Below are 226,779 nucleotides of genomic sequence, written 5' to 3'. Positions count from 1 at the left end.
CATGGAACGGCGGGTTGCACAGGGTGACGTCGAAGCGTTCGTCGGTCTGCAGCAGGCCACTGAGGATATGCCTGGGCTGAGCTTGCTGGCGCAGGCTGATGGCCTTGTCGAGCTTGTTGGCCTGGACGATGGCCTTGGCCGAGGCCAGGGCCACACCGTCGATGTCGGAGCCGGTGAAGCGCCAGCGGTAGTCGCTGTGGCCAAGCAAGGGGTAGATGCAGTTGGCGCCGACGCCGATATCCAGGGCGCGTACCTGGGCGCCGCGGGGGATCTCGCCGGCATTGTCCTCGGCCAGCAGGTCGGCCAGCACGTGGATGTAGTCGGCCCGGCCGGGGATCGGCGGGCACAGGTAGTCGGCCGGAATATCCCAGTGCTGGATGCCGTACTGGGCCTTGAGCAGGGCGCGGTTGAACACCCGCACGGCCTCGGGGTTGGCAAAGTCGATGCTGGGCTTGCCGTAGGGGTTGGTGATGGTGAAGCGGGCCAGGTCCGGGTGCGCCTTGATCAGGGCGGGGAAGTCGTAGCGGCCCTGGTGGCGGTTGCGTGGGTGCAGGGTGGGTTTTTCGGTCATTGTCGGATCCGGTGTTGCCTTGCTGGTCCAGGGGCCGCTTTGCGGCCCTTTCGCGGCACAAGGCCGCTCCTACAGGAAAGCGCAGGCCTGTGAGCCATGCAATTCCCTGTAGGAGCGGCCTTGTGCCGCGAACGAGGGCGAAGCCCTCGCCGGTCAGTCAGCGATGTAGATGATTACAGCGCAGCAATCCGCGCATGCTGCTCGGTGAAGTTGGCCAGGGCCTGCTCCGACTCGGCCAGCTTGGCGCGTTCCTTCTCGATCACCGCAGGCGGTGCCTTGTCGACGAAGGCGGCGTTGGACAGCTTGCCACCGACGCGCTGGACTTCACCCTGCAAACGCTGGATCTCTTTGCTTAGGCGCGCAAGTTCGGCGTCCTTGTCGATCAGGCCGGCCATCGGCACCAGCACCTGCAGATCACCCACCAGCGCGGTGGCCGACAGCGGCGCTTCGTCCTGCTCGCCCAGCACGGTGAACGACTCGACCTTGGCCAGTTTCTTCAGCAGGGCTTCGTTTTCCTGCAGGCGACGCTGGTCGTCGGCGTTGGCGTTCTTCAGGAACAGCGGCAGCGGCTTGCCCGGGCCGATGTTCATCTCGGCGCGGATGTTGCGCAGGCCCACCATCAGCTCCTTGAGCCACTCGATGTCGCCTTCGGCGGCGGCGTCGATGCGGCTTTCGTTCGCTTCAGGCCACGGCTGCAGCATGATGGTCTTGCCTTCGATGCCGGCCAGCGGCGCGATGCGCTGCCAGATCTCTTCGGTGATGAACGGCATGAACGGGTGCGCCAGGCGCAGGGCGACTTCCAGCACGCGCACCAGGGTGCGACGGGTGCCGCGGGCGCGCTCGACCGGGGCGTTCTCGTCCCACAGCACCGGCTTGGACAGCTCCAGGTACCAGTCGCAGTACTGGTTCCAGATGAACTCGTACAGGGCCTGGCTGGCCAAGTCGAAGCGGAACTGCTCGAGCTGACGGGTCACTTCGGCTTCAGTGCGCTGCAGCTGCGAGATGATCCAGCGGTCGGCCAGCGACAGCTCGTAGGCCTCGCCGTTCTGGCCGCAATCCTCGCCCTTGTCCAGCACGTAGCGGGCGGCGTTCCAGATCTTGTTGCAGAAGTTGCGGTAGCCTTCGACGCGGCCCATGTCGAACTTGATGTCACGACCGGTGGAGGCCAGCGAGCAGAAGGTGAAGCGCAGGGCGTCGGTGCCGTAGCTGGCGATGCCTTCGGGGAACTCGGCCTTGGTCTGCTTGGCGATCTTCTCGGCAAGCTTGGGCTGCATCATGCCGCTGGTGCGTTTTTCCAGCAGGGCGTCGAGGGTGATGCCGTCGACGATGTCCAGCGGGTCGAGGACGTTGCCCTTGGACTTGGACATCTTCTGGCCCTGGCCGTCGCGGACCAGACCGTGCACGTAGACGGTCTTGAACGGTACCTGCGGGGTGCCGTCCTCGTTCTTGATCAGGTGCATCGTCAGCATGATCATCCGGGCGACCCAGAAGAAGATGATGTCGAAGCCGGTGACCAGCACGTCGGTGGAGTGGAATTTCTTCAGGAACTCGGTCTGCTCCGGCCAGCCGAGGGTGGAGAAGGTCCACAGGCCCGAGCTGAACCAGGTGTCGAGCACGTCGTCGTCCTGGCGCAGTTTCACATCGGCGCCCAGGTTGTGCTTGGCGCGCACTTCGGCCTCGTCGCGGCCGACATAGACCTGGCCGGCCTCGTCGTACCAGGCCGGGATGCGGTGGCCCCACCACAGCTGGCGGCTGATGCACCAGTCCTGGATGTCGCGCATCCAGGAGAAGTACATGTTCTCGTACTGCTTGGGCACGAACTGGATGCGGCCGTCTTCCACGGCGGCGATGGCAGGTTCCGCCAGTGGCTTGGTAGAGACGTACCACTGGTCGGTCAGCCACGGCTCGATGACGGTGCCGGAACGGTCGCCTTTCGGGACTTTCAGGGCGTGATCGTCGATGCTGACCAGCAGGCCTTGGGCGTCGAGGTCGGCAACCATCTGCTTGCGCGCGACGAAGCGGTCGAGGCCGGCGTACTGGGTCGGCAGCGAGGTGTCGAGGCTATCGTTGACGCTGCCGTCGAGGTTGAACGCCTGCACGGCGGCCAGCACGGTGGCGTTCTTGTCGAAGATGTTCAGCAGCGGCAGGTTGTGGCGCTTGCCGACTTCGTAGTCGTTGAAGTCGTGGGCCGGGGTGATCTTCACGCAGCCGGTGCCGAACTCGGGGTCGCAGTAGTCGTCGGCGACGATCGGGATACGACGGCCGACCAGCGGCAGTTCGACGAACTTGCCGATCAGTGCCTGGTAGCGCTCGTCGGCCGGGTTGACGGCGACGGCGACGTCACCGAGCAGGGTTTCCGGACGGGTGGTGGCGACCACCAGGTGGTCCTTGCCTTCGGCGGTCTTGGCGCCGTCGGCCAGCGGATAGCGCAGGTTCCACAGGTGGCCCTTCTCGTCGTGGTTCTCCACTTCGAGGTCGGAAATCGCCGTGTGCAGCTTGGTGTCCCAGTTGACCAGGCGCTTGCCGCGGTAGATCAGGCCGTCTTCGTGCAGGCGCACGAAAGCCTCTTTGACCGCTTCCGACAGGCCGTCGTCCATGGTGAAGCGCTCGCGGCTCCAGTCCACCGACGAGCCCAGGCGGCGGATCTGGCGGCTGATGTTGCCGCCCGATTGATCCTTCCACTCCCAGACCTTCTCCAGGAACTTGTCGCGGCCCAGGTCATGGCGATTCTGGCCCTTGGCCTCGAGCTGGCGCTCCACCAGCATCTGGGTGGCGATACCGGCGTGGTCGGTGCCCGGCTGCCAGAGGGTGTCGCGACCCTGCATGCGGCGGAAGCGGATCAGCGCGTCCATGATCGCGTTGTTGAAGCCGTGGCCCATGTGCAGGCTGCCGGTCACGTTCGGCGGCGGGATCATGATGGTGTAGGACTCGCCTGCACCTTGTGGAGCGAAATAGTTCTCGGACTCCCAGGTGTTGTACCAGGAAGTTTCGATGGCGTGCGGCTGGTAGGTCTTATCCATGCGCGGCGGGACCCTTAGGCATTAATTCGGGAAAGCCGGGAAGTATAACCAACGTGGGGGGTTGAGGCGACAGGCGCTGGGGCTGCTTTGCAGCCCTTTCGCGGCACAAGGCCGCTCCTACAGGAGATCGCGTTCCCCTGTAGGAGCGGCCTTGTGTCGCGAAAGGGCCGCGAAGCGGCCCCAGAGAGTCACTCGGAACGCTTGAGCAACCGCTCCAGCCGCGCATCGAGGCGTCGCTTGATCTCGGTCTCGATATGCGGGGTGAAGTCGTTGATCACATCCTGCATGATCAGTTGCGCGGCGGCGCGCAGTTCGGCGTCCAGGTGCAGCAGGGTGTCCTGGCGGCGGGCCTGGGCATCTTCTTCAGGTGCCGGGGCCGCTACCGGCGCTGCCTCGGCGACGGGCGGCGCGGCGGCAGGTTCGTCAAGCAGCAGGGGAATCTGCTCCACCGTCTCGGTCAGCAGCGGCGGTTGCAGGTCGGCGTCGCCCAGCAGCTCGCGGATCGATTCAAGATCGTCGAGCAGGTGGGCGGAATGGGTCAGGGAGTTCAGCTGCTTGTCCATCGTCGTCAGAGTCGCTGTAAGCGGTGATCTTGCAGAGCATAGCCCTGTTCGCGGTAGAAACGGAATCGCTCGCGTGCGGCCAGGCGGATGGCCGGTTCCTCGACGACGATTTCGGCGACCCGCTCGAACTGGCCGACGAAGGCGGGAACATCGCCGCCCAGGTTGATCAGCAGGTCACGGTGTTCGCCGGCATCAGTGCCGACACCCAGCGCGACAATGGCGTCCGGGTGCTGTTCGGCGTGGTCGTGGGGCACGAAGGCCTCGCCCTTGAACTGCCACAGGCGCAGGTCGAGCTCGTTGCGTTGCGCCTCGTCCTGGCAATGCAGGTAGACCCGGTGGCCGAGGCGCCAGGCCTTTTCACACAGCTTGCAGGCGAAATCCAGCCGCACCGACAGTGAGTCGCTGGGCAGGATGTAGAAATCGACTTTGCTCATGATCGTTCAGTGCCGGCCGGTGGCGCGTGAGCGCCACCGGCCATGCGCCATCAGGCGCCGGCGCGGTCCAGCAGGTACTGGGTGAGCAGCGGTACCGGGCGGCCCGAGGCGCCCTTGTCCTTGCCGCCGCTGATCCAGGCGGTGCCGGCGATGTCCAGGTGGGCCCAGTGGTAGGCCTTGGCGAAGCGCGACAGGAAGCAGCCGGCGGTGATGGTGCCGGCCTTCGGGCCACCGATGTTGGCGATGTCGGCGAACGGGCTGTCCAGTTGCTCCTGGTACTCATCGAACAGCGGCAGCTGCCAGGCGCGGTCGTCGGCGCGCTTGCCGGCGTCCAGCAGTTGGCCGACCAGCGCGTCGTCGTTGCCCATCAGGCCCGAGGTATGGCTGCCCAGGGCGACGATGCAGGCGCCGGTCAGGGTGGCGATGTCGATCACCGCCTGCGGCTTGAAGCGCTCGGCGTAGGTGAGGGTGTCGCACAGCACCAGGCGGCCTTCGGCGTCGGTGTTGAGGATCTCGACGGTCTGCCCGCTCATGGTGGTGACGATGTCGCCCGGACGGGTGGCGCCGCCGCTCGGCATGTTCTCGGCGCAGGCCAGCAGGCACACCAGGTTGATCGGCAGCTGCAGCTCGAGCACGGCACGCAGGGTGCCGAACACGCTGGCCGCGCCGCACATGTCGTACTTCATCTCGTCCATGCCGGCACCGGGCTTGAGGCTGATGCCGCCGGTGTCGAAGGTGATGCCCTTGCCGACCAGCACGAACGGTTTTTCGCTCTTCTTGGCGCCCTGGTAGTTGAGCACGATCAGCCGCGGCGGCTGGTCGCTGCCCTGGCCCACGGCGTAGAACGCGCCCATGCCCAGGTCCTTGATCTTTTTCTCGTCCAGCACCTCGACCTTGAGGCCTTTGTGCGCCTTGCCCAGGTCCTTGGCCTGCTCGGCGAGGAAGCTTGGGTGGCAGACGTTCGGTGGCAGGTTGCCCAGGTCGCGGGTGAAGGCCATGCCGGTGGCGATGGCGCTGGCGTGCTTCACGGCGCGCTCGGCCTCGGCCTGGCCGGCCTTGGCGGTGAGCAGGGTAGCTTTCTTCAGGGCGCGGGGTTCGGCCTTCTGGCTCTTGTAGCGGTCGAACACGTAGTTGCCGTCGAGCAGGGTCTCGGCCAGCAGGCGGTACTTGCCGTAGTGGCCGTCGCGGCCGGTGACGGCGATGTCGTCCAGGGCCAGCACGGCGTCGCCGCCGCCCAGACCCTTGAGCACGCCGGCGACGCTGGCGACCAGCTTGCGCCAGGCGCGATCGCCGAGGGCTTCGTCCTTGCCGCTGCCGACCAGCAGCACGCGCTCGGCCTTCAGGCCCGGCAGGTTGTGCAGCAGCAGGGTCTGGCCTGGCTTGCCGGCCAGGTCGCCACGCTTGAGCAGCGCGCTGATTGCGCCTTCGCTGGCCTGGTCGACGGCCTTGGCCGTGGCGCCAAGCTTGCGCCCTTCACCCACGGGTACGACCAAGGTCGCGGTCTTGACGGATACAGCGGCTACGCTCTTTACAACCAATTCCATGTCTGGGGTCCCCGAATGATCTGTCTGTCAGTGGGCGCTGTCTTTCGCAAGCGCTCGGAACACGCGGCTGGCGGGCGATGCCTGCCAGCGGAAAAGCTGCCAGTTTGAGCCTGCCGCGACCACGATGACAACCCCGATATGCGCCATGCTGCGCGGCCAAGTGACAGGCGCCGTCAATCACAGGATAATGCGCGCACTTTTACATGGAGGTTCGCCTTGGCGAACCGGCATTGGTCTTGGCTGTCCGAATCGTTCGTTTGGCTTTCCGCCCCTGACAACCCAGGAGTGTCTGGTTTGATCGTCTTTCGTTATCTGTCCCGCGAGGTCCTGGTGACCTTGAGCGCCGTCAGCGCCGTGCTGCTGGTGATCATCATGAGCGGGCGCTTCATCAAATACCTGGCCCAGGCGGCCCAGGGCGCGCTCGATCCAAGCGTGCTGTTCATGATCATGGGGTTTCGCCTGCCGGGCTTCCTGCAACTGATCCTGCCGCTGGGGCTGTTCCTCGGCATCCTGCTCGCCTATGGCCGGTTGTATCTCGAAAGCGAGATGACCGTGCTGTCGGCCACCGGCATGAGCCAGCAGCGCTTGCTGACCGTGACCATGGTGCCGGCGGCGCTGGTCGCCCTGCTGGTCGCCTGGCTGAGCCTGAGCCTGGCGCCTCTGGGCGTTGCCCAGGTGCAGAAGATCATCGCCCAGCAGGATGCCCTGACCGAGTTCGACACCCTGGTGCCGGGCCGTTTCCAGACCCTGCGCGACGGCTCCCGGGTGACCTACACCGAGCAGCTGTCCGATGACCGCATTAAGCTCGGCGGGGTGTTCATCTCCGAGAAGCGCTTCAACCAGGACAAGACCAAGGACCGCGCGCCTTCGGTGCTGGTCGCCGAGAAGGGCCACCAGGAAGTGCAGGCCGACGGCAACCGCTACCTGGTGCTGGAGAACGGCTACCGCTACGACGGCAATCCGGGCCAGGCCGACTACCGGGCGATCAAGTACGACACCTATGGCGTGCTGCTGCCCAAGCCGGAAGTCGCCGAGGAAGTCACCGACCGCGAAGCGATCCCGACGTCCGAACTGTTCGGGCATGAAGGCATTCGCGAGCGAGCCGAGCTGCAATGGCGCCTGTCGCTGCCACTGCTGGTGTTCGTCGTGACGCTGCTGGCGGTGCCGCTGTCGCGCGTCAACCCACGCCAGGGCCGCTTCCTCAAGTTGCTGCCGGCGATCCTTTTGTACATGGCCTATCTGACGATGCTGATTTCCGTGCGTAGCGCCCTGGAGAAGGGCAAGCTGCCCATCTCGCTGGGTATGTGGTGGGTCCATGGCCTGTTCCTGCTGATCGGCCTGGCGCTGATGTACTGGGAACCGATGCGCCTCAAGCGCGCCGCCCGTCGTGCGGAGGTGGCCCGTGGTTAAACTGGACCGCTACATCGGCAAGAGCGTGTTGCTGGCGATCGCTGCCGTGCTGGGCATCATCCTCGGCCTGGCCTCGCTGTTCGCCCTGATCGACGAACTGAACGACCTGAGTGCCACCTATACCTTCATGGATGCTGGCAGCTTCGTCCTGCTGACCGCGCCGCGCCGTCTCTACGACATGCTGCCGATGGCGGCCCTGATCGGTTGCCTGATCGGCCTGGGCAGCCTGGCCAGCAGCAGCGAACTGACCATCATGCGCGCCGCCGGCGTGTCCATCGGGCGCATCGTCTGGGCGGTGATGAAGCCGATGCTGGTGCTGATGCTGGTCGGCCTGCTGATCGGCGAGTACGTGGCCCCGGTGACCGAGAACAAGGCCCAGGCCGACCGATCGCTGGCCCAGGGCGGCGGCGAGGCGCAAAGCTCCAAGCGCGGCATGTGGCACCGCCAGGGCGAGGAGTTCGTGCACATCAACTCGGTGCAGCCCAATGGCCTGCTGCTGGGCGTGACCCGCTACCGCTTCGACGCCGAGCGCAAGATCCAGACTTCCAGCTTTGCCCGCCGGGCGCAGTATGTGGAAGGCAAGTGGATGCTCAACGATGTCTCCACCACCTACTTCCGCGGCGACCACACCGAAGTGGTCAAGAGCCCTGAAGAGGTGTGGGACGTCTCGGTGACGCCGGAGCTGCTCAACACCGTGGTGCTGGCGCCGGAGTCGCTGTCGATCACCGGGCTGTGGGACTACATCCACTACCTGGCCGACCAGGGACTGAACAACTCGCGCTACTGGCTGGCGTTCTGGACCAAGGTCCTGCAACCGCTGGTCACCGCGGCGCTGGTATTGATGGCGATCTCGTTCATCTTCGGCCCGCTGCGTTCCGTGACCCTGGGGCAGCGCGTGTTCACCGGCGTGCTGGTGGGCTTCGTGTTCCGCATCGCCGGGGACCTGCTGGGGCCATCGAGCCAGGTGTTCGGCTTCCCGCCGTTGCTGGCGGTGGTGATCCCAGCGGGGATCTGTGCGCTGGCGGGCTTGTGGTTGATGCGCCGGGCGGGTTGATGGCCTGAGCTGCACAAAGAAGCCGACCCTGGGGTCGGCTTTTTTGTGCGTAACGGGATGATCAGGATTAACTCATCCTATTGTAGGAGCGGCCTTGTGCCGCGAAAGGGGCGCGAAGCGGCCCCAGGGTCTGCGCCACAAGTCAGATTGCCGGGGCCGCTTCGCAGCCCTTTCGCGGCACAAGGCCGCTCCTACAGGGTGGTCGTCGCTCGGGCTATTTCTTGCGTTTGGGCACGCGCACCAGCTGCGTCTCGGAATAGATGTCGTGCCAGCTGCGCTGGCGCTTGTCGATCAACGACCAGAAGAACCCCAGCCCCAGGCACAGCCATGAGGCGATCGACACCACGAAACGCAGCAGCGCCTGCCACAGGCTGATGGCGCTGCCGTCGGCGTTCTGCACGCGCATGCCCCACACTTGCATGCCCAGGGTCTGGCCGCCATGGGTCCAGAATTTGGCGAAGAAGCCGAACAGGGCGAACAGCAGGATCGTCGAAAGCAACGGATCGCCATCCAGTGCGCCGGCCTCGGTCAGCTCACGCATGCGCGCCTCGCCGATGATCGCCATCTGGATCATCTTGTAGGCGCCGGCGGTGACGATCAGCAGGGCGGTGCACAGCAGGAAGTCATAGAACATCGCGGCCAGCCGGCGGCCCAGGCCGACGGGGGGGAAGTCACCCTGGGGTGAGAGCAGGGGCTTGGACATGCAGGACGGCTCCGAATGGCGAAGCCGCTATTCTACGGGTAAAAAAAAGCCCCTGCACTTGGCAGGGGCTTTTTGAATTCGGGTAATCGCTTAGGCGACAACCTGAACTTTGTCAGCCTGCAGGCCTTTCTGGCCTTGCACGGCTTCGAAGGTGACTTTCTGGCCTTCTTTCAGGCTCTTGAAGCCGTTGCCTTCGATGGCACGGAAGTGAACAAACAGATCAGCACCGCTCTCAGGGGTGATGAAGCCGTAACCTTTCTCGTCATTGAACCACTTGACGGTACCGTTCTGACGCTCAGCCATTGTCTTATTTCCTATGAAACTTGAATTTTGATGACAGTTTCTTTCACGCTTTTGTAAGTGAAAGACTACTGGGCTGGGTTGCAGGAAAGTAAGAGACGTCGAACGGGTTGTAGCAGATTGCGGCTACTGGCCCAGGTCACGAACTGTTGCGACCCATGCAAACACAGTGCGATGACTCTACGCCAACTGCCGAGCGAAAAACAAGCCCTTGCGGGGGGTGAAAATCAGGGTTTTCCCGATAACCGAACGATTTGTCGGAAACGGCGTGGCGCCTGGGCTGGCGCTATGTTCAGAAGTTATTGGACAGGTTCGAAAACGAATATGTCGAACCCGTCCAAACCACTCATTCAGCCACGGTAGTAACGTTGTGCCACGAAAGGCATTTTGCTGACCTTAAGGGCAACTTGCTTGCCGCGGACCACAGCAAACAGAGCGGTATCCAGTGCGGCATGTTCGCTATCGACATACCCCATTGCCACCGGGGCGCCGAGCGTCGGACCAAATCCACCGCTGCACACCTGGCCGACAATTTTGCCGGTGCCGTCGACAATCTCGGCACCCTCGCGCACCGGGGTGCGTTCCTGCGGCAGCAGGCCTACGCGCTTGCGTGCAACTCCTTGTTGCTGCTGGGCGAATACGGCTGCGGCGCCGGGGAAACCACCGGCACGTGCGCCGTCGGCACAGCGCACCTTGGAGATCGCCCACAGCAGGCTGGCCGCGATCGGCGTGGTGGCCGTATTCATGTCGTGGCCATACAGGCACAGGCCAGCTTCCAGGCGCAGCGAGTCGCGTGCCCCCAGGCCGATTGGCTGTACCTCCGGCTCGGCCAGCAGGCGGCGGGCCAGGGCTTCGGCCTTGTCGGCCGGCACGGAAATCTCGAAACCGTCCTCACCGGTGTAGCCCGAGCGGCTGACATAGCAGTCGGCGCCGAGCAGTTGAACGGGCTGGAACTGCATGAACGTCATCTTCGCCACTTCCGGGGCCAGGCGCTCCAGCACCTTGACCGCCGCCGGGCCTTGCAGGGCGAGCAGGGCGCGTTCCTCGAACAGCGGCTGGATCTCGCAGCGATTGCCGATATGCTTGCGCAGGTGCGCCAGGTCCTGGTCCTTGCAGGCGGCGTTGACCACCAGGAACAGGGTGTCGTCACCGAGGTTGGCGACCATCAGGTCGTCGAGGATGCCGCCCTCGGCGTTGGTGAACATGGCGTAGCGCTGCATGCCCACCGGCAGGTCGATGATGTCCACCGGTACCAGGCTTTCCAGGGCCTGGGCGGCGTCGCTGCCGCGCAGGATGATCTGGCCCATGTGCGAGACGTCGAACAGGCCGGCCTGCTCACGGGTGTGCAGGTGCTCCTTGAGCACGCCCAGCGGGTACTGTACCGGCATGTCGTAGCCGGCGAAGGGCACCATGCGCGCGCCCAGTTCCAGGTGCAGGGCGTGCAGCGGGGTCTTGTGCAGTGTTTCGGACATCGGTGACTCCTCGTTTTTTTGTTCGGGTCAACATTCGATGATGTTGACGGCCAGACCGCCGCGGGCGGTCTCCTTGTATTTGCTTTTCATGTCGGCGCCGGTCTGGCGCATGGTGCGGATGACCTTGTCGAGCGAGACGTAGTGCTGCCCGTCGCCGCGCAGGGCCATGCGCACCGCGTTGATCGCCTTCACCGAGCCCATGGCGTTGCGCTCGATGCAGGGCACCTGGACCAGCCCGCCGATGGGGTCGCAGGTCAGGCCCAGGTTGTGTTCCATGCCGATCTCGGCGGCGTTTTCCACTTGCTGCGGGCTGCCGCCCATCACTTCGCACAGGGCGCCGGCGGCCATCGAGCAGGCCACGCCGACCTCGCCCTGGCAGCCGACCTCGGCACCGGAGATCGAGGCGTTTTCCTTGTAGAGGATGCCGATTGCCGCGGCGGTGAGCAGGAAGCGCACCACGCCGTCCTCGTTGGCGCCAGGGACGAAGCGCATGTAGTAGTGCAACACCGCCGGAACGATGCCGGCGGCGCCGTTGGTCGGCGCGGTGACCACGCGCCCGCCGTAGGCGTTTTCCTCGTTCACCGCCAGGGCATAGAGGTTGACCCAGTCGAGTACCGACAGCGCATCGCGCAGGCTGGCCTCTGGATGACGGCTGAGCTGGCGGTACAGCGCTGGTGCGCGGCGCTTGACCTTCAGGCCACCCGGCAGGATGCCCTCATGCCTGCAACCCGCCTCGACGCAGTCCTGCATCACCTGCCAGATGCGCAGCAGGCCGGCGCGGGTTTCGGCCTCCGGGCGCCAGGCGGCTTCGTTGGCCAGCATCACCTGGCTGAACGACAGCTGCTCGGTGGTGCAATGGGCCAGCAGTTCCTTGCCGGTCTTGAACGGATAGGCCAGCACGGTGCTGTCCTCGACGATGCGGTCGTGGCCTGCCGCGTCTTCATCGACCACAAAGCCGCCGCCCACCGAGTAGTACTCGCGGCTGCGGATCTGCAGGCCGGCGGCGTCGAAGGCGCGAAAGATCATGCCGTTGGGGTGGTATTCCAGCGGCTTGCGGATCATCGCCAGGTGCTGCTTCTCGACGAAGGCGATTTCGTGCTCGCCGAGCAGGCGCAGGCGGCCGCTGTCGCGAATCGCCTGCAGGCGGGCGGGGATGGTTTCGGTGTCGACGGTGTCGGGATGTTCGCCTTCCAGGCCCAGCAACACGGCCTTGTCGCTGCCGTGGCCCTTGCCGGTGGCGCCGAGCGAGCCGTACAGCTCGGCCTTGACGCTGACCGTGCCGGCCAGCAGGCCGTCACGGCGCAGGCCTTCGGCGAAGCGCGCGGCGGCGCGCATCGGGCCGACCGTGTGCGAGCTGGAGGGGCCGATGCCGATCTTGAACAGGTCGAAGACGCTCAGGGACATGGTGATCTCCTAACCGGCTCTTGGGGTTGATGGTGACCTTGTGGGAGCGGGTTTACCCGCGAATGCGTCGGTGAACTCACTATCGCATTCGCGGGTAAACCCGCTCCCACAGGGGCCGAGGCCCGCCTCACAGGTGTGGGCAGGCCTGGAGCTATCAGACGTCCTGATAGCTCTCGATCGACGGGCAGGCGCAGACCAGGTTGCGGTCGCCGAACACGTTGTCGACCCGGCCCACCGGCGGCCAGTACTTGCCTTCCACCAGGCTCGGCAGCGGGTACACCGCCTGCTCGCGGCTGTAGCCGTGGGTCCATTCGCCGGCCAGCTCCGCCGCGGTGTGCGGGGCGTTCTTCAGCGGGTTGTCGTCCTTGTCCAGGCTGCCGTTCTCGACGGCGCGAATCTCCTCGCGGATCTGGATCATCGCGTTGCAGAAGCGGTCCAGTTCCTCTTTGGACTCGCTTTCGGTCGGTTCGATCATCAGCGTGCCGGCCACCGGGAAGGACATGGTCGGGGCGTGGAAGCCGAAGTCGATCAGGCGCTTGGCCACGTCGTCGACGCTGATGCCGCTGGTGTCCTTGAGCGGACGCAGGTCGAGGATGCATTCATGCGCCACCAGACCGTTGCTGCCGGTGTACAGCACAGGATAGTGCTCTTCCAGGCGACGGGCGATGTAGTTGGCGTTGAGGATCGCCATCTGCGAGGCGCGCTTGAGGCCGGCGCCACCCATCATTCGAATGTACATCCAGGTGATCGGCAGGATGCTGGCGCTGCCGAACGGCGCGGCGCACACGGCGCCCGTGGTGTTCTCCAGCGTCGCGTGGCCGGGCAGGAACGGCGCCAGGTGCGACTTGACGCCGATCGGGCCGACGCCCGGGCCGCCACCGCCGTGGGGGATGCAGAAGGTCTTGTGCAGGTTCAGGTGCGAGACGTCGCCGCCGAACTTGCCCGGTGCGCACAGGCCGACCATGGCGTTCATGTTGGCGCCGTCGATGTACACCTGGCCGCCATTGTCGTGGATGATCGCGCAGATCTCGCCGATGGCTTCCTCGAACACGCCGTGGGTCGACGGGTAGGTGATCATGATCGCCGCCAGGCGCTCGCGGTGCTCGATGGCCTTGGCGCGCAGGTCGTCGATGTCGACGTTGCCGCGGGCGTCGCAGGCGGTGACCACCACGCGCATGCCGGCCATGTGCGCGGTGGCGGGGTTGGTGCCGTGGGCCGAGGACGGGATCAGGCAGATGTCGCGGTGGCTGTCGCCACGGCTGCGGTGGTAGGCACGGATCGCCAGGAGGCCTGCGTACTCGCCCTGGGAACCGGCGTTGGGCTGCAGCGACACGGCGTCATAGCCGGTGGCGGCGCAGAGCATGGCCTCCAGCTCGGTGGTCATCTGCAGGTAGCCCTGGCTCTGCTCGGCCGGGGCGAACGGGTGCAGGTTGCCGAACTCGGCCCAGGTCACCGGGATCATCTCGCTGGCGGCGTTGAGCTTCATGGTGCACGAGCCCAGCGGGATCATGCTGCGGTCCAGCGCCAGGTCCTTGTCGGCCAGGCGGCGCAGGTAGCGCATCAGCTCGGTTTCGCTGTGATAGCGGTTGAACACCGGGTGCTCGAGAATGGCCGACTGGCGCAGCAGGCCAGCCGGCAGGCGCACGGCGACAGTGTTGGCCAGGGCGGCGAAGTCCGGGGTGGCCTGGCCGTCGGCGAACAGCTGCCACAAGGCCTCGACATCGGCCTGGCTGCTGGTTTCGTCCAGCGACAGGCCCAGATGGGCGGCGTCGACCTGGCGCAGGTTGATGCCCTGGGCGCGGGCCTTGTCGTGCAAGGCGCTGGTAGCGCTGCCGGTGGCCAGGGTCAGGGTATCGAAGAAGTCGCCGGTGACCACTTTCACGCCCAGTTTGGTCAGGCCGGTGGCCAGGATCGCGGTCAGTGCGTGGGTACGCTCGGCGATGCGCTTGAGGCCGGCCGGGCCGTGGTACACGGCGTACATGCTGGCGATGTTGGCCAGCAGCACCTGGGCGGTGCAGATGTTGCTGGTGGCCTTCTCGCGGCGGATGTGCTGCTCGCGGGTCTGCATGGCCAGGCGCAGGGCGCTCTTGCCGAAGCGGTCGATCGATACGCCGACCAGGCGCCCCGGCATGTCACGCTTGAACGCGTCGCGGGTGGCGAAGTAGGCCGCGTGCGGGCCACCGAAGCCCAGCGGCACACCGAAGCGCTGGGCGCTGCCGATGGCCACGTCGGCGTCGAATTCGCCCGGCGGGGTGAGCAGGGTCAGGGCCAGCAGGTCGGCGGCCACGGCCACCAGGGCGCCTGCGGCGTGGAAGCGCTGCACCACTTCGCGGTAGTCGAACACGTCACCGTTGCTGGCCGGGTACTGCAGCAGAGCGCCGAAGAAGGCGCTGACATCGCCCAGTTCACGCTCGTCGCCCACCACCACCTCTATGCCCAGCGGCTCGGCACGGGTGCGCAGCACGTCGAGGGTCTGCGGGTGGCAGTGCGCGGAAGCGAAGAAGGCATGGCTGGCCTTGTTCTTCGACAGACGCTTGCAGAAGGTCATGGCTTCTGCGGCGGCGGTGGCTTCGTCGAGCAGGGAGGCGTTGGCGATCGGCAGGCCGGTGAGGTCGCTGATCAGGGTCTGGAAGTTCAGCAGCGCTTCCAGGCGGCCTTGGGAGATCTCGGGCTGGTACGGGGTGTAGGCGGTGTACCAGGCCGGGTTTTCCAGCAGGTTGCGCAGGATCGGCGCCGGGGTGTGGGTGTTGTAGTAGCCCTGGCCGATGTAGTTCTTGAACAGCTGGTTCTTGCCGGCGATGGCTTTCAGCGCGGCGAGGGCGTCGGCTTCGCTTTGGCCGTCTTCGTTGCCGAGCACGCTGGTGCCCTTGATGCTGTCGGGGATGACCGCAGCGGTCATCGCCTCCAGCGAGTCGAAGCCCAGGGTGGTGAGCATGGCCTGCTCGTCAGCGGCGCGCGGGCCGATGTGACGGGCGATGAATTCGTTGGCGGTGCCGAGGTTGATGGTCATGGTGCGGTACCTCAGGCGTCGTCGTTGGCTTTGAGCAGGCGGTCGTAGGCGGCCTGGTCGAGCAGGGCGGCCACTTGGCTCATGTCGGCGGGGATGAAGCGGAAGAACCAGCCTTCGCCCAGCGGGTCCTCGTTGACCAGCTCGGGGCTGTCGTTCAGGCCATCGTTGACCGCGACCACTTCACCGGTCAGCGGCATGTACACGCCGCTGGCGGCTTTGACCGACTCCACGGTGGAGGCTTCGGCGCCCTTGTCGTACTGCTGCAGTTCCGGCAGTTGCACATAGACCACGTCGCCGAGGGCGTTCTGGGCGTAGGCGGTGATGCCCACGGTGACGCTGCCGTCGGCTTCGACGCGCAGCCATTCGTGATCTTCGGTGAAACGCAACTCGCTCATGGGAATTCCTCGGGAAGCAGGGGGCGTTGGGCGCGGTAGGCTCCGCGCTCTTAAGGTTGGAATTCCCTTAGCAATAATGCGGCCAGATAATAAAAATCCTTATTAATCAATAAGTTAATTATGTTCTGTAAGTTTTCTGTCACTCATCTGGAACGAAATCGATACAGATGGGCAGGGATTCAAAAGCGTTGCAGGATCAAACCCTTGCAAAGGCGCATGCAAATGGATGTGTATCGATATCGATACGTTGTAATGAAATCGATACGGTTGGTGTAGCCTGAGTCAACCTCGGGTTGGAATTCCGTACTTGCGCAAGCGCTGGGCGATGGCCGTGTGCGAAGTCTGCAAGCGTCCGGCCAACTGCCGGGTCGAGGGGTAGCTGGCATACAGGCGCTGCAACAGTTCGCGCTCGAAATCCCCCACCGCCTGTTCCAGGCTGGCCACCTCGCCATCCTGCCCGCGTGCCACCGAGGTGCCAGCGATGTCCAGGTCATCGATATCCACCAGGTTGCTTTCACAGATGGCCGCGGCGCGGAAGATCACGTTCTGTAGCTGGCGCACGTTGCCCGGCCAGGGATTGGCCAGCAGTGCCGGATGCGTGGCAGGCGCCAGCCGGCAGGCTGGACGCTGGATCTGGGTGCAGGCCTGCTGCATGAAGAACTGCGCCAGCGACAGGATGTCCTGGCCGCGATCGCGCAGCGGCGGGACCTGCAGGTTGAGCACGTTGAGGCGGTAGAACAGGTCTTCGCGGAAAGTGCCTTCGCCGACCATGCGCTCAAGGTCGCGGTGGGTGGCGCTGATGATGCGCACGTCCACTTTCACCTCGCGGTCGCCGCCTACCCGGCGGAAGCTGCCATCGCTCAGAAAACGCAGCAGTTTGGCCTGCAGGTACGGCGACATTTCGCCGATCTCGTCGAGGAACACCGTGCCCTGGTTGGCCAGTTCCATCAGCCCGGGCTTGCCGCCACGTTGCGCGCCGGTGAAAGCGCCGGGGGCATAGCCGAACAGTTCGCTCTCGGCCAGGCTCTCGGGCAGCGCCGCGCAGTTGAGCGCCAGGAACGGTGCGGCATGGCGGCTGCTTATGGCATGGCAGGCGCGGGCCACCAGTTCCTTTCCGGTACCGGTCTCGCCGTGCACCAGCAGCGGTGCGTCGAGGGTGGCCACGCGCAGGGCGCGGGCCTTGAGGGTGCGGATGGCCGGGGAGTCGCCGAGCATGGCGTCGAAACCTTCGGCATGGTCGTGGTGCAGGGCCGACAGGCGCTCACCCATGCGGTTGGGCGGGTACAGGGTCAGCAGGCCGCCGGCGTGGGTGATCGGCGTGGCGTCGAGCAGCAGGCTCTGGCCGTTGAGCTGCATCTCGCGCATGGGCAGGTGGAAGTTGTTGTCCAGCAGGGCCTGGAGCAGGTCGGGATCGCCGAACAGCTCGCCCACCGAGCGCCCGGCTGACTCGCGCCCGCACAGGGCGATTAGCGCCGGGTTGGCCAGCAGCACCTTGCCTGCGCTGTCCACCGCCAGCACCGGGTCGCTCATGGCGGCGAGCAGGGCGTCGAGTTGCAGGTGGCGGCGCTGGCCGGGGAGGATGTCGACCACTTGCACCGACTGTACGCCGCGCACCTCGAACAGGGCGTCGTGCAGCTCTTCGAGCACGGCGGGGCTCAGGGTCGGGGCATCGATGTAGACGTTCGGCGGGACCATCTCCACGGCATCGAGGTTGAGGTTGCGGGCACCGAGCAGGGCCAGGACTTCCTGGGTGATGCCGACGCGGTCTATGAAGCTGACGTGGATGCGCATGATGAGCGAGGCTTTGGCCGGGATGGGCGTCAGTATGCCTTGCGATGTCGTTCTAGCCCACTATTGCCGGGGCTGCTGCGCAGCCCTTTCGCGGCACAAGGCCGCTCCTACAGGTGCGTTCGATCCCTGTAGGAGCGGCCTTGTGCCGCGAAAGGGCCGCGCAGCGGCCCCGAGGATCACTCCAGATGCTCTGGCTTGATCGGGTCACCCGATTTCACATCCAGCTTGGTGCGAATGTCTTCGAACATGTAGTCATACAGTTTGTGCGGCGAACCGAGGTTCTCGAACTTCTTCGGTGGCGGCAGGAACGACTGGGCCTTGCGGCTCAACTGCATCAGAAAGCTCGGCAGCACCTGGTCCTTGGCCAGGAAGAACTTTTCGTCCACCGCCTTGCCTTCGATCTTGCCATGCATGCGGAACTGGATGCCGCGGCCTTCACTCGGGTCCGACACGGCCTCGTAGTCGATGCACAGGTCGTAGCTGTGGTCGTTGGTGTTCAGCGCGGTGCGCTCGATATGCACGTGACCAGGTTGATACTGGGCCATGGCGAGTCCTCCGGAAGGTTGAAAACGGCGGGTGCCAGGCACCCGCCAACTGCATTCAACGGTAGCTGATACCGGGCTTGGCGGTGGAAACCCGCGTGCCGGCGGTGCCCTTGACGATGTCCTCGATGTTCTCCAGCGAGCTGATCACCGCCACCTTGCCGGTGTTGCGCGCAAAGTCGCAGGCGGCCTGGACCTTCGGCCCCATGGAGCCGGCGGCAAAGCCCAGTTTTTCGAGCTCGTCCGGATGAGCCTGGGCGATGGCTTTTTTCGTCGGTTTACCGAAATCAATGTACGCCGCGTCGACGTCGGTGGCGATGATCAGCAGGTCGGCTTCCAGTTGTTCGGCGAGCAGCGCCGAGCACAGGTCCTTGTCGATCACCGCCTCGATGCCCTTGAGCTTGCGGTTCTCGTCATACATGGTGGGGATGCCGCCGCCGCCGGCGCAGATCACGATGCTGCTCTTCTCCAGCAGCCACTTGATCGGGCGGATCTCGAAGATGCGCTTGGGTTTCGGGCTGGCCACCACGCGGCGGTACTTGTCGCCGTCGGGCTTGACCACCCAGCCTTTTTCCTTGGCCAGGCGTTCGGCCTCGTCCTTGGCGTAGACCGGGCCGATGAACTTGGTCGGGTCCTTGAACGCCGGGTCGTTGGCGTCCACTTCCACCTGGGTGAGCAGGGTGGCGAACGGCACCTCGAAGGCCAGCAGGTTGCCCAGCTCCTGTTCGATCATGTAGCCGATCATGCCTTCGGTCTCGGCGCCGAGCACGTCCAGCGGATAGGCTTCATCCGGCTTGTACGACAGCCCCTGCAGCGACAGCAGGCCGACCTGCGGGCCGTTGCCGTGGGCGATGACCAGTTCGTTGCCGGGGTGGATCTTGGCGATCTGCTCGGTGGCGGTGCGGATATTGGCGCGCTGGTTGTCGGCGGTCATCGGTTCGCCGCGGCGCAGCAGGGCGTTGCCGCCCAATGCAACAACGATACGCATGGGGAATGTCCTTTAAACGGGGAGTGACGATCCTGTGGGAGCGGGTTTACCCGCGAATGCGTCAGCAGGGCCAGCGATGTCGTCTGGGCTGGCCCTTTCGCGGGTGAACCCGCTCCCACAGGGATCGAGGATGGCCTTAGAGGTCAGCCAGGGTCGACACCAGGATCGCCTTGATCGTGTGCATGCGGTTTTCCGCCTGCTCGAAGGCGATGCACGCCGGCGACTCGAACACGTCATCGGTGACTTCGATGCCGTTGGCCAGGTCTGGATACTGCTCGGCGATCTGCTTGCCGACCTTGGTCTCGGAGTTGTGGAACGCCGGCAGGCAGTGCATGAACTTGGTCCGTGGGTTGCCGGTGGCCTTCATCAGTTCCTTGTTCACCTGATAGGGCTTGAGCTGTTTGATGCGCTCGCCCCAGGCTTCGATCGGCTCGCCCATCGACACCCAGACGTCGGTGTGGACGAAGTCCACGCCCTTGACCGCGGCTTTCGGGTCTTCGGTCAGGGTGATGCGCGCGCCGCTTTCCTCGGCGTACTTGTGGCAGCGCTCGACCAGGTCGTCATGGGGCCACAGGGCCTTGGGCGCGGCGATGCGCACGTCCATGCCGAGTTTGGCGCCGATCAGCAGCAGCGAGTTGCCCATGTTGTTGCGGGCGTCGCCCAGGTAGGCGTAGCTGATGTCGTGCAGCGGTTTGTCGCTGTGCTCGCGCATGGTCAGCACGTCGGCGATCATCTGGGTCGGGTGGTATTCGTCGGTCAGGCCGTTGAACACCGGCACGCCGGCGAACTTGGCCAGTTCCTCGACGATCTCCTGCTTGAAGCCACGGTACTCGATGGCGTCGTACATGCGCCCGAGCACGCGGGCAGTGTCCTTCATGCTCTCCTTGTGGCCGATCTGCGAAGAGTTGGGGTCGATGTAGGTGACGTTGGCGCCCTGGTCGTAGGCGGCGACTTCGAAGGCGCAGCGGGTGCGGGTCGAGGTCTTCTCGAAGATCAGGGCGATGTTGTTGCCCTTCAGGTGCTGCTGCTCGGTGCCGGTGTACTTGGCGCGCTTGAGGTCGCGGGAAAGGTCCAGCAGGTAGCGCAGCTCGCGGGTGCTGTGGTGTTCGAGGCTGAGCAGGTTGCGGTTGTGGATATTGAACGCCATGACGGTTCTCCTTGGATTCGGTGAGGTGCCCGGCCGCTGCCTCGTGGGCGCGGCCGGTTTCGATGGGCGTTAGTAGTCGATAGGGTCGCGCACGATCGGGCAGGTCATGCAGTGGCCGCCGCCGCGGCCCCGGCCCAGCTCGCCGGCGCTGATGGTGATGACCTCGATCCCGGCCTTGCGCAGCAGGGTGTTGGTGTAGGTGTTGCGGTCGTAGCCGATGACCACGCCGGGCTCCACGGCCACCACGTTGTTGCCGTCATCCCATTGTTCGCGTTCGGCGGCGAAGCTGTTGCCGCCGGTCTCGACCACGCGCAGCTTGACCCCCAGGTGCTCGCCGACCACTTCGATGAACGACTTGTTCTCGCGGCGCACGTCCATGCCATATGGCTTGCTTTCGTCCGGACGGATGATGAACGGCACGATCTCCTTGACCACTTCCGGGAAGACCGTGACCAGGTCGCGGTCGCAGAAGCTGAACACGGTGTCCAGGTGCATCGCGGCGCGGGATTTCGGCAGGCCGGCGACGATGACTTTCTCCACCGCGCCCTTGGCGAACAGGTTCTGTGCCAGTTGGCCGATGGCCTGGCGCGAGGTGCGCTCGCCCATGCCGATGAGCACGACGCCCTTGCCGATCGGCATCACGTCGCCGCCTTCGAGGGTGGCGTTGCCGTGGTCCTTGTCCGGGTCGCCGTACCAGACCTGGAAGTCGGCGTTGGTGAACTCCTTGTGGAACTTGTAGATGGCGGTGGTCAGCAAGGTTTCCTGGCGTCGCGCCGGCCAGTACATCGGGTTGAGCGTCACGCCGCCGTAGATCCAGCAGGTGGTGTCGCGGGTGAACTGGGTGTTGGGCAGCGGCGGCAGGATGAAGCTGGAGTGGCCCAGGTAGTCGTTGTACATCTTGACCACGCTGGCGCCTTCGCTTTCCGGCAGGTCCTGGCCGGCCACGCCGCCGATCAGGAATTCGGCCAGGTGGCGTGGCTCGAGGCCTTCGAGCCAGCTGCGCACTTCATTGGTGAGGCCGACGCCGACGGTATCGGAGGTGATCTTGCGGTCGAGAATCCACTTCAGTGCGTCGGGCTGCTGGACGATGTCGGTCAGCAGGTTGTGCATCTCCAGCACATCGACGCCGCGCTCGCGCATCTTGGTGACGAAGTCGAAGTGGTCGCGCTTGGCCTGGTCGACCCAGATCACGTCGTCGAACAGCAGTTCGTCGCAGTTGCTCGGGGTCAGGCGCTTGTGCGCCAGGCCCGGGCTGCAGACCATCACTTTGCGCAGCTTGCCGGCTTCGGAATGGACGCCGTATTTCTGTTTCTCAGTGGACATGGTGAATCCTCCTGTAAAGCGAAGACGTGGGGTTCAGAGAGTCAGGAAGCCGTCGTACAGGCCGTAGGCCGCCACCAGGGCGCCCGCGACCACGGCGGCGAAGATCAGTTTTTCCACGCTGGTGAAGATCGGTTGGCCGACCTCGCGCTTGGCCTTGGCGAACAGGATCGCGCCAGGGGCGTAGAGCAGGGCCGAGAGCAGCAGGTATTTCACGCCGCCGGCGTACAGCAGCCAGATTGCGTAGAGCAGGGCGATGCCGCCGATGATCAGGTCTTTCTTGCGTTCGGCCAGGGCCTGTTCGTAGGTCTCGTTGCGCCAGGCCAGCAGGAAGGCGTAGGCCGCCGACCACAGGTAAGGCACCAGGATCATCGAGGTGGCGAGGTAGATCAGCGACAGGTAGGTGCTGTTGGAGAACAGGGTGATGACCAGGAAGATCTGCACCATGGCGTTGGTCAGCCACAGGGCGTTGGCCGGCACATGGTTGGCGTTCTCGCGGCGCAGGAACTCCGGCATGGTGTGGTCCTTGGCGGCGGCGAACATGATCTCGGCGCACAGCAGCACCCATGACAGCAGGGCGCCCAGCAGCGAGATGATCAGGCCGACGCTGATCAGCACCGCGCCCCAGTGGCCGACCACGTGTTCCAGCACCGCGGCCATCGATGGGTTCTGCAGCTTGGCCAGCTCCGGTTGGGTCATCACGCCGAGCGACAGCACGTTGACCAGCACCAGGAACAGCAGCACGGTGACGAAGCCGATGACCGTGGCCTTGCCGACGTCGGAGCGTTTTTCCGCACGGGAAGAGAAGATGCTCGCGCCTTCGATGCCGATGAACACCCACACGGTGACCAGCATCATGTTGCGCACCTGGTTCATCACGCTGCCCAGGTCCGGCGTGCCGACGGCCCAGATGTCCGCGGTAAACACATCGAGCTTGAAGGCGAACAGGCAGATCAGCGCGAACAGCGCCAGCGGCACGACCTTGGCCACGGTGGTGACCAGGTTGATGAAGGCGGCTTCCTTGATACCGCGCAGCACCAGGAAGTGCACCGCCCACAGCAGAACGGAAGCACCGATCACCGCCGCGGGAGTGTTGCCTTCACCGAATACCGGGAAGAAATACCCCAAGGTGCTGAACAGCAGCACGAAGTAGCCGACGTTGCCCAGCCAGGCACTGATCCAGTAGCCCCAGGCCGAGGAGAAACCCATGTAGTCGCCGAAGCCGGCCTTGGCGTAGGCGTATACCCCGCCGTCAAGGTTTGGCTTGCGGTTGGCCAGGGTCTGGAAGACGAAGGCGAGGGTGAGCATGCCCACCGCGGTGATGGCCCAGCCGATCAGCACGGCGCCGACGCCGGCGCTGGCGGCCATGTTCTGCGGCAACGAGAAGATCCCGCCACCGATCATCGAGCCGACGACAAGTGCAACAAGTGCACCTAGTTTTAGTTTTCCGGGAGAATCAGACATTTAACGACTCCGTACCAGGAGAAAGTTGACCTCAGAATAAATCTGACGCCTGGATCATTCGCTGACTTAGATCAGTTCATGCCCGCATGAAGATCAGAAAAATCCTTCACGCGCCTCCTGGAGGATGCCGACAGCTCTGACGCAGGCCTTGTGCGCTGGCACCTCCATGTCCTTCTAGAGCAAACGCTCCGTTTCGCCTGCGAACTGAGAAGTTAGTCCGTTTTGCGGTTTTCGCAAATTTTTCACAGCAAATAGCGACGGGTTTAGACGATCCGCAAAGTAGTCGACTAATGTGATTTTTATTAAGGTGTCGCTATAGACAACATGGTTATGAGTGCTATAGGTTTAATGGCTTTATTTGATAAAAAACTTGTAACAATAATGTCGGCCAATACGTTCACGCGCGCCCGCGCACGAGGAGCCCCATGAGCGAACCGGGACAGAAACTGCGTCTAGGGGCGCTGATCGCGCTGGTGGTCGGCTCGATGATCGGTGGCGGGATCTTCTCGTTGCCGCAGAACATGGCCGCCCGTGCCGATGTCGGGGCGGTGCTGATCGGCTGGGGCATCACCGCGGTGGGGATGCTGGCGCTGGCCTTCGTGTTCCAGACCCTGGCTAACCGCAAGCCGGAGCTGGACTCCGGGGTGTATGCCTACGCCAAGGCCGGCTTTGGTGATTACATGGGTTTCTCCTCGGCTTGGGGCTACTGGATCAGCGCCTGGCTGGGCAACGTCGGCTACTTCGTGCTGCTGTTCAGCACCCTCGGCTTTTACTTTCCAGTGTTCGGCGAAGGCAACACGCCGGTGGCCATCGGCTGCGCCTCGCTGCTGCTGTGGGCGGTGCATTTCCTGGTGCTGCGCGGCATCAAGGAAGCCGCCTTCATCAACCAGGTGACCACCGTGGCCAAGGTCGTGCCGCTGCTGATGTTCATCGTCATCGCCGCCTTCGCCTTTCGCGCCGACATCTTCACCCGCGACATCTGGGGGCTGAGCAATCCGCAGTTCGGCAGCGTGCTGGAGCAGGTGCGCAACATGATGCTGGTGACAGTGTTCGTGTTTATCGGTATCGAGGGCGCGAGTGTCTATTCGGGGCGGGCGCTGCACCGCTCGGACGTGGGCAAGGCCACCGTGGTCGGTTTTCTCGGCGTGCTGGCGCTGCTGGTGTTGGTCAACGTGCTGTCGCTGGGGGTGATGACCCAGCCGGAGCTGGCTGGCTTGCAGAACCCCTCGCTGGCCTCGGTGCTGGAGCATATCGTCGGGCCCTGGGGGGCGCTGTTGATCAGCATCGGCCTGGCGGTGTCGCTGCTTGGGGCATTGCTGTCGTGGGCGCTGCTGTGCGCCGAGATCCTCTATGCCACCGCCCGGGACAAGACCATGCCGCGCTTCCTGGCGCGGGAGAACGCCAACCAGGTGCCGGCCAACGCGTTGTGGCTGACCAATGTGATGATCCAGGGCTTCCTGCTGATCACCCTGTTTTCGGCGGGGACCTATACCAGCCTGATCTACCTGGCGTCGTCTATGATCCTGGTGCCGTATTTCTGGTCGGCGGCCTACGCCGTGCTGCTGGCCTGGCGTGGCGAAGGCTACCAGGGGCAGGTGGGGCTGAGGCGCAAGGACCTGCTGGTGGCGGCGATCGCGCTGCTGTACGCGGTCTGGCTGTTGTATGCCGGTGGGCTCAAGTACGTGCTGCTGTCGGCGCTGCTGTATGCACCCGGGGTGATCCTGTTCGCCCGGGCCAAGCGCGAGCAGGGGCAGGTGCTGTTCACCGCCTGGGAGAAACTGATCTTCGCGGCGGTGCTGGCGGGGGCGGGGCTGGCGGCGTATGCCCTGTATTCGGGGTTGTTGAGCCTGTGATCAGGCCGGGCGTCGGCCCTGTAGGAGCGGCCTTGTGCCGCGAAAGGGACGCGCAGCGGCCCCTGGATCTCAGGAATGCCTCAGGATTGCCGGGGCTGCTACGCAGCCCTTTCGCGGCACAAGGCCGCTCCTACCGGGTATCCGGCAGTCACCACTGGGCAGGTGCGGAGCCAAGCTCGCAGGCTCCCCGCGCCCAGCTCATGGTGGCCTCACCCACCTTCAACGGCGCCCTGATCCGCTGTGCTTCGCCCCAAGGTGTGTGTTCGATGTGCGGATCGATGTCCAGCGCCGACTCCGCGGCCAATGCCAGGTCCTCTTCCACGGTGCCTCGTTCGATCAGCAATGCCGCCGTGCGTGCCAGTGACAGCCTGGACCGGCATCCCTCGCCTCGTCCCAACGCCCGTATCACTTCGGCCGCCGTCAGGTATCCGGTGGCGTGATCCAGCGCCTGCACCGGTAGTGGTACGGGCCGATCCGCCTGGCGCCAGCGAGCCCGTTGCAGTACATCCGGCGCCGCAGCGCATATGAATCAACCTTGCAGTTCGACAGCGCCGGGTGGCGTCGGACGTTCCGGGCGTGACCAGATCCACAGGTTGCCCAGGGTCATGCCGGCGATGGCGAGGAACACCGGCCAGTGGTGTTCGAGCACGGTCAGCATCAGGCCGGCGCACAGCAGCATGCTGATGGTCGCGCTGACCTTGGCGCGGCGCTGGATCACCTTGCCGTTGCGCCAATTGTAGAGGATCGGGCCGAACAGCCGGTGGTTCTCCAGCCAGGCGGACAGGCGCGGCGAGCTGCGGGTCGCGGCCCAGGCGGCGAGGAGGATGAATTCGGTGGTGGGCAGCCCGGGAATGACGATGGCCACGAGGCCAATGCCCAGGCTGACATAGGCCAGGATCGCGTAGAGCAGGCGGGACAGTTTCGAGCGGGCGATTCGGGTCATGGTCTCACTGCAACGGTGTGGCCGCCCGCAGGCGGCCGGGTAAAGCGTGTCAGGCCAGCGCGGCGTCGGCGGCGTAGGCATGCTTGAGCAGCTCGGTGAAGCGCTCGAAGGCGGCGACCGCGCCACGCTCGGCGGCGGCGTCTTCCTCGGGCGACAGGTCCAGGCTGTCGAGGATGCGGGTGAACTGCTTCCAGCCTTCGGCACGGCCACCGGCCGGTTCGCCCAGGTGACGGGCACCGAAGGTCTCGGACAGCTCCAGGGCCACGGCGCGCTTGATCAGGAACGCGGCGCCCAGTTTGGAGCCTTCGGAGACGAAGATCCAGCCCAGGGCCTCGCCCAGGCTTGGCTTGCCCAGGGCGCCGGCGAAGGGCGCGGGCACTTCGGTGTCGAGGTCGGCCAGGTCCAGGCGGGCCTGTTCGGCGCGGCAGCGCGCGGCCAGGTCCGGCACGATGGCGATCAGTTGCGGATCGGTGTACAGCGCCTGCAGCTCGGACTGGAACAGGTACTGGGCAACCACGAAGCGGGCGAAGCTTTCACGGCTGTCGAACGGCTTGTGCGATTTGACCAGGGCGTCCAGCTCGGTGTGCGGGGCGTGGGTGACCTGGTTCAGGCGCTGGGAGCGCAGGGCGGCGCGTTCGGTGGAAGGGGCGGTCATGGGGGCATCCTTGGAAAATGGGGCTGTCTAGTGACAAGACGAAAAGGAAGACGCGGGACAGTAAAAAAACCTCACCTGCAAAGTGAAATCATTCGCAAAACGTGTTTGCTGCTATTCGCGGGTAAACCCGCTCCCACAGGTCTTGCGAGCGACGCGGAACCTGTGGGAGCGGGTTTACCCGCGAAGAAAACAGCGACGGTGTTGGGTCCAGGCCTCAGATATCCCACACCAGGTTGATGGCGAAGTTGCGCCCCGGCGCGGTCAGGCGGTCCAGGTTGGCCGGCTGGGTGACGGCAGCTTCGCCCACACCGTTCTGGTCACCGACCATGGCGTACTTGCGCACGTCGTCCCACTGCCAGTACTTCTTGTCGGCCAGGTTGTACACGCCGCCGTTGAGGGTCAGGTCGTCGGTGATCCGGTAGAAGCCGGTCAGGTCCAGCACGCCGTAGCCGGGCGTGCGGAAGTTCGAGCTGGAACCGTCGGGGGCGAAGAACTTGGTATCGTCCACGCGGTTCTTGCGCTTGACCACGGTCCAGCTGAGCTGGGTGCCATAGTCGATCTGCTCGTAGCCCAGGCCGAACACGCCGGTCAGCGGGTTGACGCTGTTCAGCGGTTGGCCGGTGTCGTCGTTGCGCCCGTAGGCATAGGCGATGGAGCCGACGGTGTACAGGCCTTCAGGTGCGCCGAAGCGGTCCAGGTTGACGCGGCCCTTGACTTCGGCGCCCTTGATGGTGGCGTGCTTGATGTTGTTGGCTTGGAAGGAGGTCCCCAGGTTGGTCGACTGCACGGCCTCTTCGTTGATGAAATCGCGGTACTTGTTGTAGAACACCGCGACATCGAAGTTGCCGGCGTCGAAGTTGCCACGCAGGCCGGTTTCGTAGCTCTTGCTCTTCTCCGGCTCCAGCCCCGGGTTAGGCTCGACCACATAGCCGCCGGCGAGGTTTTCGAAGCGGCCCCAGATCGCCTTGGCGCTCGGCGTGCGGAAACCTTCGGCGTACTGCCCGTACCAGGTGTAGTTGTCGTTGAAGGCATAGGTCACGCCCAGCTTGGGCGATACGCGGTGCCATTTCTTGTCGTCGTCGTTCAGACGGCTTTGCCCGGTGGGGCTGGTGCTCTGCACGCCGCGCAGGTATTCGGCGGTCATCTTCGGATCGATGCGGGTGTAGTCGTAGCGAGCGCCCGGCAAGAAGGTCCAGTTGTTCCAGCGGATCTCGTCCTGGGCGAACAGGCTGTAGGTGTTGACGGTCGGATCCGGGAAATCGCTGACCGGTGCCGGGGTGTCGGCCGGGCTGATCTGGCCGATGAATCGGCAGGCGCCGCCCACCACCAGGCAGGTGCCCTTGCCGGTGCGCAGGCCGGTGATCTTTTCGTGCTTGAGCGTGGTGCCGTAAGTGAGCAGGTGGTCGGTTTCACCGATGCGGAACGCCTTGTCCAGCTGGGCATCAAGCACCCATTGGCGGTCCTTGTAGGTGGTGTCGCGTTCGCGCAGCACCGTGCGGCTGAACGGGAAGTAGATTTCCGAGGTTGCCTGGTCGGTCTTGGCGATCTGGTAGTTCAGGCTCCACTTGACGTGGTCGGCGACCAGCGAATCCAGGCCGAATTCATGATTGATGCCGAAACGCTCGCGGGTGACGGTATCGTTGCCGGTGCGGCTGCGGTACATGCCCAGGGGCGAGCCGCCGTTGAACGGTCCGCCCACTGCGCTGAGGATGTTCTGGTCGCGATCATCCTTGTAGTGCTCGTAGGTCAGCCCGAACCGCGCGTCGTCGGCGTAGTTCCAGCCCAGCTTGGCCAGCACGTTGGTGGTGCGAACGTCTTCAGGGTTGGCTTTGGTCCGGTTGATGCCGGCACCACCATGCCCGCCATAGGACTCGGTCTCGTGGCCGTTGCGCTGGCTCAGGTGCAGCAGGCCGTCGAAGTCACCCTGGCGGCCCGCGACGGTGGCCGAGGTCAGCCAGCTTTCGTCGGCGGAGCTGTAGCCGGTCTTCAGGCGTGCGCCGACATCCTTGCCTGGCTTGATGATGTCTTCCGGGTCGAGGGTGTAGTAGCTCACCGCGCCGCCGATGGCGTTGCTGCCGTAGAGTACGGAGGCCGGGCCGCGCAGGATCTCCACGCGCTTGACGATCTCGGGGTCGACATAGTTGCGCTGGGTCTGGGCGTAGGGGCCGTTGAAGAAGCTGTCGGGAATCGACACGCCGTCCACCTGGGTCAGCACCCGGTCGCCATCGATACCGCGGATGTTGTAGCCGTTCAGGCCGCTGCGCTGGCCGGTGCCGGACACCGACACGCCGGGCTCGTAGCGCACCAGTTGCTTGATGTCGTTGACGTTCTGCCGATCCAGCTGCTCGCGGGTCTGCACGCTGACGGTGCTCGGCACCTGGCTGACATCCTGGGCGCTGCGGGTGGCGCTGACGGTCACCTGTTGCAGGGCGATGGCGTTGCCGGCGGACTGGCGCTCAAGCACCACGTTGCCGTTGCCGATCTTGCGGTAGCCCAGGCCGGTGCCGCGCAGCAGGCGTTGCAGCGCCATCTCCGGGGGCAGCGAGCCCTGCACGCCCGGCGAGGCCACGCCGTCGGCCAGCTCGGCGCTGAAGCCGACCTGCCAGCCGGTCACCTTGCTGAAGGCGTTGATGGCCTCGACCAGCGGCTGCTGGGTGATGGCGAAGCGGTAGTCGCCCATGCGCGGGCTGCTCGCCTGGGCTGGTTCCACGGCCAGCGCCGGCAGGCTGCAGGCGCCGCTGGCGAGCAGGGCCAGGGTCAGCAGGGACAATTGCCCGCGACGGCGGGTAGAAGTGGACGGGCGGGTCTGACCTGTGGGCATCGAAAGCGCTCCCTGTCGCGCGTGAGTTATAGGCGGTGCTTGTTCTCGTTTTCGAACGAGAATCAATCGTATTGGCTATAACGAGACGGGCGAGGCAGGGCGATCGCGTAAAAAAACTTACCGGGTCAGTTGAGAATCACCACGGCTGGGTACTCGTGCAGTTGCGCCGAGGTGATATGGGCGAGGGCGCGCAGGGTTTCCAGCGGCTGGTCGAGGCGGTAGTTGCCGGTGACCGCGACCTGCTCCAGGTGAGCGTTGCGGTTGATGATAAAGCCCGGGTAGTAGCGGCGGACTTCGGCGAGCACCTGGCTCAGCGGGCAGTTCTCGAACACCAGGCGGCCTTCGATCCAGGCCAGGTCCTTGCTCATGTCGGGGCGCTGGCGCTGGCCGAAGCCCTTGGGGCCGACGCTGATGCTGTCGCCGGCGCTCAGGCGGATGCGCTGGTCGCTCGCGGCCTGCAGGTCGACATCGCCGCGTTGCACCCGCACCTGGGCCTCGCCATCGAGGTAGCGCACGGCGAAGTCGGTGTCGCGCACGCTGGCGCGCAGCGGGCCGGCCTGGACTTCCAGGGGCGGCTGGCTGGTGTTGGACACCTGGAAGTACGCCTCGCCCTGCAGCAGGCGGGCGACCTTGCGGCCTTCGCGTTCGTCACTGGCGAAGGCCGAGTTGGTGTTGAGCAGCACCTTGGCACCCGGGTCCAACTCCAGGCGCTGTCGCTCGCCGACCACGGTCAGGTGGTCGGCCTGCAGGCGCACCGGCAGGTTGCCGAAGGTGAACAGCCCGACCAGCAGCACGGCGGCGGTGGCCAGCGGTTTCCAGTGGCTGCGCAGGCGCCCGGCGAGCGAGCGCTTGCGGCTGTGCTGCAGCTGGCCGGCGGCCTGGCGCAGCGAGGCGCCGTTCCACAAGGCCTCGGCTTCGACATAGGCCTCGGCGTTCTCCGGCTCCGCTCCCAACCAGTGCTCGAAGGCGCGGGTATCGTCTTCGCTGGCGCACTGCAGGCGGATCAACCAGTCCAGCGCCTCCTCGCGGGCACGGGCGCGGGCATCAGGCTCGGCGGGTGACGGGCGAGGCGTGGGGCGGTCGGTCACGGGGGATCCTTGCTTCGGGCATTTTTTGCGCATGATCAATGCAGACCCCGCCCATGGCAAGGGCTTTGCGCAGGCCAGCGGCGAGCGGTCGCGTCACTGGTGACGATCGGCCACGCCCATGCAGATGGCCATGATCAGTTTCAGTTCCTTCTGCACCGTGCTGGCCGAGACGCTCAGTTGCTCGGCGATTTCCAGGTAGCTGGCGCCGTGCAGGCGGCTGAGGATGAAGATGCGCTGCTGGCGCTCGCTGAGCTGGCCGAGGCTGACGCTCAGGTGCTTGAGCAACTGCTCGGCGTGGGCGGCGTCCTCGCTGCTGGCGGCGGGCGCGGCGACATTGTGCAGGATCTGCTCGGGTACATCGTCGACCAGCGTGCGCGCCTGTACGCGGCGTGCACGCAGGTGGTCCAGGGCCAGGTTGCGGGCGGTCTGGAAGACGAAGGGTTCGAGGTGCTCGATCGGCCGCTCGCCCAGGGCGCGGGTGACCCGCAGGTAGGTTTCCTGCAGCAGGTCCTCGGCGGTGCTGGGGTTGCCCACCATGCGCTGCAAGGTGCGCAGCAGGGAGAGGCGCTGGGTGAGGAACACTGAGTTGAACCGGGACTGACTCACGGGGAAACCTGGTCGCTTTTCGGGTGAATGATAATGCTTATCATCCATGCTCGAGGTCAAGCGCAGAAATGTCACGATCAGGTAAATATTGCGGCTAGCGCGGCCCGTGTAGGAGCGGCCTTGTGCCGCGAAAGGGCCGCGAAGCGGCCCCAGGATTTCAGAGTCGATGCAACAAGAGCTGGGGCCGCTTTGCGGCCCTTTCGCGGCACAAGGCCGCTCCTACAGGAGATCGTGCAAAACTTCACCTGGCGTTGAACAACGCCAGGCAGTTGTCCAGCATGCGGTTGGAGAAGCCCCATTCGTTGTCGTACCAGGCCAGCACCTTGAGCATGCGCCCATTGGCGCGGGTGTGGTTGGCGTCGAAGATCGACGACAGCGGGTTGTGGTTGAAGTCGCACGACACCAGCGGCAGGGCGTTGTAGCCCAGCACGCGGGAGTGGCGGCTGGCCTCGAGGAACAGCTGGTTGACTTCGTCGGCGCTGGCCTCGCGCCTGAGGTTGACCGTGAGGTCGACCAGCGACACGTTGATCACCGGCACCCGCACGGCCATGCCGGTGAGCTTGCCGGCCAGTTCCGGCAACACCAGGCCCACCGCCTCGGCGGCGCCGGTCTTGCTTGGGATCATCGACTGGGTGGCCGAGCGGGCGCGGTACGGATCGCCGTGGTAGACGTCGGTGAGCACCTGGTCGTTGGTGTAGGCGTGGATGGTGGTCATCAGGCCTTGCTCGATGCCGAACTCGCGGTGCAGCACCTGGGCGATCGGCGCCAGGCAGTTGGTGGTGCACGAGGCGTTGGAGATGATCTGGTGCGAGGCGCGCAGCACATCGTGGTTGACCCCGTACACCACGGTGGCGTCGGCGCCCTTGGCCGGCGCGCTGACGATCACCTTGCCGGCACCGGCCGTCAGGTGCGCGGCAGCCTTGGCGCGTTCGGTGAACAGCCCGGTGCATTCGAACACCACGTCGATGGCCAGGGTCTTCCAGGGCAGTTCGGCGGGGTTGCGGATGGCGCTGACGGCGATGCGGTCACCATTGACGGTGAGGCTTTCATGATCGGCCTCGACGCTGGCGTCGAAAATACCGTGGACGCTGTCGTACTTGAGCAGATGGGCGTTCATCGCGCTGTCGCCCAGGTCGTTGATGGCGACGACCTGCAGGTCCTGGCGGTAGCCCTGCGTGTACAGTGCGCGCAGGACGTTGCGTCCGATGCGGCCGAATCCGTTGATGGCGATGCGTAGGGTCATGGCGTTACCTCTGGCAGTCGGGTGAAGCCTGTGGCACAAAGAGCAGCTTCACTGAAACGGTTTTGTTGTTGGAATTACAAGATTATTCACCGAGAGATAGAAAACAAGCCTTTTTGCTGGCAGTATTTTGTTTAAACATACAACGAGTGGTTGGCAGTGCCGTCGCAAACGGACCAGAAGCCTCTATCCAGAGCCTAGGTCGCAATCGTTTGGAGGGACAGTCCCTGGTAAAACCGCCCTTACCGTTAGCCTGGAGTCCAGTACATGCATCCGCGCATCCTTGAGGTCACCGAACGGCTGATCGCCCGCAGCCGCCGTACCCGTGAACGCTACCTTGAGCTGATCCGTGGGGCAGCCAGTGACGGACCCATGCGCGCCAGCCTGCAGTGCGCCAACTTCGCCCATGGCGTGGCCGGATGTGGCGGCGAGGACAAGCAGACCCTGCGCCTGATGAACGCCGCCAACGTGGCCATCGTCTCCGCCTACAACGACATGCTCTCGGCGCACCAGCCGTACCAGCACTTTCCCGAGCAGATCAAGCAGGCCCTGCGCGAAGTCGGCTCGGTCGGCCAGTTCGCCGGCGGCGTGCCGGCCATGTGCGATGGCGTCACCCAGGGCGAGCCGGGCATGGAGTTGGCCATCGCCAGCCGCGAAGTGATCGCCATGTCCACCGCCATCGCCCTGTCGCACAACATGTTCGACGCCGCCCTGATGCTGGGCATCTGCGACAAGATCGTCCCCGGCCTGATGATGGGCGCGTTGCGCTTCGGTCACCTGCCGACCGTCTTCGTGCCAGGCGGGCCGATGGTCTCGGGCATCTCCAACAAGGAGAAGGCCGATGTGCGCCAGCGCTACGCCGAGGGCAAGGCCACCCGCGAGCAACTGCTCGAATCGGAAATGAAGAGCTACCACGGCCCGGGCACCTGCACCTTCTACGGCACCGCCAACACCAACCAGCTGGTGATGGAGGTGATGGGCCTGCACCTGCCGGGCGCTTCGTTCGTCAATCCCTACACGCCGCTGCGCGATGCCCTTACCGCCGAGGCCGCGCGCCAGGTCACGCGGATGACCAAGGCCAGCGGCAATTTCATGCCCATCGGCGAGATCGTCGATGAAAAGGCGCTGGTCAACTCGATCGTCGCCCTGCACGCCACCGGCGGCTCGACCAACCACACCCTGCACATCCCGGCCATCGCCCAGGCCGCCGGCATCCAGCTGACCTGGCAGGACATGGCCGACCTGTCCGAAGTGGTGCCGACGCTGTCCCATGTCTATCCGAACGGCAAGGCCGACATCAACCACTTCCAGGCCTCCGGCGGCATGGCGTTCCTCATTCGCGAGCTGCTCGACGCCGGCCTGCTGCACGAGGACGTCAACACCGTGGCCGGGCATGGCCTGCGCCGCTACACCCAGGAGCCGTTCCTCGAGGATGGCCGACTGGTGTGGCGCGAAGGTCCGAAGGACAGCCTCGACGAAAGCATCCTGCGCCCGGTGGCGCGGCCGTTCTCCGCCGAGGGCGGCTTGCGGGTCATGGAGGGCAACCTGGGGCGCGGCGTGATGAAGGTGTCGGCGGTGGCGCCGGAGCATCGCGTGGTCGAGGCGCCCGCCCGGGTGTTCCACGACCAGCAGGCGCTGGCCGATGCGTTCAAGGCCGGCGAGCTGGAGCGCGACTTCGTCGCCGTGGTGCGCTTCCAGGGGCCGCGCTGCAACGGCATGCCCGAGTTGCACAAGCTGACACCCTTCCTCGGCGTGCTGCAGGACCGCGGCTTCAAGGTGGCGCTGGTCACCGACGGGCGCATGTCCGGGGCCTCGGGCAAGATCCCGGCGGCCATCCACGTGTGCCCGGAGGCTTTCGACGGCGGCCCGCTGGCGCGAGTGCGCGATGGTGATATCGTGCGCGTCGATGGTGCCGAAGGCACGCTGCGGATCATGGTCTCGGCCGAGGAACTGGCCAGCCGTGAGCTGCCCGAGCCGCCCACCGGCAACGACCTGGGCTGCGGGCGCGAGCTGTTCGGCTTCATGCGCGTGGCGTTCAGTTCCGCCGAACAGGGCGCGAGCGCCTTCACCTCGGCCCTGGAGAACCTCAAATGAAGGCCTTGCTGGTCGGCGACATCGGTGGCACCAACGCACGTTTTGCCTTGTGGCGCGACAACGAGCTGCAGGCGGTCCAGGTGCTGGCCACCGCCGACTACACCAGCCCCGAGCAGGCCATCGAGGCCTACCTCGCCGACCAGGGCATCGCCCGTGGCGGCCTGGCGGCGGTGTGCCTGGCGGTGGCCGGTCCCGTGGACGGCGACGAATTCCGCTTCACCAACAACCACTGGCGCCTGAGCCGCAGCGCGTTCTGCCAGACGCTGCAGGTCGAGCGCCTGTTGCTGATCAACGATTTTTCCGCCATGGCGCTTGGCATGACCCGGCTGCGCGACGGTGAGTTCCGCGAGGTCTGCGCAGGCCTCGCCGACCCGTCGCGTCCGGCGCTGGTGATCGGCCCCGGCACCGGCCTGGGCGTGGGCAGCCTGCTGCGCCTGGGCGAGCACTGGCTGGCGCTGCCGGGGGAGGGCGGGCATGTCGACCTGCCGGTGGGCAATGCCCGCGAGGCGGCGATCCATCAGGAGATTCACCGGCAGATCGGCCATGTCAGCGCCGAGACGGTGCTCAGCGGCGGTGGGCTGGTGCGCTTGTACCAGGCGATCTGCGCGCTCGATGGCGCCACGCCGACGCACAAGACCCCGGCGCAGATCACCGACGCGGCCCTGGCCGGCGAGCCCCGGGCGCTGGCGGTGATCGAGCAGTTCTGCCGCTTCCTCGGGCGGGTGGCGGGCAACAACGTGCTCACCCTGGGCGCACGGGGTGGGGTCTACATTGTCGGCGGGGTGATTCCGCGTTTCGCCGAGTTGTTCCTGGGCAGCGGATTCGCTGCGAGTTTCGCCGATAAGGGCTGTATGAGCGGCTACTTCGCCGGGGTGCCGGTATGGCTGGTGACGGCGGAGTTTTCCGGGTTGCTGGGGGCCGGGGTGGCCTTGCAGCAGTCACTGGATCACTGATCCCTGTGGGAGCGGGTTTACCCGCGAATACCGTAGTTGCTTCACCGACGCATTCGCGGGTAAACCCGCTCCCACAGGGCCCCGTACAGCAGGCATGAAGACCTGCGTTTACAAGAGGACTGACCATTGTGACCACTGCCGGCAAATCGATCCTGATGGTCGACGACGACCAGGATATCCGCGAACTGTTGCAGACCTACCTGGCCCGTTGCGGCCTGCAGGTCCATGCCGAACCCGACGGCCAGGGCTTTCGCCGCGCCCTGGACGCCAACCCCTACGACCTGGTGATCCTCGACGTGATGCTGCCCGACGAGGACGGCTTCAGCCTGTGCCGCTGGGTCCGCCAGCACCCGCGCCAGGCGCGGGTGCCGATCATCATGCTGACCGCCAGTTCCGACGAGGCCGACCGGGTCATCGGCCTGGAGCTGGGCGCCGACGATTACCTCGGCAAACCCTTCAGCCCACGTGAACTACAGGCCCGCATCAAGGCCCTGTTGCGCCGCGCCGATTTCGGCCAGGCGGCGCCGGCCAGCGCGGTGCTGGCCTTCGACGACTGGCGGCTGGACACGATCAGCCATCGCCTGTTCCACCGCGATGGCGAGGAGGTGATCCTCTCCGGCGCCGACTTTGCCCTGCTCAAGCTGTTCCTCGACCACCCGCAGCAGATCCTCGACCGCGATACCATCGGCAACGCCACCCGTGGTCGCGAGCCGATGCCGCTGGACCGTATCGTCGACATGGCGGTCAGCCGCCTGCGCCAGCGCCTGCGCGACACGGAAAAACCCCCTCGGCTGATCCGCACCGTGCGCGGCAGCGGCTACCTGCTGGCGGCCAATGTCTGCCCGGCCTAGCGAGCGCCGCTGGCGCCTGCTGCCGCGCTCGCTGCTGGGGCGCATGCTGCTGCTGACCTTGTTGGTGGTGTTGCTGGCCCAGGGGCTGTCGAGCCTGATCTGGGTGGCGCAACTGCGCGCCAGCCAGCTGCAGGGCCTGCGTGCCAGTGCCGGCAGCCTGGCCCATTCGATGAGTGCCAGCGTCAGCTACTTCCGTTCGCTGCCGGTGGCCTACCGGCCGATGGTCCTCGACCAGTTGCGCAGCATGGGCGGGACGCGCTTCTTCGTCTCGCTCAACGTCAAGCCGCTGGAGATGCCGGTGCTGCCGATCACCCCGCGCAAGCAGGCGGTGATCGACGTGTTCCAGCAGGTGTTGCACGAGCGCCTGGGCCAGCAGTTGGAGATCTCCGTCGAATTCGTCAGCCCCGACGACCTGCGGATCTTCAACAGCGGCCTTAAGCTCGATGAGCTGCCTCGCTCCTGGGCGCACTACTCGTTGACCCTGGAGCCGCTCAACCCGCCGGTGCTGGTGACCCAGATCCGCCTGGGCGAGGGTGAGTGGCTGTACATCGCCTCGCTGCTGCCCGAGCCCTACACCAGCCTCGAGGCCGAGCGCCTGCCGCGTCAGCAGATCGGCTTTATCGCCATGACCACCGCCCTGCTGTTGCTGTTCATCGGCTTGCTGGTGCATTGGCAGAGCCGGCCGCTCAAGCGCCTGGCGCGAGCGGCGCGGGAAATGTCGCTGGGCGCCGACGTGGCCCCGGTGGCCGAGGGCGGCGGCAGCGAAGTGGTCGAGGTGGGGCGGGCGTTCAACAGCATGCGCGAGCGGATCAGCCGTTACCTCACCGAACGCTCCCAGTTGTTCAGCGCCATCTCCCATGACCTGCGCACACCGATCACGCGCCTGCGCCTGCGGGTCGAGCTGCTCGAGGACGAGAAGCTGCAAGCGAAGTTCAGCCGCGACCTCGACGAGCTGGAACTGCTGGTCAAGGGGGCGCTGCAATGCGTCAAGGACACCGACATTCACGAGAACATCGAGCCGATCGACCTCAACCAGGTGCTGGAGATGCTCGCCGAACCTTATATCGGCGACGGCCGCATCACCCTCGAAGGACAGGCGCTGGCGCCGTACCCCGGCAAGTCGCTGGCCCTGCGCCGTTGCATCGGTAACCTGATCGACAATGCCATCAAGTACGGCGAGCGGGCGCACCTGCGGATCCTCGACAGTGCCGAGAGCTTCGTCCTGCAGGTGGACGACCAGGGCCCGGGGGTGCCGGAGCAGCGTCTGGAGCAGGTGTTCGAGCCGCACTTCCGTCTGGCCGGGCAGCAGCAGGGGTATGGGCTGGGGCTGGGAATCGCGCGCAACATCGCCCACAGCCATGGCGGCGAGGTGAGTCTGTTCAACCTGCGTGAGGGTGGGTTGCGGGTGACTTTGTACCTACCCCGTACAGCCGAATGACACGATCCCCTGTAGGAGCGGCCTTGTGCCGCGAAAGGGCCGCAAAGCGGCCCCAGGGATCTGAAATTGCTGGGGCTGCTTCGCAACCCTTTCGCGGCACAAGGCCGCTCCTACAGGGGACTGATGTCACTACATGGTGACAATTCGGCAGGCCTTCGTGACATGCCAGCCAGGACGGCTGACTAGAATCGGCTGACAACAACAAGGAGGGTGCACCCATGGCCAACCGCTGGATCGACTCCCCGACACACCATGCCTGGCTCGACGCTGAGGCCCTGCGCCTGCTCGCCTTCGCCAGGGCTTCGCGGCTGCCCCAGGGTTTCGGCAACCTCGACGACGAAGGCCGCCTGCCCCGTTGTGCCCTGGCCGAGACCATGAACACCGCGCGCATGACCCACAGCTTCGCCCTGGCGCATATCCAGGGCGTTCCGGGGTGCCGCGAGCTGGTCGAGCATGGCGTCGAGGCCCTGCTCGGTCCGTTGCGCGACCAGGAGGACGACGGCTGGTACGCGCAGCCCGAAGGCCACGGCGACACCGGCAAGGCCGCCTACCTGCATGCCTTCGTCGCCCTTGCCGCCAGTTCGGCGGTGGTGGCGGGTGTCACACCGGCCCAGGCACTGCTGGAGGCCGTGGTCCGGGTCATCGAGCAGCGCTTCTGGTGCGAGGAGGAGGGCGTCCTGCGCGAGTCGTTCTCCCGTGACTGGCAGCAGGCAGAAGCCTACCGTGGCGCCAACAGCAACATGCACGGCGTCGAGGCGTTTCTCGCCCTGGCCGACGTGACCGGCGACACGCTGTGGCTAAGCCGTGCCCTGCGGATCGTCGAACGCTTGATCCTGGCCCAGGTGGCTGCCGATGGTTTCCGGGTCACCGAGCATTTCGACGAGCACTGGCAGGCATTGCCCGACTACAACCGCGACAACCCCGCCGACGGCTTCCGCCCCTACGGCACCACGCCTGGCCATGCCTTCGAATGGGCACGCCTGGTGCTGCACCTGGAAGCGGCCCTGCAACGGGCGCAACTGCCCGCGCCGGAGTCCTTGCTGGCTGCCGCCAGGGGACTGTTCGACAGCGCCTGCAAGCATGCCTGGCAGGCCGATGGCGTGCCGGGGTTGGTCTACACCCTGGACTGGCGCAACCGCCCGGTGGTGCGCGAGCGCCTGCACTGGGTGCATGCCGAGGCCAGCGCCACCGCCGCGGCCCTGTTGCGGCGTACCGGCGAGGCGCAGTACGAGCAGTGGTACCGCTGCTTCTGGGACTTCATCGTCAGCCATTTCATCGACCGCAGCCACGGCAGCTGGCACCACGAGCTGGACCCGGCGCTGCTACCCAGTGCACGGATCTGGGGCGGCAAGCCCGACCTCTACCATGCCTACCAGGCCCTGTTGCTGCCGCGCCTGCCGCTGGCGCCGAGTTTGGCCACGGCCCTGGCTATGTAACCAGATGATGACATTCGCGCATCCGTTCGTTACCTGAAGGCTGGCGCGAGCTCCCTACACTCCATGCCATGCAAGCGACAGTCTTGCCTCGCATAACAACAAGAAAGGTATCCCCATGCATTCGACGCTTCGTCTCGCCGCCGCGATTTCCTTCGCTTCCCTGTTCTCCCTCAGTGCCCAGGCCGCCGACTCCAAAGGCAGCGTGGAAGTCGTCCATTGGTGGACCTCCGGCGGCGAAAAGGCCGCGGTCGATGTGCTCAAGGCCCAGGTCGAGAAGGACGGTTTCATCTGGAAGGACGGCGCCGTGGCCGGCGGTGGCGGTGCCACGGCCATGACCGTGCTCAAGAGCCGCGCCGTGGCTGGCAACCCGCCTGGCGTGGCGCAGATCAAGGGCCCCGATATCCAGGATTGGGCCGCCACCGGTCTGCTCGATCCCGATGTGCTCAAGGACGTGGCCAAGGAAGAGAAGTGGGACAGCCTGCTCGACAAGAAGGTCGCTGACACCGTGAAGTACGACGGCGACTACGTGGCCGTGCCGGTGAACATCCACCGCATCAACTGGTTGTGGATCAACCCGGAAGTGTTCAAGAAGGCCGGCATCGACAAGGCGCCGACCACCCTCGCGGAGTTCTACGCCGCCGGCGACAAGCTCAAGGCTGCCGGTTTCATTCCGCTGGCCCACGGTGGCCAGCCGTGGCAGGACAGCACTGTGTTCGAGAGCGTGGTGCTCTCGGTAATGGGCGTAGAAGGCTACAAGAAAGCGCTGGTCGAACTGGACGAAAAGGCCCTGACCGGCCCCGAGATGGTCAAGGCGCTCACCGAGCTGAAGAAAGTCGCCACCTACATGGACCCTGACGGCAAGGGCCAGGACTGGAACCTGGAGGCGGCCAAGGTCATCAACGGCAAGGCCGGCATGCAGATCATGGGCGACTGGGCCAAGAGCGAATGGACCCTGGCCAAGAAGACCGCCGGCAAGGACTATCAGTGCGTGGCCTTCCCCGGCACCGACCAGGCCTTCCTCTACAACATCGACTCGCTGGTGGTGTTCAAGCAGAAGGACAAGGGCACCGCGGCGGGCCAGCAGGACATCGCCCGCAAGGTGCTGGGCGAGGAGTTCCAGAAGGTCTTCAGCATCAACAAGGGCTCGATCCCGGTGCGTAACGACATGCTCGCCGACATGGGCAAGCATGGCTTCGACAGCTGCGCCCAGACCGCGGCCAAGGACTTCCTGGCCGACGCCAAGTCCGGCGGCCTGCAACCGAGCATGGCGCACAACATGGCCACCACGCTGGCGGTGCAGGGGGCGTTCTTCGATGTGGTGACCAACTACATCAACGATCCGAAGGCCGATCCTGCGGATGCGGCGAAGAAGCTGGCCGCAGCAGTCAACGCCGCCAAGTAGTCAGGCGCCTGTGTAGGAGCGGCCTTGCGCCGCGAAAGGGCTGCATAGCAGCCCCTGCAATCCTGAAGGGTGCCAAGACCCTGGGGCCGCTTCGCAGCCCTTTCGCGGCACAAGGCCGCTCCTACACGGTTATCTGCCTTTCTCGAAACGAGATCTGAACCATGACCACAGCAACCGCCCGCCTGCGGGCCTCCCCCCTGGATGCGCTGCAGCGCTGGCTACCGAAGCTGGTGCTGGCGCCGAGCATGTTCATCGTCCTGGTGGGCTTCTATGGCTACATCCTGTGGACCTTCGTCCTCTCGTTCACCACCTCGACCTTCCTGCCCACCTATAAGTGGGCGGGCCTGGCGCAGTACGCCCGGCTGTTCGACAACGACCGCTGGTGGGTAGCGAGCAAGAACCTGCTGCTGTTCGGCGGCCTGTTCATCGGCATCACCCTGGCCATCGGCGTGTTCCTCGCCGTGCTGCTCGACCAGCGCATCCGCCGCGAAGGATTCATCCGCACCATCTACCTCTATCCCATGGCCCTGTCGATGATCGTCACCGGCACCGCCTGGAAGTGGCTGCTCAACCCCGGCATGGGCCTGGACAAGCTGCTGCGCGACTGGGGCTGGGAAGGCTTTCGCCTGGACTGGCTGATCGACCCTGACCGCGTGGTCTACTGCCTGGTGATCGCCGCCGTGTGGCAGGCCTCGGGCTTCATCATGGCGATGTTCCTCGCCGGCCTGCGCGGTGTCGACCAGTCGATCATCCGCGCCGCCCAGCTCGATGGCGCCAGCCTGCCGCGCATCTACTGGACCGTGGTGCTGCCCAGCCTGCGCCCGGTGTTCTTCAGCTCGCTGATGATCCTTTCGCACATTGCCATCAAGAGCTTCGACCTGGTGGCGGCGATGACCGCCGGCGGCCCTGGCTACTCCTCGGACCTGCCAGCCATGTTCATGTACTCGTTCACCTTCAGCCGCGGGCAGATGGGCATGGGCTCGGCCAGCGCGATCCTGATGCTCGGCGCCATCCTGGCGATCCTGGTGCCGTACCTGTATTCCGAATTGCGGGGCAAACGCCATGACTAGCCTGACCGACAAACCCGCACTGAACCTCAGCCGTATCGCCATTCATGCCGTGCTGCTGCTGGCCGTGCTGCTGTACCTGGTGCCGCTGGTGGTGATGCTGCTGACCAGCTTCAAGACCCCCGAGGACATCGGCAGCGGCAACCTGCTGAGCTGGCCGACCGAATTCACCGCCATCGGCTGGAGCAAGGCCTGGGCCACGGTCAGCGGCTACTTCGTCAACTCGATCCTGATCACCGTGCCGGCGGTGCTGATCTCCACCGCCATCGGCGCGCTCAACGGCTATGTGCTGTCGATGTGGCGCTTCCGTGGCTCGCAGCTGTTCTTCGGCCTGCTGCTGTTCGGCTGCTTCCTGCCGTTCCAGACCGTGCTGCTGCCGGCCTCGTTCACCCTCGGCAAGCTGGGCCTGGCCAGCACCACCAGCGGGCTGGTGCTGGTGCACGTGGTGTACGGCCTGGCCTTCACCACGCTGTTCTTCCGCAACTATTACGTGAGCATTCCCGAGGCGCTGGTCAAGGCGGCGCGCCTGGACGGCGCCGGGTTCTTCACCATCTTCGGGCGGATCATCCTGCCGATGTCGACGCCGATCATCATGGTCTGCCTGATCTGGCAGTTCACCCAGATCTGGAACGACTTCCTGTTCGGCGTGGTGTTCTCCAGCGGCGACTCGCAACCGATCACCGTGGCCCTCAACAACCTGGTCAACACCAGCACCGGGGCCAAGGAATACAACGTCGACATGGCCGCGGCGATGATCGCCGGGCTGCCGACGCTGCTGGTCTATGTGGTCGCGGGCAAGTATTTCGTGCGCGGGCTGACTGCCGGCGCGGTCAAGGGGTAAGTCATGGCAACACTCGAACTTCGCAATGTGCACAAGACCTACGGCGTGGGCCTGCCGGACACGCTCAAGGACATCCAGCTGGCGATCAAGGACGGCGAGTTCCTGATCCTGGTCGGCCCCTCGGGCTGCGGCAAGTCGACGCTGATGAACTGCATCGCCGGCCTGGAAAGCATCAGCGGCGGGGCGATCCTCATCGACGACGAGGACGTCAGCGGCATGAGCCCCAAGGACCGCGACATCGCCATGGTGTTCCAGTCCTACGCGCTGTACCCGACCATGAACGTGCGCGACAACATCGCCTTCGGCCTGAAGATCCGCAAGATGCCCCAGGCCGCCATCGACGAGGAGGTGGCGCGGGTCGCCAAGTTGCTGCAGATCGAGCACCTGCTCGAGCGCAAGCCCGGGCAGCTGTCCGGCGGCCAGCAACAGCGCGTGGCCATGGGCCGGGCGCTGGCGCGCCGGCCGAAGATCTACCTGTTCGACGAGCCGCTGTCGAACCTCGACGCCAAGCTGCGGGTGGAGATGCGCACCGAGATCAAGCTGATGCACCAGCGCCTGAAGACCACCACGGTGTACGTCACCCATGACCAGATCGAGGCGATGACGCTCGGTGACAAGGTGGCGGTGATGAAGGACGGCATCATCCAGCAGTTCGGCACGCCACAGCAGATCTACAACGACCCGGCCAACCTGTTCGTCGCCAGTTTCATCGGTTCGCCGCCGATGAACTTCATCCCGGTGCGCCTGACCCGGCAGGACGGCCGCGTGCTGGCGCTGCTCGACAGCGGCCAGGCGCGCTGCGAGCTGCCGCTGGGCGTGGCGGCGGACGAGCTGGAAGGCCGCGAGATCATCCTCGGCGTGCGCCCGGAGCAGATCACCCTGGGGGCGGAGCAGGGCAATGGCCTGCCGGGCATCCGCGCCGAAGTGCAGGTCACCGAACCCACCGGCCCGGACCTGCTGGTCTTCGTAACCCTCAACCAGACCAAGGTCTGCTGCCGCCTGGCGCCGGATGTGGCGTGCCGGGTCGGCGACAGCCTCAACCTGCAGTTCGACCCGGCGCGGGTGCTGCTGTTCGACGCCGGCAGCGGCGAACGCCTGGACCTATCTGCCACCGCAGTAAAGGACAACGTGACGCGTTTCAAAGGCCGTTAAGGACGGCGGTCGTACCCTGTAGGAGCGGCCTTGCGCCGCGAAAGGGCTGCACAGCAGCCCCAGCAATGCTGAAGGATGCCAAGACCTGGGGCTGCTTCGCAGCCCTTTCGCGGCACAAGGCCGCTCCTACAGAAAAGACCTGGCCGTTAATTCGTTCTGTTAATAACAAGAAAAGAGGACGCAAAGGGATGGAACATCGCAATCGCATCAGGACGCTGGGCTCACTGGCACTGCTGGCCGTGGTCGGCAGCAGCGGGGCCCAGGCCGCCGAGGCTTTCTCGTCGGAATCGAAATGGATGACCGGCGACTGGGGCGGCACCCGCACCGAGTTGCTGGAGAAGGGCTACGACTTCACCCTCGACTACGTCGGCGAGGTGGCCGGCAACCTTAATGGCGGCTACAACGACGACAAGACCGCGCGCTACAGCGACCAGTTCGCCCTCGGCGCGCACCTGGACCTGGAGAAGATCTTCGGTTGGAAGGACACCGAGTTCAAGCTGGCGATCACCGAGCGTAGTGGCCGCAACCTGTCCAACGACCGCATCAGCGACCCGCGCGCCGGGCAGTTCAGCTCGGTGCAGGAAGTCTGGGGCCGGGGCCAGACCTGGCGGCTGACCCAGATGTGGATCAAGCAGAAGTACTTCGACGGCGCATTGGACGTGAAATTCGGCCGCTTCGGCGAAGGCGAGGACTTCAACAGCTTCCCTTGCGACTTCCAGAACCTGGCGTTCTGCGGCTCGCAGGTGGGCAACTGGGTCGGCGGCATCTGGTACAACTGGCCGGTCAGCCAGTGGGCGCTGCGGGTCAAGTACAACATCACCCCGGAATTCTTCGTCCAGGTCGGCGCCTACGAGCAGAACCCGTCGAACCTTGAGACCGGCAACGGCTTCAAGCTCAGCGGCAGTGGCACCAAGGGCGCGATCCTGCCGGTGGAGGCGGTGTGGTCGCCGAAGGTCAACGGCCTGCCGGGTGAGTACCGCCTGGGCTACTACTACAGCACCGCCAAGGCCGACGATGTGTATGACGACATCAACGGCAACCCGCAGGCGCTGACCGGCGCGGCGTTCAAGTCGCACTCCAGCAAGCACGGCTGGTGGGTGGTGGCGCAGCAGCAGGTCACCGCCCATGCCGGCGACGTCAATCGCGGCCTGAGCCTGTTCGCCAACTTCACCGTGCATGACAAGGCCACCAACGTTGTCGACAACTACCAGCAGGTCGGTCTGGTCTACAAGGGCGCCTTCGACGCTCGGCCCAAGGACGACATCGGCTTCGGCATCGCCCGCATCCACGTCAACGACGACGTGAAGAAGCGCGCCGAGCTGCTCAATGCCCAGAGCGGTATCAATGACTACGACAACCCGGGCTTCAAGCCGCTGCAGCGCACCGAGTACAACGCCGAGCTCTACTACGGCTTCCACGTCACCAACTGGCTGACCGTGCGCCCGAACCTGCAGTACATCAAGAGCCCGGGCGGTGTCGACCAGGTGGATAACGCGCTGGTCGCGGGGTTGAAGATTCAGTCGTCATTCTGAGAAAAATTGTTGTAAATTTACGCCATCCATCTCGACCTCCCGCTAACCACTGGCCAGCAGTGGTTAGCGGGCACGGGCCGAGACAGCGCTATCTCGAACAACAAAAGAGCTTGGAACCATGCCTGAACATCCGCTACATCGCTTCTTCACTTCGCAACGGCCCAGGCCAACCTTCGAGTGGGAGCGTTACCAGCAGCGCGATGTGCTGATCATCGACCACCCGTGCTGCCAGGCGGTGTTCAGCCGCCAGGGCGCGCAACTGCTGCATTTCCAGCCGGCCGGCGAGAAGCCCTGGCTGTGGTGCGCCGAGCAGTGGCCGCAGGTGGGCGCCATCCGCGGTGGCGTGCCGGTGTGTTGGCCGTGGTATGGCCGTCATCCCAGCGAGGACCTGTGGCCGGCCCACGGCTGGGCGCGCCTGCTTGACTGGAAGCTGGTGGACAGTCGTGAGGACGAGCAAGGCGTGACCCTGAAGTGGCGCCTGGACCTGTGCGACTGGCAGGTCGACCTGCACGCCCGGCTCGGCGCGAGCATGGAGCTGAGCCTGAGTACCGAGCACCAGGACAGCGAGCCCTGCCAGTTGAGCCATGCGCTGCTGGCCTACTGGCGAATCAGCGACGTGTCGAAGATAGCGCTGTCCGGACTCGAGGATATCCAAGGCTACGATCGCCTCAATCGCCAGGCCTGCCGCGAGGATGGCGCGCTGACCCTCAAGGGTGGCTGCCAGAAGGTCTACCCCGGTACACCCAAGGTGCAGTTGCAGGATCCGGCCTGGCAGCGCGAGCTGTGCATCGACACCGGCGACAGCGACGACACCGTGGTCTGGCACCCAGGCAATCGCCCGTTGATGGGCGTGACCGGGCGCGAATGCCAGGGCTTTGTCTGTGTCGAGGCGGCCAGCGGCAGTGGCGAGGGCTTGAGCCTGGCGCCGGGCGAGCGGGCGCACCTGCGGCTGCAGGCGCACCGGCTCAGTTGAGGTCGTCGTCCTCGATCGGGTAGCGACTGGCGTTGAGGCTTTCCTTGATCTTGCGCAGGTGCGGCTGGAAGTCCACGCCGCGGCGCAGGGTCATGCCGGTGGCGAGCACGTCGAGCACGGTGAGCTGGATGATCCGCGAGGTCATCGGCATGTAGATGTCGGTGTCTTCCGGCAGCGGAATGTGCAGGCTCAGGCTGCAAGCCTGGGCCAGGGGCGAGCCGGCGGCGGTCAGGCCGAGCACCGAGGCGCCGTTTTCCCGGGCCAGGCGCGCCACCTCGACCAGTTCGCGGGTACGCCCGGTGTAGGAAATGATCACGAACAGATCGCCGGTGTGGGCCACCGAGGCCAGCATGCGCTGCATCAGCACATCGGCGTGGGCCGACACGGCAAGGTTGAAGCGGAAGAACTTGTGCTGGGCGTCGAGGGCCACGGGGGCCGAGGCGCCAAGGCCGAAGAAGTGGATCTGCCGGGCCTGGATCATCATGTCCACGGCGCGGCTGACCTGCTGCGGGTCGAGCGCCTGGCAGGCGCTGTCCAGCGAGGCGATGGCGCTGCCGAAGATCTTCTGGGTGTAGGCGGCCGGATCATCGTCGGCCTCCACCGCGCGGCTGACATAGGCGGCGCCGCTGGCCAGGCTCTGCGCCAGCTGCAGCTTGAGCTCGGGGTAGCCGCTGACGCCGAACGAGCGGCAGAAGCGGTTGACCGTCGGTTCGCTGACCTTGGCCGCCTGGGCCAGGGCGGCGATGCTGAAGCGGGTGGCCTGTTGCGGGTTGAGCAGGATGACTTCGGCGACTTTGCGTTCGGCCTTGTTCAGCTCGTCGAGGCGGCCCTGGATCTGTTCCAGGAGGTTACGCACGCGGTCCATGGTGTGTCCTTGGGTCGGGAAGCAGGCTTTTTGCGCTGGCGTGTATCGTACTGTCGGTAAGATTGTCACACCACTTGTCTGTAATGGCTGTATTCGATGTTGTGGTTTTTACTACATTAACCCTTGAAAAGCAGGGTTGAAACCGGTATTCCTAGTCCAACATTTATAAAAGAACCAACATCATGGCCGCGATCAGTGTCGAACCCTGCACCTTCGCCCTCTTTGGCGCCCTCGGCGACCTGGCGTTGCGCAAGCTGTTTCCCGCGCTCTACCAGCTCGACCGCGCCGACCTCCTGCACCCGGACACCCGCCTGCTGGCCCTGGCCCGCGAGCCGGGCAGCGTGCAGGAACACCTGGACAACATCGAAGCCCATCTGCGTCGGCATGTGCCGGAGGCGGAGATCGATGCCGCTTCCCTGGGGCGCTTCCTCGGGCGCCTGAGCTACCTGCACCTGGACTTCGTCGAGCCCGAGGGCTACCAGGCCCTGGCCGAACAGGCGCCGAGCGGGCAGCCGCTGATCGCCTACTTCGCCACGGCGGCGGCAGTCTACGGCGCGATCTGCGAGAACCTCGACAAGGCCGGCCTGGCCTCGCGCACCCGGGTGGTGCTGGAAAAGCCCATCGGCCATGACCTGGAGTCGTCGCGTCGGGTCAACGACGCCGTGGCGCGGTTCTTCCCCGAGAGCCGGGTCTACCGCATCGACCACTACCTGGGCAAGGAAACGGTGCAGAACCTGATCGCCCTGCGCTTTGCCAACAGCCTGTTCGAAACCCAGTGGAACCAGAATTCCATCTCCCATGTGGAGATCACCGTGGCCGAGAAGGTCGGCATCGAGGGCCGCTGGGGCTACTTCGACAAGGCCGGCCAGCTGCGCGACATGATCCAGAACCACCTGTTGCAGCTGCTCTGCCTGATCGCCATGGACCCGCCCAGCGACCTGTCGGCCGACAGCATCCGCGACGAGAAGGTCAAGGTGCTCAAGGCACTGGCACCGATCACCGGCGAAGGCCTGAGCACCCATGTGGTGCGCGGCCAGTACATCGCCGGCTTCAGCGACGGCAAGCCGGTGCCGGGCTACCTGGAAGAGGACAACGCCAACGCCCAGAGCGACACCGAGACCTTCGTCGCCCTGCGCGCCGATATCCGCAACTGGCGCTGGTCGGGGGTGCCGTTCTACCTGCGCACCGGCAAGCGCATGCCGCAGAAGCTGTCGCAGATCGTCATCCACTTCAAGGAAACCCCGCACTACATCTTCGCCCCGGAACAGCGTTTGCAGATCGGCAACAAGCTGATCATCCGCCTGCAACCGGACGAAGGCATTTCGCTGCGGGTGATGACCAAGGAGCAGGGCCTGGACAAGGGCATGCAGCTGCGCAGCGGCCCGCTGCAGCTGAACTTCTCCGACACCTGGCGCAGCGCGCGGATTCCCGACGCCTACGAGCGTCTGCTGCTGGAAGTGATGCGCGGCAACCAGAACCTGTTCGTGCGCAAGGACGAGATCGAATACGCCTGGAAATGGTGCGATCAGCTGATCGCCGGCTGGAAGACCAGCGGCGACGCGCCCAAGCCCTATGCGGCCGGTTCCTGGGGGCCGATGAGCTCGATTGCATTGATCACTCGCGATGGGAGGGCCTGGTATGGCGATATCTGAACTGCAACTGCCGGCGACGGTGAGGGCGCATCAGCTGGCTGATGCGAAAACCCTGGCGGCGACCCTGGCCCATGATGTGGCCGAGCGCCTGCGCCAGGCCATCGCCAGCAAGGGCCAGGCCTGCGTGGTGCTGTCCGGCGGCCGCAGCCCGGTGCCGTTTCTCGAGAAACTGGCGGCAGAGGTGCTGGACTGGTCGAAAGTCACCGTGAGCCTGGCGGACGAGCGCTGGGTGCCGGTGGCGCACGACGACAGCAACGCCGGCCTGCTGGCTCGTCACCTGTTCAAGGGCCCGGCGGCCAAGGCGCGTTTCATCGGCCTGTACCAGAGCGCCGCGACCCTGGAGGCCGCCGCCGAGCAGGCTGACCAGGTGCTCGCCGACCTGCCGCCGATCGATGTGCTGGTGCTGGGCATGGGCGACGACGGCCACACGGCCTCGCTGTTCCCGGCCAGCCCCAACCTGCGCCAGGGCCTGGCCAAGGTCGGCGAGCGTCGCTGCCTGCCGATGCTGGCGCCGAGCGTGCCGCACCAGCGCCTGAGCATGACCCGCGCGCTGCTGGCCAGCGCCGGCTTCATCGCCCTGTCCGTGCAAGGCGCGGGCAAGCTCGCCACCCTGCGTGCCGCCCTGGCGGCCGAAGATCCAACCGAAATGCCGATTCGCGCCTTTCTTCACGACCCCCTGGACATCTACTGGTGCCCATGAGCCAAGGACCCATTGTCATGACCACCCTCGAACGCCCACAGCCTTTGCTCTCGATGGCCGACAAAGCCGCGCGGATCGACGCGATCTGCGACAAGGCGCGCATCCTGCCGGTGATCACCATCGCCCGTGAGGAAGACATCCTGCCCCTGGCCGACGCCCTGGGCGCCGGCGGCATCCGCACCCTGGAAGTGACCCTGCGCTCGCAGCACGGCCTGAAGGCCATCCAGGTACTGCGCGAGCAGCGTCCGGAACTGTGCGTCGGCGCCGGTACCGTGCTCGACCGTGGCATGTTCGCCGCCGTCGAGGCCGCGGGCGCGCAGTTCGTCGTCACCCCGGGCATCACCCAGGACATTCTCGAGGCGGGCGTGGACAGCGACATTCCGCTGCTGCCGGGCATCAGCACGCCGTCGGAGATCATGATGGGCTATGCCCTCGGCTACCGTCGCTTCAAGCTGTTTCCGGCGGAGATCAGTGGTGGCGTGGCGGCGATCAAGGCCTTTGGCGGCCCGTTCGGCGACATTCGCTTCTGCCCGACCGGCGGGGTGAACCCGGCCAACGTGCGCAACTACATGGCCCTGCCCAATGTGATGTGCGTGGGCGGCACCTGGATGCTCGACAGCAGCTGGATCAAGAACGGCGACTGGGCGCGGATCGAGGCGTGCAGCGCCGAGGCGATGGCGCTGCTGGACTGACAGATTTCGTTGTGTGCTACACGGCTTGTGGGGCGCTTGGTCGGCGCCCCTTTTTTTCGCCTGCAGTTGCGCCTTGCAGGGTGGCCGATCGCCCTGTAGGAGCGGCCTTGTGCCGCGAAAGGGGCGCGCAGCGGCCCTGGTTTCAGTGTTCATGCAAAGATCGCTGGGGCCGCGTTGCGGCCCTTTCGCGGCACAAGGCCGCTCCTACATGGGCGGACGCAGGCCAAAGCAACAGGCATGAAAAAGCCCGCATCATGTGCGGGCTTCGTTCATCGGCGATGGCTTACGCCGCCTTCGCCTGCTGCTGGCTCAGCGAGCGGTTCAGCGCGCTGAACAGCGCCTTGAAGCTGGCGGTGGTGATGTTCTCGTCGATGCCCACGCCGTGCACCGGACGCCCGCCGGCCACGCGCAGTTCGATGTACGCCGCCGCCTTGGCGTTGGTGCCGGCGCCGATGGCGTGCTCGTTGTAGTCCATGATCTCCACGCTGACCGGCAGGCCGGCCACCAGTGCTTCCAGGGCGCCGTTGCCCTTGCCGTGCCAGTGCAGGGTGGTCTCGCCTTCACCGGAGACTTCCACCTGCACGTGGCTGCTGCCGTTCTCTTCCTGCAGGCGGTGGCTGACCAGTGCATACGGCGCGTTGGCCTGGAGGTATTCCTTCTGCAGCAGTTTGTAGATCTGTTCGGCGGTCATTTCCAGGCCGAGACGGTCGGTCTCGCCCTGGACCACCTGGCTGAACTCGATCTGCATGCGGCGCGGCAGGCTGATGCCGTACTCCTGCTCGAGCAGGTAGGTGATGCCGCCCTTGCCCGACTGGCTGTTGACGCGGATCACCGCCTCGTAGCTGCGGCCGATGTCGGCCGGGTCGATCGGCAGGTACGGCACTTCCCACAGTTCGCCGTCCTGCTGCTTGGAGAAGCCCTTGCGGATGGCGTCCTGGTGCGAGCCGGAGAACGCGGTGTGGACCAGGTCGCCGACGTACGGGTGGCGCGGGTGTACCGGCAGCTGGTTGCACTCTTCGACGACCTTGCGCACGCCGTCGATGTCGGAGAAGTCCAGTTGCGGGTCGATGCCCTGGGTGTAGAGGTTCAGCGCCAGGGTCACCAGGTCGACGTTGCCGGTGCGCTCGCCGTTGCCGAACAGGCAGCCTTCGGCGCGGTCTGCGCCGGCCATCAGGCCCAGCTCGGTGGCGGCGATGCCGGTGCCACGGTCATTGTGGGTGTGCAGGCTGATGATCACGCTGTCGCGACGGTTGATGTTGCGGCAGAACCATTCGATCTGGTCGGCGTAGACGTTCGGCGTGGCGACTTCGACGGTGGCCGGCAGGTTGAGGATGATCTTGTGCTCGGGGGTCGGGTTCCACACCTCGATCACCGCGTCGCACACTTCCTTGGCGAACTCCAGTTCGGTGGCGCTGAAGGTTTCAGGCGAGTACTGGAAGGTCCACTGGGTATTTGGTTGCTGCGCGGCGTACTTGACGAACAGCTTGGCGGCGTTGACCGCGATGTCCTTCACGCCCTGCTTGTCCTGGTTGAAGACGATGCGGCGGAACGACGGGCAGGTGGCGTTGTACAGGTGCACGATGGCCTTCTTGGCCCCACGCAGGGACTCGAAGGTACGGGCGATCAGGTCTTCACGGGCCTGGGTCAGCACCTGGATGGTGGTGTCGTCCGGGATGTGGCCGTCTTCGATCAGGGTGCGCACAAAGTCGAAGTCGGTCTGCGAGGCCGACGGGAACGACGCTTCGATTTCCTTCACGCCCACCTGCACCAGGGTCTTCCAGAACCGCAGCTTCTTCTCCGAGTCCATCGGCTCGATCAGCGACTGGTTGCCATCACGCAGGTCGGAACTGCACCAGATCGGCGCCTGGGTGATGGTCTTCGACGGCCAGGTACGGTCGGGCAGGTCGATGGTCGGGAACGCGCGGTACTTCTTCGATGGGTCTTTGAGCATGGTCATGAAAGCAATCCTTTTATGTGCGGCCGTGATCGGGCCTGCCAAACGAAAACGAGAGAAAAAGGCGAGGCGACGCGATTCACCCTGGTAGTCGGGCGCTGACCAGGCAGAGGCTGCGATGTTGTCGGAGCAGGGTGCTGAAGATGTTCATAGGCTCAACCCTAACCAGTGGGTTGGGGGATGGCAAGCACTGCGGGGAAATTGAGAGAAATGCTTAAAAAATGCTATTTCTCGAGATTTTATGGCTGATATTTTTGTTCGGTTTCTTTAATGTTGCGCAGTATTTTTCGATGGCGCAACACAAAGTGATTGATGTTGGCCGTGCCGGCCCCTTCGCGGGTCAACCCGCTCCCACAGGTACAGCGCAATTCCTGTGGGAGCGGGTTTACCCGCGAAGAGGCCGGCCCAGATGGCACAGGTCTCAGGGCTGGAACGCGCCGATGAAGATTGCCGGATCCACCCGCGCATCGTTGAGGCTGACGTTCCAGTGCATGTGCGGCCCGGTCGCCCGGCCGGTGGAGCCCACGCGGCCGACCACCTCGCCACGGCGCAGTACCTGCCCCGGCTTCACGTCGATCTTCGACATGTGGCAGAACATGCTGATGAAGCCCTGGCCATGGTCGACGAACACCGTGCGGCCATTGAAGAAGTAGTCGCCCACCAGGATCACCTTGCCATTGGCCGGGGTCTTGATCGGCGTGCCGGCGGGCACGGCGAAATCCAGGCCGGCATGGGGGTTGCGCTCCTCGCCGTTGAAGAAGCGGCGCACGCCGAACTTGCTCGACAGCGGGCCGTTGACCGGCTTGTCGAGGATCAGGTTGCTCGGCAGGGTCGGGCTGAAACTGCGGTAGGCCTTGATCTGCTCGGCCAGCTCGCGGTCGATGCGCTTGAGGTCCTCGGGCTCGGGGTTGACCTGGCGCTTGTTCTTCAGGGTGATGTGCTGTTCGGGGTATTTCTTGCTGCCCACGCTGAAGCGGATGTCGCGCCCAGCCTGGCTGAGCACGGCGCTGCCGGGCTTCTGGGTGAGCGGGATGCCGACAATGGCCAGCCATTTGTCCTGTTCCTTCACTACCAACACCGGCTTGCCGTCGAAGCGGGCCGTGGGGGCGCTGGTGGAGGGGCCCAGGTCGATCACTGCCACGCCGCCGGGCACCGGCTTGTCGAGGGTGCGGGTGATGTAGCTGGCCTGGGCCGCGGTAAGTGGCAGCAGCAGGGCAAAAGCGAGCAGGGGCGCGAACAGGCGGGGCATGTGTCAGTCCAGTAGCGAGAGGGTGACCGGAGTCTGGTGGTTGTCCTCGACCCGCACCTTGAGCTCGCCTTCGTTGAGACGGGCGGTCAGGCGCTGGCCGTTGTGGGTCTGCGCGGCGCTGCGGATGGCCTGGCCGCGCTCGTCGAGGAGGATGCTGTAACCGCGGGCGAGGGTGGCCAGTGGGCTGACCACCTGCAACGTCTGCAACTGCGCCTGGAAGCGTTGGCGGCGATCCTTGATCACCTCGCGCATGGCCCGTGGCAGGCGTTCGGCCAGGCTGTCCAGGCGTTGCTTGAGCAGTTTCAGGTTGCGTCCCGGGTGTTGCGCGGCCAGGCGCATGTCCAGGCGGCCGAGGCGTTCGTGGCGTTGGCTCATGGTCAGCGCGAAGGCGCGGCGCAGGCGCATGTCCAGATCGTCCAGGCGCTGGGCCTGCTGGCGCAGGCGTTCGCCCGGGTGGCGCAGGCGTCGGGCCAGGCCCTCGACGCGCAGGCGGTCATGGGCCAGGCGGCTCTGCATGCGCAGCAACAGGCGCCGCTGCAGGCTGTCCAGGCGCTGTTGCAGGCCGCTGCTGTCGGGGGCGAGCAGTTCGGCGGCGGCCGAAGGCGTGGGGGCGCGCACATCGGCGACGAAGTCGCTGATCGACACGTCGGTCTCATGGCCCACGGCGCTGACGATCGGCGTCACGCAGGCGGCCACGGCACGGGCCACGGCCTCTTCGTTGAAGCACCAGAGGTCTTCCAGCGAGCCGCCGCCACGGGCCAGGATCAGCGCGTCGAAGCCCTGCCGGTCGGCCATCTGCAGGGCACGGACGATCTGTGCGATGGCCTCGCGGCCTTGCACGGCGGTAGGGATCAGATTGAGTTCGACCTGCGGCGCGCGGCGGCGGAACACGCTGATGATGTCGCGGATCACCGCGCCGGTGGGCGAGGTGACGATGCCGATGCGCTGCGGGTGGGCCGGTAGCGGCTGCTTGCGTTCGGTGCTGAACAGGCCCTCGGCGCCGAGCTTTTCCTTCAGTGCCTCGAAGGCCAGGCGCAGGGCGCCGTCACCGGCCGGTTCGACGGTGTCGAGGATCAGCTGGTAGTCGCCGCGGCCCTCGAACAGCGAAACCTTGCCGCGCACCTTTACCGCCAGGCCGTCACGCAGGGCCTGACGCACGCGGGCGGCGTTCTGCCGGAACAGCGCGCAGCGGATCTGCGCGCCGCTGTCCTTGAGGGTGAAGTACATGTGGCCGGAGGCCGGGCGGGCGAGGTTGGAAATCTCGCCTTCCACCCAGACGCTACGGAACACGTCCTCGAGCAGCACGCGGGCGCGGCCGTTGAGCTGGCTGACGGTGAGGACCTCGCGGTCCAGGCCGAGTCGTTCGAAGGGGTCTCTGATCATGGCGGGCATCATAAAGGACATCGGTCCCGGTTGTCTGTTCCTGGCCCGGTCGTCGCGGCATGGCGCGATCATTGTAGGAGCGGCCTTGTGCCGCGAAAGGGCTGCGATGCAGCCCCAGTTCTTCAGCGTTGCCGTAGAGATTGCCGGGGCTGCTTTGCAGCCCTTTCGCGGCACAAGGCCGCTCCTACAGGGTGTTTGCGCCGAGACCTCACTTTTTCATCGCCGCCACAAACTGCTGCACCAGCTCCCCGGCATCCCGCCGACAAGCCAGCGCCACGGTACTTTGGCACGCCTCGGCCAGCGGCACGAAGGTGACCGAGGGCGGGGCGATCTCGCGCATGCTTGCCGGCAACAAAGCTACCCCGAACCCGGCCTGGATCAACTGCAGTTGCGTGGTCTTGCGCGACACCACCTGCGCCGCCTGGGGATAGAATCCCTCGTTCATGCACAGCGACGCCGACAGGTAGCTCAGCCCGCCGCGCTGACGATGGGGAATGGAGATGAAGCGCTCCTCGCGCAGTTGCCCCAGCCGAACACTGCCCGCCGTGGCCAGTGGGTGGTTCGCCGCCACCGCCAGCAGCAGGGGCTCGTCGAACAACGCATGCAGCTCCACGCCCTCGTGCTGGCGCAGTACTGGCAGGCGCAACAGGCCGATCTCCAGCCGTCCCTCGGCGATGTCCTCCAGCTGCGCTTCCGACGATTGCTGGGCGATTTCCAGGGATACGCCAGGGTTAGCCTCGAGGTAGGTGCCGAGGCGCTGCAGCAACTGCCCGGTCAGCGGCACGGTGCTGGAGTGGTTCAGACGCAAACTGCCGCGCAGGCCTTGGCCAACTTCGCGGGCCAGGCGTTCGGCCTTGTCCAGGTCGGCCAGCAGGCGCCGGGCGCGGTCGAGGAAGGCCAGCCCGGCGGCGGTAAGCCGTGGCTGGCGAGCGGTGCGCTCGAACAGTGCGGACCCCAGGTGCAGCTCCAGCTCCTTGATCTGTCGGCTGAGGGCCGACTGGGCGATGTACAGCCGCTCGGCGGCGGCACTGAAGCTGCCGGCCTCGGCAATTTCGACGAAATAGCGCAGCTGACGGATCGAAGTCATGTCATGCCTTTTCCAGATGGCTCATGGCGTAAAGGCATATTAGTCGGCATGGCTTGTCGCTGGCTAACCTTCAGTGGTCTCCCGAGGAACTGTCGCGATGCTCGCTCAATTGTCGTTTTCCACGCTCGACTGGCTACCCATCCTGCTGGGTGTGGGGGTGGCCTATATCGTCTTCGGCATCGCCGGCTTCGGCACCGCGCTGGTCGCCGGCCCCGTGCTGATCCACTTCATGCCGTTGTCGCGGATCATTCCGTTGCTGGTGTTGCTGGACTTCGTCGCCGCTTTCGGCAACCTGCTGCCGTCGCGGCGTGACGTGGTGCGCGGCGAGTTACTGCGGCTGCTGCCGTTCATGGCCGTGGGCTGCACGCTGGGCGTGGTGTTCCTGCTGCGCCTGAAGTCGGATGTCCTGCTGTTGCTGATGGGGCTGTTCGTCACTGCCTACGCGGTCTATGGCCTGGCGGTGAAGGTGCGGCCGGCGAGCTTGTCGGCCGCCTGGGCGGTGCCCATGGGCACGGTGGGCGGGTTGTTCGGCGCCCTGTTCGGCAGTGGTGGCTTTTTATACGCGATCTACCTCAGCGCACGGCTGGAGGCCAAGGAGCAGGTGCGGGCGACCCAGGTCGCACTGATCAGTTGCAGCACGGTGGTGCGCCTGTCGCTGTTCCTGATCGCCGGGGTATATGCCGACGTCAGCCTGTTGCTGCTGGCCGCCTGCCTGTTGCCGGTGATGTTCGCCGGTACCTGGCTGGGACGGCGGCTGACCCTGAGGCTATCCCGCGAGGCCTTCGTGCGATTGATCACCTGGCTGGTGCTGGCCAGCGGCCTGGCGTTGATCGGTCGCTACCTGAGCGCCTGAGCAGACGGTAGAATTGAGTGATTACCGCAGTTCGCAGGCCCGCCCCAAGCATGAACACCCAGAGCATCATCGTCCCCAAGCTGTCCACCGTGCCGGTTCACGAAGCCCGTGCCCGCGCCATCCTGCGCTGGCTGGTGCGCGAGAAGATCGTCGAGGAGCAACTGAGCACCTGCGGTCGCACCGGCAATCGTATGGGCCATGCCCTGGCCGAAGGGGCGCGCAAGGTGGCCCTGCACCCCGAGAAGCTGCCGTTCGGCGCACAGGTCAATGGTCTTGAGGTGATGCTCAAGCGCTGCATCTATACCCCTACCGACGGATTTCTCGAGGAGGCCGGCTGCCCGGAATGCCGGCGGGAGGTGGGCGAGCCGCTGTTCGAGAGCCTGGAGGAATGGATGCCGGGGGTGAGCGACAACTTCACCTGCCCGCTGTGCGGATTCGAGGACGACATCAATGGCTTCCTCTACCTGCAGCCGTGTGCCTTTTCCAACCTGGGGTTCATCTTCAACAACTGGGGCGAGGCCGGGTTCACCCAGGCCTTCCTCGACAGCTTCGCCGACTGGCTGGACCAGCCGGTGGCGGTGGTGCAGGTAAAACTGCCGCAAGGCTGACCGAAGGCCCTTATTTTGCATTGAGCGGCGCGCCATGGATGGGTATAATGGCGCGCTTCCATTTTTCCCCTTCCGGGAGCCCCCGCGATGCTGCGTATCAGCCAAGAAGCCCTGACCTTCGACGATATCCTCCTTGTACCTGGCTACTCCGAGGTACTGCCCAATGAAGTCAGTCTCAAGACCCGTTTGACTCGTGGCATCGAGCTGAACATTCCCCTGGTCTCCGCCGCCATGGATACCGTGACCGAAGCGCGCCTGGCCATCGCCATGGCCCAGGAAGGCGGCATCGGCATCATCCACAAGAACATGACCATCGAGCAGCAGGCCGGCGAAGTACGCAAGGTCAAGAAGTTCGAGGCCGGCGTGGTCAAGGACCCGATCACCATCGACGCCGACGCTACCGTGCGCGACCTGTTCGACCTGACCCGCCTGAACAACATCTCCGGCGTTCCGGTACTGGCGAACGGCGACCTGGTCGGCATCGTCACCTCCCGTGACGTGCGCTTCGAAACCCGCCTGGACGCCAAGGTCCGCGACGTGATGACCCCCAAAGAGCGTCTGGTCACCGTCCGCGAAGGCGCCGACAAGAACGAAGTCCGCGAGCTGCTGCACAAGCACCGCCTGGAAAAAGTCCTGATCGTCGACGACAAGTTCGCCCTCAAGGGCATGATGACCGTCAAGGACATCGAGAAGGCCAAGGCCTACCCGCTGGCCAGCAAGGACGACCAGGGTCGCCTGCGCGTCGGCGCCGCGGTCGGCACCGGCAAGGACACCGGCGAGCGCGTTGCCGCCTTGGTGGCCGCCGGCGTTGACGTGGTGGTGGTGGACACCGCCCACGGTCACTCCAAGGGCGTGATCGACCGCGTTCGCTGGGTCAAGGAAACCTACCCGCAAGTGCAGGTCATCGGTGGCAACATCGCCACCGGCGCCGCCGCCAAGGCCCTGGCTGAAGCCGGCGCCGACGCGGTCAAGGTCGGTATCGGCCCAGGCTCGATCTGCACCACCCGTATCGTCGCCGGTGTCGGCGTGCCGCAGATCAGCGCCATCGCCAACGTCGCCGCCGCACTGGAAGGCACTGGCGTGCCACTGATCGCCGACGGCGGCATCCGTTTCTCGGGTGACCTGTCCAAGGCCATCGTCGCTGGCGCCTCGTGCGTGATGATGGGCTCGATGTTCGCCGGTACCGAAGAAGCACCGGGTGAAGTCGAACTGTTCCAGGGCCGTTCCTACAAGGCCTACCGCGGCATGGGCTCGCTGGGTGCCATGGCACAGGCGCAAGGCTCCTCCGACCGTTACTTCCAGGACTCCTCGGCCGGTGCCGAGAAGCTGGTACCGGAAGGCATCGAAGGCCGTGTGCCATACAAGGGCGCCCTGGCCGCGATCATCCACCAGCTGATGGGCGGCCTGCGTTCGTCCATGGGCTACACCGGCAGCGCGACCATCGAAGAGATGCGCACCAAGCCGGAGTTCGTGCGCATCACCGGTGCCGGCATGGCCGAGTCCCATGTGCATGACGTGCAGATCACCAAAGAAGCCCCTAACTACCGCGTAGGCTGAGGCTTCCAGCAATAGCAAGCGGGGCTGTCATGACAGCCCCGTGTCGTTTCCGATTTCCACTGACGAGATTGAGTCATGGCCCTCGACATTCACGCTCACCGCATCCTGATCCTCGATTTCGGTTCCCAGTACACCCAGCTGATCGCCCGCCGCGTGCGCGAGATCGGCGTGTACTGCGAACTGCACCCGTTCGACATGGACGATGAAGCGATCCGCGAATTCAACCCGCGCGGCATCATCCTGGCCGGTGGCCCCGAGTCGGTCCACGAAGCCAACAGCCCGCGCGCCCCGCAGGCCGTGTTCGACCTGAAGGTCCCGGTGCTGGGCATCTGCTACGGCATGCAGACCATGGCCGAGCAGATGGGCGGCAAGGTCGAAGGTTCCGACCTGCGCGAGTTCGGCTACGCCCGTGTCGACGTGGTCGGCAAGAGCCGCCTGCTCGACGGCATCGAAGACCATGTCGATGACGACGGCGTGCTGGGCCTGGACGTGTGGATGAGCCACGGCGACAAGGTCACCCAGATGCCGGGCAACTTCAGCGTACTGGCCAGCACCCCGAGCTGCCCGATCGCCGGCATGTACGACGACGCCCTGGGTTACTACGGCGTGCAGTTCCACCCGGAAGTGACCCACACCAAGCAAGGCGGTCGCATCCTGTCGCGCTTCGTCCAGGACATCTGTGGCTGCGAAGCCCTGTGGACCGCCTCGAACATCGTCGAGGACGCCATCGCCCAGGTGCGCGCACAGGTCGGTTCGGCCAACGTCCTGCTGGGTCTGTCCGGCGGCGTCGACTCCTCCGTGGTTGCCGCGCTGCTGCACCGCGCCATCGGCGACCAGCTGACCTGCGTGTTCGTCGACAACGGTCTGCTGCGCCTGCACGAAGGCGACCAGGTGATGGCCATGTTCAAGGAGAACATGGGCGTCAAGGTGATCCGCGCCGATGCCGAGAAGCAGTTCCTCGACAACCTGGAAGGCGAAGCGGACCCTGAGAAAAAGCGCAAGATCATCGGTCGCACCTTCATCGACGTGTTCGATGCCGAAGCCAGCAAGCTGGACAACATCCAGTTCCTCGCCCAGGGCACCATCTACCCCGACGTGATCGAGTCGGCCGGCGCCAAGAGCGGCAAGGCCCACGTGATCAAGTCGCACCACAACGTCGGTGGCCTGCCGGAGGAAATGAACCTCAAGCTGGTCGAGCCGCTGCGCGAGCTGTTCAAGGACGAAGTGCGCAAGATCGGCCTGGAACTGGGCCTGCCGTACGACATGGTCTACCGCCACCCGTTCCCGGGCCCAGGCCTGGGCGTGCGCATCCTCGGTGAAGTGAAGAAGGAATACGCCGACATCCTGCGTCGCGCCGACCACATCTTCATCGAAGAACTGCGCAAGGCCGACTGGTACCACAAGACCAGCCAGGCGTTCGTGGTGTTCCAGCCGGTCAAGTCGGTCGGCGTCGTCGGCGACGGCCGTCGCTACGCCTGGGTTGTGGCCCTGCGTGCCGTCGAGACCGTGGACTTCATGACCGCGCGTTGGGCGCACCTGCCGTACGAGCTGCTGGAAACCGTCAGCGGCCGTATCATCAACGAAATCGACGGTATCTCGCGCGTTACTTATGACGTGTCGAGCAAGCCGCCGGCCACCATCGAGTGGGAATGATAACGTAGCTTGCTACTGAACGGGCGCTGTACCTCTCTGGGAACAGCGCCCGTTTGCGTTTAGGGTGGCCATGTTTTAAAAAGGCGATACCCACTGGACCGAAGGGAACCGTATGCTCACGCGCCTCGAAATAGATGGATTCAAGACCTTCGAGAATCTTCAAATTGATTTGACACCTTTTACTGCGATCGTCGGAAATAACGCAGCCGGTAAAAGTAATCTGTTCGATGCGATTCAGCTGCTCTCTAGTCTCGCGGTGCGTGATGTTGCCGAGGCTGTTAAAGAAATGAGAGGTGAGCCGCTCGAGCTATTTCGCCAGACTCCAAGTGGTAGGGCTAAGCAAATTCGATTGGCTGCTGAGGTGCTTGTCGATCCTGTTGTACGTGACCCGTGGGGTAGCGAGGTAAAGCTAACTCATACCCGTATGCGCTATGAGGTTACTCTTGAGCGGCGTGAGATTCGAAATGGTATCGAACGTATTCAGGTGGCGCATGAGGCTGTTCGCCCGATTATGCGAAAAGACGATCGATGGGCTGACGCGGTAAAACCATCGAAGGGCTTTCGCGCTGCGTATTTGAAGTACCTCCGCAGCAAACCTTGGTTAACAACGGAAGAGCGAGCAAGCGGTCCGACATTCGATATACATCAAGATGGTAAGCAAGGACGCAATCGGCCTGCCAGCGCAGCAGAAGCGACGGTTCTCTATAGTATTACTAATGCGGAGTTTCCACATCTCTTCGCATTGCGAGAGGAAATGCGTCACTGGAGGCTTTTGCAGCTAGATCCGACACTTTTGCGTAAGCCGGTGGCTGTAACTGCGTCAGATACTCTAAATTCTGATGGCGCTAATTTGGCTGCCGTGTTAGCTCAGTTGAAAATGGAAACACAAAGCGCCGCACGGCCAAACGGCGTTTTGAGTGATATAGCGGCAGAACTGAATAATCTTATCCCAGGAATAAAAAAGCTAGATGCCGAGCTGCATGATGCCAGCCGCGAATACCGAATCGAATTGACAATGCGTGATGGGCTGCCTTTCTCTTCTCGTGTGGTGTCGGATGGTACTTTGCGAGTTCTAGCACTACTCACCCTGTTGCACGATCCTCGTCATCGTGGACTTATTTGCTTTGAAGAGCCGGAAAATGGTGTTCACCCTGCCAGGGTGAAACTATTGGTGCAGCGCTTAAGGGATATGGTTAGTCAACCTGACGATTTTGAAGTTGGAGAGGAAGTAGCTCCACTCAGTCAGCTTCTGTTGAACAGTCACTCTCCTGTGGTGCTCTCGGCATTGATTGACAAGAGCTATCACGCAATCGAAGGAGCTGTGCTTTTCGCCGACACATCCACGGTCAGTGATCCATCAATCGGTGAAAGTAGACGGAAAACACGACTTCGCCCTGTTCGTACGCGTCCTCAGGGTGATCTTTTTGACGATGAAAGCAATCGAGATTTTGTATCAGATTTCGAAGTCAGAACAGTGTTGGAAACTGCGAGTGCGGAGGGCTGATTCATGCGGTATTTGGGGTTGGCTCTTTTTGCGGAAGGTTCCACTGACTACTATTTTCTTCGACCGTTACTCCAGCGCCTATGTGAAGATATCTGTGCGCATGATGCCGCGTATCCCATTGAGGTCAGTGAGGTCTTGGGACTAGATGACCCAGAGACTAAAGACCGCTTGCCACGCGTAGAACGTATAGCGCAATCCGCTGCCATGGCGAGAGGTGCCTGGAATATCTTATTTGTTCATACTGATGGTGCCAATGATCCGCAGAGGGCTCGACAGCAGCTCGTTCAGCCAGGACTCGACCTTGTTCACGACACCATGGGTGGTGAAGGGGCGGGAGTGGGAGTGGTACCGATTCGTGAAACTGAGGCTTGGGTCATAGCTGATGGTAACGCGCTCCGATGTGCATTTGGCACAGAACTTACTGATCAGCAACTGGGCTTGCCAGCTGTTCGAAATGTTGAAGGTGTAGCCGATCCGAAAGCCATTTTACGAGGAGCGTTTACATCTACGAATCCACCGAGTAGGCGTTTGCGGCAGGGTGTGTCCCCCTATCTCAATACGTTGGGTGAGCAAGCGTCGCTTGAAGTGTTGCGAAATTTGGCTAGTTTTCAAGCGCTGGAAACTGAGCTGCGGTTGGCGCTGCGGAAATTGGGTTTTTTACGTTAACATCGCAATGAGCTTGCAACGCATTTTTATGAGCAGCTGTATTGAGCGTTGATTAGCAATGTTCCCGATGACGCCAGCAGAGATAGCCCTTGTTGTGCTGAATGGTGCTGTTTAATTGCCACAATACAGGTGAGATAGGGCTGGTATGTCCTCCTGGTAGCGTAAAATGGAATGATTTGGCCGGCGGAGACGGTTGTTCACAGATGCAGCAGGCGCTTTTGGTCACGCTGTCTCCCGTATCGTGAGAGGCGCATGGATGGCACTGCAGATAGGCATTTCCTAGGTCGTAGGCGGCGGTGTCCTCGGGGGCCAGGCATTAGGCGCAGGCAGTCGGCGCCTTAACAACCCTGCGACAAGACTTCACTTAATCTTTCGCAAATGCAGGTGTATCGTATTCGCCCCTCATCGCCAGCCGCTGCTGGCAGACTGATTGCGCAGAACACGAGGTACCCGCACCGATGTCCTTTACCCGTCGACAAATGCTCAAGGGCCTGACCGGCCTCGTAGTGGTAGGCCTGGGCGCCGGAGGCGCGGCACGCTACTGGTTGGGCAAGGTCGAGGACGACAACGCCGGGCACGACTATGAGCTGATCGCAGCGCCCCTGGACGTCGAGCTGGTGCCGGGCTTCAAGACCGAGGCCTGGGCCTTCGGCCCGTCGGTGCCGGGCACCGAGCTGCGGGTGCGTCAGGGCACCTGGCTGCGGGTGCGTTTCATCAACCATCTGCCCGTCGAGACCACCATTCACTGGCATGGCATCCGTCTGCCGCTGGAGATGGACGGTGTGCCCTATGTCTCGCAGTTGCCGGTCAAGCCGGGCGAATACTTCGACTACAAGTTCAAGGTGCCGGACGCCGGCAGCTACTGGTATCACCCGCATGTCAGCAGCTCCGAAGAGCTGGGTCGCGGCCTGGTCGGGCCGTTGATCGTCGAGGAGCGCGAGCCCACGGGCTTCCGGCATGAGCGCACCCTGAGCCTGAAGAACTGGCACGTGGACGAGCAGGGCGCCTGGCTGCCGTTCAGCATCCCCCGCGAGGCGGCCCGCAACGGCACGGCTGGGCGCCTGATCACCATCAACGGCCAGGCTGATTCGGTTACCGAGCTGCCGGCCGGGCAGGTGGTGCGGGTAAGGCTGCTGAACTTGGACAACACCTGGACCTACCGCTTGAACCTCAAGGGCAACTGCGAGGCGATGATCTACGCCCTCGATGGCAACCCGATCACTCCACGGCCGCTGGACGACGAGTACTGGCTCGGGCCGGGCATGCGCATCTGCCTGGCGATCCGCATCCCCGAGGCGGGTGAAGAGATCTCCCTGCGTGATGGCTTCGTGCGCCTGGGCACCTTGCGCTCGGTGGCCAGCAGCGAGGCGCCCGGCGACTGGCCCAAGGCCCTGCCGCCCAACCCGGTGGCCGAGCCGGACCTGGAGAACGCCGAGAAGCTCAACTTCAATTTCGAATGGGTCGGCAAGGTCTCGGTGAACACCGAGAACGGCAAGCCGCCGAGCCTGTGGCAGATCAACGGCCAGGCCTGGGACATCACCGACAAGACCTGTGCCGACCGGCCGATCGCCACGCTGCAGAAGGGCAAGAGCTACATCCTCGAGCTGAAGAACATGACCCAGTACCAGCACCCGATCCACCTGCATGGCATGAGTTTCAAGGTGATCGCCTCCAATCGGCGCAAGATCGTCGAGCCGTGGTTCACCGACACCTACCTTCTGGGCAAGAACGAGCGGGCGCAGGTGGCGCTGGTGGCGGACAACCCGGGTACCTGGATGTTCCACTGCCACGTCATCGACCACATGGAAACCGGCCTGATGGCCGCGATCGCGGTGGTCTGATGCGACCGCAGATCATCGATCGCAGCCGCGACCAGGAATTCATGCGCCTGGCCCTCGATTTGGCGGCCCAGGGCGCGGCCCTGGGCGAGGTGCCGGTGGGGGCGGTGCTGGTGCAGCATGGCCAGGTGATCGGCCAGGGCTTCAACCGGCCGATCATCGACAGCGACCCCAGCGCCCACGCCGAAATGGTGGCGATCCGCGCTGCGGCCAAGTCGGCCAGCAACTACCGGTTGCCGGGTAGTACCCTGTACGTGACCCTGGAGCCATGCAGCATGTGCGCGGGGTTGATCGTCCATTCGCGGGTGGCGCGGGTGGTCTATGGGGCGCTGGAGCCCAAGGCGGGGATCGTGCAGAGCCAGGGGCAGTTCTTCAGCCAGGGGTTCCTCAACCATCGGGTGATGTTCGAGGGTGGGGTGCTGGCAGAGGAGTGCGGAACGATCTTGAGTGAGTTCTTCAAGGCGCGGCGGGCGAAAGCCTAGCTGACACGATCCCTGTAGGAGCGGTCTCGTGCCGCGAAAGGGCCGCAAAGCGGCCCCAGCGATCTTTGCTCAACTCTGAAATCCTGGGGCCGCTGCGCAGCCCTTTCGCGGCACAAGGCCGCTCCTACAAAGGACGGTGGCGTGTCACATCGGCGGCGATTGTTCCGCCGGCTTGTCCTTGTTCACCGCCGGCACATGCAGGTTGCCCTCGGCCACCTGGCCTTCGAGCTGCGGCTGCGTGACCCAGGTGAGGATGTCGTAGTAGCGGCGGATGTTGGCCACGAAGTGCACCGGCTCGCCGCCGCGGGCGTAGCCGTACTTGGTCTTGCTGTACCACTGCTTCTGCGACAGGCGCGGCAGCATCTTCTTCACGTCCAGCCACTTGTTCGGGTTCAGGCCTTCGCGCCTGGCCAGGGTGCGGGCGTCTTCCAGGTGGCCGCTGCCGACGTTGTAGGCGGCCAGGGCGAACCAGGTGCGGTCCGGCTCCTTGATGCTGTCGTCGAGCTGGTCCTTGACCAGCATGAAGTACTTGGCGCCGCCCTGGATGCTCTGCTTGGGGTCCAGGCGGTTGGACACGCCCATGGCCTGGGCGGTGCGCTGGGTCAGCATCATCAGGCCGCGCACGCCGGTCTTGGAGGTGACCTCGGGCTGCCACATCGATTCCTGGTAGCCGATCGCGGCGAGCAGGCGCCAATCGACCTGCTCGACCTTGGAGCTGGTCTTGAAGTGCTTCTCGTACTTGGGCAGGCGCTGCTGCAGGTGCTGGGCGAAGGTGTAGGCGCCGACGTAGCCGAGGACATCGACGTGGCCGTAGTAACGGTCCTTCAGGCGCTGCAGGGTGCCGTTCTTCTGCGACTTGTCGAGAAACTCGTTGATCTCGTTGAGCAGGCTGTTGTCTTCGCCGGCAGCCACCGCCCAGCGCTGGTCGCGGGTGTCGCCCAGGTCGAAGGCCACGCGCACATTGGGGAAGTACACCTGGTTCATGGCCAGCTCGTTGGAATCGACCAGGGTCAGGTCGATCTGGCCCTCGTCGACCATGCGCAGCAGGTCGACCACCTCGACGGCGTCGGACTCCTCGTACTCCAGCCCCGGGTTCTGCTTTTTCAGCTCGGCGAGCTGGTCGGCGTGGCTGCTGCCCTTGAGCACCATGATCTTCTTGCCCACCAGCCCTTTGGCGCTGGTCGGCCGCGAGCGGCCATTGCGATAGATGACCTGCGGGGTCACTTCCAGGTAGGGGTGGGAGAACTTCGCCTGGGCGGCGCGGCGCTCGCTGCTGACCAGGCCGGCGGCGGCCAGTACCGGGCCGGACGGCTTGCCCAACTGGTCGAACAGCTCGTCGAGGTTGTCGGCGGTCTCGATCTCCAGCTTCACGCCCAGGTCGTCGGCGAAACGCTTGACCAGTTCGTATTCGAAACCGGTTTCGCCGTTGCGGTCCTGGAAATAGGTGGCCGGGCTGTTACGGGTAATCACGCGCAATACGCCATCCTCCTTGACGCGTTCGAGGGTGCTGGGTTTTTCAACGCAGGCACCGAGCATCAGGAAGAGTCCGGTTGCGAGGAGCCATTTGGCGCATCGCTGGCGCAAAGCAGTGTGGGCGAACATAGGGTGCAGTATACGCAAAGGACCGGCGGCGCCATATCTCGACAATGGTTGGCAGGTCTGCTAGCGGGTTTTGTGCAGAAGCGGCTCGATTCCTTTGTAGGAGCGGCCTTGTGCCGCGATGGGCTGCGTCAGCGGCCCCCAAGGGTTTTCCCAGCACAGCAGTGAATTTGGGGCTGCTGCGCAGCCCATCGCGGCACAAGGCCGCTCCTACAGGGATCGCGCGAAGCCGGTGGTTTTTTTGACCCCTGGGTCCGGTTCCACCGCCCGGCAGCATTGGCTTTGAGCGGGTGCCGAAAGCCTGCGAATTAGGCTAGAATGCACGGCCTCTAAGCACACCCCTTCCTGAGGCTGTCCCGACGATGTTGATCCTGCGCGGCGCTCCTGCCCTTTCTGCCTTTCGCCACGGTAAATTACTCGAGCAACTGAGCCAGAAAGTCCCCGCTGTTACTGGTTTGTATGCCGAATTCGCCCACTTCGCCGACGTCGACGGCGAGCTGACCGCCGACCAGCAGCAGGTGCTGGGCCGTCTGCTCAAGTACGGCCCGAGCGTGCCGGTGCAGGAGCCAGCCGGCCGCCTGTTCTTGGTCGTGCCGCGTCTGGGCACCATCTCGCCCTGGGCATCCAAGGCCAGCGACATCGCCCACAACTGCGGCCTGCAGTCGATCCAGCGCCTGGAGCGCGGTATCGCCTACTACGTCTCCGGTAACCTCAGCGACGCCGATGCTCAAACCATCGCCGCCGAACTGCATGACCGCATGACCCAGCGCGTGCTGGCCCAGCTGGAGCAGGCTTCCGACCTGTTCAGCCACGCCCAGCCCAAGCCGATGACCTCGGTGGACATCCTCGCCGGTGGCCGCGCCGCCCTGGCGCAGGCCAACATCGACCTGGGCCTGGCCCTGGCCGAAGACGAGATCGACTACCTGGTCAACGCCTTCCAGGGGCTCAAGCGCAACCCCAACGACATCGAACTGATGATGTTCGCCCAGGCCAACTCCGAGCACTGCCGCCACAAGATCTTCAACGCCAGCTGGGACATCGACGGCCAGGCGCAGGAGAAGAGCCTGTTCGGCATGATCAAGAACACCTACCAGATGCACAGCGAAGGCGTGCTGTCTGCGTACAAGGACAACGCCTCGGTGATCGTCGGCAGCGTCGCCGGCCGCTTTTTCCCGAACCCTGAGACCCGCCAGTACGGCGCGGTGCAGGAACCGGTGCATATCCTGATGAAGGTCGAGACGCACAACCACCCGACCGCCATCGCCCCGTTCTCCGGCGCCTCCACCGGCTCCGGCGGCGAAATCCGCGACGAAGGCGCCACCGGCCGTGGCGCCAAGCCCAAGGCTGGCCTGACTGGCTTCACCGTATCCAACCTGCGTATCCCGGGCTTCGAGCAGCCATGGGAGAAACCGTACGGCAAGCCTGAGCGTATCGTCGACGCCCTCGACATCATGATCGAAGGCCCACTGGGCGGCGCCGCGTTCAACAACGAATTCGGCCGCCCGGCGCTGACCGGCTACTTCCGCACCTTCGAGCAGGGCATCAACACCCCGCACGGTGAAGAGGTGCGTGGTTACCACAAGCCGATCATGCTCGCCGGCGGCATGGGCAATATCCGTGAAGACCACGTGCAGAAGGGCGAGATCACCGTCGGCGCCAAGCTGATCGTGCTCGGCGGCCCGGCCATGCTGATCGGCCTGGGTGGCGGCGCCGCCTCGTCGGTGGCCACCGGCGCCAGCTCCGCCGACCTGGACTTCGCCTCGGTGCAGCGCGAGAACCCGGAAATGGAGCGCCGTTGCCAGGAGGTCATCGACCGCTGCTGGCAGCTGGGCGACAAGAACCCGATTGCCTTCATCCACGACGTCGGCGCCGGTGGTATTTCCAACGCCTTCCCGGAACTGGTCAACGACGGTGGCCGCGGTGGCCGCTTCGAACTGCGCAACGTGCCCAACGACGAGCCGGGCATGGCCCCGCACGAGATCTGGTCCAACGAGTCGCAGGAGCGCTACGTGCTGGCGGTCAGCGCCGAAGATTTCGAGCGCTTCCAGGCTATCTGCGAGCGCGAGCGCTGCCCGTTCGCCGTGGTCGGTGAGGCCACCGAAGAACCGCACCTGACCGTTACCGACAGCCACTTCGCCAACACGCCGGTGGACATGCCGCTGGACGTGCTGCTGGGCAAGCCGCCGCGCATGCACCGCTCGGTCACCCGCGAAGCGGAGCTGGGCGATGAGTTCGACCCGAGCACCCTGGAACTCAAGGACTCGGTCGAGCGCGTCCTGCGTCACCCGGCCGTGGCCAGTAAGAGCTTCCTGATCACCATCGGCGACCGTACCATCACCGGCCTCGTGGCCCGCGACCAGATGGTCGGCCCATGGCAGGTACCGGTGGCCGACTGCGCCGTCACCGCCACCAGCTTCGACGTCTACACCGGTGAAGCCATGGCCATGGGCGAACGCACGCCGCTGGCCCTGCTCGACGCCCCGGCGTCCGGGCGCATGGCGATCGGCGAGACCCTGACCAACCTGGCGGCCTCGCGCATCGAGAAGCTGTCCGACATCAAACTGTCGGCCAACTGGATGTCCGCCGCCGGTCACCCGGGCGAAGACGCCCGTCTGTACGACACCGTCAAGGCCGTCGGCATGGAACTGTGCCCTGAGCTGGGCATCACCATTCCGGTCGGTAAAGACTCGATGTCGATGAAGACCCAGTGGAGCGAAGCGGGCGAGCAGAAGAGTGTCACCTCGCCGATGTCGCTGATCATCACCGGCTTTGCCCCGGTCACCGACATCCGCAAGACCCTGACCCCGCAGCTGCGCATGGACAAGGGCGAGACCGACCTGATCCTGATCGACCTGGGCCGTGGCAAGAACCGCATGGGCGCCTCGATCCTGGCGCAGACCCACGGCAAGCTGGCCGCCCAGGCGCCGGACGTCGATGACGCCGAAGACCTCAAGGCGTTCTTCGCCGTGGTCCAGGGCCTGAACGAAGACGGCCACCTGCTGGCCTACCACGACCGTTCCGACGGCGGCCTGCTGACCACCGTGCTGGAAATGGCCTTCGCCGGCCATTGTGGCCTGGAGCTTGAACTGGGCACTCTGACCAGCAAGCGCGAGAAAGTCGCGGCCATCCTCTTCAACGAAGAGCTGGGCGCGGTGATCCAGGTCCGTCAGGACGCCACGCCGGATGTACTGGCGCAGTTCAGCGCCGCTGGCCTGGGCGAGGATTGCGTCGCCGTGATCGGCCAGCCGATCAACAACGGTGAAGTGCTGATCAACTTCGAAGGCGAAGAACTGTTCAACGGCGAGCGTCGCCTGCTGCAGCGCCAGTGGGCCGAGACCAGCTACCAGGTCCAGCGCCTGCGCGACAATGCCGATTGCGCCGACCAGGAATTCAACGCCCTGCTCGAAGAAGACAACCCGGGCCTGTCGGTCAAGCTGGGCTACGACGTCAACGACGACATCGCCGCGCCGTACATCAAGAAGGGCGTGCGCCCGCAAGTGGCGATCCTGCGCGAGCAGGGCGTCAACGGCCAGGTCGAGATGGCTGCGGCCTTCGACCGCGCAGGCTTTGCTGCCATCGACGTGCACATGAGCGACATCCTCGCCGGCCGTGTCGACTTTGAAGCGTTCAAGGGCCTGGTGGCCTGCGGCGGCTTCTCCTACGGCGACGTGCTGGGTGCAGGTGAAGGCTGGGCCAAGTCGGCGCTGTTCAACGCCCGTGCCCGCGATGCCTTCCAGGCCTTCTTCGAGCGTACCGACAGCTTCGCCCTGGGCGTGTGCAACGGTTGCCAGATGATGTCCAACCTGCACGAGCTGATCCCGGGCACCGAGTACTGGCCGCACTTCGTGCGCAACCGCTCGGAGCAGTTCGAAGCTCGCGTGGCCATGGTCGAGGTGCAGAAATCCAACTCGATCTTCCTCCAGGGCATGGCCGGTTCGCGCATGCCGATCGCCATCGCCCACGGCGAAGGCCATGCCGAGTTCGCCAGCGAGGAAGCACTGCTGGAGGCCGACCTGTCCGGTTGCGTGGCCCTGCGCTACGTCGACAACCACGGCAAGGTCACCGAAGCCTACCCGGCCAACCCGAATGGCTCGCCGCGTGGCATTACTGGCCTGACCAGCCGCGACGGCCGCGTGACCATCATGATGCCGCACCCAGAGCGTATGTTCCGCGCGGTGCAGAACTCCTGGCGCCCGGATGAGTGGCAGGAAGACGCGGCGCTGATGCGCATGTTCCGCAATGCGCGGGTGTGGGTGAACTGAGGGTGTACAAGCTCGCCTTCTTCGTCCCCGACAGCCATGTCGAGGTGGTCAAGGCCGCCGTGTTCGCCGCCGGTGGCGGACGCATCGGCGACTACGACCACTGCGCCTGGCAGACCCTCGGCCAGGGCCAGTTCCGCCCGTTGGACGGCAGCCAGCCGTACCTCGGGCAGACCGGCCAGGTCGAGGTGGTTGAGGAGTGGAAGGTGGAGCTGGTGGTGGCTGATGCGCTGATCGGCCAGGTGGTTGCTGCGCTCAAGCAAAGCCACCCGTATGAAACGCCGGCTTATGAGGTCTGGCCGCTGGCTGACTTCTAGAACGGCGTCGAATGTCATCGCGGGGCAAGCCCGCTCCCACGAGGTTTATCAAGTGCCTCGTGGGAGCGGGCTTGCCCCGCGATGCTTTTCAGCCCTGTAAGGCAGTGCCCAGTGCTGGCGCCTTGCTGCCCACCAACAGATGCCACACCCCACCCGCCTGCGGACTAACTCCCTGGCAGCCCAAGGCGGCCAGGCGTTCCTGCTCTACCTTGCCCTCATCCCTGACTCGCACCCGCACCCGGCTCGAGGCCACGCACTGCGCCTCCAGCACATTCTCGCGCCCGCCCAGGGCCTGCAGCCATTCATCCGCAACGACCGTCTCGGTGACCACGGCGGCCTTCTCGGCAACCGGTGCCGCCACCCGCGCATGAGGCAGTTCTGCGCGAATCTCGTCGGCCAGCGCATCGGCCATCGGCCCCACCACCACCTGCAGGCTGCCACCGGTACCGGGACGCACCACCGCGAGGGCGCCGAGGGCTTTCAGGTCCTGGTCACGGGCCAGGTTACGGTCAGCCAGTACCAGGCGCAGGCGCGTGGTGCAGGCATCCACGCCTTGCAGGTTGGCCGCGCCGCCGAGGGCGTCGATGTAGCGTCGGGCCCGTGGCGCATCGCTGCCCTCGGCCTGGCTGGCCGCCTGTTCTTCGCGGCCAGGTGTCTTCAGGTCGAAACGGCGGATGCAGTAGTCGAACACGAAGTAGTAGACCAACCCATAGAGCACGCCCACCGGGAACACCAGCCAGCCGTTGCTCGAGCGTCCCCAGCCCAGGGCCATGTCGATGCCGCCGCCGGAGAAGGTGAAGCCCAGGCGGATCCCCAACAGGTCGCAGATGGCCATGGACAACCCGGTCAGCAGTGCATGGATCATGTACAGCAGCGGCGCCAGGAACATGAAGGCGAATTCGATCGGCTCGGTCACTCCGGTCAGCGCCGAGGTCAGTGCCATCGACAGCAGCACCCCGCCGATCAGCTTGCGCCGCTGTGGCAGGGCGTGGCGGTACATGGCCAGGCAGGCGGCGGGTAGGCCGAAGATCATCACCGGGAACATGCCGGTCATGAACTGCCCGGCGTCAGGGTCGCCGGCGAAGAAGCGCGCCAGATCGCCGGTGACCACCTGGCCGCTGGCCGCCTGGAAGCTGCCGAAGACGAACCACACCAGGTTGTTGAGGATATGGTGCAGGCCGGTGATGATCAGCAGCCGGTTGAGCACGCCGAAGAAAAACGCGCCGATGCTGCCGCTCTCCAGCATCAGCTGGCCGAGTTCGTTGATGCCGTGCTGGATCGGCGGCCAGATCAGGCCGAACAGCAGCCCGAGAAACACCGCCGATACCCCGGTGGCGATCGGCACGAAGCGCCGGCCGCCGAAGAACGCCAGGTAGTCCGGCAGCTGGATGTCCTTGAAGCGGTTGTACAAGCCGCCGCCGAGCAGGCCGCAGATGATGCCGGCGAGCATGCCCATGTCGATCTTCGGATCGATCACCTTCAGCGTCGCCACCAGCACCAGGTAGCCGATGGCGCCGGCCAGGCCCGCGGTGCCGTTGTTGTCGCGGGCGAAGCCGACGGCGATGCCGATGGCAAAGATCAGCGCCAGGTTGGCGAAGATCGCTTGCCCGGCGTCATGCACCAGGGCGATGTCGAGCAGGTCAGTGTCGCCCAGGCGCAGCAACAGGCCGGCGATGGGCAGGATGGCGATGGGCAGCATCAAGGCGCGGCCGAGCCGCTGCAGGCCCTGGATGAAGTGCTGGTACATGGTGCGCTCCGATTATTGTTGTAGGGCCACGGGGGCCGCAGGTTGGGCGTTGGGTTGCGCGGCGAAGTCACGGCAGGCCTGGCGTACCGCACCGGCGCTGGCCAGGCCCAGCAGGCCCTGGCTGAAGCGGCGGCAGGCACTGGCATCGAGCTGGCGGACCAGAGCCTTGATCTCGCCGATCTGCGGCGCGCTGACCGACAGCTCGGCCACGCCCAGGCCGACCAGCACGGGCGTGGCCAGCGGATCGCTGGCCAGCGCGCCGCACACGCCGACCCAGCGCCCGTGTTTCGCCGCACCCTGGCAGGTCAGCCCGATCAGGCGCAGCAGTGCCGGGTGCAGGGCATCGACCCGCGCGGCCAGCCCGGCATGGTCACGGTCCATGGCCAGGGTGTACTGGGACAGGTCGTTGGTACCGATGGAAAAGAAGTCTGCGTGCTCGGCCAGACGCTCGGCGAGCAGCGCCGCGGCCGGCACCTCGATCATCACCCCCAGTTCGGCGCGAGTCGTCACGCCCAGCTCGGCGGCCAGCCGGTCGAGGCGCTGGCGGATGGCGATCAGCTCGTCGACCTCGGTGACCATCGGCAGCATGATTCGGCAGCGCCGCTGCGGGCTGACCTGGAGCAGGGCGCGCAGTTGCTGGTCGAGCAGCTCCGGGCGCACCTGGCCCAGGCGGATGCCGCGCAGGCCCAGTACCGGGTTGGCCTCGGCCGGCAAGGGCAGGTAGTCGAGCTGCTTGTCGCCGCCGACGTCGATGGTGCGGATGATCACCGGGCGCTCGGCCATGGCGTCGAGCACCGCCTGGTAGGCGTTGCGCTGTTCGGCCTCGTCCGGTGCGGTGGGGCGGTCGATGAACAGGAACTCGCTGCGCAGCAGGCCGATGCCGTCGGCGCCCTGGGCGAGGGCCTGGGCGGCCTCGTCGGCGCTGGCGACATTGGCCGCGACCTCGATCAGCTGGCCATCGCGGGTACGCGCGCTTTCCTGCGCGGCAGCCTGCTGGCGCTGACGGATCTCGCGGCGTTGCTGCAGGTGGCAGTGGACCTCGGCCAGGCGTTGCGGGGCGGCCTGGGTTTCCAGGCGGCCCTGGTCGGCGTCCAGCACCAGCGGCGTGCCGGCGGGCAGGTCGAGTAGCGCTTCGCCCAGGGCTACCAGGCATGGCAGGCCGCGGGCACGGGCGAGGATGGCGACGTGCGAGGTGGCGCCACCGGCGGCCATGCACAGCCCGGCGACATCGTGGCGGGCGAGCAGCAACAGGTCGGAGGGGGTCAGTTCGTGGGCGACGATGATGGCTGCCGGCGGCAGGCGCAGTTGCCGGGTTTCGCCGAGCAGGGCGCGCAGTACTCGTTGCTGCAGGTCGTACAGGTCGTTGGCGCGCTCGGCCAGCAACGGATTGCCGAGGCTGCGCAGGACCTGACACTGGGTCTCGATGGCGCGGCTCCAGGCATGGCTGGCGGCGACGCCGCCGGCGATATGCTGGCGGGCGTCGCCGAGCAGGGCCGGGTCGTCGAGCAGGGCCAGGTGGGCCTCGAGGATCGCAGCTGCGTCCTCCTGGCCGCGAGGCAGGTGGCGCCAGTCGCGGTCGATGGCATGGCGGACCTCGGCCAGGGCAGTGTTCAGTGCCTGGTGCTGTTCGGTGGGGTCGTTGTCGCCGCTGTCCGCCGGCAGGCTGATGCCGTCCAGGCGCGCCAATGGCCCGAGGGCGAGGCCGGGGGCGGCGCAGACGCCGTTGAGCACGCCGGGCTCGGCATTGGGTTTGGGCGTGGCGGCGCTGGTGGGCGCATGGGTGGTACGGCGCTCACCGGCCGAGGCGGTCTGCACCGCGGCGATTAACGCCTGCAGCGCGGCCTGGCTGTCCGGCCCGGTGCAGATCAGTTCGACTTCGGCACCTTCGCCAACGCCCAGGCCCATGACCGCCACCAGGCTATTGAGGTCGGCCTCGCGCTCGGCGAAACGCAGCACGGCATGGCACTGGAAACCCTGCGCGGTCTGGCGCAGCAGGGCGGCGGGGCGGGCGTGCAGGCCGCCGTGATGGGCGACCCGGGCATGACCGCGTGCGCACTCATGGCTGACCGGTCGTGCCTGCGCTTCGCTGCCCGTGGCCTCGACCTCCAGCAGCGCCGCGCCCAGGCGCGCAGTGCCTGTCTCCAGCCGCATCAGGCCAAAGCCCGGGCCATTGCTGACCAGCATCACGGTGACCAGGCTGACGCAGTGCTGGGCCACCAGGTCCATGTCGAAGCGCACCAGCGGTTGTCCCAGGGTCACCTGGTCGCCCAGCGCCACCAGCGGCGAGAAGCCGCGCCCCTGCAACTGCACGGTGTCGACACCGATATGCAAAAGGATTTCCGCACCGTTGGCCGCGCGCAGGGTCAGCGCATGGCCGGTGCGCGCCAGTTGCACCACTTCGCCGGCGCAGGGCGCGTGCAGCACGTCGTTCAACGGGTCGATGGCGACGCCGTCGCCCAAAGTGCCGCTGCTGAACACCGGATCCGGTACCTGGTCCAGCGGTACCTGCGGTCCGGCGAGCGGGGCATGGAGGATAATCTTGTTATTGTCGGGCATGCGCTGTTCCTCGCGGCTTCACTGCGTGCAGGTCACTTTGCTCAGGTGACGCGGTTGGTCGGGGTCGAGGCCGCGGGCCTCGGCCAGGGCCGCGGCCATGATGTAGAAGCTCTGGATCGCCAGCAGCGGGTCCAGGGCCGGGTGTTCGGCGCAGCTCAGGGTGAGGTCGCGCCCGGCGATATCGGCCGGCGCCGCCAGCAGCACGCGGGCGCCGCGCTGGCGCATGTCGGCGGCCAGTTGCAGCAGCCCGGCCTGCTCGACGCCACGGGGGGCGAACACCAGCAGCGGGTACTGGGCATCGATCAGGGCCATCGGGCCATGGCGCACTTCGGCGCTGCTGAAGGCCTCGGCCTGGATCACCGAGGTTTCCTTGAGTTTGAGCGCGGCTTCCTGGGCGATGGCAAAGCCCGCGCCACGGCCGATCACCATCAGGCGCTCGCTGTCACGCAGGGTGTCGATGACCGGGCTCCAGTCCTGCGCCGCGGCCTCGCGCAGCTGCGCGGGCAGGGCCAGGCCGGCTTCCAGCAGGGCGCGGTCCTGGCCCCAGTGGGCGACCAGGCGGGCGCCGGCAGCCAGGGTGGCGACGAAGCTCTTGGTCGCCGCCACCGACAGCTCAGGGCCTGCGCACAGCGGCAAGTGGTGCTGGCAGGCCTGCTCCAGGGGCGAGCCTTCGGCGTTGACCAGCGAGACCGTGGTCGCCCCGCACTGGCCCAGGCGCCGCAGGCTGTCGACCAGGTCCGGGCTCTGGCCCGACTGCGAGAAGCCCAGCGCCACCTGGCCACGCACCCGCAGCGGTGCCTGTTGCAGGGTCACCACCGACATCGGCAGCGAAGCCACCGGCAGACCCAGCTGCTGCATGGCGATGTAGGCGAAGTAGCTGGCGGCGTGGTCCGAGCTGCCCCGGGCCACGGTCAGCGCCACTTGCGGATCGAGCCGGCGCAGCTGTTCGGCCAGGGTTTGCAGGCGTGGGTCCAGCGTCTGCGTCTGGCGTTCGACGACCTCGGCGCAGGCGCGGGCTTCTTCGAGCATCCTTGAACTCATGCGGTTTCTCCTTCGATCATCACGGCGGTCAGGTTCAGTTGGCGGTCCAGCAGCACCGCATCGGCCCAGGCGCCCGCTTGCAGGCGGCCACGGTCGGCGATGCCGAGATAATCGGCGGGATGGAGTGACAGGCGCTCGGACGCTTCGGCCAGCGGCAGGCCGATCTTCACCAGATTGCGTAGCGCTTGGTCCATGGTCAGGGTACTGCCGGCCAGGGTGCCGTCGGGCAGGCGCACGCCGCCCAGGCACTTGGTCACGGTGTGGCTGCCCAGGCGGTATTCGCCATCGGGCATGCCGGCGGCGGCGGTGGAGTCGGTCACGCAGTACAGGCAGGGGATCGAGCGCAGGGCCACGCGCATGGCGCCGGGGTGCACGTGCAGCAGGTCGGGAATCAGTTCGGCGTAGCGGGCGTGGGCCAGGGCCGCGCCGACGATGCCCGGCTCGCGGTGGTGCAGCGGGCTCATGGCGTTGTACAGGTGGGTGAAGCTGGTGGCACCGGCCTCCAGCGCCGCCACGCCTTCTTCGTAGCTGCCCAGGGTGTGGCCGATCTGCAGGCGGATGCCGCGCTGGCTCAGGGCCTGGATCAGCGGCAGGTGGCCGGCGACTTCCGGGGCGATGGTGATGACCTTGATCGGCGCCAGGGCCAGGTATTGCTCGACCTCGTCGAGCAGCGCCTGGTGGGCGAAGTTCGGCTGTGCACCGAGCTTGCCGGGGTTGATGTACGGGCCTTCCAGGTGCACGCCGAGGATGCGCGCGCCCTGGCGCGGTTGCCTGAGGTGTTCGCCCAGTTCGGCGAGCACGCGGGTCAGCTCCTCGCGGGGCGCGGTCATGGTGGTGGCCAGCAGCGAGGTGGTGCCGAAGCGCCGATGGGTGCGGGCGATGGTGGCGAAGGCGTCGCCGCCCTGCATGATGTCGCTGCCGCCACCGCCGTGCACGTGCAGGTCGATGAAACCGGGCAGCAGGTACGGCAGGTCGTTGGCCTGCGGGTCGCACGGCGTGCCGTCGATGGCCCGGATGCGGCCGTTTTCCAGGTGCAGTTGTCCGCGCACCCAGCCGTCGGGGGTGAGGATATTGGCGATTTCCATGGGGGCTCCGGTCAGCGTCGCAGTTCGGCGACGAAGTCGTAGTAGTCGTTGCGGCAGTAGGTGTCGGTCAGCTCGATGGCGGTGTTGTCGTCGAGGTAGCCGATACGGGTCATCAGCAGCATGGCGGTGCCGGGGGCGATGCCCACCTGGGCGGCCAGCTCTTCGCTGGCGTTGATTGCGCGGATGTGTTGCAGGGCGCGGACCACCGGACGGCCGAGCCGGTCGAGGTGCTGGTAGAGCGAGTCGCCGATGGCCTGCGGGTCGCCAAGAAGGCGGGCGGGCAGGGTGCTGACCTCCACCGCCATGACGATGTCGTCGGCCTTGCGCAGGCGCTTGAGGTGGACCACCTGGTCGGTGGGCGACAGGCCGAGGCGGATCAGTTCGTCGTTGCTCGGGGTGCCGATGCTGCGCTCGAGCCACTGGGAGCTGGGCACGAAGCCTTTCATGCGCAGCATTTCGCTGAAGCTCGACAGGCGTGACAGGGGTTGTTCGAGGCGTGGGGTGATGAAGGTGCCGGAGCCCTGGATGCGATGGATCAGGCCTTGTTCGAGCAGGACCTCGAGGGCCTTGCGCGCGGTGACCCGGGAGATGTCCAGGGTTTCGCTGAGGGTGCGCTCCGAGGGCAGCGCCTGGTCGGCGGTCCATTGGCCGGCGTGGATGGCCTGCTCAAGGTTGCGCGCCAGCTGCAGGTAGAGCGGGGTGGCGCTGGTGTCGTCGGGGCGCAGGGCCGATAGAGGACGCATGGGCGGTGTCCGGTATTATTGTTGGGTGGAAATTAATACCACTTTAATACCAGGTCAATACCACTGGTCAGGTTATCTGTCGTAATCCCTGGGGGCGCCTTGCGCCCCTTTCGCGGCACAAGGCCGCTCCTACAGGGATGCGCGTACTCCTGTGTAGGAGCGGCCTTGTGCCGCGAAAGGGCTGTGAAACAGCCCCAGCGATCTCAAGAACTGTCAGATATTTCCGAATCTGAAACCAAATGCTTCAGCCAACAAAGCTTGGGAACTATCCTACGCGCTTGCCGGAAGCCGCCGCGTTGTCGGGGAAATACCCCAGGGATAACTTCATCGGGTCGCCAGATTTGGTGACCAGGGTGTGAGAATCCTGGAGTACAAGTTTTTCGGCAGTCCCTTCATGGCAGCCGTGCACGGGCAGACTTCGGTCTGACCGGGTTTCTTGTGCCCCGGATTCTCACCCCGTTCACGGCTGCCACCCTTTGTCTTGTGAGAATTGCCATGGGATGGCGCTTCCTTGGAACGCACAAGAGTTGGACCTATGAAAAAAATCGTCCCCGATCCACCCCGTCTCGCACCCTTCATCAGTATCCGTTCCACGCTCACCCGCGAGGAGGCGATGGCCGCTGCTGTCGAGGTAGCCACCGCCATCTCCGATGTGCTCGATATCTACTTCCAGACCGAACCCGGAGAAGCCCAGGACCGCCTGTTCACCGCCAGCGACTACCTAGGCCAACTGGCCTGCGCCCTGCTCGAACACAAGCCGCAGGTCCGACCATGACTCGCGGACACACCGCCGGTCGCACGGTCTGCCTGGACCTGTTCAAGGTCGAGCCGGGTGTTTCCTTCGAGGACGCCTTCAGCGAGTTGTCGGTGCTGCTCGGCTGCATCCGCCACCTGACCTGCGAGGCGGAAATGGAGGGTGACCTGTTGGCCGGCAGCTCGGCGCGGATCCTCAGTGCCATGGCCAAGGCGTTGATCGATGACATGGAGGTGGGGTTGAACCGTTCCGGTTGAGCCGATGGCCCTATCGCGGGGCAAGCCCGCTCCCACGCAGAGTGTGCAAATGTGCGATTGGCGTGGGAGCGGGCTTGCCCCGCGATAGGGCCGGTACAGTGTTAGACCGCCCGCCGCACCAACCCACACGCCAGCAACCCCACCTCGAACAGCACCCACATCGGCACTGCCAGCATGGTCTGGGAAAACACATCCGGCGGCGTCAGGATCATCCCCACCACGAAACACCCGACGATCACATAGGGCCGGCTGCGCCGCAGCGTGGCCACGTCGGTCAACCCTGCCCAGACCACGATGACGGTCGCCACCGGGATCTCGAAGGCCAGGCCGAACGCCAGGAACAGCGCCATGATGAAGTCCAGGTACAAGCCGATGTCGGTCATCATCGCTACCCCGTCGGGGGTCACGCTGGCGAAGAAGCCGAACATCATCGGGAACACCAGGAAGAACGCGAACGCCATGCCGCCGTAGAACAGCAGGATGCTCGACACCAGCAGCGGCAGGGCGATGCGTCGTTCACGGCGGTACAGCCCCGGGGCGATGAAGCCCCAGGCCTGATGCAGCAACAGCGGCATGGCGACGAACAGCGCGCACATCGCTGTCAGCTTGAACGGTGTGAGGAACGGCGAGGTGACGCTGGTGGCGATCATGCTGGCGCCTTCGGGCAGGTAGCGGCGCAGCGGTTCGGAGATCTGCGTGTACAGCGTCTGGGCGAAGGGGAACAAGCCGCAGAACACCAGCGCGACCACCAGCAGGCAACGCACCAGGCGCTTGCGCAGGTCGCGCAGGTGGTCGGTCAGCGGCATGCGCGCCGCCTGTTCGAGGGCGAGGGACATCAGGCGCTCTCCTTGGCGTGGGCGACCGGAGTCGCATCATTGGCCGGCGTCGCGTCGAGCTGGATACCCTGGCGGATCTCTTGTTCCAGGCGCTGCAACGGCACGGCATCCAGGGCGGGTATGTCGATCTCCCGCTCCACCTGCGCCTTCAGCGCATTCAACGCCCGCCGCGCCTGGCCCAGCCTACGGCCGAGGGTACGCGCCGCCACCGGCAGGCGCTCGGGGCCGAGCACCAGCAGGGCGACGATGCCGACCAGCAGCAGTTCGGTGAAGCCTATCTCGAACATCAGGCCTGGCGATCCGTCTGCGCCTGCTGTACCGGCTGATTGTTCAGCACCTGGGGTTGCTGCTCGACGCCATTGTCGGCAGTACCGCCCATGGACTTGCGAAAGCCCTGGATCGCTTCACCGACATCGCTGCCGAGCCCCTTGAGACGCTTGGTGCCGAACAGCAGGAAGACGATCAACAGCACGATCACCAATTGCCAGATTCCGATGCCACCCATGTAAGACCACTCCTGTCAGGTCAAAGAAAAAGGAAGGCCAATCCTGCCCTGCGCAGATGACGGGCACATGACTGCCATCTGACTGCAACAACGGGCGTGTTGACTGGCGCTTTTCAGCGGCCACAGGAAGACAGGGATGGGGCGCAGGCGACAACAGGGCGCGGCACTGCTGATGGTGTTGGTGGTACTGGCGATGCTCGCGGCGGGGCTGGCCTGGCTGGTGGAGGATGGACGGCGCCAGGTGGATGAGGTGCGCCTGCTGCACCAGCGGGTGCAGGTACGGGCCATGGAGCAGGCTGGGCTGGCCTATGCCTCCCAGGCCCTGCGCGATCCGGCCTGGCGGGCCAGCCCGCTGTTCTGGCAGGCCCTGCGCGGGCAGCCGCTGGCCTACGACTTCGGCGCCGGCAAGGCGCAACTGCGGGTGATCGACCAGCATGGTTGCTTCAACGTGAATGCGTTGTTGGGCGAGGATGGTCCGCGGGCCGAGCGCCAGCTGCGCCACCTGCTCGGCGACGACATGGCCGCCGAGCGGCTGGTCGATGCCCTGGCTGACTGGCTGGATGCCGACAGCGATGCCCGCTTGCAAGGGGCCGAGAGTGCCCAGTATCTGCGCCAGCAGCCACCCCGGCTGGCGGCCAACCAGCCGATGCTCGACACCAGTGAACTCAACCTGCTGCTGGAGCCCGACAGTGGCCGGCAAGGCCGCTACCGAATGCTCTGCGCACTGCCATCGACCGGCGGCTGGCGACTCAATGCCAACGCCCTGGGGCTGGAGCACCTGCCGTTGCTGGAGGCCTTGTACGAGGGGCAGTTTTCCCGTTCGATGCTCAGCCGCATCATCAGCGGCCGGCCGGCGGCGGGCTATGTGGATGCCGCGGCATTGCGCCAGGCGCTGGGGGCGGTGGATGACGAGACCTTCGCCCGACTCAGCGAAGGGTTGTTGCTCAACAGCGGCCATTTCGTGCTGCAGCTGTCGTTCGAGGAAGAGGGACGCACGCTGCGCAGCCAGTTCCAGATCGAGGCGCTGGGCGTGGTGCAGTGGCATGCGCGGGTGCCGGCGCAGCAGGTGCGGGTCAGGGGGCGGGAGCCCGTAGCCTGGTAAAGCTTTGTTACTGATGGTTGGAAATTCGCTATGTATCGTAGGAAATGTCGGATGAGTTGATCCGTTCAGCATGGGCGGTGACGTGGGCGGCTAAGCTACCCGCCGACCACATGTTCTACTGGGTATTCACCTCTCATGCTGAACACCACCCGCCCCAACTGGGGCGAGAAAACCCTCCAGGCCCTGAGTGATGGCGTGGCCATTGACGGGCGTTTCCGGATAGGGCTCTCGAAGTGCTTTGCGTCTGCCGCCGGGTCGATCTTGCTGGCAGTGTTTTCTGTCGGCAGTGCGGGATTCGTATCGATCTGCAGCACTCCGATCCTCGAACAGTGCAAGTACCTGATCGATGACACATCGCTCCCTGTACCTGAAACCTACGCGCACTCCATTATCGCGCTCTGCCTGACCGTGGTTGCGCTTGTGCTGGTGTGGCTGCGCGAATTGGGTTTGACGGATATCGCACGTCGCAAGGAGGCCGACCTGGAACGTCAACGCCGCGAGATGGAAGGGCGTCTGACCAATCTGCCTCCTCGGCAGTTCATCAATGACTATGTGGATGCGCTGAGGACAATCGGCGAGTTGCGTCAGCTGACCAAGCACGAGGCTCGTACGCTCAGCCCGGAAACGATCGTACAGCGCATTCGAACCATCATGTCGATCATCCTGAGCCTCACCAGGCTGTGGGATGGCGTCTCGGCATCCAACCGTTTCGTCACTTACCATGCGAATATCATGCGGGTCCTGTACCGGGACGAAATTTCCCTGACACCGGTACGTGACCTGGCCTTGGGGGATGATGCGCAAGCCTTCGTCAACCAGGACTCATACGCATTGCAGGACTGGTTGCTGCAATACGAGTTCTTTCTGCACAACCAATCCTATGACGTGGTGATAGAGCGCTGCTCGGGCATCCTGTTCATCCAGGACACAGGGCTATCCGTCAACTCATCATGCCCCGGGCGTCCCGATGGGTCGGCCGAGCAGATCTGCCTGCCATTCACTCGAACGGCGTGCTATGACCCCTCGTTCCATCATCCAAATCTCCCGGGGCCGGCGCGAGCGGCGGCGACCGGTCAACCTGGCTATGTACCGAACATCAATGAAACCATGGCCCTGTGGTTCGCCAATCAGAAAATCATCAACAGCGAAATCAATCCCAGATACGAGCAACAGGTAAAGGATTACTACCGCAAGCTTGATCATGCGAAATCGCTGATCAGTCTGCCCCTCTTTCATCAGGGGGCATTGATGGGCGTCTTGAACGTCAGCAAGAATGCCGAGAACATGCTGATGAATGCGGACCGTGCAGACCTGTTCGTGCAGTTGATGAACCCTGTCTGCTACCATTTGGGCAAGATGCTAGCCTCGCCTGAGGCAGGCCACGCTGGCGCGCAAGGCGTGCCCTGCGACAAGGAGCATGAATATGAGAATTGAGTTGCGTACACCACTGGTTCGCAAACCAACCCCCGCCAACACTGCGAAGAAGCGTGAGATGACGGGCGAGGAGTTGTGCAAGGCAATGGCCGAGCGGGCAGAGAAGATCCTCAAAGGGGAACCTGTCGAACCAGTGGGCTGGAACCTCGAGGTCTACTGAGCCTCAGTCGAATCGAAAGAAGCCGCCCATGGGCGGCTTTTTCGTTTGTCACTGTGGGAACACCGGTCGACTCGATCAGGCCGTGCCGATCTCCCCGCCATCGTTACGCTGGATCACCACCGTCGAAGCCCGTGGCCGCACCGAGGTGCCGGTCGGCGTGACGTCGGTGGCCTTGTCGGTGGTCGGCCAGTTGTCCGGGTGCTGGATGTTGACGAACATCGTCTTGTTGTCCGGGGTGAAGGCGATGCCCGTCACCTCGCAACCGTTCGGGCCGACGAAGAAGCGGCGCAGGGCCGCCTGGTTGGTGGCGTTGACCGGGATCTGCTTGCCGTTGGCGTCCACCAGGTCGGTGGGGATCACCGCCAGCAGTTGGTCGTTGGTGTAGCTGGTCAGGGTAGCCTCACCGTTGTCGGTCTCGAACCACAGCACGCCGCGGCTATCGAAGCTCATGCCGTCGGGGCTGGCGAACTGGTTCAGTTCGGTCAGGCCCGAGCGGTTGATGTCCGGGGCGCCGGCGGCGTTGGCGCCGAACACGAAGATGTCCCAGGTGAAGGTCTTGTGGTCGTCGCTGTCGTGCCAGCGGATGATGTGGCCATGGCGGTTCGGGCCGCGCGGGTTGGCCGCGTCGACCTTGGCGGCGGTGCGCGCGCTGTTGTTGGTCAGGGTCAGGTAGACGTCGCCGTTGAGCGGGTTGACGGCGGTCCACTCCGGGCGGTCCATGGGCGTGGCGCCCACGGCGTCGGCGGCGCCACGGGTGTTGAGGATGATGCCTGGCAAATCGGTGAACAGCGCGCCGAGGGTGCTGCCGCCGGTGGTCGGGGTGGCGACGTCGAGCAGCAGCCAGGCGCCGGTGCCGTTGGCGTCGAAGCGGGCCACGTAGAGCTTGCCCTTGTCCAGGTACTTGGCGCCGGTGGCCAGGCGGTCGGCCGGGTTGGCGTCAGCCGGGTCCCATAGCGCGTCGGAGACGAACTTGTACAGGTACTCGTTGTTGGAATCGTCGCCGGTGTACCAGACCAGCGGCTTGCCGGCCACCGGCAGGCCCGGGCAGCAGCCTTCGTGGCGGAAACGGCCCAGAGCGGTGCGTTTCACTGCCAGGGTGTTGCTGGTGTACGGGTCGATCTCGACGATGTAGCCGTAGGTGCTGGCTTCGTTGCGGAAGTCGTCGGTGGCGCTGGCGCCGGTGGGGGTGATGTCGAAGCGGGCGAACTCGCCGGCCACTTCGCTGGCGTCACCGGCCGCGGTTTCCCATTTGTACTGGCCGCTGCTGGTGGCGACGCCGATACGCACCTGGTTGGCCGGGCGCGTGCCCTTGTTGACGAAGATGCCGGGCCAGTTCTCTTCGCAGGTCAGGTAGGTGCCCCACGGGGTGTAGCCGTTGCCGCAGTTGTTGTTGGTGCCACGGCACTGGGTGCCGGTGGGCGAGAACTTGGTCTTGACGTGGTCGGTGCCGCGCAGGGGGCCGGCAATGTCCATCAGCGAGACGGTGGTGAAGCGGCGGTTGAGCGGGTCGTTGTCGACCACCTGCCAGCGCCCGGCGACCTTGCTGATACGCACCACGCCCGCGCCATGGGCGTTGATCTCCTTGCGCACCTCCTCGACCGGGCGCTTGCCGGCGACGGTGGTAGGGCCGGCCGGGTGCAGGGCGGCGGTGTCGATGTACTCGAAGTTGATCGCCAGCAGGCCATCGCTGGAGCTGCCGTTGATGGGGAAGAAGTGCATGCCGTCATGGTGCATGCCCATGGCGTTGGCCTGGTCGGTGGAGGTGTTGCTGCCGTCGGCCTTCCATGGGTTGGCGGTGGCGTTCAGCGGCGTGCCCCAGGGCGCCAGCACATAGGCGCTGTAGCCGGCGGCGACCACGCAGGCATCGGTGCGCGAGCCTGGGATTGAATTGAAGCCCAGCTTGAGTTTCGGTTTCTCCGGCTGGGGCGCCGGATCGTCGTTGTCGGAACCGCCGCCGCCGTCGAAGCAACCGGTCAGGCCGGTGCCGGCGATCATGGCGATGGCGGCGCCGAGGCTGCCGCGCACCACGGCGCGACGGCTCAGGTAGGTGTCCATGACACTGGCCATCGGCAGGTTGCCGCTCAGGTTCCGGTCCAGGTTATCGCCGGTATCTCGACTCATCAGGGTGTCCTTTTATTAGCTGAGTTGAAGGAAACCGCGACTGTAGACGGCAAGTATGTCGATTGATTGGCAGAAATGTTAAAGGGCGTTTAAAACGCGCTGCTATTACTAAAGGCCTAATCAAGTCTGTTTTGGAATTAGCAGCGGATTTCTGCCATCAAACTGTCACGCCAACGCCGCAATATCCGGAGCCCAACGTGAACAGGGATGGCGGAGTCGATGGCAAGCAGTGTGGGCAGGCGCGAGGTGATCGGGTGGATGGGCGTCGGTGCGCTGGCGCCGTTGCTCGGCGCCTGTTCCGCGCTACCGGGGCCGCGTGGCGGCAGCGACCGGGCGCTGGACCTGCTGTATGTGGCCGACACCCTCGATGCCCGCCAGCCGGGCCAGGCCGTGGTGCCGGCCACCCGCCTGGGGCCGGTGAGCCACCTGGGCCGCGCGCCGTGGATGAGTGGGCCCAATGCCAGTGCCGGGCAGCCGGAACTGGCGCCGTTGCTCGACGCCGGCCTCAGCGGGCAAGCCCGTACCGGTGGTTACGCGGTACTCGCGGCGTTGCTCGAGCAATTGCGCGTCGAAGCCGGCAGCGAGCAGTGCCTGACCCTGGAGAACGGCCAGTGCTGGAACGGCAGCGGCCTGGCCTACCTCACCCAGGGCGAGAGCGGCGTGCAGGGCAGCCAGTTGCTCGGCAGCGAGGTGCGGGTCAGCAGCGACGAGCGGGTGCTGTGGCCGCAGCGCAGCGCCGGGCTCTATCGCCAGTCTTCCTCTATTACCCTCGGCGCCGGCCTTGCCGACACCCAGGCCAAGGCGCTGGGCGTCGAAGGCGTCAAGGTGTTCCTGCGCGGCGGCGTGCGCATTGCGGTGGTGGGTGTCACCGACCCTTACGCCCAGGACCAGAAAGCCTCGCTGAAACAGTGGTACCAGTCGCTGCAACCGAGCTTCCAGCAGGCCCGGCGCGAGGCCGACCTGGTGGTGGCGCTGGCGGATGTCGGTACCGGCCCCGGACTGTGGCTGGCCGAGCGGGTGCCGGAAGTGGATGTGCTGCTGTGCGCCCGCGGCCAGGACCTGTGGCCCGCGCCGGTACTGGCGAGCCAGGCCAGTGGCCGGCGGGTGCCGGTGCTGTTCGCCGGCTGCCGGGCCAGCGGCGCGTTTCGCCTGCGGTGCCGCCAGGCCGGTGGCGAGTGGCAGTTCGAGGCGCGGTTCTTCCCGGCCTTCGAGCACAGCCTCGGGCCGCAAGCCCAGGCCCGCGCCAGCCAGCTGCGCGGCGAGCTGCAACGCCAGCGCAGCGGCCATGCCGCCTGGCTCGACCAGCCCCTGGCCCGTGCCCCCGAGGCGCTGTGGCGCCGCGATACCCGTGGCGGCAGCTGGGACCGATTGCTGCACCAGGCCCTGGCCGACGATTCGAGCATGCCGGTGCTGCTGCCCGGCCTGCGTTACGACTACCCGCTGCAAGCGGGCGAGCCGATTACCCGCGAACACCTGATCAGCCTCACCGGCGGTTACCCCGCGCCGGTGGTCGAAGCCCCGGCGCGTCAGGTCGAACAGGTGCTGGAGAACGCCGCCGAGCAACTGTTCGGCGACCCGCTGCTGCTGGACAACAGCCAGGACCTGCCGCGTTGGCAAAGCCAGGGCTGGCAGGTGAGCTACAGCCCCAACGGCAAGCGCATCATCGGCCTGCAACCGGTCGAGGGCCTGTGCCGCACCTTCGGCCTGCACTTCGACGCCCAGGCCGGTGTACCGCTGTGGCAGACCCTGGAAGCCTGGCTGACCCGGCAGACGCCGGGCTGGGCGCTGGCAACACTGCAATTGCCGGCGGTGCGCTACGTCCAGGGCCATCCGGGCTGGCACCCGCACCAGGTGGCGGCGTGACTTCGCGCCTGGCCACCTTCGCCTTGCTGAGCCTGGCCGGCTGGCTGGCGGCGCAATGCGTGCTGCTGCTCAGCCGCCAGCCGCTGCCGGCCAGCGCACCGGTTCAGGCGGATGTCGCGCTGCCGGGCCTGCTGGTGGAGCACTGGCAAGCCCCCGTCGATGACGGAAGTATTCCCATCACCCGCCTGCCCCTGGCTTACCTGGGCGGGCTCAAGGCCCAGCCGCTATCGGCCAGCGTGGTGGTGCTGCGCCACGGCCAGCAGGTGCGCACCCTCGGCCGTGGCCAGCGCCTGGCGCCGGGCATCGTGCTGCAGGACATCGACGTCGATGGCCTGATCTTCGACAACAACGGCCGGCGCGAGCGCCTGCCCTGGCCGCCACGCCCCGCCGTGACCGGCTTCAAGCGCCAAGGGTGAATGATGATTGCAAGGTACTGTCTGGCCGGGCTGCTGATGCTCGGCATGTCCCTGGCCCGGGCCGAAGAGCCGGAAGTGTTCGCCGACGACGGCACGCCGCTGTACGAGGTCAATTTCGTCGACACCGAGCTCGGTGAGTTCATCAACAGTGTGTCACGCATCACCGGCACCACCTTCATCGTCGACCCGCGGGTGCAGGGCAAGGTCACCGTGCGCACGGTCGATCGGCATGACGCCGACGCCATCTACGATATCTTCCTGGCCCAGCTGCGGGCCCAGGGCTTCGCCGCCGTGGACCTGCCCAATGGCAGCGTGAAAATCGTCCCCGACCAGGCCGCGCGCCTGGAGCCGGTGCCGGTGGAAAGCGCCGGCAAGAAATCCGAGGGCAGCGATGGCGTCGCCACCCGTGTGTTCAATGTGCGCAACGCCGCCAGTGAGCAGATGCTCGGCATCCTCAAGCCGCTGATCGACCCACGGGTCGGCGTGATCACGCCGTACCCGGCCGCCAACCTGCTGGTGGTCACCGACTGGCGCAGCAACCTGGAGCGCATCGACAGCCTGCTGCGCCAGCTCGACCAGGTCAGCGACGAGCCGTTGCAGGTCATCCCGCTCAAGCACGCCAGCGCCGCCGACACCGCGGGCCTGGTGACCCGCCTGCTGGCCCGCGAGCAGGGCGGCGATGCCGCCCAGGTGGTCGCCGATCCGCGCAGCAACGCCTTGCTGGTACGCGGCAGCGCCGACAGCCGCGAGCGGGTGCGGGCCTTGCTGGCCCAGCTCGACCGGCCCGGCGACAACCTGCGCAGCAGCAATACCCAGGTCATGTACCTGCGCCATGCCAACGCCGCCGAGGTGGTCAAGGTGTTGCGCGGCCTGAGCCAGGCCGGCGCGGTACCGGCCGCCGAAGGCGAGGGCAAGGACGCGGCGCCGGTGCCGGCGGCCAGCGATTCGGGGATCCGCCTGGAATACGAGGAGGGCACCAACGCCGTGGTCATGGTCGGCCCGGACAGCGAGCTGGCCGCCTTCCGCAGCATCGTCGAGCAGCTGGACATCCGCCGGGCGCAGGTGGTGGTCGAGGCGATCATCGCCGAGGTGTCCGACAGCAGCGCCCAGGAGCTGGGCGTGCAGTGGTTGTTCGCCGACGAGAAGTTCGGCGCCGGCATCGTCAACTTCGGCGGCAACGGGGTGAACATCGCCAGCATCGCCGGGGCTGCCAGCAGCGGCGACAACGAAAAACTCGGCAAGCTGCTGTCGGCCACCACCGGCGCCACCGCCGGCATCGGCCATATCGGCGGCGGCTTCAACTTCGCCATGCTGGTCAACGCGCTCAAGGGCAAGAGCGGCTTCAACCTGCTGTCCACGCCGACCCTGCTGACCCTGGACAACGCCGAGGCGTCGATCCTGGTCGGCCAGGAAGTGCCGTTCGTCACCGGTTCCGTCACCCAGAACAACGCCAACCCCTACCAGACCATCGAGCGCAAGGAGGTGGGGGTGAAGCTGCGCATCAAGCCGCAAGTCAACGTCGACAACAGCGTGCGCCTGGACATCGTCCAGGAAGTGTCGTCGATCGCCGATTCCAGCGCCGCCAGCGACGTGATCACTAACAAGCGCGAGATCAAGACCAAGGTGATGGTCGAGGACAACGGCCTGGTGATCCTCGGCGGGCTGATCAGCGACGAGCTCTCCACCAGCAACCAGCGCGTGCCGCTGCTCGGCGACATTCCCTACCTGGGCCGGCTGTTCCGCTCCGACGCCAGCAAGAACACCAAGCAGAACCTGATGGTGTTCATCCGTCCGCGCATCCTGCGCGACGGCGAGAGCCTGGCCGGATTGAGCCAGCAGAAGTACCAGAGCCTTCAGCAGAACACCCCGCTCAAGCTGCCGGCTCTGGCCGAAGGCCTGCCGCTGCTGCAGGTGTTTCCCTCCAGCCGGGCACGCCTCGAAGGCGGTGACTGGTGATGCTGCCCTATCGCCTGGCGCGCCAGAGCGGCGTGGCCATGGCGCCGACCGAAGGCGGCTGGCAGCTGTGGCTGCGCAGTGACGCCGACAGCGACCAGTTGCAGGAGCTGCTGCGCGTGCATGGCCAGCCGGTGGGCGTCGAGCACCTCGACAGCGCGAACTTCGACGAGCGGCTCGGCCAGCTCTACCAGGCCGGCGAGGCGGCGAACGAGGCCTTGATCGAAGGCATCGGCGAGCAGGTCGACCTGGACAGCCTGATGAGCGAGATGCCGCGCATCGAGGACCTGTTGGAAAGCGATGACGAAGCCCCGGTGATCCGCCTGATCAACGGCCTGTTCGGCCAGGCCCTGCGCCTGCGCGCCTCGGACATCCATATCGAGACCTTCGAGCAGAGCCTGGTGGTGCGCCTGCGCGTCGACGGCCACCTGCGCGAAGTGCTGCGCCCGCCCCGGGCGCTGTCGGCGATGCTGGTGTCGCGGATCAAGGTCATGGCCCGGCTGGACATCGCCGAGAAGCGCCAGCCCCAGGATGGCCGCATCACCCTGCGCGCCGCCGGGCGCGAGGTGGATGTGCGGGTCTCGACCTTGCCCGGGATCCATGGCGAGCGGGTGGTGATGCGCGTGCTCGACAAACAGGCCAGCCTGCTGGCGCTGGACAACCTGGGCATGCCCGCCGCCGTGCTGCGCGGCTTGCGCTCATGCCTGGCGCGGCCCAACGGCATCGTGCTGTCCACCGGCCCGACCGGCTCGGGCAAGACCACCACGCTATACGCCAGCCTCAACAGTCTGAACGACGGCAGCCGCAACATCCTCACCGTCGAGGATCCGGTCGAGTACGCCATCGCCGGCATCGGCCAGACCGCCATCAACCCCCGCGCCGGGCTGACCTTCGCCAGCGGCCTGCGCGCGATCCTGCGCCAGGACCCGGACGTGATCATGCTCGGCGAAATCCGCGACCAGGAAACCGCGCAGATCGCCGTGCAGGCCAGCCTCACCGGTCACCTGGTGCTGTCCACCCTGCACACCAACAGCGCCGTGGGCGCGGTGACCCGCCTGCGCGACATGGGCATCGAACCCTTCCTGATCGCCTCGTGCCTGCGCGGCGTGCTGGCCCAGCGCCTGGTGCGGCGGCTGTGTGCCTGCGCGGTGGCCCAGCCGCTGCAAGGCGCCGAGCGCGAACTGTGGCCGGAGCTGGGCAGCCTGCGCGAGAGCTATCACCCGGTCGGCTGCGAGCACTGCCAGGGCAGTGGCTATGTCGGTCGGCTGGGGCTGTACGAATTCATCGAGCTGGATGCCGGGCTGGTCACCTTGCTCTACGACGGCGAGAGCGAGCTGGCCATGCAGGCCTACCTGGATGGCCGCCGGCAGAGCCTGGTGGCTGAGGCCCGCGACTGCCTGGCCCGTGGCGAGACCAGTTTGGCCGAAGTGCTGCGCGTGGTGCAGGGCTGAGCATGCCGACCTATCGCTACCAGGCCGTGGATCTTGCCGGCAAGGCGCACAAGGCCAGCGTGCAGGCCGACAGCGAGCGGCATGCGCGCCAGTTGCTGCGTGAGCAGGGCCTGTTCGCCCGGCAGTTGCAGCGCCACGACAGCGCACAGCCCCGCCGCCAGCGCCTGACCCGCGCCCAGCTGTGCGAGCTGACCCGGCAGCTGGCGACCCTGGTCGGTGCCGGTATTCCACTGGTCGATGCCCTGGCCACCCTGGAGCGGCAGCTGCGCCAGCCGGCCCTGCATGCGGTGCTGGTGACCCTGCGTGGTTCCCTCGCCGAAGGCCTGGGGCTGGCCCGCAGTCTGGCTCGCCAGGGCGCGCCGTTCACCGGGCTTTACTGCGCGCTGGTCGAGGCCGGCGAGCGCTCCGGGCGCCTGGGCCAGGTGCTGGCGCGCCTGGCCGATCACCTGGAGCAGGTGCAGCGCCAGCGTCACAAGGCCCGCACTGCGCTGATCTACCCGGCGGTGCTGATGGGCGTGTCGCTGGCGGTGGTGGTCGGCCTGATGACCTTCGTGGTGCCCAAGCTCACCGAGCAGTTCGCCCATTCCGGGCAGAGCCTGCCGTTGATTACCTCGCTGCTGATCGGCATCAGCCAGGGGCTGGTCCATGCCGGGCCGTACCTGCTGGCGCTGGCGATCGGCCTGACCGTGGCTGGCGGCTGGCTGCTGCGCAAGCCGCACTGGCGCCTGCGTCGCGACGACCTGCTGCTGCGCCTGCCGCGTGTCGGCGCGCTGCTGCAGGTGCTGGAAAGCGCGCGCTTGGCGCGCAGCCTGGCGATTCTCTGCGGCAGTGGCGTGGCCCTGCTCGAAGCCCTGCAGGTGGCCACCGAGACGGTCGGCAACCTGCGTATCCGTGCCGCCATGGCGCAGGTGCGCCAGCAGGTGCAGGGCGGCACCAGCCTGCACCGGGCGCTGGATGGCGCCGGTCAATTCCCGCCGCTGCTGGTGAACATGGTCGGCAGCGGCGAGGCCAGCGGCACCCTGGCCGACATGCTCGAGCGGGTGGCCGATGACCAGGAACGTGGCTTCGCCCGCCAGGTGGACACCGCTATGGCGTTGTTCGAACCGCTGATGATCCTGGTGATGGGCGCGGTGGTGCTGTTCATCGTGCTGGCGGTGCTGCTGCCGATCATGCAGCTCAACCAGGGATTGCAACTGTGACAAGGAGACCTTTCATGCAACAACGACGCAACCGCCAAGGTGGCTTCACGCTGATGGAAATCATGGTGGTGATCTTCATCATCGGCCTGCTGATCGCCGTGGTCGCGCCCAGCGTGCTGGGCAACCAGGACAAGGCTATGAAGCAGAAGGTCATGGCCGACCTTGCGACCCTGGAGCAGGCGCTGGACATGTACCGCCTGGACAACCTGCGTTTCCCCAGCAACGAGCAGGGCCTGGCGGCGCTGGCGAAGAAACCGACCCAGGAACCGCTGCCACGCAGCTGGCGCAGCGATGGTTACATCCGCCGTCTGCCGGAAGATCCGTGGGGCACGCCATACCAGTACCGCATGCCCGGCGAGCATGGCCGGGTCGATGTCTATTCGCTGGGGGCCGACGGCGTGCCGGGCGGCGAAGGGCTCGATGCCGACCTGGGCAATTGGGCGCTCTGAAATGCCTGCCCGAAATGAGCGCAACTGCGTGGGAGCGGGCTTGCCCCGCGATGGCAATGTTGGCCATGCCACCGCCATCGCGGGGCAAGCCCGCTCCCACGCTGTCCCGATCCAACAGCGCGGCTTCAGCCTGCTCGAACTGCTGGTGGTGCTGGCCATCGCCGCGCTGATGACCAGCCTTGCGGTGGCCTGGCTCGACAGCGGAAGGAGCAGCGTCGACCAGACCCTCGACCGCCTGGCCGCCGCCACCGTGGCCCAGGCCGACCTGGCACGTCATGCCGGGCAACTGCGGGGGATTCGCTGGAACGGCCAGCGACCTGAGTTCGTGCGCCGCCAAGGTGATCAATGGCAGGTGGAAACCGTGGCCTTGGGCGATTGGCCCAAGGGCCTGCGCCCGGACTGGCCGGCCAGCCAGACGCCCGCGCTGCTGTTCACCCCCGATGGCTGGGCTCGCCCGGGCACCGTGCGCTGGCGCTGGGCCGAGGGCGGCCGGCGCTGGGACTGGGACCGCAGTGGCCAGTTGCGCGTGAGCGTGATGCCATGAAACGCGGGCAACGGGGGTTCACCTTGCTCGAAGTGAGCGTGGCCCTGGGCATCGCCGCGGTCCTGGCGGTGATCACCAGTCAGGTCCTGCGCCAGCGCCTGGCTGTGCAGGACACCGTGCAGCAGCATCGCCTGGGCCTGCTGTGCGCCCGCGAGCTGCAGGCACGTTTCGCGGTCGAGCAGTACTGGCCGGTGGCCAACCAGGACAGCGGCGTGCTGGTCGAGGGCGGGCAGGCCTGCCATTGGCAGCTGCAGCTGCGCCGTACCGGCGTGCGCGACCTGCGCCGTGGTGAGTTGCTGCTGCATGCCGACCGCGACCAGCGCCTGCCGCTTGGGCAGTACACCGTGTTCCTGGAGCGACCATGAAGCGGCGCCAGGCGGGCATGACCCTGATCGAGCTGCTGGTGGCCCTGGCTCTCACCGCCTTGCTCGGGGTGATGCTGTCGGCGCTGGTCAACGGTTGGCTGAAGGTGCGCGAGCGGCTCGACGAACAGGTACGCGAAACCGGCGTGCTGGATTTCTGCCTGGCGCTGGAGCGGCGCTTCGACAGCCCGGTGTTGCGCCGTGTGTATGAACAGCGCCTGCCGCTGGCGCCGCGCTGGCTCGACTGGCAACCCGACCGCCAGCAGTTGCTGTGGGTGGCCGCCGCAGCCTGGCCCCAGGCCGAGGGCGGCTCGCGTCTGCAACGCCAGCGCCTGCGTTTCGAGCCCCGCGAACAACGCCTGCTGCTGGAAACCTCGGCCGACCTGTATGCCGCCGCGGCCCCGCAGTGGGTGATGCGCGAACGGCTGGAGCGGGTCAGCGCGATGAACATCCTCTACCACCAGTCCGGCCGCTGGCTGGCCTGGCCTTCCGAACAATCGGCGCACCCCGGGCGGGGTGTGCGCGTGGAGCTAGTGCGTGATGGAGCACCGTTTACCTGCACCTTCGTTCTGCCCTGGGGGCGCTCATGAAGCTTGAATGGCGCCGCCGGGCGTCGGCACAACCCTGGCTGCTGCTGCGCCCAGGCGAGGTCTGGGAGTGGCTGCTGGTAATCCAGGGACGCCCCGTGCGCGAGGGTCTGGGGGAACCACCGCCAGGGCTCGAGGCGCGCATCGCCCTGATCGTCCCCGGCGAGCATTGCAGCCACTTCCAGCTGGCCGCGCCACCCGGGCTCAAGCGCGAAGAGTGGCCGTTGCTGGTCGAGGATCGCTTGCTGCAAGGCGTCGATGAGGTGCTGTGTGCCTGTATCGGGCGTCACGCGGGGCAGGTGCAATTGCTGGTGGTGGCGCGGGCGAGGCTGGACGAATGGCGTGCTCAGTGCGCCACTTGGGCATTGCCGGTGGAGCGTTGCTGGGCTGAGTTCCAGCTGCTGCCCGACAGCGTGGGCGCGGCGGGTTGGCATTGGCGACGAGGGACGACGAGCCTGTACAAAAGCCAGGCGCGTTGGTTGGCCTGGCCGCAGGCGCTCGGCCTGCCGCCGGCGTTGGACGGGCTGGCCGATGACGCCGAATGCATCGAGGGCCCATGGCCAGAGGTGCTGGCGCCGCTCGATGGCCTGCCGGGGGTGTTCGAGGCGCGACGTGCCCGCTCACGCCCGCGTTTGCAGGGCGGGCAATCGCGCCTGGCCGTCGCCTGCCTGGCGCTTGCCTTGGCATGGGGCGGGCTGTGGTGCGCGCAACAGTGGCGACAGGCCCAGGTCTATCGCGCCCAGGTGCTGGCGGTGACCGGTCCCCAGGCGACACCACGCCAGGCGGCGGTGGCGCTCAAGCGCCTGTGGGACGACGCCGGTGAAAGCCAGGTGCGCCTGCGTCTGCTCGACGCGGTGCAGGCGCAGGTCCATGCCTGGTTGAGCGATCACCCTGGCTGGCAGGTGCGGGCGGTGCGGTACGACGGCCAGCGCTGGCACCTGGAGCTGGAAGGCGAGGGCGACGTCGCGCCCTGGCACGACATGGCCACGGCGATCGGCGTGCAGGTCCAGGTGGAAGACGAGGCGCGTCGCGTGGTGTTCGACCTGGGGAGCGCAGCATGAACCGCGAATGGTTGCAGCAGCATCGGTTATCGCTGGCCTGGGGCGCCGTCGCGCTGTTGGTTGTGCTGCTGGCGCTGCGCGAGGGTAACGCCTACTGGCGCGAACAGGCGCAGTGGCGGGCGCTGGCCGAATCGCTGACGGCGCCAGCACAGCAACCCGCATTGACCCTGGAAGAGTTGCACCAGTCGGCCCAGGCGCGACGCATCGAGCTGGCCGAGGTGCAGCCCGAGGACGAAGGTTGGCTGGCGCGTGGCAAGGTGGCCGATGCCCAGGCGCTGCAAGGCTGGTTGCAGGCCCTGCGCGATGATGGCGCGCAGCCTTTGCAGTGGGGGCTGGAGCGAGACACCGAGGGGCTGCGCTTTACCGTGCGGCTGCGGCCATGAACCGGCGGGCTGGGCTGTGGGTGGCCCTGGTGTTCTGCCTGACACTGTTGACCGAGCTGCCGGCACGCTGGCTGGTCGCGGGGGTTGGGCTACCGGCCGAGGGCGTGAGCGGCAGCCTGTGGCAAGGGCAGGCCGTTCGGCTGGGTGCGGCAGGCCCGGTGCAATGGACGTGGCGACCGTGGCAGCGCGACCTGCAGGTGCGGTTGGGTTTTCAAGGCCAGGGTTGGCAAGGGCGCCTGAGCGGCTGGCCGTGGCGTTGGCAGGCCGGGCTGCAGGCAGTGGGCTCGCAGCCCAGCGCTGCCCTGGGATACCGCCTGACTGGGCAGTGGCAAGGGGGCATCAGCCTGCAAGGCTCGGGGCAGCGTTGCCTGGCCGCTGAAGGGCGGATCACGGTGGCCGATCTGGCCTTGAGCGCCCCGTGGTCCCTGGGATTGGGGCAGGGGACGCTGGAAATGGACTGCCGCCAGGGCTGGCGGCTGGCTGCGGGGCTGGTTCGCCAAGGTCAGCACCAGCTTGGCCTGGAGGCCGACCTGGTGGCACGGCGGGCGCAGCTCGACTTCGCAATGTCGGCTGACGCCGGCCTGACACCGGTGCTGCGCGGCCTGCAATGGTTGGGGCCGCAAGACCGCGTAGGGCAGCGCCGGCTGAGCTGGTAGCTCAGAGGTTCAGGGACCACTGCGCGACCCAGAAGCCTTGCTCCAGCGCCTTGCGTGGTCGATCGCTGGCATACAGCCCGCGCTGGTAGTCCAGGCGCAGCTGGCTGTGCGGCAGGCTCAGTTCGACGCCTGCCGAGGCACCGACCAGGCGCTGCGACGGGCTGGTGCGTGCGTAGCGGGCCCAGCCCAGGTCCAGGCCTGCGGTGGGGCGCACCTGTACCGGCAGCGGCAGTGGCTGGCTGAAGGTATTGCGCCAGGCGCCGGCACTGGCGCCGGAGACGTTGTGCTGGCGGAAACCACGCACGGCCGAATGGTCGCTGAGTGACATCTGTTCGACGGCAGGCAGCACATGGGTGCTGTATTGCAGCGCCAGTTCGCTCTGCCAGCGCCACGGCCATTGGGCGGGGCCCTGGCGCAGGTGCAGCAGGTTGGCGCGGTACTTGGTGAAATCCGGTCGTGGCGCCTGCTTGTGGGCGAATGGGCGGTCGGCGCCGAGCCAGTGCATGCCCTGGCTCAGCCCCAGGTAGGCGTTCCACAGCCCGCCTTCGAGCCACAGCAGGTTGAGCCCGGCCTCGACGGTGGCCAGGGTCGGGCTCTGCAGGGCCAGCACGGCGGGGCCGAAACGGTTGACCAGTTGCTTGCGGTCCAGCCGGGCGCTGGCGCTGAGCATGCCCTGGTGATTGCGCCACAGCACGCGCTCGGCGCCGAGGCCGAAGAACTCGCTGCGGCCGTTGCTGGCATAACGGGTGTTCGGGATCGGCGCGCGGTAGCGCATGCGGCTGGCATTGAGGGTGAAGGTCCAGCGGCCGTGGGGCAGGCTGTAGTACAGGCTGGTCCCTTTGCTTTGCCCGGGCGCGCCGAACACCACCGAGCTAAGCGACAGGCGCAGGTCGTCGTTCAGCCCCAGCGGGCTGTCCAGGCCAAGGCCCAGGTTGAGGCGGTGGCGGCCGGTGAGCTCACCGCCGCGGTTGTCGAGGAGGGCATCCAGATGCACGGGCGAGGCGGCCCGTCGTGGTTCGATCATCACACGGGTGCCACCGCGCAACTCACCTGGCAGCAGGGCCATCTCCAGGTCATAGGCGCGCAGCCGGTTGAGCTGGTCCAGACCCTGTTCGAGGTCCGGCAGATACAGCGGCTGGCCAAGCTGGCCGGGGAACGCGCCGTGCAGCGAGAGTGGCAGGTCGGCGCCAGCGAGCTCGATCGACTCGATGAAGCCTTCGACAATGACGATGTCCAGTGGCGCGCCGTGCTCGGGCGGGCTGGCCACATAGGGGCGGCTGGTGGGGTAGCCGGCCTCGACGTAGTGCTGGGTCAGGTGCTTGAGCAATCGGTCGATATCGGCGACGCCCATGCATGAGGAAGACACTGCGCGCACGCTCGATTCCAGCTGCCGCGTATCGAGTGTGCGGTTTCCAGCCAGACGCACGCCGCTGATTGCCCAGCAGTGCTGATCGGGCGCAGTTAAGGTTGAGTCGGTGGCCTCCAGGGCGGTGGAGGGCTGGGGACGTTGCCAGCGATCGAGGCGCTGTTGCTGTTCCAACTGCCGCAGCTTCTGCTGCTCGTTGCGCAGTTGCTGACTGGCCGGATCGGCCTGGGCCAGGGGCATTGCCAGTGCGAGGCAGGCGAGCAGCAGGTGAATGATGTGTCGTGTTTCGACGGTTGAGTGGAGTCTTTGTCTGGTCATTGGCATCTGGTCTGGTCACGGAGCCATTGTGCAGGAATCGGAGTTCGCAGGTAGTCCGCGCACCCTGTAGGAGCGGGTTCACCCGCGAACACCGGCGGAGCCGGTGCCAGGCACCGCGTTGGATTCTTCGCGGGTAAACCCGCTCCCACAGGATCAAGCTAAATCAATGGGTTATGCGTTTTTCCATAGGGGCTGGCTCAGTGCCTGCGACCCTCCTCGATCTTCGAGACGTACTCGACGCTGCGGTCATGCCCGCTGGTGCGGACCAGACCGAGATCGAGTGGCTTGTCACCGTTGTCGGCACCGTCATTGCCCGTGACCTTGTCCTTGATGAACGAGAACAGGGTGCCTGCCAGGTCGACCGGCGAGAACGAGGCATCGACCTTCACCTTTCGCTCATGGTCACGACCGTTCAAGGTCTTGCGCGAAACGCTACTTTCGCCAAGCTCGACCTGGCCTTCGCTGGCGCGCAGCGTGGCGCCGACCAGGCGGGTTTCGCCGCCGACTTCCAGGTCGATGCCGTGCGTTGCGGACAGCGTGGTTTGCTGGTTGACGGTGTCGTTCTTGCGCTGGGCGTACTCGGCCTTGAGGGACGGTGTGAACTTCGCGGTGATCTTGCTCCAGAGCGCACCAGCAATTTCCCCGAGGTTGCCGCTTGCGAGCGTCTCCAATGGGCTGCTCGACTCGTCAGTGCCTTGCGTGGATGCCTTCTGGGTCAGGCTGGCGTCGATGTCGAGGACCAGGCTGTCGACCTGATCCTGGCGGCTGGCGACCAGCAGGTCACCGCCGACCTTGCCTTCGATCCGCTTGGCCTGCACCTGGGCACCTTCGACGCGGGTATCGCCCTGGCTGCGCAGGTCTACCAGGTCGGCGCGCAGGTTGCTGTCGTGCCAGGTGGTGTTGTTGCGCTTGTCCAGCTTCAGGTCGACCTGGCCGTTGATGCCGCCCAGATCCAGGGCCGCCAATTTGAGGCCGCCGCCGACTGTGACGGCGAGATTGTCGTGATGCTCGGTGTTCCTGGCCGCCTCGATCAGCAGGCCACCATTCTGGGCATCCAGGCCAATCCGCTCGGCACTGGCCTGCAGCCCTTGCACCTGCAAGGCGACATCTTCGCGGGCAAGGCTGGTGAGCTGCACCGCGCCCTTGCCGGTGAACTGCGCGCCAATAGCCATGCTGGCCTGTTCGTTGACCCAGCCAAAGGTGCCGTGGCCACCCAGGGCACCACCGGTGGCGCTACCTGTGACATCCAGGCCGCCACCCCAGGTCTTGCCCTCGCTTTTGCGGGTGTCGTGGGCAGCGGTCACTTTCAGCACGCCGTCGCTGTGCAAGCGGATATCGCCTTCACGGCTGTCGATACGGGTGCCTTGCAGGTGCATGTCGCCTGTGCTGGACAGCTCGATCGTGCCCTTGCCGTCGATCTGCGCCACCCTTGCCTTTTCGGTGTGTTGCGTGAGTGTGCTGTGCTTGAGGTTGCCGTCCAGCCCGCCGTTGGGGCCGAGCAGACCGGTACCACCTTTGGCTGCCAGACCGGCCTCGAATTTGGTGCTGCTGCTGGAGGTGTGATCCTGGGCTGCGGCAAGGGTCAGGTCGCCGCTGCTTTCCAGGCTGACCGCACCCTCTTCACTGGCGACGTAGGTGCCTTGGTAGTGGCCTGCGCGTTCAAGCTGCACCTCGATGCCGCTCTTGCCACGCAGGCTGCCGACACGGGCGAGCGATGCTTCCTCTTTTTGTGTCAGGTTGGAGCCTTTGCCTTCGAGCCTGGCGTTGATGTCCGTGGCCAGGGTGGTGTCCACCCGCAGGCTGCCGCCCCCGGTGATGTACTTGACCTCACGGGTCTTGCGGTCGTTGGCGGCCAGTGCCTGGTGCTCTCCGGCCTCGATTCGCAGGCTGCCGGTCCTGGCGTTGTAGTCGGTGCCCTCGTCCTTGATGTGGTCGGCCTTGACCCGGACATCGGCGCCGTTGAAGGTGCTGACCTGCGCGGTACTGTCGATGTCTTTCTGCAGGCGGGTCTGGTGCCCGATGGCCAGTTTGGCGCCGGTCTTGGGCAGGGCCAGTTTGTCGATCACCGTAGAGGGACGTGCACTTTCGGCTTGCTTGCCGGTGAACAGCCGTTCGATAGGGCGGGTGATGCGCTGGTAGTCGGTGCTGATGCCGAGGCTACCGTCCCATTGGTTCAGGCTGGTTTCGGTTTCCCGGATATTGGCGACCGCGCGATTGTCGATACGCTCGGCGTTTACGTGCAACGTACGGCTCGCTTGCACATTCGCCGCCTCGGTGGTCAGTTGCCGGGTATCAAGTCGCAAGTCGCCGCTGGCCTGCAGGGTGCTGCGGCGCACGTTGCTTTCGCGTTCGATCAGGCCGGCTGGGCCACGGTAGGCATCGATACCCAGGCCCAGGCGGTCCATGCCGCCGGTGACGGCCAGCGCGGCGCCGGTGCGGGTGTCGACGGTCTGTCGGGCCACGCTGTCGTGGGCTGCGGCGAGTTCGATTTCGCTGGCCGAAACCTCAAGGTTGCCGGCGTTCGCCTTTACCTCGGAGCCACTCACAGTCAGTTTCTGTCCACTGCGCACGGTTACGGCGGCGCCACTGATGTTGCTGGCGACCTGGCGTGTGGCCGAGGTCTGCTCGTCGCTGTGCAGGGCTTCGTAACCCACGCTCGCGGTGTACTGGCCCGAGCCTGGCTGGCCATCCTGCCCGGCCCTGGCAGTGAAATTGCGCTTGCCGGTGGACCGCTCGGTACGGGCGTTTTCCTCGGCGCTTTCGATGGTCAAGTCACCGTTGGCGTCGAGCGCGATTGTCTTCTCGGCCTCGAGCCTGGCTGCGCGCAGTTGCAGGTCGCCGCCGGCACTGGCAACCAGGGTGTCGGCCTTGAGCGTGCTGGATTTTACTTTCTCGGAGTAGGACTTGCTGTCGATGCCCGTATTGTTCAGGTAGACGCGATGGTTGAGCCGCTCATCGACCTGCTCGCTGTCCACGCCGGCATCAATGGTCATCGTGCCGCCACTGCGCAGCTTTAGCCCGTTATCTGCATTCAACTGCACGGCGGTCAGGTGCAGGTCGCTGCCAGCTTGCAGGTTGATGCTGTCTTCGGCGCGCAGCCGACTGCCCAGTTGCTCGCGGCGGGTCGTTTTGGTATTGCCGTCGAACGCTTCGGTAGTGATGAACGCCCACTCTTTCTTCCAGCTGGTAGGATCGTCCAGCACCTTCTCCCGGGTGACGGTGTCCAGGGTCAGTTTCTTGCCGGCATTGACCTCGATCTGCCTGGCCTTGCCCTGGGTGGCGGTGAGCCGCAGGTCGCCGGCGGCGTTCAGGTCGAGCTTGCCGGTATTGCTGGTGAGGCTGGCCTGGCGCCTGTCGCTGCCCTGCACATGCAGGTCTCCGGCGGAGTGGATGATCAGGTCACGGTCCGCCAGCAGGCTGGCGTCACCGACCTGCACACCGGCGCCTTCGGCAGTGCTGACGATACGAATGCGACCGCCTTGCATGGCGCCGAGTAGCTTGGCATCGATGGAGGCACTGGCGGCGGGCAGGTGCTCGAGCACTTCGCGGTTGCCGGCATCGATCCGGTTACGACCAACGGTCAGGTTCAACTGGCCCTGGGCCAGGAGTGGCCCCTTGCTGTCAATGCGTGGGGCGATCAGGTCGAGGGCGCCCCTGGCGTTGCTCTGGCCGCCTCCCAGTACCTGCAGGGTGGCGCTGGCTTCGCGGCTGTCGAGGTGCTTGAGCTGGCCGTCCTGGATGTCGACATTGCCGACCAGGAAGCCGGCGCGGGTGGTGTTGATGAAGCTGCCACCGTTAAGCGTGATGCCATTGGGGTTGGCGAGCAGGTAGTCGGCCTTCTGGCCGAAGATTTCCTGCGCGCCTTCGATCCGCGAGGCGTTCTGGCTGACCACCTCGTTGAGGATGGTCGAGGCGGCCTGGCCCTGGAACTGCGGGTTGGCGCCCAATTGACCGGCCAGTTGCGATTGCCCGGCCTGCAGGGCGTTGTTCAGTACCAGCCCTTGCTTGCCAACGTTGTAGTCGAGGAACTGGTTGTGCGACAGGCCGCCGGCATTGGGCGCGACGATGTCGATCACCGGCACGCCGTGGCCATTGTCGATGATCGGCGTGCCACCCGGGCCGGGCGTCGGCGTCAGGGCGCCCTGCGCCTCGACCTGGGTGCTGCCCAGCAGGGCGAGAAAGACGGCCCAGCGTAGGGTGTCAGGCCTGGTCTTGGGTGTAGGGATTTGCATGTGAACCTCGCAAGTGATGTATGAAACAGAGAAATCATTTGCGGGAATTTTAAGAATGCCGGTGATGGCATTTGTATGGCTCAAAGCCATCGCCTTGTGGGAAGGAAGGCTATTGTGTGCGTAGGAAAAGTGAGCGGTTATGCGTCGAAAGGGAATATCGGCGGTGAAAGACAAAGGCCTGCCCCGCGTGAGCGGGGCAGGCCTTTGTTGTAATCGAAAGCTGTCGAGGGTGGTTCAGGGCCGGATTTCAATCAGCGTGCCGTCCTTGACCATGCTCCATACCTCACGCATGTCGTCGTTGCGCATGGCGATGCAGCCCTCGGTCCAGTCGAGGGTGTGGAAGTACCACTCTGGGTACTCCTCGTTGATCGGCGTGCCGTGGATCATGATCATGCTGCCGGCGGCCACGCCTTCGTTGCGGGCCTTGGCGGCATCGGTGATGTTCGGGTAGGAGATGTGCATGGCCAGGTTGTAGCGGTCGCTGACCTTGCGCCAGTCCAGCCAGTACAGGCCTTCGGGAGTCTTCTTGTCGCCCTCGCGCTCTTTGGCACCCTTGGGCTGCTTGCCCAGGGAGATGCGGTAGGTCTTGAGCGGCTCGCCACGGCTGATCAATTGCAGGCGGCGTTCGGACTTGATCACCAGCACCTTGTCGATCAGTCGCTCCTGCTGAGCGCTGCCAGCAGCGGGCTGGACCGGCGACGGCACGGCCGACGGCGTCTTGCGGATGATGGTCTCGGTGAAGGCGGCTTGCGACACCGAGGCGACACTGAGGCAGAAGAGGGCAAGCAGCCAGCGCATGAAACCGTATCCCTGAAGACTTAAGTGGTGGACGACGAAACGTTCATCGGCGGCAGGTATTCATGGCCTATCGGGTAGTGCTGCCTGATGCGGTCGCGATAATAGCATTCTAGTGTGCGTGTGACGGTGCGGAAAGCCAGCTCGCCCCAGGGGATCTCGTGCTCCTCGAACAGGCGCACCTCCAGGCTCTCGACCCCCACGGCAAAGTCCAGGTCGGCCAGTTCGGCGCGGAAGAACACGTGCACCTGATTGATGTGCGGCAGGTCGAACAGCTGGTACAGGCTCATCTCGGCGACCCGGGCGCAGGCTTCCTCGACGGTTTCGCGACGGGCGGCGGCATCCAGGGTCTCGCCGTTCTCCATGAACCCGGCGGGCAGGGTCCAGAAGCCCCGGCGCGGCTCGATGGCGCGGCGGCACAGCAGCACCTGGGAGCCCCAGGTGGGCAACACCCCGGCGACGATGTTGGGGTTCTGGTAGTGGATGGTCTGGCAATGGTCGCAGACATACCGCAGGCGGCTGTCGCCTTCGGGTATCCGCTGGGTGACCGGTTGGCCGCACGCGCTGCAGAATTTCATGCTTACATTCATTCCAATGGGGTCGGACTATCTTGGCGCGCCCGGCCCGCCCACCGCAAGCGGCCTGCGGGCGGGGCTTGGGTGCCTCGCGGCTTTGGTGCATCATGCACGGCAGGCCTTGGACACGAGAGTGCGTAATGCTGGACGAGCTTCTTCGCCGAATGAGCAACCATACCCCCGCGTCACTGGAGACGGATCGTCGTTTCCCCGAAGCGGCGGTGCTGCTGCCCATTACCCGCAGCGAAGAGCCGGAGCTGGTACTGACCCTGCGCGCCAAGGGCCTGTCGACCCACGGCGGCGAAGTTGCCTTCCCTGGCGGGCGGCGCGATCCGGAAGACCCCGACCTGGTGTTCACCGCCCTGCGCGAGGCCGAGGAAGAAATCGGCCTGCCGCCGGGGCTGGTCGAGGTGATCGGGCCGCTCAGCCCGGTAATTTCGCTGCACGGCCTGAAGGTGACACCGTTCGTCGGTTTGATCCCCGACTATGTCGAGTACCGCGCCAACGACGCCGAAATTGCCGCGGTGTTCACCGTGCCGCTGGCGTTCTTCCGCCAGGATCCTCGCGAGCACACCCACCGCATCGATTACCAGGGGCGCAGCTGGTACGTGCCCAGCTACCGTTACGGCGACTACAAGATCTGGGGGCTGTCGGCGATCATGATCGTCGAGCTGGTCAACCTGCTGTTCGATGCCGGCATCAGCCTGCACCACCCACCCGAGCGTTTCATCAAGAACTGAGTGGGGCACACCCCGCCGGCTTCAAACCGTGAGGAGCGATACATGAAATTCCGCCTGGGCGACCTGCGGGTCGATACCCATCCTGAGAGCTGGACCGCGCCCAACGCCACGCTGATCGGCAAGGTGCGCCTGCAGGCCCGCGCCAGCGTGTGGTTCGGCGCGGTGCTGCGCGGCGACAACGAGCTGATCGACATCGGCGAGGACAGCAATGTCCAGGACGGCACGGTGATGCATACCGACATGGGTTCGCCGCTGAACATCGGCAAGGGCGTGACCATCGGCCATAACGCCATGCTGCATGGCTGCAACGTGGGCGACTACAGCCTGATCGGCATCAACGCGGTGATCCTCAACGGGGCGCGTATCGGCAGGCACTGCATCATCGGCGCCAACGCGCTGATTCCCGAAGGCAAGGAAATTCCCGATGGTTCGCTGGTGATGGGCTCGCCGGGCAAGGTGGTGCGTGAGCTCACCGAGCAGCAGAAGCGGATGCTCGAGGCCAGCGCCGCGCACTACGTGCACAACGCCCAGCGCTATGCGCGCGAGCTGGTGATCGATGAAGACTGACGAACGGCCTGTGGCCTCGCCCTGCGTCAGCATCTGCGCGCTGGACGAGCAGGATATCTGCACCGGGTGCCAGCGCACGGTGGACGAGATCACCCGCTGGGGGCGGATGGACAACGAGCAGCGCCGGGAGGTGCTGAAGAAGTGCCATGAGCGGGCGCTGGCGGCGGGCTTGGTGATCGGCCTGTAGAATCGCTATCGCGGGGCAAGCCCGCTCCCACGTTCTGATGTACTGATGCGTATGGCGTGGGAGCGGGCTTGTCCCGCGATGGGGCCGGCGCTAATCTGTGCGGCTGGCCCACCGAACACAAAGACCATGTTCTATCTCATCGCCTACATCAGCAGCGTGGTGCTGATCAACTACGCCTTCTCCAGCGCGCCGCACCTGGACGTGATCTGGTCCGCCTGGGGCGGATTGGTGTTCATCCTGCGCGACATGGTGCAGACCCGCTACGGCCACGGCGCGCTGCTGGCCATGCTGGTGGCGCTGGTGCTGTCCTATGCGACGTCGGAGCCGGCCATCGCCCTGGCCAGCGCCACCGCGTTCTTCGTCTCCGAGCTGATCGACTGGCTGGTGTTCAGCGTCACCCGCCGGCCCCTGCGCGACCGCCTGTGGCTGAGTTCGGCGCTGAGCATTCCGGTGGACACCTTCATCTTCTTTGGCATGATCGGCGCGTTGACCCCCGCAGTGATCGGCACAGCGCTGGCCTCGAAATTTGCCGGGGTGACGGCGGTGTGGTTGATCATGGCCTGGCGGGCACGGCGCGCGGCGCTGGCCGGCTGATCATCGTCGCGGCTATCGCGGGGCAAGCCCGCTCCCACGGAATCTTGTAGAATAGCGGTCCATTTTTCAGCGGGCGGCAGCCAGCGTGGCGCGGCCCCGGACGCCTTCGAGGACCTGAAATGACCCGTATCGGAACCCCATTGTCGCCCACCGCGACCCGTGTACTGCTGTGCGGCTGCGGCGAGCTGGGCAAGGAAGTGGTGATCGAGCTGCAGCGCCTGGGTGTCGAGGTGATTGCCGTGGACCGTTACGCCAATGCGCCGGCCATGCAGGTCGCGCACCGCAGCCACGTGATCAACATGCTCGACGGCGTCGCCCTGCGTGCGGTGATCGAGGCCGAGAAGCCGCACTACATCGTGCCCGAGATCGAGGCCATCGCCACCGCCACGCTGGTCGAGCTGGAAAACGAAGGCTTCAACGTGGTGCCCACCGCTCGTGCCACCCAGCTGACCATGAACCGCGAAGGCATCCGCCGCCTGGCGGCCGAAGAGCTCGACCTGCCGACTTCGCCGTACCACTTCGCCGACACCTACGAGGACTACGCCAAGGCCGTGGCCGACCTGGGCTACCCGTGCGTGGTCAAGCCGGTGATGAGTTCCTCGGGCAAGGGCCAGAGCCTGCTGCGCGGCGACGATGACCTGCGCAAGGCCTGGGACTATGCCCAGGAAGGCGGGCGCGCCGGCAAGGGCCGGGTGATCATCGAGGGCTTCATCGACTTCGAGTACGAGATCACCCTGCTGACTGTGCGCCATGTGGGCGGCACCACCTTCCTCGCGCCGGTCGGCCACCGTCAGGAGAAGGGCGACTACCAGGAGTCCTGGCAGCCCCAGGCCATGAGCCCCAAGGCGCTGGCCGAGTCGCAGCGCGTGGCCCAGGCAGTCACCGATGCGCTGGGCGGGCGTGGCCTGTTCGGCGTGGAGCTGTTCGTCAAGGGCGACCAGGTGTGGTTCAGCGAGGTCTCGCCGCGTCCGCACGACACCGGCCTTGTGACCCTGATTTCCCAGGACCTGTCGCAGTTCGCCTTGCATGCCCGGGCCATTCTCGGCCTGCCGATCCCGGTGGTGCGCCAGTTCGGCCCGTCGGCTTCGGCGGTGATCCTGCCGGAAGGCCAGTCACAGCAGACCAGCTTTGCCAACCTCGGCGCCGCCCTGAGCGAGCCGGATACCGCTATTCGCTTGTTCGGCAAGCCGGAGATCAACGGCACCCGGCGCATGGGCGTGTGCCTGGCGCGCGACGAGTCGGTCGAGGCGGCCCGGGCCAAGGCGACCCGTGCTTCGCAGGCGGTCAAGGTCGAGTTCTGATCTGAAACGATCGCGGGGCAAGCCCGCTCCCACGCCAGTATCAGTCTGGCGTGGGAGCGGGCTTGCCCCGCGATTGATTCAAAGTTCGGTATTACGCGTCTCTTTCAGGCACAACACGGCAATCAGACTGATCACCGCCGCCACCGACACATACCCCCCCACCCAGCTCAATCCCCCCATGCTCACCAGCTTCTGGGCAAAGAACGGTGCCGCCGAGGCGCCGACGATGCCGCCCAGGTTGTAGGCCGCCGAGGCGCCGGTGTAGCGCACATGGGTCGGGAACAGCTCGGGCAGCAGCGCGCCCATCGGCGCGAAGGTCACCCCCATCAGGAACAGCTCGATGGCCAGGAACAGCGCCACGCCGGTGGTCGAACCCGAGGTCAGCAGCGGTTCCATGGTGAAGCCCGAGGCGATCGCCAGCAGGCCGCCGACCACCAGCACCGGCTTGCGCCCGTAACGGTCGCTGAGCCAGGCCGACAGGGGCGTGGCCAGGGCCATGAACACCACCGCGAAGCACAGCAGGCCGAGGAAGGTCTCGCGGCTGTAGCCCAGGGTGGTCACGCCATAGCTGAGCGAGAACACCGTGGAGATGTAGAACAGCGCGTAGCACACCACCATGGCCGCGGCGCCCAGCAGGGTCGGCAGCCAGTAGCGGGCGAACAGGTCGACCACCGGCATCTTCACCCGCTCATGACGGGCCACCGCCTTGGCGAACACCGGGCTTTCCTCCAGCTTCAGGCGCACGTACAGGCCGACCAGCACCAGCGCCGCGCTGAGCAGGAACGGAATGCGCCAGCCCCATTCGCGGAACTGCTCGTCGCTGAGCACCAGGGCCAGGGTGAGGAACAAGCCGTTGGCGGCGAGAAAGCCGATCGACGGGCCCAGCTGCGGAAACATGCCGAACCAGGCACGCTTGCCCTGCGGGGCGTTCTCGGTGGCCAGCAGCGCCGCGCCGCCCCATTCGCCGCCCAGCCCCAGGCCCTGGCCGAAGCGCAGCAGGCAGAGAATGATCGGCGCCCAGACGCCGATGCTGTCATAGCCGGGCAGCACGCCGATCAGCGTGGTGGACACGCCCATCAGCAGCAGCGAGGCGACCAGCGTCGACTTGCGCCCGATACGGTCGCCGAAGTGGCCGAACAGCGCCGAGCCCAAGGGGCGGGCAAGGAAGGCGATGCCGAAGGTGAGGAAGGCCGCGAGCATCTGCGCGGTGCCGGAGCCGGACGGGAAGAACACCGGCCCGATCACCAGCGCGGCGGCGGTGGCGTAGACATAGAAATCGTAGAACTCGATGGCGGTGCCGATGAAGCTGGCAGTGGCCACCCGGGCCGGTGAATTGACCGGTGTTGCCGAGGCAGGTTCGGCGTAGGTGCTGCTGGTAGTCATGCGAAGGTCCCTGACAGTCATGCTCCATGGGGCACGGCCCATGTGACGGGCACACGGGAGCCGGAGCGTATTGTTGTTGGTCGCGCGACTGACGATAGCCCAGGGGATAGGCAGTGAGCGGTTGCTGTTCGGGGTGCTGAAGCAGGACCGCGGGGCGTGTCAGTGGTGCGGACTGGCCGTCGGACGCCGGGTGCGGGTAGCGGGCGAGACGGCAGGGCTGGGTAAGCGTGACCCGAGTATAGCTAGCGAGTCAGTGTCCAGACCAGTACCTTGCTTGCGCAATTATCCTCGGTTTCGAGGATTTCCAGCCGATATCTGCCAATTTTAAGGCATACAGCGCTTGCCGGGATGCTTTCCAAGGCCTCGGTGACCAGGCCGTTGAGGGTTTTCGGCCCGCCGTCGCAGGGCAGGTGCCAGCCCAGGGTGCGGTTGATCTCGCGCAGCGAGGCCGTGCCTTCGATGACGAAGCGGCCATCGGGCTGGGGATGGACATGAGGGTTGTCCAGGCTCTGCTCGTCCTCGAACTCGCCGACGATCTCCTCGAGGATGTCCTCCAGGGTGACGATGCCGAGCACCTCGCCGTATTCGTCCACCACCACGCCCATGCGCCGCTGCTGCTTGTGGAAGTTCAGCAGCTGCATCTGCAGCGGTGTGCTTTCGGGGACGAAGTAGGGTTCGTAGCAGGCTGCCTGAAGCTTCTCCGGGGTAAGTTCGGCCCGTGGCAGCAGGTGGCTGATCAGCTTGGTGTTGAGTACCGCTTCGACCTGGTTGATGTCGTTGTGATAGACCGGCAGGCGGGTGTGACGGCTGACGATCAGTTGCTCGATGATGCGCTCGATGGGGTCGTCGAGGTTGATGCCGTCGACTTCGTTGCGTGGTACCAGGATGTCGTTGACGGTGATCTTGTCCAGTGCCTGCAGGCCTTCCAGCAGGCCGTGGCGGGCGCTGTCGACCGGGCCGTCTTCGTCGAAGTCGTCGTCTGCCTGCGGGTGCAGGGCCACTGCAGTGGGCTGCACGCGGAACGGGCGCAGGATCAGCCTGGCGCAGCCATCGAGCAGGCAGCCCAGCGGCTGCAGCAGCGCCAGCGGCCATTTCAGCAGGTTGCCGCCCAGGCTCAGGAAGGCGTGCGGGTCGCGGCGGGCCAGGCGGCGCGGCAGGTAGTCGGCGAGCACCAGCAGGGTGAAGGTGGCACCAAGGCCGGCCAGCCAGAAACCGTGTTCACCGTCGTAGCGCTGGCCGATCAGGCAGGCCAGGCCCAGTACCAGCAGCTTGCCGAGGCTGGCGCCAAGCACCAGGCCCTGGGCGGGGAGGGGGGAATCGCCCTGGCCGTTGGCTTGCTGGCGGGCGCTGTCGACCGCGGTGAACAGCGCCGACCACAGCAGCGCCAGTGCGATGATGCCGAGCAGCGGGGCGTACGGCAGGGTGTCCATGGGCGGCCGTCAGATATGCAGGATGAATTCGCGGACCAGCTTGCTGCCGAAATAGGCCAGCATCAGCAGGCAGAAGCCGGCCAGGGTCCAGCGGATCGCCTTGTGACCGCGCCAGCCGAGGCGTGTGCGGCCCCACAGCAGCACGCTGAACACGACCCAGGCCACGCAGGCCAGCAGGGTCTTGTGCACCAGGTGCTGGGCGAACAGGTTGTCGAGGAACAGCCAGCCGGAGATCAGCGACAGCGACAGCAGCACCCAGCCGGCCCAGAGGAAGCCGAACAGCAGGCTTTCCATGGTCTGCAGCGGCGGGAAGTTGCGGATCAGCCCGGACGGGTGCTTGTGCTTGAGCTGGTGGTCCTGCAGCAACAGCAGCAGGGCCTGGAACACGGCGATGGTGAACAGGCCGTAGGCCAGGATCGACAGCAGGATATGCGCGAGGATGCCGGGCTCTTCGTTGATCAGCGGTACCGTGCCAGGTGGGGCGAACTGGGCCAGCAGCGCGGTCACCGCGCCGAGCGGGAACAGCAGCACCAGCAGGTTCTCCACCGGGATGCTCAGGCAGGCGAGCAGGGTCAGGCCGATCACCGCCACGGCGATCAGGCTGGCGGCACTGAAGAAGTCCAGGCTCAGGCCCAGGGGCGTGATCAGCTGGAAGAACAGGGCGCCGCCCTGGGCGACCACCGCCAGCGTGCCGAGCAGGCCCAGCAGCCGTTTGTCGGCACGGGCGCCTCGGGCCAGTCCGGTGGCCTGGTAGACGGTCGCGGCCAGATAAAGGAAGGCGGCGAGCAGATTGGGGATGAGGCTGGGTGAAGAGAACATAAGTCCTGGCAGGCAAGCCCTAAAGGGACGGAGTTTGGCATAGATCGCGGTGGGCAAGGAAGACCAGCAAGCCTTGCTCCGGTGCCTGGCGAGCGACTTGTACCCCATATGCCGGCCTCTTCGCGGGTAAACCCGCTCCCACAGGGGCGTGCGCGATCTCTGTGGGAGCGGGTTTACCTGCGAAGAGGCCGGCATGGTCACCGAATATCCAGAGGGGCTGCTCCAAGGTGTGCGTCGCCGCCGCTCTCCGCTATAATCGCCGCCTTGCTCTGCCCGGCGCGTGTACATGTTCACCTGGGCATCTGAAAAACCTCGGCTCCACTGGGCCTGAAAGGATCACCATGTTCGAAAACCTGACCGACCGCCTGTCACAGACGCTGCGCCATGTCACCGGCAAGGCCAAGCTGACCGAAGACAACATCAAGGACACGCTGCGCGAAGTGCGCATGGCCCTGCTCGAGGCCGACGTTGCCCTGCCGGTGGTCAAGGATTTCGTCAACAGCATCAAGGAACGCGCGGTCGGCACCGAAGTGTCGCGCAGCCTGACGCCAGGCCAGGCCTTCGTGAAGATCGTCCAGGCCGAGCTGGAAAGCCTGATGGGCGCGGCCAACGAAGAGCTGACCCTCAACGCCGCACCACCCGCCGTGGTGCTGATGGCCGGCCTGCAGGGCGCCGGTAAGACCACCACCGCCGGCAAGCTGGCGCGCCACCTGAAAGAGCGCAAGAAAAAGAGCGTGATGGTGGTGTCGGCCGACGTCTACCGTCCGGCGGCGATCAAGCAGCTCGAAACCCTGGCCAATGACATCGGCGTGACCTTCTTCCCGTCCGATATCAGCCAGAAGCCGGTGGCCATCGCCGAGGCGGCGATCCGCGAGGCCAAGCTCAAGTTCATCGACGTGGTGATCGTCGACACCGCCGGCCGCCTGCATGTCGACGCTGACATGATGGACGAGATCAAGGCGCTGCATGCTGCGGTCAAGCCGATCGAAACCCTGTTCGTGGTCGACGCCATGACCGGCCAGGACGCGGCCAACACTGCCAAGGCCTTTGGCGACGCCCTGCCGCTGACCGGCGTGGTGCTGACCAAGGTCGACGGCGACGCCCGTGGCGGTGCCGCGCTGTCGGTACGCGCCATCACCGGCAAGCCGATCAAGTTCATCGGCATGGGCGAGAAGACCGAGGCCCTGGAGCCGTTCCACCCGGATCGTATCGCCTCGCGCATCCTCGGCATGGGCGACGTGCTCAGCCTGATCGAGCAGGCCGAGCAGAACATCGACAAGGCCAAGGCCGACAAGCTGGCCAAGAAGCTGAAGAAGGGCAAGGGCTTCGACCTCGAGGACTTCCGCGACCAGCTGCAGCAGATGAAGAACATGGGCGGCCTGGGTGGCCTGATGGACAAGCTGCCGAGCATCGGTGGTGTGAACCTGTCGCAGATGGGCAATGCCCAAGGCGCGGCCGAGAAGCAGTTCAAGCAGATGGAGGCGATCATCAACTCCATGACCCCGGCCGAACGTCGCGACCCTGACCTGATCAGCGGTTCGCGCAAGCGCCGCATCGCCCTTGGTTCCGGCACCCAGGTGCAGGACATCGGCCGCTTGATCAAGCAGCACAAGCAGATGCAGAAGATGATGAAGAAATTCTCCGCCAAGGGCGGCATGGCCAAGATGATGCGCGGCCTTGGCGGGATGCTGCCGGGTGGCGGCATGCCAAAACTGTAAAAGAATCCGGTGGGCCTCTTTATATGAGGAAGCCCGCCAGACCCCCGCTCCGGCGGGATCATGGCCGCCGCGAGGTGGCCCAAACCGGCAGGACTGAGCGGCAGGCCCCGGCATTGCCGAAAAAGGCATTTGCAAATGTCCGTGTATTCCCCGAGAATATGCGGCCTTTTGGGCACCCGTGTGCCCATTGGGCATTCAGTTTTGCAGCACCGACTATAGGAACGATGTTCACATGGTAACCATCCGTCTGGCCCGTGGCGGCTCGAAAAAGCGCCCATTCTACCACCTGACCGTGACCAACTCGCGTAACGCCCGTGACGGCCGTTTCGTTGAGCGCGTTGGCTTCTTCAACCCGATCGCATCGGGCGCCGAAGTCAAGCTGTCGGTCAACCAAGAGCGCGTCACCTACTGGCTGAGCCAGGGCGCACAGCCGTCTGAGCGCGTTGCTCAGCTGCTGAAGGAAGCTGCCAAGGCTGCAGCCTGAGCAGTATGAACGCGACGCCAGAAAAGGCTGACGACCTCATCGTCGTTGGCAAGATTTTTTCGGTTCACGGCGTTCGCGGCGAGGTGAAGGTGTATTCCTTTACCGATCCGATTGAAAACCTGTTGGATTATCCGCGCTGGATGCTTCGGCACGAAGGCAAGGTAAAGCAGGTCGAGCTGGTCAGCGGTCGTGGCTCCCAGAAGGGCCTGGTCGTGAAACTCAAAGGCCTCGATGATCGTGATGAAGCCCGTCTTCTGAGCGGTTACGAAATCTGCATTGCGCGGAGCCTTTTGCCCAACCTGGCAGCCGACGAGTACTACTGGTACCAGTTGGTGGGCCTGAAGGTCATCAATCAGGACGAACAGCTGTTCGGCAAGATCGATCACCTGTTGGAGACCGGCGCGAACGATGTAATGGTGGTCAAGCCCTGCGCAGGCAGCCTGGATGATCGCGAGCGTCTGTTGCCCTATACCGGGCAGTGCGTGCTGGCAATCGACCTGGAAGCAGGCGTGATGCGGGTTGAGTGGGACGCGGACTTCTAGACGATGGGTAACCTTCGCGTAGACGTCATCACGTTGTTCCCCGAGATGTTCTCGGCCATCACGGAGTACGGCATTACCAGCCGCGCGGTGAAACAGGGGTTGCTGCAAGTGACCTGCTGGAACCCGCGGGACTACACCACAGATCGCCACCACACCGTGGATGATCGGCCGTTTGGCGGTGGTCCGGGCATGGTGATGAAGATCAAGCCTCTGGAAGACGCCCTGGTTAGCGCCAGGCAGGCGACCGGAGCATCGGCAAAGGTGATCTACCTTTCGCCACAAGGCCGCAAGCTGACACAGCAGGCGGTCAAAGGCCTGGCCGAACAGGAATCGTTGATCCTGATCGCCGGTCGTTATGAAGGCATCGACGAGCGCTTTATCGAGGCTCATGTCGATGAGGAGTGGTCGATTGGCGACTATGTGCTTTCCGGTGGCGAGCTGCCGGCCATGGTACTGATCGATGCGGTTACACGGCTGCTGCCCGGAGCTTTAGGGCATGTGGACTCGGCGGAGGAAGACTCTTTCACCGACGGTCTGCTGGATTGCCCGCACTACACCCGACCTGAGGTGTATGCGGATCAGCGTGTTCCCGACGTGTTGCTAAGTGGCAACCATGCACATATCCGGCGTTGGCGGATGAAGCAGTCCCTTGGTAGGACCTTCGAACGACGCGCCGATCTTCTGGAAAGTCGCTCGCTTTCTGGAGAAGAGAAGAAGCTGCTCGAGGAATACATCCGCGAGCGGGACGATAGTTAAACGTATCGATGGTGGATCAAGTATCCATCTTAGGAGCACAGCATGACCAACAAGATCATCCAGCAGCTCGAAGCCGAGCAGATGAGCAAAGAGATCCCGACCTTCGCACCAGGCGACACCGTTGTCGTCCAGGTTAAAGTGAAGGAAGGCGACCGCTCGCGTCTGCAGGCGTTCGAAGGCGTCGTTATCGCCAAGCGTAACCGCGGTCTGAACAGCGCCTTCACCGTGCGCAAGATCTCCAGCGGCGTTGGCGTAGAGCGTACCTTCCAGACCTACAGCCCGCAGATCGACAGCCTGGCCGTGAAACGTCGTGGTGACGTGCGTAAAGCCAAGCTGTACTACCTGCGCGACCTGTCCGGCAAAGCCGCTCGCATCAAGGAAAAACTGTCCTGAGTACAGTTTGCCTGGCGGCCTAGGTCGCCTTGCGAGAAAAAAGCAGCCTTCGGGCTGCTTTTTTGCATTTTGCGATTTGTGTTGGCTGCTTCGCGGGTAAACCCGCTCCCACAGGTTCATCGCCTTCTGTGGGAGCGGGTTTACCCGCGAAGCAGGCGACCTTGCTTTCAGACTTTGCGAGGTGAATCCCATGACGACGCCCCGAGACCAGGAAATCCAGCGCCGCACCGAACTGTCGGTGACCCGCGTGACCAAGGCGGTGTTCCCCAACACCACCAACCACCACAACACACTATTCGGCGGCACCGCCCTGGCATGGATGGACGAAGTGTCGTTCATCGCCGCCACCCGATTCTGTCGATTGCCCCTGGTGACCGTGTCCACCGATCGTATCGATTTCAAGCACCCGATCCCGGCCGGTTCGATCGTCGAGCTGGTGGGCACGGTGATCAAGGTCGGCAACACCAGCCTGCAGGTGCAGGTGGATGTGTTCGTCGAGAACATGTACCTCGACGGCCGCGAGCGGGCGATTCATGGCGTGTTCAGCTTCGTCGCCATCGACGAGGACAAGCGCCCGGTACCGGTGCTGCCGCTGGCTTGATTGCCCTCACGTGGACCCTGTAGGAGCGGCTTCAGCCGCGATCACCCGCAAGGCGGGTGCCAGGCTCCGCGACGCCTGCATCGCGGCCAAAGCCGCTCCTACAGGTTAATGCGCCACAGGCTGCTCGGTCAGCTCCGGCTCCACTAGCGCCACCAGTGTCCAGCCAGGCTGCGGCTTGAGCGGATTGTCCGGGCTGGCCACATGCACCCAGCCTTGCCCGTCCCGGGCGAACAGCAGCGTGGCCCGCGGACCATGCAGTTGCTGGTAGTCGCTCCAGCCGAAGGCCTCGGTCAGCGTGGTGCTGTACAGCTCGGCACCCTGGTGCAGCAGCTTGGCCAGCTGGCCATAGGTCATCGGGCTCGACCCGAGCAATTGCCCGCGATGCTCCTCGCTGGCCCGGTGCTTGTCGCTGCGCTGTTTTTCCAGGCCGCTGGCCAGCACGAACAGCCGGGCCTGGCCGAAGTCATGACGAAAACGCGCGCAGGCCAGGGCATTGAGCTCGCCTGCCGGTGACAGCCCCAGCAGGTGGCCCAGGCCGACCAGGTCGAGGTGGGCGTCGGCGTGCTGCGAGGCGGGGTTGCCGAAGTAGGTCGGCAGGTTGTCCATGCGCGCGGCGCGGATGTTCTCCCAGCTCGAGTCGGTCAGCAGCACCCGGCAGCCCAGTTGCTGCAGGGCCTTGGCAATGACCCGCGCAGGCGGGTTGGCGCCGACCACGAGAAACCCGCTCGGCGCCGGTTCCGCCACCTTCAGCAGGCGCGCCAGGGGCCTGGCGGTGGCACTTTGCAGCACCACGGTGCCGATGATCACGGCGAAGGTCAGCGGCACCAGCAGCAGCGCGCCGTCGTGCCCGGCCTGGTCCAGGCGAATGGCGAAGATCGCCGACACGGCCGCGGCCACGATGCCCCGTGGCGCGATCCAGGCCAGCAATGCCCGCTCCCGCCAGCTCAGCGGCGAGCCCAGGGTCGACAGCAGGACGTTCAGCGGCCGTGCCAGCAACTGGATCACCAGCAGCAGCGCCAGCACCGCCGGCCCCAGGGCCAACAGCGCGTGCAGGTCGAGCCGCGCGGCCAGGAGGATGAACAGGCCGGAGATCAGCAGCACGCTGAGGTTTTCCTTGAAATGCAGGATCTGCCGCACGTCCACGCCGGGCATGTTGGCCAGCCACATGCCCATGACCGTGACTGCCAGCAGGCCCGATTCATGGACGATCTGGTTGGCGGCGATGAAGATGCCCAGCACCGCCGCCAGCGAGGCCAGGTTGTGCAGGTATTCCGGCAGCCACTGCTCGCGCATGACCTGACCGAGCAGCCAGCCACCGGCAACGCCCAGCGCACTGCCGCAGAAGATCACCCCGGCAAAGGTCGCCAGGCTGTGGCTCAGGCCTTCACCGGCGGCGCTGGCGATGATGAAGCTGTACACCACCACCGCCAGCAGCGCGCCGATCGGGTCGATGACGATACCTTCCCAGCGCAGGATGTTGGCGATCGCCGCCTTTGGCCGCACCACCCGCAGCATGGGCACGATCACCGTGGGGCCGGTGACCAGGGTCAGGGTGCCGAACAGGATCGCCAGGGGCCAGTCGAAACCCAGCAGCCAGTGGGTGGCCAGGGCAATCACCAGCCAGGTGCTCAGCGCGCCGACGGTGACCAGGCGATGCACCACGCTGCCGATCTCGCGCCATTGCGACAGGTGCAGGGTCAGGCTGCCTTCGAACAGGATCAGCGCCACCGCCAGCGACACCAGCGGCATCAGCAGCGGGCCGAACAGCGCCTGCGGCTGCAGCCAGCCCAGCACGGGCCCCGCGAGGATGCCGCACAGCAGCAGGAACAGGATCGCCGGCAGCTTCAGGCGCCAGGCCAGCCATTGGCAGAGCAGGGCGGCAGCGCCGATGCCACCGACACTCAAAAGAATCTGTTGTTCGTTCACGCGGGCTCCCTCTGCATGCCGTGTTATGAAAGACTAAGCGTCATTTCGTCGTTTGCCACCGAGTCTTCATGCCTGCACTGGACCACCCCCTGATCGACCAGTTCCTCGATGCCCTCTGGCTGGAGAAGGGGCTGTCCGACAACACCCGCGCTTCGTATCGCAGCGACCTGGCGCTGTTCAATGGCTGGCTGCAGGAGCATGGCGTGGCACTGCCCGATGCCGGGCGTGAGCTGATCCTCGACCACCTGGCCTGGCGTTTCGACCAGGGCTACAAGCCGCGTTCGACCGCGCGCTTTCTTTCCGGGGTGCGCGGGTTCTTCCGCTACCTGCTGCGCGAGCGGCTGGTCGCAGTCGACCCGACGCTGCAGGTGGACATGCCGCAACTGGGCCGGCCCCTGCCCAAGTCGCTGTCGGAGGCCAATGTCGAGGCCCTGCTGCAGGCACCGGACCTCGGCGAGTCCATCGGCCAGCGCGACCGTGCCATGCTCGAGGTGCTCTATGCCTGCGGCCTGCGCGTGACCGAGCTGGTCAGCCTGACCCTGGACCAGGTCAACCTGCGCCAGGGCGTGCTGCGGGTTATGGGCAAGGGCAGCAAGGAGCGCCTGGTGCCGATGGGCGAGGAGGCGGTGGTGTGGATCGAGCGCTACCTGCGCGATGGTCGCGCCGAGCTGCTGGGCGGGCGCCCTAGCGACGTGCTGTTCCCCAGCCAGCGCGGTGAGCAGATGACGCGGCAGACCTTCTGGCACCGCATCAAGCACCAGGCGCGGGTGGCCGGCATCGACAAGCCGCTGTCGCCGCACACGCTGCGCCACGCCTTTGCCACGCACCTGCTCAACCATGGCGCCGACCTGCGCGTGGTGCAGATGCTGCTGGGCCACAGCGACCTGTCCACTACGCAGATCTATACCCATGTGGCCAAGGCCCGGCTGCAACAGCTGCACGCCGAACACCACCCACGTGGATGAATGCTTTTCATGTTCCGCCGACCGGTGCCTGAGTACCCCTACTGCGCCAGTTTGTTGTGGTAGGCTTGGACGGTTTGTTGCAAGGGCCGAATGTTCGCTACCCGCCAGGGTCAAGCAACGCCCCCACGGCCCCGTCCGCCTTCAGGAGTACCCCATGCGCGTGACCCAGATTTTCGCCGCCGCCGCCCTGGCGTTGGCCAGTACCTTTGCCGTCGCCGCGGCCACCGATGCCAATGCCGGTGCCGAGCAGGCGATCCGCAAATCCTTGCAGAACCTCGCGCTGGAAGTGCCGGTCGAGAGCGTCAGCAGCAGCCCGCTCAATGGCCTGTACGAAGTCAAGCTGCAGGGCGGCCGCGTGCTGTACGCCAGCGCCGACGGTCAGTTCGTCATGCAGGGCTACCTGTTCCAGATCCAGGACGGCAAGCCGGTCAACCTCACCGAGAAGACCGAGCGCCAGGGCATTGCCAAGCTGATCAACGGCATTCCGGTCGGCGAGATGGTGGTCTACCCGGCCAAGGGTGAAACCAAGTCGCACATCACCGTGTTCACCGACACCACCTGCCCGTATTGCCACAAGCTGCACGCCGAAGTGCCGGAACTCAACCGCCGTGGCATCGAAGTGCGCTACGTCGCCTTCCCGCGCCAGGGCCTGGGTTCGCCGGGTGACGAGCAGCTGCAGGCGGTATGGTGCTCCAGCGATCGCCGCGCGGCGCTGGACAAGATGGTCGACGGCAAGGAGATCAAGGCCGCCAAGTGCGCCAACCCGGTCAGCAAGCAGTTCCAGCTGGGCCAATCGATTGGTGTAAATGGCACGCCGGCGATCGTTCTACAGAATGGCCAGGTGATTCCGGGTTACCAGCCGGCGCCGCAAGTGGCCAAGCTGGCCCTGGCCGAAAGCAAGTAATCAATTCAGTACGCCGTCGTCATGGGGTGACGGCATGTTTCACGGTCGGCGCAGGTGCCGGCCGTTCTATGGGGAGTTCACAGTGAAACCGGTCAAAGTAGGCATCTGTGGGTTGGGGACCGTCGGTGGCGGAACCTTCAATGTACTTCAGCGCAACGCCGAGGAGATCGCCCGCCGTGCCGGGCGCGGTATTGAAGTGGCACAGATTGCCATGCGCTCGCAGAACCCGAACTGCCAGATTACCGGTACCCCCATTACCGCTGATGTGTTCGAAGTCGCGAGCAACCCCGAGATCGATATTGTCATCGAGCTGATCGGCGGCTACACCATCGCCCGCGACCTGGTGCTCAAGGCCATCGAAAACGGCAAGCACGTGGTCACCGCCAACAAGGCGCTGATCGCCGTGCACGGCAACGAGATCTTCGCCAAGGCCCGCGAGAAGGGCGTCATCGTCGCCTTCGAAGCCGCCGTGGCCGGTGGCATCCCGGTGATCAAGGCGATCCGCGAGGGCCTGTCGGCCAACCGCATCAACTGGCTGGCCGGGATCATCAACGGCACCGGCAACTTCATCCTCACCGAGATGCGCGACAAGGGCCGCGCCTTCCCCGACGTGCTGGCCGAAGCCCAGGCGCTGGGTTATGCCGAGGCCGACCCGACCTTCGACGTCGAAGGCATCGATGCCGCGCACAAGCTGACCATCCTGGCGTCCATCGCCTTCGGTATCCCACTGCAGTTCGACAAGGCCTACACCGAGGGCATCACCCAGCTGACTACCGCCGACGTGAACTACGCCGAGGCCCTGGGCTACCGTATCAAGCACCTGGGCGTGGCCCGTCGCACCGCCGACGGCATCGAGCTGCGCGTGCACCCGACGCTGATCCCCAACGATCGCCTGATCGCCAACGTCAACGGCGTGATGAACGCGGTGATGGTCAACGGCGACGCCGCCGGTTCCACCCTGTACTACGGCGCTGGTGCCGGCATGGAGCCGACCGCGTCGTCGGTGGTCGCCGACCTGGTCGACGTGGTCCGCGCCATGACTTCCGACCCGGAGAACCGCGTGCCGCACCTGGCGTTCCAGCCGGACGCGCTGTCGGCCCACCCGATCCTGCCGATCGAAGCCTGCGAAAGTGCCTACTACCTGCGCATCCAGGCCAAGGACCACCCGGGCGTGCTGGCCCAGGTCGCCAGCATTCTTTCGGAGCGCGGCATCAACATCGAGTCGATCATGCAGAAGGAAGCCGAGGAGCAGGACGGCCTGGTACCGATGATCCTGCTGACCCACCGTGTGGTCGAGCAACGCATCGACGACGCCATCGTCGCCCTGGAAGCGCTTCAGGACGTGGTCGGCAAGGTCGTGCGCATCCGCGTCGAACAGCTCAATTAATTTCGGCGGCGGGCCGCGACGGCGGCCCGCGCCCAGCATCGAAGGTTTGCACCCATGCGCTATATCAGTACCCGCGGCCAGGCTCCGGCCCTGAACTTCGAAGACGTCCTGCTGGCTGGCCTGGCCAGCGACGGCGGCCTGTACGTGCCCGAGAACCTGCCGCGCTTCACCCAGGAAGAAATCGCCTCCTGGGCGGGCCTGCCGTACCACGAACTGGCTTTCCGGGTGATGCGCCCGTTCGTCGAAGGCAGCATTGCCGACGCCGACTTCAAGAAGATTCTCGAAGAGACCTACGGCAACTTCGCCCACGCCGCCGTCGCGCCGCTGCGCCAGCTCAACGGCAACGAGTGGGTGATGGAGCTGTTCCACGGCCCGACCCTGGCCTTCAAGGACTTCGCCCTGCAACTGCTCGGCCGTCTGCTCGACCACGTGCTGGTCAAGCGCGGCGAGCGCGTGGTGATCGTCGGTGCCACCAGCGGTGACACAGGTTCCGCCGCCATCGAAGGCTGCCGCCGTTGCGACAACGTCGACATCTTCATCCTGCACCCGCACCAGCGTGTGTCGGAAGTGCAGCGCCGGCAGATGACCACCATCCTCGGCGACAACATCCACAACATCGCCATCGAAGGCAACTTCGACGACTGCCAGGAGATGGTCAAGGCCAGCTTCGCCGACCAGTCGTTCCTCAAGGGCACCCGCCTGGTGGCGGTGAACTCGATCAACTGGGCGCGGATCATGGCCCAGATCGTCTACTACTTCCACGCCGCCCTGCAGCTCGGCGGCCCGGCCCGTTCGGTGGCGTTCTCGGTGCCGACCGGCAACTTCGGCGACATCTTCGCCGGTTACCTGGCGCGCAACATGGGCCTGCCGATCAGCCAGCTGGTGGTGGCGACCAACCGCAACGACATCCTGCACCGCTTCATGAGCGGCAACCAGTACGTCAAGGACGCCCTGCACCCAACCCTGTCGCCGTCGATGGACATCATGGTCTCGTCCAACTTCGAGCGCCTGCTGTTCGACCTGCACGGTCGTAATGGCGCCGCGGTCGCCCAGCTGATGGACACCTTCAAGCAAGGCGGTGGCTTCAGCGTCGAGCAGGATCGCTGGACCGAGGCGCGCAAGCTGTTCGATTCGCTGGCCGTGACCGACGAACAGACCTGCGAGACCATCGCCGAGGTGTTCAAGGCCACCGGTGAAGTCCTCGATCCGCACACCGCGATCGGCGTCAAGGCCGCCCGCGAGTGCCGTCGCAGCCTGGATACGCCGATGGTGGTGCTGGGCACCGCGCATCCGGTCAAGTTCCCCGAGGCGGTGGAGAAGGCCGGTGTCGACAAGGCCCTGGAACTGCCGGCGCACCTGAGCGACCTGTTCAGCCGCGAAGAGCGTTGCACGGTGCTGGCCAACGACCTGAAGACGGTGCAGGCCTTCGTCAGCCAGCATGGCAACCGCGGCAAGCCGCTGTAAGCCGAGCACTACGCGAAAAAGCCCGTCCTAGACGGGCTTTTTCATGTCCACGACACAGGGTTTGGATCTTTCAGACTTTTCCCATGTAGTTCGATACATACCCCTACTAAAGTGGTCGCTCCAACCTACACGCCACACTGTTCCGGGGGAAGCTCATGCGTCAGCTCAATGTTCTTATCCACCAGGCTCGGCCCTACCACCAGATGCTGCTGCATCAGGCCTTCAATGCCCAGGGCGTCTACAGCGTCCGGGTCACCGATGACGTGCCGACCGCGACGGCGCGGCAGCGCCCGGTGGATGTACTGGTGCTCGACCAGCGCATGCCCAGGGGCTATGCCCGGCGCCTGTTCAAGTACCTGGTGCAGGCTTCCTGCGCGGGGGGATTGCTGTTCGTCGGGTGTGCTGGCGCGGGGGAAATGGATCTGGCGCTTGAGGCCCGCCAGTACGGTTTGAATGTGCTGGCAGAGTTGCCATGGCCGATGTCGATGGTAGGCCTGGAACAGGTGTTGGAGCGCCTCTGATCAGACGCTGGGTGGGCGCATCGAAACTGTCATGTTGTCCGCGCATGCTCGCGGTAACGGGCCACGGCGAACTTTCCGTCGGGCCCGATGGTCAGTTTCCTCGAACCTTAGCCAGCGAGTGATCCGGATGGAAAGAATCTGCAGACTGCTCAACGACGCTCTTTCCCCATACCAGGCCGAGCTTGGTACGCCCGACAGCCTTGGCAGTCGCCAGTTGACACTCTATGACGAGCACGGGGTGCGGATCCTGCAGCGCGGGGTCTGCACTCGTCAATTGGCGGAGCAGCAGTTGCTGGTTGATCTGGTCGATGGCCTGCACCGTGACTTGCAGATCGCCGAAGGCCGCCTGCAGCCCTGTGTGATCGCCGCCCTGCAACATCAGCGGCAGATACAAGGAACCTTTGCCTGACAGACCCATCAGATTCAGCAAGGGCCGTCTGATGGTGCTTTGCTCCGGTACCGTGCAGATTGTCACTGGAAGTCCCAAGGGCTTTCGCTTGACCCCGGTCGTCCTCCCCAGCGGCCGGGGTTTCTTTTTGCCCCGACTTCAAAACGCCCCTGTGCCATCGACTTCAGGGCGCTTCAGCGCGGCGACGGTTCACCCTGCTCGAAGAAGTGCCTGGCCTGCTCCAGGTAATCCTCCTGCAGCCCAGGGTCCAGCCAGTGGGCGTAGAGCTCGGGCAAGGTATCGCGACGCAATGCCGGCAGCAGTTGGTCGATATGGGCGATCGCCTCGCGCCCCAGCGGAGTATCCGAACAGCCTACATGCAGGAACTGGTAACGGTTCACGCCAAGGATGGGGTGGAAACTGTAGTCGTCCAGCGAGCCATTTTGCTGCTGGATCAGGTAACGCATCTCGGGCCAATAGCCGAGCACCAGTTGCAGGCGCCCCAATTGCTGCATCTGCAGCAGGCTGGCCGTGGCATCGTTGCCATAGTGTCGGCTGAACGCGGTATCAGGCAGTTGCCTGAGGACCTCATCGACCTGCACGCTGTAGCTGCGCTCGGCGACGATGCCCAGCTTCAGGCGGGTCTCGGCCAGCAAGCGCTGCAGGTCGACCTGCTGGCCCTCCAGGTAGGGCGCCAGCAGCGCCTGGTCTTGCTTGCGTACGATCAGGCCACTGCTCAGTACGCCCAGCGATGGTTGGGAGAAATGCACGTATCTGGCGCGGTCGGGGGTCCACAACAGGGTCGGGTCGCAGGTGAAACTGGGCTCCTGGAGCATCTGGATACCCCGGGCCCGGTTGACCCGGACGATGCTGTGGTCGTACTCGGGCATCCGGGCGATCAGCATCGGCAACAGCTGGTCGATCACCCCCTGGCCCTTGGCCGGCCCTTCGAAGATGGTAAACGGCGGCAGGTCGCGCACCAGCCATAGCAGGCGCTCCCTGGCCTCGACCGCCTGCCCCGCGAGTGCGGTCAGCAACAGGCAGAGCACGATGGGCAGATGGCGGATACGCATGGGGCCTGGGTCAGACCGTACCGGCCGCGCGCAGGCGGGCTATGGTGGTTGCGTCGTAGCCCAGGCTGGCCAGCACCGTGGCCGTGTGTTCGCCCAGGGCGGGGCCGACCCACTCGGCGGAGCCCGGCGTGTCGGACAGCTTGGGCACGATGCCCGGCATCTTGAATGGCTTGCCGTCCGGCAGTCGGGCCTGGAGGAACATCTCGCGGGCGAGGAACTGCGGATCGCCCAGCATGTCCTCGGCGGAGTAGATCCGGCTGGCTGGCACCTCGGCATCGTTCAGCGCCTGCATCACCTCGGCCAGTGGCAGGCTGTTGGCCCAGCGGTCGATGACCCCGTACAGCTCGTCGCGGCGCGCATCGCGACCGTCGTTGGTGGCCAGTGCGGCATCGTTGGCCAGGTCGTCACGGCCGATGGCCTGCATGAAACGCTTGAAGATCGCATCGCCATTGGCGCCGATCTGCACGTGACGGCCATCGGCGGTGGTGTGGATGCAGGAGGGGGTGATGCCCGGCATGATGTTGCCGGTGCGTTCGCGGATGAAGCCGAACACGTCGAACTCCGGGACCATGCTCTCCATCATGGCGAAGATCGCTTCGTACAGCGCCACGTCCACCACCTGGCCTGCGCCACCGTTGACCTCGCGATGACGCAGGGCCATCAGCGCACCGATTACACCCCACAGGGCGGCGATGGAATCGCCGATGGAGATCCCGGTACGAACCGGCGGGCGGTCCTCGAAACCGGTGATGTAGCGCAGCCCGCCCATGGACTCGCCGACCGCGCCGAAGCCCGGTTGGTCTTTCATCGGCCCGGTCTGGCCGAAGCCCGACAGGCGCACCATGACCAGACGCGGGTTGAGGGCGTGGAGCACGTCCCAACCCAGCCCCAGTTTCTCCAGCACGCCAGGGCGGAAGTTCTCGATCAGTATGTCGGCGTCGGCCAGCAGGCGCTTGAGCACGTCGAGGCCTTCCGGGTGCTTGAGATTGAGGGTCAGCGACTGCTTGTTGCGGGCCTGGACGAACCACCACAGCGAGGTGCCCTCGTAGAGCTTGCGCCATTTGCGCAGCGGATCGCCGCCATCGGGGGATTCGACCTTGATCACCTCGGCGCCGAACTCGGCGCAGATCCGTGAGGCGAACGGGCCGGCGATCAGGGTGCCGAGCTCGATGACTTTCAGGCCGGCGAGGGGTTTGCTGGGCGTAGGCATGGGGCATCCGTGGCGGCTGGGCGTGAGCGCAGGTTGTATCACAGCTCGGCGGTGGCAGGTATATCGGCGTTGTCTGATCCGGCGCAGATGGCCTGGATCGGTTAGACTGTGCGACTTTTCCCCCGCAAGAAGCCCAGCGCCCATGGCCCAGCCGTCCACCACCTACAAGTTCGAACTGAATCTGACCGACCTCGACCGCGGCGTGTACGAGAGCGTCAAGCAGACGATCGCCCGCCACCCTTCGGAAACCGAAGAGCGGATGGCCGTGCGCCTGCTGGCCTATGCCCTCTGGTACAACGAAAACCTGTCCTTCGGCCGGGGCCTGTCGGATGTCGATGAAGCGGCGGTGTGGGAAAAGAGCCTGGATGACCGCATCCTGCATTGGATCGAGGTTGGCCAGCCCGATGCCGATCGCTTGACCTGGTGCTCGCGTCGTACCGAGCGCACCAGCCTGCTGGCCTATGGCAGCCTGCGGGTCTGGACGACCAAGGTGCTGGGCGCGGTGAAGGGGCTGAAGAACCTGAACGTCGCCGCCGTGCCGCAAGAAGTGCTGGAAACCCTGGCCACCGATATGCCCCGTGCCATCAAGTGGGACGTGATGATCAGCGAAGGTACCGTATTCGTCACCGACGACCGTGGCCAGCACGAAGTGCAACTGGAGTGGCTGCTCGGCGAGCGCGGCTGACCCGATTCACACTGGATTATCGAAGACCCCATGCGTATCGAACCTCGTCCCCTGCCGTCGCCCCTGCCATTGCTGGGCAACCTGCCACCCCTGTTGACCCGCCTGTACGCCGCCCGTGGCGTGCAGTCCGAGGCTGAACTGGACAAGAGCCTGGCGCGCCTGCTGCCGTTCCAGCAGCTCAAGGGCATCGAAGTGGCGGTGGACCTGCTGGTCGAGGCGCTCGACCAGCGCCAGCGCATTCTCATCGTCGGCGACTTCGACGCCGACGGCGCCACCGCCAGTACTGTCGGTGTGCTTGGCCTGCGCCTGCTGGGCGCGGCGCATGTCGACTACCTTGTGCCCAATCGCTTCGAGTATGGCTATGGCCTGACCCCGGAGATTGTCGAGGTCGCCCTGCAGCGCCAGCCGCAGTTGCTGATCACCGTGGACAACGGTATCTCCAGCGTCGACGGCGTCGCAGCGGCCAAGGCTGCCGGACTCAAGGTGCTGGTCACCGACCACCACTTGCCGGGCGAACAGTTGCCCGCCGCCGATGCCATCGTCAACCCGAACCAGCCGGGCTGCGGGTTCCCGAGCAAGTCCCTGGCCGGCGTGGGGGTGATCTTCTACGTGCTGATGGCCCTGCGCGCGCGCCTGCGCAGCCTGGGGCGCTACGAGGCGCAGCCGCAGCCGAACATCGGCGAGCTGCTCGACCTGGTGGCGCTGGGCAGCGTCGCCGACGTGGTGCCGCTGGATGCCAACAACCGCATCCTGGTGCACCAGGGGCTGGAGCGCATCCGCGCCGGCCGCGCTCGCCCCGGGCTCAAGGCCATCCTCGAGGTGGCGCGGCGCGATCATCGACGCATTACCTCCACCGACCTGGGCTTCATCCTCGGCCCTCGACTCAATGCCGCCGGGCGTCTGGACGACATGAGCCTGGGCATCGAGTGCCTGTTGTGCGATGACGCGGCGCTGGCGCTGGACATGGCCCAGCAGCTCGATGGCCTGAACCAGGATCGCAAGTCCATCGAGCAGGGCATGCAGCGTGAGGCGCTGGCCCAGCTCAAGGACCTGCCGGTCGAGTCCATGCCCTATGGCCTGTGCCTGTTCGACGCCGACTGGCACCAGGGGGTGATCGGTATCCTCGCCTCGCGGTTGAAGGAGCGTTACCACCGTCCGACCATTGCTTTCGCCGATGCGGGGGAGGGGATGCTCAAGGGGTCGGCGCGTTCGGTAGCGGGGTTTCATATCCGCGATGCGCTGGATGCCGTGGCGGCGCGGCATCCGGCTTTGATCAGCAAGTTTGGCGGGCACGCGATGGCGGCGGGGTTGTCGCTGCCGGCCGAGCACTTCCCGGCGTTTGCCGAGGCGTTCGATGAAGAGGTGCGGCGGCAACTGCGTGAGGATGACCTGACCGGTCGGCTGTTGTCCGATGGCACCCTGGCGGTCGAGGAGTTTCACCTGGACCTGGCGCGGGCATTACGCAATGCCGGGCCGTGGGGGCAGCACTTTCCCGAGCCGTTGTTCCATGGGGTGTTCCAGCTGGTCGAACAGCGGGTGGTCGGGGAGCGGCATCTGAAGGTGGTGCTCAAGAGCGAGTGTGGGGCGGTGCGGTTGGATGGGATTGCGTTTGGGGTTGATCGGGAGGTTTGGCCGAACCCTACTGTGCGGTGGGTGGAGTTGGCTTACAAGCTGGATGTGAATGAGTTTCGGGGGAATGAGAGTGTGCAGTTGATGATTGCTCACATGGAAGCTCGGTGATTTTGTTTTGATTGGTTAACTGGTTGTTTTGAGGGTTGTATGCGCATTCATTTGTGATGTCGACGCTTATTCACCTTTCCGCCCTTACGGCGGGTAACTTTTTGAAGGATCAAAAAGTCACCAAAAAATCCTCGCGGTATGACTCACCCACATGGGTTACAAATCAGTTCACGCACATAGGTAACAGTCTTTAACTGGCAGGGTCGGTTTTCGAGGATCTGACCATGCCTTGGCGAGAGCTGAAACCTATGGACCTGAAAATGCTTTTCATCGCGGATTACCTACAGGGGGCGCCCAGCTTCAGCGCCCTGTGCCAGGCCTACGAGATCAGCCGAAAGACCGGCTACAAATGGGTCGAGCGATATGAGAAAGAGGGGCCTTCGGGGCTGGAAGAACGCAGCCGCCGCCGGTTGACCCAGGACTGGATCGTGCCTGTTGCAGTTCGCGAAGCCATTATCGAACTGCGCAGTCGAGGCGAAACGGAACCGGGTCCGAAAAAGATCCAGGCTGCGCTGCAGGAGCGTTTCCCTGATCAGGCGCCGCCGTCGAAGACAGCGATCTACAACATCCTCAAGAAGGCCGAGTTGGTCAAACCACGCCGCTTACGTCAGCGGGTAGCGGTCTATCCCAAGCCCCTGGAGAAGGCAGAGTCGCCTAACCAACTGTTCAGTGCGGACTACAAAGGCCAATTTCTGACAGGTGCAGGCGTCTGGTGCTATCCGCTGACGATCATGGATCACGCCAGTCGCTTCCTGCTCGCCTGCCACAGCATGCCCAACACCAATCTTCTGGAAACGCAGGCCGTTTTCACCCAAGTGTTCCGGGAGAATGGCCTGCCTGAGCGGATTCGTACCGATAACGGTGTGCCGTTTGCCAGTAAGGGGCGTGCGGGACTTTCCCAGCTGTCGATCTGGTGGCTGCGTCTAGGCATCATTCCCGAGCGCATTGCGCCTGGTCGGCCTGAACAAAATGGCCGCCACGAACGCATGCATCGGACGCTCAAAAGCACGCTACCATCGCCGCCGGCAGTGGCCTGGGAGGCTCAACAACGGCACTTTGATCGCTTCCGGCAGCACTACAATCACGAGCGCTTGCATGAAGCGTTGAAGCAGAAAACACCGGCGTCTTGCTACCAACCCTCGCCGCGCCCATTCCCTGAAAAACTCCCCGAGATGACCTATCCCAGCCATATTGAGAGCTTGCCAGCGGATAGCTGCGGCATCATCAACCGCCGCGGCTTGAGGATCTACGTAGGTTATGTGCTCAAGCACCAGACCATTGGCCTGGAGCAGGTTGGGGATGGCGTCTGGGATGTTATTTTCGGTCCCATCATCCTTGGCAGGGTCGATGTGCGAGATGCCACTGATGGTTATGTAACACTCAAGGTGTTGTCACCTATGTGAGTGAACTTTTGTGTAACCCATGTGGGTGACCCGTACATCGCTCCATTCATCCGGCCCTACGCTTCGCTCCGGGTCCCCTCACTCCGGCCTTGCTCCCGGGAGGACCGCGCTGCAGGGCCCATCCTGGGCCCCAGCGCTTGACGGGCATCCATGCCCGTCACCTCCCTTCGCAAGACCTCCGTTCGGCCTCCTGAAGTCGCGAAGTTACGAGCGGCGCCTGGACTGGCGCAGCTGTCGCTAGTTGGAAATTAATTGATCTCTCGACTGTATCGCGGGGCAAGCCCGCTCCCACGCAATAGTCGCCGTTATATATAACCCTGTAGGAGCGGGCTTGCCCCGCGAAAGGGCCGGAACAGCCAATTCATAAATAGCTGTCAAACAACTAAATTCGAATTTCTTGCTCTTGCTCTTGCTCTTGCTCTTGCTCTTGCTCTTGCTCTTGCTCTTGCTCTTGCTCTTGCTCTTGCTCTTGCTTCTAAGCGCGCAATAGTCCAGGCGCCACCAATTGCGACTTCAGGAGGCCGAGCGGAGTTCTTGCGGAGGGAGGTGACGGGCATGGATGGCCGTCAAGCGCTGCGCCCCAGGATGGGGCGTTCAGCGCGGTCCTCCCGGGAGCAAGAACGGAGCGAGGGAACCCCGAAGCGAAGCGTAGGGGCCGGATGAATGGAGCGAGGATTTTTTGGTTCCTTTTTGATCCTTCAAAAAGGGACCCGCCGTAAGGGCGGAAAGGTGACTATGCGTCCCCATCGCCAATGAATGCGCATAAAAAAATCAAAACTATCATCCCCAAACCCAAGCCCCCCAGAACACCCCCCACCCCATGGTCTAGTCTGAAACCTACCGGTACCGGCCCACCCCCAAACCACAAAAGCCGGCCCGGAAACCATTGGAGTCCCTGGGAGGTGCCCCATGAGCCTGCTGCTCGAGCCATACACCCTGCGTCAGCTGACCCTGCCCAACCGCATCGCCGTATCCCCCATGTGCCAGTACTCCGCCGTAGACGGCCTGGCCAACGACTGGCACCTGGTCCACCTCGGCAGCCGCGCGGTCGGTGGCGCGGGTCTGGTGATCAGCGAGGCGGTCGCGGTCACCGCCGACGGACGTATCACCGCCGAGGACCTCGGCTTATGGACCGACGACCAGATCAAACCCCTGCAACGCATCACCCGTTTCATCACCGCCCAGGGTGCCGTCCCCGGTATCCAGCTGGCCCATGCCGGGCGCAAGGCCAGCACCCACAGGCCATGGCTCGGCAAGCAGGGCAGCGTCAAGATCGAGGACGGCGGCTGGCAACCGGTCGGGCCATCGAAGATCGCCTTCGACCCACAGCACACCGCGCCACGTGAACTGACCAAGGACGAGATCCAGGACGTGGTCGCCGCGTTCGTCGCCGCCACCGAGCGGGCATTGCAGGCCGGCTTCAAGGTGGTCGAGATCCACGCCGCCCACGGCTACCTGCTCCACCAGTTCCTCTCGCCCCTGAGCAACCAGCGCCGCGATGAATACGGCAGCTGCTTCGAAAACCGCATCCGCCTGACCCTGCAGGTTGCCGAGGCGGTACGCAAGGCCTGGCCGCAGGAGCTGCCGCTGTTTGTGCGGGTATCGGCCACCGATTGGGTCGAGGATGGCTGGAACCCGGACGAGACCGTCGAGCTGGCCCGTCGCCTGCGCGCCCTAGGTGTCGACCTGATCGACGTGTCGTCAGGAGGCACCTCGGTCAATGCCGAGATCCCCACCGGCCCCGGCTACCAGACCCGCTTTGCCGAACGGGTACGCAAGGAGTCGGAAATCGCCACCGGCACCGTCGGCATGATCACCGAACCAGCCCAGGCCGAGCATATCCTGCGCACCGGTCAGGCCGATGTGATCTTCCTTGCCCGCGAGCTGCTGCGCGACCCGTACTGGCCATTGCATGCCGACGACGACCTGGGTGGCAACAAGGCGACCTGGCCGGCGCAGTATCAGCGGGCCACCAGCCGGGCCAACCCCATCCACGAGTCGGACCTGCGCGACTGACTCAGCGACAGGCTGCCTGGCTGAGAATGTCGCTGACCCACTGGTTGATACTCTTCTGCGCCAGCTCGGCCTTGGCCGCCACGCTGGCGTGGAGGGTGGGCTCCAGGCGCAGGCTGAGTTTTCCGGAGTAGGTCTTCTGCGGTTCGCGCCCCAGGCGCTGGCAGGTTTCGAGGTAGTCATCGACGGCTTCCTCGAACGCCTGGCGCAGTTCGCTGATCGATTCGCCATGGAAGCCGATCACATCGCGGATGCCGGCGACATGGCCAACCAGCAGCTGGTCTTCGTCGCTGTATTCGATGCGGGCCGAGTAGCCGCGGTAGTTCATCACATTCATGGGGTAACTCCTGCCTGCTCCAGGAACTGGCGGGCATCGCGCACCTGATAGGGCTTGGCGTGCCGGTCGGGGTGAGGGCGATGGAAGGTCGCGACCTCGCCATTGAGCTCGAACCGCACGCGTGAACCCCTGCCTTCGATCACCCGAGCACCGAGCGAAACCAGCAGGGACTCCAGGCGCGACCAGTCCAGCGTTCGTGGAACGGGCTTCTTGAAGGCGAGTTCGAGTAACGCACGTTGATGATTATTCATGGTATCATTCTGTGATACCAGTACCGCAAAGCTCAATAGATCAACGGTAGGGCGCCGCAGGGGCAATTCGTGGGAAATGTCGCGCGGTTGTGCGGAAAAACCGCTGCGCCATGGTAACGCTCCCTACTGGAAGCAACTGGCGCAGCCAACAAACCAAGCTGGGCAACATCTGGATGCAAATGCGTTAAGCGTGGCTTCAGCTAGCCGGCCTACTCTGGAGCCCTACCTACTTTGGATGCTTGCGAGGTCTGCCAGATGAACACCCGTGGTCTGCTCGATCAGCTGTTGAAAACCGGTCAATCCATGCTGCAGAACCAACAGGGCAAGGGCACCAGTCACAAGGGCTCCGGTAGCCTCGGCAGCCTGCTGTCCGGTGCCGGTGGTGGCGCATTGGCGGCGGGAGCCATGGGCCTGCTGCTGGGGAACAAGAAGGCGCGCAAGTACGGCGGCAAGGCGCTCACTTACGGCGGATTGGCCGCGCTTGGCGTGCTGGCCTACAAGGCCTATGGCAACTGGCAGGCGCGCCAGGGCGCGGGCAATCACGAGCCGCAGACCCTCGACCGCCTGCCGCCGGCCCAGGCCGAGCAGCATAGCCAGGCCGTGCTTCGGGCGTTGGTGGCAGCGGCCAAGTCCGATGGCCATATCGACGAACGCGAGCGGGCGTTGATCGAGGGCGAGTTCACCCGCCTGGACAGCGACCGCGAGTTGCAGCACTGGCTGCATGCCGAACTGAACAAGCCGCTGGACCCGGCCGAGGTCGCCCGCGCCGCGCAGACCCCGGAAATGGCCGCCGAGATGTACCTGGCCAGTGTGATGATGGTCGATCAGGAGAACTTCATGGAGCGCGCTTATCTCGATGAGTTGGCCCGCCAGCTGCGCCTCGACCCGAACCTGCGCCAGGAGCTGGAGAACCAGGTCAGGCTTGCCGCGGGTCAATGAACCGGCATTTGGCCACCTGAACGGGCACGGACGCCTGAATACCGCCACATTCAGCCGCAATTGAACGGGAAGCCTGGGCTATACTTCGGCGATTTTTCCCGCTCGTATCGAATTCCTGAGGGCTGAATGTGAAGAACTGGACCTTGCGCCAACGGATCCTGGCAAGTTTCGCCGTGATCATCGCCATCATGCTGCTGATGATCGTGGCCGCCTACTCGCGGCTGGTGGCGATCGAGTCCAGCGAGGAAGCCGTGGGGTCCGACAGCATCCCCGGCGTCTACTACAGCTCGATGATCCGCAGTGCCTGGGTCGACAGCTACGTCACCAGCCAGCAACTGGTGGGGCTGTCCAACCACCGCGAGATCACCACGGCCGATCTTGAGTTGTTCAAGGGCTTTGATGATCGCCTCAAGAAACATATGGCCAGCTACCAGGCGACCATCCGCGACGCGGCCGACCAGGCAGCTTTCGATGACTTCACCCGTCTGGAGGAGGAGTACGTCAAGCTCGTCGACCAGGTCCTGGAGACCTACCGCCAGAAGAACTACCCCGAAGCCCAGCGCTTGATCATGGATGTGCTCACGCCAGCCTGGAAGGAAGGGCGCCAGCATTTGAACGAAGTGATCGAGCGTAACCGCGAGTCCGCCGACAAGGCCACCAACGACATCGTCAGCGCGGTCAACACCGCCAAGGGCAGCATGATCGTCTCGTTGCTGCTGGCCATCATCGCCGCCGTTGTCTGCGGCCTGCTGCTCATGCGCGCGATCACCGCACCCATGCTGCGAATCGTCCATGGGTTGGACGGCCTGCGCTCCGGCGATCTGAGCATGCGCCTGAACCTGGACCGCAAGGATGAGTTCGGCGCGATCGAGGGGGGCTTCAACGAGATGGCCGAGTCGCTGGCCAACCTGGTGGCCCAGGCCCAGCGCTCGTCGGTGCAGGTGACCACCTCGGTCACCGAGATCGCCGCCACCTCCAAGCAGCAACAGGCCACCGCCACCGAAACCGCCGCCACCACCACCGAGATCGGCGCCACGTCGCGGGAAATAGCCGCCACCTCGCGGGACCTGGTGCGCACCATGACCGAAGTCACCAGCGCCGCCGACCAGGCTTCGAGCCTCGCTGGCTCCGGCCAGCAGGGCCTGGCACGCATGGAAGAAACCATGCACCAGGTGATGGGCGCCGCCGACCTGGTCAATGCCAAGCTGGCGATCCTCAATGAGAAGGCCAGCAACATCACGCAAATGGTGGTGACCATCGTCAAGGTCGCCGACCAGACCAACCTGCTGTCACTTAACGCCGCCATCGAGGCGGAGAAGGCCGGTGAATACGGTCGCGGTTTCGCCGTGGTCGCCACCGAGGTGCGGCGCCTGGCCGACCAGACCGCCGTGGCCACCTACGACATCGAGCAGATGGTGCGCGAGATCCAGTCGGCGGTGTCGGCCGGGGTGATGGGGATGGACAAGTTCTCCGAGGAAGTGCGCCGCGGCATGTTCGAGGTGCAGCAGGTCGGTGAGCAACTGAGCCAGATCATCCACCAGGTGCAGGCGCTGGCGCCGCGGGTGCTGATGGTCAACGAGGGCATGCAGGCCCAGGCCACTGGCGCCGAGCAGATCAACCAGGCACTGGCCCAGCTCAGTGATGCCAGCACCCAGACCGTCGAGTCGCTGCGTCAGGCCAGCTTTGCCATAGACGAACTGAGCCAGGTGGCCGCCGGGCTGCGCGGTGGTGTGTCGCGGTTCAAAGTCTGACGAAGATGAACGACATGTCCCCCCGCGAGGCGCGCGCCACCACTGAAAAGGGTGTGCTGTACCTGCAGTTTCGCATCGCCGACCAGCGTTTCGCCCTGGATGTGCGCGAGGTGATCGAGGTCCTGCCGCATCGTGCGCTCAAACCCATTGCCCAGGCCCCGGCCTGGGTGGCCGGCGTGCTCGCCCATCGCGGTGCGCTGGTGCCGGTGATCGACCTGTCGGCGCTCAGTTTCGGCTCGCCGGCGCAATCGCGTAGCAGCACGCGCCTGGTGCTGGTGCATTACCGCGTCGATCCACAGCGCCCGCAGTTGCAGTTGGGGCTGATCCTGGAGCAGGCCACCGACACCCTGCGCTGCGCGCCCGACGACTTCCAGCCCTACGGCCTGGACAATGCCGAGGCACGTTACCTCGGGCCGGTGCGCCAGGATGCACGGGGCTTGCTGCAACGCATCGAGGTGGACGACCTGCTGTCGGACGCGGTGCGCGAGTTGCTGTATCCGCTGGAGCCAGGGCAGGTGCAGGCATGATTGAGCAACGTTTCTTTCGCTTCCTGCAGGAGCGCATCGGCCTGGACGTCGAGTCGGTCGGCGCGGCAATGGTCGAGCGTGCCTTGCGCCAGCGCTGCACCCTCGTGCAGGCGGTAAACCTGGACGACTACTGGCTGCGCCTGCAGCAGTCGACCGATGAGCAGCAGGCCCTGATCGAGGCAGTCATCGTTCCGGAAACCTGGTTCTTCCGCTACCCCGAATCCTTCACTGCGTTGGCGGGGCTGGCCCACAAACGCGTGGCTGAACTGGCCGGTGCCCGGCCTCTGCGTATCCTCAGCCTGCCGTGCTCCACCGGCGAGGAGCCGTATTCGATCGCCATGGCGTTGCTCGACGGCGGGCTGAGCCCCGGGGCATTCCGTATCGACGGCATCGACATCAGCCCCAGCTCGGTGGCCAAGGGCGAGCAAGGTGTTTATGGCCGCAATTCCTTCCGCGGCAGTGAGCTGGCCTTCCGCGAGCGGCATTTCACCGCCGTCGACGAGGCCCATCGCCTGGATGCGCGGGTGCGCCAGCAGGTCAGCCTGCAGGTGGGCAACGTGCTCGATCCGGCGCTGCGGGCGCGTGAAGGCCTCTACGATTTCGTGTTCTGTCGTAATCTGCTGATCTATTTCGACGTGCCGACCCAGCAGCGGGTGTTCGAAGTGCTCAAGCACCTGACCCATGCCCAGGGCGTCCTGTTCATCGGCCCGGCCGAGGGTAGCCTGCTGGCGCGCCTGGGCATGCGACCGCTGGGGATCGCCCAGTCATTTGCCTACGTGCGTCAGGATGAAGCGCCGCCGGTCGTCATTGCCAAGCCGGCGCCGGTGGCCCGCCCAGCAGTCGCGCCACCCGTGCCACCGCGGGTCGTTGCGTTGCCGTCACGGATCGGCAGGACGAGCGCCGCGCCAGTCGCCAAGGCGATGCCTGCCGAGGATGAGGCGCAACTGCTGGCCCGCATCGCCCAGCATGCCAATGCCGGCGACAGCGCCCAGGCCAGGGAAGGCTGCGAGCGCTATCTGCGCAAGTTCGCGCCCAAGGCACAGGTCTATTACTGGCTGGGGTTGCTCAGCGACACCGAGGGCGATGCCGCGCAGGCCATCACCCATTACCGCAAGGCCCTCTATCTCGAACCACAGCATCCAGAGGCGCTCATGCACCTGGCCATGCTGCTGGCCGCGCAGGGCGACGAGGCGGGCGCGCGGCGCCTGCAGGAGCGTGCTGCTCGGGCTGGCCGGGAGTCTGAACGATGAGCGGCGGATACCATATGCAACTGATCGCCCACGATGACGAGCAGATCGATGACTGCTGGAACCGTATCGGGGTGCATGGCGACAAGCAGTGCCCCTTGCTGCCACGGCATGTGCACTGCCGCAACTGCGAGGTCTATGCCGAGGCGGCCACGCGCCTGCTCGACCGTTATGCGCTGATCCAGGATGAACAGCTCGAGGCGCCAGTCGTGCAGGAAGAGGCGATCGGCCGCTCGATGCTGCTGTTCCGCCTGGGCGAGGAATGGTTGGCCCTGGCCACCGCCTGCCTGGCCGAGATCGCCCCGTTGCAGCCGGTGCACTCGTTGCCTCACCAGCGTTCGCGGGTGCTGCAGGGGGTCGCCAATGTGCGCGGTGCACTGGTGCCTTGCTTGTCGCTGGCCGACCTGCTGGGCGTGCTGATCGAGGCGGGCAGTGAGCGCGGCGGGCGGAGCATGCCGCGCATGCTGATCCTGGCGGCCGAAGGCGGGCCGGTGGTGGTGCCGGTGGACGAGATCGACGGTATCCATCGCCTCGACCCGGCGAGCCTGGACAATGGCCGCGATGCGGCGCACTTCACTGCGGCGGTGCTGCAGTGGCGCGGGCGCAGCGTGCGTGTGCTGGATGAACAACACCTGATGTCAGCCGTGAAGCGGAGCCTCTCATGACCCCGGAGCAAATGCGCGATGCGTCGCTGCTCGAGCTGTTCAGCCTGGAGGCCGAGGCCCAGACCCAGGTGCTCAGCGCGGGCCTGATGGCGCTGGAGCGCAACCCCGCGCAACCCGATCAGCTCGAGGCCTGCATGCGTGCGGCGCACTCGCTCAAGGGGGCGGCGCGGATCGTTGGCATCGACGCCGGGGTCAGTGTCGCCCACGTCATGGAAGACTGCCTGGTAGCAGCCCAGGAGGGCCGCCTGCTGCTGCGCCCCGAGCATATCGACGCGCTGCTACAGGGCAGCGACCTGCTGATGCGTATCGCCACGCCGGGCGATCAGGACAGCGAAGCCGCCGTGGCGGTGTTCCTGGCGCAGATGGCGGCTTTGCTCGACCCCTCGGCGCCAATGCTGGCCAACGCGCAGCCGAGTGCACCGAGCCTGCCGCCTGTCGTCCAGCCCGCACTGCCGGAGCCCGAGCCCCTGCCGCCACCGGAGCCCGACGTCGAAGCGGAACCGATGCCTGCCCGCAAGGCCGGAAAACGCGGTGGCGAGGGCGGCGAGCGGGTGTTGCGGGTCACCGCCGACCGACTGAACAGCCTGCTGGACCTGTCGAGCAAGTCGCTGGTCGAGACCCAGCGTCTGAAGCCTTACCTGGCCACTCTGCAGCGCCTGAAGCGCATGCATGGCCAGGGCATGCGGGGGCTCGACGGGCTGAAGGCCCAGCTGGAGGAGAGCGGCCAGGGGCCGGAGGTGCTCGAAGCCCTGGCCCAGACCCAGCAATTGCTGGCCGAGACTCAGCAGATCCTGTTGCAACAGGCCGCTGACCTGGACGAGTTCGGCTGGCAGGCCAGCCAGCGTGCGCAGTTGCTGTACGACACGGCACTGGCCTGTCGCATGCGTCCGTTCGCCGATGTGCTGACCGGGCAGAGCCGGATGGTCCGCGACCTTGGCCGCTCGCTGGACAAGCCCGTACGCCTGCTGATTGAAGGCGAGAAGACTCAGGTCGACCGCGATGTGCTGGAAAAGCTCGAGGCGCCGTTGACCCACCTGCTGCGCAATGCGGTCGATCACGGCATCGAGCTGCCCGAGCAGCGCCTGCTGGCCGGCAAGCCAAGCGAGGGCACGGTACGCCTGCGTGCTTCGCACCAGGCCGGATTGCTGATCCTCGAATTGTCCGATGACGGTGCCGGTATTGATCTGCAGCGTCTGCGCCGCAGTATCGTCGAGCGTGCCCTGTCGCCGGCCGAGACCGTGGCGCAGATGAGCGAGGCCGAGCTGCTGACGTTCCTGTTCCTGCCGGGCTTCAGCCTGCGCGACACGGTCACCGAGGTGTCCGGTCGCGGTGTCGGGCTGGACGCGGTGCAGCACATGGTCCGCGACCTGCGCGGGTCCATCGAGTTGACCCAGGTGGCGGGGCAGGGCTGCTGCTTCCACCTGGAAGTGCCGTTGACCCTGTCGGTGGTGCGCAGCCTGGTGGTCGAGGTGGGCGGCGAGGCTTATGCCTTCCCCCTGGCGCATATCGAGCGCACCGTCGAAGTGCCGGCCGAGGCCATCGTGCAGATCGAAGGCCGTCAGCACTTCTGGCACGAAGGGCGGCATATCGGCCTGGTGGCCGCCAGCCAGTTGCTCAACCGACCGGCGGCCCAGGGCGATGAACAGAGCCTTCGGGTAGTGGTGATCCGCGAGCGCGATCAGCTCTATGGAGTGGCGGTCGAGCGGCTGATCGGCGAACGGGTGCTGGTGGTGATGCCGCTGGACGCGCGCCTGGGCAAGGTCCAGGACATTTCCGCCGGCGCCCTGCTCGATGATGGCTCGGTAGTGCTGATTGTCGATGTCGAGGACCTGCTGCGCTCGGTGGACAAACTGCTCAGCACCGGCCGTCTGGAGCGTATCGAACGGGGCGGACGGGGCGGCAAGGGCGTGACACGCAAGCGCATCCTGGTGGTCGACGACTCGCTCACGGTACGCGAGCTGCAGCGCAAGCTGCTGGGCAACCGCGGCTATGACGTGGCGGTGGCTGTCGATGGCATGGACGGCTGGAACGCCCTGCGCAGCGATGATTTCGACCTGCTGATCACCGACATCGACATGCCGCGCATGGACGGTATCGAGTTGGTCACCTTGGTAAGGCGCGACAATCGCCTGCAATCGCTGCCGGTGATGGTGGTGTCCTACAAGGATCGTGAAGAAGACCGGCGTCGTGGACTGGATGCCGGCGCCGACTATTATTTGGCCAAGGCCAGCTTCCATGACGATGCGTTGCTGGAGGCGGTCGTGGAGCTGATCGGAGGTGCCCAGGGATGAGAATCGCCATCGTCAACGACATGCCCATGGCCGTGGAGGCCCTGCGCCGTGCGTTGGCATTCGAGCCCGCGCATCAGGTGATCTGGGTGGCGGGCAATGGCGCCGAGGCGGTGCGCCTGTGCGCCGAGCAGACCCCGGACCTGATCCTCATGGACCTGATCATGCCGGTGATGGACGGTGTCGAGGCCACCCGGCGGATCATGGCCGAGACTCCCTGCGCCATCGTCATCGTCACGGTGGACCGCAAGCAGAATGTGCACCGGGTATTCGAGGCCATGGGCCATGGCGCCCTGGATGTGGTCGACACACCGGCGCTGGGCGCGGGCGACGCCCGGGAGGCGGCCGCGCCGCTGTTGCGCAAGATCCTCAACATCGGCTGGCTGATCGGGCAGCAGCGTCCAAGCGCTGCCCGGGCGGTGGCCGCGCCGCTGCGCGAGGCGTCGCAGCGGCGAGCACTGGTGGCCATCGGTTCTTCGGCGGGAGGGCCGGCGGCGTTGGAAGTGCTGCTCAAGGGCCTGCCGCGCACTTTCCCGGCGGCCATCGTGCTGGTCCAGCATGTCGACCAGGTGTTCGCCGCTGGCATGGCCGAATGGCTCAGCACCGCGTCCGGCCTGCCGGTGCGCCTGGCCCGCGAGGGTGAGCCTCCGCAGCCGGGGCAGGTGCTGCTGGCCGGCACCAATCACCATATCCGCCTGCTGAGGAATGGCGAGCTGGCCTACACTGCCGAGCCCGTCAACGAAATCTACCGGCCCTCGATCGACGTGTTCTTCGAGAGCGTGGCGCGCTACTGGTCTGGCGATGCGGTGGGCGTGCTGCTTACCGGGATGGGACGCGATGGCGCCCAGGGCCTGAAACTGATGCGCCAGCAGGGCTTCCTGACCATCGCCCAGGACCAGCAGAGCAGCGCGGTATACGGCATGCCCAAGGCTGCCGCGGCGATCGACGCGGCGGTGGAAATCCGTCCGCTGGAGCGAATTGCCGGGCGACTGATGGAAATCTTTTCGAAATGACGATATGTATTGAGGCGCGCCGCGTGGCCGGCGGTCAACGGGTGACTACGGATGAATGATCTACCGATCGAAGGTTTCACGACCATCAACGAAAGCGCGGCGATGGTCCTGTTGGTCGACGATCAGGCGATGATCGGCGAAGCCGTGCGCCGTGGTCTGGCCCACGAAGAGAACATCGACTTCCACTTCTGCGCCGACCCGCACCAGGCGGTGGCCCAGGCCATGCGCATCAAGCCCACGGTGATCCTTCAGGACCTGATCATGCCGGGTCTCGACGGCCTGACCCTGGTGCGCGAGTACCGCAACAACCCGGCCACCCAGGACATCCCGATCATCGTCCTGTCGACCAAGGAGGACCCGCTGGTCAAGAGCGCGGCCTTCGCCGCCGGGGCCAACGACTACCTGGTGAAGCTGCCGGACACCATCGAGCTGGTGGCGCGTATCCGCTATCACTCGCGCTCGTACCTGACGTTGTTGCAGCGCGACGAGGCCTATCGCGCCCTGCGGGTGAGCCAGCAGCAGTTGCTCGACACCAATCTGATGCTGCAGCGGTTGATGAACTCGGACGGTCTCACCGGGCTGTCCAACCGCCGTCACTTCGACGAGTACCTGGAGCTTGAGTGGCGCCGGGCTATTCGTGAGCAGCAGCAGTTGTCGTTGCTGATGGTCGATGTCGATTACTTCAAGGCGTTCAACGACAGTTTCGGCCACCTGGCCGGTGACGAGGCCCTGCGGCAGGTGGCCGAGGCCATACGTGGCTGCTGTTCGCGGCCGACCGACCTGCCGGCGCGATACGGCGGCGAGGAGTTCGCCCTGGTGCTGCCCAACACTTCGCCTGGTGGTGCGCGGCTGGTGGCGGAAAAGCTGCGCCAGACCATCATGGGCCTGAAGATCGCCCACACCGTGCCCGAGGCGGCCTCGCACCTGACTGTAAGTATCGGTCTGGCGACCTTGACGCCGAGTGTCGGCAGTCATTGTCGGCAATTGATTTCGGCGGCGGACAAGGGGTTGTATCTGGCCAAGAACAGCGGGCGTAATCAAGTCGGGATTGCCTAAGTGAGTTCCCGCGGGGTGTTAGTGTTTTCAGAACTTACTAACCCTGCGGGACCGGCTTGTCGGCAGAGGCCATAAATTACAATTGCTGGCTAAAACCTAAACTCCAATTTCTTCGCTCTTCGCTCTTCGCTCTTTGCTCTTTGCTCTTTGCTCTTTGCTCTTTGCTCTTTGCTCTTTGCTCTTCGCTCTTCGCTCTTGCTTCTAAGTGCGCGGTAGATCAGGCAACACCAATTGCGACTTCAGGAGGCCGAGCGGAGTTCTTGCGAAGGGAGGTGACGGGCATGGATGCCCGTCAAGCGCTGCGCCCCAGGATGGGGCGTTCAGCGCGGTCCTCCCGGGAGCAAGAACGGAGCGAGGGGACCCCGGAGCGAAGCGTAGGGGCCGGATGAATGGAGCGAGGATTTTTTGGTTCCTTTTTGATCCTTCAAAAAGGGACCCGCCGTAAGGGCGGAAAGGTGACTTTGCGTCACTATCGCAAATGAATGCGCCTATAACTTTCAAAGCTCATGCTTTAAAAGTCAAAGTCAAAGTCAAAGTCAAAGTCAAAGTCAAAGTCAAAGTCAAAGTCAAAGTCAAAGTCAAAGTCAAAGTCAAAGTCAAAGTCAAAGTCGGTCGGTGCTGGTTTTAATAGTTGTAAGTGCATTCATTTTCGATGTCGACGCATAGTCACCTTTTCGCCCTTACGGCGAGTTCCTTTTTGAAGGATCAAAAAGGAACCAAAAAATCCTCGCGGTATGACTCACCCACATGGGTTACAAATCAGTTCACGCACATAGGTAACAGTCTTTAACTGGCAGGGTCGGTTTTCGAGGATCTGACCATGCCTTGGCGAGAGCTGAAACCTATGGACCTGAAAATGCTTTTCATCGCGGATTACCTACAGGGGGCGCCCAGCTTCAGCGCCCTGTGCCAGGCCTACGAGATCAGCCGAAAGACCGGCTACAAATGGGTCGAGCGATATGAGAAAGAGGGGCCTTCGGGGCTGGAAGAACGCAGCCGCCGCCGGTTGACCCAGGACTGGATCGTGCCTGTTGCAGTTCGCGAAGCCATTATCGAACTGCGCAGTCGAGGCGAAACGGAACCGGGTCCGAAAAAGATCCAGGCTGCGCTGCAGGAGCGTTTCCCTGATCAGGCGCCGCCGTCGAAGACAGCGATCTACAACATCCTCAAGAAGGCCGAGTTGGTCAAACCACGCCGCTTACGTCAGCGGGTAGCGGTCTATCCCAAGCCCCTGGAGAAGGCAGAGTCGCCTAACCAACTGTTCAGTGCGGACTACAAAGGCCAATTTCTGACAGGTGCAGGCGTCTGGTGCTATCCGCTGACGATCATGGATCACGCCAGTCGCTTCCTGCTCGCCTGCCACAGCATGCCCAACACCAATCTTCTGGAAACGCAGGCCGTTTTCACCCAAGTGTTCCGGGAGAATGGCCTGCCTGAGCGGATTCGTACCGATAACGGTGTGCCGTTTGCCAGTAAGGGGCGTGCGGGACTTTCCCAGCTGTCGATCTGGTGGCTGCGTCTAGGCATCATTCCCGAGCGCATTGCGCCTGGTCGGCCTGAACAAAATGGCCGCCACGAACGCATGCATCGGACGCTCAAAAGCACGCTACCATCGCCGCCGGCAGTGGCCTGGGAGGCTCAACAACGGCACTTTGATCGCTTCCGGCAGCACTACAATCACGAGCGCTTGCATGAAGCGTTGAAGCAGAAAACACCGGCGTCTTGCTACCAACCCTCGCCGCGCCCATTCCCTGAAAAACTCCCCGAGATGACCTATCCCAGCCATATTGAGAGCTTGCCAGCGGATAGCTGCGGCATCATCAACCGCCGCGGCTTGAGGATCTACGTAGGTTATGTGCTCAAGCACCAGACCATTGGCCTGGAGCAGGTTGGGGATGGCGTCTGGGATGTTATTTTCGGTCCCATCATCCTTGGCAGGGTCGATGTGCGAGATGCCACTGATGGTTATGTAACACTCAAGGTGTTGTCACCTATGTGAGTGAACTTTTGTGTAACCCATGTGGGTGACCCGTACATCGCTCCATTCATCCGGCCCTCCGCTTCGCTACGGGTTCCCTCACTCCGGCCTTGCTCCCGGGAGGACCGCGCTGCAGGGCCCATCCTGGGCCCCAGCGCTTGACGGGCATCCATGCCCGTCACCTCCCTCCGCAAGGCCTGCGTTCGGCCTCCTGAAGTCGCGAAGGTACGGGCGGCGCCTGGGATGACGCAGCTGTCGCTAGCGGGTTATGGGGCTAGACTCCTGATCGGCAACGGCAACGGCAACGGCAACGGCAACGGCAACGGCAACGCCGGAAATAGGGCGTAATGGGGATTGCGTCCAGACCGCCCGGCGGGTCTGCCGCCAGCCCCCAGACTCGGTTATACTCGCGGGCTTTTCACCGAATTCGCACGAGAGCTGCCCGCCCATGGAAATCCAACCGATCCTGAACACCATCAAGGACCTCACCGAGCGTTCCCAGTCCATTCGGGGGTATCTTTGACTACGATCACAAACATGATCGTCTGGTCGAAGTAAACCGCGAGCTGGAAGACGCCGCCGTCTGGAACAAGCCCGAATACGCCCAGGCCCTGGGCCGCGAGCGCGCCATGCTGGCGCAGGTGGTCGAAACCCTCGACAAACTGTCCAATGGCCTTGGCGACTGCAAGGACCTGCTCGACATGGCCGTCGAAGAAGGTGACGAAGGCGCCGTCAGCGATGTCGTGACCGAGCTGCAAGGGCTGGAGGAATCCCTCGCCCTGCTCGAGTTCCGTCGCATGTTCAGCGGCGAGATGGACCCGAACAACGCCTACCTGGACATCCAGGCCGGCTCCGGCGGCACCGAGGCCCAGGACTGGGCCAACATCCTGCTGCGCATGTACCTGCGTTGGGCCGACAAGCGTGGTTTCGACGCCACCATCATCGAACTGTCCGAGGGCGAAGTCGCCGGCATCAAGGGCGCCACCGTGCACATCAAGGGCGAGTACGCCTTCGGCTGGCTGCGCACCGAGATCGGCGTGCACCGCCTGGTGCGCAAGAGCCCGTTCGACTCCGGGGCCCGTCGCCACACCTCGTTCTCGGCGGTGTTCGTCTCGCCCGAGATCGACGACAAAGTCGAGATCGAGATCAACCCGTCCGACCTGCGCATCGACACCTACCGCTCCTCGGGCGCCGGTGGTCAGCACGTCAACACCACCGACTCGGCCGTACGTATCACCCACGTACCGACCAACACCGTGGTGGCCTGCCAGAACGAACGTTCGCAGCACGCCAACAAGGATACCGCCATGAAAATGCTGCGGGCCAAGTTGTACGAGCTGGAAATGCAAAAGCGCAACGCCGCCTCGCAAGCCCTGGAAGACAGCAAGTCGGACATCGGCTGGGGCCACCAGATCCGCTCCTACGTACTGGATGACTCGCGCATCAAGGACCTGCGTACCGGCGTCGAGCGCAGCGACTGCAACAAGGTGCTCGACGGTGATATCGACGAATACCTGGAAGCGAGCCTCAAGCAGGGCCTGTAACCCGTACACCACCGCCGCGATACCAGGCCCGACGGGCCGGTATCGCCTGCCCTGCCCGACAGGGGCAACGAACACCTGATGGAAAGAATGACGACATGAGCGACCTCAAGACCGAAGCGCAAGACCTGCAACAGGAAGAAAACGCCCTGATCGCCCTGCGCAAGGAAAAACTTGCCGCCGAGCGCGCCAAGGGCAATGCCTTCCCCAACGACTTCCGCCGCGACAGCTACTGCAACGATCTGCAGAAGCAGTACGCGGACAAGACCAAGGAAGAGCTGGAAGCAGCCGGCATTCCGGTCAAGGTCGCCGGTCGCATCATGCTCAACCGTGGCTCGTTCATGGTCATCCAGGACATGACCGGTCGCATCCAGGTCTACGTCAACCGCAAGACCCTGCCAGAAGAAACCCTGGCTGCGGTCAAGACCTGGGACCTGGGCGACATCATCAGCGCCGAAGGCACCCTGGCCCGTTCCGGCAAGGGCGACCTGTACGTCGAGATGACCAACGTGCGCCTGCTGACCAAGTCGCTGCGCCCGCTGCCGGACAAGCACCACGGCCTGACCGACACCGAGCAGCGCTACCGCCAGCGCTACGTCGACCTGATGGTCAACGAGGAAACCCGCCACACCTTCCGTGTGCGTTCGCAGGTGATCTCGCACATCCGCAAGTTCCTCATCGAGCGCGACTTCCTCGAAGTCGAAACCCCGATGCTGCAGACCATCCCAGGCGGCGCCGCGGCCAAGCCGTTCGAAACCCACCACAACTCCCTGGACATGGCCATGTTCCTGCGCATTGCGCCGGAGCTGTACCTCAAGCGCCTGGTGGTCGGTGGCTTCGAGAAGGTGTTCGAGATCAACCGCAACTTCCGTAACGAAGGCGTTTCGACTCGTCATAACCCCGAGTTCACCATGCTCGAGTTCTACCAGGCCTACGCCGACTACCGCGACAACATGGACCTCACCGAGGAACTGTTCCGCGAGCTGGCGCAGCTGGTACTGGGCAGCACCGACGTGCCGTACGGCGACAAGGTGTTCCACTTCGGCGAGCCGTTCGTGCGCCTGTCGGTGTTCGACTCGATCCTCAAGTACAACCCGCAGCTCACCGCCGCCGACCTGCAGGACGTCGACCGTGCTCGCGAGATCGCCAAGAAAGCCGGCGCCAAGGTGCTCGGCCACGAAGGCCTGGGCAAGCTGCAGGTGATGATTTTCGAAGAGCTGGTCGAGCACAAGCTGGAACAGCCGCACTTCATCACCGAGTACCCGTTCGAAGTCTCGCCGCTGGCCCGTCGCAACGACGACAACCCGGCCGTGACCGACCGCTTCGAGCTGTTCATCGGTGGCCGCGAAATCGCCAACGCCTACTCCGAGCTCAACGATGCCGAAGACCAGGCCGAGCGCTTCCTGGCCCAGGTGGCCGAGAAGGACGCCGGTGACGACGAGGCCATGCACTATGACGCCGACTTCGTTCGTGCCCTGGAGTACGGCATGCCGCCGACCGCCGGTGAGGGCATCGGTATCGACCGTCTGGTGATGCTGCTGACCAACTCGCCGTCGATCCGTGATGTGATCCTGTTCCCGCACATGCGCCCACAGGCCTGAGCGATCTGAACAAGCCGCCTTTCGAGGCGGCTTTTTCATGCCTGAAGCTCTATGTTGTCAGTGCTGGCCTCTTCGCGGGTAAACCCGCTCCCACAGGGGAGTCGCACTTAACCTGTGGGAGCGGGTTTACCCGCGAAGAGGCCGGCACCGGCAACCCACTGTTCATGAGGTACCTCCAGTGACCCCCGCAATGCCCCACCAGGGCGCCGCCGGCATCGCCACCGCCGTCGCCGAGAGCGTGCAGTACCAGGGCCGCAAGACCGCCCGCCAGGGCAGCGAACAGCGCCGCCAGCAGATCCTCGACGCTGCCATGCGCATCGTCGTGCGCGATGGCGTGCGCGGCGTGCGCCACCGCGCCGTGGCCGCCGAGGCCGCTGTACCGTTGTCGGCCACCACCTACTACTTCAAGGACATCCAGGACCTGCTGGCCGATACCTTCGCCCAGTACGTCGAGCGCAGCGCGGCCTACATGGCCAAGCTCTGGACCAACACCGAAGGCGTGCTGCGCCAGTTGCTGGCCCAGGGCGACGGCAGCCCCGAGGCCCGGGCGCACCTGGCCGATGAAGTGGCGCGCATGCTGGCAGACTACGTCCTGCGCCAACTGAACAACCGCCGCGACTTCCTCATGGCCGAGCAAGCCTTTCGCCAGGAGGCGCTGCTGTGCCCACGCCTGGCCGAACTGGTGCAGGCCCACGAGCAGATCCTGCTGCATGGCGCGCGGCAGATCCTGCAGGTGGTTGGCTCGCGCCAGCCCGAGCAGGATGCCCAGATGTTGACGGCGATAATCGAGCAGATGGAATATCAGGGCCTGCTCAAGGATGCGAATGCGCAGGCCGATGAGCAGATGCTCGCTATCCTTGTCCGATACCTGCAGATGGTGCTGGCCTCGGCCTGAGTGGCGAACGACTTTTCAAGGAGAACCTGATGAAAGCCTGGCGTGTGGTGTTGTTGACCTTGTCATTCCTCCTGCTGGGCGGTTGTCTGGTGACGTTTGACGAGCCGCTGCCGGCCAACCAGCCGGCGCCTAAGGCCCTGCTCGGGCAGTGGAGCAGCAAGGATGCCTGGGGCCAGCCGCTGAAGCTGAGCATAAGCCGCGCCGGCGGCAACACCTACAAGGCGGTGGCCCGCGCCCAGGGCAAGGCGCCCGATGAGTACGTGTTCACCGTGGCCCGGCATGGCAACCGCTGGTACCTGTCGGCCGGCGTGCCCAAGCGCCTGGGCGGCAACTTCCTGATCGGCGGGTTCGAGGTGATCGACGGCAAGCAGCTGGTGGTCTACAACCTCGATGTTGAGCAGGTGCAGCAGGCCGTCGCAAAGAAAGAACTGAGCGGGCGCAATACCGAAGTGCCGGAAGATAACGGCGAGGGCGTGCTGATCGACAGTCCGACCGAGCGGGTGCTGGCGTACCTGGACGATCCCGCCAACTCCGATCTGTTCGTCGAGGTGGCGCGCTTCCAGCGTGTTGGCAAATAGTGGCGACAGTGTGTGCCTTTTCGCGGGTAAACCCGCTCCCACAGGCACTGCGCAGCTTTGCCGACGGTGCTGAACCTGTGGGAGCGGTTTTACCCGCGAAAAGGTCTGGCACGTATCTGAACCGTTAAGGAGTCCCGCGTGGACGAGTACCAGCAGACCATACGCACGTTGTCCGACCGCATCGTCGCCACCCAGACCCCGATCCGCGTGCTTGACGCAGTGAAATGGGACGACGGCATCCGCCAGGGCTTCCTCAAGGCCAAGGGCAAGGAGCCTCCGGCGGTGGACCGTGCCTACTACCAGAGCCGCCCGCTGTCGTTCGACTCCAGCGCGGTGAAGGCCGAATTCCAGAGCATCGAGCGCGACATCACCCGGCAGTTGGGCCAGTTCAACCCGGTCGGGCAGATCATGCGGCGGATGTGCAAGGAATACCGCATGGTGGTGCGCATGCTCGAGGCACGCGGCACCGAGGACTTCGGATTGATCTCCCAGGAGCTCTACGGCGCCGCCTCCGATGCTTTCCACGCCGGTGATCCGACCCTGGCCGACCTGGGCCTGATGCTCTCGGACTACCTGAACAACATCGACGGTCGCGGCGACCTGAAGGACGAACCGAAGAACCTCACGGCCAAGGAAGCGGTGGCGATCCTCCAGCGTCGCCTGAACAAGGTGTTCGGCGAAGCCGAGGAGACCATCCGCGTGTTCGAGTCCGACGGCATCGTCGCTGACGCCGCGGCCGGCGCCGACTACATCAAGGTGCGCGCCGACGCGATGTTCAACAGCCGCGACGTGCGCGCCCTGGAAGTGCATGAAGGCCTGGTGCACGTCGGCACCACCCTCAACGGCCTGAACCAGCCGATCTGCACCTTCCTGGCCAAGGGCCCGCCCTCGTCGACGGTGACCCAGGAGGGCCTGGCCATCCTCATGGAGGTGATCGCCTTCGCCTCCTACCCCAGCCGTCTGCGCAAGCTCACCAACCGCACCCGTGCCATCCACATGGTGGAGGAGGGCGCCGACTTCCTGCAGGTCTTCGAGTTTTTCCGTGGCCAGGGCTTCGAGATGGGGCATAGCTACAGCAATGCCAGCCGGGTGTTCCGTGGTTCGGTGCCCAATGGCCTGCCATTCACCAAGGACTTGTCCTACCTCAAGGGCTTCATCATGGTTTACAACTACATTCAGTTGGCCGTGAAGAAGGGCAAGCTCGAGCAGATCCCGTTGCTGTTCTGCGGCAAGACCACCCTGGAAGACATGCGCACGCTGCGCCAGCTGGTCGAGGAAGGGCTGGTCGAACCGCCCAAGTACCTGCCCGAGCAGTTCCGCGACCTCAACGCGCTGTCGGCCTGGATGTGCTTCTCCAACTTCCTCAATCACCTGAGCCTGGACCGTATTGAAGCCGACTACGCGAACATTCTCTGACGCCTGCCGTCACCTCGCCTTCGGCCTCGGGTTGCTGCTGTTGAGCGGCTGCAGCAGCCTGCTGTTCTACCCTGAGCCCGGCCAGCCGTTCACCCCGGAAATGGCCCACCTGCAGTACCAGGACCTGACCCTCAACGCCGCCGACGGCACGCGTCTGCATGGCTGGTGGCTGCCTGTGCCGCAGGGTGTCGAGGTCAAGGGCACGGTGCTGCACCTGCATGGCAATGGCGGCAACCTGGCCTGGCACCTGGGCGGCAGCTACTGGTTGCCGAAAGAGGGCTACCAGGTGCTGATGATCGACTATCGCGGCTATGGGCTGTCCCAGGGCAAGCCGACATTGCCTGACGTGTATGGCGACATCGGCGCGGCGCTGGACTGGCTCGACAAGGCGCCCCAAGCCAAGGGCAGGCCGCTGGTGCTGCTGGGCCAGAGCCTCGGCGGGGCCATGGCCATCCACTACCTGGCCCAGCACCCCGAGCAGCGCCGACGCTTCAGCGCCCTGGTGTTCGATGGCGTGCCGGCCAGCTACCGGGCGGTGGGGCGTTATGCCCTGAGCACTTCGTGGATGACCTGGCCACTGCAAGTGCCGCTGTCGTGGCTGGTGCCGGACGGCGACAGTGCGATCAACTCGATCGCCCGCCTGGACAGCCCGCCGAAGCTGTTCTTCCACAGCATCGACGACAACCTCGTGCCGTTGGACAACGGACTGCGCCTGTACCGCCAGGCGCCGCCGCCCCGGGTGCTGCAGCTTACCCGAGGCGACCATGTGCAGACTTTCGCCGACCCGACCTGGCGCCAGGTGATGCTGCGCTTCCTGGAAGACCCTACCCATTTCAACGGCCTGCGCCGCCTGGCCGAAGTACCCAACTACCCTGACGAGAAGAACAAGCAATGAGTGAAGAACGCAACGCCATCCCGCTGATCCTGACTGGCGTCGGCAGCATCATCGTGACGGTGGGAGCCCTCTGGTACTACGGCTACCTGCATTTCGCCAAGCCCGAGGATGCGCTGTTGCTGCAGGATTTCACCATGCTCAAGACCATTCCGGGGGAAGACTACAAGGTCTCGCTGACGCCAGCGCCACAGGTGGCACAGTGCATCGATGGCGTGCTGGTGCTGTTCGACACCGAGCAGAAGGGCCTGACCGGGGTGCTGGTGGACAACCGCAAACGCGCGGTGCGCTGCATGGGGCAGGAGACGCCGCAGCAGGTGCAGTGAATGATGGGGCTGCTGCAATGCGGCCCGATCAGTTCAATCGCGCGCTGGCGACTGAATAGACATCGCATCTTTCACGTTTGCCGATCGCGATGACAAGCACTACCACGCGCTGATCAATCACCTGGTAGACCAAGCGGTAGCCGGCTGATCTCAATTTGATCTTGTAGCAATCAGCCATGTTATTGAGCCGGTCTTTTTCAACTCTGGGTCGAGCCAGTCGGGCCTTGAGTTTCTTGGCAAGCTGCAGGCGCAATGTGGGTTCGAGCTTGCGGTACTCCTTGTGCGCTCGTGAATCAAACTCAAGGTTGTAGCTTGCTGTCGCGCTCTGCGTCGGCGATGAGCTCATCAATATCCACCCTCACGGTAGGCCCGCCAAGCCGCTGGCGTACCAGCTCGGCCAGTTGGATATCGTCAATCAGATCCATCATCGCCTCGTAGCGCTCTGGTGGTACTGCGTAGAAGGCGGGCTCGTTCCGATTGAGGATCACCACGGTTTCACCGTGCGCTTGGCGAATGGTGCCCATTGGGTCTTTCTTAAGGTCGGTGATGGATGCTGCCAGATCGGCGAGGACAGGGTAGGTCATAGTTGTATCAACCCATTTGTCGAGAAGGATGGATGTCTCAGTGTAGTGCCTTTAAAGGTGTCTTTAAAGGTGCTTTGACGAAAGGTCAAGCATGAAAAAACCCGCCATCAGGCGGGTTCTTTCATTCAGACAGCAGCCCTTATTGGACTTGGCTCACCGCCCGCGGCGCCACTGGCTGGTTGTCGTTGGAGATAGTCACCTCCACCCGACGGTTCTGCGCGCGGCCCGAGTTGCTGCTGTTGTCGGCCACCGGGTACTCCTTGCCGTACCCCTGGGCGACGATGCGCGCAGGATCCACGCCGGCACGTACCAGTGCCATGCGCACGGCACCGGCGCGGCGCTCGGACAGGGTCTGGTTGTAGTTGGCCGAGCCGACACTGTCGGTGTAGCCCTCGACGATCACCTTGCGCTCAGGGTTCTCCTGGAGGAACTGGGCCAGCTTGGTGACGTTGGGGTAGGCGCTGCTCTTGAGCACGGCCTTGTTGAAGTCGAACAGCACGTCACCGAAGGTCACCAGGGTGCCGCGGTCGGTCTGCTTGGCGTTCAGGCTGTCCTGCAGCTTCTTGATCTGCGCGTCGCGGGCGTCCAGCTTGGCCTGGGCGCGCTGGGCGGCGGCGTTCTTGAGCTCGGCCTCGGCGCCGCGCAGGGCGATGGTCTGCTTGGCCACTTCGACACGCTGGTTGGTCAGGTAGGCGAGCTGGTCGACTTTCTTCGAGTCCTCGCGCTCCATGTAGGCCTTGTCGGCCTTGTTCAACCAGTCCTGGGCGTCCTTGGTCTCGAGTGCGGCCACCTTGCTCGATTGCGGGTCGCTCTGCAGGGCGGAGAAGTTGGTGCGGGCCGACTCCAGGTTGGCGTTCGGGTCGTGGGAGCAGGCGGCGAGGCCCACGCTCAGGGCCAGCAGGGCGGGAATCATGACGTAGTTGCGCATAGTGTTCATCCTTTGATCGTTAACGAAGGCTCATGAGGCTGGGCAGGGCTCATTCGGCGCTGCGCAGGCCTTCCTCGCGTACATCGTTGATACCCTGGCGGGCATCCTGCACGGCCTTCTGGGCCTTGGCCGCCTGGGCCTTGCGCTCGGCGACGCGGGCGTCCCACTCAGCTTGTTCGGCCAGCAGCTTGGCCTGGTCGTACTGCTTGTCGTGCATGGCGATCTCGGCCTTCTTGAACTTGTCCTGGGCAGCCTTCATTTCCACTGCGGCGAACTCGGTGCCACCGGCACTGACCGCCGAGTTGACCGCCGATTGGGTCACGGCGTATTGCTCGGTCGGCGGTTTGCCCGCGCAGCCGGCCAGCACCAGGCTGCTGCCCAGGGCCAGCGCGGCCAGCTTGAGCCCGCGCAGGTGAGTGGAGGAAGGTTGTGCGATGCGGGTCTTCATGGTGGTCAACTCCATTGGGTCACTCCTGTTAAACGACGATGCCACGTGGTGGCTATCGCTGTTCCCCTGTGGCCAGCGTCGGGCGCAAAGGCCCGTGTTTACAGGGTTTTGCCGTGATGGCTATTGGCTGTGACCGAGGCGTTTTTTGAATAGTTCAGAAAAATTTGCACGCTAAAGGTATTTTTTTCTGACTAATCAGTCAGCGGGATTTCCATGGAACTTCCGCTGTGGATGACGGTATGCCGGGTCTTGCCCGGCACCCGGAAAGGCTCAGTGCGACTGCTCTTCCCGCACCCGGCCAAGGGCCTGCAGGTGGCGCCGGGAGAGGGCCAGGAAGCGCGGCGTAGGGCCGATGTCCTCGTACAGCGGGTCGCCTTCCTCGTCGGTGGCGATCACCTGCTGGCCCTTGATGTAGGGGAAGCTGGTCTCCAGTTCCTCGAGCGCCGCCGCCACCAGTTCGCCCAGCAGTTCCTCTGGGCTGCGCTTGGGGTACATGTCGATCAGCGCGGCCAGGCGCGCTTCGGCTTCCATTTCCAGGTGCAGGACATGGCCGGTGGGGCTAAGACGGCCGGCGGCGTTCTGTTCCCAGTGCTGGGCAAGTTGGCGAATTTTCATGATGACCTCTGTCAAAGCCTGGTAATGGCATTGCTTCGGATGTCCTGTGTTCACTTTAGTTGCTCTGGCCGCTTCTGGCTTGCCAGGCGCAGGCACGAGTGGGCACTCTTGGGCGCATGCGGTTTCCTGGAGTGGAGAAGGCTGATGAGTGATATCGATCTGCGCTTGCGCGAGGATGTGCACCTTTTGGGAGAACTGCTGGGCGAGACCATCCGCCAGCAGCATGGCGAGGCGTTCCTGCAGAAGATCGAGGACATCCGCCACAGCGCCAAGGCCGACCGGCGCGGGCAGGGCGAGCGACTGAGCTCGACCCTGGGTGACCTGGCCGAGGAGGACCTGCTGCCGGTGGCGCGGGCGTTCAACCAGTTTCTCAACCTGGCCAACATCGCCGAGCAGTACCAGCTGATCCGGCGTCGCGACGCCGACCAGCCCGAGCCCTTCGAGGCGCGGGTGCTGCCGGAACTGCTGGCGCGGCTGAAGACGGCGGGCCACGGCAACGATGAGCTGGCCCGGCAACTGGCCAGGTTGAACATCGAGCTGGTGCTTACCGCCCATCCCACCGAGGTAGCCCGCCGCACCCTGATCCAGAAGTACGACGCCATCGCCGCGCAACTGGCCGCGCAGGACCACCGTGACCTCGTTCCCGGCGAGCGCCAGCAGGTGCGCGAACGCTTGCGCCGCCTGATCGCCGAAGCGTGGCACACCGAGGAGATCCGTCGCACCCGGCCGACCCCGGTGGATGAAGCCAAGTGGGGCTTCGCGGTCATTGAGCACTCGTTGTGGCAGGCGATCCCCAACCACCTGCGCAAGGTCGACGCGGCCTTGTTCGAGGCCACCGGGCTGCGCCTGCCGCTGGAGTCGGCGCCAGTGCGCTTCGCCTCCTGGATGGGCGGTGACCGCGACGGCAACCCCAATGTCACGGCGGCGGTCACCCGCGAAGTCCTGCTGCTGGCGCGCTGGATGGCCGCCGACCTGTTCTTGCGCGATATCGACGGCCTGGCCGCCGAACTGTCCATGCAGCAGGCCAGCGCCGCCCTGAAAGACAAGGTCGGCGACAGCGCCGAGCCTTATCGCGCCCTGCTCAAGCAACTGCGCGACCGCCTGCGCGCCACCCGCGCCTGGGCCCATGCCTCGCTGACGAGCACGCAGCCGGCCAGCGCCGCGGTGCTGGTGGACAACCGCGAGCTGATCGCGCCGCTGGAGCTGGCCTACCAGTCGCTGCATGAATGCGGCATGGGTGTGATCGCCGACGGCCCGTTGCTCGACTGCCTGCGTCGGGCGGTGACCTTCGGCCTGTTCCTGGTGCGCCTGGACGTGCGCCAGGATGCCGCCCGCCACCGCGATGCGCTGTCGGAAATCACCGACTACCTCGGCCTCGGTCGCTATGCCGAGTGGGACGAGGAGCGACGCATCACTTTCCTTCAGGCTGAGCTGAAAAACCGTCGCCCGCTGTTGCCGGCGCACTTCCAGCCCCAGGCCGAGACGGCCGAGGTGCTCGCCACCTGCCGCGAGATCGCCGCCGCGCCGGCGGCGTCGCTGGGGTCGTACGTGATCTCCATGGCCGGCGCGGCCTCCGATGTGCTGGCGGTGCAGTTGCTGCTGAAGGAGGCCGGGCTGACCCGGTCGATGCGCGTGGTGCCGCTGTTCGAGACCCTGGCTGACCTGGACAACGCGGGCCCGGTGATGGAGCGCCTGCTCGGTTTGCCGGGTTACCGCGCCGGTCTGCAAGGGCCGCAGGAGGTGATGATCGGTTATTCCGACTCGGCCAAGGACGCCGGCACCACAGCAGCGGCCTGGGCCCAGTACCGCGCCCAGGAGAACCTGGTGCGCATCTGTCGCGAGCATCAGGTCGAGCTGCTGCTGTTCCATGGCCGGGGCGGCACGGTCGGGCGCGGCGGCGGCCCGGCCCACGCGGCGATCCTGTCGCAGCCACCGGGCTCGGTGGGCGGACGTTTCCGCACCACCGAGCAGGGCGAGATGATCCGCTTCAAGTTCGGCTTGCCGGGCATCGCCGAACAGAACCTCAACCTTTACCTGGCCGCCGTGCTGGAGGCGACCCTGCTGCCGCCGCCACCGCCGGAGCCGGCCTGGCGCGCACTGATGGACCAGTTGGCCGCCGATGGCGTCAAGGCCTACCGCGGCGTGGTGCGCGAGAACCCGGACTTCGTCGAGTACTTCCGCCAGTCCACCCCCGAGCAGGAGCTCGGTCGCCTGCCGCTGGGCAGCCGCCCGGCCAAGCGCCGCGCCGGGGGTATCGAGAGCCTGCGGGCGATCCCGTGGATCTTCGGCTGGACCCAGACAAGGCTGATGCTGCCGGCCTGGCTGGGCTGGGAAACGGCGTTGAACAATGCCCTGGCACGCGGGCAGGGGGCGCTGCTGGCGCAGATGCGCGAACAATGGCCGTTCTTCCGCACCCGTATCGACATGCTGGAAATGGTCCTGGCCAAGGCCGATGCACAAATCGCCGAGGCCTACGACGAACGTCTGGTGCAACCCGAACTGTTGCCGTTGGGTGCGCACCTGCGCGACCTATTGTCGCAGTCGTGCCGGGTGGTACTGGGCCTGACCGGGCAGCCGGTGCTACTGGCGCACAGCCCGGAAACCCTGGAATTCATCCGTCTGCGCAACACCTACCTGGACCCGCTGCACCGCCTGCAGGCCGAGTTGCTGGCACGCTCGCGCAGCCGTGAAGCCGCTCTGGACAGCCCGTTGGAGCAGGCCTTGCTGGTGACCGTGGCGGGGATCGCGGCAGGTTTGCGCAACACCGGCTGAGGTTGTTCGAGGCCGGTCGTGGTCATTAGCCGGGCTGGCCTCGACCCAACCCCCGACGGCCGGTTGCGCCGGGCGCAACCAGTGCCCCGGCCAGCGGCGGGCGGCCCGTTCCTGGCACTTTTGGACGCTTGTCGGGGGGGCGGGCGCTGTGTATCTTGAGCAGCCTTTTGACCGATTTTACGGTCTCGTCCGATTTTCCGGAGTTGGCCTTGTGCGCCGAATCCGTTGATTTGCAAAGAAAAATATGAGGAGCACAAGATGCGCGTAATTCTGCTGGGAGCTCCCGGGGCCGGTAAAGGTACTCAGGCAAAGTTCATCACCGAGAAGTTCGGTATTCCGCAGATCTCCACCGGTGACATGCTGCGTGCCGCCGTCAAGGCCGGCACCCCGCTGGGCCTGGAGCTGAAAAAGGTCATGGATGCCGGCCAGCTGGTCTCCGACGAGCTGATCATCAGCCTGGTCAAGGAGCGCATCGCTCAACCGGACTGCGCCAACGGCTGCCTGTTCGACGGCTTCCCGCGTACCATCCCGCAAGCTGAAGCCATGGTCGCTGCCGGTGTCGACATCGACGCCGTGGTCGAGATCGCCGTGGACGACGAAGAGATCGTCGGCCGCATGGCCGGTCGCCGCGTGCACCTGGCCTCGGGTCGCACCTACCACATCCAGTACAACCCGCCGAAGGTGGAAGGCAAGGATGACGTTACCGGCGAAGACCTGATCCAGCGCGACGACGACAAGGAAGAAACCGTGCGTCACCGCCTGTCGGTCTACCACAGCCAGACCAAGCCGCTGGTGGACTTCTACCAGAAGCTGTCGGCGGCCAACGCCGGCAAGCCGAAGTACAGCCACATCGAAGGTGTCGGCTCGGTCGAGTCGATCACCGCCAAGGTACTGGCAGCCCTGAGCTGATCCGTCGACCTTGTCCGACAACGGCCCGCTTGCGGGCCGTTGTCGTTTATACTGCCGCTCTTTTTCCCCTGTTGCCTGGATACCTCGTTCGATGACCACCTTGCTGGCCCTGGATACCGCCACCGAAGCCTGTTCCGTCGCCCTGCTGCACGACGGCAAGGTGACCAGCCACTACGAGGTGGCCCCACGCCTGCACGCGCAGAAACTGCTACCGATGATCAAGCAGCTGCTGGCCGATTCGGGTGTGGCGCTGAGCGCGCTGGACGCCATCGCCTTCGGTCGCGGCCCGGGCGCCTTCACCGGCGTGCGTATCGCCATCGGCGTGGTCCAGGGGCTGGCTTTTGCCCTCGAGCGTCCGGTGCTGCCGGTGTCCAACCTGGCGGCCCTGGCCCAGGGCGCGCTGCGCGAGCGAGGCGTGCAGCAGGTGGCCGCGGCCATCGATGCGCGCATGGACGAGGTGTACTGGGGTTGCTACCGCGCCGAGCAGGGGGAGATGCGCCTGATCGGTCAGGAAATGGTCCTGCCACCCGAGCGGGTAGCGCTGCCGCAAGACTTGGATGGCGAGTGGTTCGGCGCCGGTACCGGCTGGGGCTACGCCGAGCGCCTGGCGGTGCAGGTCGCGGCGAGCGACGCCGTTGCCTTGCCCAGCGCCCTGGACATCCTTGCCTTGGCCGGCTTCGCCTGGGCCCGGGGCGAGACGGTCGCCGCCGAGCAGGCGCAACCGGTCTATCTGCGCGATAATGTGGCTACGCCCAAGGCGCGTTGAATGCAGTTCGTCGGCTATCGCCGTTCACGATAAAACCTTTTGCGTGTTCTGTGGTCCAGTTATCAGTTCGGGCATTAGCGAAGGATTCCTGATGCTGCTAAATTGCCATCATTGGTCCTGAGTGCTCCTGTCATGCGTATCGACGGCTTCTCCTCACAGAGCTACCCCATCAAGCGTACGCCTCGCAAGGCGCCAGCGCGTGACGAAGCCATCGACGAAGCCGATGCCGAGATCATCGAGGACATCGACGCACAGGTCAGCCGTGCCAGCCGTCGCGGCGAGAACCTGCCGGCCCGCCAGCAGGACCTGATCTACCCCCGCGCCCGCGACCGGCGTACCTCCACGGCCCTGGCCAGCTACCTGACCACTGCCGGCTTCACCGACTGGGAGATGGAAGTACTGGGGCTGGACCTGTACATTTGATGGATGACGCCATCACCCCTCCCTTATTTCCTCGGTTGCCCGTCCTGGGCTGAAAACGCCTGGCGCGAGTACCTGTACCCCGCCGACGCTCGCACCAGCGAATTCCTCGGGCTGTACAGCCAGGTATTCAACGCCGTCGAAGGCAACACCACCTTCTATGCCCGTCCCGCGCCAGCGACGGTCGAGCGTTGGGCGCAGATCATGCCGATGGGGTTTCGCTTCACCGCCAAGTTTCCCGGGGATGTCAGCCACGCGGGCGACCTGCGCGAACAGCTCGACTCGGCGCTGGACTTCACCCGACTGATGGCCCCCTTGGGCGAGCGCGTGTCGCCTTACTGGCTGCAATTGCCGGCGATGTTCGGCCCGGCGCGCCTGGGCGAGCTTGCGTACTTCCTCGATGAGATCGGCGTGCCGGTGGCGGTGGAGGTGCGCAACGACGCATTCTTCGCCCGTGGCGAGGAGGAGCGCCAGCTCAACCGGCTGTTGCATGAGCGTAGTGTCGAACGCATCTGCCTGGATCCGCGTGCGCTGTTCAGCTGCGCTTCGCGCGAGCCCGCCGTGCTTCATGCCCAGGCCAAGAAGCCCAAGGTACCGCCGCGCCCGGCAGCCTTTACCCAACACCCGCAGGTGCGCTTCATCGGCCATCCCGAGCTCGAGGCCAATGAGCGCTTTCTCACGCCCTGGGTGGACAAGGTCGCCGCCTGGATTGAAGAGGGGCGCCGCCCCTACTTATTCCTGCACACCTCGGACAACCGCCTGGCTGCGGCACTGGCGCAGCGTTTTCACCAGCGCCTGATGACCCTGTTGCCAGGCTTGGCGGCGCTGCCTGAATTGCCGCGCGCCCCTGAGGTCGAACAACTGGGATTACTGTGATCTGACTGTCGGAGGTTGAACCATGGATGTGCAAACCCTGCGAGCCGAAGCCTTCAAGGCACTGCATGAGCGTGATGGCGCGTTCGTCATTCCCAACCCGTGGGATGGCGGCTCCGCACGGTTGCTGGCCAGCCTGGGTTTCGAAGCGCTGGCCACCACCAGTGCCGGGTTGGCGTTCAGCCTCGGACGGCCGGATGCCGAAGGCGCGCTGACGCTCGAGGAGACCCTCGCCAATGCCCGCGCCATCGTCGATGCCACGCCGTTGCCGGTGGCGGCGGACCTGGAAAACGGCTTCGGCGATCTGCCGGAAGACTGCGCGCAGACTATCCTGCGCGCTGCCGAGGCGGGGCTGGTGGGTGGTTCGATCGAGGATGCCAGCGGTCGCAACGATGCGCCGATCTACGATTTCGAACACTCCGTGGCACGGGTGCGTGCCGCCGTTACGGCAGCCCGCAGCCTGGCCTTCCCCTTCACCCTCTGTGCCCGCGCCGAGAACCTGCTGCACGGGCGCCTCGACCTGGACGACACCATCCGCCGGTTGCAGGCTTATGCCGAAGCCGGAGCGGACGTGTTGTACGCGCCGGGTCTGCGCAGTGTCGATGAGATCCGCGCGGTGGTGCAGGCCGTGGCCCCCAGGCCTGTGAATGTGTTGATGGGCATGGCAGGCGTGCCCTTGAGTGTGAACCAGTTGCAGGACCTGGGGGTGAAGCGCATCAGTGTCGGCTCCTCGCTGGCGCGGGCGGCGTTGGGCGCTTTCCAGCGGGCTGCGCTGGAGATCCGCGGGCAGGGCACCTTCGGCTATGGCGAGCAGGCCCTGCCTTTCGCCCAGCTCAACGATCTGTTCCGTCGCTGAGGTCGCATGCGCAGAATGTTCACCCTGCTGGGCGGCCTGTTGCTGGTTGTGCTGCTCGCCTGGTTGTCGGGCTGGCGTCTACCGGATGCCTGGAATCCCTGGGCTGCCCTGGATGTGCGGCATCCTCCGAATCTGCTGACGCCCTACAAGCTGTCGCGCCTGCGCGACGATCCCGAGCTATGCCGCCAGGCGTTGCAGACCACCCCGCTGCGGTATCGACCGCAGAGTGACAGCCCGCCGCAGGCCGCTTGCCCGTTGCGCAACGTCTGGCGGGTTGAAGGTGGGCAGGCGCGCTTGAGCAGCAGTTTCCTCGCCAGTTGTCCGCTGGCGGTGGCCTATGCGCTGTTCGAAGCGCATGGATTGCAGCCGGCGGCGCAGCGGGTGTTCGGTCAGCCGGTGGTCCAGGTCGATCATCTGGGCAGTTTCGCCTGCCGCAATGTCTACCACCGCAAGCAAGGCCGGCTCAGCCAGCATGCCACGGCCAATGCGCTGGATATCAGCGGTTTTCGCCTGAAGGATGGCCAGCGCATCGTACTGGCGCAGGACTGGCGGGGAGAGGGCCCCAAGGCTGACTTCCTGCGGCAAGTTCAGGCGGCGGCCTGCGAGAGCTTCAGCACGGCTTTGGGGCCGAACTACAACGCCGCGCACCACAACCACTTTCACCTGGACATGGGTTTCTGGCAGATCTGCCGTTGAACTCAGGCGTGTACGCGCACGTTGTTCAGCACCACCGGGCGCGCCCAGTGGATATCGAACTCCAGGTCGTTCTGCTGCTTGGCCAGCGTCTGTTCGTCGAAGGGTTCGGGCGCAGGGTCGAGCAGGTTGGTCTCGAACTCGGCGATCGGCAGGAACAGCGGCCGTGGCGATGGGCCGGGGCCGGGCTCGGCGGTGGGGTGGCCCTGGCTCATGACCACAGGGCGCAGCCAGCTGTTGCTGATATCGAGCTGGCGCTGTTGCTCGATCAGTTCGACGGTGTCGAAGGGCTCGGGGGCGGGCGGCAGCAGCTTGGCTTCCAGTTCTGCCTTGGGCAGGAACAGCGGCTCAGGCGGAGCCACTTCGGTGTCGTGAACAGGCAGGGTGCGCTGGGCATCGATCAGGGCCAGGGCGCGGGCGCCGCCGACCGGTTCGCCGCTGTCCTGGTCGCACTGCATCAGCGCCTGGCTGAAGGTGTCGACTTCGCCTTGCGATTGCTCTGCCATGGCCTGGGCGAAGAAATCCTGCCACAGGTGGCTGACGCCACCCAGTGCCTGGGTATTCTGTCGACCGTAGTTGCCGACGGGCGACAAGTAGGTCAAGCCGATGGGAAGAGTGTCTGACATGGCAGTCGCGGACGTTGAGCTCTGGCAGAATAGCGGGATATTGCCTGTATCGGCTCTGGCCGGGGTTTCATTAATTTATTTCGAGTGCGGGAACGGATGGTAGATCAGCAGCAGGGCGCAGGTATCAGGGTCGAGGCACTGGCCCCGCAGTTCCAGGCACAGGCCGAGGCATGGGCCGAGCGGCTGGGCTTGCCGTTGGTCGATGAAACCGCGGAGTTCGCCGTGCAGCTGGGGGGCGAAGGGCTGCAGATCCAGCAGCTCGGGCCGCAGGCGCCGGGGCCGGTGCGGGTGGATTTCGTCGAGGGGCAGGCGGCGCACCGGCGGTTGTATGGGGGTGGCAACGGGCAGATGATCGCCAAGGCCGTGGGCATCGCCCAGGGCGTGCGGCCGCAGGTGCTCGACGCTACTGCGGGGCTGGGCAAGGATGCGTTCGTGCTGGCCAGCCTGGGGTGCCAGATGACCCTGATCGAGCGCCAGCCGTTGATCGCCGCGTTGCTGGAGGATGGTCTGGCGCGGGCGCGTGGAGATGAGGAGATCGGACCGATCGTTGCGCGCATGCGGTTGCTGACGGGCAATGCCATCGAGCGGATGCGGGCTTGGGAGGGGGAGGCGCCGCAGGTGATCTACCTGGATCCGATGTTTCCGCATCGGGACAAGAGTGCGTTGGTGAAGAAGGAAATGCGGGTGTTTCGGCCTTTGGTCGGCGATGACCTGGATGCGCCTGCTTTGCTCGAGGCGGCTTTGGCGTTGGCCACGCACCGGGTGGTGGTTAAGCGGCCGCGCAAGGCGCCTATTATCGAGGGGGCCAAGCCGAGTCATAGTCTGGAGGGGAAGTCTAGTCGGTATGATATATATCCCAAGAAGGCTTTGAAGGCTTGACTGTTGGTTGGGGTGTTTGTTTTTGAAGTTGTAGGCGCATTCATTTGCGATGTCGACGCTTATTCACCTTTCCGCCCTTACGGCGGGTAACTTTTTGAAGGATCAAAAAGTCACCAAAAAATCCTCGCTCCATTCATCCGGCCCTGCGCTTCGCTCCGGGTTCCCTCACTCCGGTCTTGCTCCCGGGAGGACCGCGCTGTAGGGCCCATCCTGGGCCCCAGCGCTTGACGGGCATCCATGCCCGTCACCTCCCTCCGCAAGACCTCCGTTCGGCCTCCTGAAGTCGCGAAGTTACGGGCGGCGCCTGGACTGGCGCAGCTGTCGCTAGTTGAAATTTAATTGATCTCCCGATCGCATCGCGGGGCAAGCCCGCTCCCACGCAATAGTCGCCGCGATATATAAACCTGTAGGAGCGGGCTTGCCCCGCGAAAGGGCAGGAACAGCCAATACATAATTAACTGTCAAACAACCAACTTCGAATTTCTTGCTCTTGCTCTTGCTCTTGCTCTTGCTTCTAAGCGCGCAATAGTCCAGGCGCCACCAATTGCGACTTCAGGAGGCCGAGCGGAGTTCTTGCGGAGGGAGGTGACGGCCATGGATGGCCGTCAAGCGCTGCGCCCCAGGATGGGGCGTTCAGCGCGGTCCTCCCGGGAGCAAGAACGGAGCGAGGGGACCCCGGAGCGCAGCGCAGGGGCCGGATGAACGGAGCGGAACGGTTTTGCCTACTTTTCCCTAGAGAAAAGTAGGTCGCCGTAAAGGCGAAAAGGTGACTAAATGTCGACATCGCCTACGAATGAGCATGCAAAAATCAAAACAACCACCCCCGAACCCGATCCCGATCTACCCCCGAAAAGCCCGAACAAAAACCCCAACAGCCTCCCGTACATGCGCCTCAGCCTCATCCCCACTCAGCGCCTGCGCACACCCCAGCAACAACCGATAATCCGGCGCCCCCTTCACCAGGCAGAAGAAATGCTCCGCCGCCCGCAACGGGTTGTCGATCCGCAGCAACCCCCGCTGGTCGACACAGTGCAGCAGCGCCGCCATCCCGGCCATCACCCGCTTCGGCCCCGCCTCGTAGAAGTACTGCCCAAACCCCGGATCCTGGCTCCCGAGGGCAAAGATCAGGCGACTCAGCTTGACCGCCTCGTCACTGCTGATCAGCGCCTGGAACCCACGGGCAATGTTCAGCAGCACATCCTCCACCGCCACCCCTTCCGGATACTCGAACATCAAGTCAGGCAATTGGTTCTGGCAGGTGGACATGACCGCCGCGCCAAACAGCGTCTGCTTGTCGGTGAAATGGCTGTAGACGGTGAGCTTTGAAACACCTGCCGCCGCCGCGACCGCATCCATGCTGGTGTTGGCATAGCCAAGGCTGAGGAACAGGTGCTTGGCGGCTTCGAGGATGGCCTCGCGCTTGGCCAGGTCCTTGGGCCGGCCTGGGCCGATGGGTGCGTCGTTGGACATGAGGGACCGCATTCAGTGTGAAAGGGGCACATCTTACCGGGTCGTGAAGCCGTCGGCTGCAGCATACGTCGCAACGCAAATATGAGTTTTCTCTGAAACGCCCGCTTCCCCGGCAAGGTTCGCTGACTTAATATACTCGCCAGTATAAATATTCGATGCACCCTCTGCCAAAGGTCATTCATCATGTTGCGTCGTGCGTTGTCCCTCGCCCTGCCGGCAGCCGCCGTGCTCCTGCTTTCCGCCTGCGGCCAGGAGGCCGCGCCACCTGCCGCGCCGCGGCCGGCGCTGGTGGTCCAGCCGCAACCCGCGCAGGCCTCGGCCGACAGCTATCCGGGCGAGGTGCGCGCGCGCTTCGAGCCCGAACTTGCGTTTCGCATCGGTGGCAAGGTCAGCAAGCGCCTGGTGGAAGAGGGGCAGCGGGTCAAGGCCGAGCAGCCGCTGGCCGAGCTCGACCCCCAGGATGTACGCCTGCAACTGGAGGCCAACCGCGCCCAGCTGGCGGCGGCCGAGGCCAACCTGGCGCTGGTGCGCGCCGAGCGCGACCGCTACCAGAAACTGCTGGACCGGCAGATGGTCAGCCGCTCCCAGTTCGATAACGCCGAGAACCTCTACCGCGCCGGCCAGGCGCGCCTGAAACAGGCCAAGGCCGAGTTCGAGGTGGCCGGCAACCAGGCCGAGTACGCGGTGCTGCGCGCGCCCCAGGCCGGGGTGATCGCCAAGCGCCAGGTCGAGGTGGGCCAGGTGGTAGCCGCCGGGCAGACCGTGTTCACCCTCGCCGCCGACGGTGAGCGCGAAGTGGTCATCGGCCTGCCGGAGCAGCAGTTCGCCCGCTTCGCCGTCGGCCAGACGGTGAGCGTGGAGCTGTGGTCGCACCCGAACCGACGCTTCGAGGGCCGCATTCGCGAGCTTTCCCCGGCGGCGGACCCGCGTTCGCGGACCTTTGCCGCACGCATCGCCTTCACCTCCAACGACACGCCGGCCGAGCTCGGCCAGAGCGCCCGGGTGTTCATCGACCATGCCGAACGCTCGCCGCTGGCGGTGCCGCTCTCGGCGGTGACCGCCGAGGCTGGCCAGGCCTATGTCTGGAAGGTCGGCAAGGACAACCGCCTGGAGCGCGCGCAGGTGCGCCTTGGCGCCTATGGCGCCGACAGTGTGCCGGTGCTCGAAGGGCTGCAGGCCGGCGATTGGGTGGTCGCCGCGGGCGGCCATGTGCTGCGCGAGGGACAACAGGTGCGGCCTGTGGACCGCAGCAACCGTGAAGTGAACCTGGCGGCCAAGGAGTAAGTCCCGATGGGTTTCAACCTTTCCGCCTGGGCGCTGCGCAATCGCCAGATCGTGTTGTTCCTGATGATCCTGCTGGCGGCGATCGGCGCCATGTCCTACACCAAGCTGGGGCAGAGCGAGGATCCACCCTTTACCTTCAAGGCCATGGTCATCCGCACCCTGTGGCCCGGGGCGACCGCCGAGGAAGTGTCGCGCCAGGTCACCGAGCGCATCGAAAAGAAGCTGATGGAGACCGGCGAGTACGAGCGGATCGTCTCGTTCTCGCGGCCCGGTGAGTCCCAGGTCACCTTCATGGCCCGCGACGCGATGCATTCCAAGGACATCCCCGAGCTGTGGTACCAGATCCGCAAGAAGGTCGCGGACATCAAGCACACCCTGCCGCCCGAGGCGCAGGGGCCGTTCTTCAACGACGAGTTCGGCACCACCTTCGGCAACATCTATGCCCTGACCGGCGCCGGCTTCGACTATGCGGTGCTCAAGGACTACGCCGACCGTATCCAGATCCAGCTGCAACGGGTCAAGGACGTGGGCAAGGTCGAGCTGATCGGCCTGCAGGACGAGAAGGTCTGGATCGAGCTGTCCAACGTCAAACTGGCCACCCTGGGCATACCGCTGGCCGCCGTGCAGCAGGCGCTGCGCGAGCAGAACGCGTTGAGTACCGCAGGCTTCTTCGAGACGCCCAGCGAGCGCCTGCAACTGCGGGTCAGCGGGCGCTTCGACAGCGTCGAGCAGATTCGCCAGTTCCCCATCCGCGTAGGTGACCGCACCTTCCGTATCGGCGACGTCGCCGAGGTGCAGCGCGGTTTCAATGACCCGCCCGCGCCGCGCATGCGCTTCATGGGCGAGGATGCCATCGGCCTGGCGGTGTCGATGAAGGACGGCGGTGACATCCTGGTGCTTGGCAAGGCCTTGGAAGGCGAATTCGCCCGCCTGGCGCAAAACCTGCCGGCGGGCATGGAGCTGCGCAAGGTGTCCGACCAGCCGGCGGCGGTAAAGGCCGGGGTCGGCGAGTTCGTGCAGGTGCTGATCGAGGCCCTGGCGATCGTCCTCTTGGTGAGCTTCTTCTCCCTGGGCCTGCGCACCGGACTGGTGGTGGCGCTGGCGATCCCGCTGGTGCTGGCCATGACCTTTGCCGCCATGTACTACTTCGGCATCGGCCTGCACAAGATTTCCCTGGGGGCGCTGGTGCTGGCCCTGGGCCTGCTGGTGGACGACGCGATCATCGCGGTGGAGATGATGGCGATCAAGATGGAGCAGGGCTACGACCGGCTCAAGGCAGCGAGCTACGCCTGGACCAGCACGGCATTCCCGATGCTCACAGGTACCCTGATCACCGCCGCCGGTTTCCTGCCGATCGCCACGGCGGCTTCCGGCACGGGGGAGTACACCCGTTCGATCTTCCAGGTGGTGACCATCGCCCTGCTGACCTCATGGGTCGCCGCGGTGGTGTTCGTGCCCTACCTGGGTGAGCGCCTGCTGCCGGACCTGGCCAAGCTTCACGCGGCCCGCCATGGCGCCAACGGGCATGCCCCCGATCCGTACGCCACGCCGTTCTACCAGCGCGTCAGGCGGGTGGTGGAGTGGTGCGTGCGGCGTCGCAAGACGGTGATCGTCCTGACCATCGCCGCGTTCGTCGGCAGCATCCTGCTGTTCCGCTTCGTGCCCCAGCAGTTCTTCCCGGCCTCCGGCCGGCCGGAGCTGATGGTCGACCTGAAACTGGCCGAAGGTGCCTCGCTGAACAACACCTCCGAACGGGTCAAGCAGCTGGAGGCGCTGCTCAAGCAGCAGGATGGCATCGCCAACTACGTCGCCTACGTCGGCACCGGCTCGCCGCGCTTCTACCTGCCGCTGGACCAGCAACTGCCGGCGGCGAGCTTTGCCCAGTTCGTGGTGCTGGCCAAGTCGCTGGAGGACCGTGAGCGTCTGCGCAGCTGGCTGATCGGCACCCTCGACCAGCAGTTCCCCGACTTGCGCTCGCGGGTCACGCGCCTGGAGAACGGCCCACCCGTGGGCTATCCGGTGCAGTTCCGCGTCACCGGCGAGCACATCGAGAAGGTCCGCGCCCTGGCCCGCGAGGTGGCGGCCAAGGTGCGCGAGAACCCGCATGTGGTCAACGTGCACCTGGACTGGGAGGAGCCGAGCAAGGCGGTGTACCTGGACATCGACCAGGACCGCGCCCGGGCCCTGGGGGTGAGCACTGCGCACTTGTCGAGCTTCCTGCAGAGCTCGCTGACCGGCAGCAACGTCAGCCAGTACCGTGAGGACAACGAGCTGATCGAGATCCTCCTGCGCGGCACCCCGGAGGAGCGCCGCGAGCTGGGCAGCCTGGGCAGCCTGGCAGTACCTACCGACAACGGCCAGAGCGTGGCCCTGTCGCAGGTGGCGACCCTGGAATACGGCTTCGAGGAAGGCATCATCTGGCACCGCAACCGCCTGCCCACCGTCACCGTGCGTGCCGACATCTACGACAAGGAACAGCCGGCGACCCTGGTCAAGCAGATCCAGCCGACCCTGGCCCAGATCAAGAATGAGCTGCCCGATGGCTACCTGCTTGAAGTGGGCGGCACGGTGGAAGACTCCGAGCGTGGCCAGCGCTCGGTGAACGCCGGCATGCCCCTGTTCATCGTGGTGGTGCTGAGTCTGCTGATGATCCAGCTGCGCAGTTTCTCGCGGATGTTCATGGTGTTCCTCACCGCGCCCCTCGGGTTGATCGGCGTGACCCTGTTCCTGCTGGTGTTCCGCCAGCCGTTTGGTTTCGTCGCCATGCTCGGGACCATCGCCCTGGCGGGGATGATCATGCGCAACTCGGTGATCCTGGTGGACCAGATCGAACAGGATATCGCTGCGGGGATGGCGCGTTGGCAGGCGATCATCGAGGCCACGGTGCGGCGCTTCCGGCCGATCGTGCTGACCGCATTGGCGGCGGTGCTGGCGATGATTCCGCTGTCGAGGAGCGTGTTCTACGGGCCGATGGCGGTGGCGATCATGGGCGGCTTGATCGTCGCCACGGTGTTGACCCTGCTGTTCCTGCCGGCGTTGTATGCGGCGTGGTTCAGGGTCAGGAAGGACTGAAAACCGCAGGGGAGGGCTGTGCCCTCCGTTCGCGGCACAAGGCCGCTCCTACAGGGATACGCAATCCACTGTAGGAGCGGCCTCGCCGAGGCGTCGGACCGGCCGGAAAGGGCTGCAAAGCAGCCCCCATGGCCCTCAAAGCGCGCCGAACACCTTCTTGGCCAGGCTGGTCGCGGCACCGGCCGGGTTCTGGCGAATGCTTTCTTCCTGCTTGGCGATCATCTCGAACAGCCCGTCCAGGGCTTTCTCGGTCACGTAGCTCTCGATGTTGGCGCTCTTGGCGTCGACCACGCCCAGGCCTGCGGCCTGCCCGGCGAAGTTGTTGTACTGCTGGGCCAGGCCGACCTTGTCGGTGGCCTGCTTGACGATCGGCAGGAACTTGGCGCGGATCTGCTCGCGGCTGCTCTTGTTCAGGTACTGGGTGGCCGAATCCTGGCCGCCGCTGAGGATGCCCTTGGCATCGGTCACGGTCATCTTCTTCACCGCGTCCACCAGGATCGCCTGGGCTTGTGGCACCGCAGCCTCGGCGGCCTTGTTCATGCTGGATTCCAGGGCTTCGACCTGTTCACCCTTGCCGAACATCTTCATGGCCTTGGCGGCCTTGCCGAGGTTGCCCGGCAGCTCGATGCGCACGTCGGGGTTGTTGCTGAAACCGCCGGGGGTGCTCAGTTGCTTGACGGCGATCTGCGCGCCTTGGGTGAGGGCGTCCTTCAGGCCGCCGGAGGCGTCGCTCTGGGACAGGTCGCCGAGCGACAGGGCCAGGGCGTTGGCCGACAGCAGCAGGCCGGCGCACAGGGTGGTGAAGCGCAGGGAGGAGCGGATCATGGGGATTTCCTTATGGGCAGAATGGTGCAGGTTCAGCGTATCGGGTAGACCGGGATCGGGCCAGTTCACTCAACCGCCACAGGTTCCGGTGTTTCATCGCGGTGCAAGGCTACCTGGCGAATCGACAGACGCAGCTCTGCCGACAGTACCCGCTTGGCCACGCCCTCGGCCAGCTCGGCAAGCTTGTCGTGGTAACCCAGCTTGCCGTTGTCGTCCGGCTGCAGCACGCCTTCGCGCACCAGGGTCTGGATGAAGTGGCGGAACAAGGTCTTGTCGAAGAACTCCGGGGCGTTCAGGCCATGCAGGATCGACAGGCGCTGGGCCATCATCACGCACAGCTCCTCCAGCTCTTCGGCGCTCAGTGTGTGCTGGCCGCTGTTGAGCAGCAACGAGGTGGCCATGTAGAAGCGCTGCAGGGTCTGGGTGATGGTGCGTGCCAGCAGTGTCAGCAGGACGAACTGCCGCGAGCTGGGTGCTGGACGCATGTAGATGTCCTGCTCCCTGCGCAGCAGCCCCTGCTCGACCAGCGCCGTCAGCCACTGGTCGATCACCTCGTCCAGTTGCTCGGGCGTCCAGCGCAGGAACAGCTCGGCCTGCAGGTACGGATACAGCGCCCGCACGTACTGGCCCAGCAATTCGCGGCTCATGCGCGAGCTGCTGAGGAAGAAGCTCGCCAGCAGCCCCGGCAGGGCGAAGATGTGCAGTACGTTGTTGCGGTAATAGGTCATCAGCACCGCATTGGCTTCGTCCAGGTAGAGGATGCGCCCCAGCGCGTCCTTCTGCTCGGCCAGCAGGTCCATGCCCAGCACGTGGTCGATCAGCGCCTTGCCGTCGCCATCGGGCAGCGTGGTATGCGGCGAGTAGGGCACCTGGCGCAGCAGGGCCAGGTACAGGTCGAGCACGCGGGTCAGGGCGCGTTCGTCCAGGGCCAGGCGGCTGGTCGACAGCAGTGCCAGCGCCACCAGGTTGACCGGGTTGATCGCCGCGGCTTCGTTCAGGTGACGGGCGACCGTCTCGCCCAGGCGGGTGGTGGTGTCGTTGAGCCAGTCCGGGCGGAACTGCGGGCCGAGCGGCTGATCGCGCCAGCCGGGCTGCTGTTCGTCGAGGAAGCTGTTGAGGCGGATCGGTTCGCCGAAGTTGACGTAGACCTGGCCGAAGCGCTGCTTGAGCGCGCCGATGACCTTGAAGATGTCGAAGATCGATTCTTTCTTCTTGCTGGCGCCGCGTAGTTCGCCCAGGTATGTGCGGCCTTCGAGCACCCGCTCGTAGCCGATGTACACCGGGACGAAGACGATCGGCGTGCGCGAGGAGCGCAGGAAGCTGCGCAGGGTGATCGCCAGCATGCCGGTGCGCGGCTGCAGCATGCGCCCGGTGCGCGAGCGGCCGCCCTCGACGAAGTACTCGACCGGGAAGCCCTTGGTGAACAGGGTGTGCAGGTACTCGTTGAACACTGCGGTGTACAGTGGGTTGCCCTTGAACGTGCGGCGCATGAAGAAGGCACCGCCGCGGCGCAGCAGGCCGCCGATCACCGGCATGTTGAGGTTGATGCCGGCGGCGATGTGCGGCGGCGTCAGGCCGTTGCGGAACAGCAGGTAGGACAGCAACAGGTAGTCGATGTGGCTGCGGTGGCAGGGTACGTAGATCACCTCGTGGCCGGGGGCGATGCCCTGCACCTGCTCGATGTGGTTGACCTTGATGCCGTCGTAGATCTTGTTCCAGAACCAGCTGAGCACCACTTCGAGGAAGCGGATGGCGGTGTAGGTGTAGTCCGAGGCGATCTCGTTGCCATAGTGCAGCGCCTTGGCCTCGGCCTTGGCGTAGGGGATCTTCTCGCGATCGGCCTCGTCGCTGATGGCCTGGCGCACCAGCGGGTCGTGCACCAGGCCCTTGACCAGGTTGCGTCGGTGCGAGATGTCGGGGCCGATCACCGCGGTCTTCAGGTTGCGGAAATGCACGCGCATCATGCGCTGGGCCATGCGTACAGTGCGTTCGTGGCCCTTGTTGTGCTGCACCAGCTCGCGCAGGTGGATCGGCGCGGAGAACTGCACGCGGGTCTTGCGCCCCAGGATCAGTACGCTGAGCAGGCGGCGCAGGCGGCCGGTGACGGCCCAGCTGTCGGCGAACAGCAGCTTCCACGGGCTCGACTCGCTGGCGGGGGTCTGGCCCCAGAAAACGCTGACCGGAATGATCTGCGCGTCTTCCTCGGCGTGCTGGCTGATCGCCGCGACCAGGCGCTCGAGCGTCGGTGGCGCGCCGCGTTTGTCCTGGCGGCCGAGCCAGTCAGGCTCGGGGGTCAGGTAGAAGAACGCCGCGGGCTCCTGCAGCGGGCCGACGGCCACCGGCAGCACCGGACGTGGCAGCCCCGCCTTGGTGCACTCGTGGTCGATCACGGCCAGATCGGTGAGCGACGGCGAGGAGAGGGCGTAGAACACCGGTCGGCTGCGGTCGAGCTTGAGCGTCAGCGAGGACTGGTTGATGGTTTCGGAGCGCACCCACAGGTAGAGAACGCGACGCAGGGCGCCGAAGATGAGGCGGCGCAGGGGGGAACGGGTCATGGGGTGGGGCCCTGGGTGAAAGTTTTCGTGTTTTACTGCCCGTTAGTCTGCCGTATCTGTGTAAGTTCAGCAAAATTCGGCCAAAAATGACCCTGTCATGAATTTTTTTTGTTCCCTGTCATATACTCGGCCTGCCGCTTGCAGGATATTCGTGCAAGCTGCGTCGGCGCGGACGGTGAACCCGCGCCAGCAAGGCGATCTTCAAAATAAAAATCCGGAGTAGTTCAGATGTCGTCTCGTGAGACTGGGAATGTGAAGTGGTTCAACGATGCCAAGGGTTATGGCTTCATTCAGCGCGAAGGTGGTGCGGACGTGTTCGTCCACTATCGGGCTATCCGCGGTGAGGGGCATCGCACCCTGGTCGAAGGGCAGCAGGTCGAGTACGCCCTCGTGCAAGGCCAGAAAGGCCTGCAGGCCGAGGACGTGGTAGGGCTCTGAGCCTCGCGGCTGTACGCTCAAGCTGCAAGTTGACCGTGGAACTTGCAGCCTGATGCGAACGCCTTCAGTTCGTGCGCCAGGTGATTTCCTGTTCACCGTCGGCGCTGATGCGGATCCAGCGATCGGCATCTTCTTCCCCGTCTTCCTCCGCCCAGCTGCCAGGCGCACAGCGCACTTCGACGTTGAGCGCGGCGAATGCCGCACGGGCGCAGGCGATGTCGTCGGCCCACGGGGTCTGGTCGCTTTCCAGGTACAGGCTGTTCCATTTCCCCACAGCTTTCGGTAACCAGGTGACCGGAATGTTACCGGCCATGCACTTGAAGGTCTGGCCTTTCTGCTTCCATTCGCTGCACGGGCCCAGGGCCAGGGCGAGCCAGTCGGCGATCTGCTTGTGATCGACGTCGTCGTCCTTGAGGTAGATCTCGATATCGGGTTGACGCATGGGGGGCTCCAGTGTGCTCAGTCTTGGCGCACGAAATAGTCATAACGCATGGAAACGGTGACCTCAAAGGGTTCGGGCTGGTCGATCACCCGTGCGCGCTTCTCGGCGCTGGCACGCCAGCCGTGCGGGGTCATGGCCAGCAGGTCGGCGCGGGCCTTGGCGTCGGCCAGGCTCAGGCGGAACTCGAGGATCTCGCCGTGGGCGTGGGCCATGCCCTCGGGGACCAGGGCCAGGTGCTTGTCGTCGGCGTACGGGCGCACTTCATCGTAGAGCACCTCGCGCAGTTCCATCAGGTGGCCGCTGGTCGGTCCGACCCGCATCAGGCCGCCGCCGGGGGCGAGCAGGCGCCTGGCCTCCTGCCAGTCGAGCGGGCTGAACACGCTGGCGATGAAGCCGCAACTGGCATCGGCCATGGGCACGCGGGCCATGCTGGCGACCATCCAGGTCACCTCGGGGGCGCGGCGGCAGGCGCGCTTGACCGCTTCGCGGGAGATATCCAGGGCGTAGCCGTCGGCGGCCGGCAGGGCCTGGGCGATCTGCGCGGTGTAGTAGCCTTCGCCGCAGCCGATGTCCAGCCAGGCCTGTGGCTGGCGCTCGGCAGCCAGTTGCGCCAGGCGGTGCGCTACCGGGGCGTAGTGGCCGGCGTCGAGGAAATCGCGGCGGGCTTCGACCATGGCCTGGTTGTCGCCCGGATCGCGGCTGTTCTTGTGCTGCACCGGCAGCAGGTTCAGGTAGCCCTGGCGGGCGCGGTCGAAACGGTGGCCGGCGGGGCAGGCCACGCCATTGTCGAGTTGCGCCAGCGGCGCCTGGCAGAGAGGGCAGGCGAGCATCAGGCGAGCAACCGTACCAGGGTCTGGTAGTAGATCTCGGTCAGCAGGTCGAGGTCGCTGGCCAGGATGCGTTCGTCCACCTGGTGGATGGTGGCGTTGACCGGGCCGAGCTCGACCACCTGGGTGCCCATGGTGGCGATGAAGCGGCCGTCGGAGGTACCGCCGCTGGTCGATGGGCGGGTTTCGCGACCGGTGACCGCCTTGATGCTCGACGATACCGCATCGAGCAGGTCGCCCGGCTCGGTGAGGAACGGCAGGCCCGACAGCGCCCAGTCGATGTTCCATTCCAGCTGATGCTTGTCGAGGATTGCCGCGACGCGCTGCTGCAGGCCTTCGACCGTCGATTCGGTGGAGAAGCGGAAGTTGAACAGCGCGGTCAGCTCGCCCGGGACCACGTTGGTGGCGCCGGTACCGGAGTTGAGGTTGGAGATCTGGAAGCTGGTCGGCGGGAAGAACGCGTTGCCTTCGTCCCAGTGCTCGGCGGCAAGTTCCGCCAGGGCCGGCGCGGCCAGGTGGATCGGGTTGCGCGCCAGGTGTGGGTAGGCCACGTGGCCTTGCTTGCCGCGCACGGTCAGCTTGGCGCCAAGTGAGCCGCGACGGCCGTTCTTGACCACGTCACCGAGCAGGGTGGTGCTGGACGGTTCGCCGACGATGCACCAGTCCAGGCGTTCGTTGCGCGCCTTGAGGCGCTCGACCACGGCCTTGGTGCCATGGTGGGCCGGGCCTTCCTCGTCGCTGGTGATCAGGAAAGCGATCTTGCCGCGGTGATTCGGGTAGTCGTGCACGAAGCGCTCGCTGGCCACCACCATCGACGCCAGGCTGCCCTTCATGTCGGCGGCGCCGCGGCCGCAGAGCATGCCGTCGGCATCGATCAGCGCCTCGAACGGTTCATGCTGCCACTGTTGCACCGGGCCGGTGGGGACCACGTCGGTGTGGCCGGCGAAGCACAGCACCGGGCCGTCCTGGGTGCCATGGCTGGCCCAGAAGTTGTCGACGTCCTCGATGCGCATCGGCTCGAGCTGGAAGCCGACGGCGCCCAGGCGGTTCATCATCTGGGTCTGGCAATCGGCATCGACCGGGGTGACCGAGGGGCGACGGATCAGGTCGCAGGCCAGTTGCAGGGTAGGCGAGAGCTCGGCTGGGGCCGTCATTGAAGGACTCCGGGGCAAGGCAAGGCGGGGAAACTGAGGGGCGTTATCTTATATCAAACCATGGTGGAATGGGGCCGCGTTACGGCCCTTTCGCGGCACAAGGCCGCTCCTACAAAGACCGCGCTGCCTGTGTAGGAGCGACCTTGTGCCGCGAAAGGGGCGCAACGCGCCCCCGGCGATCTCAAGCCTGTTGTGGCTCTGCAACCTTCTCGGCGGGCTTGGGTAACGACGACAGCAACGCCATCACCAGCGCCGCCAGGTACGGCAACGACTGCACCAGCAGCATCGCCACCCAGAAGCGCATGTCCGAACTCGGCAGCCCCTGCACCAGGTAGATACCCAGCGCCGCGCCCCACAGCAGCAACATGATGAACAGCTCTTCGCGGGCTTCGGAGATCGCCACCAGCACACCGTGGCTGTCGGCATTCTTCGGTGTGCGGAAAAACGGCATGCTGCTGGTGAAGAAACCGTACAGCACCGCCTTGGCAATGGTGTGCGACAGCGCCAGCCCCGCCAGCGCTGCAGCGAAGGCATCTTTCATGTTGACCCCCACCGCGCGGCGGTAGAGGAAGACGATCTTGCCGACCTTGAAGAAAAACAGCGCCAGCGGCGGAATGGCGAACATCATCAGCGGCGGGTCGACCCGGTGCGGCACGATGATCATCGCCGCCGACCACAGCAGCGCGCCGACGGTGAAGAAGATGTTCATGCCGTCGGCGATCCATGGCAGCCAGCCGGCCAGGAAGTGGTAGCGCTGGCCGCGGGTCAGCTCGCTGCCCTTGCCGCGCAGCAGGGCGCCGGCGTGGTGCTTGATGATCTGGATGGCGCCATAGGCCCAGCGGAAACGCTGTTTCTTGAAGTCGATGAAGGTGTCGGGCATCAGGCCCTTGCCGTAGCTGTTATGGGCATAGGCTGCCGACAGACCCTTCTCGAACACGCGCAGGCCCAGCTCGGCGTCCTCGCAGATGCACCACTCGGCCCAGCCCAGCTCCTCGAGCACGCTGCGCCTGGTCATGGTCATGGTGCCGTGCTGGATGATCGCGTCACGGTCGTTGCGGGTGACCATGCCGATATGGAAGAAGCCCTTGTATTCGCTGTAGCACAGCTTCTTGAAAGCGCTCTCGTGCTGGTCGCGGTAGTCCTGGGGCGATTGCACCACGGCGATCTTCGGGTCGGCGAAGTGCGGCACCATGTGCTTGAGCCAGTTGCGATCGACACAGTAGTCCGAGTCGATCACCGCGATCACCTCGGCGTCCTTGGCCGTATGCGGGATCAGGTAGTTCAGCGCGCCACCCTTGAAACCGGCCAGCGGCGCGACGTGGAAGAACCTGAAGCGCTCGCCGAGCTTTTCGCAGTGGGCCTTGAGCGGCTCCCACACGGCCGGGTCCTTGGTGTTGTTGTCGATCACCAGCACTTCGTAGTCCGGGTAGTCCAGCGCGGCGAGGGCGTCGAGGGTCTGCTTCACCATCTCCGGCGGTTCGTTGTAGCACGGCACGTGCACCGAGACCTTGGGCCGGTAGGCGCTGTCGCCCTGCACGGGCAGGAACTCCCGCCGTCGCTTGTGAATCCACACCGCCTCGGCCAGTTCATGGGCCTCGGTCAGCAGCACGATGAACACCCCGAGGGCGCCCAGCGCCAGCAGCACGCCCACGGTGAGGCTGAACCAGGTGCTGTACTGCTGGCTGTAGTCATAGGCGATCCACACCAGCACCGACCCGCACAGGAAGGTGATGAAGGTGAGGAAGGTGCGCCCGCGCTGGCGCAGGGCCGAGCCGTCGATCAACAGGATGGCCAGGGCGATCATCGCCAGCACCACCGAGGCCACGGCCAGGGCGCGCCATTGCGGGATCGCCACGATCGGGCCCTCGAAGTTGAATTTCTGCTGGCGCTCGGCGTTGTACACGCCCCAGTAGGCGCCCACCGAGCCTTCGTCGCTGGCCTTCCACGGCTGATCGTAGGCTTCGATGACGAAATAGTTGTAGCCGCGGCGGTTGAGGGTGTTGACCAGGGTGCGCAGGTAGATGGCCTGGTCGGCCTGGGTGGCGTCGGCGCCGCCGCGCATGCGGCCGTTGCTTGGCCAGCCGACCTCCGAGAGCAGCAGCGGCTTGCGCGGGAACTGCTTGCGCAGCTCGCGGGCACGGTCGAGGACGAACTGCACCGAGTCCTTCATGGGCACGAACTCCCAGTAGGGCAGGATGTGCGCGGCGACCAGGTCGACGTGTTTCGCCAGTTCCGGGTGCTCCTTCCAGATGTGCCACTGCTCACTGGTGGTCACCGGCACCTTGACCGCGGCGCGGACCCGGTCCAGGTAGCCGATCAGTTGCTCGGCGGTGACTTCCTCGCGGAACAATGCTTCGTTGCCGACCACTACCCGCACCACGCTGCGCGAGGTGTTGGCCAGGCCGATGGCCTTTTCGATCTCCCGCTCATTGCGTTCCTGATCGTTGCTGATCCAGATCCCCAGGGTGACACGCAGGCCAAGCTCTTCGGCCAGGCGCGGCACCTCGGCCTGGGTACCCTCGACGGTGTAGATACGGATGTTGTCGGTCAGCTTGTTCAGTTGCTCGAGGTCCTGGCGGATCTCGTCCTCGCTGGGGTATTGGCCCTTCTGTGGGCTCTGGCCGAGACGGAACGGCGAGTAGGAGAAACCGGAAATCTGTTCCGGCCAGGCGGGGGCGGATACCGGGCGGTTGATCAAGGCCCAGAACCCGGTGAACAGCGCGGCGATGGCCAGGACCACCACCAGGTTGAGACCGAATTTACGTGATGACATAGGTGTTCGAGGTTCCGAAGAGGGGAGCGAGGCGTCGCCGCTGGGGCGTGGGTCCTACGGATTCCGGGGAAGGTAATCCGTTGGATTGTCGACAGAGGATGTAGTTCTCAGTCCGCCTGGCTGTCGTCCAGATATAGTTGCTTGATAGGACATTAAAGCAGGCATGGCAGGATTTTTTCCAATCCGTGGCCGCTCTGGCACGCCCAGGTGGCGTGATCGGGCCGTGCGCTATGCCCGCGAGCCCATGGCTTGGCCTATAATGCGCGCCGGTTTTTTCGGGGTATCAGCATGAGCACAGAAGATCCACGCTTCGCCGGCGTCGCCCGGCTCTACGGCGACGACGGCTTGCAGCGCCTGAGTCAGGCCCATGTGGCCATCGTCGGCATTGGCGGGGTTGGCTCGTGGGCGGCCGAGGCCCTGGCCCGCAGCGGCGTGGGCGAGATCAGCCTGTTCGACCTGGACGATGTCTGCGTGAGCAACACCAACCGTCAGGCCCATGCCCTCGAAGGCCAGGTCGGCCGAGCCAAGGTCGAGGTGATGGCCGAGCGCCTGCGGGCGATCAACCCAGCCTGCACGGTGCATGCGGTGGCCGATTTCGTCACCCGCGAGACCATGGCTGAGTACATCACCGAGCAGATGGACTGCGTGATCGACTGCATCGACAGCGTGATGGCCAAGGCGGCGCTGATCGCCTGGTGTCGCCGTCGCAAGATCGCCATCGTCACCACCGGTGGTGCCGGCGGGCAGATCGACCCGACCCAGATCCAGCTTGGCGACCTCAACAAGACCTTCAACGACCCGTTGGCTTCACGGGTGCGCTCGACCTTGCGCCGCGACTACAACTTCTCGCGCAACACCAGCCGCAACTATGGCGTGCCATGCGTGTTCTCCAGCGAACAACTGCGCTACCCCAAGGGGGATGGCAGCGTGTGCCTGCAGAAGAGCTTTGTCGGTGAAGGCGTGCGCCTGGACTGCGCCGGTGGATTCGGTGCGGTGATGATGGTGACCGCGACCTTCGGCATGGTCGCGGCGAGCAAGGCCGTGGAGAAACTGGTGGCCGGCGCACGCCGGCCTTCTGAGCGGATCAAGCCTGAATAAATGGGGCCCTTCGCGGGTAAACCCGCTCCCACAGGTCTTGCACACTTCCTGTGGGAGCGGGTTTACCCGCGAAGAGGGCAGCACCGATTCAACGGTTAGACACCAGCTCCGCCATCTTCAGCAACACCGCATGCAGCCCATTGCTGCGTGACGGCGACAACTGCCGCTCCAGCCCCAACTGGGTAAACCAGGCGCTCAGGTCCAACCCCATCAGTTGATCGCTGGCCAAGCCTTGCACCCGCACCAGCAGAAGCGCCAGCAAGCCCCGCAGCATCCGCGCATCGCTGCCGGCCTTGAACCGCCATTGGCCGTCATCTTGCACCGCCACCAGCCATACCAGGCTTTCGCAACCGTGCACGCGGTTGTCCTCGGTCTTCTCCGCATCCGTCAAAGGCTCAAGGCGATCCCCCCACTGCATCAGCAACCGCGCCCGCTGCTCCCACCCGCGCGCCTGCTCGAAACTCTCCAGCGCCTGGCTGGCCTCGGCCGACAGGCTCATCGCAGCAGCTCCAGGCCCTGGTCGAGCGCCTCGAAGAAACGTTGCAGTTCGTCGCTGTCGGAATAGAGCCCCAACGACACGCGGATCGCGCCGTCCAGGCCCAGGTGCCTGAGCAGCGGCATGGCGCAATGATGCCCGGCGCGCACGGCGATGCCCTGTTCGGTCAGCAGGTGGGCAATATCGGCGTTGTGCACCCCATCGATGACGAAACTGGCCAGCGCCACCTGGGGCGCGCCGAGCAGACGAACCCCCTCGCGATCAGCCAGACCGCGTACCAGATGCTGGTGCAGGGTGGCCTCATGGGCAACCACCGCGTTGGCATCGAGGCTGGCCAGGTAATCCAGGGTGGCGCCCAGTCCGATGACACCCGCGATCGGCGGCGTGCCGGCTTCGAAGCCCAGCGGTGCCGGGCGGAAGCTGGCCTCCTGGTAGTCCGCCAACTGCACCATCTCGCCGCCGTACTGCCAGTGGCGCAGCAGTGCCAGCGCCTGCTGGCGGCCGTACAGCACGCCCACGCCATCCGGGCCGTAGAGCTTGTGGCTGGAAAACACATAGAAGTCGCAGTCCAGTTGCTGCACGTCGTGGCGACCATGGACCACGCCTTGCGCGCCATCGACCACGCTCAGCGCGCCTTGGGCTCGGGCATGGGCCAGCAACGGTGCCAGCGGCTGCCAGGTTCCCAGCACATTGGACAACTGGCTGATCGCCAGCAAGCGGGTGCGCGGGCCGATCAGTTGCAGGGCCTGTTCCAGGTCGACATGCCCCAGGTCGTTCACCGGCAGGATCACCAGGCGCAGTTGACGTCGATGCGCCAGTTGTTGCCAGGGCAGCAGGTTGGCGTGGTGTTCCAGGGCGCTGACGGCGATTTCGTCACCGGCCTCGAAGCGGTGCTCCAGGCCATAGGCCAGAAGGTTCAGGGCCGAGGTGGCGCCGTGGGTGAAAACGATCTGCCGCGAGTCGGCGGCATTGAGCCAGGCGGCGACCTTGTCGCGGGTACCCTCGAAGGCCTGGGTGGCCAGGGCGCCGGGCAGGTGCTGGGCGCGGTGCACGTTGGCGGCGCCATGGCCATAGTAATGGCTCAGGGCATCCAGCAAGGCCTGGGGCTTCTGGGTGGTGGCGGCGCTGTCCAGGTAGGTCTGGTGCTGCCGTTGCAGGGCGGCGATGGCGGGGAAATCGGCGCGCCAGGGAGAGGGCTGGAACATGTTAGCGGGGCCTGGAATAAAAATCGGGTCTGCCCACAAGCAACGCCTGGGAGCAGACCCGATCTTATCACTTCAAACCCGGGCAGGTTCTCAGTTGTGCGCGTGCAGCGCCTCGTTCAGTTCGATGGCCGACTTGTGGGTCTTGCACTCCACCGCGCCATTGAGCGAGTTGCGACGGAACAGCAGGTCGGTCTGGCCGGCCAGGTCGCGGGCCTTGACCACCTTGACCAGCTGGTTGTTCTCGTCCAGCAGGTTCACCTTGGTGCCAGCGGTGATGTACAGGCCGGCCTCGACGGTGTTGCGGTCGCCCAGCGGGATGCCGATGCCGGCGTTGGCGCCGATCAGGCAGCCTTCGCCGACCTTGATGACGATGTTGCCGCCACCGGACAGGGTGCCCATGGTCGAGCAGCCGCCGCCCAGGTCCGAGCCCTTGCCGACGAACACGCCGGCGGAGACGCGGCCTTCGATCATGCCCGGGCCTTCGGTGCCGGCGTTAAAGTTGACGAAGCCTTCGTGCATGATGGTGGTGCCTTCGCCGATGTAGGCGCCCAGGCGCACACGGGCGGTGTCGGCGATGCGCACGCCGGCCGGCACGACGTAGTCGGTCATCTTCGGGAACTTGTCCACCGAGAACACTTCCAGCAGTTCGCCTTTCAGGCGCGCTTCCAGTTGCAGCTCGGCCAGCTCGGCCAGGTCGACCGCGCCCTGGTTGGTCCAGGCGACGTTCGGCAGCAGCGGGAAGATGCCGGCCAGCGATACGCCGTGCGGCTTGACCAGGCGGTGCGACAGCAGGTGCAGCTTGAGGTAGGCCTCGGGGGTGGAGGTCAGCGCGCCGTCTTCGGCCAGCAGGGTGGCGACCAGCGGCTTGTGGCTCTCGGCCAGGCGGGTCAGCAGCGCGGCCTGGGCGGCATCGACGCCCTTGAGCGCGTCGGCCAGCTGGGCGGCCTGGGCGGTGGTGAAGGCGATGGCCTGGTTGCCCCCTTCATAGCCCAGTACCGGTGCAACGGCCGCGACCAGTTCGGCGCAGGGCTTGAGCACAGGCTGTGCGTAGAAGACTTCCAGCCAGGCGCCCTGGCGGTTCTGGGTGCCGACACCGAAGGCCAGGCTGAACAGCGATTGAGACATGCGATTACCTCGTACGAAATTGGGATGGAGCGTAATGCGGGATCAGGTCAGCGCCGCGGCGTACAGGTCGGGCTTGAAGCCGACCAGCGTGCGCTCGCCGAGGTCGAGCACCGGGCGCTTGATCATCGACGGTTGGGCGAGCATCAATTCGACGGCCTTGGCCTGGTCGAGATCGGCCTTGCTGGCGTCATCGAGCTTGCGGAAGGTGGTCCCGGCGCGGTTCAGCACGACTTCCCAGCCGTGCTCGTCGCACCAGCGGTTCAGGCTGTCGCGGTCGATGCCCTGGGTCTTGTAGTCGTGGAAGTCGAAGCCGATGGCCTTGTCTTCAAGCCAGGTGCGGGCCTTTTTCATGGTGTCGCAGGCTTTGATGCCGTAGAGAGTGTAAGCCATTGAATGCCTGGGGCAGCCTGGTCGGGCCGGGCGTCCCCGATGCTCCTTGAAGATTGGGTGGGCCGATTATGCGGCATCGATGGGGCTGGCGCCACGGCTGCGGGCTGGAAGGCCACGCCGATGTGTTTCACCGCTTCTCGCGTAGCATTGTGTTACATATTCACGGCCAGGCTGCGACTATCGTGCAGCGGTCCACGATAGCGCGTCCTCGCTAACATATTGTTTCAATGGCGATGTTTCGCCTCGCTGTGGTTTCTCCGATCAAACAGGAAGCTTGCCGATGCAGTCAGCCTATACCGTCCTTATCCTGCTGATGCTGGTGAGCGTGTCAAAACTGGTCGGGCGGGTGCTGCCGCTGCCCTTGCCGCTGGTGCAGATCGGCGCCGGCGCCTTGCTGGCCTGGCCGACCCTGGGGCTGCACGTGGCGCTGGACCCTGAGCTGTTCCTGTTCCTGTTCCTGCCGCCGCTGCTGTTCGCCGACGGCTGGCGCATGCCCAAGCGCGAACTGTGGCGCATCCGCGGACCGGTGGTGGCGCTGGCGGTGGGGCTGGTGCTGTTCACCGTGGTCGGGGCCGGCTACTTCATCCACTGGTTGCTGCCGAGCATTCCGCTGGCGGTGGCCTTCGCCCTGGCGGCGGTACTGTCGCCCACCGACGCCGTGGCCGTGTCGGCCATCGCCCAGGACCGTCTGCCGACACCGCTGATGCACATGCTCCAGGGCGAGGCGCTGATGAACGACGCCTCGGGCCTGGTGACCTTCAAGTTCGCCCTGGTGGCGGCGATCACCGGGGTATTCTCGTTGACCGAGGCCAGCCTGACTTTCGTCCTGGTCGCCCTTGGTGGCCTGGCGGTGGGGGTGGCGTTGAGCTGGCTGGTCGGGCGCCTGCGCATGTGGATGATCACCCGTGGCTGGGACGACCCGGCCACCCACGTGGTGTTCATGCTGCTGCTGCCCTTTGCCGCCTACGTGCTCGCTGAGCGCCTCGGCGTGTCCGGCATTCTCTCGGCGGTGGCCGCCGGGATGATGCAGAGCTGGCTGGACCTGCTGCCCCGGCAGACCAGCACCCGCCTGCTCAACCGCAGTGTCTGGTCGCTGCTGGAGTTCGCCTTCAACGGGCTGATCTTCCTGCTGCTGGGCCTGCAACTGCCGGACATCATCAAGGCGGTGGTGAGCGACGAGGCTGCCGTGTGGTCGACCCTGGCCTGGCGCTGCCTGGATGTGGTGGCAATCTTCGCCGCGCTGGTGCTGTTGCGGTTCATCTGGGTGCAGAGCATCTGGCGAGCTATCGGCGTGGTTAGACGCTGGCGTGGCAAGCCCGCGCTGGTGCTGATGCCGACTGCGCGCTCGTGCTGGTTGCTGACCCTGGGCGGCGTACGCGGCGCGGTGACCCTGGCGGGCGTGATGTCGGTGCCGCTGCTGATCGGCGCGGGCAAGGCGTTCCCCGAGCGCGACCTGCTCATCTTCATCGCCGCCGGGGTGATACTGCTGTCGCTGGTCAGCGCCTGCATTGCCTTGCCGATCCTGCTGCGCGGCGTGACCAAGAGCCCGGACGAGCGCTTGCACCAGGAAGTGCAGGAGGCCTGGCGACGCACGGCAGAGGCGGCGATCCATGCGCTCGAGGCCGAGGAGGTGATCGATGCCAACGCGCCGCAGGATGCCGCCCAGGCGACTCTGGCCACCGAGCTCAAGGCGCGGCTGATGGCCGAGTACCGCGATGAGCTGGACAGCTACAACGACAGCGCCGAGGCCAGGGCGCTGGCCGAGCAGATGGATCAGCTGGAGCGTCGTTTGCGCCTGCGCGCCCTGCGTGCGCAACGGCTGGAACTGTACGAGCTGCATCGCCAACACTTGGTGGGGGACGAAGTGGTGCGCCAGGTGCTGGGCGAGCTGGACCTGAGCGAGGCCAATCTCGGGCAGGTCCGCTAGTTACTTGCACGAAGCCGGATAGACCAGGCGCATGAAGCGCTTGTCCTTCTTGCTTATTTTCAGGTTATGGCTGCGCTTGAAGCCATGGTGCGTGAGCTTCTGCCTGATGCGGTAATGCATGATCGACTGGCTGTCATAGGGCAGGATGAGCAGGTCGCCGTTGTCGGGCAGTGGCAGGAACTGAGTGGCGAGGTCCTCTTCGATCAGCTCGTCGAGGTCATCCGGGTTGTTGGCCTCGTCGACCAGGAGCACGGCCAGCAACTGGCGCAACGCGTCCAGGTCCCAGGGGATGTTGGCTTGTGGGTGCTGGTGCTCGTGCTCCATGCCCAATGCGTGCCCGAACTCATGCAATACGTACGACTCGAACAACGGGTCCGACAGCTTGACCCCCAATGCCATGGTGGCGCCGTCCACTTCCAGGGCCTGGTTGCCCAGGAAACTGAAATTCACGCCTTCCTGCACATCGGTCTGGATGCGGATCTCGGCTTCGTTGACGTTGTTGTCGAGGAGTTCGAATGTCAGGTTGGCGTATTTCAGCCATTGGCACGCGGTGTCGAAGATCGCTTTCTTGAGCCACGGGCAGGGCGTACCGATGAACGAGATCCTCAGCGTCTGGCCTGGGCGCCAGAACACGGAATGATCGGCCACCGAGCGCTTCTTGCGCGGCTTCATCGCTTGGGGCAGTTGCAGCTTCTGGCGTAGGCGGTAGGTCGCGTTTGCCACGAGAACATCGGACATCGTTGTGCACCTTCAGGGGTTGGGAGGTGCCAACTATCGGTCGCCAGCGTTCTGCACCGACGGTACTTAATGCTTGCCTCGATTGAGATTGCACCCCCCTGTGAGGAGGGGCGCCTGCCATCAGCGGCCCAGGAACGCGCGAATCCGCTCGGCCGCCTCGATGCACTCGGCCAGCGGCGCGACCAGCGCCATGCGCACGCGCCCAGCGCCCGGATTGACCCCGTCCACTTCGCGGGACAGGTACGAACCCGGCACCACGGTCACATGCTCGGCCTCGAACAGGTCGCGGGTGAAGTCGGCGTCGCTGCCTGGCACCTTGGCCCACAGGTAGAAGCTGCCGTCCGGGCGTTGCACATCGAGCACTGGCTGCAGGATGTCGAGCACGGCATCGTACTTGGCGCGGTACTGGTCGCGGTTGTCGCGCACATGGGCCTCGTCCTGCCAGGCGGCGATGCTGGCCAGCTGGGTCTGCACCGGCATGGCGCAACCATGGTAGGTGCGGTACAGCAGGAACGGCTTGATGATCGCGGCGTCGCCCGCGACGAAGCCCGAACGCAGCCCCGGCAGGTTGGAGCGCTTGGACAGGCTGTGGAACACCACGCAGCGCTTGAAGTCATGACGGCCCAGCTGCGCGCAGGCGCTGAGCAGGCCCGGTGGTGGCGCGTCCTCGTCGAAGTACAGCTCGCTGTAGCACTCATCGGCGGCGATCACGAAGTCGTGCTCGTCGGCCAGGGCGATCAGCTTTTTCAGGGTGTCCATCGGCACCAGGGCGCCGGTGGGGTTGCCCGGGGAGCACAGGAACAGGATCTGGCAACGTTTCCAGACTTCGGCCGGCACGGCGTCGAAGTCGGGGTTGAAGCCATTGTCTTCCAGGCAGGGTAGGTAGTGCGGGGTGGCGCCCGCCAGCAGGGCCGCGCCTTCGTAGATCTGGTAGAACGGGTTGGGGCTGACCACCAGGCCATCTGCCGAGCGATCGACCACGGCCTGGGTGAAGGCGAACAGCGCCTCGCGGGTGCCGTTGACCGGCAGGATATGGCGGTCGGCGTCCAGCCAGCCGGCCGGCACGCTGAAGCGCCGTTCGCACCACTGGCCGATGGCCTGGCGCAGGGCCGGCAGGCCCAGGGTGCTGGGGTAGACCGCCAGCTTGTCGAGGTTGTCAGCCATGGCCTTGGCGACGAAGGCCGGCGATTCGTGCTTCGGCTCGCCGATCGACAGGGCGATCGGGCGTTTGTCCGCCGCCGGCTTCACGCTCCCCAGCAGGGCACGCAGTTTCTCGAACGGGTAGGGCTGGAGCTGGGTCAGTGCTGGGTTCATTGGCGCAAGGTCTCGTTATCGTCAAAAGGTCATGCGGGTGGGGCTGGCATCGCTGGCCTGGCCGGCCTGCAACTGCTGGACGATGGCCTCCTGCAGGCGGCTGCACAGCTGCGGGTCGGACAGCGGCTGGTTGTCGGCGTCGGTGATGAAGAACACGTCCTCCACGCGCTCGCCGAGAGTGGCGATCTTGGCGTTCTGCAGCGAGATGTCGAACTCCAGGAAGATCCGCCCGATCCGCGCCAGCAGGCCGGGCCGGTCCGGGGCGGTGATCTCGAGGATGGTCACCGGGCGCTGGGCATCGTTGAGAATGGTCACCTGCGGTGGGAAATCGAAGTGCTTGAGCTGGCGCGGGACCCGGCGCTGGATGATCGCCGGGTAGTCCTCGGGGGTACGTAGCGCTTCGGTCAGGCCATCGCGGATCTGCCTGACCCGCTGTGGGTTGTCGCCGATCGAGCCGCCGTCGTTGTCGAGCACGATATAGGTGTCGAGGGTGAACTGGCTGCTCGAGGTGATGATCCGGGCGTCGTGGATGTTCAGGTTGAGCTGGGCCATGGCGGCCACGGTCACGGCGAAGAAATCGTGCTGGTCGGGGGCGTAGATGAAGATCTGCGTGCCGCCCTCGAACTCGCGCTGGGTGGTTTCCTTGATCAGCACCAGCGGCCCGCCGTCGGCCGGCTGCTGGAGGATCGCGTCGCTGTGCCAGGCCACGTCGGCAGCGTTGTGCTTGAGGAAGTAGTCGTCACCCAGTTGCGACCAGAGTTGCTCGACGTCGTCCGGGTCGGTGCCTTCGCGCACCAGGATGTCGAGTGCGGCGCTCTGGGTCTGGCGGATCTGCTCCTCGCGGTCCAGCGGGTTTTCCAGACCCCGGCGCAGGGCGCGCTTGGTCTCGGTGTAGAGCTGGCGCAAGAGGCTCGCCCGCCAGGAGTTCCACAGGCTGGGGTTGGTGGCGTTGATGTCGGCCACGGTCAGCACGTAGAGGTAGTCCAGGCGCGTCTCGTCGCCCACGTGCAGGGCGAAGTCGTTGATCACCTGCGGGTCGGAGAGGTCCTTGCGCTGGGCAGTGGTAGACATCACCAGGTGGTTCTGCACCAGCCAGACGATCAGCCGGCTGTCCCAGGCCGGCAGCTGGTGACGCGCGCAAAAGGCTTGTGCGTCCACTGCGCCCAGCTCGGAATGGTCGCCCTGGCGACCCTTGCCGATGTCGTGGTAGAGGCCGGCCAGGTAGATCAGCTCGGGCTTGGGCAGGCGACCCATGAGCTTGCTGGCCAGTGGGAATTTCTCGGAAACCGGGGTGTACTGCAGCTTGCGCAGGTGTTTGATCAGGTTGAGGGTGTGCGCATCGACTGTATAGATGTGGAACAGGTCGTGCTGCATCTGCCCGACGATCAGGCCGAACTCCGGCAGGTAGCGGCCGAGGATGCCGTAGCGGTTCATCCGTCGCAGGTTGCGGTGGATGCCGATCTCGCATTTGAACAGCTCGATGAACAGGCTGGTGTTGCGGATATCGTTGCGGAACTTGTCGTCGATCAGGTGGCGGTGCTCGCGCAGCAGGCGCACAGTGTCGGCGCGCACCCCCTTGATCTCGGGGTGCTGCGCCATCAGCACGAAGATTTCCAGCATGGCGAACGGGGTGCGCCGGAAAACATTCGGGTTGACCGCTTCTATATAGCCGTCGTGCAGGCGGAAGCGCGCGTTCAGTGGCTGGGTGGCGCCACTGTCATCATCGGCGAGGATCACTTCCTCGAAGTGCTGGATGATCAGGTCGCACAGCTGGCTGATGCTCATCACCACCCGGTAGTACTGCTGCATGAACTGTTCGATGGCGCGCTTGGGGTTGTCGTCGGTGTAGCCCAGCAGCGCGGCGATGCTGCGCTGGTGGTCGAACAGCAGACGGTCCTCGGCACGCCCGGCGAGCATGTGCAGGGCATAGCGCACGCGCCAGAGGAAGGCCTGGGACGAGGCCAGCAGTTCGTTCTCGCTTTCCAGCAGGAAGTCCTCGCCGGCCAGGGCGTGCAGGTTCAGGGTGCCGTACTGGCGCCGGGCCACCCAGAGCACCGTCTGGATGTCGCGCAGGCCGCCCGGCCCGCCCTTGACGTTGGGCTCGAGGTTGTACTCGGTGTCGTTGTACTTGTGGTGGCGGGCCTTGAGTTCGGCACGCTTGGCCAGGAAGAACTCCTTGCTCGGCCACATGTGCGCGGTGCTGGTGGCGTCGAGCATGCGCCGACGCAGCGACTCGGGGCCGGCAATGGTGCGGCTTTCCATCAGGTTGGTGATGACCGTGAGGTCGGCCCGGGCCTGTTCGGCGCATTCGTCGATGGTGCGCACGCTCTGGCCGACTTCCAGGCCAATGTCCCACAGCAGCGTGAGGAAGCGTTCGATGGCGTCGCGGTACTGCTCGTGCTCGGCGGCGTCGAGCAGGATCAACAGGTCGATGTCCGAGAACGGGTGCAGCTCGCCACGGCCGTAGCCGCCCACCGCCACCAGGGCGATGCCGTCTGGCGTGCCCCAGCTGAACTGGTGCCAGGCCTGTTGCAGGATGTTGTCGACGAACCAGGCGCGGTCCTCGATCAGCCGGCGGATCTCGCGGCCTTCACGGAAACGCTTGTCGAGCACCTCGCCGGCCATGCGGATGGCCTTCTTGAAAGCGGCGATGGGGCTTGCCTTGAGGGCCAGTTCCGCCTGGAACTGGCCGCGGTCGAACAGCTCGGGATCCACCTGGGGCATCGAGTCGCGTTCCTGTTAGTCAGTATCAGGCCGAGGTGCGCGGGATGGTGTCGTCCTTGCGCAGGGTGAAGATCTCGTAGCCGCTGGCGGTCACCACCAGGGTGTGCTCCCACTGGGCCGAGAGCTTGCGGTCCTTGGTGATGGCGGTCCAGCCGTCGCCCAGCACCTTGGTGTCGGCCTTGCCCTGGTTGATCATCGGCTCGATGGTGAAGGTCATGCCTTCCTTGAGTTCCATGCCGGTACCGGCGCGGCCGTAGTGGAGGATCTGCGGCTCTTCGTGGAACACCTTGCCGATGCCGTGGCCGCAGAACTCGCGGACCACCGAGAAACCGTTCTTCTCGGCGTGCTTCTGGATCACTTCGCCGATGTCACCCAGGCGGCAGCCGGGCTTGACCAGCTCGATGGCCTTGTACAGGCACTCCTGGGTGACCTTGGACAGGCGCTCGGCCCATGGCGCGACGGTGCCGACATGGAACATGCGGCTGGTGTCGCCGTGGTAGCCGTCCTTGATCACGGTCACGTCGATGTTGATAGTGTCGCCGTCCTTGAGCGCCTTGTCATTGGGAATGCCGTGGCAGACCACATGGTTGATCGAGGTGCAGATCGACTTGGGGAAGCCCTTGTAGTTGAGAGGGGCGGGGATCGCCTGCTGGACGTTGACGATGTAGTCGTGGCACAGGCGGTCGAGCTCCTCGGTGGTGACGCCGGGCTTGACGTGCTCCTCGATCATTTCCAGCACTTCGGCGGCCAGGCGGCCAGCGATGCGCATCTTCTCGATGTCTTCTGCAGTCTTGATGGTGACGGTCATGAACAGGCTCTCTACGGCGCCCTGTGTGGCGCGAACAAACGGGAAAGACCGGATTCTACCAGAGCGCGGCGGCGATCTGTCGGGAGAGTCCCGTGGATCCGCTGGTCTATTGAAGGCATTCTGGCCGCAAAGCACGGGTGCTGCAAAAACCGCTGACGGACGAAGCATGATCCGGGTTCCGTTCGCGCTCGGCCTGTGGTATAAAATGCGCCGCTTTCGGGGGATGTCCTCCGTCAGCTCAAACCCACACACGTGTCGACACGATGGCCTGGGTGCCCGGTTTCCCTGGAAACACGGGTTGGTCATTGGGATACGTGGAGGCCCAACCCGACTTATCAAGGAACTATCATGTCCCAAGTCAACATGCGCGATATGCTGAAGGCCGGTGTGCACTTCGGCCACCAGACCCGTTACTGGAACCCGAAAATGGGCAAGTACATTTTCGGCGCGCGTAACAAGATCCACATCATCAACCTGGAAAAAACCCTGCCAATGTTCAACGAAGCTCTGTCCTTCGTAGAGCGCCTGGCCCAGGGCAAGAACAAGATCATGTTCGTCGGCACCAAGCGTTCCGCCGGCAAGATCGTCGCCGAGCAAGCTGCTCGTTGCGGTTCGCCATACGTTGACCACCGTTGGTTGGGCGGCATGCTGACCAACTACAAGACCATCCGCGCCTCGATCAAGCGTCTGCGCGACCTGGAAACCCAGGCCGAAGACGGCACCTTTGCCAAGCTGACCAAGAAAGAAGCCCTGATGCGTTCGCGCGATCTGGAAAAACTGGACCGCAGCCTGGGTGGTATCAAGGACATGGGCGGCCTGCCTGATGCCCTGTTCGTGATCGACGTCGACCACGAGCGCATTGCCATCACCGAAGCCAACAAGCTGGGCATCCCGGTCATCGGCGTTGTCGATACCAACAGCAGCCCGGAAGGTGTTGACTACATCATCCCAGGTAACGATGACGCCATCCGCGCCATCGAGCTGTACATGACTTCGATGGCTGACGCCGTCATCCGCGGCCGCAACAACGTTGCCGGCGGCACTGAAGTCTACGCTGAAGAAGCGGCTGCACCTGCTGCTGAGTAATTGACGCCTGGCGTCTACTTGGCACGCAAAAAGGGGGCTTGGCCCCCTTTTTGCCACCTTGAAATCCTGCTGTCAGCAACGGCCCCGCATCATGGGCGAGCTGATATAAAGGCAGCGATTTGCAGAATTTAACGCCCGTGACGAGCGGGTGGAATGGTTGAAAAACTTTCCAAGAGGATTTTGAAATGGCAGCAATTACTGCGGCGCTGGTCAAAGAACTGCGCGAGCGTACTGGCGAAGGCATGATGGATTGCAAAAAGGCCCTGGAAAAGGCCGGCGGCGACATCGAGAAAGCCATTGACGACATGCGTGCCTCGGGCGCCATCAAGGCCGCCAAGAAGGCTGGCAACGTCGCTGCTGAAGGCGCTATCGCCGTCAAGACCGACGGTAAATCCGCCGTTCTGCTGGAAGTGAACTCGCAGACCGACTTCCTGGCTCTGCAGGACGACTTCAAGAACTTCGTTGCTGAAAGCATCGAAGAAGCCTTCGCCCAGAAGCTGACCGACGCAGCTCCGCTGATCGCCTCGCGTGAAGCCGCTCGTGAAGCCCTGGTTGCCAAGTGCGGCGAGAACGTCAACATCCGTCGCCTGGTGCGCGTTGAAGGCGACGTTGTCGGTGCCTACCTGCACGGCAACAAGATCGGTGCCGTTGTTGTCCTGAAAGGCGGCGACGTCGACCTGGCCAAGAACATTGCCATGCACGTTGCAGCCTCGAACCCAGAGTTCCTGGATGCGTCGGAAATCTCCGCCGAGGCCATCGAGCGCGAGAAGAACGTCTTCCTGCAGCTGAACGCCGACAAGATCGCCGGCAAGCCGGAAAACATCGTTGAAAACATGATCAACGGTCGTATCTCCAAGTTCAAGGCCGAAGCCTCGCTGAAAGAGCAAGCCTTCGTCATGGATCCGGAAGTCAAAGTCGGCGCGCTGGCCAAGAAAGCCGGTGCTGAAATCGTTTCCTTCACCTACTTCAAGGTCGGCGAAGGCATCGAGAAGCCGGTTGACGACTTCGCTGCCGAAGTTGCCGCCCAGGTAGCTGCCGCCAAGCAGTAAGACGGATTCGTCTGTCGCCCCGAAGAGGCTGCCCGCTTACGCGCGCAGCCTCTTTGTCAAAGCGGGAGCGGTTCACGAGACCGTTGTTCGCTGACGCATGAATTGCGTCACGCTAGAGTTACGCGCAGGCTGAAACAGCCCGCCAGATTTTTACAAACGCCGCAGGAGAGATTCGCAATGGCTCAGCAGGGCAGTGGTCATCAGGCTCGCTATAAACGCATTCTACTCAAACTTAGCGGCGAGGCCCTGATGGGCTCGGAAGAGTTCGGGATCGACCCCAAGGTCCTGGATCGCATGGCGCTGGAAGTCGGCCAGCTGGTCGGCATCGGCGTTCAGGTCGGCCTGGTGATCGGTGGTGGCAACCTGTTCCGTGGCGCGGCGCTCAGTGCAGCCGGCATGGACCGCGTTACCGGCGACCACATGGGCATGCTGGCCACCGTGATGAACGGTCTGGCCATGCGCGACGCGCTGGAGCGGGCGAACATCACCGCCATCGTCATGTCGGCCATCTCCATGGTAGGCGTGACCGATCACTACGATCGCCGCAAGGCCATGCGCCACCTGAACTCCAAGGAAGTCGTGATCTTCGCTGCCGGTACCGGCAACCCGTTCTTCACCACCGACTCCGCCGCTTGCCTGCGCGCCATCGAAATCGATGCCGACGTGGTATTGAAGGCAACCAAGGTCGATGGTGTATACACTGCAGATCCATTCAAGGACCCGCATGCCGAGAAGTTCGATCATCTGTCCTACGATGAAGTGCTGGATCGCAAGCTGGGCGTAATGGACCTGACGGCAATCTGCCTTTGCCGCGATCACAAGATGCCGCTGCGCGTCTTCAACATGAACAAGCCCGGCGCCCTGCTGAACATCGTGCATGGCGGCGCGGAAGGAACTCTGATCGAGGAAGTTCAAAAATGATCAACGAAATCAAGAAAGACGCCCAGGCGCGCATGCAAAAGTCGCTGGAGTCGCTGATCCACGCATTTGGCCAGATCCGCACCGGCAAGGCGCATCCGAGCGTCCTGGGCAGCGTGATGGTGCCTTACTATGGCTCCGACACCCCGCTGACCAGTGTCGCCAACGTGACCGTCAAGGACAACCAGACCCTGCAAGTCGTGCCTTTCGAGCGCAACATGCTGGGCGCCATCGACAAGGCCATCGGCAGCGCCGGCTTGAATCTCAATCCGACCAACCTGGGCGAGTTGCTGCTGGTCAATATGCCCCCGCTGACCGAAGAAACCCGCAAGGGCTTCACCAAGCAGGCTCGCGCCGCGGCCGAAGATGCGCGCGTTGCCGTGCGCAACATCCGTCGTGACGCCATGGGTGACCTGAAGAAGCTGTCCAAGGACAAGGAAATCAGTGAAGACGAAGAGCGTCGTGCCAGTGCCGACATCGACAAGCTGATCAAGGATATCGAGGCGCAGATCGCCAAGGCCACCGAAGCCAAAGAAAAGGACCTGATGGCCATCTAAGGGTCAGGACGCCTTCATGGAAAAGACCAAGCAGACTGTGCCCTCCGTGGTGCCGCGTCACGTGGCGATCATCATGGATGGGAATAATCGCTGGGCGAAGAAACGCTTCATGCCCGGCGTTGCCGGGCATAAAGCGGGTGTCGATGCGGTGCGCGCCGTGATCGAAGTGTGCGCCGAGGCGAAGGTCGAGGTGCTCACGCTTTTTGCGTTCTCCAGTGAGAACTGGCAGCGACCGGCGGACGAAGTCAGTGCCCTGATGGAGCTGTTCTTCAAGGCGCTGCGCCGCGAGGCCTCGCGCCTGAACGACAACAACATCAGCCTGCGCATCATTGGCGACCGCTCGCGCTTCCATCCTGAGCTTCAGGCGGCGATGCGCGAGGCCGAGGCCGCGACCGCAGGCAGCAACCGTTTCATCCTGCAGATCGCCGCCAACTACGGCGGCCAGTGGGATATCGCCCAGGCTGCCCAGCGCCTGGCGCGTGAGGTTCAGGCCGGTCATCTGCGGCCGGACGACATCACACCGGAGTTGTTGCAGACCTGCCTTGCCACCGGCGACCTGCCGTTGCCCGATCTGTGCATCCGCACCGGCGGCGAGCACCGTATCAGCAACTTCCTGCTGTGGCAGCTGGCCTACGCCGAGCTGTACTTCTCCGACCTCTATTGGCCGGACTTCAAACACGAGGCCATGCGCAACGCGCTGGCCGATTTCGCTTCGCGCCAGCGCCGCTTCGGTAAGACCAGCGAGCAGGTCGAAGCCGGAGCCCGTGCTTAATGCTTAAACAACGCATCATTACCGCGCTGATCCTGCTGCCGATCGCGTTGGGTGGTTTCTTCCTGCTCAACGGTGGAGATTTCGCCCTGTTCATCGGCTTCGTGGTGACGCTCGGTGCCTGGGAGTGGGCGCGCCTGGCCGGCCTGGTCGCGCAGCCGCTGCGCATCGCCTACGCCGCGGTGGTGGCGGGCGGCCTGATGTTGCTCTACCTGATGCCCGATCTTGCGCCCTGGGTGCTGGGCGCCTCGGTGATCTGGTGGGCCCTGGCCACCTGGTTGGTGCTGACCTACCCGCGCAGCGGCGAGCTGTGGAGCAGCGCCGCCTGTCGCCTGCTGATTGGCCTGTTGGTACTGCTGCCTGCCTGGCAGGGCCTGGTGCTGCTCAAGCACTGGCCGTTGGGCAACTGGCTGATCCTGTCGGTGATGGTGCTGGTCTGGGCTGCCGATATCGGCGCGTACTTCTCCGGTCGGGCCTTCGGCAAGCGCAAGCTGGCGCCGCAGGTCAGTCCGGGCAAGAGCTGGGAGGGCGTCTATGGCGGCCTCGCGGTCAGCCTGCTGATTACCCTGGCCGTGGGTTTCTCCCGCGACTGGAGTGTCGGCCAGGTGCTGCTGGGCCTGCTGGGGGCTGTCGTTGTAGTGATGTCCTCGGTGGTCGGCGACCTGACCGAAAGCATGTTCAAGCGCCGTGAAGGCATCAAGGACAGCAGCAACCTGCTGCCGGGTCATGGCGGCGTGCTCGATCGCATCGACAGCCTGACCGCGGCGATTCCGATGTTTGCCGTGCTGCTGTGGGCGGCTGAGTGGGGTGTGATGTGAGTGCCGTGCAACGCATAACCGTGCTGGGGGCCACCGGCTCCATCGGCCTGAGCACGCTGGATGTCATTGCCCGCCACCCCGACCGTTACCAGGTGTTCGCCCTCAGCGGCTATTCGCGCATCGACGAACTGCTGGCCCTGTGCGAGCGTCATCGTCCGGCGTTCGCCGTGGTGCCGAGCGCCGAGGCGGCCATGCGCCTGCGTCAGGGGCTGGCCGCGGCGGGCTGCGCCACCGAGGTGCTCGAGGGTGAGGCCGGGTTGTGTCAGGTGGCCGCTGCGTCCGAGGTGGATACCGTGATGGCGGCTATCGTCGGCGCCGCCGGCCTGCGCCCGACCCTGGCCGCGGTCGAGGCGGGCAAGAAGGTGCTGCTGGCCAACAAGGAGGCCCTGGTGATGTCCGGGGCCCTGTTCATGGATGCGGTGCACCGCAGTGGTTCGGTGTTGCTGCCGATCGACAGCGAGCACAACGCGATCTTCCAGTGCATGCCCGGCGATTACGCCCGTGGCCTGGGCGCTGTCGGCGTGCGCCGGATCCTGCTGACCGCCTCCGGCGGGCCGTTCCGCGAAACCCCTGCTGAAGCATTGCTGGATGTAACTCCGGAGCAGGCCTGCGCGCACCCGAACTGGTCCATGGGTCGCAAGATCTCGGTCGACTCGGCCAGCATGCTGAACAAAGGCCTGGAACTGATCGAGGCCTGCTGGCTGTTCGATGCCAAGCCGTCCCAGATTGAAGTGGTGGTGCACCCGCAGAGCGTCATTCACTCGCTGGTGGATTACGTCGATGGCTCGGTGCTTGCCCAGCTGGGCAACCCGGACATGCGCACACCGATCTCCAACGCCCTGGCCTGGCCGGAGCGTATCGATTCGGGCGTCGCGCCGCTGGACCTGTTCGCCATCGCCCGTCTGGATTTCCAGGCGCCCGACGAACAGCGCTTCCCATGCCTGCGCCTGGCACGTCAGGCTGCCGAGGCGGGCAACAGCGCGCCGGCGGTGCTCAACGCCGCCAACGAAGTGGCTGTCGAGGCGTTTCTCCAGCGGCGTATCCGCTTCCCGGAGATCGCGGGTATGATCGAACAGGTGCTCGACCAGGAGCCCGTGGTGGCATTGCCCACCCTCGAGGCGGTGTTCGCCGCCGACCAGCGTGCCCGGGAGCTCTCCCGGGAATGGCTGCGACGCCACGGCCGCTGAAGCCTGCGGCCGACTCCGCCGAATGTCACCCGGAGATTGGACATGACTGCGCTCTACATGATTGTCGGCACCCTGATTGCCCTGGGTGTGCTGGTTACCTTCCACGAGTTCGGCCACTTCTGGGTGGCGCGGCGTTGCGGGGTCAAGGTCCTGCGTTTCTCGGTGGGCTTCGGCACGCCACTGGTGCGTTGGCATGATCGCCACGGCACCGAGTTCGTCGTCGCCGCGATCCCCCTGGGCGGCTACGTCAAGATGCTCGACGAGCGCGAGGGCGAGGTCCCGCCAGCGCTGGTCGAGCAGTCGTTCAACCGCAAGTCGGTCCGCCAGCGCATCGCCATCGTGGCCGCCGGCCCCATCGCCAACTTCCTGCTTGCCATCCTGTTCTTCTGGGTGGTGGCCATGCTGGGCTCGCAACAGGTGCGTCCGGTCATCGGTGGCGTCGAGGCCGGCAGCCTGGCAGCCAGCGCCGGTCTGAGCGTCGGCCAGGAAATCGTCTCCATCGATGGCGAACCGACCAATGGTTGGTCGGCGGTCAACCTGCAGCTGGTGCGCCGCCTCGGCGAGAGCGGCACGCTGCGGGTCGGGGTGCTCGACGAGGGCGCGACCGCCGAGCGCCAGCTCGATGTTTCCCTGAATCAGTGGCTCAAGGGCGTCGACGAGCCGGAGCCGATCCAGTCCCTTGGCCTGCGCCCTTGGCGCCCGGCGGTGGTGCCGGTGCTGGCCGAGATCGATCCGAAGGGGCCAGCGGCGGCGGCCGGGCTCAAGACCGGTGACAAGCTGCTGGCGCTCGACGGCGTCGAGCTGGCCGACTGGCAGCAGGTGGTCGACGCGGTCCGCGCGCGTCCCGAGAAAAAGGTCGGCCTGCGCATCGAGCGCGACGGCGCGCCACTCGAGGTTGCCGTCACCCTGGCGCGCAAAGGTGAGGGTCAGGCTTCTGGCGGCTATCTGGGCGCCGGGGTCAAGGCCGCCGAGTGGCCGGCGAAGATGCTCCGCGAGGTCAGCTATGGTCCGCTGGAAGCAGTCGGCGAGGGGCTTTCCCGCACCTGGAGCATGAGCGTCCTGACCCTCGAATCGCTGAAGAAAATGCTGTTCGGGGAGCTCTCGGTAAAAAACTTGAGCGGACCGATAACCATTGCTAAAGTGGCGGGCGCTTCAGCCCAGTCGGGCGTTGGGGATTTCCTGAATTTCCTGGCCTACCTGAGCATAAGCCTGGGGGTTCTGAACCTGCTGCCCATCCCGGTACTGGATGGGGGGCATTTGCTGTTCTACCTGATCGAGTGGGCGCGCGGTCGTCCGCTCTCGGATCGGGTGCAAGGTTGGGGGGTCCAGATCGGTATCAGTTTGGTCGTCGGGGTGATGTTGCTCGCCCTGATCAATGATCTGGGTCGACTATAAAAGCTTCGCTCAATCGCGAAAACCTGCCGCCTTGTCGCGGCAGGTTGTTTATTGCCAGTTGGAATAAAAGGACTTCATGAAACGTCTGCTGCTAACTGCGGTGCTCTCCGCACTGATGATCGCTGAAGTTCACGCCGAGTCCTTCACCATCTCCGATATTCGTGTCAACGGCCTGCAGCGGGTGTCCGCCGGCAGCGTGTTCGGCGCGTTGCCGCTGAACGTCGGTGACCAGGTCGACGACCGCCGTCTGGTCGAGTCGACCCGCTCGCTGTTCAAGACCGGCTTCTTCCAGGACATCCAGCTGAACCGCGACGGCAATGTCCTGATCATCAACGTGGTCGAGCGCCCCTCGGTGTCGAGCATCGAGATCGAAGGCAACAAGGCGATCAGCACCGAAGACCTGATGAAAGGCCTGAAACAGTCGGGCCTGGCCGAAGGCGAGATCTTCCAGCGCGCGACGCTGGAAGGCGTGCGTAACGAACTGCAGCGCCAGTACGTGGCCCAGGGCCGCTACTCCGCCGAGGTCGACGCCGAAGTCGTGCCGCAGCCGCGCAACCGCGTGGGCCTGAAGATCAAGATCAACGAAGGCACCGTGGCCGCGATCCAGCACATCAATGTGGTGGGCAACACGGTCTTCGACGACGAGACCCTCGGCCAGCTGTTCGAGCTCAAGACCACCAACTGGTTGTCGTTCTTCAAGAACGACGACAAGTACGCCCGGGAAAAACTCTCCGGTGACCTGGAGCGCCTGCGTTCCTACTACCTGGACCGCGGCTACATCAACATGGACATCGCGTCCACCCAGGTGTCGATCACCCCGGACAAGAAGCACGTCTACATCACCGTCAACATCAACGAGGGCGAGAAGTACACCGTCCGCGACGTGAAGCTGTCCGGTGACCTGAAAGTGCCGGAAGACCAGGTCAAGTCGCTGCTGCTGGTGCAGCCGGGCCAGGTGTTTTCGCGCAAGGTGATGACCACCACCTCCGACCTGATCACCCGTCGTCTGGGCAACGAAGGCTACACCTTCGCCAACGTCAACGGCGTGCCGCAGCCGAATGACCAGGACCACACCGTCGACATCATGTTCGTCGTCGATCCGGGCAAGCGTGCCTACGTCAACCGCATCAACTACCGCGGCAACACCAAGACCGAAGACGAAGTGCTGCGCCGCGAAATGCGCCAGATGGAAGGTGGCTGGGCTTCGACCTACCTGATCGACCAGTCCAAGACCCGCCTTGAGCGCCTGGGCTTCTTCAAGGAAGTCAACGTCGAGACGCCGCCGGTGCCGGGCACCGACGACCAGGTCGACGTCAACTACAGCGTCGAAGAGCAGGCCTCCGGCTCGATCACCGCCAGCGTCGGTTTCGCCCAGAGCGCCGGCCTGATCTTGGGCGGCTCGATCAGCCAGAACAACTTCCTCGGTACCGGTAACAAGGTCTCCATCGGCCTGACCCGTTCCGAGTACCAGACCCGCTACAACTTCGGCTACGTCGATCCCTACTTCACCGCCGATGGCGTGAGCCTGGGCTACAACGCCTTCTACCGCAGCACCGACTACGACGACCTCGACGTCGACGTGGCCAGCTACGCGGTGGACAGCCTCGGTGCCGGTGTCAGCCTCGGCTACCCGATCAGCGAGACCTCGCGCCTGACCTACGGCCTGACCGTGCAGCAGGACAAGATCAAGACCGGCCGCTACACCGTCGACGAGATCTTCAAGTTCCTCCAGGACGAGGGCGACAACTTCCTGAACTTCAAGGCGTCGATCGGCTGGTCCGAGTCGACCCTGAACAAAGGCGTGCTGGCTACCCGCGGTCACTCCCAGAGCCTGACCCTGGAAACCACCGTGCCTGGCAGCGACCTGTCGTTCTACAAGCTCGACTACCGCGGCCAGCTGTTCAAGCCGATCAACAACGAGTACACCCTGCGCCTGCACACCGAACTGGGCTATGGTGATGGTTTCGGCTCGACCTCCGGCCTGCCGTTCTATGAAAACTACTACGCGGGCGGCTTCAACTCCGTGCGCGGCTTCAAGGACAGCACCCTGGGTCCACGCAGTACTCCGAGCCGCGGCGCCGCGGTGACCGGCAACCAGGGCACCCTGGCCGACCCGGACCAGGATCCGCTGCCGTTCGGTGGCAACGTCCTCGTCCAGGGTGGCGTGGAGCTGCTGTTCCCGCTGCCGTTCGTCAAGGATCAGCGTTCGCTGCGCACGTCCGTGTTCTGGGACGTGGGTAACGTGTTCGACACCAACTGCGGCTCCAAGCCCGATTGCACCAAGGTCGGTTTCTCGGACATGGCCAGCTCGGTCGGTCTGGGTGTGACCTGGATCACCGCGCTGGGCCCGTTGAGCTTCAGCCTGGCGATGCCGATCAAGAAGCCGGACGACGCCGACACGCAAGTGTTCCAATTCTCTCTGGGCCAGACCTTCTGAGGTCGGCCCTTGCATAACGACAACGGATTATCCAGGAGTGCATCGTGCGTAAGTTGACCCAACTGGCCCTCGTGGCCGCGGCGCTGGTCGCCACCCCGGCTTTCGCCGAAATGAAAGTTGCCGTGCTGAACTATCAGATGGCCCTGCTGGAATCCGATGCGGCCAAGAAGTACGCCGTTGACGCCGAGAAGAAGTTCGGCCCGCAACTGACCAAGCTCAAGGGCCTGGAAAGCAGCGCCAAGGGTATCCAGGACCGCCTGATCAAGGGCGGCGACAAGATGCCTCAGCCTGAGCGTGAACGCCTGGAACTCGAGTTCAAGCAAAAAGCCCGTGACTTCCAGTTCCAGTCCAAGGAACTCAACGAAGCCAAGGCCGTGGCCGACCGCGACATGCTCAAGCAACTCAAGCCGAAGCTTGACGGTGCTGTCGAGGAAGTGATCAAGAAGGGCGGTTTCGACCTGGTTCTGGAGCGTGGCGCGGTCATCGATGTCAAGCCGCAGTACGACATCACCCGCCAGGTCATCGAGCGCATGAACCAAGCTCGTTGATATGACCGTGACCATGACGCTCGGCCAGCTGGCCGAGGCCCTCGGGGCCGAACTCAAAGGCCCCGAAGCGCTGCAGATCACCGGGCTGGCCACCTTGCAGGAGGCCGGTTCCGGGCAGTTGAGCTTCCTGGCCAACAAGCAGTACCGCAAGTTCCTGGACGATTCCTCGGCCAGCGCGGTATTGCTCAAGGCCGAGGACGCCGAAGGTTTTGCCGGCAACGCCCTGATCGTTCCCGACCCTTACCTGGCCTATGCACGCATTTCGCACCTGTTCGATCCAAAGCCCAAGGCTGTGGCGGGAGTCCATCCCAGCGCCGTGGTTGCCGAGGATGCCCAGGTGGATGCCAGCGCCAGCATCGGCCCGTTCGCGGTGATCGAGAGCGGTGCGCGCATTGGCGCCAATGTAACGGTTGGCGCGCACTGCTTCGTCGGTGCCCGCTGCGTCATCGGCGAGGGTGGCTGGCTGGCTCCGCGGGTCACGCTGTATCACGACGTGACCATCGGCAAGCGCGTGGTCATCCAATCCGGCGCGGTGATCGGCGGCGAGGGCTTCGGCTTTGCCAACGAGAAAGGTATCTGGCGCAAGATCGCGCAGATCGGCGGCGTCACCCTGGGTGATGACGTGGAGATCGGTGTGAACACCGCGGTAGACCGCGGCGCGCTGTCGGACACCCGCATTGGCGATGGCGTCAAGCTCGACAACCAGATCCAGATCGCCCACAACGTGCAGGTCGGCGACCACACGGCGATGGCGGCCTGCGTCGGGATTTCCGGCAGCACCCGGATCGGCAAGCATTGCATGATTGCCGGTGGCGTCGGGATGGTCGGCCACATCGACGTCTGCGACAATGTCTTTGTCTCCGGCATGACCATGGTGACCCGTTCGATTACCGAGCCGGGTGGCTATTCATCCGGTACGGCCATGCAACCCTTGGCCGAGTGGCGCAAGAGCGCCGCTCGCATTCGCCAGCTGGACGAGATGTCCAAGCGTCTCCAGCAGCTGGAAAAGCGTGTCGACACCGTGACCTCAGGTGGCCAGCCGGCATCAGAAGGCTGATACCATTTACTGAGCAAGCGCTACAGTCGCTAGCTGGCTCCTCTTTGGATCTGCAAAAGGAGCGTGTGGTCAGCACCTGCGCTCCCTATTCTTATACAGGCTTCCCCCCGAAATGATGGACATCAACGAGATTCGCGAATACCTGCCTCACCGTTACCCGTTCCTGTTGGTGGATCGTGTGACGGACCTGGACTTCGAGGCCCAAAGCATTCGTGCCTACAAGAATGTCAGCATCAACGAGCCGTTCTTCAATGGCCACTTCCCGGCGCATCCGATCATGCCGGGCGTGCTGATCATCGAGGCGATGGCCCAGGCGGCCGGGATTCTCGGATTCAAGATGCTCGACGCCAAGCCGGCGGACGGCACCCTCTACTACTTCGTCGGCTCCGACAAGCTGCGCTTCCGCCAGCCGGTGCTGCCGGGCGACCAGCTGGTGCTGGAAGCCAGGTTCCTCAGCCGCAAGAGCATGATCTGGAAGTTCGAGTGCCGCGCCCTGGTGGACGGCAAGCCGGTCTGCTCGGCCGAGATCACCTGCGCGGAACGCTCCCTATGAGTTCGATTGACCCAAGGGCGATCATCGACCCCTCGGCCAAGCTGGCCGAGGGCGTCGAGGTCGGCCCCTGGTCGATCGTAGGCCCCGATGTGGAAATCGGGGAGGGCACCGTCATCGGTCCGCACGTGGTGCTCAAGGGGCCGACCCGCATCGGCAAGCACAACCGTATCTACCAGTTTTCATCTATCGGTGAAGACACCCCTGACCTGAAGTACAAGGGTGAGCCGACGCGCCTGGTGATCGGTGACCACAACGTGATCCGCGAGGGTGTCACCATCCACCGCGGCACCGTCCAGGACCGTTCGGAAACGACCCTGGGCGATCACAACCTGATCATGGCCTATGCCCACATCGGCCACGACAGCGTCATCGGCAACCACTGCATCCTGGTCAACAACACCGCGCTGGCGGGCCATGTGCATGTTGGCGACTGGGCGATCCTGTCCGGCTACACCCTGGTACACCAGTACTGCCATATCGGCGCCCACGCGTTTTCCGGCATGGGCACCGCGATCGGCAAGGACGTACCGGCCTACGTCACCGTGTTCGGCAGCCCGGCCGAGGCGCGCAGCATGAACTTCGAAGGCCTGCGCCGTCGCGGTTTCAGCGACGAAGTACTGCACGCCCTGCGTCGCGCCTACAAGATCGTCTACCGGCAGGGCCTGACCGTCGAAGAGGCGCTCAAGGAGCTGGATGAACTGGTAACGCAGTTCCCCGAAGTCGACCTGTTCCGCCAATCGATCGCCAATTCCGCACGCGGCATCACCCGCTGACATGGCCCAGCTCTGCGTGGCGCTGGTCGCGGGCGAGGCCAGCGGCGATATTCTTGGTTCCGGCCTGATGCGCGCCATCAAGGCACGTCATCCCGATGTACGGTTCATCGGTGTTGGCGGTCCCTTGATGGAAGCCGAGGGCATGACCTCCTACTTTCCGATGGAACGTCTGGCCGTCATGGGCCTGGTCGAGGTGCTCGGGCGCCTGCGCGAGCTGCTCAAGCGGCGCAAGGAACTGATCCAGACGCTGATCGGCGAAAAGCCCGACGTGTTCATTGGCATCGACGCCCCCGATTTCACCCTCAATATCGAACTCAAGCTGCGCCAGGCCGGGATCAAGACGGTGCATTACGTCAGCCCGTCGGTCTGGGCCTGGCGGCAGAAGCGCGTGCTGAAGATTCGCGAGGGGTGCGACCTGATGCTCACCCTGCTGCCGTTCGAAGCGCGTTTCTATGAAGAGCAAGGTGTGCCGGTGCGTTTCGTCGGCCATCCGCTGGCGGACACCATTCCCCTGGAGGCCGACCGTGGCGCGGCGCGTGCCGAGCTCGGCCTGGGCGAAGGGCCGGTGATCGCGCTGATGCCCGGCAGCCGGGGTGGTGAGGTGGGACGCCTGGGTGCCTTGTTCCTCGATGCCGCCCAGCGCCTGTGCGAGCTGGTGCCCGGCGTGCGCTTCGTGCTGCCGTGCGCCAATGCCGCCCGGCGCGCCCAGGTCGAGCAGATGCTCGAAGGGCGCGAGCTGCCGCTGACCCTGCTGGACGGCCGCTCGCACCAGGCGTTGGCCGCCTGTGACGCGGTGCTGATCGCCTCCGGCACCGCCACCCTTGAAGCGATGCTGTACAAGCGACCGATGGTGGTGGCCTACCGCCTGGCGCCGCTGACCTACTGGATCCTCAAGCGCATGGTCAAGAGCCCGTACGTGTCGCTGCCCAACTTGCTGGCCCAGCGCCTGCTGGTGCCGGAGCTGCTGCAGGACGCCGCCACCAGCGAAGCCCTGGCGCAGACCCTGGCGCCGCTGGTCAAGGACGGCTCGCAACAGACCGACAGCTTCGACCAGATCCACCGCACCCTGCGCCGCGACGCCTCCAACCAGGCGGCCGACGCGGTGCTCGCCCTGTTGAAGGACAGCTGACATGCAGATGGGACTGGATTTCAACCTGGTTGAAGAGCTGGTGGCCGGCGTCGATGAAGTGGGTCGCGGCCCGCTGTGCGGCGCGGTGGTCACCGCAGCGGTGATTCTCGACCCGCGCCGGCCGATCCTCGGTCTGAACGACTCGAAGAAGCTTACCGAGGCCAAGCGCGACGCGCTGTTCGACGAGATTCGCGAAAAGGCCCTGAGCTTCTTCATCGCCCGGGCCGAGGTCGAGGAGATCGACCGCCTGAACATCCTCCAGGCCACCATGCTGGCCATGCAGCGCGCGGTCGAAGGGCTGCACATCACGCCGAAACTGGCGCTGATCGACGGCAACCGTTGCCCGAAGCTGGCCGTGCCGGCGGCGCCGGTGGTCAAGGGCGACTCCCAGGTGCCGGCGATCGCGGCGGCTTCGATCCTGGCCAAGGTTACCCGTGATCGCGAGATGAGCGAGTTCGAGCTGATCTACCCGGGGTACGGGATCGGCGGGCACAAGGGCTATCCGACCCCGGTACACCTCGAGGCCCTGGCACGTCTTGGGCCGACGCCCATTCATCGGCGCTCGTTCGCGCCTGTTCGGGCCGCATGGGAAGCCCGTGAAGGTATATCCACCTCGCTGATCTGATCGGCGCCATTCATCGCGGGGCAAGCCCGCTCCCACGCCAAGCCTGCACTGGAATCGGCTGCGTGGGAGCGGGTTTGCCCCGCGATGCATTCTGCAACCAACCGCTGACCTGCAGGCGAGGCAAGCGAAGAGCAATACGCTACAATCCCGCCCTTGTCGTTCAGCACTGCTACAGGATCCTCCATGCCGGTCTCCTTCGTTCACCTTCGCGTGCACTCCGAATTCTCCCTGGTCGACGGCCTGGTGCGGATCAAGCCGCTGGCCAAGGCCCTGGCCGGGATGAACATGCCGGCGGTGGCGATCACCGACCAGAGCAACATGTGCTCGCTGGTGAAGTTCTACAAGACCGCCATGGGCGCCGGCATCAAGCCGATCTGCGGCGCCGACCTGTGGCTGGCCGGCGCCGACCCCGAGGCGCCGCTGTCGCGCATCTGCTTCCTGGCCATGAACCCCAAGGGCTACCGCAACCTCACCGAGCTGATCTCGCGCGGCTGGACCGACGGCCAGCGCAACGGCCTGGTGATCATTCAGCGCGACTGGATCGCCCCGGCCAGCGAGGGGCTGATCGCCCTGTCCGCTGGCAAGGAAGGTGATATCGGCGTGGCCCTGATGGCCGGGCGCCAAGACGAGGCCCAAGCCCTGCTCGGCGACTGGATGGGCCTGTTCCCGGATCGTTTCTACGTCGAGCTGCAGCGCACCAACCGCGCCGGTGACGAAGAGTACGTGCACGCCGCCGTGGCCCTGGCCGACAAGTTTGGCGCGCCGCTGGTGGCGACCAACGACGTGCGCTTCATCAAGCAGTCGGACTTCGACGCCCACGAGACCCGCGTCTGTATCGGCGAGGGCTGGACCCTCGACGACCCACGCCGCCCGCGCGGCTACAGCGACCAGCAGTACCTCAAGTCGCCGGAAGAGATGGCCGAGCTGTTCAGCGACCTGCCGGACGCCATCGCCAACACCGTCGAGATCGCCAAGCGCTGCAACATCACCGTGCAGCTGGGCAAGTACTTCCTCCCCGACTTCCCCACGCCCAACGGCATGGGCATCGACGACTACCTGCGTCACGTCTCCCACGAGGGCCTGGAGGAGCGCCTGGCGGTGCTCTGGCCTAAGGAGACCACGCCCAACTACGAAGAGAAGCGCCAGGTCTACCTGGACCGTCTGAAGTTCGAGCTGGATATCATCATCCAGATGGGCTTCCCCGGTTACTTCCTGATCGTTATGGACTTCATCAAGTGGGCGAAGAACAACGACGTGCCGGTTGGCCCGGGCCGGGGATCGGGTGCCGGCTCCCTGGTGGCCTATGTATTGAAGATCACCGACCTCGACCCGCTGGCCTATGACCTGCTGTTCGAGCGCTTCCTCAACCCTGAACGTATTTCCATGCCCGACTTCGACGTCGACTTCTGCATGGATGGCCGCGACCGGGTGATCGACTACGTGGCCGAGGCTTATGGTCGCAACGCGGTGAGCCAGATCATCACGTTCGGCACCATGGCTGCCAAGGCGGTGGTGCGCGACGTGGCGCGGGTACAGGGCAAGTCCTACGGTCTGGCCGACCGCCTGTCGAAGATGATCCCGTTCGAAGTGGGCATGACCCTGGAGAAGGCCTACGAGCAGGAAGAGATCCTGCGCGACTTCCTCAAGGGCGACGAGGATGCCCGCGAGATCTGGGACATGGCCCTCAAGCTCGAGGGCGTTACCCGCGGTACCGGCAAGCACGCCGGTGGCGTGGTGATCGCGCCGACCAAGCTTACCGACTTCTCGCCGATCGCCTGTGACGAAGAGGGCGGCGGCCTGGTGACCCAGTTCGACAAGGACGACGTCGAGGCGGCGGGCCTGGTGAAGTTCGACTTCCTCGGCCTGCGGACCCTGACCATCATCAAGTGGGCGATGGAGATCATCAACCGCGAGCAGGCCAAGAAGAACCTGCCCGACGTCAACATCGACTTCATCCCGCTGGACGACCGCAAGACCTACGAGCTGCTGCAGAAAGCCGAGACCACGGCGGTGTTCCAGCTCGAATCCCGTGGCATGAAGGAGCTGATCAAGAAGCTCAAGCCCGACTGCCTGGAAGACCTCATCGCACTGGTGGCGCTGTTCCGTCCGGGCCCGCTGCAATCGGGCATGGTCGACGACTTCATCAACCGCAAGCACGGCCGGGCAGAGCTGGCCTACCCGCACTCCGACTACCAGTACGAAGGCCTCAAGCCGGTACTCGCGCCTACCTACGGCATCATCCTGTACCAGGAACAGGTGATGCAGATCGCCCAGGTGATGGCCGGCTACACCCTCGGTGGCGCCGACATGCTGCGTCGGGCCATGGGTAAGAAAAAGCCCGAGGAGATGGCCAAGCAGCGCGGCGGTTTCATCGAAGGCTGCGTTGCCAACAACATCGAGGCGGACCTGGCCGGTAACATCTTCGACCTGGTAGAGAAATTCGCCGGCTACGGCTTCAACAAATCCCACTCCGCCGCCTATGGCCTGGTGTCGTACCAGACCGCCTGGCTGAAGACCCACCACCCGGCGCCGTTCATGGCCGCGGTGCTGTCGGCGGATATGCACAATACCGACAAGGTGGTGGTGCTGGTCGAGGAAGTGCGCAGCATGAAGCTGCGCCTCGATGCGCCGGACGTGAACTTCTCGGACTTCAAGTTCACGGTCAATAACGATGGCCGCATCGTCTATGGCCTGGGCGCGATCAAGGGCGTGGGCGAGGGGCCGGTGGAGGCGATCGTCGAGGCACGTGCCCAGGGCGGCCCGTTCAAGGACCTGTTCGACTTCTGCGAGCGGATCGACCTCAAGCGGGTCAACAAACGTACCCTTGACGCGCTGATCCGCAGTGGCGCGCTGGACCGCCTGGGGCCGCACTTCCATGACGAGATCAAGGCCTACCAGGCCAACATCGACATCAACCGTGCAACCTTGCTGTCGGCGCTGGGCGAGGCGGTCAAGGCTGCCGAGCAGGCCGCTCATACCGCGGACAGTGGCCACGTCGACCTGTTCGGCGGCATGTTCGACGAGGCGGATGTCGACGTCTACGCCAACCATCGCAAGGTTCGCGAGCTGACGCTCAAGGAACGCCTCAAGGGCGAAAAGGACACCCTCGGCCTGTACCTGACCGGCCACCCGATCGACGAATACGAGACCGAGATCCGCCGCTTCGCCCGCCAGCGCATCGTCGACCTCAAGCCGGCGCGAGATACCCAGACCATTGCCGGCATGATCATTGCCCTGCGGGTAATGAAGAACAAGAAGGGCGACAAGATGGGCTTCGTCACCCTGGATGACCGTTCCGGGCGCATCGAGGCCTCGCTGTTCGCCGATGCCTTCATGGGCGCCCAGGCCCTGCTGCAGACTGACGCCATGGTGGTGGTGGAAGGGGAGGTGAGTAACGATGACTTCTCCGGCGGCCTGCGCCTGCGGGTCAAGACCGTGATGACCATGGAGGACGCCCGGACCAAGCTGGCCGAGAGCCTGCGCCTGAAGGTCGGCCACGACGCGCTCAAGGGCGATCGTCTGAAGTGGTTGGGCGAGCTGATCACCCGCCATCGCGGTGGTTGCCCGATCACCCTGGAGTACACCGGCAGCGACGCCAAGGCCATGCTGCAGTTTGGCGACCAGTGGTCGATCGATCCGGCCGATGGGCTGATTCAGGCACTGCGTGACCAGTTCGGGCGTGAGAACGTCTTCCTGCAATACCGTTGAAACGACGAATTTTAATCTCGACCTTTATGCGCCTGATCCCTTAAGGTAGGGCGCCAAACGGATCAACCGGCCGGCCGCCTGGCCGTAGACCCAAGACGGAAGCCTATGAACCCGAATTTCCTCGATTTCGAACAGCCGATTGCCGACCTGCAAGCCAAGATCGAAGAGCTGCGCCTGGTGGGCAACGACAACTCGCTGAACATCAGCGATGAAATTGCCCGTCTGCAGGACAAGAGCAGCACCCTGACCGAGAGCATCTTCGGCAACCTGACCAGCTGGCAGATCGCTCGCCTGGCCCGTCACCCGCGCCGCCCTTACACCCTCGACTACATCGACCACATCTTCACCGAGTTCGAGGAGCTGCACGGCGACCGTCATTTCGCCGACGACGCCGCCATCGTCGGTGGTACCGCGCGTCTGAACGACAAGCCGGTCATGGTCATCGGTCACCAGAAGGGCCGTGAAGTGCGCGAGAAGGTGCGCCGCAACTTCGGCATGCCGCGCCCTGAAGGCTACCGCAAGGCCTGCCGCCTGATGGAAATGGCCGAGCGCTTCAAGATGCCGATCCTGACCTTCATCGACACCCCGGGCGCCTACCCGGGCATCGACGCCGAGGAGCGCAACCAGAGCGAGGCCATCGCCTGGAACCTGCGTGTGATGGCGCGCCTGAAGACGCCGATCATCGCCACCGTGATCGGTGAAGGCGGTTCCGGCGGCGCACTGGCCATCGGCGTGTGCGACCAGCTGAACATGCTGCAGTACTCGACCTACTCGGTGATCTCGCCGGAAGGTTGCGCCTCGATCCTGTGGAAGACCGCCGACCGCGCAGCCGATGCCGCCGAGGCCATGGGCGTGACCGCCGAACGTCTGAAGAGCCTGAACATCGTCGACAAGGTCATCGCGGAGCCGCTGGGCGGTGCTCACCGTGATCCGGCGAAGATGGCGGCCAATGTTCGCGCCGACCTGATCGAACAGCTGGACATGCTCGGCAAGCTCGACAACGACGCGCTGCTCAAGCGCCGTTACGATCGCCTGATGAGCTACGGCCTCTGATCGTAGTCTGACGCCCTCGATCGCGGGGCAAGCCCGCTCCCACGTTCTGTAGCGTGGGAGCGGGCTTGCCCCGCGATGCGATTTGAAGAGGGACTACTATGCTCGACCTCACTGCGCAACTCTCTCCCTGGCTCAACGCCCCCGCCTGGCACGTCGCCTTCTCAGGCGGCCTGGACTCCACCGTCCTCCTGCACCAGCTCGCCGAATACTCCCGCAACCATTCAACGCCGCCCCTGCGCGCCCTCCATGTCCATCACGGCCTGCAAGCCGCCGCCGATGCCTGGCCCGATCACTGCCGAGCGGTGTGCGCTGCCCTGGGTGTCGAACTCGACGTAATCCCTGTCCAGGTCGCCCCCGGCGCCAGTCTCGAACAGGCGGCCCGCAATGCTCGCTACGGCGCCTTCGAAAAACGGCTGGGCGCAGGCGAAGTGCTGTTCACCGGCCAGCACCGTGACGATCAGGCTGAAACCCTGCTGTTGCGTCTGTTGCGCGGCGCTGGCCTGCGTGGGCTGGCCGCCATGGCGCAACAGCGTCCGCTGGGCCAGGGCAGCCTGGTGCGTCCGCTGCTGGGGCTGTCGCGCCAGCAGTTGCAGGCCTACGCCGACAGACACGGGTTGGTATGGGTCGACGACCCTTCCAATAGCGATACGGCCTTTGCCCGCAACTTCCTGCGCGGCGAGGTCTTCCCAATCCTGCGCCAGCGCTGGCCCCAGGCCGAAGCCAATCTGGCGCGCAGCGCCGAACACCTGGGCGAGGCACTGGGCCTGCTGGACGAACTGGCCGCCAGCGACCTGGCGGTCGCCTGCGACAATGCGCCGCTGTCCTGGCTGAGTTTGGATTCACTCAGCCTCGAGGCGCTCACCGCACTGTCCCCGGCGCGTCAACGCAACGCCTTGCAATTCTGGCTCAGCCAACGCACCCGCCTGCCCGACAGCCGCCACTGGGCCGGCTGGAGCGACCTGCGCGACGCGGCGGCCGATGCCTGCCCGGTCTGGCGTCTGACCGACGGCGAACTGCATCGCAGCCATGGACGTATCTGGTGGCTGAGTGGCGATTGGCTGGCTGCGGTGTCGGGCGTTTACCCCTGGCTGGACAGCGGGAAACCGTTGCGCCTGCCGGGTAATGGCAGCGTTCGCCTGATGTCGGGCCTGCCAGGTGAAGGCCTGCATATCCGCTACCGCCAGGGCGGCGAGGTCATGCAACTGCCCGGCCGCGGCCGGCGCGATCTCAAGCGCCTGCTCAACGAGCTGCAGGTCCCGCACTTCGTGCGCCCGCGCCTGCCGCTGCTGTATCGTGGCGAGCAGTTGCTGGCGGTGGCCAACCTGCCCGAGCGGGTGCAGGCAGATTGCCAGCTGCACTGGCAGCCGCCGACGAACGTGCAAGGTTTGAGCTGAAGGGTACATTCCGGTAGACTACCCTCCCTTCTTGATACAACTTCTGTGGGTTGCGCAAAAACACAGGAGTTGCCGATTACCAAGCAGTTTTTTGCTGGGCTGATTTCTTAAAATGACGAGCGAGCTCCATGCCGGGGATACCCCTGGTCTGTACAGACGCGGCAGTTTTTCGAGATGCACTGTGATTGACGCAGGTGATCGGGGGCTTCGGCCTTCCTTCGCTTTCTCCGGCGGCGCTGGCCGCCTTAACGCAGACTTCTAGGGTTTTTCATGACGCGCTACATATTCGTCACGGGCGGTGTTGTTTCTTCATTGGGGAAAGGCATTGCCTCGGCTTCCCTGGCGGCCATCCTGGAAGCGCGGGGGCTCAAAGTCACCATGCTCAAGCTGGACCCGTACATCAACGTCGACCCGGGCACCATGAGCCCGTTCCAGCACGGTGAAGTATTCGTCACCCACGACGGCGCCGAGACCGACCTCGACCTGGGCCACTACGAGCGGTTCATCCGCACCACGATGACCCAGAACAACAACTTCACCACCGGCCGTATCTACGAGCACGTGCTGCGTAAAGAGCGCCGTGGTGATTACCTGGGCGCGACCATCCAGGTCATCCCGCACATCACCGACGAGATCAAGCGCCGCATCATCAAGGGCGCCGGCGATGCCGACGTCGCGCTGGTCGAAATCGGCGGCACCGTGGGCGACATCGAGTCGCAACCGTTCCTCGAGGCGATCCGCCAGCTGCGCGTCGAAGTGGGCTCCAAGCGCGCCATGCTGATGCACCTGACCCTGGTCCCGTACATCGCCACCGCCGGCGAGACCAAGACCAAGCCGACCCAGCACTCGGTGAAGGAGCTGCGCTCCATCGGCCTGCAGCCGGATGTGCTGATCTGCCGCTCCGACCACCCGGTCGATGCCTCGTCGCGTCGCAAGATCGCGCTGTTCACCAACGTCGAAGAGCGTGCGGTGATCTCGCTGGAAGACGTCGACACCATCTACAAGATCCCTGGTGTGCTGCACGCACAAGGCCTGGACGACTTCGTCGTCGAGCGCTTCGGCCTGCAGTGCAACAGCGCCGACCTGTCCGAGTGGGACAAGGTCGTCGACGCCAAGCTCAACCCTGAGCAGGAAGTGACCATCGCCATGGTCGGCAAGTACATGGAGCTGCTGGATGCGTACAAGTCGCTGATCGAAGCGATGAGCCACGCCGGCATCACCAACCGCACCAAGGTCAACCTGCGCTACATCGACTCCGAAGACATCGAGAACCAGGGCACCAGCCTGCTCGAAGGCGCCGATGCCATCCTGGTCCCGGGCGGTTTCGGCCTGCGTGGCGTGGAAGGCAAGATCACCGCGGTGCAGTACGCCCGTGAGAACAAGGTTCCGTACCTGGGCATCTGCCTGGGCATGCAGGTGGCCGTGATCGAGTTCGCCCGTAACGTGATGGGCTGGAAAGACGCCAACTCCACCGAGTTCGACCGCAACAGCGGCCACCCGGTCGTCGGCCTGATCACCGAGTGGGCAGATGCCACCGGCGCGGTCGAGACCCGTACCGAAGCCTCCGACCTGGGTGGCACCATGCGCCTGGGCGCGCAGGACTGCCAGCTGGCGGCTGGCTCCAAGGTCCACGACTGCTACGGCAAGGACGTGATCACCGAGCGTCACCGTCACCGCTATGAAGTGAACAACAACCTGCTGCCGCAACTGGTCGATGCCGGCCTGGTGGTGTCCGGTCGTTCCGAAGACGGCGCGCTGGTCGAAGTGGTCGAGTCCAAGGAGCACCCATGGTTCGTCGCCTGCCAGTTCCACCCGGAATTCACCTCGACCCCGCGTGACGGCCACCCGCTGTTCAGCGGCTTCGTCAAGGCTGCCCTGGCACAGAAGAACAAGGCCTGATCCATGACTCAGAAGATCATTCGCGTCGGTAACATCGAGATCGCCAACGACAAGCCGTTCGTCCTGTTCGGCGGCATGAACGTCCTGGAGTCCCGTGACCTGGCCCTGAAGGTCTGCGAGGAGTACGTGCGGGTGACCGAGAAGCTCGGCATCCCATACGTGTTCAAGGCGAGCTTCGACAAGGCCAACCGTTCGTCGGTCAACTCGTATCGCGGCCCCGGCATGGAAGAAGGCCTGAAGATCTTCGAAGAGATCAAGCAGACCTTCAACGTGCCGGTGATCACCGACGTGCACGAGCCCTACCAGTGCGAGCCGGTGGCCAAGGTGTGCGACATCATCCAGCTGCCGGCCTTCCTGTCGCGCCAGACCGACCTGGTCGTGGCGATGGCCAAGACCGGTGCCGTGATCAACATCAAGAAGGCGCAGTTCCTGGCGCCCCACGAGATGAAGCACATCCTCGCCAAGTGCGTCGAGGCCGGCAACGATCAGCTCATCCTCTGTGAGCGCGGTTCGAGCTTCGGCTACAACAACCTGGTCGTGGACATGCTCGGCTTCGGCATCATGAAAGAGTTCGAGTACCCGGTGTTCTTCGACGTGACCCACTCGCTGCAGACCCCGGGTGGTCGCGCCGACTCCGCCGGCGGCCGTCGCGCCCAGGTCACCGACCTGGCCAAGGCCGGTATGAGCCAGGGCCTGGCGGGCCTGTTCCTCGAGGCCCACCCGGATCCGGACAACGCCAAGTGTGACGGTCCGTGTGCCCTGCGCCTGGACAAGCTGGAGCCGTTCCTGGCCCAGCTCAAGCAACTGGACGACCTGGTGAAAAGTTTTCCGACGGTAGAAACCGCGTAAAGCTCGTTTCTCGGGTAAAGTACCGCCCGTTCCACCCCTGACCTTTCGGTCAGGGGCTCCCTTCGCCAGGCCTGCCCGTGCCATGTCGCCTGGTGAACGGCAAGAATTCCCAAAAGCTGCGTTGTTTTCGTCAATTCTGGAGTGCTTACAACAATGGCAAAGATCGTCGACATCAAAGGTCGTGAAGTTCTCGATTCGCGTGGCAACCCCACCGTGGAAGCCGATGTACTGCTCGACAACGGCATCATCGGCAGCGCCTGCGCGCCGTCGGGTGCTTCCACTGGCTCGCGCGAAGCGCTGGAGCTGCGTGATGGCGACAAGAGCCGTTACCTGGGCAAGGGCGTGCTGAAGGCCGTCGGCAACATCAACGGCCCGATCCGCGACCTGCTGCTGGGCAAGGACCCGGCCGACCAGAAAGCCCTGGACCGTGCCATGATCGAGCTGGACGGTACCGAGAACAAGGCCAAGCTGGGCGCCAACGCCATCCTCGCCGTGTCCCTGGCCGCCGCCAAGGCCGCCGCCCAGGACCTGGATCTGCCGCTGTACGCGCACATCGCCAACCTCAATGGTACCCCGGGCCAGTACTCCATGCCGGTGCCGATGATGAACATCATCAACGGCGGCGAGCACGCCGACAACAACGTCGACATCCAGGAGTTCATGGTGCAGCCGGTTGGTGCCAAGACCTTCTCCGACGGCCTGCGCATGGGCACCGAGATCTTCCACCACCTCAAGGCCGTGCTGAAGGCCCGTGGCCTGAACACCGCCGTCGGTGACGAAGGTGGCTTCGCCCCGAACCTTGCGTCCAACGAAGACGCCCTGGGCGCCATCGCCGAAGCCGTCGAGAAGGCCGGCTACAAGCTGGGCACCGACGTGACCCTGGCCCTGGACTGCGCGGCTTCCGAGTTCTATGAAGACGGCAAGTACAACCTGTCCGGCGAAGGCAAGTCGTTCGACGCCGAAGGCTTCGCCGACTACCTGAAGGGCTTGACCGAGCGCTTCCCGATCATCTCGATCGAAGACGGCCTGGACGAGTCCGACTGGGCCGGCTGGAAGATCCTGACCGACAAGATCGGCGAGAAGGTCCAGCTGGTCGGCGACGACCTGTTCGTGACCAACACCAAGATCCTCAAGGAAGGCATCGAGAAAGGCATCGGCAACTCGATCCTGATCAAGTTCAACCAGATCGGTTCGCTGACCGAGACCCTGGAAGCCATCCAGATGGCCAAGGCCGCCGGCTACACCGCGGTGATCTCGCACCGTTCCGGTGAAACCGAGGACTCGACCATCGCCGATCTGGCCGTGGGTACTGCTGCCGGCCAGATCAAGACCGGTTCGCTGTGCCGTTCCGACCGCGTCAGCAAGTACAACCAACTGCTGCGCATCGAGGAGCAACTGGGCGCCAAGGCCGTATATCGCGGTCGTGCCGAGTTTCGCGGCTGAGCAAGAGATGGTAAAAAGGCAGCAGCCGGGGCCGGCTGAACGTTCGTACTGATCGTTCGGTTGTCTCCACGGGTTTCTGTCGACGAAGCCTGGCCTCGGCCAGGCTTCGTGCTATCGGAAGCTCGCTGCGGCGGCCTTTTTTACCCTGGATATCTTCATGCGCAGTCCCTATTGGTTGTTCCTCGTCCTGCTCCTGCTGCTCGGCGGCCTGCAATATCGCCTTTGGGTAGGTAATGGCAGCCTGGCGCAAGTGACCGAACTCAAACAGCAGATCGCCGACCAGCATGCGGAAAACGAACGCCTGCTGGAGCGCAATCGTGTGCTCGATGCCGAGGTCCTGGAGTTGAAGAAAGGTATGGAGACCGTGGAAGAACGGGCTCGTCATGAGCTGGGGATGGTCAAGGAGGGCGAAACCCTCTACCAGCTGCCGCAGAAATGACAAACGAACTGCCGGCCTTCTGGGCCGTGATTCCCGCCGCGGGCGTTGGTGCCCGCATGGCTGCCGACCGTCCCAAGCAGTACTTGCAACTGGGCGGGCAGACGATTCTCGAGCACAGCCTCGACTGTTTCCTCGACCATCCCATGCTCAAGGGCCTGGTGGTCAGCATTGCCGAACAAGACCCTTACTGGCCCGGCCTGCGCTGCGCCAACGATCCGCGCATCCAGCGCGCCCCGGGCGGTCGTGAGCGCGCCGACTCGGTGCTCAACGCGCTGTTGCTGCTGCACGCCCAGGGCGCGGCGGATGACGACTGGGTGCTGGTGCACGACGCCGCGCGGCCGAATCTGGCGCGCAGCGATCTGGACAAGTTGCTGTCAGCCCTGGCTGAAGATCCCGTCGGCGGATTGCTCGCCGTTCCAGCCCGGGACACGCTCAAGCGTGCCGACGGCGAGGGCCGGGTGGCGGCCACGGTTGATCGCAGCACCGTCTGGCAGGCCTATACCCCGCAGATGTTCCGCCTTGGCATGCTGCACCGGGCGCTGGCCGAGTGCCTGGTGTCCGATGTGGCGGTCACCGACGAGTCGTCGGCCATCGAATGGGCCGGTTATGCGCCGCGCCTGGTCGAAGGGCGCAGCGACAACATCAAGGTGACCCGGCCAGAGGACTTGGAGTGGCTGCGCCAGCGCTGGGCCGGGCGCCGCTGAGCGCCGACCTGGCACTGTCCCTGTAGGAGCGGGCTTGTCCCGCGAACACCGGCAAAGCCGGTGCCATGCGACGCGGCGCCTGCTTCGCGGGGCAAGCCCGCTCCTACAGGGGAGTGCTGCTATATTCTGGCAACTGCGCCAACCCTTCCTTGAGATAGTCCACCAATCGCCTCACCTTCGGCGACAGATGCCGCTGCTGCGGATACAACGCCCACACTGCCGTATTCGGCGGCTGATGCCCCTCCAGCAACGACACCAGCGCCCCGCTGTGAAAATGCTCGAGCACGTAATAGTCCGGCAACTGGCACAGCCCCATCCCCTGCAGCGCCGCGTCCAGCACCGCCTGGCCGCTGTTGCAGCGCCAGTTGCCCTGCACCCGCTGGGTGATCTCGCGACCCTCCTGCTGCAGTGCCCACAGGTCCGAACTGCCCACCAGGCAGTTGTGCCGCGCCAGCTCCGACAGGCTGTGCGGCCGCCCATAGCGCTCCAGGTAAGCCGGCGACGCGCACAGGTACATGCGCCGTGGCGCCAGGCGCGTGGCCACCAGCCGCGAGTCCTGCAAACGCCCCAGGCGAATCGCCAGGTCCATGCCTTCGTGCAGCAGGTCGAGGGTACGGTTGCTCAGCTCCACTTCGACCCGCAACTGCGGATACTGCGCCATGAAGCGCGTCACCAGCGGCACGATGAAGCGTTCGCCATAGGCCACCGCGCAGGTCATGCGCAGCAGGCCCTTGGGCTCGCTGGCCAGGTCGCCCATGGCGCGCAGCGCCTCCTCGCGGCCATCCTGCAGGCGCTGGCAGTGCTGGAGAAAGGTCTGCCCGGCTTCGCTCAGGGTCACCCGTCGGGTGCTGCGGTACAACAGGCGAGTCTGCAGGCGTTCTTCCAGGCGGGCGATCTGCCGGCTGATGTGCGAGGACGACACCCCCAGGCGTTCGGCGGCGGCGGTGAACTGGCCCGATTCGGCCACCGCGACGAACTCGTCGATGCCCTCCCAGCGACTGCTCATGGATTATCCCTGCATAGCAATAATGTTTTGTGAATGGCTGGATTATTCATCAAAAGGCGGTGAATTACACTGACCGCCAGTAACCGACATCCTTCTGGAGACCTTTGATGATCAAGTCCCGCGCTGCCGTCGCCTTCGAGGCCAAGAAACCCCTGGAAATCGTCGAAGTGGACGTGGCCATGCCCAAGGCCGGCGAAGTGCTGCTGCGCGTCGTCGCCTCGGGTGTCTGCCACACCGACGCCTACACCCTGTCCGGCGCCGACCCGGAAGGTATCTTCCCGTCGATCCTCGGCCACGAAGGCGGGGCGATCGTCGAGGCGGTGGGCGAGGGCGTTACCTCGGTGGCGGTCGGTGACCATGTGATCCCGCTGTACACCCCCGAATGCGGCCAGTGCAAATTCTGCCTGTCGGGCAAGACCAACCTGTGCCAGGCCATCCGCGCCACCCAGGGCAAGGGCCTGATGCCCGACGGCACTACCCGCTTCAGCTACAAGGGCCAGCAGCTGTTCCACTACATGGGCACCTCGACCTTCTCCGAGTACACCGTGCTACCGGAAATCTCCGTGGCCAAGATCCAGAAGGAAGCTCCGCTGGAGAAGGTCTGCCTGCTCGGTTGCGGCGTGACCACCGGCATCGGTGCGGTACTCAACACCGCCAAGGTCAAGCCGGGTGACACCGTGGCCATCTTCGGCCTCGGTGGCATCGGCCTGTCGGCAGTGATCGGCGCGGTCAAGGCCAAGGCTTCGCGCATCATCGCCATCGACATCAATCCGGCCAAGTTCGAGATCGCCCGCCAGTTGGGCGCCACCGACTGCATCAACCCGAAAGACTACGACCGCCCGATCCAGGAAGTGATCGTCGACCTCACCGACGGCGGCGTCGATTTCTCCTTCGAGTGCATCGGCAACGTGCAACTGATGCGCGCGGCGCTAGAGTGCTGCCACAAGGGCTGGGGTGAGTCGGTGATCATCGGCGTCGCCGGTGCCGGCCAGGAGATTGCCACCCGTCCGTTCCAGCTGGTCACCGGTCGCGTCTGGCGCGGTTCGGCCTTCGGCGGCGTGCGTGGTCGCAGCGAGCTGCCGAGCTACGTCGAGATGGCCGAGAAGGGCGAGATCCCGCTGGACACCTTCATCACCCACACCATGGGCCTGGAAGACATCAACAAGGCCTTCGACCTGATGCACGAAGGCAAGAGCATCCGCAGCGTGATCCACTTCTGAGGGCCTCGCCATGACCCTGGAAAACCTCTCCTGCCAGAAAAGCTTCGGCGGCTGGCACAAGCGTTACCGGCACACTTCCAAGGTGCTTGGCTGCGACATGGTGTTCGCCGTGTACCTGCCGCCCCAGGCCGAGCAGGGCGAGAAGCTGCCGGTGCTGTACTGGCTCAGCGGCCTGACCTGCACCGACGAGAACTTCATGCAAAAGGCCGGCGCCCAGCGTCTGGCCGCGGAGCTCGGGCTGATCATCGTCGCCCCGGATACCAGCCCGCGTGGCGAGCAGGTGCCGGGCGATCCGGATGGCGCCTGGGACTTCGGCCTGGGCGCCGGGTTCTACCTCAATGCCAGCCAGCAGCCGTGGGCGCAGCATTACCGGATGCACGACTACGTGGTCCAGGAGTTGCCGCTCCTGATCGAGGCGCACTTCCCGGCGTCCGACCAGCGCAGCATCAGCGGTCATTCCATGGGCGGGCACGGAGCGCTGGTCTGCGCCCTGCGCAACCCCGGGCGCTATCGTTCGGTGTCGGCGTTCTCACCGATCAGCAATCCGATGGATTGTCCCTGGGGCGAGAAGGCGTTTTCCCGCTACCTGGGCGAGGATCGTGCGCGCTGGCGCGAGTGGGACGCCAGCGTGCTGCTGGCCGAGGCCGGGCAGTGCCCGCCTTTGCTGGTGGACCAGGGCGATCGCGATGACTTCCTCGACAAGCAGCTCAAGCCGCAGGCGCTGGAGCAGGCGGCGCGCAAGGGCGGCCATGCGCTGACCCTGCGCCTGCAGCCGGGTTATGACCATAGCTACTACTTCATCGCCAGCTTCATTGATGAACACCTGCGTCATCATGCGGTGGCGTTGGGCAGGGTTTAAAGGTCGATGGCTTTTCGTCTGTAGGCGCGGCCTTGTGCCGCGAAAGGGCCGCGAAGCGGCCCCAGGATGTCAGCGTCACCGCCAGTCCCGCCGGGGCTGCTGGTAGCCCTTTCGCGGCACAAGGCCGCTCCTACAGCGCCGCCCAATACTGCATGAAAGCAGGTAGAATCACGCCCTGACTCAATCAGGGCGTTTTTCTATGCGTATTGGCCACGGCTACGATGTCCACCGTTTCTGCGACGGTGATTTCATTACCTTGGGCGGGGTGCGTATCCCCCACAAGTTCGGCCTGCTGGCCCACTCCGACGGCGACGTGCTGCTGCACGCCCTGAGCGATGCCCTGCTTGGCGCGGCGGCGCTGGGCGACATCGGCAAGCATTTCCCCGACACCGACCCGCAGTTCAAGGGTGCCGACAGTCGCGTGCTGCTGCGCCATGTGGTCGCTGTCGTGCGCGACAAGGGCTGGAAGGTCGGCAACGTTGACGCCACCATCGTCGCCCAGGCGCCGAAGATGGCCCCGCATATCGAAACCATGCGCCAGCAGATCGCCGCAGACCTGCAGGTCGAACTCGACCAGGTCAACGTCAAGGCCACCACCGAAGAAAAGCTGGGCTTCACTGGTCGCGAGGAGGGCATCGCCGTGCACGCGGTCGCCCTGCTGCTGCCAGCATGACCGAACTGGAACTGCTGGGCCCACGGGCCTCGGGCGATGCATTGGGCACCGCAGTGCTCAAGGCGGTGGCCGAAGACTTCCAGGTCGATGAAGTCCTTGATATCCCGCTGTCCGGCCAGGGCGAGCACCTGTGGCTGTGGGTCGAGAAGCGCGACCTCAACACCGAGGAGGCGGCCCGCCGCCTGGCCCGCGCCGCCGGCGTGCCGGTGCGCGCCATCAGCTATGCCGGCCTCAAGGACCGCCAGGCCCTGACCCGCCAGTGGTTCAGCCTGCACCTGCCGGGCAAGGCCGACCCCGACCTGTCCCGCGCCGAGGACGACACCCTGCGGGTGCTCAAGCAGGTGCGCCACCAGCGCAAGCTGCAGCGTGGCGCGCACTCGGCCAATGGCTTTACCTTGCGCTTGACCGCGCTGCAGGCCGACCGCCCGGCCCTCGATGCCCGCCTGGAGCAACTCAAGCTGCAGGGCGTGCCCAATTACTTCGGCAGCCAGCGTTTCGGCCATGGCGGTGGCAATGTGCATGATGCTCAGGACTGGGCCGCACGCCAGGCATTGCCCGAGCAGCGCAATGTGCGCTCGCGGTTGTTGTCGGCCGGGCGCAGCTACCTGTTCAACCAGGTGCTGGCCGCCCGGGTGGCAGACGGCAGCTGGCAGCGCGCCCAGGTCGGCGACCTGCTGGCGTTCACCGACAGCCGCAGTTTCTTCCCGGCAGGGGAGGCCGAGTGCAGCGATCCGCGCCTGGCCATTCTCGACCTGCATCCCACCGGCCCGCTGTGGGGCGAGGGGCAATCGCCGTGCGCTGGCGCGACCCAGGCGCTCGAGAGCGAAGTCGCCGCCCGCCATCCGGCGTTGTGCCAATGGCTGGCGCGAGCGGGCATGGATCACGAACGGCGCATCCTGCGGCTCCCTATTGGGCGTCTGTCGTGGCATTATCCCGAGCCTGATATCCTGCAACTGGAATTCGTCCTTCCGGCCGGATGCTTCGCCACCGTGGTGGTGCGCGAACTCGTCGATCTGGTGCCGGCAGGGCAGACGGACAGCCCATGCGTATTCTGATTTCGAATGACGACGGTGTTACCGCACCCGGCATCGCCGCGCTGCATGAAGCGCTGGCGGATTACGCCGAGTGCGTGGTGATTGCCCCGGATCAAGACAAGAGCGGCGCCAGCAGTTCGCTGACGCTCGACCGGCCGCTGCACCCGCAGACCCTGGCCAACGGCTTCATCAGCCTCAACGGCACGCCCACCGACTGCGTGCACCTGGGGCTCAACGGCCTGCTGCCGGAAACCCCCGACATGGTGGTGTCCGGCATCAATCTGGGTGCCAACCTGGGGGATGACGTGCTGTATTCCGGCACGGTCGCCGCCGCGCTGGAAGGGCGTTTCCTCGGCGGCACCTCGCTGGCCTTCTCGCTGCTTTCGCGTCTGCCCGACAACCTGCCGACCGCCGCCTATATCGCCCGACACCTGGTCGAGGCGCAGTCGCGCCTGGAGCTGCCACCGCGCACCGTGCTCAACATCAACATCCCCAACCTGCCGCTGGAGCACATCCGCGGCATCCAGCTCACCCGCCTGGGGCACCGGGCGCGTGCTGCGGCGCCGACCAAGGTGGTCAACCCGCGGGGCAAGGAAGGTTACTGGATCGCCGTGGCCGGCGATGCCGAGGATGGCGGGCCGGGTACCGATTTCCATGCGGTGATGCAAGGCTACGTGTCGATCACGCCGTTGCAGCTGGACCGTACCTTCAACGATGCCTTCGAGCGCCTCGACGGCTGGCTGGAGGGCGTGCTCTGATGCGCGAACAGGACGATCTGCAGCGTCGCGGCATCGGCATGACCTCCCAGCGTACCCGGGAGCGGCTGATCCAGCGCCTCTACGAAGAAGGCGTGTCGAACGCCAAGGTACTCGAGGCCATTCGCCGCACCCCGCGCCACCTGTTTGTCGATGAAGCCCTGGCCCATCGAGCCTACGAGGACACGGCGCTGCCGATCGGCCACAACCAGACGATCTCCCAGCCGTTCATGGTCGCGCATATGAGCGAGCTGCTGCTGGAGGCCGGGCCCCTGGACAAGGTGCTGGAGATCGGCACCGGTTCTGGCTACCAGACCGCGATCCTGGCCCAGCTGGTGGAGCGGGTGTTCTCGGTGGAGCGGATCAAGGTTCTGCAGGACCGGGCCAAGGAGCGCCTGGTCGAGCTCAACCTGCGCAATGTGGTGTTCCGCTGGGGCGACGGCTGCGAAGGCTGGCCGGCGCTGGCGCCGTACAACGGCATCATCGTTACCGCGGTCGCCCCGGAAGTGCCCCAGGCACTGCTCGACCAGCTGGCGCCGGGCGGGCGCATGGTGATCCCGGTCGGGCCGGCGGGGGAGACCCAGCAGCTGATGCTGATCGTGCGCGAAGAACATGGCTTCTCGCGCCGGGTACTCGGGGCCGTACGCTTCGTACCCCTGCTCAACGGCCCACTGGCCTGACCTGCGCAACGGAATATTTGCGCCGGCGACGAATTCTTGCGTCTGGCCCCTGTCTATCTGGCGTGGCGTTTTTCGTACACCGGTCAGGCCAACAGCGAGTCACCCCAAGGTGGGTGGCTCGGTTATAATTGAAACAATATTGCATTTCGTATCGTCATTTTTGACAGCATGAGGGGAGCGCGGGTGGGTCACACAGGCATGCGGCAGCGCAAGGAACGGTCGGTATTGAAGCTTCTGGTGATTGCGCTGGCCATGGGGACCCTGTTGGCTGGCTGTTCCAGCACCAGCTCCAACGGCGCCCGCGTGGTCGACCGCAACAACGCCGCGCCCAAGCGCCCGACCGTCACCTCGGGGCAGTACATCGTCAAGCCCGGCGACACGCTGTTCTCCATCGCCTTCCGCTATGGCTGGGACTACAAGGAGCTGGCGGCGCGCAACAACATTCCCGCCCCCTACACCATCCGTCCGGGCCAGCCGATTCGTTTCAGCAGCGGCGCGGGGGGCAGCACCACGGTTGTCAGCAGCCCTTCTTCGTCGAGCAAGACCACCGTCATCCGCCGACCGGTCGGCAGCACCGCGCCGACGACCAGTAATGGCAAAAGTGCCACTACTGCCTCTTCCACCACCTCGCAAACGGTTGCCCAGGTGCCCGCCGCAGAGCGCGCCGTCGGCGGTTGGACGTGGCCGGCGAGCGGCGTGCTGATTGGTAAATTCGCTTCAAACGGTAGTTTGAATAAAGGCATTGATATCGCCGGTGATTTGGGACAGCCTGTTTTTGCTGCGTCTGATGGAGCGGTGGTCTACGCCGGCAGTGGCTTGAGGGGCTATGGCGAGCTCATCATCATCAAACACAGCGATACCTACGTCAGTGCCTACGGTCACAACCGCAGGCTTTTGGTTCGGGAGGGGCAGCAGGTCAAGGCAGGGCAGACGATCGCAGAAATGGGGTCCACGGGCACTGATCGGGTGAAGCTGCATTTCGAGATTCGCCGCCAGGGCAAACCCGTCGATCCTCTCCAGTTCCTGCCACGCCGTTGATCATTGTCCCGGCCTGTTCCTTGGATGTAGAGGGGACAGGCTCCAGCGCTGCCATGGAAGGGTGACGCTCGAGTCTGAGTTCGAACTCAGCAAAGGACTATAACAATGGCTCTCAGTAAAGAAGTGCCGGAGTTTGACATCGACGATGACCTCCTTCTCATGGAGACGGGCATCGTTTTGGAAACGGATGTGGTGTCAGACGAACCTGCTGTACCTTCGGTTCGGACCAAGTCGAAACAGGGCGCATCGCTCAAGCAGCACAAGTACATCGACTACAGTCGCGCACTTGATGCTACTCAACTGTATCTGAATGAAATCGGCTTCTCGCCCCTGCTTTCGCCAGAGGAAGAAGTGCATTTCGCGCGCCTGTCGCAAAAAGGCGACCCGGCCGGTCGCAAGCGCATGATCGAAAGCAACCTGCGCCTGGTGGTCAAGATCGCCCGCCGTTACGTCAATCGTGGCTTGTCGTTGCTCGACCTGATCGAGGAAGGCAACCTGGGACTGATCCGTGCGGTGGAGAAATTCGACCCCGAGCGGGGCTTCCGCTTCTCGACCTACGCGACCTGGTGGATCCGCCAGACCATCGAACGGGCGATCATGAACCAGACCCGCACCATCCGCCTGCCCATCCACGTGGTCAAGGAGCTCAACGTCTACTTGCGCGCTGCCCGCGAGCTGACGCAGAAACTCGACCACGAGCCGTCGCCGGAAGAAATCGCCAGCCTGCTGGAGAAACCGGTGGCCGAGGTCAAGCGCATGCTCGGCCTGAACGAGCGGGTGTCCTCGGTGGATGTCTCGCTCGGCCCTGACTCCGACAAGACGCTGCTCGACACGCTCACCGACGATCGCCCCACCGATCCGTGCGAACTGCTGCAGGACGACGACCTGTCGCAGAGTATCGACCAGTGGCTGGGCGAGCTGACCGACAAGCAGCGCGAGGTGGTGGTGCGGCGTTTCGGCCTGCGTGGGCATGAAAGCAGCACCCTCGAGGATGTCGGCCTGGAGATCGGCCTGACCCGCGAGCGCGTGCGGCAGATCCAGGTCGAAGGCCTCAAGCGTCTGCGCGAGATTCTTGAGAAGAATGGCCTGTCCAGCGAGTCGCTGTTCCAGTAGTCACTGACGTGCTTAGGCGAACGCCCCGACTTGTTCGGGGCGTTTGCGTTTTAGATCGGCTGAATCTGACGTCATCGCGGGGCAAGCCCGCTCCCACGCTGCTTTTGGGGGCTGGACGCGAAACCTGTAGGAGCGGGCTTGCCCCGCGAAGGCGTCCTCAATACCAACCCCATAGCCTGCTCCCCTGCGAAGTATTTATTTCTCCACCCTCGTAGCATCGCATGTAAGCATTCGCTTACTCGTCATGTAAGTGATCGCTGTAGGGATCAGTAAATCAATGTCGTTTCCAACGGCGTACTTTTTCTAACTAACTGATATTTATGACTTTTATAAATATCAAAAGATGTGTCACCTGAATCATCCTGAGATATTCGCTGCTTGTTCCCTACCGGGGAATCGCTAGTATTCGAACTGTGTCAAGGGACAGACACAGGCCTTCAAGGATGACGGCCAGGGACATCGCGGGACGCGATTCATCAGGATGATGATTGGGACATACAGGGACTACGGAAAAAATGTGGGCGGGTCAAACCGCCCCTTTTTTTTGCCCGTCGGAAATGAAAAAAGGCCCTTTCGGGCCTTTTTCGCAACTGGGCGCTATCAGCGCTCCAGGTCGGCAATCTTGCCCGTCTTGCCATCCCACTCTTCGGCGTCCGGCAGGGCGTCTTTCTTCTCGGTGATGTTCGGCCAGATCTCCGCCAGCTCGGCGTTCAGCTCGATGAAGTTCTCCATGCCGGACGGCACTTCGTCTTCCGAGAAAATCGCCTGGGCCGGGCACTCCGGCTCGCACAGCGCACAGTCGATGCACTCGTCCGGGTGAATCACCAGGAAGTTCGGGCCTTCGTAGAAGCAGTCCACCGGACAGACTTCCACGCAGTCGGTGTACTTGCATTTGATGCAGTTGTCGGTGACGACGAAGGTCATTTCTAATTCTCTCCTCAGGCGACGGCAGCTTGCCCTTCCTTACCAGGGCAGCGCGGTTCACGGTGCTGGCTGCAGGCCAGGCTAATAACCTGCAGTGCTCGCAAACCGCGCCGGATTCTACCAGCTTGCGCGGTGGGCCGTTATAACAGGTTTTTCAGTTGATATAGCATTTCGATAGCTTGGCGAGGCGTCATGTCGTCCAGGTCCAGCTTGCCCAGCTTCTCGATGGCTGGGTGTGGCAGGCTGGCGAACAGGTCGCTCTGGTGCGGCACGTGAGGCATGTTGTCGCGGGCTGGCGTGACCGGCGCTTCGTGGGGCAGGCTGGCGGTCTCCAGCCGGCCCAGGTGCTCGCGGGCGCGCTGGATCACCGCCGCCGGCACGCCCGCCAGCTGCGCCACGGCCAGGCCATAGCTCTGGCTCGCCGGGCCCGGCAGGACGTGGTGCAGGAACACGATGCGTTCGTTGTGCTCGGTGGCGTTCAGGTGCACGTTGGCCACCAGCGGCTCGGTGTCCGGCAGCACGGTCAGTTCGAAGTAGTGGGTGGCGAACAGCGTGTAGGCGCGCAACTGGGCCAGGCGCTCGGCGGCGGCCCAGGCCAGCGACAGGCCATCGAAGGTACTGGTGCCGCGGCCGACTTCGTCCATCAGCACCAGGCTGCGGTCGGTGGCGTTGTGCAGGATGTTGGCGGTCTCGCTCATTTCGACCATGAAGGTCGAACGCCCGCCGGCCAGGTCGTCGCTGGAGCCGATACGGGTGAAGATGCGGTCGACCGGCGACAGTTCGCAGGCGGCTGCCGGGACGAAGCTGCCGATATGCGCCATCAGCACGATCAGCGCGGTCTGGCGCATGTAGGTCGACTTACCGCCCATGTTCGGGCCGGTGATGATCAGCATGCGCGTGCTGTTGTCCAGGCCCAGGTCGTTGGCCACGAATGGCGTGGTCAGCACCTGCTCGACCACCGGGTGACGGCCCTGCTCGATGCGCAGGCACGGCTCTTCGACGAAGCTTGGGCAGTTCAGGTCCAGGTTCAGGGCGCGCTCGGCCAGGTTGCTCAGCACATCCAGTTCGGCCAGGGCGGCGGCGCTGTCCTGCAGCGGCGCCAGGTGTTCGATCAGGGTTTCGAGCAAGGCATCGTAGAGCATCTTCTCGCGGGCCAGGGCGCGGCTCTTGGCCGACAGTGCCTTGTCCTCGAAGGTCTTGAGCTCGGGGGTAATGAAACGTTCGGCGCCCTTGAGCGTCTGCCGCCGGATGTAGTCGGCGGGTGCCTGCTCGGCCTGCTTGGTCGGCAGTTCGATGAAGTAGCCGTGCACGCGGTTGTAGCCGACCTTGAGGTTGGCCAGGCCCGTGCGGGCCTTCTCGCGGGCTTCCAGGTCGATGAGGAACTGGCCGGCGTTCTCGCTGATCGCCAGCAGCTCGTCCAGTTCGCTGTCGTAGCCGGTCTTGAGCACGCCACCGTCGCGGATCACCGCCGGTGGGTTGTCGATGATCGCCCGCTCCAGCAGGCCGGCCAGCTCCGGATAGGTGCCGGTGATCGCGGCCAGGCGCGCCAGGTGTGGCGCCTCCAGCTCGGTCATGGCGTTCTGCAGCTCGGGCAGGGCGCCGAGGGCGTCGCGCAGGCGCGCCAGGTCACGGGGACGGGCGTTGCGCAGGCCGATCCGCGCGAGGATTCGCTCGATGTCGCCGATTTCCTTGAGCTGCGGCTGCAGCTTCTCGAAACGGTAGCCGTCGAGCAGGCAGCGGATCGAATCCTGGCGGGCCTTGAGCACCTTCAGGTCGCGCAGCGGACGGTTCAGCCAGCGGGTCAGCAGGCGGCTGGCCATGGCGGTCTGGCAACGGTCGATGACCGATTGCAGGGTGTTGTCGCGGCCACCGGCCAGGTTGATGTCCAGCTCCAGGTTGCGGCGGCTGGCGGCATCGAGGATGACCGTGTCGTCCAGGCGCTCGTGACGCAGGCTGCGCAGGTGGGGCAGGGCGGTGCGCTGGGTTTCCTTGGCGTAGGTCAGCAGGCAGCCGGCGGCGCCGATGGCCAGGGTCAGCTTGTCGCAGCCAAAGCCCTTGAGGTCCTGGGTGGCGAACTGCTGGCAGAGGCTCTTGCGCGCCGTGTCGCGGTCGAAGTCCCACGGTGCGCGGCGACGGGCGCCGGGGCGCTTTTCGGCCGGCAGGCCCTGCGGCCAGTCGTCGGGGATCAGCAGTTCCACCGGGTTGATGCGTTCGAGCTCGGCCAGCAGGTTCTCCCAGCCCTTGATTTCCTGCACGGTGAAGTTGCCGCTGGTGATGTCCAGCACCGCCAGGCCGAACAGGCGCTCGTCACCCAGCAGGGCGGCGATCAGGTTGTCGCGGCGCTCGTCGAGCAAGGCCTCGTCGCTGATCGTGCCCGGGGTGATGATGCGCACCACCTGGCGCTCCACCGGGCCCTTGCTGGTGGCCGGGTCGCCGATCTGCTCGCAGATGACCACCGACTCGCCGAGCTTGACCAGCTTGGCCAGGTAGCCTTCCAGCGAGTGGAACGGAATCCCGCACATGGGAATCGACTGGCCCGCCGACTGCCCGCGGGCGGTCAGGGTGATATCCAGCAGTTTCGCGGCTTTCTTCGCATCTTCGTAGAAGATCTCGTAGAAATCGCCCATGCGGTAGAACATCAGCTGGTCTGGGTGCTGGTTTTTCAGCTTCCAGTACTGCTGCATCATCGGGGTGTGTGCGGAGAGATCAGACATTCAGGGCCTTACAGCGGGTGGTCTGGTGGCAAATTTCGAAACCGCTAATGGTACAGGCTTTTTCCAGCCGACGCAGGCCGGATGGGTAGGACAAATCTGCGCAGGCTGCCTGTGGCGGGCGTCAGCGCGGGTGGCCGAAGAACTGGTTGAGGAACATCAGTTCCATGATCACGACCAGCACGCAGAACATCACGAAACCCCGGGTGAAGACGCGTCGTGGCCGTTCAAAGGAAGGTAATTCCTGGATGTTCAGCGCGACCATGATCGCCACGATCAACCAGGTCAGCAGTTGCGTGGG

At 64.9% G+C, this 226,779-nt stretch carries 201 protein-coding genes (2 of these 201 cut by a window edge); 125 read left to right on the top strand and 76 right to left on the bottom strand.

Annotation, left to right across the window (positions count from 1 at the left end):
• From rlmF to PRtIB026_RS24525, 5 genes are all read right to left on the bottom strand, one after another.
• Positions 1-571 carry the 5' portion of a 23S rRNA (adenine(1618)-N(6))-methyltransferase RlmF gene (gene rlmF / locus PRtIB026_RS24545; RefSeq protein ID WP_203650861.1) on the bottom strand. 380 nt of this gene lie to the left of the window's left edge, so the window shows 571 of its 951 coding nt (coding positions 1-571); it begins with the start codon at positions 569-571; its stop codon lies off the left edge, out of view.
• Between the two features lie 173 nt (positions 572-744).
• On the bottom strand, positions 745-3,591 hold the full coding sequence (locus PRtIB026_RS24540) for a valine--tRNA ligase (RefSeq protein WP_203650865.1): 2,847 nt from the start codon (positions 3,589-3,591) through the stop codon (positions 745-747).
• Positions 3,592-3,779: 188 nt separating this feature from the next.
• Positions 3,780-4,154, bottom strand: a complete 375-nt coding sequence (locus tag PRtIB026_RS24535; RefSeq protein WP_110738287.1) for a DNA polymerase III subunit chi — start codon at positions 4,152-4,154, stop codon at positions 3,780-3,782.
• A 5-nt stretch (positions 4,155-4,159) separates the two neighbouring features.
• On the bottom strand, positions 4,160-4,588 hold the full coding sequence (locus PRtIB026_RS24530) for a DNA polymerase III subunit chi (RefSeq protein ID WP_203650868.1): 429 nt from the start codon (positions 4,586-4,588) through the stop codon (positions 4,160-4,162).
• Positions 4,589-4,638: 50 nt separating this feature from the next.
• Positions 4,639-6,132 carry a leucyl aminopeptidase gene (locus PRtIB026_RS24525; RefSeq protein WP_203650871.1) on the bottom strand — a complete coding sequence of 498 codons (1,494 nt, stop codon included), beginning with the start codon at positions 6,130-6,132 and terminating at the stop codon, positions 4,639-4,641.
• A gap of 294 nt (positions 6,133-6,426) precedes the next feature.
• Here PRtIB026_RS24525 and lptF point away from each other — a divergent pair, with 294 nt between their 5' ends.
• Both lptF and lptG read left to right on the top strand, forming a co-directional pair.
• Entirely contained in the window at positions 6,427-7,542 is a 1,116-nt protein-coding gene (gene lptF, locus PRtIB026_RS24520) for an LPS export ABC transporter permease LptF (RefSeq protein ID WP_203650873.1), read from the top strand.
• Positions 7,535-8,596, top strand: coding sequence for an LPS export ABC transporter permease LptG (lptG, locus tag PRtIB026_RS24515; RefSeq protein WP_050704120.1), 1,062 nt, complete (start codon positions 7,535-7,537; stop codon positions 8,594-8,596). The genes lptF and lptG overlap by 8 nt, the downstream gene beginning before the upstream one ends.
• A 214-nt stretch (positions 8,597-8,810) precedes the next feature.
• On the opposite strand, the gene PRtIB026_RS24510 is transcribed toward lptG, so the two are convergent.
• From PRtIB026_RS24510 to arcD (PRtIB026_RS24455), 12 genes are all read right to left on the bottom strand, one after another.
• Positions 8,811-9,299, bottom strand: a complete 489-nt coding sequence (locus PRtIB026_RS24510) for an RDD family protein (protein ID WP_203650875.1) — start codon at positions 9,297-9,299, stop codon at positions 8,811-8,813.
• 90 nt (positions 9,300-9,389) lie between these two features.
• Positions 9,390-9,602, bottom strand: coding sequence for a cold-shock protein (locus PRtIB026_RS24505; RefSeq protein WP_050704121.1), 213 nt, complete (start codon positions 9,600-9,602; stop codon positions 9,390-9,392).
• 347 nt (positions 9,603-9,949) lie between these two features.
• Entirely contained in the window at positions 9,950-11,071 is a 1,122-nt protein-coding gene (gene gcvT / locus PRtIB026_RS24500; protein ID WP_203650877.1) for a glycine cleavage system aminomethyltransferase GcvT, read from the bottom strand.
• A 27-nt stretch (positions 11,072-11,098) separates the two neighbouring features.
• Complete coding sequence (locus tag PRtIB026_RS24495; RefSeq protein ID WP_203650879.1) at positions 11,099-12,475, bottom strand: L-serine ammonia-lyase; 1,377 nt, start codon at positions 12,473-12,475, stop codon at positions 11,099-11,101.
• Between the two features lie 154 nt (positions 12,476-12,629).
• Complete coding sequence (gene gcvP, locus PRtIB026_RS24490) at positions 12,630-15,485, bottom strand: aminomethyl-transferring glycine dehydrogenase (protein ID WP_203650881.1); 2,856 nt, start codon at positions 15,483-15,485, stop codon at positions 12,630-12,632.
• 11 nt (positions 15,486-15,496) lie between these two features.
• Positions 15,497-15,880 (bottom strand): glycine cleavage system protein GcvH, encoded by a 384-nt coding sequence (gcvH, locus tag PRtIB026_RS24485; RefSeq protein ID WP_203650883.1) that lies wholly within the window; start codon positions 15,878-15,880, stop codon positions 15,497-15,499.
• 282 nt (positions 15,881-16,162) lie between these two features.
• A complete protein-coding gene (locus PRtIB026_RS24480) occupies positions 16,163-17,671 on the bottom strand; it encodes a sigma-54-dependent transcriptional regulator (protein ID WP_203650885.1) in 1,509 nt (502 codons plus the stop codon).
• A 176-nt stretch (positions 17,672-17,847) separates the two neighbouring features.
• Positions 17,848-18,216, bottom strand: a complete 369-nt coding sequence (locus tag PRtIB026_RS24475) for a DUF5064 family protein (protein ID WP_203650888.1) — start codon at positions 18,214-18,216, stop codon at positions 17,848-17,850.
• A gap of 55 nt (positions 18,217-18,271) precedes the next feature.
• The gene (gene arcC, locus PRtIB026_RS24470; protein WP_203650896.1) at positions 18,272-19,201 is read right to left on the bottom strand and encodes a carbamate kinase; all 930 of its coding nucleotides are present in this window, start codon (positions 19,199-19,201) and stop codon (positions 18,272-18,274) included.
• Positions 19,202-19,337: 136 nt separating this feature from the next.
• Positions 19,338-20,348 (bottom strand): ornithine carbamoyltransferase, encoded by a 1,011-nt coding sequence (locus tag PRtIB026_RS24465; protein ID WP_110738301.1) that lies wholly within the window; start codon positions 20,346-20,348, stop codon positions 19,338-19,340.
• Between the two features lie 69 nt (positions 20,349-20,417).
• Positions 20,418-21,671 (bottom strand): arginine deiminase, encoded by a 1,254-nt coding sequence (gene arcA, locus PRtIB026_RS24460; protein ID WP_186713869.1) that lies wholly within the window; start codon positions 21,669-21,671, stop codon positions 20,418-20,420.
• A 33-nt stretch (positions 21,672-21,704) separates the two neighbouring features.
• On the bottom strand, positions 21,705-23,132 hold the full coding sequence (gene arcD, locus PRtIB026_RS24455; RefSeq protein WP_203650898.1) for an arginine-ornithine antiporter: 1,428 nt from the start codon (positions 23,130-23,132) through the stop codon (positions 21,705-21,707).
• Between the two features lie 425 nt (positions 23,133-23,557).
• Here arcD (PRtIB026_RS24455) and arcD (PRtIB026_RS24450) point away from each other — a divergent pair, with 425 nt between their 5' ends.
• A complete protein-coding gene (arcD, locus tag PRtIB026_RS24450) occupies positions 23,558-24,985 on the top strand; it encodes an arginine-ornithine antiporter (RefSeq protein WP_203650900.1) in 1,428 nt (475 codons plus the stop codon).
• 148 nt (positions 24,986-25,133) lie between these two features.
• On the opposite strand, the gene PRtIB026_RS24445 is transcribed toward arcD (PRtIB026_RS24450), so the two are convergent.
• The 7 genes from PRtIB026_RS24445 to gap all read right to left on the bottom strand — a co-directional run bounded on the left by PRtIB026_RS24445 (position 25,134) and on the right by gap (position 32,341).
• Positions 25,134-25,328, bottom strand: coding sequence for a hypothetical protein (locus PRtIB026_RS24445; RefSeq protein WP_203650908.1), 195 nt, complete (start codon positions 25,326-25,328; stop codon positions 25,134-25,136).
• 186 nt (positions 25,329-25,514) lie between these two features.
• Positions 25,515-25,928, bottom strand: a complete 414-nt coding sequence (locus tag PRtIB026_RS24440) for a YbaN family protein (RefSeq protein WP_028691980.1) — start codon at positions 25,926-25,928, stop codon at positions 25,515-25,517.
• A 49-nt stretch (positions 25,929-25,977) separates the two neighbouring features.
• Positions 25,978-26,583 (bottom strand): biliverdin-producing heme oxygenase, encoded by a 606-nt coding sequence (locus tag PRtIB026_RS24435; protein ID WP_062360424.1) that lies wholly within the window; start codon positions 26,581-26,583, stop codon positions 25,978-25,980.
• A gap of 214 nt (positions 26,584-26,797) precedes the next feature.
• A complete protein-coding gene (locus PRtIB026_RS24430; protein WP_203650915.1) occupies positions 26,798-29,404 on the bottom strand; it encodes a TonB-dependent receptor in 2,607 nt (868 codons plus the stop codon).
• A gap of 125 nt (positions 29,405-29,529) precedes the next feature.
• The gene (locus tag PRtIB026_RS24425; RefSeq protein ID WP_203650917.1) at positions 29,530-30,492 is read right to left on the bottom strand and encodes a FecR family protein; all 963 of its coding nucleotides are present in this window, start codon (positions 30,490-30,492) and stop codon (positions 29,530-29,532) included.
• A gap of 93 nt (positions 30,493-30,585) precedes the next feature.
• Positions 30,586-31,098, bottom strand: a complete 513-nt coding sequence (locus PRtIB026_RS24420; protein ID WP_203650920.1) for an RNA polymerase sigma factor — start codon at positions 31,096-31,098, stop codon at positions 30,586-30,588.
• A 241-nt stretch (positions 31,099-31,339) separates the two neighbouring features.
• Positions 31,340-32,341 (bottom strand): type I glyceraldehyde-3-phosphate dehydrogenase, encoded by a 1,002-nt coding sequence (gene gap, locus PRtIB026_RS24415; RefSeq protein WP_203650924.1) that lies wholly within the window; start codon positions 32,339-32,341, stop codon positions 31,340-31,342.
• A 264-nt stretch (positions 32,342-32,605) separates the two neighbouring features.
• Here gap and edd point away from each other — a divergent pair, with 264 nt between their 5' ends.
• The 11 genes from edd to PRtIB026_RS24360 all read left to right on the top strand — a co-directional run bounded on the left by edd (position 32,606) and on the right by PRtIB026_RS24360 (position 46,077).
• Positions 32,606-34,432: a phosphogluconate dehydratase gene (gene edd, locus PRtIB026_RS24410; RefSeq protein ID WP_203650925.1), complete on the top strand. Its 1,827-nt coding sequence runs from the start codon at positions 32,606-32,608 to the stop codon at positions 34,430-34,432.
• Positions 34,429-35,385, top strand: a complete 957-nt coding sequence (locus PRtIB026_RS24405) for a glucokinase (RefSeq protein ID WP_267813138.1) — start codon at positions 34,429-34,431, stop codon at positions 35,383-35,385. Before edd ends, PRtIB026_RS24405 begins: the two co-directional genes overlap by 4 nt.
• 155 nt (positions 35,386-35,540) lie before the next feature.
• Positions 35,541-36,236 (top strand): response regulator, encoded by a 696-nt coding sequence (locus PRtIB026_RS24400; RefSeq protein ID WP_267967174.1) that lies wholly within the window; start codon positions 35,541-35,543, stop codon positions 36,234-36,236.
• Positions 36,220-37,674, top strand: a complete 1,455-nt coding sequence (locus PRtIB026_RS24395) for an ATP-binding protein (RefSeq protein WP_232855961.1) — start codon at positions 36,220-36,222, stop codon at positions 37,672-37,674. The genes PRtIB026_RS24400 and PRtIB026_RS24395 overlap by 17 nt, the downstream gene beginning before the upstream one ends.
• Positions 37,675-37,892: 218 nt before the next feature.
• Positions 37,893-39,110, top strand: a complete 1,218-nt coding sequence (locus PRtIB026_RS24390) for an AGE family epimerase/isomerase (RefSeq protein ID WP_203650927.1) — start codon at positions 37,893-37,895, stop codon at positions 39,108-39,110.
• Between the two features lie 115 nt (positions 39,111-39,225).
• A complete protein-coding gene (locus PRtIB026_RS24385; RefSeq protein ID WP_203650929.1) occupies positions 39,226-40,512 on the top strand; it encodes an ABC transporter substrate-binding protein in 1,287 nt (428 codons plus the stop codon).
• A 161-nt stretch (positions 40,513-40,673) separates the two neighbouring features.
• Positions 40,674-41,582 (top strand): carbohydrate ABC transporter permease, encoded by a 909-nt coding sequence (locus tag PRtIB026_RS24380; RefSeq protein ID WP_050704143.1) that lies wholly within the window; start codon positions 40,674-40,676, stop codon positions 41,580-41,582.
• Positions 41,575-42,420 (top strand): carbohydrate ABC transporter permease, encoded by an 846-nt coding sequence (locus PRtIB026_RS24375; RefSeq protein ID WP_203650935.1) that lies wholly within the window; start codon positions 41,575-41,577, stop codon positions 42,418-42,420. The genes PRtIB026_RS24380 and PRtIB026_RS24375 overlap by 8 nt, the downstream gene beginning before the upstream one ends.
• 3 nt (positions 42,421-42,423) lie before the next feature.
• On the top strand, positions 42,424-43,572 hold the full coding sequence (locus PRtIB026_RS24370; protein ID WP_203650937.1) for an ABC transporter ATP-binding protein: 1,149 nt from the start codon (positions 42,424-42,426) through the stop codon (positions 43,570-43,572).
• Positions 43,573-43,760: 188 nt separating this feature from the next.
• Positions 43,761-45,104: a carbohydrate porin gene (locus PRtIB026_RS24365; protein ID WP_203650940.1), complete on the top strand. Its 1,344-nt coding sequence runs from the start codon at positions 43,761-43,763 to the stop codon at positions 45,102-45,104.
• 118 nt (positions 45,105-45,222) lie between these two features.
• Positions 45,223-46,077, top strand: coding sequence for a D-hexose-6-phosphate mutarotase (locus PRtIB026_RS24360; RefSeq protein ID WP_203650942.1), 855 nt, complete (start codon positions 45,223-45,225; stop codon positions 46,075-46,077).
• On the opposite strand, the gene hexR is transcribed toward PRtIB026_RS24360, so the two are convergent.
• Positions 46,070-46,933, bottom strand: a complete 864-nt coding sequence (gene hexR / locus PRtIB026_RS24355; protein WP_172402443.1) for a DNA-binding transcriptional regulator HexR — start codon at positions 46,931-46,933, stop codon at positions 46,070-46,072. The genes PRtIB026_RS24360 and hexR overlap by 8 nt on opposite strands.
• A 191-nt stretch (positions 46,934-47,124) precedes the next feature.
• On the opposite strand from hexR, the gene zwf reads away from it, so the two are divergent.
• From zwf to PRtIB026_RS24340, 3 genes are read left to right on the top strand one after another with little or no spacing between them, the layout of a single operon-like run.
• Positions 47,125-48,594 carry a glucose-6-phosphate dehydrogenase gene (gene zwf / locus PRtIB026_RS24350; protein WP_203650944.1) on the top strand — a complete coding sequence of 490 codons (1,470 nt, stop codon included), beginning with the start codon at positions 47,125-47,127 and terminating at the stop codon, positions 48,592-48,594.
• Positions 48,581-49,294 (top strand): 6-phosphogluconolactonase, encoded by a 714-nt coding sequence (pgl, locus tag PRtIB026_RS24345; protein ID WP_203650946.1) that lies wholly within the window; start codon positions 48,581-48,583, stop codon positions 49,292-49,294. Before zwf ends, pgl begins: the two co-directional genes overlap by 14 nt.
• A 17-nt stretch (positions 49,295-49,311) precedes the next feature.
• Positions 49,312-49,986: a bifunctional 4-hydroxy-2-oxoglutarate aldolase/2-dehydro-3-deoxy-phosphogluconate aldolase gene (locus tag PRtIB026_RS24340; protein ID WP_203650948.1), complete on the top strand. Its 675-nt coding sequence runs from the start codon at positions 49,312-49,314 to the stop codon at positions 49,984-49,986.
• 283 nt (positions 49,987-50,269) lie between these two features.
• Here the strand turns inward: PRtIB026_RS24340 and leuA are convergent, their stop codons facing one another.
• From leuA to PRtIB026_RS24320, 4 genes are all read right to left on the bottom strand, one after another.
• Positions 50,270-51,943 carry a 2-isopropylmalate synthase gene (leuA, locus tag PRtIB026_RS24335; RefSeq protein ID WP_203650950.1) on the bottom strand — a complete coding sequence of 558 codons (1,674 nt, stop codon included), beginning with the start codon at positions 51,941-51,943 and terminating at the stop codon, positions 50,270-50,272.
• Between the two features lie 418 nt (positions 51,944-52,361).
• Positions 52,362-53,189: a M23 family metallopeptidase gene (locus PRtIB026_RS24330; protein ID WP_203650952.1), complete on the bottom strand. Its 828-nt coding sequence runs from the start codon at positions 53,187-53,189 to the stop codon at positions 52,362-52,364.
• Positions 53,190-53,192: 3 nt separating this feature from the next.
• Positions 53,193-54,572, bottom strand: coding sequence for an exodeoxyribonuclease VII large subunit (xseA, locus tag PRtIB026_RS24325; protein WP_203650954.1), 1,380 nt, complete (start codon positions 54,570-54,572; stop codon positions 53,193-53,195).
• A 208-nt stretch (positions 54,573-54,780) separates the two neighbouring features.
• A complete protein-coding gene (locus PRtIB026_RS24320; RefSeq protein ID WP_203650956.1) occupies positions 54,781-55,659 on the bottom strand; it encodes a LysR family transcriptional regulator in 879 nt (292 codons plus the stop codon).
• Between the two features lie 97 nt (positions 55,660-55,756).
• Between PRtIB026_RS24320 and PRtIB026_RS24315 the strand changes: the two genes are divergently transcribed.
• From PRtIB026_RS24315 to tadA, 8 genes are all read left to right on the top strand, one after another.
• Positions 55,757-56,512: a sulfite exporter TauE/SafE family protein gene (locus PRtIB026_RS24315; RefSeq protein WP_203650958.1), complete on the top strand. Its 756-nt coding sequence runs from the start codon at positions 55,757-55,759 to the stop codon at positions 56,510-56,512.
• 50 nt (positions 56,513-56,562) lie between these two features.
• The gene (locus tag PRtIB026_RS24310) at positions 56,563-57,120 is read left to right on the top strand and encodes a sugar ABC transporter ATPase (protein WP_110738328.1); all 558 of its coding nucleotides are present in this window, start codon (positions 56,563-56,565) and stop codon (positions 57,118-57,120) included.
• A gap of 87 nt (positions 57,121-57,207) precedes the next feature.
• Positions 57,208-58,677, top strand: coding sequence for an IMP dehydrogenase (gene guaB / locus PRtIB026_RS24305; RefSeq protein ID WP_050704157.1), 1,470 nt, complete (start codon positions 57,208-57,210; stop codon positions 58,675-58,677).
• 75 nt (positions 58,678-58,752) lie between these two features.
• On the top strand, positions 58,753-60,330 hold the full coding sequence (gene guaA / locus PRtIB026_RS24300; RefSeq protein WP_050704158.1) for a glutamine-hydrolyzing GMP synthase: 1,578 nt from the start codon (positions 58,753-58,755) through the stop codon (positions 60,328-60,330).
• Between the two features lie 112 nt (positions 60,331-60,442).
• Positions 60,443-61,834, top strand: coding sequence for an AAA family ATPase (locus tag PRtIB026_RS24295; RefSeq protein ID WP_203650964.1), 1,392 nt, complete (start codon positions 60,443-60,445; stop codon positions 61,832-61,834).
• Between the two features lie 3 nt (positions 61,835-61,837).
• A complete protein-coding gene (locus tag PRtIB026_RS24290) occupies positions 61,838-62,500 on the top strand; it encodes a DUF4276 family protein (protein ID WP_203650966.1) in 663 nt (220 codons plus the stop codon).
• A gap of 458 nt (positions 62,501-62,958) precedes the next feature.
• Positions 62,959-64,341, top strand: a complete 1,383-nt coding sequence (locus PRtIB026_RS24285) for a multicopper oxidase family protein (RefSeq protein WP_203650968.1) — start codon at positions 62,959-62,961, stop codon at positions 64,339-64,341.
• On the top strand, positions 64,341-64,820 hold the full coding sequence (gene tadA, locus PRtIB026_RS24280; RefSeq protein ID WP_050704163.1) for a tRNA adenosine(34) deaminase TadA: 480 nt from the start codon (positions 64,341-64,343) through the stop codon (positions 64,818-64,820). The genes PRtIB026_RS24285 and tadA overlap by 1 nt, the downstream gene beginning before the upstream one ends.
• A 144-nt stretch (positions 64,821-64,964) precedes the next feature.
• On the opposite strand, the gene mltF is transcribed toward tadA, so the two are convergent.
• Positions 64,965-66,422, bottom strand: a complete 1,458-nt coding sequence (gene mltF / locus PRtIB026_RS24275) for a membrane-bound lytic murein transglycosylase MltF (protein WP_203650969.1) — start codon at positions 66,420-66,422, stop codon at positions 64,965-64,967.
• Between the two features lie 359 nt (positions 66,423-66,781).
• Between mltF and purL the strand changes: the two genes are divergently transcribed.
• Entirely contained in the window at positions 66,782-70,681 is a 3,900-nt protein-coding gene (purL, locus tag PRtIB026_RS24270) for a phosphoribosylformylglycinamidine synthase (RefSeq protein WP_203650970.1), read from the top strand.
• A 2-nt stretch (positions 70,682-70,683) separates the two neighbouring features.
• Positions 70,684-70,995: an NGG1p interacting factor NIF3 gene (locus PRtIB026_RS24265; protein ID WP_203650971.1), complete on the top strand. Its 312-nt coding sequence runs from the start codon at positions 70,684-70,686 to the stop codon at positions 70,993-70,995.
• Between the two features lie 88 nt (positions 70,996-71,083).
• Here PRtIB026_RS24265 and nagE read toward each other — a convergent pair whose 3' ends face one another.
• From nagE to PRtIB026_RS24240, 5 genes are read right to left on the bottom strand one after another with little or no spacing between them, the layout of a single operon-like run.
• On the bottom strand, positions 71,084-72,742 hold the full coding sequence (nagE, locus tag PRtIB026_RS24260) for an N-acetylglucosamine-specific PTS transporter subunit IIBC (RefSeq protein WP_203650972.1): 1,659 nt from the start codon (positions 72,740-72,742) through the stop codon (positions 71,084-71,086).
• Between the two features lie 12 nt (positions 72,743-72,754).
• On the bottom strand, positions 72,755-75,298 hold the full coding sequence (gene ptsP / locus PRtIB026_RS24255; protein WP_267813132.1) for a phosphoenolpyruvate--protein phosphotransferase: 2,544 nt from the start codon (positions 75,296-75,298) through the stop codon (positions 72,755-72,757).
• 18 nt (positions 75,299-75,316) lie between these two features.
• The gene (locus tag PRtIB026_RS24250) at positions 75,317-76,339 is read right to left on the bottom strand and encodes an SIS domain-containing protein (protein ID WP_234561687.1); all 1,023 of its coding nucleotides are present in this window, start codon (positions 76,337-76,339) and stop codon (positions 75,317-75,319) included.
• Positions 76,336-77,424 carry an N-acetylglucosamine-6-phosphate deacetylase gene (nagA, locus tag PRtIB026_RS24245; protein ID WP_203650977.1) on the bottom strand — a complete coding sequence of 363 codons (1,089 nt, stop codon included), beginning with the start codon at positions 77,422-77,424 and terminating at the stop codon, positions 76,336-76,338. Before nagA ends, PRtIB026_RS24250 begins: the two co-directional genes overlap by 4 nt.
• Before the next feature lie 11 nt (positions 77,425-77,435).
• Positions 77,436-78,167 carry a GntR family transcriptional regulator gene (locus PRtIB026_RS24240; protein WP_232855941.1) on the bottom strand — a complete coding sequence of 244 codons (732 nt, stop codon included), beginning with the start codon at positions 78,165-78,167 and terminating at the stop codon, positions 77,436-77,438.
• Positions 78,168-78,702: 535 nt separating this feature from the next.
• Between PRtIB026_RS24240 and PRtIB026_RS24235 the strand changes: the two genes are divergently transcribed.
• A complete protein-coding gene (locus tag PRtIB026_RS24235; protein ID WP_203650978.1) occupies positions 78,703-78,942 on the top strand; it encodes a hypothetical protein in 240 nt (79 codons plus the stop codon).
• A complete protein-coding gene (locus PRtIB026_RS24230) occupies positions 78,939-79,178 on the top strand; it encodes a DUF3077 domain-containing protein (RefSeq protein ID WP_050704173.1) in 240 nt (79 codons plus the stop codon). Before PRtIB026_RS24235 ends, PRtIB026_RS24230 begins: the two co-directional genes overlap by 4 nt.
• 101 nt (positions 79,179-79,279) lie before the next feature.
• Here the strand turns inward: PRtIB026_RS24230 and tatC are convergent, their stop codons facing one another.
• Genes tatC through tatA form a run of 3 tightly spaced genes read right to left on the bottom strand, consistent with a single transcriptional unit; the run spans position 79,280 to position 80,519 of the window.
• Positions 79,280-80,014: a twin-arginine translocase subunit TatC gene (gene tatC / locus PRtIB026_RS24225; RefSeq protein ID WP_203650979.1), complete on the bottom strand. Its 735-nt coding sequence runs from the start codon at positions 80,012-80,014 to the stop codon at positions 79,280-79,282.
• Entirely contained in the window at positions 80,014-80,301 is a 288-nt protein-coding gene (tatB, locus tag PRtIB026_RS24220; protein ID WP_203650980.1) for a Sec-independent protein translocase protein TatB, read from the bottom strand. The genes tatC and tatB overlap by 1 nt, the downstream gene beginning before the upstream one ends.
• Entirely contained in the window at positions 80,301-80,519 is a 219-nt protein-coding gene (gene tatA, locus PRtIB026_RS24215) for a twin-arginine translocase TatA/TatE family subunit (protein ID WP_062574996.1), read from the bottom strand. The genes tatB and tatA overlap by 1 nt, the downstream gene beginning before the upstream one ends.
• 136 nt (positions 80,520-80,655) lie before the next feature.
• Here tatA and gspK point away from each other — a divergent pair, with 136 nt between their 5' ends.
• The 3 genes from gspK to PRtIB026_RS24200 all read left to right on the top strand — a co-directional run bounded on the left by gspK (position 80,656) and on the right by PRtIB026_RS24200 (position 83,215).
• Entirely contained in the window at positions 80,656-81,621 is a 966-nt protein-coding gene (gene gspK, locus PRtIB026_RS24210; RefSeq protein WP_203650982.1) for a type II secretion system minor pseudopilin GspK, read from the top strand.
• A 135-nt stretch (positions 81,622-81,756) separates the two neighbouring features.
• Positions 81,757-83,055, top strand: coding sequence for a hypothetical protein (locus PRtIB026_RS24205; RefSeq protein WP_203650984.1), 1,299 nt, complete (start codon positions 81,757-81,759; stop codon positions 83,053-83,055).
• Positions 83,045-83,215 (top strand): hypothetical protein, encoded by a 171-nt coding sequence (locus PRtIB026_RS24200; protein WP_203650986.1) that lies wholly within the window; start codon positions 83,045-83,047, stop codon positions 83,213-83,215. Before PRtIB026_RS24205 ends, PRtIB026_RS24200 begins: the two co-directional genes overlap by 11 nt.
• Positions 83,216-83,290: 75 nt before the next feature.
• Here the strand turns inward: PRtIB026_RS24200 and PRtIB026_RS24195 are convergent, their stop codons facing one another.
• Entirely contained in the window at positions 83,291-85,336 is a 2,046-nt protein-coding gene (locus tag PRtIB026_RS24195) for a PhoX family protein (RefSeq protein ID WP_203650988.1), read from the bottom strand.
• Between the two features lie 219 nt (positions 85,337-85,555).
• Here PRtIB026_RS24195 and PRtIB026_RS24190 point away from each other — a divergent pair, with 219 nt between their 5' ends.
• The 12 genes from PRtIB026_RS24190 to PRtIB026_RS24135 are packed head-to-tail and all read left to right on the top strand — an operon-like array spanning position 85,556 to position 96,260.
• Positions 85,556-87,199 carry a lipoprotein UxpA gene (locus tag PRtIB026_RS24190; protein WP_203650990.1) on the top strand — a complete coding sequence of 548 codons (1,644 nt, stop codon included), beginning with the start codon at positions 85,556-85,558 and terminating at the stop codon, positions 87,197-87,199.
• Positions 87,196-87,615 carry a pilus assembly protein PilZ gene (locus tag PRtIB026_RS24185; RefSeq protein ID WP_203650992.1) on the top strand — a complete coding sequence of 140 codons (420 nt, stop codon included), beginning with the start codon at positions 87,196-87,198 and terminating at the stop codon, positions 87,613-87,615. Before PRtIB026_RS24190 ends, PRtIB026_RS24185 begins: the two co-directional genes overlap by 4 nt.
• Before the next feature lie 3 nt (positions 87,616-87,618).
• The gene (gspD, locus tag PRtIB026_RS24180) at positions 87,619-89,571 is read left to right on the top strand and encodes a type II secretion system secretin GspD (protein ID WP_203650996.1); all 1,953 of its coding nucleotides are present in this window, start codon (positions 87,619-87,621) and stop codon (positions 89,569-89,571) included.
• A complete protein-coding gene (locus PRtIB026_RS24175) occupies positions 89,571-91,019 on the top strand; it encodes a GspE/PulE family protein (RefSeq protein WP_203652600.1) in 1,449 nt (482 codons plus the stop codon). The genes gspD and PRtIB026_RS24175 overlap by 1 nt, the downstream gene beginning before the upstream one ends.
• Before the next feature lie 2 nt (positions 91,020-91,021).
• Positions 91,022-92,218, top strand: coding sequence for a type II secretion system inner membrane protein GspF (gene gspF, locus PRtIB026_RS24170; protein WP_203651001.1), 1,197 nt, complete (start codon positions 91,022-91,024; stop codon positions 92,216-92,218).
• 14 nt (positions 92,219-92,232) lie between these two features.
• Entirely contained in the window at positions 92,233-92,667 is a 435-nt protein-coding gene (gene gspG, locus PRtIB026_RS24165; RefSeq protein WP_028691608.1) for a type II secretion system major pseudopilin GspG, read from the top strand.
• A gap of 1 nt (position 92,668) precedes the next feature.
• Positions 92,669-93,211 carry a type II secretion system minor pseudopilin GspH gene (gspH, locus tag PRtIB026_RS24160; protein WP_203651002.1) on the top strand — a complete coding sequence of 181 codons (543 nt, stop codon included), beginning with the start codon at positions 92,669-92,671 and terminating at the stop codon, positions 93,209-93,211.
• The gene (locus PRtIB026_RS24155) at positions 93,208-93,576 is read left to right on the top strand and encodes a type II secretion system protein (RefSeq protein WP_203651006.1); all 369 of its coding nucleotides are present in this window, start codon (positions 93,208-93,210) and stop codon (positions 93,574-93,576) included. The genes gspH and PRtIB026_RS24155 overlap by 4 nt, the downstream gene beginning before the upstream one ends.
• The gene (locus PRtIB026_RS24150; RefSeq protein ID WP_234562195.1) at positions 93,573-94,163 is read left to right on the top strand and encodes a prepilin-type N-terminal cleavage/methylation domain-containing protein; all 591 of its coding nucleotides are present in this window, start codon (positions 93,573-93,575) and stop codon (positions 94,161-94,163) included. The genes PRtIB026_RS24155 and PRtIB026_RS24150 overlap by 4 nt, the downstream gene beginning before the upstream one ends.
• Positions 94,160-95,221, top strand: a complete 1,062-nt coding sequence (locus PRtIB026_RS24145; protein WP_234562193.1) for a GspL/Epsl periplasmic domain-containing protein — start codon at positions 94,160-94,162, stop codon at positions 95,219-95,221. The genes PRtIB026_RS24150 and PRtIB026_RS24145 overlap by 4 nt, the downstream gene beginning before the upstream one ends.
• Complete coding sequence (gene gspM / locus PRtIB026_RS24140; protein WP_203651008.1) at positions 95,218-95,604, top strand: type II secretion system protein GspM; 387 nt, start codon at positions 95,218-95,220, stop codon at positions 95,602-95,604. Before PRtIB026_RS24145 ends, gspM begins: the two co-directional genes overlap by 4 nt.
• A complete protein-coding gene (locus PRtIB026_RS24135) occupies positions 95,601-96,260 on the top strand; it encodes a type II secretion system protein N (protein ID WP_232855930.1) in 660 nt (219 codons plus the stop codon). Before gspM ends, PRtIB026_RS24135 begins: the two co-directional genes overlap by 4 nt.
• Before the next feature lies 1 nt (position 96,261).
• On the opposite strand, the gene PRtIB026_RS24130 is transcribed toward PRtIB026_RS24135, so the two are convergent.
• The 4 genes from PRtIB026_RS24130 to PRtIB026_RS24115 all read right to left on the bottom strand — a co-directional run bounded on the left by PRtIB026_RS24130 (position 96,262) and on the right by PRtIB026_RS24115 (position 103,549).
• Complete coding sequence (locus PRtIB026_RS24130) at positions 96,262-97,950, bottom strand: ShlB/FhaC/HecB family hemolysin secretion/activation protein (RefSeq protein ID WP_420713596.1); 1,689 nt, start codon at positions 97,948-97,950, stop codon at positions 96,262-96,264.
• A 191-nt stretch (positions 97,951-98,141) separates the two neighbouring features.
• Positions 98,142-102,176, bottom strand: coding sequence for a hemagglutinin repeat-containing protein (locus tag PRtIB026_RS24125; RefSeq protein ID WP_267813124.1), 4,035 nt, complete (start codon positions 102,174-102,176; stop codon positions 98,142-98,144).
• A gap of 234 nt (positions 102,177-102,410) precedes the next feature.
• A complete protein-coding gene (locus tag PRtIB026_RS24120) occupies positions 102,411-102,974 on the bottom strand; it encodes a L,D-transpeptidase family protein (protein ID WP_186713920.1) in 564 nt (187 codons plus the stop codon).
• Between the two features lie 20 nt (positions 102,975-102,994).
• Positions 102,995-103,549, bottom strand: coding sequence for an NUDIX hydrolase (locus PRtIB026_RS24115; RefSeq protein WP_203651016.1), 555 nt, complete (start codon positions 103,547-103,549; stop codon positions 102,995-102,997).
• 137 nt (positions 103,550-103,686) lie between these two features.
• On the opposite strand from PRtIB026_RS24115, the gene PRtIB026_RS24110 reads away from it, so the two are divergent.
• The 5 genes from PRtIB026_RS24110 (at position 103,687) to purT (ending at position 106,935) form a co-directional block, all read left to right on the top strand.
• Positions 103,687-104,286 (top strand): CoA pyrophosphatase, encoded by a 600-nt coding sequence (locus tag PRtIB026_RS24110; RefSeq protein WP_203651018.1) that lies wholly within the window; start codon positions 103,687-103,689, stop codon positions 104,284-104,286.
• A 42-nt stretch (positions 104,287-104,328) separates the two neighbouring features.
• Positions 104,329-104,853, top strand: coding sequence for a gamma carbonic anhydrase family protein (locus tag PRtIB026_RS24105; protein ID WP_203651020.1), 525 nt, complete (start codon positions 104,329-104,331; stop codon positions 104,851-104,853).
• Positions 104,843-105,040 carry a DUF1289 domain-containing protein gene (locus tag PRtIB026_RS24100; RefSeq protein WP_028691596.1) on the top strand — a complete coding sequence of 66 codons (198 nt, stop codon included), beginning with the start codon at positions 104,843-104,845 and terminating at the stop codon, positions 105,038-105,040. The genes PRtIB026_RS24105 and PRtIB026_RS24100 overlap by 11 nt, the downstream gene beginning before the upstream one ends.
• A gap of 126 nt (positions 105,041-105,166) precedes the next feature.
• Positions 105,167-105,634, top strand: a complete 468-nt coding sequence (locus PRtIB026_RS24095) for a VUT family protein (protein WP_050704194.1) — start codon at positions 105,167-105,169, stop codon at positions 105,632-105,634.
• 119 nt (positions 105,635-105,753) lie between these two features.
• On the top strand, positions 105,754-106,935 hold the full coding sequence (gene purT / locus PRtIB026_RS24090; protein WP_050704195.1) for a formate-dependent phosphoribosylglycinamide formyltransferase: 1,182 nt from the start codon (positions 105,754-105,756) through the stop codon (positions 106,933-106,935).
• 78 nt (positions 106,936-107,013) lie between these two features.
• Here purT and PRtIB026_RS24085 read toward each other — a convergent pair whose 3' ends face one another.
• The 3 genes from PRtIB026_RS24085 to PRtIB026_RS24075 all read right to left on the bottom strand — a co-directional run bounded on the left by PRtIB026_RS24085 (position 107,014) and on the right by PRtIB026_RS24075 (position 110,567).
• Positions 107,014-108,318, bottom strand: coding sequence for an MFS transporter (locus PRtIB026_RS24085; protein WP_062574980.1), 1,305 nt, complete (start codon positions 108,316-108,318; stop codon positions 107,014-107,016).
• A 242-nt stretch (positions 108,319-108,560) separates the two neighbouring features.
• Positions 108,561-109,748 carry a transporter associated domain-containing protein gene (locus tag PRtIB026_RS24080; RefSeq protein WP_203651022.1) on the bottom strand — a complete coding sequence of 396 codons (1,188 nt, stop codon included), beginning with the start codon at positions 109,746-109,748 and terminating at the stop codon, positions 108,561-108,563.
• A 9-nt stretch (positions 109,749-109,757) separates the two neighbouring features.
• Positions 109,758-110,567, bottom strand: coding sequence for a cytochrome C assembly family protein (locus PRtIB026_RS24075; protein WP_050704198.1), 810 nt, complete (start codon positions 110,565-110,567; stop codon positions 109,758-109,760).
• A gap of 341 nt (positions 110,568-110,908) precedes the next feature.
• On the opposite strand from PRtIB026_RS24075, the gene ffh reads away from it, so the two are divergent.
• The 6 genes from ffh (at position 110,909) to PRtIB026_RS24045 (ending at position 115,061) form a co-directional block, all read left to right on the top strand.
• Positions 110,909-112,285, top strand: coding sequence for a signal recognition particle protein (gene ffh, locus PRtIB026_RS24070; RefSeq protein WP_050704199.1), 1,377 nt, complete (start codon positions 110,909-110,911; stop codon positions 112,283-112,285).
• Positions 112,286-112,517: 232 nt separating this feature from the next.
• On the top strand, positions 112,518-112,769 hold the full coding sequence (rpsP, locus tag PRtIB026_RS24065; protein WP_011535318.1) for a 30S ribosomal protein S16: 252 nt from the start codon (positions 112,518-112,520) through the stop codon (positions 112,767-112,769).
• Positions 112,770-112,774: 5 nt separating this feature from the next.
• Complete coding sequence (rimM, locus tag PRtIB026_RS24060) at positions 112,775-113,311, top strand: ribosome maturation factor RimM (protein WP_203651024.1); 537 nt, start codon at positions 112,775-112,777, stop codon at positions 113,309-113,311.
• 3 nt (positions 113,312-113,314) lie between these two features.
• Positions 113,315-114,067 (top strand): tRNA (guanosine(37)-N1)-methyltransferase TrmD, encoded by a 753-nt coding sequence (gene trmD / locus PRtIB026_RS24055; protein ID WP_028691588.1) that lies wholly within the window; start codon positions 113,315-113,317, stop codon positions 114,065-114,067.
• Between the two features lie 42 nt (positions 114,068-114,109).
• Positions 114,110-114,460 carry a 50S ribosomal protein L19 gene (rplS, locus tag PRtIB026_RS24050; RefSeq protein ID WP_011535315.1) on the top strand — a complete coding sequence of 117 codons (351 nt, stop codon included), beginning with the start codon at positions 114,110-114,112 and terminating at the stop codon, positions 114,458-114,460.
• Between the two features lie 190 nt (positions 114,461-114,650).
• Entirely contained in the window at positions 114,651-115,061 is a 411-nt protein-coding gene (locus PRtIB026_RS24045; RefSeq protein ID WP_110738367.1) for an acyl-CoA thioesterase, read from the top strand.
• A gap of 105 nt (positions 115,062-115,166) precedes the next feature.
• On the opposite strand, the gene PRtIB026_RS24040 is transcribed toward PRtIB026_RS24045, so the two are convergent.
• Positions 115,167-116,987 (bottom strand): cation:proton antiporter, encoded by a 1,821-nt coding sequence (locus PRtIB026_RS24040; RefSeq protein ID WP_203651026.1) that lies wholly within the window; start codon positions 116,985-116,987, stop codon positions 115,167-115,169.
• Between the two features lie 68 nt (positions 116,988-117,055).
• Between PRtIB026_RS24040 and xerD the strand changes: the two genes are divergently transcribed.
• From xerD to PRtIB026_RS24010, 6 genes are all read left to right on the top strand, one after another.
• The gene (gene xerD / locus PRtIB026_RS24035; RefSeq protein ID WP_203651029.1) at positions 117,056-117,952 is read left to right on the top strand and encodes a site-specific tyrosine recombinase XerD; all 897 of its coding nucleotides are present in this window, start codon (positions 117,056-117,058) and stop codon (positions 117,950-117,952) included.
• Between the two features lie 154 nt (positions 117,953-118,106).
• A complete protein-coding gene (locus PRtIB026_RS24030; protein ID WP_203651030.1) occupies positions 118,107-118,856 on the top strand; it encodes a thioredoxin fold domain-containing protein in 750 nt (249 codons plus the stop codon).
• Between the two features lie 82 nt (positions 118,857-118,938).
• Positions 118,939-120,243, top strand: coding sequence for a homoserine dehydrogenase (locus PRtIB026_RS24025; protein WP_023630110.1), 1,305 nt, complete (start codon positions 118,939-118,941; stop codon positions 120,241-120,243).
• 54 nt (positions 120,244-120,297) lie between these two features.
• The gene (gene thrC / locus PRtIB026_RS24020; RefSeq protein WP_203651031.1) at positions 120,298-121,707 is read left to right on the top strand and encodes a threonine synthase; all 1,410 of its coding nucleotides are present in this window, start codon (positions 120,298-120,300) and stop codon (positions 121,705-121,707) included.
• 155 nt (positions 121,708-121,862) lie between these two features.
• Positions 121,863-122,228 (top strand): hypothetical protein, encoded by a 366-nt coding sequence (locus PRtIB026_RS24015; protein ID WP_050704208.1) that lies wholly within the window; start codon positions 121,863-121,865, stop codon positions 122,226-122,228.
• A gap of 127 nt (positions 122,229-122,355) precedes the next feature.
• Positions 122,356-122,637, top strand: coding sequence for a DUF3509 domain-containing protein (locus PRtIB026_RS24010; protein ID WP_203651032.1), 282 nt, complete (start codon positions 122,356-122,358; stop codon positions 122,635-122,637).
• A gap of 173 nt (positions 122,638-122,810) precedes the next feature.
• Here PRtIB026_RS24010 and PRtIB026_RS24005 read toward each other — a convergent pair whose 3' ends face one another.
• Positions 122,811-123,689 (bottom strand): TIGR02285 family protein, encoded by an 879-nt coding sequence (locus tag PRtIB026_RS24005; protein WP_203651033.1) that lies wholly within the window; start codon positions 123,687-123,689, stop codon positions 122,811-122,813.
• Between the two features lie 10 nt (positions 123,690-123,699).
• Positions 123,700-124,899, bottom strand: a complete 1,200-nt coding sequence (locus tag PRtIB026_RS24000; protein ID WP_203651034.1) for a CaiB/BaiF CoA transferase family protein — start codon at positions 124,897-124,899, stop codon at positions 123,700-123,702.
• Positions 124,900-125,041: 142 nt separating this feature from the next.
• Here PRtIB026_RS24000 and PRtIB026_RS23995 point away from each other — a divergent pair, with 142 nt between their 5' ends.
• The 4 genes from PRtIB026_RS23995 to PRtIB026_RS23980 all read left to right on the top strand — a co-directional run bounded on the left by PRtIB026_RS23995 (position 125,042) and on the right by PRtIB026_RS23980 (position 130,743).
• A complete protein-coding gene (locus tag PRtIB026_RS23995) occupies positions 125,042-125,584 on the top strand; it encodes a YaeQ family protein (RefSeq protein ID WP_203651035.1) in 543 nt (180 codons plus the stop codon).
• Positions 125,585-125,614: 30 nt separating this feature from the next.
• A complete protein-coding gene (gene recJ / locus PRtIB026_RS23990) occupies positions 125,615-127,324 on the top strand; it encodes a single-stranded-DNA-specific exonuclease RecJ (protein WP_203651037.1) in 1,710 nt (569 codons plus the stop codon).
• A gap of 224 nt (positions 127,325-127,548) precedes the next feature.
• On the top strand, positions 127,549-128,727 hold the full coding sequence (locus tag PRtIB026_RS23985) for an integrase core domain-containing protein (protein ID WP_203647529.1): 1,179 nt from the start codon (positions 127,549-127,551) through the stop codon (positions 128,725-128,727).
• 909 nt (positions 128,728-129,636) lie between these two features.
• On the top strand, positions 129,637-130,743 hold the full coding sequence (locus PRtIB026_RS23980) for an NADH:flavin oxidoreductase/NADH oxidase (protein WP_234563051.1): 1,107 nt from the start codon (positions 129,637-129,639) through the stop codon (positions 130,741-130,743).
• Position 130,744: 1 nt separating this feature from the next.
• On the opposite strand, the gene PRtIB026_RS23975 is transcribed toward PRtIB026_RS23980, so the two are convergent.
• Complete coding sequence (locus tag PRtIB026_RS23975) at positions 130,745-131,077, bottom strand: type II toxin-antitoxin system HicB family antitoxin (protein WP_050704363.1); 333 nt, start codon at positions 131,075-131,077, stop codon at positions 130,745-130,747.
• Complete coding sequence (locus PRtIB026_RS23970; RefSeq protein WP_203651039.1) at positions 131,074-131,328, bottom strand: type II toxin-antitoxin system HicA family toxin; 255 nt, start codon at positions 131,326-131,328, stop codon at positions 131,074-131,076. The genes PRtIB026_RS23975 and PRtIB026_RS23970 overlap by 4 nt, the downstream gene beginning before the upstream one ends.
• Positions 131,329-131,583: 255 nt before the next feature.
• Here PRtIB026_RS23970 and PRtIB026_RS23965 point away from each other — a divergent pair, with 255 nt between their 5' ends.
• From PRtIB026_RS23965 to PRtIB026_RS23890, 16 genes are all read left to right on the top strand, one after another.
• A complete protein-coding gene (locus PRtIB026_RS23965) occupies positions 131,584-132,267 on the top strand; it encodes a tellurite resistance TerB family protein (protein WP_203651040.1) in 684 nt (227 codons plus the stop codon).
• 128 nt (positions 132,268-132,395) lie between these two features.
• Positions 132,396-134,018 carry a methyl-accepting chemotaxis protein gene (locus tag PRtIB026_RS23960; protein ID WP_232857707.1) on the top strand — a complete coding sequence of 541 codons (1,623 nt, stop codon included), beginning with the start codon at positions 132,396-132,398 and terminating at the stop codon, positions 134,016-134,018.
• Positions 134,019-134,023: 5 nt separating this feature from the next.
• A complete protein-coding gene (locus tag PRtIB026_RS23955) occupies positions 134,024-134,545 on the top strand; it encodes a chemotaxis protein CheW (protein WP_203651041.1) in 522 nt (173 codons plus the stop codon).
• The gene (locus PRtIB026_RS23950; protein WP_203651042.1) at positions 134,542-135,795 is read left to right on the top strand and encodes a CheR family methyltransferase; all 1,254 of its coding nucleotides are present in this window, start codon (positions 134,542-134,544) and stop codon (positions 135,793-135,795) included. Before PRtIB026_RS23955 ends, PRtIB026_RS23950 begins: the two co-directional genes overlap by 4 nt.
• The gene (locus tag PRtIB026_RS23945) at positions 135,792-136,457 is read left to right on the top strand and encodes a chemotaxis protein CheW (RefSeq protein ID WP_244670964.1); all 666 of its coding nucleotides are present in this window, start codon (positions 135,792-135,794) and stop codon (positions 136,455-136,457) included. The genes PRtIB026_RS23950 and PRtIB026_RS23945 overlap by 4 nt, the downstream gene beginning before the upstream one ends.
• On the top strand, positions 136,454-138,748 hold the full coding sequence (locus PRtIB026_RS23940) for a hybrid sensor histidine kinase/response regulator (RefSeq protein ID WP_203651043.1): 2,295 nt from the start codon (positions 136,454-136,456) through the stop codon (positions 138,746-138,748). Before PRtIB026_RS23945 ends, PRtIB026_RS23940 begins: the two co-directional genes overlap by 4 nt.
• Entirely contained in the window at positions 138,745-139,758 is a 1,014-nt protein-coding gene (locus PRtIB026_RS23935) for a chemotaxis response regulator protein-glutamate methylesterase (protein WP_203651051.1), read from the top strand. Before PRtIB026_RS23940 ends, PRtIB026_RS23935 begins: the two co-directional genes overlap by 4 nt.
• Positions 139,759-139,809: 51 nt before the next feature.
• Positions 139,810-140,814 carry a response regulator gene (locus PRtIB026_RS23930; protein WP_050704372.1) on the top strand — a complete coding sequence of 335 codons (1,005 nt, stop codon included), beginning with the start codon at positions 139,810-139,812 and terminating at the stop codon, positions 140,812-140,814.
• A gap of 820 nt (positions 140,815-141,634) precedes the next feature.
• Complete coding sequence (locus tag PRtIB026_RS23925; protein WP_203647529.1) at positions 141,635-142,813, top strand: integrase core domain-containing protein; 1,179 nt, start codon at positions 141,635-141,637, stop codon at positions 142,811-142,813.
• A gap of 427 nt (positions 142,814-143,240) precedes the next feature.
• Positions 143,241-144,336, top strand: a protein-coding gene (gene prfB, locus PRtIB026_RS23920) for a peptide chain release factor 2 (RefSeq protein WP_203651053.1) whose coding sequence is annotated in 2 segments (ribosomal slippage) — positions 143,241-143,312 and positions 143,314-144,336 — 1,095 coding nt in all. Because the reading frame shifts where the segments join, the coding sequence is not laid out codon by codon here.
• 95 nt (positions 144,337-144,431) lie between these two features.
• Positions 144,432-145,934, top strand: coding sequence for a lysine--tRNA ligase (gene lysS / locus PRtIB026_RS23915; protein ID WP_203651055.1), 1,503 nt, complete (start codon positions 144,432-144,434; stop codon positions 145,932-145,934).
• A gap of 190 nt (positions 145,935-146,124) precedes the next feature.
• Positions 146,125-146,829, top strand: a complete 705-nt coding sequence (locus PRtIB026_RS23910) for a TetR/AcrR family transcriptional regulator (RefSeq protein ID WP_203652602.1) — start codon at positions 146,125-146,127, stop codon at positions 146,827-146,829.
• A 29-nt stretch (positions 146,830-146,858) separates the two neighbouring features.
• Positions 146,859-147,407: a hypothetical protein gene (locus tag PRtIB026_RS23905; protein ID WP_203651057.1), complete on the top strand. Its 549-nt coding sequence runs from the start codon at positions 146,859-146,861 to the stop codon at positions 147,405-147,407.
• A 138-nt stretch (positions 147,408-147,545) separates the two neighbouring features.
• Complete coding sequence (locus PRtIB026_RS23900; RefSeq protein WP_203651058.1) at positions 147,546-148,823, top strand: flavohemoglobin expression-modulating QEGLA motif protein; 1,278 nt, start codon at positions 147,546-147,548, stop codon at positions 148,821-148,823.
• Positions 148,795-149,718 (top strand): alpha/beta hydrolase, encoded by a 924-nt coding sequence (locus PRtIB026_RS23895; protein WP_203651059.1) that lies wholly within the window; start codon positions 148,795-148,797, stop codon positions 149,716-149,718. The genes PRtIB026_RS23900 and PRtIB026_RS23895 overlap by 29 nt, the downstream gene beginning before the upstream one ends.
• Positions 149,715-150,041 (top strand): hypothetical protein, encoded by a 327-nt coding sequence (locus PRtIB026_RS23890; protein WP_028691570.1) that lies wholly within the window; start codon positions 149,715-149,717, stop codon positions 150,039-150,041. The genes PRtIB026_RS23895 and PRtIB026_RS23890 overlap by 4 nt, the downstream gene beginning before the upstream one ends.
• Before the next feature lie 28 nt (positions 150,042-150,069).
• On the opposite strand, the gene PRtIB026_RS23885 is transcribed toward PRtIB026_RS23890, so the two are convergent.
• From PRtIB026_RS23885 to PRtIB026_RS23865, 5 genes are all read right to left on the bottom strand, one after another.
• Positions 150,070-150,387 (bottom strand): type II toxin-antitoxin system RelE family toxin, encoded by a 318-nt coding sequence (locus tag PRtIB026_RS23885; protein ID WP_186716345.1) that lies wholly within the window; start codon positions 150,385-150,387, stop codon positions 150,070-150,072.
• Positions 150,341-150,625 carry a type II toxin-antitoxin system Phd/YefM family antitoxin gene (locus PRtIB026_RS23880; protein ID WP_186716353.1) on the bottom strand — a complete coding sequence of 95 codons (285 nt, stop codon included), beginning with the start codon at positions 150,623-150,625 and terminating at the stop codon, positions 150,341-150,343. Before PRtIB026_RS23880 ends, PRtIB026_RS23885 begins: the two co-directional genes overlap by 47 nt.
• A gap of 139 nt (positions 150,626-150,764) precedes the next feature.
• Positions 150,765-151,553, bottom strand: a complete 789-nt coding sequence (locus PRtIB026_RS23875; RefSeq protein WP_203651060.1) for an OmpA family protein — start codon at positions 151,551-151,553, stop codon at positions 150,765-150,767.
• Between the two features lie 49 nt (positions 151,554-151,602).
• Complete coding sequence (locus tag PRtIB026_RS23870; RefSeq protein WP_028691568.1) at positions 151,603-152,016, bottom strand: DUF4398 domain-containing protein; 414 nt, start codon at positions 152,014-152,016, stop codon at positions 151,603-151,605.
• A 255-nt stretch (positions 152,017-152,271) separates the two neighbouring features.
• Complete coding sequence (locus PRtIB026_RS23865) at positions 152,272-152,616, bottom strand: pilin assembly protein (RefSeq protein WP_203651061.1); 345 nt, start codon at positions 152,614-152,616, stop codon at positions 152,272-152,274.
• 144 nt (positions 152,617-152,760) lie between these two features.
• On the opposite strand from PRtIB026_RS23865, the gene ppc reads away from it, so the two are divergent.
• From ppc to PRtIB026_RS23830, 7 genes are all read left to right on the top strand, one after another.
• Entirely contained in the window at positions 152,761-155,388 is a 2,628-nt protein-coding gene (gene ppc / locus PRtIB026_RS23860) for a phosphoenolpyruvate carboxylase (protein ID WP_203651064.1), read from the top strand.
• A 258-nt stretch (positions 155,389-155,646) separates the two neighbouring features.
• Positions 155,647-156,297, top strand: a complete 651-nt coding sequence (gene adk, locus PRtIB026_RS23855) for an adenylate kinase (RefSeq protein WP_028691565.1) — start codon at positions 155,647-155,649, stop codon at positions 156,295-156,297.
• Positions 156,298-156,388: 91 nt separating this feature from the next.
• A complete protein-coding gene (gene tsaB, locus PRtIB026_RS23850) occupies positions 156,389-157,063 on the top strand; it encodes a tRNA (adenosine(37)-N6)-threonylcarbamoyltransferase complex dimerization subunit type 1 TsaB (RefSeq protein WP_203651066.1) in 675 nt (224 codons plus the stop codon).
• A gap of 132 nt (positions 157,064-157,195) precedes the next feature.
• Positions 157,196-157,486 carry a hypothetical protein gene (locus tag PRtIB026_RS23845; protein ID WP_203651067.1) on the top strand — a complete coding sequence of 97 codons (291 nt, stop codon included), beginning with the start codon at positions 157,196-157,198 and terminating at the stop codon, positions 157,484-157,486.
• A 3-nt stretch (positions 157,487-157,489) separates the two neighbouring features.
• Positions 157,490-158,359 carry a DUF72 domain-containing protein gene (locus PRtIB026_RS23840; protein WP_203651068.1) on the top strand — a complete coding sequence of 290 codons (870 nt, stop codon included), beginning with the start codon at positions 157,490-157,492 and terminating at the stop codon, positions 158,357-158,359.
• A gap of 22 nt (positions 158,360-158,381) precedes the next feature.
• Positions 158,382-159,212, top strand: coding sequence for an isocitrate lyase/PEP mutase family protein (locus PRtIB026_RS23835; RefSeq protein WP_203651070.1), 831 nt, complete (start codon positions 158,382-158,384; stop codon positions 159,210-159,212).
• 15 nt (positions 159,213-159,227) lie between these two features.
• On the top strand, positions 159,228-159,908 hold the full coding sequence (locus tag PRtIB026_RS23830) for an extensin family protein (protein ID WP_420713672.1): 681 nt from the start codon (positions 159,228-159,230) through the stop codon (positions 159,906-159,908).
• 2 nt (positions 159,909-159,910) lie between these two features.
• Here the strand turns inward: PRtIB026_RS23830 and PRtIB026_RS23825 are convergent, their stop codons facing one another.
• Positions 159,911-160,531, bottom strand: a complete 621-nt coding sequence (locus PRtIB026_RS23825; protein ID WP_203651072.1) for an energy transducer TonB — start codon at positions 160,529-160,531, stop codon at positions 159,911-159,913.
• Between the two features lie 96 nt (positions 160,532-160,627).
• Here PRtIB026_RS23825 and PRtIB026_RS23820 point away from each other — a divergent pair, with 96 nt between their 5' ends.
• Positions 160,628-161,410, top strand: coding sequence for a class I SAM-dependent methyltransferase (locus tag PRtIB026_RS23820; RefSeq protein WP_203651073.1), 783 nt, complete (start codon positions 160,628-160,630; stop codon positions 161,408-161,410).
• 840 nt (positions 161,411-162,250) lie between these two features.
• Here the strand turns inward: PRtIB026_RS23820 and PRtIB026_RS23815 are convergent.
• A complete protein-coding gene (locus PRtIB026_RS23815; protein WP_084942489.1) occupies positions 162,251-162,892 on the bottom strand; it encodes a TetR/AcrR family transcriptional regulator in 642 nt (213 codons plus the stop codon).
• 171 nt (positions 162,893-163,063) lie between these two features.
• Here PRtIB026_RS23815 and PRtIB026_RS23810 point away from each other — a divergent pair, with 171 nt between their 5' ends.
• Positions 163,064-164,164 carry an efflux RND transporter periplasmic adaptor subunit gene (locus PRtIB026_RS23810; RefSeq protein ID WP_203651074.1) on the top strand — a complete coding sequence of 367 codons (1,101 nt, stop codon included), beginning with the start codon at positions 163,064-163,066 and terminating at the stop codon, positions 164,162-164,164.
• 6 nt (positions 164,165-164,170) lie between these two features.
• The gene (locus PRtIB026_RS23805; protein ID WP_203651075.1) at positions 164,171-167,236 is read left to right on the top strand and encodes an efflux RND transporter permease subunit; all 3,066 of its coding nucleotides are present in this window, start codon (positions 164,171-164,173) and stop codon (positions 167,234-167,236) included.
• Between the two features lie 135 nt (positions 167,237-167,371).
• Here the strand turns inward: PRtIB026_RS23805 and PRtIB026_RS23800 are convergent, their stop codons facing one another.
• Positions 167,372-168,061, bottom strand: a complete 690-nt coding sequence (locus tag PRtIB026_RS23800) for a DUF4197 domain-containing protein (protein ID WP_203651077.1) — start codon at positions 168,059-168,061, stop codon at positions 167,372-167,374.
• A 65-nt stretch (positions 168,062-168,126) separates the two neighbouring features.
• Positions 168,127-170,616: a glycerol-3-phosphate 1-O-acyltransferase PlsB gene (gene plsB / locus PRtIB026_RS23795; protein WP_203651085.1), complete on the bottom strand. Its 2,490-nt coding sequence runs from the start codon at positions 170,614-170,616 to the stop codon at positions 168,127-168,129.
• A 228-nt stretch (positions 170,617-170,844) separates the two neighbouring features.
• Between plsB and PRtIB026_RS23790 the strand changes: the two genes are divergently transcribed.
• The gene (locus PRtIB026_RS23790; RefSeq protein WP_011535295.1) at positions 170,845-171,054 is read left to right on the top strand and encodes a cold-shock protein; all 210 of its coding nucleotides are present in this window, start codon (positions 170,845-170,847) and stop codon (positions 171,052-171,054) included.
• A gap of 64 nt (positions 171,055-171,118) precedes the next feature.
• Here PRtIB026_RS23790 and PRtIB026_RS23785 read toward each other — a convergent pair whose 3' ends face one another.
• The 4 genes from PRtIB026_RS23785 to PRtIB026_RS23770 form a co-directional block, all read right to left on the bottom strand.
• Positions 171,119-171,496, bottom strand: a complete 378-nt coding sequence (locus PRtIB026_RS23785; protein ID WP_203651087.1) for a hypothetical protein — start codon at positions 171,494-171,496, stop codon at positions 171,119-171,121.
• 17 nt (positions 171,497-171,513) lie between these two features.
• Positions 171,514-172,326: a putative RNA methyltransferase gene (locus PRtIB026_RS23780; protein WP_203651089.1), complete on the bottom strand. Its 813-nt coding sequence runs from the start codon at positions 172,324-172,326 to the stop codon at positions 171,514-171,516.
• Positions 172,326-173,477: a succinyl-diaminopimelate desuccinylase gene (gene dapE / locus PRtIB026_RS23775; RefSeq protein WP_203651094.1), complete on the bottom strand. Its 1,152-nt coding sequence runs from the start codon at positions 173,475-173,477 to the stop codon at positions 172,326-172,328. The genes PRtIB026_RS23780 and dapE overlap by 1 nt, the downstream gene beginning before the upstream one ends.
• A gap of 181 nt (positions 173,478-173,658) precedes the next feature.
• Positions 173,659-176,250 (bottom strand): glycosyltransferase, encoded by a 2,592-nt coding sequence (locus tag PRtIB026_RS23770; protein WP_203651100.1) that lies wholly within the window; start codon positions 176,248-176,250, stop codon positions 173,659-173,661.
• A 288-nt stretch (positions 176,251-176,538) separates the two neighbouring features.
• Here PRtIB026_RS23770 and tcdA point away from each other — a divergent pair, with 288 nt between their 5' ends.
• Positions 176,539-177,348 carry a tRNA cyclic N6-threonylcarbamoyladenosine(37) synthase TcdA gene (gene tcdA, locus PRtIB026_RS23765; RefSeq protein WP_203651101.1) on the top strand — a complete coding sequence of 270 codons (810 nt, stop codon included), beginning with the start codon at positions 176,539-176,541 and terminating at the stop codon, positions 177,346-177,348.
• 88 nt (positions 177,349-177,436) lie between these two features.
• Here tcdA and PRtIB026_RS23760 read toward each other — a convergent pair whose 3' ends face one another.
• The 4 genes from PRtIB026_RS23760 to PRtIB026_RS23745 all read right to left on the bottom strand — a co-directional run bounded on the left by PRtIB026_RS23760 (position 177,437) and on the right by PRtIB026_RS23745 (position 180,564).
• Positions 177,437-177,847 (bottom strand): SufE family protein, encoded by a 411-nt coding sequence (locus PRtIB026_RS23760; protein ID WP_203651102.1) that lies wholly within the window; start codon positions 177,845-177,847, stop codon positions 177,437-177,439.
• Positions 177,844-179,049, bottom strand: coding sequence for a cysteine desulfurase (locus PRtIB026_RS23755; protein ID WP_203651104.1), 1,206 nt, complete (start codon positions 179,047-179,049; stop codon positions 177,844-177,846). The genes PRtIB026_RS23760 and PRtIB026_RS23755 overlap by 4 nt, the downstream gene beginning before the upstream one ends.
• Before the next feature lie 90 nt (positions 179,050-179,139).
• The gene (dapD, locus tag PRtIB026_RS23750; protein ID WP_203651106.1) at positions 179,140-180,174 is read right to left on the bottom strand and encodes a 2,3,4,5-tetrahydropyridine-2,6-dicarboxylate N-succinyltransferase; all 1,035 of its coding nucleotides are present in this window, start codon (positions 180,172-180,174) and stop codon (positions 179,140-179,142) included.
• A 42-nt stretch (positions 180,175-180,216) separates the two neighbouring features.
• Positions 180,217-180,564, bottom strand: a complete 348-nt coding sequence (locus tag PRtIB026_RS23745; protein ID WP_203651108.1) for an ArsC family reductase — start codon at positions 180,562-180,564, stop codon at positions 180,217-180,219.
• Positions 180,565-180,844: 280 nt separating this feature from the next.
• On the opposite strand from PRtIB026_RS23745, the gene PRtIB026_RS23740 reads away from it, so the two are divergent.
• Positions 180,845-182,491: a Na+/H+ antiporter gene (locus PRtIB026_RS23740; RefSeq protein ID WP_203651109.1), complete on the top strand. Its 1,647-nt coding sequence runs from the start codon at positions 180,845-180,847 to the stop codon at positions 182,489-182,491.
• Here PRtIB026_RS23740 and PRtIB026_RS23735 read toward each other — a convergent pair whose 3' ends face one another.
• The 4 genes from PRtIB026_RS23735 to map all read right to left on the bottom strand — a co-directional run bounded on the left by PRtIB026_RS23735 (position 182,492) and on the right by map (position 188,075).
• A complete protein-coding gene (locus PRtIB026_RS23735; protein WP_203651110.1) occupies positions 182,492-183,229 on the bottom strand; it encodes a hypothetical protein in 738 nt (245 codons plus the stop codon). It lies immediately after the preceding gene.
• A gap of 120 nt (positions 183,230-183,349) precedes the next feature.
• Entirely contained in the window at positions 183,350-184,543 is a 1,194-nt protein-coding gene (gene dapC, locus PRtIB026_RS23730; protein ID WP_203651114.1) for a succinyldiaminopimelate transaminase, read from the bottom strand.
• A gap of 21 nt (positions 184,544-184,564) precedes the next feature.
• Complete coding sequence (locus PRtIB026_RS23725) at positions 184,565-187,267, bottom strand: [protein-PII] uridylyltransferase (protein ID WP_203651122.1); 2,703 nt, start codon at positions 187,265-187,267, stop codon at positions 184,565-184,567.
• 25 nt (positions 187,268-187,292) lie between these two features.
• Positions 187,293-188,075 (bottom strand): type I methionyl aminopeptidase, encoded by a 783-nt coding sequence (gene map, locus PRtIB026_RS23720; RefSeq protein WP_050704409.1) that lies wholly within the window; start codon positions 188,073-188,075, stop codon positions 187,293-187,295.
• Between the two features lie 348 nt (positions 188,076-188,423).
• On the opposite strand from map, the gene rpsB reads away from it, so the two are divergent.
• The 23 genes from rpsB (at position 188,424) to ispD (ending at position 214,465) form a co-directional block, all read left to right on the top strand.
• Entirely contained in the window at positions 188,424-189,161 is a 738-nt protein-coding gene (gene rpsB, locus PRtIB026_RS23715) for a 30S ribosomal protein S2 (protein WP_028690678.1), read from the top strand.
• 185 nt (positions 189,162-189,346) lie between these two features.
• Entirely contained in the window at positions 189,347-190,210 is an 864-nt protein-coding gene (tsf, locus tag PRtIB026_RS23710; protein WP_050704410.1) for a translation elongation factor Ts, read from the top strand.
• Positions 190,211-190,387: 177 nt separating this feature from the next.
• Positions 190,388-191,131: a UMP kinase gene (gene pyrH, locus PRtIB026_RS23705; RefSeq protein WP_028690676.1), complete on the top strand. Its 744-nt coding sequence runs from the start codon at positions 190,388-190,390 to the stop codon at positions 191,129-191,131.
• Positions 191,128-191,685 (top strand): ribosome recycling factor, encoded by a 558-nt coding sequence (gene frr / locus PRtIB026_RS23700; protein ID WP_203651124.1) that lies wholly within the window; start codon positions 191,128-191,130, stop codon positions 191,683-191,685. Before pyrH ends, frr begins: the two co-directional genes overlap by 4 nt.
• 16 nt (positions 191,686-191,701) lie before the next feature.
• Positions 191,702-192,457 (top strand): polyprenyl diphosphate synthase, encoded by a 756-nt coding sequence (uppS, locus tag PRtIB026_RS23695; protein ID WP_203651126.1) that lies wholly within the window; start codon positions 191,702-191,704, stop codon positions 192,455-192,457.
• Complete coding sequence (locus PRtIB026_RS23690) at positions 192,457-193,272, top strand: phosphatidate cytidylyltransferase (protein ID WP_203651127.1); 816 nt, start codon at positions 192,457-192,459, stop codon at positions 193,270-193,272. The genes uppS and PRtIB026_RS23690 overlap by 1 nt, the downstream gene beginning before the upstream one ends.
• Positions 193,269-194,459 carry a 1-deoxy-D-xylulose-5-phosphate reductoisomerase gene (ispC, locus tag PRtIB026_RS23685; protein ID WP_203651128.1) on the top strand — a complete coding sequence of 397 codons (1,191 nt, stop codon included), beginning with the start codon at positions 193,269-193,271 and terminating at the stop codon, positions 194,457-194,459. Before PRtIB026_RS23690 ends, ispC begins: the two co-directional genes overlap by 4 nt.
• Before the next feature lie 42 nt (positions 194,460-194,501).
• Positions 194,502-195,854 (top strand): RIP metalloprotease RseP, encoded by a 1,353-nt coding sequence (rseP, locus tag PRtIB026_RS23680; protein WP_203651132.1) that lies wholly within the window; start codon positions 194,502-194,504, stop codon positions 195,852-195,854.
• A 76-nt stretch (positions 195,855-195,930) separates the two neighbouring features.
• On the top strand, positions 195,931-198,291 hold the full coding sequence (gene bamA / locus PRtIB026_RS23675) for an outer membrane protein assembly factor BamA (RefSeq protein WP_203651135.1): 2,361 nt from the start codon (positions 195,931-195,933) through the stop codon (positions 198,289-198,291).
• Between the two features lie 44 nt (positions 198,292-198,335).
• The gene (locus tag PRtIB026_RS23670) at positions 198,336-198,839 is read left to right on the top strand and encodes an OmpH family outer membrane protein (RefSeq protein ID WP_023629834.1); all 504 of its coding nucleotides are present in this window, start codon (positions 198,336-198,338) and stop codon (positions 198,837-198,839) included.
• Position 198,840: 1 nt separating this feature from the next.
• Positions 198,841-199,896, top strand: coding sequence for a UDP-3-O-(3-hydroxymyristoyl)glucosamine N-acyltransferase (gene lpxD / locus PRtIB026_RS23665; protein WP_203651136.1), 1,056 nt, complete (start codon positions 198,841-198,843; stop codon positions 199,894-199,896).
• Positions 199,897-200,008: 112 nt separating this feature from the next.
• Positions 200,009-200,449, top strand: a complete 441-nt coding sequence (gene fabZ / locus PRtIB026_RS23660; protein WP_051097422.1) for a 3-hydroxyacyl-ACP dehydratase FabZ — start codon at positions 200,009-200,011, stop codon at positions 200,447-200,449.
• A complete protein-coding gene (gene lpxA, locus PRtIB026_RS23655; RefSeq protein WP_028690667.1) occupies positions 200,446-201,222 on the top strand; it encodes an acyl-ACP--UDP-N-acetylglucosamine O-acyltransferase in 777 nt (258 codons plus the stop codon). Before fabZ ends, lpxA begins: the two co-directional genes overlap by 4 nt.
• A gap of 1 nt (position 201,223) precedes the next feature.
• Positions 201,224-202,351, top strand: a complete 1,128-nt coding sequence (lpxB, locus tag PRtIB026_RS23650) for a lipid-A-disaccharide synthase (RefSeq protein ID WP_203651137.1) — start codon at positions 201,224-201,226, stop codon at positions 202,349-202,351.
• Position 202,352: 1 nt separating this feature from the next.
• Positions 202,353-202,976 (top strand): ribonuclease HII, encoded by a 624-nt coding sequence (rnhB, locus tag PRtIB026_RS23645; protein WP_203651138.1) that lies wholly within the window; start codon positions 202,353-202,355, stop codon positions 202,974-202,976.
• Between the two features lie 183 nt (positions 202,977-203,159).
• On the top strand, positions 203,160-206,684 hold the full coding sequence (gene dnaE / locus PRtIB026_RS23640) for a DNA polymerase III subunit alpha (RefSeq protein WP_203651140.1): 3,525 nt from the start codon (positions 203,160-203,162) through the stop codon (positions 206,682-206,684).
• Between the two features lie 105 nt (positions 206,685-206,789).
• Positions 206,790-207,737 (top strand): acetyl-CoA carboxylase carboxyltransferase subunit alpha, encoded by a 948-nt coding sequence (locus tag PRtIB026_RS23635; protein WP_110738407.1) that lies wholly within the window; start codon positions 206,790-206,792, stop codon positions 207,735-207,737.
• 98 nt (positions 207,738-207,835) lie between these two features.
• Complete coding sequence (tilS, locus tag PRtIB026_RS23630) at positions 207,836-209,131, top strand: tRNA lysidine(34) synthetase TilS (protein ID WP_203651142.1); 1,296 nt, start codon at positions 207,836-207,838, stop codon at positions 209,129-209,131.
• Positions 209,132-209,401: 270 nt separating this feature from the next.
• Positions 209,402-211,030 (top strand): CTP synthase, encoded by a 1,629-nt coding sequence (locus PRtIB026_RS23625; protein ID WP_186714670.1) that lies wholly within the window; start codon positions 209,402-209,404, stop codon positions 211,028-211,030.
• A gap of 3 nt (positions 211,031-211,033) precedes the next feature.
• A complete protein-coding gene (kdsA, locus tag PRtIB026_RS23620; protein WP_110701896.1) occupies positions 211,034-211,879 on the top strand; it encodes a 3-deoxy-8-phosphooctulonate synthase in 846 nt (281 codons plus the stop codon).
• A 153-nt stretch (positions 211,880-212,032) separates the two neighbouring features.
• A complete protein-coding gene (gene eno / locus PRtIB026_RS23615) occupies positions 212,033-213,322 on the top strand; it encodes a phosphopyruvate hydratase (protein WP_203651149.1) in 1,290 nt (429 codons plus the stop codon).
• 157 nt (positions 213,323-213,479) lie between these two features.
• Positions 213,480-213,761 carry a cell division protein FtsB gene (gene ftsB / locus PRtIB026_RS23610; RefSeq protein WP_011535259.1) on the top strand — a complete coding sequence of 94 codons (282 nt, stop codon included), beginning with the start codon at positions 213,480-213,482 and terminating at the stop codon, positions 213,759-213,761.
• Positions 213,758-214,465: a 2-C-methyl-D-erythritol 4-phosphate cytidylyltransferase gene (gene ispD, locus PRtIB026_RS23605; RefSeq protein WP_203651151.1), complete on the top strand. Its 708-nt coding sequence runs from the start codon at positions 213,758-213,760 to the stop codon at positions 214,463-214,465. The genes ftsB and ispD overlap by 4 nt, the downstream gene beginning before the upstream one ends.
• A gap of 103 nt (positions 214,466-214,568) precedes the next feature.
• Here the strand turns inward: ispD and PRtIB026_RS23600 are convergent, their stop codons facing one another.
• The gene (locus PRtIB026_RS23600; RefSeq protein WP_203651154.1) at positions 214,569-215,471 is read right to left on the bottom strand and encodes a LysR substrate-binding domain-containing protein; all 903 of its coding nucleotides are present in this window, start codon (positions 215,469-215,471) and stop codon (positions 214,569-214,571) included.
• Positions 215,472-215,578: 107 nt separating this feature from the next.
• Between PRtIB026_RS23600 and PRtIB026_RS23595 the strand changes: the two genes are divergently transcribed.
• The 8 genes from PRtIB026_RS23595 (at position 215,579) to rpoS (ending at position 222,843) form a co-directional block, all read left to right on the top strand.
• A complete protein-coding gene (locus PRtIB026_RS23595; protein WP_203651155.1) occupies positions 215,579-216,691 on the top strand; it encodes an S-(hydroxymethyl)glutathione dehydrogenase/class III alcohol dehydrogenase in 1,113 nt (370 codons plus the stop codon).
• A 10-nt stretch (positions 216,692-216,701) separates the two neighbouring features.
• On the top strand, positions 216,702-217,550 hold the full coding sequence (gene fghA / locus PRtIB026_RS23590) for an S-formylglutathione hydrolase (RefSeq protein WP_203651157.1): 849 nt from the start codon (positions 216,702-216,704) through the stop codon (positions 217,548-217,550).
• Positions 217,551-217,749: 199 nt separating this feature from the next.
• Positions 217,750-218,223: a 2-C-methyl-D-erythritol 2,4-cyclodiphosphate synthase gene (gene ispF / locus PRtIB026_RS23585; RefSeq protein WP_028690655.1), complete on the top strand. Its 474-nt coding sequence runs from the start codon at positions 217,750-217,752 to the stop codon at positions 218,221-218,223.
• Positions 218,220-219,278, top strand: a complete 1,059-nt coding sequence (gene truD, locus PRtIB026_RS23580) for a tRNA pseudouridine(13) synthase TruD (protein WP_203651161.1) — start codon at positions 218,220-218,222, stop codon at positions 219,276-219,278. The genes ispF and truD overlap by 4 nt, the downstream gene beginning before the upstream one ends.
• Positions 219,266-220,015, top strand: coding sequence for a 5'/3'-nucleotidase SurE (gene surE / locus PRtIB026_RS23575; protein WP_203651163.1), 750 nt, complete (start codon positions 219,266-219,268; stop codon positions 220,013-220,015). The genes truD and surE overlap by 13 nt, the downstream gene beginning before the upstream one ends.
• A gap of 38 nt (positions 220,016-220,053) precedes the next feature.
• A complete protein-coding gene (locus tag PRtIB026_RS23570) occupies positions 220,054-220,692 on the top strand; it encodes a protein-L-isoaspartate(D-aspartate) O-methyltransferase (RefSeq protein WP_162175259.1) in 639 nt (212 codons plus the stop codon).
• A 183-nt stretch (positions 220,693-220,875) separates the two neighbouring features.
• Positions 220,876-221,730 (top strand): peptidoglycan DD-metalloendopeptidase family protein, encoded by an 855-nt coding sequence (locus PRtIB026_RS23565; protein ID WP_232856807.1) that lies wholly within the window; start codon positions 220,876-220,878, stop codon positions 221,728-221,730.
• Positions 221,731-221,835: 105 nt separating this feature from the next.
• A complete protein-coding gene (gene rpoS, locus PRtIB026_RS23560) occupies positions 221,836-222,843 on the top strand; it encodes an RNA polymerase sigma factor RpoS (protein WP_011535249.1) in 1,008 nt (335 codons plus the stop codon).
• A gap of 600 nt (positions 222,844-223,443) precedes the next feature.
• On the opposite strand, the gene fdxA is transcribed toward rpoS, so the two are convergent.
• From fdxA to PRtIB026_RS23545, 3 genes are all read right to left on the bottom strand, one after another.
• Complete coding sequence (gene fdxA, locus PRtIB026_RS23555) at positions 223,444-223,767, bottom strand: ferredoxin FdxA (RefSeq protein WP_050704429.1); 324 nt, start codon at positions 223,765-223,767, stop codon at positions 223,444-223,446.
• 140 nt (positions 223,768-223,907) lie between these two features.
• Positions 223,908-226,481, bottom strand: coding sequence for a DNA mismatch repair protein MutS (mutS, locus tag PRtIB026_RS23550; RefSeq protein WP_203651173.1), 2,574 nt, complete (start codon positions 226,479-226,481; stop codon positions 223,908-223,910).
• Positions 226,482-226,602: 121 nt separating this feature from the next.
• Positions 226,603-226,779, bottom strand: the 3' portion of a protein-coding gene (locus tag PRtIB026_RS23545) for a hypothetical protein (RefSeq protein ID WP_203652730.1). Its footprint extends 27 nt past the window's final position; 177 of the gene's 204 nt are visible here — the last part of the coding sequence; its start codon lies beyond the right edge, outside the window; it ends in the stop codon at positions 226,603-226,605.

The sequence above is a fragment of the Pseudomonas sp. RtIB026 genome, from assembly GCF_016861355.2.
Lineage (GTDB): Bacteria > Pseudomonadota > Gammaproteobacteria > Pseudomonadales > Pseudomonadaceae > Aquipseudomonas > Aquipseudomonas peradeniyensis.
Note: the sequence above shows the minus strand (reverse complement) of the source record. Positions and strands in the feature narration are given on the sequence as shown.

Coding starts and splice junctions, on each gene's coding strand:
- PRtIB026_RS24375 (WP_203650935.1), top strand. CDS start 41,575: ATGACTAGCCTGACCGACAAACCCGCACTGAACCTCAGCCGTATCGCC.
- PRtIB026_RS23820 (WP_203651073.1), top strand. CDS start 160,628: ATGGTAGATCAGCAGCAGGGCGCAGGTATCAGGGTCGAGGCACTGGCC.
- arcA (WP_186713869.1), bottom strand. CDS start 21,671: ATGTCCACTGAGAAACAGAAATACGGCGTCCATTCCGAAGCCGGCAAG.
- PRtIB026_RS24390 (WP_203650927.1), top strand. CDS start 37,893: ATGGCCAACCGCTGGATCGACTCCCCGACACACCATGCCTGGCTCGAC.
- PRtIB026_RS23755 (WP_203651104.1), bottom strand. CDS start 179,049: ATGTTCCAGCCCTCTCCCTGGCGCGCCGATTTCCCCGCCATCGCCGCC.
- PRtIB026_RS24125 (WP_267813124.1), bottom strand. CDS start 102,176: ATGCAAATCCCTACACCCAAGACCAGGCCTGACACCCTACGCTGGGCC.
- fghA (WP_203651157.1), top strand. CDS start 216,702: ATGACCCTGGAAAACCTCTCCTGCCAGAAAAGCTTCGGCGGCTGGCAC.
- PRtIB026_RS23735 (WP_203651110.1), bottom strand. CDS start 183,229: ATGTCCGATGTTCTCGTGGCAAACGCGACCTACCGCCTACGCCAGAAG.
- arcD (WP_203650900.1), top strand. CDS start 23,558: ATGAGCGAACCGGGACAGAAACTGCGTCTAGGGGCGCTGATCGCGCTG.
- adk (WP_028691565.1), top strand. CDS start 155,647: ATGCGCGTAATTCTGCTGGGAGCTCCCGGGGCCGGTAAAGGTACTCAG.
- PRtIB026_RS23770 (WP_203651100.1), bottom strand. CDS start 176,250: ATGTCATCACGTAAATTCGGTCTCAACCTGGTGGTGGTCCTGGCCATC.
- PRtIB026_RS23810 (WP_203651074.1), top strand. CDS start 163,064: ATGTTGCGTCGTGCGTTGTCCCTCGCCCTGCCGGCAGCCGCCGTGCTC.
- PRtIB026_RS23885 (WP_186716345.1), bottom strand. CDS start 150,387: ATGAGCTCATCGCCGACGCAGAGCGCGACAGCAAGCTACAACCTTGAG.
- gspM (WP_203651008.1), top strand. CDS start 95,218: ATGAACCGCGAATGGTTGCAGCAGCATCGGTTATCGCTGGCCTGGGGC.
- tsaB (WP_203651066.1), top strand. CDS start 156,389: ATGACCACCTTGCTGGCCCTGGATACCGCCACCGAAGCCTGTTCCGTC.
- PRtIB026_RS24505 (WP_050704121.1), bottom strand. CDS start 9,602: ATGGCTGAGCGTCAGAACGGTACCGTCAAGTGGTTCAATGACGAGAAA.
- lysS (WP_203651055.1), top strand. CDS start 144,432: ATGAGCGACCTCAAGACCGAAGCGCAAGACCTGCAACAGGAAGAAAAC.
- PRtIB026_RS23880 (WP_186716353.1), bottom strand. CDS start 150,625: ATGACCTACCCTGTCCTCGCCGATCTGGCAGCATCCATCACCGACCTT.
- PRtIB026_RS24370 (WP_203650937.1), top strand. CDS start 42,424: ATGGCAACACTCGAACTTCGCAATGTGCACAAGACCTACGGCGTGGGC.
- PRtIB026_RS24250 (WP_234561687.1), bottom strand. CDS start 76,339: ATGAGTTCAAGGATGCTCGAAGAAGCCCGCGCCTGCGCCGAGGTCGTC.
- PRtIB026_RS24540 (WP_203650865.1), bottom strand. CDS start 3,591: ATGGATAAGACCTACCAGCCGCACGCCATCGAAACTTCCTGGTACAAC.
- fabZ (WP_051097422.1), top strand. CDS start 200,009: ATGATGGACATCAACGAGATTCGCGAATACCTGCCTCACCGTTACCCG.
- PRtIB026_RS23780 (WP_203651089.1), bottom strand. CDS start 172,326: ATGCTCGCCTGCCCTCTCTGCCAGGCGCCGCTGGCGCAACTCGACAAT.
- tadA (WP_050704163.1), top strand. CDS start 64,341: ATGCGACCGCAGATCATCGATCGCAGCCGCGACCAGGAATTCATGCGC.
- PRtIB026_RS24130 (WP_420713596.1), bottom strand. CDS start 97,950: ATGCCAATGACCAGACAAAGACTCCACTCAACCGTCGAAACACGACAC.
- PRtIB026_RS23635 (WP_110738407.1), top strand. CDS start 206,790: ATGAACCCGAATTTCCTCGATTTCGAACAGCCGATTGCCGACCTGCAA.
- PRtIB026_RS23945 (WP_244670964.1), top strand. CDS start 135,792: ATGAGCGGCGGATACCATATGCAACTGATCGCCCACGATGACGAGCAG.
- dapC (WP_203651114.1), bottom strand. CDS start 184,543: ATGAACCCAGCACTGACCCAGCTCCAGCCCTACCCGTTCGAGAAACTG.
- PRtIB026_RS23815 (WP_084942489.1), bottom strand. CDS start 162,892: ATGCGGTCCCTCATGTCCAACGACGCACCCATCGGCCCAGGCCGGCCC.
- PRtIB026_RS24230 (WP_050704173.1), top strand. CDS start 78,939: ATGACTCGCGGACACACCGCCGGTCGCACGGTCTGCCTGGACCTGTTC.
- PRtIB026_RS23760 (WP_203651102.1), bottom strand. CDS start 177,847: ATGAGCCTGTCGGCCGAGGCCAGCCAGGCGCTGGAGAGTTTCGAGCAG.
- PRtIB026_RS23830 (WP_420713672.1), top strand. CDS start 159,228: ATGTTCACCCTGCTGGGCGGCCTGTTGCTGGTTGTGCTGCTCGCCTGG.
- PRtIB026_RS23995 (WP_203651035.1), top strand. CDS start 125,042: ATGGCCCAGCCGTCCACCACCTACAAGTTCGAACTGAATCTGACCGAC.
- guaB (WP_050704157.1), top strand. CDS start 57,208: ATGCTGCGTATCAGCCAAGAAGCCCTGACCTTCGACGATATCCTCCTT.
- PRtIB026_RS24205 (WP_203650984.1), top strand. CDS start 81,757: ATGCTGAACACCACCCGCCCCAACTGGGGCGAGAAAACCCTCCAGGCC.
- trmD (WP_028691588.1), top strand. CDS start 113,315: ATGGGTAACCTTCGCGTAGACGTCATCACGTTGTTCCCCGAGATGTTC.
- PRtIB026_RS24000 (WP_203651034.1), bottom strand. CDS start 124,899: ATGCCTACGCCCAGCAAACCCCTCGCCGGCCTGAAAGTCATCGAGCTC.
- PRtIB026_RS24285 (WP_203650968.1), top strand. CDS start 62,959: ATGTCCTTTACCCGTCGACAAATGCTCAAGGGCCTGACCGGCCTCGTA.
- mutS (WP_203651173.1), bottom strand. CDS start 226,481: ATGTCTGATCTCTCCGCACACACCCCGATGATGCAGCAGTACTGGAAG.
- PRtIB026_RS24015 (WP_050704208.1), top strand. CDS start 121,863: ATGCGTCAGCTCAATGTTCTTATCCACCAGGCTCGGCCCTACCACCAG.
- PRtIB026_RS24510 (WP_203650875.1), bottom strand. CDS start 9,299: ATGTCCAAGCCCCTGCTCTCACCCCAGGGTGACTTCCCCCCCGTCGGC.
- dnaE (WP_203651140.1), top strand. CDS start 203,160: ATGCCGGTCTCCTTCGTTCACCTTCGCGTGCACTCCGAATTCTCCCTG.
- PRtIB026_RS23930 (WP_050704372.1), top strand. CDS start 139,810: ATGAATGATCTACCGATCGAAGGTTTCACGACCATCAACGAAAGCGCG.
- PRtIB026_RS24530 (WP_203650868.1), bottom strand. CDS start 4,588: ATGAGCAAAGTCGATTTCTACATCCTGCCCAGCGACTCACTGTCGGTG.
- PRtIB026_RS24080 (WP_203651022.1), bottom strand. CDS start 109,748: ATGGACACCCTGCCGTACGCCCCGCTGCTCGGCATCATCGCACTGGCG.
- PRtIB026_RS24120 (WP_186713920.1), bottom strand. CDS start 102,974: ATGCGCTGGCTGCTTGCCCTCTTCTGCCTCAGTGTCGCCTCGGTGTCG.
- PRtIB026_RS23725 (WP_203651122.1), bottom strand. CDS start 187,267: ATGCCCCAGGTGGATCCCGAGCTGTTCGACCGCGGCCAGTTCCAGGCG.
- PRtIB026_RS23785 (WP_203651087.1), bottom strand. CDS start 171,496: ATGCGTCAACCCGATATCGAGATCTACCTCAAGGACGACGACGTCGAT.
- PRtIB026_RS24075 (WP_050704198.1), bottom strand. CDS start 110,567: ATGTTCTCTTCACCCAGCCTCATCCCCAATCTGCTCGCCGCCTTCCTT.
- lpxD (WP_203651136.1), top strand. CDS start 198,841: ATGACCGTGACCATGACGCTCGGCCAGCTGGCCGAGGCCCTCGGGGCC.
- PRtIB026_RS23950 (WP_203651042.1), top strand. CDS start 134,542: ATGATTGAGCAACGTTTCTTTCGCTTCCTGCAGGAGCGCATCGGCCTG.
- PRtIB026_RS23965 (WP_203651040.1), top strand. CDS start 131,584: ATGAACACCCGTGGTCTGCTCGATCAGCTGTTGAAAACCGGTCAATCC.
- PRtIB026_RS24525 (WP_203650871.1), bottom strand. CDS start 6,132: ATGGAATTGGTTGTAAAGAGCGTAGCCGCTGTATCCGTCAAGACCGCG.
- ftsB (WP_011535259.1), top strand. CDS start 213,480: ATGCGCAGTCCCTATTGGTTGTTCCTCGTCCTGCTCCTGCTGCTCGGC.
- rnhB (WP_203651138.1), top strand. CDS start 202,353: ATGCAGATGGGACTGGATTTCAACCTGGTTGAAGAGCTGGTGGCCGGC.
- tilS (WP_203651142.1), top strand. CDS start 207,836: ATGCTCGACCTCACTGCGCAACTCTCTCCCTGGCTCAACGCCCCCGCC.
- rimM (WP_203651024.1), top strand. CDS start 112,775: ATGAACGCGACGCCAGAAAAGGCTGACGACCTCATCGTCGTTGGCAAG.
- xerD (WP_203651029.1), top strand. CDS start 117,056: ATGCCTGCACTGGACCACCCCCTGATCGACCAGTTCCTCGATGCCCTC.
- PRtIB026_RS24145 (WP_234562193.1), top strand. CDS start 94,160: ATGAAGCTTGAATGGCGCCGCCGGGCGTCGGCACAACCCTGGCTGCTG.
- ispD (WP_203651151.1), top strand. CDS start 213,758: ATGACAAACGAACTGCCGGCCTTCTGGGCCGTGATTCCCGCCGCGGGC.
- purL (WP_203650970.1), top strand. CDS start 66,782: ATGTTGATCCTGCGCGGCGCTCCTGCCCTTTCTGCCTTTCGCCACGGT.
- PRtIB026_RS23790 (WP_011535295.1), top strand. CDS start 170,845: ATGTCGTCTCGTGAGACTGGGAATGTGAAGTGGTTCAACGATGCCAAG.
- PRtIB026_RS24295 (WP_203650964.1), top strand. CDS start 60,443: ATGCTCACGCGCCTCGAAATAGATGGATTCAAGACCTTCGAGAATCTT.
- PRtIB026_RS23840 (WP_203651068.1), top strand. CDS start 157,490: ATGACGCCATCACCCCTCCCTTATTTCCTCGGTTGCCCGTCCTGGGCT.
- ppc (WP_203651064.1), top strand. CDS start 152,761: ATGAGTGATATCGATCTGCGCTTGCGCGAGGATGTGCACCTTTTGGGA.
- PRtIB026_RS24365 (WP_203650940.1), top strand. CDS start 43,761: ATGGAACATCGCAATCGCATCAGGACGCTGGGCTCACTGGCACTGCTG.
- purT (WP_050704195.1), top strand. CDS start 105,754: ATGACCCGTATCGGAACCCCATTGTCGCCCACCGCGACCCGTGTACTG.
- lpxB (WP_203651137.1), top strand. CDS start 201,224: ATGGCCCAGCTCTGCGTGGCGCTGGTCGCGGGCGAGGCCAGCGGCGAT.
- PRtIB026_RS24430 (WP_203650915.1), bottom strand. CDS start 29,404: ATGCCCACAGGTCAGACCCGCCCGTCCACTTCTACCCGCCGTCGCGGG.
- uppS (WP_203651126.1), top strand. CDS start 191,702: ATGGAAAAGACCAAGCAGACTGTGCCCTCCGTGGTGCCGCGTCACGTG.
- PRtIB026_RS23805 (WP_203651075.1), top strand. CDS start 164,171: ATGGGTTTCAACCTTTCCGCCTGGGCGCTGCGCAATCGCCAGATCGTG.
- kdsA (WP_110701896.1), top strand. CDS start 211,034: ATGACTCAGAAGATCATTCGCGTCGGTAACATCGAGATCGCCAACGAC.
- bamA (WP_203651135.1), top strand. CDS start 195,931: ATGAAACGTCTGCTGCTAACTGCGGTGCTCTCCGCACTGATGATCGCT.
- rplS (WP_011535315.1), top strand. CDS start 114,110: ATGACCAACAAGATCATCCAGCAGCTCGAAGCCGAGCAGATGAGCAAA.
- PRtIB026_RS23970 (WP_203651039.1), bottom strand. CDS start 131,328: ATGAATAATCATCAACGTGCGTTACTCGAACTCGCCTTCAAGAAGCCC.
- rpsB (WP_028690678.1), top strand. CDS start 188,424: ATGTCCCAAGTCAACATGCGCGATATGCTGAAGGCCGGTGTGCACTTC.
- pgl (WP_203650946.1), top strand. CDS start 48,581: ATGGCGATATCTGAACTGCAACTGCCGGCGACGGTGAGGGCGCATCAG.
- PRtIB026_RS24340 (WP_203650948.1), top strand. CDS start 49,312: ATGACCACCCTCGAACGCCCACAGCCTTTGCTCTCGATGGCCGACAAA.
- gspD (WP_203650996.1), top strand. CDS start 87,619: ATGATTGCAAGGTACTGTCTGGCCGGGCTGCTGATGCTCGGCATGTCC.
- PRtIB026_RS24475 (WP_203650888.1), bottom strand. CDS start 18,216: ATGGCCCAGTATCAACCTGGTCACGTGCATATCGAGCGCACCGCGCTG.
- PRtIB026_RS23925 (WP_203647529.1), top strand. CDS start 141,635: ATGCCTTGGCGAGAGCTGAAACCTATGGACCTGAAAATGCTTTTCATC.
- lpxA (WP_028690667.1), top strand. CDS start 200,446: ATGAGTTCGATTGACCCAAGGGCGATCATCGACCCCTCGGCCAAGCTG.
- edd (WP_203650925.1), top strand. CDS start 32,606: ATGCATCCGCGCATCCTTGAGGTCACCGAACGGCTGATCGCCCGCAGC.
- dapE (WP_203651094.1), bottom strand. CDS start 173,477: ATGACGGCCCCAGCCGAGCTCTCGCCTACCCTGCAACTGGCCTGCGAC.
- recJ (WP_203651037.1), top strand. CDS start 125,615: ATGCGTATCGAACCTCGTCCCCTGCCGTCGCCCCTGCCATTGCTGGGC.
- ffh (WP_050704199.1), top strand. CDS start 110,909: ATGTTCGAAAACCTGACCGACCGCCTGTCACAGACGCTGCGCCATGTC.
- PRtIB026_RS23870 (WP_028691568.1), bottom strand. CDS start 152,016: ATGGAGTTGACCACCATGAAGACCCGCATCGCACAACCTTCCTCCACT.
- PRtIB026_RS24290 (WP_203650966.1), top strand. CDS start 61,838: ATGCGGTATTTGGGGTTGGCTCTTTTTGCGGAAGGTTCCACTGACTAC.
- PRtIB026_RS24440 (WP_028691980.1), bottom strand. CDS start 25,928: ATGACCCGAATCGCCCGCTCGAAACTGTCCCGCCTGCTCTACGCGATC.
- PRtIB026_RS24105 (WP_203651020.1), top strand. CDS start 104,329: ATGAAATTCCGCCTGGGCGACCTGCGGGTCGATACCCATCCTGAGAGC.
- gcvT (WP_203650877.1), bottom strand. CDS start 11,071: ATGTCCGAAACACTGCACAAGACCCCGCTGCACGCCCTGCACCTGGAA.
- fdxA (WP_050704429.1), bottom strand. CDS start 223,767: ATGACCTTCGTCGTCACCGACAACTGCATCAAATGCAAGTACACCGAC.
- PRtIB026_RS23690 (WP_203651127.1), top strand. CDS start 192,457: ATGCTTAAACAACGCATCATTACCGCGCTGATCCTGCTGCCGATCGCG.
- PRtIB026_RS23625 (WP_186714670.1), top strand. CDS start 209,402: ATGACGCGCTACATATTCGTCACGGGCGGTGTTGTTTCTTCATTGGGG.
- PRtIB026_RS24100 (WP_028691596.1), top strand. CDS start 104,843: ATGAAGACTGACGAACGGCCTGTGGCCTCGCCCTGCGTCAGCATCTGC.
- PRtIB026_RS24330 (WP_203650952.1), bottom strand. CDS start 53,189: ATGCCCCGCCTGTTCGCGCCCCTGCTCGCTTTTGCCCTGCTGCTGCCA.
- tatC (WP_203650979.1), bottom strand. CDS start 80,014: ATGTCCCTCGCCCTCGAACAGGCGGCGCGCATGCCGCTGACCGACCAC.
- PRtIB026_RS24435 (WP_062360424.1), bottom strand. CDS start 26,583: ATGACCGCCCCTTCCACCGAACGCGCCGCCCTGCGCTCCCAGCGCCTG.
- PRtIB026_RS24535 (WP_110738287.1), bottom strand. CDS start 4,154: ATGGACAAGCAGCTGAACTCCCTGACCCATTCCGCCCACCTGCTCGAC.
- PRtIB026_RS24380 (WP_050704143.1), top strand. CDS start 40,674: ATGACCACAGCAACCGCCCGCCTGCGGGCCTCCCCCCTGGATGCGCTG.
- PRtIB026_RS24385 (WP_203650929.1), top strand. CDS start 39,226: ATGCATTCGACGCTTCGTCTCGCCGCCGCGATTTCCTTCGCTTCCCTG.
- gcvP (WP_203650881.1), bottom strand. CDS start 15,485: ATGACCATCAACCTCGGCACCGCCAACGAATTCATCGCCCGTCACATC.
- PRtIB026_RS24175 (WP_203652600.1), top strand. CDS start 89,571: ATGCTGCCCTATCGCCTGGCGCGCCAGAGCGGCGTGGCCATGGCGCCG.
- PRtIB026_RS23825 (WP_203651072.1), bottom strand. CDS start 160,531: ATGTCAGACACTCTTCCCATCGGCTTGACCTACTTGTCGCCCGTCGGC.
- gspK (WP_203650982.1), top strand. CDS start 80,656: ATGGGGCGCAGGCGACAACAGGGCGCGGCACTGCTGATGGTGTTGGTG.
- arcD (WP_203650898.1), bottom strand. CDS start 23,132: ATGTCTGATTCTCCCGGAAAACTAAAACTAGGTGCACTTGTTGCACTT.
- PRtIB026_RS23980 (WP_234563051.1), top strand. CDS start 129,637: ATGAGCCTGCTGCTCGAGCCATACACCCTGCGTCAGCTGACCCTGCCC.
- PRtIB026_RS24315 (WP_203650958.1), top strand. CDS start 55,757: ATGCTCGCTCAATTGTCGTTTTCCACGCTCGACTGGCTACCCATCCTG.
- gcvH (WP_203650883.1), bottom strand. CDS start 15,880: ATGAGCGAGTTGCGTTTCACCGAAGATCACGAATGGCTGCGCGTCGAA.
- PRtIB026_RS24235 (WP_203650978.1), top strand. CDS start 78,703: ATGAAAAAAATCGTCCCCGATCCACCCCGTCTCGCACCCTTCATCAGT.
- PRtIB026_RS23595 (WP_203651155.1), top strand. CDS start 215,579: ATGATCAAGTCCCGCGCTGCCGTCGCCTTCGAGGCCAAGAAACCCCTG.
- PRtIB026_RS23600 (WP_203651154.1), bottom strand. CDS start 215,471: ATGAGCAGTCGCTGGGAGGGCATCGACGAGTTCGTCGCGGTGGCCGAA.
- nagE (WP_203650972.1), bottom strand. CDS start 72,742: ATGTACCAGCACTTCATCCAGGGCCTGCAGCGGCTCGGCCGCGCCTTG.
- PRtIB026_RS23955 (WP_203651041.1), top strand. CDS start 134,024: ATGAACGACATGTCCCCCCGCGAGGCGCGCGCCACCACTGAAAAGGGT.
- tsf (WP_050704410.1), top strand. CDS start 189,347: ATGGCAGCAATTACTGCGGCGCTGGTCAAAGAACTGCGCGAGCGTACT.
- gspH (WP_203651002.1), top strand. CDS start 92,669: ATGCCTGCCCGAAATGAGCGCAACTGCGTGGGAGCGGGCTTGCCCCGC.
- ispF (WP_028690655.1), top strand. CDS start 217,750: ATGCGTATTGGCCACGGCTACGATGTCCACCGTTTCTGCGACGGTGAT.
- PRtIB026_RS24310 (WP_110738328.1), top strand. CDS start 56,563: ATGAACACCCAGAGCATCATCGTCCCCAAGCTGTCCACCGTGCCGGTT.
- PRtIB026_RS24405 (WP_267813138.1), top strand. CDS start 34,429: ATGAAGGCCTTGCTGGTCGGCGACATCGGTGGCACCAACGCACGTTTT.
- truD (WP_203651161.1), top strand. CDS start 218,220: ATGACCGAACTGGAACTGCTGGGCCCACGGGCCTCGGGCGATGCATTG.
- PRtIB026_RS24135 (WP_232855930.1), top strand. CDS start 95,601: ATGAACCGGCGGGCTGGGCTGTGGGTGGCCCTGGTGTTCTGCCTGACA.
- PRtIB026_RS24190 (WP_203650990.1), top strand. CDS start 85,556: ATGGCAAGCAGTGTGGGCAGGCGCGAGGTGATCGGGTGGATGGGCGTC.
- pyrH (WP_028690676.1), top strand. CDS start 190,388: ATGGCTCAGCAGGGCAGTGGTCATCAGGCTCGCTATAAACGCATTCTA.
- gap (WP_203650924.1), bottom strand. CDS start 32,341: ATGACCCTACGCATCGCCATCAACGGATTCGGCCGCATCGGACGCAAC.
- PRtIB026_RS24195 (WP_203650988.1), bottom strand. CDS start 85,336: ATGAGTCGAGATACCGGCGATAACCTGGACCGGAACCTGAGCGGCAAC.
- xseA (WP_203650954.1), bottom strand. CDS start 54,572: ATGATCAGAGACCCCTTCGAACGACTCGGCCTGGACCGCGAGGTCCTC.
- PRtIB026_RS24045 (WP_110738367.1), top strand. CDS start 114,651: ATGACGACGCCCCGAGACCAGGAAATCCAGCGCCGCACCGAACTGTCG.
- arcC (WP_203650896.1), bottom strand. CDS start 19,201: ATGCGTATCGTTGTTGCATTGGGCGGCAACGCCCTGCTGCGCCGCGGC.
- rseP (WP_203651132.1), top strand. CDS start 194,502: ATGACTGCGCTCTACATGATTGTCGGCACCCTGATTGCCCTGGGTGTG.
- PRtIB026_RS24155 (WP_203651006.1), top strand. CDS start 93,208: ATGAAACGCGGGCAACGGGGGTTCACCTTGCTCGAAGTGAGCGTGGCC.
- PRtIB026_RS24395 (WP_232855961.1), top strand. CDS start 36,220: ATGTCTGCCCGGCCTAGCGAGCGCCGCTGGCGCCTGCTGCCGCGCTCG.
- PRtIB026_RS23890 (WP_028691570.1), top strand. CDS start 149,715: ATGAGTGAAGAACGCAACGCCATCCCGCTGATCCTGACTGGCGTCGGC.
- PRtIB026_RS24005 (WP_203651033.1), bottom strand. CDS start 123,689: ATGCGTATCCGCCATCTGCCCATCGTGCTCTGCCTGTTGCTGACCGCA.
- PRtIB026_RS23910 (WP_203652602.1), top strand. CDS start 146,125: ATGCCCCACCAGGGCGCCGCCGGCATCGCCACCGCCGTCGCCGAGAGC.
- PRtIB026_RS24360 (WP_203650942.1), top strand. CDS start 45,223: ATGCCTGAACATCCGCTACATCGCTTCTTCACTTCGCAACGGCCCAGG.
- PRtIB026_RS24200 (WP_203650986.1), top strand. CDS start 83,045: ATGAGAATTGAGTTGCGTACACCACTGGTTCGCAAACCAACCCCCGCC.
- gspG (WP_028691608.1), top strand. CDS start 92,233: ATGCAACAACGACGCAACCGCCAAGGTGGCTTCACGCTGATGGAAATC.
- PRtIB026_RS23745 (WP_203651108.1), bottom strand. CDS start 180,564: ATGGCTTACACTCTCTACGGCATCAAAGCCTGCGACACCATGAAAAAG.
- PRtIB026_RS23570 (WP_162175259.1), top strand. CDS start 220,054: ATGACCTCCCAGCGTACCCGGGAGCGGCTGATCCAGCGCCTCTACGAA.
- PRtIB026_RS24150 (WP_234562195.1), top strand. CDS start 93,573: ATGAAGCGGCGCCAGGCGGGCATGACCCTGATCGAGCTGCTGGTGGCC.
- PRtIB026_RS24400 (WP_267967174.1), top strand. CDS start 35,541: ATGGTCGACGACGACCAGGATATCCGCGAACTGTTGCAGACCTACCTG.
- thrC (WP_203651031.1), top strand. CDS start 120,298: ATGCGCTATATCAGTACCCGCGGCCAGGCTCCGGCCCTGAACTTCGAA.
- plsB (WP_203651085.1), bottom strand. CDS start 170,616: ATGACCCGTTCCCCCCTGCGCCGCCTCATCTTCGGCGCCCTGCGTCGC.
- PRtIB026_RS24110 (WP_203651018.1), top strand. CDS start 103,687: ATGCTGGACGAGCTTCTTCGCCGAATGAGCAACCATACCCCCGCGTCA.
- PRtIB026_RS23740 (WP_203651109.1), top strand. CDS start 180,845: ATGCAGTCAGCCTATACCGTCCTTATCCTGCTGATGCTGGTGAGCGTG.
- ptsP (WP_267813132.1), bottom strand. CDS start 75,298: ATGCCCGACAATAACAAGATTATCCTCCATGCCCCGCTCGCCGGACCG.
- PRtIB026_RS23975 (WP_050704363.1), bottom strand. CDS start 131,077: ATGAATGTGATGAACTACCGCGGCTACTCGGCCCGCATCGAATACAGC.
- PRtIB026_RS23835 (WP_203651070.1), top strand. CDS start 158,382: ATGGATGTGCAAACCCTGCGAGCCGAAGCCTTCAAGGCACTGCATGAG.
- PRtIB026_RS24495 (WP_203650879.1), bottom strand. CDS start 12,475: ATGTCCCTGAGCGTCTTCGACCTGTTCAAGATCGGCATCGGCCCCTCC.
- mltF (WP_203650969.1), bottom strand. CDS start 66,422: ATGTTCGCCCACACTGCTTTGCGCCAGCGATGCGCCAAATGGCTCCTC.
- PRtIB026_RS23985 (WP_203647529.1), top strand. CDS start 127,549: ATGCCTTGGCGAGAGCTGAAACCTATGGACCTGAAAATGCTTTTCATC.
- PRtIB026_RS24240 (WP_232855941.1), bottom strand. CDS start 78,167: ATGCGTCCTCTATCGGCCCTGCGCCCCGACGACACCAGCGCCACCCCG.
- rpsP (WP_011535318.1), top strand. CDS start 112,518: ATGGTAACCATCCGTCTGGCCCGTGGCGGCTCGAAAAAGCGCCCATTC.
- PRtIB026_RS23935 (WP_203651051.1), top strand. CDS start 138,745: ATGAGAATCGCCATCGTCAACGACATGCCCATGGCCGTGGAGGCCCTG.
- PRtIB026_RS24085 (WP_062574980.1), bottom strand. CDS start 108,318: ATGACTACCAGCAGCACCTACGCCGAACCTGCCTCGGCAACACCGGTC.
- surE (WP_203651163.1), top strand. CDS start 219,266: ATGCGTATTCTGATTTCGAATGACGACGGTGTTACCGCACCCGGCATC.
- PRtIB026_RS24115 (WP_203651016.1), bottom strand. CDS start 103,549: ATGAAATTCTGCAGCGCGTGCGGCCAACCGGTCACCCAGCGGATACCC.
- rpoS (WP_011535249.1), top strand. CDS start 221,836: ATGGCTCTCAGTAAAGAAGTGCCGGAGTTTGACATCGACGATGACCTC.
- PRtIB026_RS24465 (WP_110738301.1), bottom strand. CDS start 20,348: ATGGCGTTCAATATCCACAACCGCAACCTGCTCAGCCTCGAACACCAC.
- PRtIB026_RS24480 (WP_203650885.1), bottom strand. CDS start 17,671: ATGCGCATCCACGTCAGCTTCATAGACCGCGTCGGCATCACCCAGGAA.
- leuA (WP_203650950.1), bottom strand. CDS start 51,943: ATGACCATGCTCAAAGACCCATCGAAGAAGTACCGCGCGTTCCCGACC.
- PRtIB026_RS23940 (WP_203651043.1), top strand. CDS start 136,454: ATGACCCCGGAGCAAATGCGCGATGCGTCGCTGCTCGAGCTGTTCAGC.
- dapD (WP_203651106.1), bottom strand. CDS start 180,174: ATGTCTCAATCGCTGTTCAGCCTGGCCTTCGGTGTCGGCACCCAGAAC.
- PRtIB026_RS24010 (WP_203651032.1), top strand. CDS start 122,356: ATGGAAAGAATCTGCAGACTGCTCAACGACGCTCTTTCCCCATACCAG.
- PRtIB026_RS23865 (WP_203651061.1), bottom strand. CDS start 152,616: ATGAAAATTCGCCAACTTGCCCAGCACTGGGAACAGAACGCCGCCGGC.
- map (WP_050704409.1), bottom strand. CDS start 188,075: ATGACCGTCACCATCAAGACTGCAGAAGACATCGAGAAGATGCGCATC.
- PRtIB026_RS24320 (WP_203650956.1), bottom strand. CDS start 55,659: ATGACTTCGATCCGTCAGCTGCGCTATTTCGTCGAAATTGCCGAGGCC.
- PRtIB026_RS24095 (WP_050704194.1), top strand. CDS start 105,167: ATGTTCTATCTCATCGCCTACATCAGCAGCGTGGTGCTGATCAACTAC.
- nagA (WP_203650977.1), bottom strand. CDS start 77,424: ATGGAAATCGCCAATATCCTCACCCCCGACGGCTGGGTGCGCGGACAA.
- zwf (WP_203650944.1), top strand. CDS start 47,125: ATGGCCGCGATCAGTGTCGAACCCTGCACCTTCGCCCTCTTTGGCGCC.
- PRtIB026_RS23845 (WP_203651067.1), top strand. CDS start 157,196: ATGCGTATCGACGGCTTCTCCTCACAGAGCTACCCCATCAAGCGTACG.
- PRtIB026_RS24030 (WP_203651030.1), top strand. CDS start 118,107: ATGCGCGTGACCCAGATTTTCGCCGCCGCCGCCCTGGCGTTGGCCAGT.
- guaA (WP_050704158.1), top strand. CDS start 58,753: ATGGCCCTCGACATTCACGCTCACCGCATCCTGATCCTCGATTTCGGT.
- frr (WP_203651124.1), top strand. CDS start 191,128: ATGATCAACGAAATCAAGAAAGACGCCCAGGCGCGCATGCAAAAGTCG.
- tcdA (WP_203651101.1), top strand. CDS start 176,539: ATGAGCACAGAAGATCCACGCTTCGCCGGCGTCGCCCGGCTCTACGGC.
- PRtIB026_RS23905 (WP_203651057.1), top strand. CDS start 146,859: ATGAAAGCCTGGCGTGTGGTGTTGTTGACCTTGTCATTCCTCCTGCTG.
- gspF (WP_203651001.1), top strand. CDS start 91,022: ATGCCGACCTATCGCTACCAGGCCGTGGATCTTGCCGGCAAGGCGCAC.
- tatB (WP_203650980.1), bottom strand. CDS start 80,301: ATGTTCGAGATAGGCTTCACCGAACTGCTGCTGGTCGGCATCGTCGCC.
- PRtIB026_RS23875 (WP_203651060.1), bottom strand. CDS start 151,553: ATGCGCAACTACGTCATGATTCCCGCCCTGCTGGCCCTGAGCGTGGGC.
- PRtIB026_RS23800 (WP_203651077.1), bottom strand. CDS start 168,061: ATGATCCGCTCCTCCCTGCGCTTCACCACCCTGTGCGCCGGCCTGCTG.
- tatA (WP_062574996.1), bottom strand. CDS start 80,519: ATGGGTGGCATCGGAATCTGGCAATTGGTGATCGTGCTGTTGATCGTC.
- eno (WP_203651149.1), top strand. CDS start 212,033: ATGGCAAAGATCGTCGACATCAAAGGTCGTGAAGTTCTCGATTCGCGT.